This is a genomic window from Thermococcus sibiricus MM 739 (assembly GCF_000022545.1).
Taxonomy (GTDB): domain Archaea; phylum Methanobacteriota_B; class Thermococci; order Thermococcales; family Thermococcaceae; genus Thermococcus_A; species Thermococcus_A sibiricus.
Map to the genome: position 1 here is coordinate 1,532,207 of NC_012883.1, position 224,215 is coordinate 1,756,421.

Sequence of the window (224,215 nt, forward strand, 5' to 3'; positions counted from 1 at the left end):
TGCTATCCTTTTGAAGTCTACGTGGCGGTTTCGAACGTCGAAGGCCTTGAGCCCGGATTCTACCACTACGACGGCAAAAACCATGCTCTCGAACTAATACGGGAAGGAAACTTAAACGGCCCATTAGCAAAAGCATGTCTCAATCAAAGGCACGTTGAAATCGCACCGATAAACATCATAATCGTTGCTCACTACGAGAGGACGACGAGGAGATATGGAGAGAGAGGATACAGATACGTGCACATAGATGCCGGCCACATGGGGCAGAATATCTATCTGCAGGTTACCGCTTTAGGCCTAGGAACCGTTGCTGTGGGAGCCTTTAGAGACAAAGAAGTCAAAAAAGTAATAGATGTACCTGGAGATCCATTGTACATCTTCCCGGTTGGAGTTCCAGAAAGTTAGAGCTCACTAACCTCGTAAATGAGTCTATCTTCTTCCTCTTTCACCAATTTTGCCTCGTAGCGTTTTATCTGCCCGTTGGTGTTTACCTCCATGATTACCTTCTTAGGGGCAAACTTTTCATCCGTGCTGAACTCCTTTGTCTCTATCGCCTGGGTGAAGAAGTCGCCATTCCTCTCGAACTTGAAGACGAGAGTATCTCCTTCAAGCTGATACTCTTTGTAAACTGCTCCACCCATTCTAAAAGTGGCTTTAAGGGCCACGTAACTACCGGTTTCCTTTAAGCCCAGCACATAAATCCCTCCAGCTACTCCAAGCAAAACCACTACTAAAGCTGCAAAAACTTTTCTCATAATGTTTCACCTCAGTTTATTTTCCCCTAAAAACATAAAAAGGTTCTGAAAGCTTCAAATGGATTTGAAGCTAACACTCATGGAGCTCTTCAATTTTCGCCAAGACTTCTTCTTTGCTCCTTATTAGGTTCTGTCTTGCAACTTCTTTACCGTCCTTGAGATAGACAAGCGTGGGGACGTTCAAAACCTCAAAACGCTTCACAATATTACTCCATTTTTCAGCGCCCACATGAATAAACCTTATTTCAGAAAACTCTTCGCTTACCTCTTCCATAAAGCTCTCTACTAATCTGCACGGCGGACAGCCCTGAATTGAAAACCAGAGCACAACCTTTCCCCTATTGAAATCAATCTTTCCATCATATTCGTGAATCATGTTCGCACCACCATAATTTTGTCTTCAAAAAATAAAAAGGTTGTCAAATCTTGACCCGCTTGAGCATGAGGGAGTTAGCAACTACGCTTACACTACTCAGACTCATCGCCCCAGCCGCCCACTCCGGCTGGAACGTTATTTCAAAGAGCAAGAAGGCGAGCCCGGCCGCGAAGGGTATCAGTATGGTGTTGTAGAACATAGCCCAGAATATATTCTGCTTTATCTTTCCAATGGTCTTCTGGCTAAGTTTTATCGCCTTGACCACGTCCTTTGGATCGTTTTTGACCAGCACTATGTCACCGCTCTCCATCGCTATGTCCGTAGCATTTCCAACGGCTATACCAACATCTGCCTGCGCTAGGGCGGGGGCATCGTTTATGCCGTCTCCGACGAAGATTACTATCTCCCCCTTCTCCTGGAGCTTCTTAACCTCACCCGCCTTATCCTGAGGCAGGACCTCGGCCAAAACGTAGTCAACCCCCAGCTGCTTTGCTATCGCATTCGCAGTCCTCTTATTGTCGCCGGTGATCATGCCAACCTTCTTGTCCATTCTGTGGAGCTCCTCTATGACCTCCTTCGCACCCTCTTTTATCGTGTCCGCGATGCCTATTATTCCAACTATCTTGCCATCTATGGCAACTATTATAGCCGTCTTTGCCTCATCTTCGAGCTTTTGGAGCTCTTCTTCCACATCTTCCACTGAGTAGCCTTGTTCGGTCATGAGCTTCCTGTTGCCAGCCAGTACTTCCCCTCCTCCAACGACCGCTCTAACTCCTTTACCGGTTATTGCCTCAAATTCCTCCGGCTCTTCAAGCCCAAGGCTCATCTCCTGGACCTTTTTCACGAGTGCTTCTCCAAGGGGGTGCTCGGAGCGCTTCTCAGCGGATGCAACCAGTCTCAAAAGCTCCTTCTCGTCCATTCCAAAGGTTATCACATCAGTAACCTCTGGCCTACCCTTTGTGAGCGTGCCTGTCTTGTCGAAGAGCACAACCGTTGCCTTTCTCGCTATTTCAAGCGCTTCGCCGTTTTTGATGAGTATTCCCATCTCCGCCCCCTTACCGATACCGACGGTTAAAGCCGTTGGAGTCGCCAGACCGAAGGCGCACGGGCAGGCAATAACGAGGACGCTAAGCAGTGTCGTGAACCCGAACACCAGAGGCTTGCCCGCTATGAAGTACCAGTAGGCAAAGGAGAGCAAAGCGATCACTAGTACCGCAGGTATGAAATATGTCACCACGGTATCCGCGAGTCTCTGCACAGGGGGTCTTGTGTTTTGGGCCTCCTCGACAAGCTTTATTATCTGGGCAAGGAGTGTATCCCTCCCGACTTTTTCCGCTTTAATTTTTAGGACCGAATTCTTGTTTATGGTCCCGCCGATGACCTTGTCTCCGAACTTCTTGAGGCTGGGAATCGGCTCACCGGTTATCATGGACTCGTCAACGTAGCTCTCGCCCTCAATGACAACGCCATCCACTGGAATCTTCCCGCCGGGCTTCACTATGACGATGTCCCCAACTTTAACTTCGCTTATCGGGACCTCAATTTCCTTTCCGTCCCTTACAACGGTGGCCTTCTTTGCCTGAAGCCCTATAAGCTTCTTTATCGCCTCGCTCGTTTTTCCCTTCGCTCTCGCCTCAAGGAAACGACCGAGGAGCAAAAATGCCATGAGAAGAACGCTGGCCTCGTAAAAGTTGAACTCCCTGGGAACCAGGCCGAACGTTGCCAGGACGCTCGTCAGGTAGGCCGAGCCTATGCCGAGGGCGTACATGACCTCCATATTGAGGGTTTTGTGCTTGAGCGAAGAGTAGGCTTTCTTGAAAATGCCCCTGCCGGCGTAGGCTATCGCCATGGTCGCAAGGATAAACTGGACGTAGATCAGGTTCTCAATGTGGATCCCGAACCTCTTAAGCTGCATGGAGAGAAAGAGTGGTATTCCGACACCCCAGGCAATAAGAAGGTTGCGCTTCATCTCTTTGAGATGCCTCTCCCGCACCTCCTTCTCTATATCACGCGTTTCCTCACCCTCTACGCCCAAAAAATCATATCCAACACCCTCAATGGCTCTTCTAATGTCTTCAACATCGACAGACGAAGGATTGTAGGATATCCTCGCTGTTTCTGTCGCGAGGTTGACGCTCACATCGAGAACGCCGGGCAGTTCGTCAATTGCTTTTTCAACAGTTTTGGCGCACATGGCGCACGTCATCCCGCCGACTTTGACCACTACATTCTTACGCTCCCTTATCACCTCGTAGCCAACATCTTCTATGGCCTGAATTATCTTATTCAGACTGACCTTTGACTCGTCAAAGTCAACGAAGACGGTCTCGCTGTTTAGGTTTGCCTTTGCCGTCTTTACTCCCTCCAGTTGGGACAGGGCTATCTCTATGGTTTTAACGCACATAGCACAGGTCATGCCATTGACTTTAAGAGTGATCTTCATTATTGCCACCAATATTTACTCTTCAGCAGAACTTATGTGTATTATCCATGTCAAAATGCAAATTTTAACCGAATATTTTTTATATTTTGATAAACAACATCCAGATGAAGGTGTGTTAACATGACCAAGCTGGATGATCTGGACCTGAAGCTCATATACCTCTTGCTGGACAACGCGAGGCTCAGCATATCGGAGCTTGCTGAAAGGCTCGGCATCAGCAGGCCAACCGTCAAATCCCGACTGGAGAAGCTCGAAAAGGAAGGCGTTATCCGGGGATACACAATAAAGCTTAACCCCGAGCTCCTGAGGGCACACAATGTTGTGGCACTGATAGTTAAGACAGAAAAACCGGAAAAAATGGACGAGCTTGAGGAAATAATTGAAATAAACCGCTTCACGAGCACTAAGTACCTCATAAAGGTCGCCGTGAATAGTATGGAAGACCTCAAACGAGTTATTGAAGAAACCAGTGTTGAGGTCATTGAGGTAATGCCGATCCTTGAGGGCAGGGAAAAGAGACTCAAGCCCAAAATAAAGGTGCCCTTCAAGTGTGATTACTGTGGAAAAGAGATAATTGGAGAGCCGATAGTCCACAAATATCACAACAAAGTCTACTTCTTCTGCTGTCCAACGTGCCTGAGAGAGTTCAAGAGGACAAGGGAGAACATAGAAAAGTTCAAGCTAAAAGAAGAAGACAAAGTAGAGCACGCTCACGAGCACTAAGACAAGACCCATCGCCAGATCTCCCCGTCCACTCATTTTTGAAAGCTTATTAACTGCTCCACTAAGCTTACCGTATTTATTCCCATAGTGAAAGCCTAAGGTCACTAAAGCCAGAGGAAGGACGGATATCCCAACAAACATGCCTAAAAGGGCAGCTCTAATACTAAAGGAGAACCCATCAGATAACAGAGACGTTACTAAAAGATATGAAGGTAGAACACATGAGAGGGATAGAAATGACATTACACCTCCAACTAAGAAGGCACTTGCTGGTGAAGTAGCCTTTTCGAGAATCCTGTTGCTTTTTTCTCTTAATGGATTGCTTGTAGATATCTTTACGTATCCGAGGGAAGAGAGTATCTTATATAGTCCTACTGCAATTCCAAAAGCCACAACAAAATGTCTCAAGAACAAAAATTTTCCGTGGAGACTCATCAAAGCAGAGGCTATAACACTGTATCCAAGAAAAGCACCCGCTGTAAATGAAAATCCAACTTTGAGGACTCTATTTTCATCAACTAAGGCTATCATTGAGAGAAGGAACACTATCATCAGGAAGATAGATGGTCTCAATGCATTTAAGATTCCAAGAGCTATCACTGAAAGTGTCGTCAACCCTGTAAACTCCGTGAACTCAGAGATAGGCTCAGCGAGAGCATTTTTAGCCATCAGAGCAAACAAGAATAGAGTAAAGACCTTTTTCATTGTTATCACCTAATCATGAGCAATCAATGCTCCATTGAAGGCCTGCTTGTACGGATGATTTTCACTGTTGAATTGTTTTTCATAGATATATTAACGTTATCCCCCTTGGAAAGGCATGGTACCTCTATGGGATGTGTGTAGCGTACCTTCAAAATCTCCCCGTTAGCATTGATTATTGCAGTGCAGGTGAGCTTTGTATAATCATTATTTGGTATGCAGTCTGTATCTGCCAAAACCAGCGCTTTTTGGACATTAAGGACTTTACCTTCTACTAAATAACCAGTAAAAACATCTCCTTCCTTAGGAGTTAAAGAAAAATAGTATGATAAAAATAGCAAAAACAAAAGTAAAACTCCAAAAAAGAGGGATTTCCTCATAATATCAGCCCCTTAAAAACATAAATGAAAAGAATTATGGAATTCATTCATTTTCTTCCTCCTCTTCAATCCCCATATACCTCTCGCAGGTCTCGTGCATCTCTTTCCAGCCTTCGCCCATATACTTCTCCATTATTGGCTCCATACCTTTTTTCATCTCCTCGTGCATTTCGGCGAAGTCGCCGCTGGCCATGTGCTCTTCCGTTTCCTGATACATCTCGTCATCCATCATGCCGTGAACCATCATTCCACCCTGTATATGACCCGTCATTGGCCCAAATCCGTTCCAAAGACTATCCCTTTCACTCTGGTCAGGTGCCCCCGAATGAGCCAGACTGTAGGGGATCGCGATGATTACTCCAATTATGAATCCAATTAGCAGTGATTTCCACTCCATCTTAAATCACCTCCTGTTATCCAAATATTATATAAAGGGGGATGTTAATTAGGGTTATTATTTTCAATATGGCAACTAAAAAACTGATTCTTTGTTGGAATGGAAGAGTAAGTTTAATTGAATTTCATAAATATAATAAATAGGTGAAAATCATGAACCCAGCAAAAAGATATGATAAATTTTCAAAAATTTATGACATCTTCGAGAGCCCAATGGAAATGATGGCGTTTTCAAAGTACCGAAAGAAAGCGTTGAGCCTGGTTAAGGGCAAAGTTCTCGAAATAGGTGTTGGAACCGGAAAGAACCTGCTCTACTATCCTCCCGATGTTGAGGTGGTTGGTATAGACTTCAGCAGTGGGATGCTCGAAAAGGCCGAGGAGAAGAGAAAAGAGCTCGGTTTGAAAAACGTTAAGCTCCTTCTGATGGATACCCAAAATATGGAATTTGATGACAACACTTTTGATACCGTAGTCAGCACTTTTGTGTTCTGCACCGTTCCCGACCCAGTTAAAGGGCTGAAAGAGGCCTACAGGGTCTTAAAGCCTGGAGGCAGGACAATATTTTTAGAACATATGAAAAGCCAGTCAAAGCTTTTAAACGTCCCCCTTTACCTCATGGAGCCGTTCATAAAAACGCTGCTTGGCACGTCGCTACTCAGAGAAACTCAAAAGAACATTGAAAAAGCCGGCTTTAAGATAGAGAAAGTTGAGAACCTATTCTTTGATATTGTGAGGCTGATTGTAGCAACAAAATAAATTCAAAAAGAGAGCCTTCAGCCCCCTAAGAGCTTCCTTTTTCTTCTCTCGTACTCATCGTCGTCTATTTCACCCCTTGCGTATTTCTCGTCAAGTATCTCAAGCGCTCTCTTTTTCGATGTACTGCCTGAACTCTGGTCGAGTATCCACCTAATGAACCACGCCACTCCCGCTATTATCGCACCCCAGAACAGGAGCATGAGGATTGCTCCGAACCACCCAAACCAGCCAAATCCCATCATGTGATGCCACCCCCATTCTCCATCTCCAGCATGGGCCAGAATCTCTCGTCCTAAACTTTCAAACATCATTTTGATTGCCTCAAATACTACTTAGTGGTAAAGGATATAGGGTTTATTATTGCAACATCAAAAATTTTCTTGGTGAATTTTCTCAGAATGGAATGACTCTTCCATTAATTAATGATGTTTTGCAGGAACGATGTTTAAAATTTGGGTTCAGGTGATCAAGATAGTGGGTTCTGATTGACATACCACGTCTGGAACGCTATGAAACAATTATTCCAGAGACAATATATACACCCCAATGAACATCAAAACGCCGAAAAATGCCTTAACTGTCGTGAAGCTCTCCCCGAGAACCAAAAAAGCAAAAATGGCACCCACTAAGGAAGAGGTTGAAAAAATTGCCCCCGTTTTCATTGCTCCGATCTCCCTCAAAGCGAACAGAAACAGCACGAGGGAAAAGCCTATGCTGAAGGCACCGACCGTGAACACGTAGGGAATGCTCTGAAGCGGGACATGGAGAGAAACCTCAACCAGAGATGCCAGAATTAACAATGCAGCTCCCCCAAACAGTCCCTTCAGCGAGGTTACTAAGAACAGATCCCTCTTAACGCTCAGCAGCTTGCTCAAGTTGTTGTCTATGGCCCAAGAAAGGCCCGCCAGGAGTATCAAGATATTCCCGAGGAGGCCCTTACTAAGCTCTACTTCCCTGAAGTTTTCCGTGGAGATAACAACGGTCCCGATTAGGATTAGGAGAATTCCAATTCCACTTCTCCGCGATGCTTTTTCCTTAAAGACTAAAAGGGCTATTAAAACCGTGAATAACGTTTCGGTGTTGAGAAGCAAAGACGCATTAACGGCCGTCGTGTTGTTCAGACCGAACATGAACGAGAGAGGTCCCAGAAAGGAGCCGAACAGAACCACAAAAGCTAGTATCACGATATCCCGCCCTGAAAAGGATTCTTGAGTTTTAACGCCAGATTCAAACTTTTTGAGGATTCTCTCTTTGACCGGGGTGAATCTAAGAAGCATCAACACTATCCCTGCGGTCAGATAAACGCTCCCTGCTACCACCATTGGATGGACATCTCTAAGGGCGATTTTATTCAGCGTTGAGCTTATTCCAAAGAGGAAAGCTGCTAAAACTGCGCTCACATAGCCGTAGTGATGCGTCATGGGAAAGAATACAAAAGAGGGAGTTATAAACGTATTTCACACGAAAAATATAAGAGTAATACAAAGTTGCATCATTTTGAGCAGAGTAGCACCAATCAAAAAGTATGACAAGATATCTTTGAAAACGTCTGTTTTGAAAGGAGTTGCTTTATGAAAGGTTAGAAAAAAGCTTAAGATTAGGAAAAAGAAAAGTTAAATTCCTCAACAGCCCCCTTCACCTATCTCAACCTCGTAGCCGTAGCGCTTTATCGCGTTGATAATATCATCCAAGGTGACCTTTCCGGGGTCAAACTCAACTACCGCCTTCTTTTCTTCGAGGGTGACCTCGCCCTTCGCTCCAACGCGCTCGATGGCCTTAGTTATCCTCATGACGCAGTGCTTACAGCTCATGTTTGGTATCTTCAAAACCGCCTTTACCATTGGCATCACCAAAATCATCTTGGAATGGGACTTTTATGGGACTTATTCTTTACAAAATGGAAAAATTGGAATGAAGAATCTTTAAATATTGAAAACTCATGAGACTAAAGGGTCTTTATTATTTTTATCACCCTCTCCTCCATGGGCCTCATTAGTTCCACCACTCTCTCCCCCGCTATTTTCCAGGCCACACTCGGCAATGTGACGCCGAGGTAGTTTCCATCCTCGCGCCTATAACCGAAGCCTGTGCACGGAAACAAAGCCCCAATGTTGGGGTCTATTTTTACAAGCTCCGCCACGAGTTCCTTGTCGCATATGAAAAGGAGGTGGTAGTCCGCAACTATTCCATCTTCCCTCTCCACGATTGCCACTGGAATTCTTTCCCCTATGAGGAGAAAGCCCTCCTCCTCAAGCCTCTTCTTGAAGCGCTCCCATACGAAGTCCAAGTCTTCTTCAAATTTTCTCACGTAGTAGAACACCCTCACACCTCCAGGAACATCTTCCTGTCGCCGGTTTCCACCATTATGCACCTGCCGAAGCTGTACTCAACTCCAGCCTTCTCCAGGAACTCTCTTATCTCCTCGCTCTCCGCTCCCGGCTGGAACCAGAGTTTTTTAAACCCGGCCTCAACAGCTTCCTTCGCCACCTGAATGCCAACTTTGGGAGGGAGAACAAAAACTATCACATCAACCTCTTTTGGAATTTCTTTAACGCTCCTGTAACACTTCAGCCCCTCTATTTCGTCGTAGTTCGGGTTGACGGGAAGAACCTCAAAGCCCTTGTTGATGAGGTCTTTCAGGATTATGTTGCCGTACTTGGTCGAATTCTTAGTAGCTCCGACGAGTGCTATCTTCTTAAACTCTTTGTGGTTCATTTTTCTCACCAAATCTGAATCGAAATTCACCTTTTTATACGTTGCTGGACAAAAATGGGTAAAAGAAGGACTCAGCTCTTGCTCTTCAACCTAGAGCTCTGAGGAGCCAATGAAGGTTCTTTCTTATACGCCCTCAGCACGAGATAAAGGGCAACTAGGAGGTAGCCGAACTGGACTAGGACTCTTCCCCACTCCATCTTCACGGAGTAACCGAAAAGCACCGCGAAGATCGAGCCTATTGCGCCTTTGTGATGGAATACGCTGTCCTTGGGTATGCCGAGGTCATAGGCCGGTTCCTCAATGAAGCCGAGGTGCATGCCCTCTTCTTCAGCCCATTCTATGAGTTCGTGGGTGCCGTAGCCCGCCAGCCCTGCCGCAACTAACACCAGCAGGATCGAGCTGTAGTAAAAGAACGTCCTTAAGTTTATGCGCATTCCGACACCATAGATTAGATACGCGAGGATCAGAGCACTTATCGAGCCCAATAAGAGACCTGCCAAAGTGCCTCCTAAGTCTTGAGTTGCAAAAGGGGTTAGGAATAGCACCGTTTCAAGACCCTCCCTGAAGACCACTACGAAGGTAAAGACTATCAAAGCGATAGAACTTATCGCTTCGCCTACTTTTCTTTCTATCTCTGCTTTGAGGTTTTTCCCCTTGGTGGCCATCCAGTAAATCATGCTCGTGAGCACTATTACAGCTAGGTAGGAGGCTATGCCCTCGAAGAGCTCCTTTTCAGCCAGGCCTCCGTAGAGCTTAAGAATCACCGCTCCAAGGACTATGCTCACAAGCACCGAAAGCCCGACTCCAGTCCATACGTCTTTAATCTGCTTCTCTCTGCCCGTGCGTCTGAGGTACACAATTATTATCGCCACTATTATGGCCGCCTCAAGGGCCTCTCTAAAGGTTATGAGGAAAGCTCCAACGTTCATGGATTCACCCCCAATCTTTTAGGCCAACCTAATATTTGTAGGAGGACTTATGAGTTTTACCTTTGCCAAATTGAAATTTTGAGGAATTTGCAGGGAAGTTACGATGCTTCAAACGGGGTATACCATCTGCCAATCCAGCAAGGTTCGAATTTTGCACCTCTACAATATGAATTTCCATCCAATTTCCCAAAACTGTGAAAAGAAACGGGGATATTGGACAAATCGTGGCAGAAATGCCGTGGAAAAATTTACAAAATGGAAAAAACGGTCAAATCTTTCCTACCAGATCGAGGCTGACCTTAAGAGTCTCCTTACCGGGCTCCCAGCTGGCCGGGCAGACCTGACCGGGGTGCTCGCGAACGTACTTTGAAGCCCTGAGCATCCTCAGGATTTCCTTCGCACTCCTCCCTATGCTGTTGTCGTGGATGTGCATGCTGACAACCTTTCCGTCCGGGTCTATGATGAAGGTCGCCCTCCACGAAACGCCCTCGTCTTCGATGTAGGTGCCGAACAGGCGACTTATCTTCCCGGCCGGGTCGGCGAGCATCGGGTACTTTATCTTCTTTATCGAGGGTGAAGTGTCGTGCCAGGCCTTATGGACGTAGGCTGTGTCCGTTGAAACGCTGATTATTTCGGCCCCCTCCTTCTTGAACTCCTCGTAATACTTTGCCAGCTCCTCAAGCTCCGTCGGGCAGACGAAGGTAAAGTCTGCCGGATAGAAGGCGAGGATGACCCACTTGCCCCTGTAGTCCGAGAACCTGAGCTTTCCTATCTCGTCCTTCTCCGGGAAGTAGGCATTGGCTTCGAAGTCTGGAACCGTTTCTCCAACCATCACCATGATTTTCACCTCGATATTAATTAGGTTAACCTAATTTAAAAAGGTTGTCCTAACAAAATGAAAAATTTCGAGATTCAAAACTTTCCACTTCGAAGCCATAAATTTAAAGTCCAGAGAGTCAAAATTTCACCGGTGATAACATGAAGCTTAAGGTGATTCTCGGGACGGCAAGGGAAAGTAGGAAAAGCGAGAAAGTCGCAAACTACATCGTCAGAAAAGCCCAAGAACTCGATCTGAAAACCGAACTGATAGACGTAAAGGACTACCTCTTAGCATACACGCACCGCTGGAAGATAACGCCCGAGATGGAGAGGTACAGGAAAAAGATAATCGAGGCAGATTCCCTCATCATAGTCGCCCCCGAATACAACGGGAGCTATCCGGGGGAGCTGAAGATCCTCCTCGACACAATCTACGACGAGTACGAGGCCCTGCCGGTGGGAATTGTCACCGTGTCTGTCGTCACCGGTGGGATGAGACTCCTCCAGGAGCTAAGGCTCGCGGCCTTGAACTACAAAATGCTCCCCGTCGGGCAGGTCCTCTTCTACAACGTTGACGACCTGTTCGAAGACGAAGAACTGAAAGACAAGAAGTACAAAGAAAGGGTAGAACGGCTTTTGAGAGCACTTGAGAAGTACGCTAAGGCGCTGAAGCCGATAAGAGATGAGGTGAGAGAAAAGCTTAGGGAAGAGACGGAGCGAGTTTAACCCCCATTTCACTTTTGCTCTGCCCATAACTGACCTCCTCCCCGCCGTGAACGGCGAGGGTTCCAACGAGTTAACCCCTCGCTAGTGACGGGGAGGTAAACTGTCCTCGGAACTCTGTACTTTTCAAGTTTAAAAAATCCGCCAGTTCCTACAAATGGGTCCGGGGAACCGGATAATAGAAATGAAATAGAAAACACTCCGCTCACAACAGCCCTTCAGTGAGCCCTCTTACACTGCTCCTTGCCTTTGACCTTAATTTCTCAAGGTGGTCGCTTAAAGCCTCCCCGATGCCGTGCACAAAGAGGCTCAGCGCTTCTTTCCTCGTCAGTCCGCGGGCACGGAGGTAGAAGAGAGCGTCCTCGTCGAACTGAGAAACGCTCGAAGAGTGCGACGCGGCCTCGATATCTCCGGTATCAACCTCAAGCATAGGCACACTGACGCCAAGGGAGCCCTTGTCCATGGTAATAACGTGGGAGCTGACCTCGCTCGAAGAGCCCCTGGCCCCTTCAAAGACCTTTGCAACACCCCTGTGGACAGTCCAACCGTTCTGGTAGGCGAAACCATGAACTCTCGTCTCGCCCACAGTCCTTTCCCCGTACTGAAGGACATTGGTAAGGTAGTCAACAGCCGAGCCTATGCCTATTGGCATCCCTCTCAGTACGAGCTCGCTTCCCTTTCCCTCGAGGGAGTAGTCCTCGCGATGGTGGCTCATTTTACCTCCGCTGATAATGGTGAAAGCTTTGACTCTTGTCCCTCCTCCAAGGCTCGCTCTCAAGAGGTAATGCGACAAGCTTTTGTGTTTTCCGACAGTAAGTAACTCAAGCTCGGCCTTTCTTGCCTTGAGCTCAATAACAAAGGATTTTACTCCTTCTTCGGTCATGTCGTAGATTATTATCGGGACCTTGACGTTCTCGGCCTCGATGTTGATGTGGTGGCTTATGAATACCTTCTCCGAGAGGTGGGAGACTATAACAAGCGGCTCTACCAAGTCCTCAGTGATCCTCAACCGGTAGGCTCTCTTGAGGACGTAGAAGTGGAAGCCGAGTATCCTTGACTCCTCTGGTTGGGAAAGCCCCAGAGTCCCCTCGCTCAGCTCAACACCCTTAGGAAGGTCAAACTTCGTCCCGCTTCCAGACAAAAGCACGTTGGCTTTGATTCTAACTTCTCCTGCCTTTGCCTCGGTCGGAAGCCTGAGGGGCGAGTTCTCTTCGAAGAGCTTCCACTTTGTATAGCTCTTAATCGTAGGGCTGTCGCCGTACTTCTGGTAAGTGAGCTCCTCAAGTGCCTCCTTAGTGATTGAAGGAACGTGCTCGTTAGAGAACTCATCAGAGCGCATTAGCCAACACCCCCAACCTCGCTGAACTCAAGCTCTATGACCTTCTTGAGCACCTCGACGTACTCGAAGGGCAGTCCTTCGAGGATTTCACTTATGAAGCCGAGCACTATGAGGCTCTTAGCTTCCTCCTCCTTTATTCCCCTGGCATTGAGGTAGAAGAGCTTGTCCTCGCTGAGCTTTCCGGTGGTTGCCTCGTGGATTATGCTCGCGCTCGGCTCGTCGTTCTGGTTGTGCGGGTATGTGTAGGCCCTGCTCTCCCCGTCGAGAATTAGTGAGTCACAGGAAACCGTCGCTGTTGAGTTCTCAGCACCCCTGGCTATCCTAACGAGACCGCGGTAGATGTTTATTCCTCCGTTGGCGCTTATGCTCTTGGAGACTATCTTTGAACTGGTATTCTTGCCTACATGAAAACTTTTTGCACCAGTATCTTTCATAAATGGGCCATTGCTAAGTGAGACAACATACTGAGCAGTTCTCGAGTAATCACCTTTTAGAACGCTGGAAGGATACGTATATGTTATCATGCTCCCAATACTTCCTTCAATCCACTCTACGTAGGCATTATCCTCTATAATGGCCCGCTTGTTGTTGAAGTTTATCACGTTGCGACTCCAGTTCTGTATCGTGGTGAACTTTACCGTGGCGTTTTTGTGGGCATATATCTCGACCATTCCGTCGTGGAAGGAGAAACCCTTATACATTGGAGCCGAACAGCCCTCTATAAAGTGAACATAACTCCCTTCATCTGCCACAAGAAGAGTATGCTCGAATTGTCCCTCTAGGGCGGAACCTATGACAAAGAACGCCTCAATCGGGAATGGGACTCTAACTCCCTTCGGTATGTATACGAACGCTCCCCCACTCCATAAGGCGTGGTGCAAAGCTGAAAACTTGTGCTCTCCCGGGGGAAAGACTTTTCCAAAGTATTTCTTAACTAGGTCGGGGTATTTCTTCACAGCTTCTTCCATCGGGAGCATTATGATACCCTTCTTCTCGAACTCTTCCTTGAGCTGGGAATAAACGCTCTCACTATCAAATACTGCTGTCAGTCCAGAGAGGAACTTCTTCTCTATCTCGGGGATGTTCAGCCTTTCAAAGGTCTTTCTGATGTTCTCGGGCAGGTCGTCCCAGTCTTTCACTTCCTTCTGGAGCTCAGGCTTTGTGTAAAGGATTAGATTGTCTAAGTCGAGCTCTTCAATACCGACGACCCACTTTGGCATTGGAAGCTTCTCGAAAACCTCTAACGCCCTTAACCTGTGTCTGAGCATCCACTCAGGCTCTTTCTTTATCCTTGAAAGCTCCTCCACAGTATCCCTGCTTATCTTTCCCTTCAGTTCTATCTCCTTTGGATATGGAACGGCGGTGCCGAGTATCTCTTCAAGAGAACCAGCCTTCAAGATCTCCTCAAGCTTTGATTGATCACTCATACTGCCTCCACCGCCGCAAACCCCTTTTCCTCTATTATCTTTACCAGTTCAACACCGCCGGAAGCAACTATCTTTCCTTCCTTTATGACGTGCACCCTGTTGGGCTTGAGGTGTTCCAAAATCCTTCCGTAGTGGGTTATCAGGAGAATTGAAGTGCCCCCTTCATGAAGTTTGTTTATAACGCTGGCTATCATCTTCAGAGAATCAACATCAACTCCACTATCGGGTTCATCAAGAATAAGAAGTTTTGGTTTCACAAGATAGGCTTGTAGCATTTCCAACTTTTTCCTTTCTCCCCCAGAAAATCCAACATTTAAGAATCGTGTGAGTATTGAATCATCCAAACCAAGTTCCTGAACTGCAGCAAAAATAATTTCATAAGCTTGAATTTCATCAAGGTTTTTGAGATTCTTCAATACTCTTTGCAAGAATTGAATAACCTTCACTCCCTCTACTTCAACAGGATGTTGAAAACTCAAGAAAACACCTCTTCTAACCCTTTCCTCAGGAGGCAAGTTAGTTATATCCTCTACATCAAAAATAATTCTCCCATCTATCACTTGATACTTGGGATGACCAGCTATCGTTAAGGCTAATGTTGATTTCCCGCTCCCGTTAGGACCCATTACAACGTGAAGCTCTCCATCATCAACGATAAGATTAATATCTTTGAGAATTTCCTTGTCCTCTGCTTTTACTTTTAGATTTTCAACTTTCAACATGACCATCACCGTCCATTATCGGTACATTTTTGTGTAAGAGAAAACCCTTTTAAAAGTTTTCTACCCAATAGTGGGTAATGAGAACTCACATAACAAGAGATCCAAACACTTTACTCAAAACTCAAAAATAAAAGTTTGAAAACAAGGAAAAACATGAAGCGAAATCATTCTCCCTGCATTAGAAGAGACGGGAGCTTTGGAGTCCTCGTGCCTAGTTCACTATCAAGCATGAACACTATCTGTGGGCTACCCTTGGCAAATTTAAGTTTATCGAGTACCTTTTTCACACTTGCCTCTTCCTCGACCTGCTCGTTGATGAACCACTCCAAAAATGCTCTTGTTGGATAATCTTTTTCTTCCTCAGCTAAAACGGCGAGCTCGTGTATTGATTTACTTATGAACTTTTCATGTTCATACGCTGCTTCAAACGCCTCTATTGGGCTTCCCCATTCTTTTGGGGGTTTTGGAATCTCGCTAAGTTCCACTCTTCCGTTCCTGTCGTAAATGTAGTTATAAAACCTCAATGCATGGCCTACCTCTTCTTCGGCCTGAGCCTTCATCCAGTTGGCAAAACCTTCAAGGTTTAAATCATCGAAATATCCAGCCATGGCAAAGTACAGGTATGCAGAATATATCTCTTTGTTTAGTTGCTCATTTAGAGCCTTAAGCATTTTTTCACTCAACATAACTACCACCACTCCTATTTTGATTTTAAAACTATTTAAGTCTTTAGTTCAAATTACGCCCTCTTTTTTCAGTTCAGTTCTTATCCTCTCAAACTCTTCTAATTTTCCTTGTGTTACAACTCTCTCAGGCCTGAAAGGACAATCACAGTAGGGATACTCCAAAAAGGCATCATAAGTTTTTATTTTTCTGGCTATAGAGACTATCTCTTCTTTATCAAAACCCAAGAGGGGTCTATGAACTGGAAAATCCACAGTAATAGTCTCAAAGTATAGGTTTGTTAAAGTTTGAGAAGCAACTTGACCGAGAGAGTCTCCCGTTACTATTCCAAGGGCCCCGTTCTCCTTTGCTACCTCTGCTGCTCTCCTAAGCATAGCAACCTTACATACAACACATGTCCACTCCCTTCTGTTAAGCTTGTTCAACGTAATCACGTAGGGTTTGAGAACTTCAAAATGATTCTCCACTATGAGCTCTATCGGCTCGGGGGAATAATCGCTGAGGATTTCCACGACCTTCTCAACTACCTTCCTTGCATTTTTTCCTTGGTCAAAGTGAACCGCTATTACTTCAGCTCCCCTTTTCAACATTAGAAAAGCTGCAACCGGTGAATCTATGCCTCCGCTCAAGAGAGCAACAACCTTTCCTTGCGTCCCTACGGGCAGTCCACCAACTCCTTCGATCTTCTCAAAGAACACGTAGGCCTTTCCGTTGATTATCTCTATGCCCACGGTAAGTTCCGGATTTTCTAAGTCAACTTTCCAACCGAATTCCTTCGCAATGAACGCCCCCACCTCTCTATTGACCTCAACGGAAGTCTTGAGAAAAGTCTTATCTAGTCTTTGAGTTTCAACCCTAAAGCTTCTTGGATTAAACTTTTTAAGAGCCTCTCTGAGGTACCCGGGGGCTTCATCATAACTCATGACCCTCGCAGGGGATACCGAAACTACTCCGGGGACTTTGGCTATTATCCAGGCCGCTTTGTCGGGGGCGTCAACGAGAATCCGCCCTCTTATTACTTTCACTTTTCCCGTTATGCCTTTTCTTTTTAGAATTTTCTCGATGTTCTCGGCCAGCTTTCTCTCAAATTCCCTTCTCTTACCTCGTTTTATCGCTATCTCACCGTATCTTACTATTATCACGTCAACCACCCAAGTATCTTGCAAATAGGTTCTTTGCTTCTCTTTCCTCCTCAGCCCCTCTAACTACCATCCTCCCGCTTTTGAAGACCAATATCTCGTAATCCTCATCTTCAAACTGAATAAACTGAGAAGTTTTTAGATATTCAATGCCAAGCTTTTCAAGCCTCTCTGCGAATTCATCGAGGTTTATGTTCATAGGCTCTGGGGGTGTTATCTGAATCGAGCCGTCGCAAAGCCTTTCTATCTTTATCCGCTTTTCCAAAAATGTAAATTCCCTTTTTACACAAGCTGGACATTCTTCTCTTCTAGGAACTTCAACTCTCTCGAACTCAAGTGTTTTCGTATCAAAGAATATTAACTCGCTTTTAATTTCTTCTCCCAAAAGGATTTTTGCAGCAAGGCCAACTGCTATAGAAGTAGCTAACGAAGGAACATAACTCATTATCCCAGCGACGGCACAGGTTGGCATTGGCCTTTCAGGAAGTTTCGGCATAAGACACCTAAAACAGGCTGTTTTTCTAGGAATTATCGGCATTATATTGCCATATGTACTCAAAACTCCCACATAAATCCATGGTTTGTTATTCTTTACGGCATAGTCGTTTATGACTTGCCTCGTGTATATGTTGTCTGTCCCGTCTATTATCAGATCGGCTTCGTCGAGAAGATTAACTGTTGATGGGTTCAGATCCTCAAAGTGCCCAATGACTCCAAACCTCTCCTTTAGAGCCTCGACCTTTGGCTTTCCCACATCTTCTTTGGTGTATATCGTCCTTGGAAGGTCGCTCTCATCTACAAAATCCCTATCCACAACGATTATCTTCCCCACTCCAAGCTTGTGGAGAAAGTAGACCTCCCAACTACCCAGCGCGCCGGCTCCAACCACTGTGACGGTACTCTCGCTTAGCTTTCTCTGCCCCTCGATTCCTATGATCGGGAAGTGCCTTGAAAAGTCCATCTTTACATCCACGTACACCACCACTGTGAACTTGGTAGGGTGGGATAAAAAGGATTTTGGAAACTAAAGGTTGCATGATTCCTAGGGGTGCCTCCCTACCCTAAAGGGCAAGGCTTGAAAAAGAAAAAGTCACAATAAAAATGGGTGATTAAAATTCATCGCTTCAGTCCCAAGCGATGCTTTTTGGACTTTCGGCAGAGGAGAGACCTTCCCTGGGGCATCCTCCGACTGGTCAAAAATTTCGAACTAGTAAAATATCGGGAGCTGAGTACCACTACCTGATGCTCCTAAAACCCATGGCATGAAATGTCGAGTTCCTTCAACAAGAGAGCTTCGCCGTCTTCGAGCTGGGCGACTTCTTCGCGCATAACCCCGGCCAAAAACCCTAAATACCATCACCACGATTTTATTGGTTGAGGTGAGTTTATGGACTCGGGAGAAAATGAAGAAGCTGTTTTTAAGCGATTAAGGAGAATGAACATTATAGCCGGCATACTACACGCCATAACCGGCGTTTCAATGCTGGCCTTGGGCTTCCTGCTGGAGTGGGAGCGCTCGGTTTACACATTCTACCTGAAGTACGAGATCATAAGGGAAGGCGGAAAGCTGGCTTTCAACATCTACCCTGAACCTCGGGTGTTCTTCACCCTGAAGTACCTGGGTGTGCTGGTGGCCCTCTTCCCGCTGATGTCCGCGGTAGCGCACTTCACGGTGGCCGGCCCGAAGTTCGATAAATACGTGGAGAACCTGAAAAAGGGCATGAACCCCTACCGCTGGTATGAGTACACCCTCTCCAGCTCCGTGATGATAGTGCTGATTGCCCTCTTCATCGGTGTCGTGGACTTCTGGTCGCTGGTTATGATATTCACGCTCAACGCGGTGACGATGCTCCTCGGTTACTTGATGGAGCTCCTCAACCAGTACACGGAGAAGACCAACTGGTCGCCGTTCATCATCGGCTGGATATCCGGGATAGTGCCGTGGATAGTCCTGTTCGCTTACTTCTTCGCCGCCGTTTCAGTGGCCGAGGCAAAGCCCCCAACGTTCGTCTACCTGATATTCTTCATCTACTTCATCCTGTTCAACATTTTCCCGTTGAACATGTACCTGCAGTACAAACGCGTTGGAAAGTGGAAGGACTACCTCCACGGCGAAAAGGTCTACATAACCCTGAGCCTGGTCGCGAAGACCCTCCTTGCATGGATAGTGTTCGCGGGGGTCTTCTCGCCGTGAGCTCTTTTCCATTTTTGCAGCACTTATACCATATCCGTCGCGAGTTTTCCGTAATAATCTGCAGAGGGTAAACCCAGTTTCCGGCACGATAGATGTTCGGTATTGGTGTAAAGACGCAAGTAATTGTAATCAGGTCTCCAGTTCCTCCATGAGCTCTTTTATTCCCTCATCGAGCTTTTTCCTCATTAAGATCTTCTTGAGGACGGGCTTCTTTTCCAAAAGCTCTTCCATCTGCTCAAGGCATTTTCCCGCCCTTCCCTCACACGTGCAGAAAAAGGCAGCGTTTTTAATCTTATCTTTGTTCTGGAGCAAGTAAGTCCTTATGGCGGGAGTTACTCTTCCGTTCCAGACAGAAGTCCCGATTATCACGAAGTCATACTCGGAAGGGTCCTTCTCAAACTCTATTTCCGTTGTTTTACCTCTTGTTGCATCGTAGCCGGCCCTCAGAAAGCCAAGAATGCCTCTTCGGGACTTTTTATCTATTACCTCATCAACATCGGCGTTAAGAGCTTTAGCAATCTCTTGGGCGACTCTTTTTGTGGTTCCACTCCGTGAATAGAATACAACGAGCGTTTTCATGAATATCCCCAACTAAAATCATCCTTATGGTTAATATGTGTTTCTGAGAAAAATTTTAAAGTCAAAGTTTCAATTGAAACTATGCCCGCAAAGAGTGAAAAGGCATGCGACCTCATATCGGAACTCTACTGGGTCATGAGAAAGGCCTTTGAGGAGAGGCTCGAGGAGTTAGGAGTTACGTTCCTTGAGTTCAAAGCCCTAGTGCACCTGAAGAGTGCAAAAACTCAGAAAGACCTCCTAAAAGAGATGAACGTCTCCAAATCAACGGCTTCAAAGGTGCTTTCTTCCCTTGAGAGAAAGGGAATTGTGAAAAGAGAACGCAGGGGAAAGGCATATATCGTTGAGCTAACGGATAAGGGCCTTGAGGTGCTAAAGGCTATTGAGGAAGCTGGAAAGGAGCTTGAGGAAAAGATGTTTGCCCAAATGACGAGCAAAGAAAAATCCGAGTTCCTATCTCTCCTTAAAAAGGCAATAGACGGACTGGAGGTGAGCAGATGAGCGAAAAGATGACAAAGGGTGTGCAGATTTTAAGAGGCGACCCGAAAAAGGCCATAGTCAAGCTCTCAATCCCAATGATGATAGGAATGTCTGTGCAGACAATATACAATCTCGTTGATGGAATATGGGTTTCCGGCCTCGGCCCCAACGCTCTGGCCGCTGTGGGACTCTTCTTCCCGGTCTTCATGGGAATTATAGCACTCGCTGCAGGACTTGGTGTAGGTGCGAGCTCCGCAATAGCGAGGAGGATAGGGGCCAGGGACAAGGAAGGGGCCGACAACGTCGCCGTGCACGCCATCATTCTCTCGGTGATTCTCGGCGTGGCCATACCGCTCACCATGCTCCCCACGATAGATTCACTATTCATGTCAATGGGTGCCAGAGGTGAGGCCGTTGATCTGGCCATAGCTTATGCAAGGGTGCTCCTCATAGGGGCCTTCGTGGCCGTCTTCAGCAACGTCGGAAACGGCATCCTGAGGGGAGAAGGGGATGCAAATAGGGCAATGCTCGCGATGGTGCTCGGTTCGGGCCTCAACATGATCCTAGACCCAATATTCATCTACACCCTTGGCTTCGGCGTCGTTGGTGCGGCTTACGCGACCCTGCTTTCGATGATGGTTACTGCCCTCTTCATCGCCTACTGGCTCTTCGTCAAGAGGGACACCTACGTGGACATAACGCTCAGGGACTTCTCGCCGAGCCGAAAAATCCTCAGGGACATACTGCGCGTCGGCCTTCCAGCATCGCTCTCCCAGCTCTCCATGTCCATAGCTATGTTCTTCCTCAACCGCGTTGCGATAATGGCTGGCGGGGAAAACGGCGTTGCCGTCTTCACGAGTGCCTGGCGCGTCACGATGCTCGGGATAGTCCCGATACTGGGAATGGCCACTGCAACGACCGCCGTCACCGGAGCGGCTTATGGAGAGAGGAATATCGAGAAGCTCGAAACAGCTTACCTCTACGCCATAAAGCTTGCTTTCATGATAGAGCTCGGGGTGATCGCATTCATAATGGTCTTCGCTCCGCAGGTGGCATATCTCTTCACGTATTCCGAGGCCGCCCAGGTGATAAAGCCCGAGCTGATCTCTGCCCTTAGAACGCTCCCCATATTCCTAGTTCTAACGCCATTCGGTATGATGACCTCGGCGATGTTCCAAGGTATAGGAGAGGGTGAGAAGTCGCTCGTTTTAACCATCTTCAGAACTCTCATCATGCAAGTCGGCTTTGCTTACCTGTTCGTACACTACACTTCCTTCGGCCTCAGAGGAGTGTGGATTGGCATCGTGATGGGCAATATGGTAGCAGCACTTACCGGGTTCACCTGGGGAAGGTTGAAGGTAAAAGCGTTGAAACGGGTTTTTCACGGCTCCGCTTAGCCCTTTTATTCAATTGTCAATAAAGCCAAAAAGAAAAGAGAGTTCAAATCAGCCTTTTCTCTTAGCTATCGCATCCGAGAGAAGTTCCCCATCAACGCCCACATTCTCAAGCTCGTTCTCGTGGATTATCACGGTCACGTGGTGTATCTTGTAGACTTCCCTGACGACCTCCGTTATTTTCTTCACGAGCTCTCTTTTGGTTTCCACATCGGCCTTCAGTCCCTCAATTATTATCGTGGGCATGGTTATCATCAAATTTATTTTTGTTTTATTATGTTTAAAAAGTCCTTGTTGGATTTAGAGTTAGCCCAAAGCAAAGGAAGTCGCAAATATTAAATATCTATCCAAGAAATTTTTCCATTTTGTAAATAGTAAGAGCCATAACTTCACTCTCATTAAAGGAAATGGGGATGGAAATGGACGCTAAAGTTTGTAAATTCTGTGCAGGAGAAAGACTCGAGGACATTGTTAAAAGACTTAAAGAGAGAAACTTTAACGTGAGCGTCGAGGAATGCATAGAGCTCTGCGCGAAATACGAATGCGGGAATATAAATGTCATAGCTGGAGAAAAAGAGATCTCTGTAAAAAGTTTTGAAGATTTCCTTAAAGCCCTGGAGGGTTAAAAATGGTAAAAGCTCTGATTATAATATCGAGCGCGGATGAAAAAGCTCTTGTAGGTTTTATGTGGGCTACCAATGCAATAAAGAACGGATGGACTCAGGACGTTGAGGTGATACTCTTCGGCCCGATAGAAAAGGCAGTCGCAAATGGAGATGAACGATTTGTACCATGGATCGAGAAACTCAGAGAGCTGGGAAAGGTTCCACTAGCGTGCAAACGGATAGCGGAGCTTGAAGGTTTTGAAACCTCCCTCCAAAAATACACAAAAGTGGAATATGTGGGAAAAACCATAGCAGAGCACTTAGAAAAAGGCTACGTACCAATGACTTTTTAGTGAAAAATTCTTCAAAAAAAGCCTTTTAATTTATTTTTCCATTTTTTATGGGTGGGAACGTGAAAAAAGCCATCATATTCCTTGTTGCACTTGTGATCTTTACAAATCTGGTAAGTGCAAATGCCATGACTTACGGAGAACTAAAGTTTTACAATCCTTCAAACGAGGAAGAACTCGAAGAATTGCTTTCAGCTCACGAAGGAGAATATTTCCTAGTCTTTTACCATTCGGAAACCTGCCCAGCCTGTACTTATATGAAGAACAACGTTTTTCCCACTGAAAAGGCCAGGGAAGTTCTGAAAGGCATTAACTTGATAACCATCGACGTGTATAGAGTACGAGGGCTCACAAATCTCAGATACAGAGTTTATGGTGAAGTTCTCGTCATCCAACCAGATAACACTGGTTATTACAGACCAAAGGAGAGAGGGGAAGTTGTAAACGTCGGCGTTCCCGGCACACCGACAATGGTAATATTCAAAGTTGAAAATGGGGAAAAGATTCTAAAAAGCATAGCTGTTGGGGCGTTAAACCCACAAGGCCTTGAGTTTTTCGTGCAAAATAGCATCGGGGATGAGAAACCAAAAGAAGAAAAAGAAAACTCTTCCAATATATCTCTCGTCCTTCTCCTCTCAATCTTCTCGGCTGGAATTCTGAGCGTATTTTCTCCCTGCGTCCTTCCCCTTATAGTGGGAACTTTTTCACTCCTTTTTGCAAAAAGAAGAGTTGAGGTTATTATAGTGGGTCTTGTGATGTCTTTCTCTTTACTCGGGGCTTTGGCTGGCGTCTTGGGCTCTTACATTGTCCAGATTAGAGGAGCTCTCTATTTTATAGGCGGTCTCGGATTCATCTTCGTTGGAGCTTCTTTGATAAGTGACACCATCAATCAAAAGTTTACCAGCTTCATACCTCATCCCTCGGAGAGAGTTTACTCAAAAAATGGACACATTTACGACTTCCTGTTGGGTTCTGCACTTGGGGTTACTTGGATTGGATGTATAGCTCCATACGTCGGGTTTGCAGTTATTACAGCAGCCCTCAGTGGGAGCATCTTAAAGGGGATAATAATAATGAGCGTTTACGGATTGGGAATTGGTCTCACAATTTATCTGCTTCTAAGTTCAAAAGATCTGGCAGAGTGGATAAACAAAAAGTTCCTTTCGGGCAAGATCAGCCTCAACGAAGGTAAAAAAGCCAGATGGGAGAAAATCTTAGGAATTGTGATTATTCTTTTCGGACTTCTAATGCTCACCGAGCTTACACCGCTCAAGCTCTGGAGTAGGATATTCGAAGAGCTCGCAAAACTTTAAGGAGGTCGTAGAATGTTTAGATACAGAAGAAAGGTTGAAATGTCTCTAAAGGATGCCGAAGAAAAACTGAAGGCAGAACTTGAAAAGAAGGGCTACAAAGTCGTTCTTGAGTTTACTCCAAGCGACGTCGTGAAGGCCAAGCTCGGCGTTGATATGGAGCCATACAAGATTCTTTATGTTTGCAATCCAAAGAAGTTCTACGAGATGACGAAGGCAGAATACGAGATAGGTTCATTTGCTCCCTGCCCAGTACTGCTTTATGAAAAAGATGAAAGTGTATACATCGCTATAAAAACAACAAATGAAATCGTGGATGTAATTAAAGAACCTCTTGAGGACGTTAGAGCTGTTATAGATTCTCTCTAACTTCTTTTCCACAATTTTAATAAGGTTAAAATACAAAATTTAATGAGGTGATTTCATGCAAAGAGCCCTTGTAACCCTTACCCCAAGTGAAAGCAAACGCTTAATTGCCAAAGCCATTGTAGCACTTGAAGAAGTACAACATGCTCTTGAAAACGGTTTTGTTTATATTGCCACTGGCACAACTGCTGCATATGTGGCAGAGGAGATTTTAAGAGAAAAAATCGAAAAAGAAAAGTGGACTGTTGGAACAATAAGCAAAGGAAGAACATGTGTAACAGCAAAAAAGACGTGGCCAAAACATCTCGTCCTTTATAAAGGAAAACCGTACGAAGGTGAACCCTTAGAGGCTCTAAAAGAGATGGGCCCTGACGATGTATATATAAAAGGAGCAAATGCCATAGATCAAAACTGGAATGTAGCTGTTTTTGCAGCCGCTCCTGATGGTGGAACAATAGGAAGAACCTTTGGATGGACAATAACAAAAGGAGTCATCACGATAACCCCAATAAGCCTTGAAAAGTTCACTCCTACACCAGTTGAGGTTAGTGCCAAACTTACAGGCATTTATTCTTTTGATTGGGGAACAGGACTCTATGCTGCGTTAGTTCCAATCCCACATGCCATTCCAGTTACAGAAGTAGAGGCCTATGAAATCCTAGCTAATGTTGATGCAATCCCCATAGCCTCTGGAGGAGCTGGAGGTGCAGAAGGAAGCGTAACACTCGTCCTTGAGGGTGATGAAGAGGATATGGAAAAGGCCAAGGAGATAACGAAGGCAGTTAAAGGAGAGCCTCCTTTAAAGCCGTACACAGAAGAAGACTGCTCGATCTGTCCGTTCGCAAAGGTCTGTGGAATTGGAACCGGAGTGTTCTAACCTCTAGTATTTTGTCACGTTTTCCATTTTTTTGCCCATTATAAAAGTGTCTTCCTTTTTTACTGCTCCTTCAGGGATCATGAGAGGAGCATGAACCATTGCAAGTACCATGTTCTCCTTAACTCCCATCGCTCTATGGGCTGTTTCATAAATAATAACAAGCGAAACTTTTAAATATTTTTGGCACTAATTTCTTTTGGGCGAGAGTGGTGAGGCTTTACCGGACTGGTGAAGCATCAAAGAAACTCGGAGTTTCCAAGATGACAATCCTCCGCTGGATAAAATCGGGTAAACTCAAAGCCCACCGCATTGGAAAAGAATACAGAGTTCCAGAGAGCGAAATCAAGAAGATTCTTGAAGGCAAAATCCCCGACCAAGTTGCCATTTACGCCAGAGTATCTAGTCAAAACCAAAAAGAAGACTTGGAAAGGCAAGTCGAATACCTCAAAAACTACTGCTCGGCAAAAGGCTACCAGGTTGCTAAAATCATAACAGACATCTCCTCCGGCCTGAACGAGAACAGAAAAGGACTAAAACAACTCTTCAAACTCGTTGAGAATGGAGAAATAACCAAAGTCGTGATAACATACAAGGACAGGCTCACCCGCTTCGGCTTCAAATACCTCGAACAGTACTTCAACTCCCACGGCGTTGAAATCGAAGTAATCTTTGACGACGAGGAGAAGACTCTAGAAGAAAAAGAACTTGTCGAAGACTTGTTGGCCATTGTAACTTCCTTCGCTGGAAAACTTTATGGAGCTCGCTCCCACAAGAAAAAACGCCTCGTCGAGGCGGTAAAGAATGCCCTCAGAGACGATTAAACTCGCCTCAAAATTCAAGCTGAAGGAAACTCCCGAAGGGTTAAACGAGCTATTCTCGACCTACCGTGATATTGTGAACTTCCTAATCACCCACGCTTTTGAGAACAACATAACCAGCTTTTACCGCCTGAAAAAAGAGATATACAAGAGCCTCAGGAAAGAATATCCAGAACTCCCGAGCCATTACATTTACACGGCCTGTCAAATGGCTGCTTCAATCTACAAGAGCTACCGGAAAAGGAAGCGGAGGGGAAAAGCCAGTGGAAGACCAGTGTTCAAGAAAGAAGCCATAATGCTCGACGACCACCTGTTCAAGCTTGATCTTGAAAAGGGAATAATCAAACTCTCCACTCCAAACGGGAGAATAACTCTGAAATTTTACCCGGCAAAGCACCACGAGAAGTTCAAGAACTGGAAGGTTGGCCAAGCGTGGCTCGTGAGAACGCCTAAGGGCGTCTTCATCAATGTCGTCTTCTCGAAGGAAGTCGAGGTTAAAGAACCCGAAGATTTTGTTGGCGTGGACTTGAACGAGAACAATGTAACACTCAGCCTTTCAGACGGGGAGTTTGTTCAGATAATCACTCACGAAAAGGAAATTAGGACTGGTTACTTCGTGAAGCGGAGAAAAATCCAGAAGAAAGTCAAAGTCGGCAAGAAGAGGCAAGAACTCCTCGAAAAGTACGGTGAGAGAGAAAGGAACAGGCTGAACGACCTTTACCACAAGCTTGCCAACAAAATTGTTGAACTGGCCGAGAAGTACGGCGGGATTGCTTTGGAGGATTTGACGGAAATCCGGAATTCGATTAGATACTCCGCCGAGATGAATGGTCGTCTTCACAGGTGGAGTTTTAGGAAGCTTCAGTCAATCATCGAGTACAAGGCGAAGTTAAAAGGTGTTGAGGTTGTTTTTGTTGATCCAGCTTACACTTCCTCCCTGTGCCCGGTATGTGGGGAGAAGTTAAGCCCGAATGGGCACAGGGTTTTGAAGTGTTTGAATTGCGGTTTTGAGGCCGACAGGGATGTTGTTGGCTCTTGGAATGTTCGTTTGAGAGCCCTGAAGATGTGGGGAGTTTCCGTTCCCCCCGAAAGCCCTCCGATGAAGATGGGAGGAGGGAAGGCCAGCCGTGGCGATGTTTATGAACTTTACACAAATTACGGCTGACCAGAACGGGACGACTATGGTCGTTATTGGGTCTTCCTCGATAAGCAAACCAACTCCATGCGCGTAGCCAGTGATATATGCATCAATAAGGCCTCTCTCCCGGTATATTTTTTCGAGTTCCCTTTCAACGGCAATAAACTTAATTCCGGGCTTTGTCAATTCTACAGCTTTTGTATAAGCTTCTTCCATGGCATTGAGTGCCAGCTTAGCTCTTTCATTTATATTACCAACTGGGAAAGAACGGGACATGTTAACATAGTAGTGATCCCAATCGGCTCCAATGACCACCGTTACAACTTTTCCTTCCTTAATCTCTACATCTCTGAAGGGTTCTGCATGGGCTCTTGGAGTGGCAGAAACGTATACTTTGGGCTCTTCACTTCCATTAATCATAAGTTCCCTCACAATTTCCGCAGCAACTTCAAGCTCACTTTTTCCAGGCTTTATTTCCTCCTCCGCCACTTCCATTCCTTTTTTCGCTATCTTTCCGGCCTTTCTTATCTTTTTAAGTTCCCATTCATCCTTTATCATCCTAAGCTCCATAGAAAGACCCCTTACATCAACGATCTCAACTCCGGGGTTGAGCTTTTTAAAGAGCTCATAGAATAAAATATATGCATCTCTCTCAATGCTGAATTCCATTCCAACAGTGTTGAACCCGTTTTTCTTTATCCAAACCGTTACACTAGCCATAAGTTCTTCAGTCTTTTGAAACTCTATTACATTCTTAATCCAGCTTCTCTGTTTGAAAAGTTCACCTTCTCCCTTAGCAACTATGACGGTAGGTTCACCCTCAGCAGGTATTAGAAGAGATGGCCTAAGCCATTTTGTCCCAGTGAAGTAAACAAAGGTTGAGAGAGTTCTTATAACAGCGCCGTCAATGTTGTTTCTTTTTAAAAGATTTTGAAATCGTTTTACCCTTTTTTCAAAAATTTTTTTCCATAAAACCACCCAATCTATATAAAGTTTTGAAAAATAAAAATTTAACCAAGCTTCACAACTAAAAACTTCAAGGTTAGATTGCCCTCGTTCTTAACTGCGTGGGGAATATCCTTCGGGAGAAAAACTAAGGTGTCTTTTTTAACCTTTTCGTTCTCTTCCCCAACCTCTACAACCGCTTTTCCCTTTATAATGTAGATAAAGGCATCAAAAGGTGTTGTGTGTCTTTCCAGAGCTTCTCCCGGTTTCAGCGTGACCAGCATTACCTTTACATTTTCCTTTTTGAGGAGAGCCCTGACGTCAACCCCGTGGGGATTCTCCATCCTCTCGGCCTCTTCCGCCTTGACCACAAACATATCAATCCCTCCAGTCCAGAAGCCTCTTTTCATCTTCTATCTGTTTGTATGGGGCGATGTCCATCGTTATCTCAAGGGTTCCCAAGTAGGTGCCCTCTTTGTCAAAGAGGGGCACGTATTTGATGTAAATGTACTTCTCTCCAATCCTGAGCCAGAATGTGGCCTCACTCTTCCTGCCTTCCTTGAAGGCTTTCAGGATTTTGTTGACGATTTGGACGCTCTTCGGCGGATGACAGAGCTGAACGGGCCTTCCGAGCACCGATTTTGTCCTTGAGAATATTCTCTCGCCAGGTGAGAAAAAGCGAACGCGGTCATCTTTGTCTATAAAGGTCACGTCAACCGGTAAAGCCTCAAAGATGGCCTTCAGCTCCTCGACGCTTATGTAACCAGTTCCGAGGTCTATATCTCCTTCCCTCTTTAGCTCACTTTTATCGAACTCTAATGGCTGTCCCTTAAGCGCCTGCTGGACTTCCTTGGGAAGACTCAAAAGCTCCTCGACGCTGAGCTCGGGATTTATCTCCCATGGGTGGAGCGGTTTAACGTCCTCTCCAGGATCCCAGGCGGGCGGATTTACTTTGTAGTAGCCAATTTCATCCTCCTGCTGACGGATGGCCTTCCACTCACCCTTACTGAGCAGGGCTTTGAGCGTGGGGTAAAAGATGTTGTTTTCCCTGAAGACCATGTCGCTAAGTGCGAAGGCAGCCTCACCGGCCTTTTCCTTAAAGCGCTCCAAAAACTCTTCCCATGACATCTCGTCCTTCTTCCTCAAAAGCTCGGCAAGCCTCTTTATCATGAACCTGATTTCGTCATGTTTCGTCCAGAGGACGGTCGCTATCGCCGTCAGACCGCGGCGCTCTATGTACGGGAAGATGAGCATCTCCTCTCGGTTGTAGTGGGTGAAGCCGACCTTTTTGAGGTCGTTAACAAGCTCCTCCAGGACGCCGAGGATTTCACCCCTCATGCGCTTGTCCTTTGTGGTGGCTAAAGTCCTGGCGTAGAGGTTGAGCATCTCTGCGTCCTTCATTATCTCCTTGTTTTCCAGGTAAAGGGTCTTGAGCGGGTGCCCATCTGGAAGGTCCCTCTCCTCAAGCTCATCCGTCCCCTTAACAGCCTCTCTGAACAGCTCTACGTGCAGGTCGCACATCTTCGCTATGTCCCTTGCAGAAATCCCCTCCTTCACGAGCTCCTGCTCTATAATTGGAATCTCGAGGGGCGAAATTCCACTCAAGACCTGGCGGAACTCCTCCTTAAGCTTGTTTACGTCTTCACCCCCGTGGATTCTAAGGAGAAGCTTCTTCAGCTGCTCCTTTTTGTATTCACGGTTGTTCAGCAGTTCGGTCATAACTACTCCTCCCTAATCTTTTTTGTGAGCATATCGGCAAGCTTGCTAAGGGACTCGTAATCCTCTTCTCTGGGTTTTGCACGTACCTCCAAACTCCCTACAAGCTCGATTTTCATGCCACTTAACATCTGAAGAAGTGCATCTTTGCTCCTTCCGTGCCATCCGTACGAACCCAATATTACGGCGTATTTTGCAGGAGGCCGAAGAGCTTTCACGAGATATGCACCGTAAACCGCTAAAGGATGCGCCCCAGCAAGGACAGTGGGAGCCCCTATAACTATAGCTCTTGAATCTACAAGATCCTTGGCTATCTCCCCAATGTCAGCACCCACAAGATTGTGGACTCTAACCTCAACCCCTTTTGCAAGCAGGAGGTTGGCAAGTTCCCTAACCATTGCATCGTTTGCCCCCCACATGCTCACGTAAACTATGAGCACCTTCTCCTGTGTTTCCCCACTGGCCCATTTTCGGTAGGCATCAAGGATTTTTTCCGGAAGTTTGTATATGGGACCGTGACTTGGGGCTATCATCTCTATTTCGAGATTATCAAGTTTTTGAAGGGCTTTCTTTGCCATTTGCGCAAAAGGCATCATAATTTCTCCAAAATATCGTTGGGCATGCTCCAAAAGCTCCGGCACCTCTTCGTCGTATAATCCCTTTGCAACATGTGCCCCAAAGAAGTCACAGGGAAAGAGTATTTTGTCCTCAACGAGATACGTAAACATCGTTTCTGGCCAGTGGAGCCAGGGTGCTTCTATGAACCTGAGGGTTTTCCCACCGAGAGAAACTGTATCTCCATCTTTCACAACCATTATTCTCTCATCGGGAACATCATAGTACGTCTTTGCCATTTCTGCTCCCTTTTGGGTTGCTATCAGGAGTGCCTTTTTGTTCTTTGACATGAGGTAGGGGATAGCACCGGCGTGATCAGGCTCGGCGTGGTTCATCACTATGTAATCAATATCACCGATGTTTTTGACATCGTTTATCTTGTTCTCAAACTCTTCCTCAAAACCAGGGTTTACGGTGTCGATTAAGGCCATTTTCTCTTCTCCAACTACTAGATAAGCATTGTAAGAAGTCCCTTCCGGTAGGGGTATCAAAGAGTCAAATATCCTTCTATCCCAGTCCTTGACTCCAACCCAATAAATTCCGTCAGCAATTTTTACAGTTTTCATAATATTCACCTCTATGACATATGTCATGATAAGTGTTTTTAAACCTTTCTGGCCAAATTTGTCCAGCAAAGTTTATATGCCAAATGTCATAACACGAAAATGGTGAAACACAATGATGTTAGATGTCAGAGGATTAAAGCCTCCCCAGCCGGCGGTCATAATAATCGAGTCCCTCGGAAAGCTCAGAGTAGGGGAAACGCTTGAGGTCATAGGGGACAAGCCTTTCGTTGACATAATTGGAAAACTCGAAGAAGCCGGATATCTGGTCGAACTGAAGGATATCGGCGGGGCGTTTGTACTCAGGGTGACCAAGACCAAGAACTCCAGAGAGCTTAGCATGGAAGTCAAGGAGTGCGACGACAGGTTGGAGGAGATAACGGGGGATACTAACGTGGCCAAGCTGCTCAAAGCTTACCCCGAGTCCCTCAAGATACTGGTGAAGTATGGATTTTCACCCCTTGAGAACCCCGTGATGAGGAAGACCCTCGCGAGGACCGTAACGCTCAAGCAGGCAAAGAAGCTCATCGGCATGAACGACGAGAAGTTTAGAGAAATGATGGAGGAGCTCAAAAAATTGGAAAAGAACTGACTTTAGCCCCCTTCTTTTTCCTTTAGATGCTTAGCCGATTTCTCCAATTTAGTTGCAGACTAAAAAAAGATAAACGAGCTCAGTCAAGCTCCTCAGCGAGCGGTGCGCTCTCTTCTACGCTTATGCCCTTGTTCAGCATGTCCCTGAGGTCTTTCTCAGGGTCTCCGGTGAGCTTCAGGTCAAACTGCTTCCTGAGGACTTCGAACACGTTGGAAGTCAGGAACTCAGGCGGCTTCGGCCCGATGTAAATGCCCTTGATTCCAAGGTAGAGGAGCGAGTAAAGTATAGCAATTGCTTTCTGCTCCATCCAGCTAAGGACTATGCTCACTGGCAGGGAGTTCACGTCCGTTCCAAGCTCGTTCGCAAGTGCTATTGCGATTTCGATTATGGAGTAAACGTTGTTGCACTGGCCAAAGTCAAGGAATCTTGGAATTCCATCAATGGTGCCATAGTTTCTCGCGTTGTAGCGGAACTTGCCACATGCGGCTGAGAGTATTAGGGCGTCCTTCGGGATAAGCTCCGTCAGCCTTTCATAGTAGCCCATGCCCTTGTGTGGTGTATCACAACCACCAACGACGAATATGTGCCTTATCTTGCCCCCCTGGATGAGCTCCAGCAGTCTGTCCTTCATCGCGAGGACGTTCGTGTGGTGGAAGCCGGTAAGGAGCTTTCCGCCGTCGTAAGCCTTCATCCTAGGGGTTTCAAGAGCGCGGTTTATGAGCGGTTCGAAGTTGTAATCTTCGATGTGAGGAACCCCCTCAAGGCCCGCTATTCCAACGGTGAAGATTCTGTCCTGGTATGCCTTCGTTGGCTGCTGGACACAGTTGCTTGTTCCCAAGATTACTCCTGGAAACTCTGCAAACTCCTTCTTCTGGTGGAGCCATGAACCTCCCCAGTTGCCGTATAGGGCCTTGAACTTCTTCAGCTCGGGATAAGCATGAGCCGGGAACATCTCCGCGTGGGTGTAGACTTTGAGCTCGTCCTCAAGGTCCATCTCCTTGATCTGCTTAAGGAGCTCGTAGAGGGCCTTGTAGCTGTGGCCGGTGACGAGTATGCCGTGACCTTCGGCGGTTCCAGTTGGGACTTCGACCGGCTCGGGCCTTCCGAAGGTCTCGACATAGGCCTTATCGAGGAGTTTCATGGCCTCAAGGTGAACCCTTCCGTTTTCGAGGATGAGTTCAAGGAAGCGATTCTTGTCGAAGTTAACGTTGGTCAGGGTCGAGTAGAGTGCCTCGGCCAGAAAGTGCCCTATTTTCGGGTCGTCGTAGCCAACTTCAAGGGCGTGGTAATAGTAGGCCGAGGTTCCCTTTATGCCGTACAACAGGGCTTCCTGCAGGGAGTTCAAATTCGGATCCTTCCCACATACTCCCTGAACTGTACATCCACCTGTTAAACTCATAGAGCATTGATTACACAACATTTCATATTCCTTTGGGAGTCTTATTGCCATTTTTCATCCACCTCCAATTTTATGACAGTTGTCATATCCGATTTATTATTGAAAGGTTCTTCATAAAAGCTTTGCGGTTTATTAACCTAAAGAAGAGCATGACTTATGTCATTACAAGAAATTAGAAAACTTGACAGAAAGGTTTATATATTCCATTCGTCATAAAAGACATCATGAAGACAAATGCTTTTGAAGCCGTTGCAAAATATGTATATCCTTCTCTCCGTAGGAGGCTAGTAGAAATTTTAAGAGAGAAAGGCCTTAACCAGCTGCAAATAGCTAAGCTTTTGTACATAACTCAATCCGCTGTTTCGAGATATTTAAGAATGAACAGAGGCGCACTTGTAGACGTGGAAAAATTCCCAGAGATTGACAACAAATTGAAAGAGCTTGCAGAGACAATAATAAAAAAGAGGCCCGATGAATATTACATCCACGGAGAGCTCGTCAAGATCACTATTGAAATGCTTGGAAAGGGCTATGTTTGTTCCTTCCACTCTAAGGTGGATTCGGAGATAGACCCAAAAGTCTGTAGAGTATGTATAGAAGCATTTGGATAATAAAAAGAAAAAATCACTCAAGCATGTTCTCCTTTTTGGCCACAATATATGTACAACACAGATCTCCGGTAACATTGTTCATTGTCTCGAACATATCTATAAGCGGATTGACTCCTAAGGCAAGAGCGACGATTATTGCTATCTGGCTTGGCTCAAGACCAAGGGTTCCAAGAACTATGAAAAGTAACATTAAACTTCCTCCGGGAACCCCTCCAGCACCTATTGCGGACAGTACCGTTGTTATTATAACTATAGCCAAAGAGCTAATTGTAAGGTCAATGTTGAAGACATCTGCTGCGAAGACAGCCCACATTGGAAGGTGTATACACACTCCGTTCATGTTTATCGTTGCACCAACTGGAAGGGAGAACTCAGCAAGCTCCTTCTTTACTTTAAACGATTCTATTGCAGTTTTGATGGTAACTGGGAGTGTGGCGGCACTACTCCTAGTGAAAAATGAGGTTATCATGACCTCCTTGGCCCTCTTGAAGAAGTCTATCGGGTTCTCCTTGAGGAAAACGGAGACGAGTATTGAGTAAACAATGAATATCATTATGACAATTCCCGAGATGACTCCCAGCACTGCCTTCAAATAGGGCCCAATGATTGAAGGTCCATAAAGGCCGAAGTTGACAACTGCAAGTGAGAAGACACCTATTGGGAAGTATTCCAGAATCCAAGAGACTATTCTGAACATAACTGAATTCGCACCTGCGGCGAAGTCGAGTATTGATTGAATCTGCTTTTTCTCGGTTTCATTTTGGGTGTGGTCAAGCAAAACTCTCGCTGCAAGACCAAAGAGGAGTGCAAAGACTATTATTGGGAGGAATTCCCCATTCGCCAATGCCTCAAATGGGTTAGTAAACATCTTGAGAATCAGGTCCGTTAAACCTGATGGTGGAGTTATAGATGGGCCTCCCTCTCCCATAGAGCTTCCCAGTTTCTCGACGTCAACTGCAACGCCCTGTCCCGGGTGTACAAACATGGCAATACTCACTCCAATCATGGCCGCAACGAAGGAGGTAAAAATGTACCATAAGATGACCTTTCCTCCGACCCTTCCCAGCTTCTTTGGTGAAAGTCCCGAAGATCCCACTATGAGGGAGAAGAACACTATTGGTATAACAACCATTTTGAGCATTCTTACGAGCACCGCGCCAAAAGGCGATATGTACGTTGCAACCCTTTCACCGAGATTGCTGCCGTTCGCCATGTCATAATACCACAGAACCAATCCAAATGCAACACCCAGCAAAAATGCAACACCAACTCTATATGGCAGAGGTATACTAGTATACTTTTTTATGATGCCCACACGGTTCACCCCCAAATTGAATCCTTGAACTTTTTTACACCTAACTGTTACATGATTGTTATATATAACCTTTTGTGTCGATTAAGTTCCATTAATACATCAATGAGTTATATTATTCAATAAGGTATATTGATAATCAGCATAGTTATAAGAAATATCCAAGATGTCCATTAGCCATGTTGGTTACCCAAATTCACTTCAATGCAATATCCAATTAAACTCCTAAATTTAGCAGAGCCAATGAATTTCTGAGAAAATTCAAAAGAATTCATGTTGCCTGCTCCGGCTATTACTGAAAATTTCTTCATAAATTAATTTTTAAATCCTTTCACTTGAAGTTTTCTTGGGGTGAGAAAATGGACGAACTGGAGATGATTAGGAGAAAAAAGATGCTTGAACTCATGAAAAAAGCGGGAATTATAGAAGTTAAACAAGAGAAACCAAAAGTCATCATAGAGGTCATAACTTCTCCCGGTTGTCCATACTGTCCGATAGCATGGGCAATGGCTCAGGAAATAGCAAGAAAATACGATGGTATAATAGCGAAGGAAATAAGCGTTGCAACGCCAGAAGGTCAGAGAAAGGCAAGGGAGCACAATATAATGGGGACCCCAACAATTTTGATAAATAACCGCGTTGAATTCATAGGCGTGCCAAACTTTGCTGAATTTGAAAGAAGGGTCAGGCAATATCTTTCCGCATAAACTTTAAAAATTACTTTCTTTAATTTCCCTTCATGTTTCTATATGAGAAAAATTTTGATCTTCAAAAAAAGAAGGCCTTAGAAAGTCTAAATGATGCTCTGGAAAAGGGATTAGTGGACAGTGATATAATATCCCTATTAAACAAAATAAACTCTCTAAAAAACTATTTCACGACATCCTCATGCTCAGGAAGGATAAGTATCATGCAAATGCCTGATTTGGGGGACAAACTCAATGCAATATGGCTTGGCAAGTGGCACAGAGAAGTAAAAATCGAAGAAGTGCTCGATACCATAAATAAACATGATGGAGGAATGTTATGGTTTATGGTCCACAGCCCAATTCTCCACGTTTCAGCAAAGACTTTGGAGGACGCTGTTGAACTCTTAAATCTCGCAATGGCCTGTGGGTTTAAGCACTCAAATATCAAAAGTGTAAGCCACAAAAAGCTTGTAGTGGAGATTCGTTCAACCGAAAGAATGGATATCCCCTTAGGCAGTGATGGTGAACTGTGGGTGAATGAAAGCTATCTTGTGAAAATAGTTTCAATGGCAAATCTTCAACTAAGGAGAACCAAAGAAAAGCTCAGAAAACTCGAAGATGAAATTCAAAAACTTAAGAAATAAAGAAAGAGCTTCAGAATTCAGTCTCCTCTTCACCCATGCCCTTGCCGCCTTCCTTCTCTTTCTCAAGCTTGCTTGCAGCTATGACATCATCGATTCTAAGGATCATTACTGCAGCTTCACTTGCGCTCTTAATGGCCTGCCTCTTGACTCTTAATGGCTCAATAACTCCTCTTTCCATCATGTCTGCTGGTTCTCCTGCAAACACGTCAACGCCGACTGTTGGACCTTTCTCTTTGTGGGCTGCAGTGACCTTCACTAGGACATCAACTGGATCAAGTCCCGCATTCTCTGCAAGTGTCTTTGGTATTATCTTCAATGCATCAGCAAATGATTCAATGGCAAGTTGCTCTTTTCCACCAACTTTCTTAGCATATTCATCAAGCTTGATGGCAAGTTCGATTTCACTTGCACCGCCACCAGCAACAATCTTTCCATCTTCAACGATGTCCTTGACGACTTTTATTGCATCTTCAAGAGCTCTTTCTACTTCGTCAACGACGTGTTCTGTTCCTCCTCTGATGAGGATTGTAACTGCCTTTGGATTCTTGCATCCTTCAACGAAGACCATGTTTTCTCCAGCAACCTTTCTCTCTTCAACAAGTTCAGCATGACCAAGGTCTTCACTTGTGAGATCTCTTATATTGGTGACAATCTTTGCACCGGTTGCCTTGGCGAGCTTCTCCATATCACTCTTCTTAACCCTTCTAACAGCTAATATACCGGCCTTAGCGAGGTAGTGTTGTGCTAGATCGTCGATTCCCTTCTGACAGAATACTACATTCGCACCTGTAGCAACAATTTTATCAACCATCTCTTTGATCATTCTTTCCTCTTGTTCGAGGAATGCCTGTAATTGGTCTGGGCTTGTAATTCTGATCTCTGCATCTGTCTCAGTTTCTTTGACCTCAAGTGCCTCGTTAATAAGAGCAATCTTGGCATCCTCGATCTTTCTTGGCATAGCCGGGTGAACTCTCTCTTTGTCAATAACCACACCCTTGATGAGTTGAGTATCTCTGACACTTCCACCCTCTTTCTTCTCAAGCTTAATGTTGTCAATGTCAACTTGATACTCCTCACCAACTTTTTCACCAACGAGTTTTACAGCTTCTACTGCCAGCTTAGCCAAGTAATCTCTCTCTTCCTCAGCGGCTTTTCCAGTTATAGCTGTTGTTGCCGCCTTCATGAGTATCTCTTCATCCATCGGGCTAACATCTTTTGCAATGCCTTCAAGTATCTCCTGGGCCTTCTCAGCAGCAAGATTGTAACCCTTAACAATTACACTCGGATGAATGTTCTGGTTAAGTAACTCTTCAGCTCTTCTTAGAAGTTCACCAGCTATTACAACAGCTGTCGTGGTTCCATCCCCGGCTTCTTTGTCCTGAGTCTTTGCAACTTCAACCATCATTTTAGCCGCTGGGTGCTGAATATCCATCTCATCGAGAATTGTTGCACCATCGTTTGTTATTACTATATCCCCAAGGCTGTCAACGAGCATTTTGTCCATGCCCTTTGGACCAAGAGTAGTCCTTACAGTCTCTGCAATAATTCTTGCAGCCAAAATGTTGAGTCTTTGGGCATCCTTTCCAACATATCTCTGAGTTCCTTCAGGTAGAATCAAAATTGGTTGTCCGGCAAGTTGGGCCATTTCCATCCACCTCCCATATTTTTGTTTTTTGATGGGAGGATTACTTTTAGTTACAATATGTTTGCATTGCAATTATGCATTCCTTTGTGCTATTTATAAATTTTTCGCTCAAGGTTTTTAAGCTTTTTAGCAAAGCAAAAACCGGTGGAAACTATGGAAGAGTTTGAAAGAGCATTAAAAAGCAGAGATTGTCAAAAAATTCTTGAAATACTTGATGATTATCTTGAAAAAATAGAAAATGAGGATGAACTTAGGGCGTTCTTAGAAAAAGTAGAAACATTAATCTTAAAGTGTGAAGGTTCTGATGCTTATGAACTAGCACATGAAATTACTCATATATATGCTCATCTAGGTGAATTAGATAAAGGAATTGAGATTTACAAGAAACTTGTTGAGAAATACAAGGAAGAAAGAGAAAAATATTTAGACGCTCTATACCACCTTGCAGATGCTTATGAACACTTTGGAATGCCAAATAAAGCCATAGACGTCTATGAAAAATTATTGGAACTTGAAAAAAAGATTGGAAATAAACGAGAGGAAGCATTAACTCTTGCCCATATAGCCATAAACTATGATGAACTTGAAGAGGTTGATAGAGCAATAGAACTCATGAACGAAGCAAGTAAAATGTTCAAAGAACTTGGTGATGAAAGGAATTATCTAGTAAGCATTCTTGACTTGGCCCACTTCCATTATGAAGTAGGGGATTATAACAGGGCTGAAGAGCTCATCCTGGAGGTATTAAAGAGCCCCAGAGATGCAGAAATTGAAGTAAATGCTAGAATTGTAGATGCGGAGATAAAAGCAGCACAGGAAAACTTTAAAAAAGCATTCTCTGCTCTTAGATTCAGTCTTTTAAAAGCTCTAGAAACTGAAGATCTTTTTACTCTTGCATTTGAAGCACTTTATGAATTCATAACAGGACTCTTCGAAGAGAAACTGTACAAAGAAATATATGAAAATATTGAAAGTCTAGCTGAACCTTTTGAAGATACAAACCCCGAGTATACGAAGTTCTTCATAGCCATTGGTGAGCTGGCAAAATTAAAAGAAGGACAAGAAAACAGGTATGAAGAAGTATATACCTCAATTGAAGTGAACGAATTCAAAGAACTTCTTGATGAGCTCAAAAAAATTGGAACTACTGTTCTAAAAATTGGGTTTTAATTTCTCAATTTTTATATAAGCTCAAAAAAGGATAAAAAATATTTAACTTAACGGACAGGGAGTCTCCACCCAAAAGGGAGGAGTAGCTCACCTGATTCAGAATCTTGAAATGGTTTCAACTTCTGCACTTTCTACATTCTCGACTTCTCTGAAAGCATCGGTCACTTCATCAAATGAATACCCTTCAGCATCCTTTCCAAGCACATAGACTTTAAGTGCAACAAGTCCAAAGGCTATTGGCTCCCTATCAATTTTTGAAAGCCCGTATTTGCCTCCAAACTTCTCTTCAAGAGTCTTTTTGAGAGCTCCTTCGAGTTCATCGAGGTTTATCTCCGGGTCTGTAGGCATGACCTTAATAACTCCAACTAAATTGAAATCGCTCATTTTCTTCACCTCAAGGCCCTTCCCATCCACATTTGGGGCATTTGTATGTGACTCCCAATACGCGGCAGCTTTCACATCTCCATATTACTTCTTCCCCACAGTTCGGACATATAAAATGGGTAGCGTGTTCTCTCGGTGTTATTTCCTTTCCACATGATGTGCATACAGGTATACTCTCTGTCATTTCAAACCACCTCCTTTAGAAATGAGGTTTTTTATTATCGTGATTCTTAACGGTGTAAAGGAAGTGCATTTATAAAACTTTCGAGGGTCAGACCATGCGAGTCTCCTCATATTTCAGACGAAATCTCCCTCATCATCCCTACAAAGAATAAAGAAAAGAGCTTATAAATCTTCCTCAAACAACAAAAGTTCCGCAAATTTTTGTTTATAGGCTAAAACTTCCTCTATTTGTTTTTCATCTACTATGTCAGATAGGCTGATCTGCTTATAGAGTGCTTCAAGCTCTTTTAGTACTCTTTCCACCTGCATCCTTGCATCTCCGTAACTTCCGTTAGATTTCGGTATCCTGCTCAAAAGTTTGCCACTCAGAAACGGCAACACTTCAAACGGTCTGCCCATATAGGCCCAATATATTCCTTCTCTTAAAATTTCACCTAAAATTTCGATTTCAGAATAGTTTATTTTCTTTCCTTTATTAATTGGTTTCCCACTCCCTCCTCATGGATATCACCATTTTCAACCCTACCCCCAACTAAATTAGGTTTTCGCTTTATTTTTTGTCAAAAATCCAAAAATTTCATTACAGTAGAAAATCAATCCGACAATATGTCACAGTTTTATCAGATCTTTGTCAAGTTAAACTCCAAAAACCTGAGATTTAAATATTTAAACAGGGCCCAAACGCTTTTTTCTGATTTCTACAGTTTTTTAAAACCTATTATATCAATTATACCTAATCATACCCCCAGTATTAACTCCCACAAGGTTATTTACATCACAAAATCATTTTAAAGTGCACCAAGACCAAAAATTTCTCTTAGGTCTTATTTTGAGCCATTATGAGTGAGCCTAGTTTTACAGAAACGTAACTCTTAAATAGGTCTTTTGATGTATATTCTTATGCCATTATACACTAAGGCATGCAATATTGAAGAAAAAATGTAAGGAGGCCGAAGTGAATGAAGAAAACATTTGGAATGTTTGTTGCAATTTTGTTGTTGTTTAGTTTAATAGCAGCTCCAGTAGCTAAACCAGTTGCTGCAGCAGATAATGATAAAGTCCTAAAGACTGTTATATACTCCTCAACTGGCGCCCTCTTCATGGGCGTCTGGAACCCAAGCGCTAACGGTTACAGTGACACTTATTCAAGGAGAATTGCCGACTTAGTTTTTGACAGTGGTTTCCCCTATAGTACTGAGGGAGTTCCTGCCCCCTACCACTGTCACGTAGTTGAATACAAGAAGGACGTAACCGTGCCAAATGATGCAGTCATATTCAACTCAACAACCGATACTTGGCAAGCAGCTTATGCAGGCGAAACTGCAACTACTTACGCAAAGATCGAGTGTGACAGGCCCTACTTCCACGATGGCCACAAGGTCAGTGCCGCCGACGTCATGTACAGCTTTGCATTTGAGTGGGAGTGGATCAACCAAGACGGCGATGACGACCCATACTACGACGCCGGCGAAGCCGACTGGATGATTGACTTCATGAATACCATCCTCGGTTTAAAGTTCGTCGAACAAACCGATGATAGGATGATATTCGAAGTCTACCACAATTACTACTTCCCTGCAAGTGAAATAATGACTGCCGCTTATGTTGTTCCATTCACTGGAACACCATGGCAACTCTGGTACGCAATGAGCGAGCTTGTCGCTCACAACGAGAAGTACTCTTGGAGTGAGTCGACTGAAACTATTGAGCAAGTGGATCAGATCAACCCGCACCATGCTCAAGCCATAAAAGAGTCTCTACTTCAAGTTAAGAATAGCAACCCAATTCCCGAATACCTCAAGCCATACATTGAGGATGAGAACGCTGCCAAGGCTGCTTATGATTCCATAGCTAACTTCATTGACCAGTATGGCCATGCAGTTATCGGTCAAGGCCCATACTACATAACAGATTACCAGCCAGAGAACCTCTACGTAAAGCTCGAAAAGTTCGACAAGTGGACCGTCCCGGCCTTTCCAGAGCCGGGATACGACGTTGAACCATACTTTGAAACCATTGAAATTTATGGTCTGCAGAATGAAGACACTGCTATCCTTGAGGTCGCTAAGGGAACTTACGACGTCCTCTGGTACCCATTCGCAGCATATAGGTTTACCGGCCTCAGCGAAGAGCAAAAGAATAGTATTGACCTTTACAAGAGTACTTCCGCATTTGGTGACCTCGTCTTCAACCCAGTCCACGACCCAGACAACCCGTACGTGATTACCGTTGGTGACAAGAAGTACTTCAACCCGTTTGCAGTTAGAAAGGTTAGATTCGGGTTACAATATCTGATAAGTAGAGCTCACGCTGTTCAGAACATCTTCCAAGGTAGTGCGGGTGCAATGTACACTCCATGGGTCTCCAGTGAGACTGGTTACAATTACGTTCAATCAGTTGTCGAAGCTTACGACCTCTCTGAACAACCCGATGAAGCGTTCGCACTTCAACTGATTGAGGAAGGAATGCAAGAGGCCGCCCAAGAACTCGCTGAGATGGGGTACAAACTCGAAAAGGTTGATGGCAAGTGGTACTTCGAGGGCGAACCCGTGAAGATCATTGGCCTCGGTCGTAGCGAGGACGAAAGAAAAGACATTGCTCTATATGTAGTTAATGAAATTCTACCAAAGGTAGGTATTGAATCAGAAGCCAACATTGTGGACAGAAGAACTGCTTCAGGAATGGTCTACACCAGTGACCCGAGCTCATACCAGTGGAACTTCTACACTGAGGGTTGGGTTTCCTCAACTAACGTCAAGTTTTCAATAAGCAGAATCATCCAGTATTACTCGAGCATCTGGTATGCTCCAGGTTTCGTTGGATGGAAGTGGAGCCCGAAAAACACCGAGAGGGTTACCCTTGAGGAAGTCCTCAAGTACCTCGGTGATGGAGACATTCAAAAAGGTATTGACGCTCTTGGACTGGATTATTACACTACCACTGATAAAATCCAACCACTTCTTAACTGGACTGCTGACGACTTTGCCGTTGTTATATACGCTGGTGAAAACAATGACGTGAAGATGGATAATGAGGACAAGTATTGGGATTTCAACAGGCTCGGCACTGCAATCGGTATCTACGAGAGCTACAGAGTCTTCCTCTACGAGAACTGGGAGTTCTACGCTGTGAACAAGAGAGTTAAGATTAACATCGTTGACCCAGTTGCAGGTCTTGCCGCATCTTGGTCTCTCAGAAGTGCCAAGCCAACAACCAGCACTACTGAGACTACAAGTAGCACCGAAACTACAAGTACTACTGAGACTACAAGTAGCACCGAAACTACAAGTACTACTGAGACTACAAGTAGCACCGAAACTACAACTGAGGGAGGAATCTGCGGTCCAGCGGCAATCTTGGCCCTTGCAGTTATCCCCCTCCTTCTCAGAAAGAGGAAGTGAATTTTCCTCTTCTTTTTTCCTTCAAAATTTTTTTCATTTTGTAACATTACTGTTGGAATGTCTTTTGAGAGTATTTGCTGGATTTTATGAGGTGCTAAATGTCTCACGTAGTTTTTAATCTAATTTGAACGAATGCTCGTGAATTACAAGGATTAATTGAGTACAAGGCGAAGCGTTTTAGTGTTCCTGTTGTTTACATTAATCCGAGGAATTCTTCCTGAGTTTACTTCACACGTGGAGTTGGTTAATACTCCAACAAGAGAGGTTAATGAAGTGTTCCTCCTGCGGGTTTATTGAGGATAGGCATTTTATTGCTGTTGGAGGTTATGACTTCCCGAAAGGTGTGAAGGTTTTGAGGCTTTCGTTGATGATGGGTCAATGAAGAACAAACCCTATGGGATAATAACAGCAAAAAAATAAAGAATTAAATTGAAATTTGACAAAATTGTACTAAAAATCCATAGGAAAGCCCCTTCATTATGATACTTAGTTATGCTGGTGACCGTGATTGTAGTTCCAAAAAGTATTTAAAGAAAGTTTTACAGAACAGAAAAAGATGATGATCAAAAATGAGTCCCCTAATACAACAAAGGTAAAGGAGGGAACTTGATGGGATTTGGTAGATATCTGGTCATTAGGTTACTAAATGCTCTTGTAGTTTTAGCTATAGTTACACTTGTGATGTCAAGCCTTTTCGTTAAGGTCGCTGAAAAGGATTTAGAGAATACAATAATCCAAAAAGTGAATGCTGAGTTTCAAAGCCTCCAACAACAGGGTAGAATTCCCGAAGATCCAGATGCATGGAGAGCAGAAAGAATTGCACACTACAGAAGTCAATATCACCTTGACAAATCATACTGGTGGAGGGTTCAATACTACTTCAGAAATACTCTAACCTTTAACTTTGGAAAAACCAAAAACCCAGTTTTTGGCTCTGAAAAGGATGTAATGGCAATTCTCAAGGTAGCTATCCCCCGTACAATCCAGCTTTTCACCACGGCACAGATAATAATCATAACACTTGGGATCCTCCTTGGTGTAAAAGCTGCTCAGATGGTTGGCAGTTTCTTTGATAGAGCACTTTCAATTTTAGCATTAGTTATGAGCAGTATCCCAATGTGGTGGTTCGGAATGATAATGCTCCTCATATTCTCGTTTAAGATGGGGTGGTTCCCCTCTAGGGCGATTCCAGACCCTAACCTTACAGGCTGGCCCCATATAGTTGATCTTCTCAAGCGTATGACCCTCCCCGTAGCTACAATCGTTATAGTTTCCTTTGGAGCATGGGCGTGGGTCATCAGAAACATCATGATAGGTACAATGCAGGAAGACTTTATAATGGCTGCAAGGGCAAAGGGTGTGCCTGAGAGAAAAGTAATATACGGCCACGCCCTCAGAGCTGCTGCACCACCAGTTGTAACCATGATTATCTTCAGTCTGCTTACCTCTCTCGGAGGTGCTATAATTACAGAAAGCGTCTTTACCTGGCCCGGGATGGGTAGAGTCTATTGGATTGCTATCGAAACCAACGAAACCAACCTTATTATGGGTTTGACCTTCGTAAACGTGCTCCTTTACCTTGGCGGAGTAATTCTTGCAGATGTGGCTTATGGATTCCTCGATCCAAGAGTTAAAGTCGGCGCTTCAGAAAATGTGTGAGGTGAAAAATGATGCGATGGGTTGACATTAAAAAATCTCTTTCAGAGTTCTGGTATGATTTCAGAAGACAAAAATCTGGCCTGTTAGGTTTATTATTGCTCTTCCTGTTTATATTCACTGCAGTTACAGCCCCAGTATTAACCTCCCCGGACATTCCTCAGAAGTGGCAAGGGTTTTGGCTAGATAATCCTAAAAATGTGCCTCCCACATGGATTAATACACTCTCAAGCCAGTCAATGGCCCCTCACCTAACAATAACGGGTGAAGAACTCCAAAAATTAATCACTAAGACGGATTCGGGATATCTCATTAAAGTCTCTTACAACAACGAGTATGATATTCCCCCACAGGATGTGGTGATAAAAGATCTTACCGGAGATGCCTCTGGGGGCAAACTTTCCATTAGTGTCATGGTGGAGAGACCTGATGGCCGTAAGATAACACTACTAGAAAATTACAAGTTCTCCGGTAGTATTGTCCTCCAACTGGGATCTCAGCCTCAAGTTAGGGACAACTTGATCAAATGGGCTAAGGAAGAAGGTATTTATGTTGATCCACTTCAAGAATTCCAGTATAAAACCCTCATGGATGCAACTAAGGTCATCTTTGGAGAGCTTAATGAGGACATCTTTGAGAGACCTAAGCCTCTTACCGGCACATACACATTCACAATCATCATAAACGTCCCAGAAGGAAGTAGCGCATCCTTTGAGAACGCCAAAGTTATTTTTACAGGAAGAACATACGGTAAACTTGGAACCGATTTCAAGGGCAGAGATATACTCTCAGGCATTATCTGGGGTTCAAGAGTCTCTCTCGTGATTGGTATATCGGTGGCCGTGTTCAGTGTCATAATAGGAATATTCTATGGTGTCACAAGTGCATACCTCGGAGGATGGAGTGACGAAATGATGATGAGATTTCAGGAGTTCATGGCCTCAATTCCAAGCCTCCCCATACTTATACTCATGGGTGCGTACTTCGGAGGACATATAAAACTTTGGCAGATAGTAGTACTGCTTGTAATCTTTGGATGGGTAGGAATAGCAAGAGTTGCCAGGAGTATGGCACTCCAGATTAAGGAGCAGGTCTACGTAGAAGCTGCAAGAGTATTAGGCGCAGGCACAGGCAGAATTATTTTCAGACATATGGTACCACAACTCCTCCCGTATGCATTTGCCCAGATGGCACTCAGTGTCCCAAGTGCAGTACTTTCAGAAGCCTCTCTTAGTTACCTTGGTCTCGGTGACCCAACTGCAGTTACATGGGGACAAATACTCCACGATGCCCAAGTTGCAGGTGCTGCAGTAAACGGATACTGGTGGTGGGTCATTCCTCCAGGACTCGCAATAGCTCTTGTCGGATTGACTTTCGTGCTTATAGGTACTGCTCTTGACAGGGTGCTCAACCCAAGATTAAGGAGGCTATGAGGTGATAAAAATGACGAAAAATGTCCTTGAAGTTCGCAACCTCAAGATGTACTACTTCACTAACAGAGGTATGGTAAGAGCAGTCGATGATATAAGTTTTGACCTCAAGAAGGGGGAAGTTTTAGGACTCGCTGGTGAGAGCGGCTGTGGTAAATCTTCCCTTGGGTTTACCCTTATAGGCATGCCAACTCCCCCTGGAAAAATCGTTGATGGAAGCATAAAAATCGATGGAAGAGAAATAGTAGGCCTTCCAGAGAACGTGCTGAGAAAAGAGATTCGTTGGCAAAAGATATCCATGATATTCCAAGGCGCCATGAATGCCCTAAATCCGGTCTACACAGTCGGTTATCAAATGATAGAGCCCCTTATGTACCAAAAAGGTATGAACAAAGAAGAAGCAATTAACAAGGCCCAGAAATACCTTGAACTCGTTGGGCTTGATCCAGAAATTGTATACCGCTATCCTCACGAACTTTCAGGGGGTATGAAGCAACGTGTTGTCATAGCCACAGCACTCCTCCTTGAACCCGAAGTAGTCATAGCAGACGAACCGACCACAGCTCTTGACGTTGTTGTTCAAGCCCAGATCGTCAATATGATGAAAAAGTTGAAAAAGGAGTTGGGCCTTTCGATGATATTCATCACCCATGATCTAAGCATTCTCGCAGAGATAAGCGACAAGATTGCAATAATGTATGCAGGTAAAATTGTCGAGATTGGCGACAGCGAAAAAGTATACTATGAACCAGCACACCCGTACACCCAAAAGCTTCTCGCAGCTATACCCAGACTCCACGAAGATTTGAAGAAACTCGAATTCATTCCAGGACAACCCCCCAATCTCATTAACCCACCTAATGGCTGTCGTTTCCACCCTAGATGCCCCTATATTATGCAGGTCTGCAAAGAGCAAGAACCTGAATTGAAAGAGGTTGATAAAGATCATTACGTTGCATGCTGGTTACTGTGAGGTGTGAAAAATGACCGAACCAGTACTTAAAGTTAAAAACCTTAAGAAATACTTCTCCATCAAGAAAAGCTTCATTGATACTCTTAAAGGTACTCCTCAGAAGATAGTTCATGCCGTTGATGGAATAAACTTTGAGATATACCCCCAACAGGTCTTTGCCCTCGTTGGTGAGAGTGGCTGTGGTAAATCTACCACCGGAAAACTCATTGTAAAGCTCTTAGAGCCTACAGATGGCAAAATATACCTTAGAGGTCAAGACGTCACTGACATCAAAACCAAAGAAGAAGTTCTTGAATACAGAAGAAAGGTCCAAATGATATTCCAAGATCCCTTCAGTTCACTAAACCCACGATTTAGGATATTTGATGTCTTGGAAGAACCCCTCCTTATTCACGGGATAGGTGAAACCAAAGCAGAACGTGAAGAACTAATCTACAAAGCACTTGAAATGGTTAAGATTATACCCCCCGAGGATTACATAGGTAGAAACCCTCACATGCTCTCAGGGGGGCAAAGACAAAGAGTAGCAATAGCTAGAGCTCTCATCCTAAATCCAACATTTATAGTAGCTGATGAACCAGTATCAATGCTTGATGTTTCAATTAGAGCAGAAATTCTTGAATTAATGAAGGATCTCAAAGAAAAAATGGGTGTTACATACCTTTACATCACCCATGATCTTTCAACAGCCAGATACTTTGCAGATTACATTGCAGTTATGTATCTAGGAAGAATTGTCGAAATGGGACCTGCAAAAGTTGTCATTGACAACCCAATACACCCCTATACAAGAGCCTTACTTGCAGCAGTGCCAGAACCAATTCCAGAGAGAAGAAATATAATCAAGGAGATCCCAATTAAGGGTGAAGTTCCAAGTGCTGCTAATATACCTCCCGGATGCAGATTCCATCCAAGATGTCTTTACGCGGAAAAAGGACTGTGTGATACTAAGTATCCACAATTAGTAGAATACGAGCATAACCACTGGGCTGAGTGTCACTTAATTGGAAAGTATTGACTCTTTACATCCTTATTTTTCATTTTTTCTAGTTTGAAGGTGATCCTGATGAGTAAGTTTAAGGATGGTCTTACTTATCCTCCAATCAAAGCAGGGTTCATATTGCTGTTCATAGCATTTGTACTGTCTCTGGGAGCATCTTACAATGTTCTCAGGGAAGAAACTTGGACTGGGATTTGGAAGCCTGGTAACTACACTCTAGAAGAGGAAATGGAAAATTCCGTGGAGATAGTTAGCAGAACTCTTAAAATCTCCTCCGATAATGCTTCAGTTAAAATAGCTACAGAAGATAGTGAGAATACTTATACCTTGTCCGGAGATACCAAGATACTCCATCTTACCTCAAGAGTGTCAATCCTAGTCGAAATTGGAGAGGTTACATACTCTTATACTGTAAAATGGGTTGATTATCCTTATACCTATCTCAGCCTTCCCGCATTTTTCATCATGATAGTGGGGAGTGTTCTAGCAATTAGGGGCTATTTCAGTTTTCTAGAGTCCTTGAAAGAAGAAAAACTACAACAAAAAAAAGGAGAAGAGTAAAATGAGGTCCTTAGATTATGCAAAAGTTATAACTAAATTAGTTTCCTTTATACAAGAAAAAGTTGAAGAATCCAACGTCAAGGGAGTAATTTTAGGAATAAGCGGTGGAGTAGACAGTGCCACCGTAGCATACCTCGCAGCTAGGGCAATTGGAAAAGAAAAAGTTTTGGGGCTTGTGATGCCCTATCATATAAACAGAGATGTAGAAGACGCTCTTTTGGTATGTAATAACCTCGGGATAAATTACAAGGTTATAAATATAAAAAGCATTGTAAACGAGTTTGAGAAAAATTTAGATTTTGAATTGAACAATGTTTCCAGAGGAAACATAATGTCGAGAACCAGGATGATTCTCCTTTATGCTCATGCAAACTCCAAAAATTATCTTGTTCTAGGAACTTCCAATAGGAGCGAATTTTTAACCGGATATTTCACCAAATGGGGAGATTCAGCAAGTGACTATGCACCATTAATCAACCTGTATAAAACTGAAGTTTGGAACATTGCAAGGATATTGGGAGTTCCAAATGAAATAATAAATAAAAAACCAAGTGCTGGTCTTTGGGAAGGGCAAACCGATGAAAAAGATCTGGGAATAACCTACAAACTATTAGACGAAATCCTCTACAGATTAGTCGATTTAAAAATGAAGAAAGAAAATATTGCAAGAGAATTAAATATCCCTCTTAACAAGGTGGAATACGTAGAATCTCTAATCAAGAAAAGCGAGCATAAACGCAAACTTCCAATTGGCCCAGAAATTTAAGGAGGTAAAAACTTGAAAAAGGGTTATATTTTGATTTTTTTAGCTGCCAGCATGTGGGGAACTCTTGGAATTTTTGCTAAGTTGCTTTATCAGTTTAACCTAGATCCTTTCACCATTACATTCTATCGGACACTAATTGCATTTTCCATCCTTCTATTATATAACTATTCAAATGACTTTCAAATAAAAAGACATAGACTGCCATTCTATGCACTTTATGGTTTTTTTGCAGTATTTTTGTTTTACATCCTATACTTATACACAGTAAAGATCTCCTCCGTGTCATTTGCAGTACTTCTCCTTTATTCCGCCCCTGTTTATTCCACCATTCTAGGTTATGCATTATTTAAAGAAAAAATAACCAAAGCAAAGATTTTAGCTTTAATCATGGTAATATTTGGAGTTTTTCTGGTTGCGAATCTTGATCACTGGGATGCAAACAAGATTGCCACCGTGTTGGGTCTGCTCTCGGGACTAACATATGCACTTTATGGGATTTTGGCCAAAATTGCTGTAAAAAATGAAAAACCAGAAGAGGCCCTTCTTTACACAATTGGTTTTGGAGCATTATTTTTAGCACCATTTTCTCATTTTAAAATACCCTATGAGTCTCTCCCCTACTTATTTGGACTTGCATTCTTTCCAACAGTTTTAGGGTATATTCTTTATAACAAGGCTCTCCAGGAAGTAGAGGTTAGTAAAGCATCTATAATATCCACAGTAGAACCAGTAGTAGCTTTGATTCTAGCATATTTAATATTCCGTGAGACATTAACACCACAACAAATAGTAGGGGCGGTTTTCATAATCTTAGGATCGCTCATCCTCCATATCGAAGAAAAAAGAGTTTAAACATAAAAATACCTCTCTAATTCCCATTCAGTAACCTCCATACTGTCCATAGGTATTCCCTTTCTTTCTAGATATTCTTGATAAGCCTCCCACTCTTTTGTTTTATATTTAATGAAGTTATGATATGCTTTACCAAGTGCCTCTTTAACAACCTTGTCTTTTTTAAGAGCTTCAAGTGCTACTGCTAGAGTTGAAGGTAATGTCTCCACTCCTAACAAAGCACGTGCTTTATCATCTAATTCATATACATTCTCTTCCACATGTGCAGATGGTTCTATTTGCCGTCTTATACCATCCATCCCAGCTTTCAAAACTGTAGCAAACGCAAAATATGGATTTGTACTCGGATCAGGGGCCCTATACTCAATTCTTGCACTATTCCCTTTATATGCAGGTATTCTCACTAAAGCACTCCTATTTGCATACCCCCAAGATATGTAAACTGGGGCTTCATATCCCGGAACCAATCTTTTGTATGAGTTAACAGTTGGGTTTGTAATTGCTGTCAAAGCTTTTGCATGTTCCAAAATTCCCCCTATAAAGTAGAGGGCTTCTTCACTCACTCCATTATCACCAACGAAAATATTCTTTCCGTCATTCCAAAGACTTATGTGAAAATGCATCCCATTACCCGGTTGCCCAAAGAGTGGTTTTGGCATGAATGTGGCATAAAGTCCGTAACTCTCTGCAACCGCCTTAACCAAGTATTTAAATCTAACTATGTTATCTGCCGTGGTTAATGCATCTGCAAATCTAAAACCTATCTCATGCTGCCCTGGGCCAACTTCATGATGTAATACTTCTGGAATCAACTTAAATGAAGGCATGTAGTGAGCTATTGCCCTTTTTATTTCCCTTGCCTTATCCAAACCCAGTAAATCAAAGTATCCGCCACCATCTGGAAGCTTGAGCTCCCATGATCCATTTTTCTCAAATAAGTAGAACTCGGGTTCTACTCCTATATATGCTGTTATCCCCTCTTTTTGCAAGTCCTCAGTAACTGATTTTAGTATTCTTCTGGGATCCGCATAATAGGGTTCTCTATTTTTGTATATGTATCCAAATACTTTCGCTACCTCCTCCCAAGGGACTTCAACATAAGTATCTGGATCTGCCTTAAATGTAAGATCACTGTCTTCTATTCCTTGAAACCCTGGAATTGATGATCCATCAAATGAAATCCCCTCTTTCACAACATCTTCATATCGTTCTATTGGCACTTCCATTCCCTTGGCCATTCCATCTATATCCACAAATACAAGCTGAAGAAATCGTGATTTGCCTGAGAACACGCTTTTAGCGGATTTTATTTCGTTCATTTTTATCTCACCTTAATGCTATTATTTTCATTATTAACTCAAATTTTTATACAATGTTTATAATATAAGCTTTTCTAATGAACTTTTGCCACAATGGCAATTTCTAATTTTTCTACTATCTATATGTACAAAAGTAGCGATATTAGGATGTATTTTTAACTTTTATATGTCAATAACTTTTTAGGAAAAAGCTTTATTATCCTTGCCTCAAAGATTCAATCATGCCTAAAGAAGATGAAATTATACACAGAGAAATCTCTCGCTTGAACCTGCACCTTCCCAAAAGCAGAAAGAAACTTGGCCAACTCCTCGAGGAAGAAGAACCAAAAATACAACTCCGAAATGGCCAGTTCCACTATTTTAAAAAAGAAGAACTTGAATATCTCTTTTCATTAATTGAAGAAAATGAAAAGGATTTACTATACCTGCCAATAATCCTCGAGATTACAACCCTATGGCATGGGTATTTCAAAGTAAGAGGGAGAGTCGCTGTTAAAGTTGTTGAGAAGGTACTTGGAAGTTATGACATGCTTGAAGAAAAGACTGAAGTGATTTTACCCCGTTATTTATTGCCAAAAATTCGAAAAAAACTCCCAACCACTACCACATATGCATTCATCGTGGAGTGATGAAGATGAACAAAAATAGAATATTACTCAACTATTATCTTTTCACAATACCTCAAGTTACGGTTTTCGCTGGAGCTGTGCTAGGGATTATGTTAATCTTAGATATAAAGACTCAAACTGCCCTTGGCATATTTGCCTCCTTTTACGGTCTTCTGCTCACTATCATAGCTCTTTTGGTCAAAAGACAGTTCTCAAATCTCTTATTATATAAAATAAGTTTATTGTTCTTTGTAGGATTTATGATGCTTGGAATTTTTCTACTTCTAATGTGAAGTTTTATATTTGTTGATGTACAAGATACATAGGGGGAAATTTATGCGAAAGGTACTTGTAGTCTTTATGACACTCCTAATTATTTCATCAGTGGCATGCTCACAAACCCTACTATTCTCAACTGTAGAAGAGAAAATCCTTGTGATTTCAGGTGATTATAGAGAAGGAAGTTTGACTGTAACAAATAATGCAGATAAAGACTTTCAAATAGTGACTTTCCGAAGATATTATGTGCTCGATTCCAACAACGACGAAATCCCAGGAATTACTCTAAAAGTTTACAAACCCGATGGGGAACCCCTATCCACAGGCGTTCTTTACACATACTGGAGATCTGGGGAAGAAAGACAATTGAGATATAAAATTTATGTGAATGAGAGTGTTAAACCTGGAACTTACACCCTTTTCATAGTCTTATGGGGATTCTTAAGTTCAGGAGATCCCAGAGTTATACAAATCCCCATTACTCTCGAAATCACAGATATACCTCTTAGTTTCAAGGAAGCATTTGTTGAGGTCAAAGAGAGGTCAATTACAACAAATCACGTATTGAATGGAGAGACTATTGCTATATACTCCACAGTACACAACCTCAAAAATTCTCCAGTAGCAATAAATGGAACTGCATACTTAGAAAGGAATGGAAAACAGTACCTTGCCAAGTATCTAGCTATGAATTTAACTCCTGGTGATAATCTAATCCAAGTAGAAATTCCAATACCCTATGACCTTCCGGAGGGAGAATACAAACTCATTTATAAATTGGAATACCCTAAAGGCACTTATCTTTTCTCCAAAGCTTTTTACATAACTTTTGGGGTAGATCTAACCTCAATTTCCCTAGAAAAGACAGAGATCATGGAAGATGAAACAAGCACTGTATACACAACAATATTTTCCGAAAGAAATATTGTAATTAATCACACCATTGAAGTATATGGAGTTAATAACAACATTTTACACAATACTACTGAGAGACTAGAAATAACGAGAGGGACTACAATAACAAAAACGACCATACCTCCATTACCTCCAGGGAGTAAGAAAGTCATGAGTAAGGTAAGTTTCGGTAAAATTCCCCTTGGTCAGAAATCCATTTCGTATAAAGTATTTGCATATCCTAGAATTGAGGATGTAACATACAAAGAAGTTTCCTTAAATAAAACTACTGGAGTGTTCAATTTTTCTGTGGTAATTTATAACGCCAATTCTGAAGAAGTAACAACCAAACTCTCATATAAATTTTTTAAATTTAATCAAACCCTTGATAAAGGCTCTCAGACCCTAATTTTGAACCCTGGAGAAAACTATGTAAACATCATTGAAGACCTTCCAATAGGAGAAAAAATATTCTACGAATTTTCTCTCACGAGCAATAATAAAGAACAAAAGATCAGCGACAGTTTAGAGATAACCCCTCCAATTGCCTCGAACACAACCACATCAACATCCTCCACAACGACATCTATAACAAATACAACAACTCCTCTTCCCACACCTCAAGAGAGAAATATTTTGAAGTACTTCGCTGCAGCACTTGTAGTAATCTTTCTATTTCTATTAGCATTGTATCTAATGCCTACCTCCCCACAAAAGAGGCGTGAACGGCCCAAACCAAAGAGAAGATCCCCTCTGGGTAGGTTTAAACGACCTAAAAGGCCTGAAACTAGAGAATATAAAGAACTGCCTAAAAAATAGGGAAACATTTATTAACTTTCTATCTTTCCCTTGCTTGCAAGACCCTTCCAAAGGGGGTAGTTCACCTACTGTAAAATGGTGAGGGAGCTGGGGCTGTCGGGTGTTAAAACCCGAGGAAGTTCCGCCCACCACACCGGAACGTGGTGCCGCAAGGCACCTCCTGAAAGGGAGGGCAACGGCGCAGAAACGACACGTCCTCTCACGTATGAGAATGAAGGCGGAGAAAGGAACTCGTAAGAGTTCCCGAGATAACCCGCCGACGACTTGAGAGGGAACGGTGAAACGGCCGCCCCACGTGGTGCAAGGCCGAGAAAGGGGCGATGAGTTCCCGGTGGGAGTCCCGTGGTAGGCTGCTCAGTCGAATGCCCCAGAGTACAGAAGGCGGGCTATAGCTCCCTCACCTCATCTTTATGTCCAAGAGTGATGCTACCAATATCAGCGAACCACCAATAACCGTTTTAAATGTAGGAATTTCTCCAAAGAGTATTGCTGCATAAACTATTGCACTTAACGGGTCAAGATAGCTTAAAATGGCTGCCTCATTTGCTTCAACTTCTTTAAGCCCATCCATGTATATAAATAGGGCAACAACAGTATGAAAAATCGCTATAATGAGAATAATTGCAAGCGAGCTCGAAGTAACATGAAAAGTGCCTACACCCACCAGAACGGGGAAAAGAATTAATGTAGCAAACAATAACTGGAAAAATGTTAAATATGTACTATCAACATCTTTAAGATACCTACCAAGTACTGTCACACTAGCATAGAATATTGCACCTAAAAGAGCAAACACTACTCCTAAAAAATCCCTATTTCCAAGAGAGAATTCAGCTTGAGTGCCTATTATAAGTGCTCCTAAAAATGCCAAAAATACTAAAAATAATCTTTTTCTTGTAATCCTCTCTCTCAAAAACACTGAAGAAAGAACAACCACCAATATCGGTGCCAAGTAATAAATAAGGGTTGCTTTAGCTATATCTGTATATATTACCGCGGAAAAGAAAAATACCCAGTTTAATGCTAAGACAAGACCTAAAAAACATAACAAGAGAAGTTTGTGTCTCACAGCTAAAAAAGCTTTTTTGGCCCACATAATGTCCTTCAATGAGTGCACAAAAATAAGAACTAGGCTTCCTAGAAGAACCCTATAAAATGCCAATCTAAGACCGTCCAACCCGGAGTATCTGGCAAAAATTCCTACGCTTCCCCATATTAACATAGAAAGTATTATTTTAACCCTGCCTTGGAGCATTTCTACTCCTCCATGGTTTCCTTCCAAAGGTCGTACGCTTCTTTGACCTCCTTTTCTCTGAACTTCGGAACAGCGTCTTTAAAAGGATTGAACTTTTCAAGGTCTTTTTCATCATTTCCAATGTACGTGGCCACAAGGCCCACTTTAGAGTGTAATGAAGAGGGGACTCTTAAAATTCTTTTTACGTCTACTGTAACCCTACCATCAAAATAAGCTTTGGAAAATGTAGTCGACAAACTAAAAAGCCTTAAAAGTGTTTTATAACCCACACCTTGAGAAAACGCGCTTATCATTGCCTTTTTTACAAAATTTTCGTATATTTCATCTCTTCCATCAATTATTTGTTCAATTTGACGTTTATTTAGACCAATATTTCGTAGATGATATTCGGAAACCCGTTTGATAAAGTATCCAAATCTAAGTCGAAATACTCTGTAATAACCAGAAGAGAGTAAGATTTTCCTTTCCTGGAGATCCTCAAATGTTATTTCCTCAGCGCTGGAGATGTAAGATAAAATCTTTTCTCTCGCTTTTGAATCTAGTCCAAGCGCCCAATCATCTAAAACCCTTATATGGTACCCTCTTCCAGAGTAAATAAGATGAATATTTTCAAATCCAAAGTCTTCTCTTAAAATTAGAAGAGTATCTTTAGTGAGTTCTTTAGCATCATCCAAACAGATTGGACACACTTTTCCTGTTTCATGATTACATCTTTTTAGTGGTAAATCTTTCGCATCTATATCAAAAACTAGTTCTGCTCCTAACCATCCCTCCATATTCTTAGGTTCCTCATAAAGGGCAACACTTGAATAAATTGAATATGGGGCCGTTATCTTTACATAATCTTCAAGATCTTTTATATGGTGAAATACATTTTTCCTATCGTTAGGGCCCTCCCCCGTATGATCGAAACCAAACTCCCTATTTTCGAGAGTTTTAGTTATAAATGAGGGTATTTTCTTCACATTCCATTCCTTCAAGTAGTAAATCTTTCTTTCTTCTTTGGTCATTTCCTTAAAAAGCTCACTCATTGCTCCTCACCAGCTGTATTTTCCTTTTTACTTTGCATGTAAAGCTTTCTTAGGTAATAAGTAAGGGGATTTTTAATATATCTACAATCCCGATCAGGTTTACAAAGTTGAGGTGCACTTGCCCGAATTTTCTCACAGTTGGGAGGGAAGTACCAAGTAGAATTTCCACTATCTTCTAAATTTGGTTCCAGAGTGTATCCAAACCCCAAGTGATACCATATATTTTTGATCTCATTTGGCTGATCTTGGAACAGCGGTGGACTACATCTATTGCCCGCTTGAATTATTACTGGTAATATCTCTTCCTTGATGACTTTTAAATCCTTTATACAGTCCTTGACTTTAACATCTCTTTTAGGTGGATTTGGGCAGATTCTAGCATAACTTAGAAATGAAGTCAAAAGAACTGTTATTCCGTAGTTTCTTAACCCACTAGGCACTCCATTTAAAGTTATTCTAATACAAGGAGGGAAGAGGTGAAACCGAAGAGGTTGAGCAGTTGTACTTCCTAATCTTTCAAATTTCTCTTTAAAATGTTCCCTTGCAACCTCACTCAGCTCAGAGTACAGTTTCATGTAATATTCAGGTAACTCTTCCCGAATTTCATAAAGAATGTTAACTGTCTTCTCCAAGTTTTTTTCAAAACTTTTTTTCCATAATGTAATTAGTTGAGACTTGTTAAGATAAACATGACCTTTCCTTACATAAAACCCCTTTAGAGAGTCTTCATTAAATATTAAGAAATCTTTTAGAGCCATTTTATATTGAAGAATGCGCCGTTCCTTCTCTTCTGGTGGCAATTCCTCATGCAAGCTTTTTTCAAGTATTACTCTATCTTTTCTGGGAAGTTCACTGGTGTTTACCCTTTCAACAGGCAAAGCCAATTCTTCAAACTCTCCTGCTTCCATTATCCTCTTTAAGTAGATTTTTAGATTCGTATCCTTAACCAGTTCCATTTCCAGACCATAGGGTGAAAATGCCAAAGCTCCCAATAGTGCATAAAAACTTATCAAATCCTTCCACTCATCTAAATATAAAATCGATTGAGGAACATCTCCCTCTTTCACCCATTTAACTCTCTCCAATGCCATATTAGTATCAAGGTAATTTGGAATAACCTCTAAAAAATCATTGATGCTACCAAATTCATTTAAGAGTTTTTGTGCTCGCTTTCCAAAAGGATCTAACATGCACCCACCTTCTATTAATGCTCATATTAAAATAAAACTCTTTTGTTAATTACCAAAGTATAAAAAGATCAAAATATTGGAAAAAATATAATGCATCACAGTAACCTTATATAAACTTCCAAAAACCTTATATTATCTTATTAAGTAACTTTAACAGTCGAGTGTAAACTGAATTAAATTACAAGGTGGGAATTATGAGTGAGCCGTTTTCAGGTAAAAGAATTAAAAGCGGAATACCTGGGTTTGATGATTTGATAGAAGGAGGATTCCCCGATCAATCCACTATCCTCATAACTGGTAGTACAGGTACTGGAAAAACCACATTCGTGGCACAGTACATATACAAAGGAGCAGAGGAATATGGGGAACCAGGGGTTTTAGTTTCATTAGAAGAAAGAGCCAAAGATATTAGAAGAGAAATGGAACAATTTGGATGGGATCTTGAGAAATATGAAAAACAAGGGCTCATAGCAATAGTGGATGGGGTTAGTTCTATCTCCGGAATTCCTTCTGAAGAAAAGTTTGTATTAGAAGACACCCTCAATGTTGACAACTTTTTGAGGTATATATACCGTGTTGTAAAATCAATAAATGCCAAACGATTGGCAATTGATTCCATTCCATCAATAGCTTTTAGGCTTCAAAATGAAGGAGAGATTAGGAAAGTTCTATTAAAACTCAACACAATTCTTCTTGAAATGGGGGTTACCAGTCTTCTAACTACAGAAGCTCCTGATCCCAAAGGGGGAAAAATCAGCAAATATGGGATCGAAGAGTACATTTCCAGAGGCGTAGTACTCCTTGATCTACAGGAAAAGAATATAGAACTAAAGAGATACCTCCTAGTCCGAAAAATGCGTGGAACTAAACATTCAATGCGGAAGTATCCCTTTGAAATTACAAGTAGAGGAGTCGTGGTTTACCCGAGTGGAGAGATCTATTAAGGAGGGAGTTTTAATTGAATTTATACTCCAGTAGTTCAAGTAACTCAGAACTAGAAGAGAAAGTTGAACGAATCCCCACAAATCTCATTGATCACCTTTTGATGGGAGGTATTCCTAGAGGAAGTGTTATTCTTCTTATAGGGGACCCCAAATCAGGTAAAACAACGTTTATAAGCCAGTTTATATATAATCAGTTAATCTCTGGTGCTAATGTAATTAGTTTATTGATTGATATCCCCCGATATGAATTTGTAAGTAATGCTTTAGATTTTGGATGGAATCTTATCACAAATCTAAATGAAAGATTGTACATTTTGGATGCATATACTCAAAGAATTAGAGGTGGCCCTAAGTTTTCTTTTACTGAGGAAGCTATTCCAGATATTCGAGATACCACCCACATAATAGATATCATAAAAGACACTACCACAAAAATTCTCTTAAATAATCCACATATAGAAGACCCCCTTATAGTAGGCGCAATTTCCTCTATAACTCCTATGTTCTTCGAAACTGAAAAAAAAGAAATATACAAGTTTTTGGAGGATTTAAAAGCATTTTCGCATAAGAACAAGCAGGTTTGGTTAATAGAAATGAACTCTGGTGTTGAAGACCCGCAGGTAGAGACTATAATCAAGGCAATAGTAGATGGTATAATAGAAATGAAACTCTTTGAAGAAAACCGCAATCTTCAAAGATATTTAAGAGTTTATGGTATGAAAAGGACTAGACATGTACTCTCATGGATTCCATATGACATAACTGATAGAGGAATTCTTCTAAAAAGCGAGAGATGAAAGTTATATAATTACAGGTGTGAACTGCTCCTTGCTTACGCAAGGATTTTTGTGAGAGTTTGCTCCCACAGGCCGGTTCACGCGACCACTACTCCCTATCCTCCCGGAAGGGGTCTTGCAAGCAACAGAAAGATAAAATTAGATTAAAAGTTCAAAATCTCTATTTCCTTTCTTTTAATATCTTCTGGAATTCAATGTAGTCTGTAACAATTTTAACTCCTTCAAGGGTCTCAAAATATGCTTTCTTTATCTTAATTACTCGTGCATCAGTATATTTCATTTGAGGTGGGTCATATGAGCCGGGTTCAACTATCTCATCTTCTAGGACATATTTTTTAATCTCTGGCTGGCCCAAATATTTCCAAACTTCATAAAAAACCTTTGGTTCAAGGTGGATTTCTCCTTCAACCTCTGTATAATCCCCTCCAATAGCCTCTAGAAACTCCTTTATTACCTCAAAGTTCATAGAACTCACCAGTATAATATTAGGAGCCCAAGAGTTAAATACCTATCGTTTCTACTTCTGAAAGGGGGGTGGTAATGAGTAAAGTGTATGTCGATGCTCAAGCTTATAAAGCAATTGATAAAGGCGCAATGATAGTCTTTAAAAAAGGAGTGATAAGAACTGAAGGCGAGATTAAACCAGGAGATGTTGTAGAAGTTTATTCACGAAACGGAAAATTTCTAGGCAAAGGTTTTGCTAACCCAAACTCAAACATAATGATTCGCTTGATCACAAAGAAAAAGGATGTGAAGATCGATAGAGAACTACTTAAAAAACGTATAAAAAAAGCGAATGAATATCGAAAAAAGATTTTAGGATACGATAAAGCTTATAGAATGATATATGGAGAAGCAGACTACCTTCCAGGGTTAATTGTGGATAGATTTAATGAGATAGCATCAATTCAAATTTCAAGCGCTGGGATGGAAAAGTTCAAAATGAACGTTGCTGAAGCTATTCTCGAAATAGAACCTGAAATTGAGACTGTTTTTGAAAAAAACACTGGAAGATCGCGAAGAAGAGAGGGCCTTCCTGAGATTGAAAGAGTTCTCTTAGGAAAAGAAAAATATCGTACCATTATTAAAGAAGGTCAAGCCAAGTTTATTGTTGATATGCGAGGCCAAAAAACAGGATTTTTCTTAGACCAAAGAGAAAATAGAATTGCTTTGGAAAAATACATAAAGGGTGGAGAAAAAGTCCTCGATGTATTTACTTATACAGGGGGTTTTGCCATTCATGCTGCTGTTGCAGGTGCCGAGAAGGTTATTGCAGTAGACAAATCTCCTGCTGCAATAGAACAAGCAAAAGAAAACGCAAAACTAAATGATGTAGACGGTAAGATGGACTTTTTAGTAGGCTCCGCATTTAGCATTATGGAGAAAATGCAAAAGAAAGGAGAAAAGTTTGATATAGTTATACTGGATCCTCCCGCATTTGTACAACATGAAAAGGACTTAAAAAGAGGCCTTAGAGCATATTTTAATGTAAATTATCAAGGGCTAAAACTGGTTAAGGACGGCGGTATATTAGTAACCGCTTCATGTTCCCAACACGTTGATATGCAGATGTTCAAAGATATGATAATAGCTGCTGCCGCAAAAGCCGGGAAATTCCTAAAACTCCTTGAACCATACAGAACCCAAGCACCAGACCACCCGATATTAATGGCATCCAAAGACACCGAATATCTGAAGTGCCTGTTCCTCTATGTAGAGGACATGAAATGATTCGGCATCAGGTCGTGGGCGTATCTTCATCGCAATACTCAGTGGAGGTGCTTTCTCCTCATCTGCCATGGGCTTATAGAAATTCCAAGATATAAGGATTTCTACTCTCTAGAGAAAATTAGTGAGTGCCTCCACCTCGTGCCTACTTTGAACTTTATGTCCTTTGGAAGATAACTGAGCTTCTCCGCCTTTGAGATAATAGATTTTAGCAAACTTGGTTTATCCGGAAGGAAAAGCGCAACTTTACCATTCTCAGTCATGTATTCCCTTGCTTCTCTTAGAATTCTTACGGCAAATTCCTCTCCATACACTCCCCCACCAATCCCCTCAATTGGGGTTAAAACCCCTTTTGTAGGTTTCTCATAGTAGGGAGGGGCAGAAAATATCACATCAAATATCTCTCTTTTTGGAATTATTCCATTGATGATTTCCCCATTACTTTTTATAAGCTGCACTTTAGAATTATTTGCAGAAATATTAGCCTTTGCATATTCAAAGAATTCATCATCAATTTCAGTCGCAATTACGTCACATTTGAATATCTTTGCAGCCATAATTGCCATCATTGCCGTGTGACCGGTTCCTATTTCCAGAACCCTTTCTCCTCCCCTCAGAAAAGTCTTTAAAAAGATAAAACGAGAAATTGGCGTTGTGATAAGTCCCTTGGGATGATATTCCACTTCAATATCAAAAACAACCCTGGCAATTGCTTTGTTATACAGGATCCTTGCTCTTCTGCTTGATAAATCTAATCTGCCTCTTTCATCAAGGTATTTTTCAAGCTCGGGGAAAATTTTAATCGCTTCTCTAACTGGTAGCCCAAGTTTTCCATCTCTCCATGATGGCATGAAAAGGGTTAGAAAGAAAACTTAAAAGCTTAGCCCTTGCCAAAATAATAGTGGAAAAATCAGAGGAGGGCTAAAGCGGCCATTATCTTCGCATCTTCAACCATGTTTTCAATTTTGGCATACTCGTTCGGCTGGTGAGCCATCTCATCCAAAGTGGCCCAAACAACTGCTGGAATTTCGAGCTTTCTAAAGTAAGCCGCGAAAGTTCCCCCACCAATACCACCAATTTTAACATCCTTTCCTCTGAACTCCTTTATGACCTTCTGTAAAAGCTTAACAATCTCACTATCCTTAGGAGTTGGGGCCGGAGCATCAAGTCTCTGTAAAACCTCTACCTTTACCTCAGGCAATACTTTGCCATCGATCTCTTTCTTGTACTTCTCCTTAATCTCTTCAGCAACTTCCTGAGCATCACTTAAAACTTCATCCAGCTTGTATTGAGGTAAGACTCTACAATCAAAAACCACCTCATGTTCACCCGGGGCGATGTTCGGAGCATCACTAGGATTACCTCCCATTGTAGGTTCGAAAGTGCTCTCCGGGGGATCAAAGAGCTCATCCCTTGCGTTATACTTCTTATGGAGTAGGCCATCAAGGGCTTTTGTATAATCAATAGCAACCCTGTGAGCATTTAATCCCAATCCAGGCATGCTTGCATGAACCTGCTTGCCCTTAACCTTAATTTTCATCCAGAGAATGCTCTTTTCAGCGATTTCAATAAAAGTGCCTTCCTCATTTCCTCCATCGGGTACTAATACTAGATCATCTTTTCTGAATAGTTCTGGGTGTTCTTTCATTAGCCATTCTAAACCATGCTTACTGCCAGTTTCCTCATCACTCACAAAAGCGAGGATTATAGTTTTCTTGGGTCTTATGCCAAGATTCATCAAAGCCTTAACAGCGTAAAGCGAGGCGACCAAGCTTTGACCATTATCCTCACTACCCCTACCATAAACTTTGCCATCCTTCACAACGGGCTCGAAGGGTTTTGTAATAGTCCACTTACTCAAATCTCCTGGAGGAACAACATCCAAATGAGTGAGAATCCACAATCTTGGACTTTTTTCGCCTTGCTCTCCATAATAGTATGCTAGAATGTTGGGTCGTACACCGTTTTTTGCTCTTGGGTCTGGGGCGTTGTAAACGTCAACCTTATCAAACGGCCAGTCTTTGATGATTTCCAAGAGTTTTTGAGCCTTATCGTACTCTCCCTCACCACCACTATCAGGACTAATCGCTGGAATTCTTACAAGCTCCATTAAAACACTCACCATCTCATCCCTAAGTTTTTCTATTCCCTCAGAAACAACTCCCACCTCCATTTGAATCACCTTTCTTGATTTTTAATAGACCTTTAAAGTAATTTTGGTTTTAAAAACAATAAGTTAAAAGAAAAGAAATCATTCAACTTCTTTCTTTCCTGTGAGATAGAGCCAAACTGCTATAATAGCTAGGAAGAGTACTCCAATAACGTCACTGCTGAAGCCTATTGATGGGGCCTTATCTGCTACTATTAACCCTGCAAAGAGTATACCCATCAATGCTTCACCAGCAATTAATCCAGCCGCTCCCAAAACTCCCGCATCGGTTGGTTTTTCTTCCGTTTTAGCACCTCTTGCTTTTCCTACAAGCCACCTTAGGACACCGCCGATGAATATTGGGACACCCAAGCTCAATGGGAGGTAAATACCAACAGCAACTGGCATCACTGGTGTTCTAAAGCTTGAATTCTTCATTGCTAAGATTTCATCGAGGATTATCAATGCTATTGCAATCCCTGCACCAATGAACACCATGTTCCACTCAAGTGTTCCAGTAAAGACACCCTCTGTAACTTTGGCCATAAGGAATGCCTGTGGTGCGGCTAAGGCATTTTCTTTAGCTGTTGGAGTTCCGGCAATACCATAAGCTTTTATAAGGAGGTTAAGCACTGGAGCCATTACTAAAGCTGCAGTAAACGTCCCCACGACTTCAAAAACCTGCTGCCTCTTGGGAGTTGCGCCAACAATATGCCCCGTTGCTAAATCCTGCATTGTATCTCCAGCAATGGCCGCTGCAGTACAGATAACTGCTGCCACTAATATTGTAGCAGTCATGCCATCTAAACCGCTAAGTCCTAACCCTTTAAGCACCAATGCCGTAAAAAGCAAGCTCATGATTGTAATACCTGAAACTGGATTATTTGATGATCCAACGACACCGGCCAGATAACCGGCGATAGAGCTTCCAAAGAATCCCACAATGAGCATTATAATAGCCATTACTGCTGCTATCCCAATGGAGTCTATGATATGTGCATACAAAAGGAACAACGGAACAACAAAAGCCGTAATAAGCATAAGCACTGTGTTCATTGGCATATCCTCTTCAGTTCTAAGTATTAGTTCGCCGCTTTGCTTTCTCCTAGTAGCTTCAAGCCCTGCTTTTATACCTCTTGAAATTGGGCCTCTAAGCTTTACAAGGCTCCAGAGACCACCAACGACCATCGCTCCGACTCCCATGTATCTTATCTTTGTGCTCCATGTAACCCAAGCAAGATCCAAAGCGCTGAGTCCATCCGGATTCCCTGTCTTGGCAACGTAGATTGGTATTGCAATGAACCACGCAATTGCACCGCCAAGAAACACAAGGAATGCTATGTTAAGACCAACAATGTAACCAACACTGAGTAAAGCCGCTGAAAGGTCACTTCCTAAATATAAGACTCTCCTACCAACAAATTTGGCCGTTTCAACAGCTGGGGCCCATAGACCAGAACTTCCTAAGAGTTTGTAAAGACCACCAAAAATACCACCTACAAATATGGGCTTTGCATGGGAACCTCCCTTGTCTCCAGCAATAAGGACTTCAGCACATGCTGTACCTTCTGGATATGGAAGTCTTTCTTCAACAATGAAAGCTCTTCTTATCACAATTGTGAAGAGAGCACCCAATGAACCACCCAATGCCGCTATGATGGTCACAAGCCAGTAGGGGAATTCAGTATAGGTGCCTAAAACCACCAAAGCTGGGAAGGTGAATATAACACCTGCTGCCAATGATTCACCTGCTGAAGCTGCTGTTTGGACCATGTTGTTTTCAAGGATATTTTTGTCCTTAAAAGCCATCAATATGGCCATAGAAATTACTGCAGCAGGAATACTGGCGCTAACAGTCATACCTGCATACATGCCGAGGTATGCATTTGCCGCACCCATAATTATTGAAAGCACAACGCCCAAAATAAAGGCTTTAACAGTGTATTCAGGTAATGATTTCTCTGGTGGGGTATATGGTTTAAACTCCAAACTTAACACCTCCAAAGTTTGTTGACACTTTAATTACACAAATTCACATATAAAATACTTTTGGTTCTATAAAATAGGTTTTATATAACATTTAAGCACACTATTGTATTAAAAATAGCATATATGGATTAAAAAATTCAGCGATGTTTCTTTATATGAATAAGGATTCATAAATTTTGCTAGCAAAATTTCCATAGAACTTATATACATAGTTACTCCTACTATTAATATCGCTAAAAAAGCGGAGGGAGGTAAATTGGTTGAGATAATCTTTTTGGGCAGTGGTGGTGGACGGTTTATTACGATAACACAATTCCGCCCCACTGGTGGTTTTTTCATCAACTCAAGCAGGCGAATATACGTAGACCCTGGCCCAGGAGCCTTAGTACGAGCATGGAGGTATAAAATCGATCCTAGGAAAATAGATGTACTTTTTGTCTCCCATAGACATACAGATCATTGTAATGACTCAGAAATCATGGTTGAAGGTATGACTGTAGGAGTTACAAAAAAAAGAGGGATGTTAATAACCTCAAAGAGCGTAGTTTATGGAGATGAAGATCACACCCCTGCGATTTCTAAGTACCATTTAGATTCTCTAGAAGAAATTCATATTCCTAATCCAGGAGAGAGAATACAGCTTGGAGATGACGAAATGACAATAACACCTACAATACATTCGGACAGTACTGCAATAGGATTTATACTAAAAACCAAACTCGGGAAAATTGGATATATTCCTGATACAGAGTACTTTGATGATCTCAAAAAGATATACGAAGGAACTAGACTATTAATTGCCTCTGTAACAAGACCTACAAACATGAAAATCCCCTATCATCTCTGTACTGAAGATGTGATCTATATGCTAAAAGACATGAAAAAAAAGCCAGAAATGTTAATCATGAGTCACATAGGAATGAAAATGCATTTTGCGAACCCATATAAAGAAGCCAAGTTTATAGAAAACGTAACTGGGGTAAAGACTTTAATCGCAAAAGAAGGCTTTAAAGTTAAAATGGAAAAAAAAGACATAAAACTAAAAACTTTAAGGCCTGCAAGAGAGCTCTGAGACAAATTTATTAACTAGATTATGCGCCAAACTGAAGAGCTCTTCCTTCCTTTTTTCTGTTATTCCTTCAACTACAACTCTTATTTTAGGCTCGGTGCCACTTGGTCTCACAAGAACCCAAGAGCCATCTTTGAGGTTCAATCTTATTCCAGAAATTGTTATAACTTCCTCAACTTGATCTCTCAAGAGGTCTTGCAACCGTTCTTTTACTTTCTCAACCACTTCATACTTTATCTCTTCAGGACATTTAACGTTCTTTTTGATTAAGTAATATTTTGGAATATCTTTTATTATCTCTGATAAGGGCTTCCCTTCCTGTGTTATTATCTTCAAGAGCAACCCAATCGTCACAAAACTATCAATCCAAAGGCCAAATTTTGGATGAATAAACTTCCAAGGTTCCGAAGCGAATATGGCATTGTATCTCTTTATCCCATCGTGAAGTTGGCCCAGTGGAACACGGTAAACCCTTCCACCTTCCTCTTCAACTACTTTATCAATCCTAAAAGAGGTATTTATTGAAACTACAATGTTCCCTCCATTGTGCTCTTGTGCATAAAGCCTTGCAAAAAGTGCTATCAGAGTGTCTTCTTCAATATAGTTTCCTTTTTCATCAAACACTGCTATCCTATCTGCATCCCCATCTTGGGCAATCGCAAGATCAACCCCTAGTTCCTTAACCAAATTACTTAAATAAGCAATATTTTCATACCTTGGTTCTGATTTTCTTCCGGGAAAGTAACCATCCAGTTGAGAATTTAACGTTATAACCTTTGCTCCCATTTCTCTAAGGAGGTAAGGAGTTATTAGGCTTCCTGCTCCATTTCCCATGTCCAATAGGACTTTAAGGTTGGTTTGACTGTCTACGTATTTTAATATCTCTTTAATGTAATTATTTTTTAGATCCAAATCCTTGACATCTCCAATATTATCCCAAGAAGACATTTTATAACTCTCAGAGAAGATTATATTCTCGAGTTCCTTTTCTTGTTCTAAAAAGAACTCAATACCCTTTTCATTGAATACCTTAATGCCATTATCGCCGGGTGGATTGTGAGATGCCGTTATCATCACTCCAGCGTTCCCAAGTTTATTAGTGGCCCAAGCTAGCATTGGAGTGGGTACTAGCCCAATCCTAATTACATCCACTCCCGTACTTAGCAAACCGCTTACCAATGCACTCTCAAGCATCACGCTTGAAGTTCTAGCATCTCTACCCACGACCACTGTCCCGGTATCTATGTACGTCCCAATGGCTTTTCCAACATTTAAAGCAAGTTCCGGAGTTATTTTTGAATGAACAGATCCTCTAATTCCTGCCGTCCCAAAGAGTCTCATGTCACCACCATGCTAATGTTGTAGATTGTTTTATATATCTTTTTGATAGGGAGCCCAAAAATATATTGGGATTCCTTTATAGTTTTCGAGCTTTAGAGATTTTGGCATGGTATCAAGAGAAAAAGGTACAATATATACCGGAACTTTTACCCTCTTTCCCAATTCCAGAATTGGCTTAATTATCTCCGGAGTTGGTCGAATTGAATATATTACGCTGGCATCCCTATAAAGAATTAAATTAGGGGTAAATATATTATCAACATAAGCTTTAAGTCCGAGTTCTTTAGCCTTCTCAATCGCTTCCAAGTTCCAATCCACAACAATAATGTCTCTGCCTAACTCTTTCAGTTTTAAAGCAACTTTGAAGTTAAACCCTACTCCTATCTCAACTATCTTTCCTTTTGAGTGTCTGCCATTTAAAAATATAGCTATCTCCTCAAAACTCATGAAAAATACATGAAAGAGAAAGGTTAAAAAGCTTTTCAAAATATTGTCTTCCTAACCTTGCCAAAAATATAACCCTCTCTATGAACTGGCCTTCTCTGACCTAAAAGACAAGGTTTAAAAAAGAAAATACCTGAAACTCGGTAGTTCAATTTCTTCAAGTATTCATCATCTAAAGCCGAAAATTTTATACACAATAAACACCTCTAATGATTATATATCACTTTTGATGTTTAAATTATCGAAAGTGAATATCTAAGAATCTCTAGGAGGGATAAACGTGAGGGAAGAAGAGATAATTAAAATGCTACAGAAGCTTGGTTTAACAAAATATGAGAGTTTAGCCTATATAACTCTTCTAAAATTAGGAACAAGCAAAGCCACTGATCTTACAAAGGAAAGTGGAATTCCCCACACGAGGATATACGATGTTCTAAGCTCTCTTCACAGAAAAGGATTCGTAGATATAATGCATGGCACCCCCAGAATGTACAAACCTGTAAATCCGGAACTTGTTTTTGAAAAATTGAAAGAAGAGATAATAAGCGATATTGATGCCATAAAAGGGGCCCTCTTGGAATTATATAAATCCATTCATGGTGAAGATATACCCGAAATTTGGACAATCCATGGATTTGAAAACACATTAGAACGGGTTGAGTATATAGTAAGAAGTGCCAGAAGAGAGGTTCTAATAAATACTCCCCTCGAATTCCTCACACTGCTCAAAGAAGAAGTTAGAAAAAGGAAGAATATCATCTTCGTGATTGTAAGTAACTTTGATGAAATTCCAGAGTGGTTGAATAAGGAGAACGTGATTCTAGCTAAAAGTGGAGGAGCTCCATGGTTAATGGGGACGTGGATTATTGGTGACATAGATTATGCACTATTTTTTGGAGCCCTTCCAAAAGATCGGAGAAAAGAAAAGTTTTATTCATTCTGGGGTAAATCTCCCAAACTAATCCAAAACTATATGCACTGGTTTTACACAATGTATTTTGATAATAGCGACTTAATAAAACCCGTTGAATATGAAAAACTCAAAAAGCCTTTTGAAATTGCCAATATAAGAACTCTAATAACTATTCTAAAACAAACCCAATTGCCTAAAAACATAGAGGTTATTGGTCATTTTGTTGATACCAGAGAAGAGGCCACAATCAAAGGTAAAGTGATAGACTATGAATACACATCCCTAACAGCCAATATAACCCTTGTAGATGAAAATGGAAAAGAATGGAAAGTAGGAGGATTAGGAAGTTACTTTGAGGATGTGGAAGGAGAAAAGTTTATCCTCCTCGAGTGATGTAACTCCCAAGATGAAAAAAGGGTTTTGAATAGTATAAATCACAAATGGAGGTGTAACATGATGAAAATATTAATGCTTGGATTTGAATACTTACCAGTAAAGGTTGGTGGACTTGCAGAGGCCATAACAAGCATTGCTGAAACTCTCACAAGGATTGGTAACGAAGTTTGGGTTTTCACACCTTCCCATGGTCACATTGAGGGAGAAAAAATATTTGAAATGAACATTGGAATTTATGGAGGAAAAGAGAGAATAAAAGTATATGAAAGGGCCCAAAACGGGGTTAGGGTTTTTGCATTTAGCAGTAATCTGCTGGATAACAAAGATGTTTATGGGCCCGGATGGGAAGGAATGCTTGGAAAAGCTGTGCAGTTTGGAAAAGCGAGCGTTGGACTTTTGAATTACTTAATAGAGAAAGAGGGAAAACCCGACGTTTTACATTTCCATGACTGGCATACTGTCTTTGCAGCCACTTTAATTAAAAAGTATTTCCAACTCCCCGCGACCTTTACAATTCATCGCCTCAACAAATCTAAGGTTCCAGCCCACTACTTCCACGAGGCCCATTTGAGAGAACTTGCACCATACCCCGATATAGACCCCGAATATGTTGGGGCATACATAGCAGATGTTGTTACTACTGTAAGCAGAAGTTATCTCTGGGAAGAGTGGGACTTTTATAGAAACTTTGAGGGAAAAGCTACCTATGTTTACAACGGAATAGCCTGTGACTTCTGGAATGAGGAGCTACTAGAAAACAAAGACTTGCCAAGAGAGGAAAGAAGAAGAAAAATCTTGGAAACCCTGGGATTAAGTGATGGAATTACATTCATGTTCATAGGCAGATTCGACAAAGGACAAAAAGGCGTTGATACACTCCTAAAGGCCGTTGAGAATATCGCTGAAAACAATCCCAGCGAATTTTCTAAAATGCGCTTCCTGATCATTGGAAAAGGTGATCCAGAACTTGAAAAATGGGCCCATGTATTAGGATCAAGGTATCCAGAAAACATCAAAGTAATAACCAAGATGTTAAAAAGAGAATTCACAAGAGAACTCTACGGAAGCGTTGATTTTGTAATAGTACCATCTTACTTCGAGCCTTTCGGCCTAGTACAGATGGAAGCTATGTGCTTGGGAGCAATACCCATAGGATCTGCTGTTGGAGGCATAAAGGATACCATAATAAGCCTAGATGAAGACGAAGAAAAGGCCACTGGTTTGCTAGTCCCACCAAGAGATCCAAACGCCCTTGCAGGAGCTATTCTAAAAATGACCCAGCTTAGAGAAAAAGATCCAGAGCTTCTTTCAAAAATGCGCAAGAATGGTAAAAGGCGGTCAAAAGAAGACTTCACCTGGGAAAATGCGTGTAAACGCTATATTAAAGCTTACAGAAATGATATAGACAAGGCGGTGGAGTTCCTAAGCTGACCTCCTCCCCGCCGTGAACGGCGAGGCTTCCAGCCCGCAAATGGGGTGAGATCATGAACTGCCCTTTTTGCACTCCCTCTGAAGACGTCTTAGTGTATGAGAACGAATTCATTAGAATACTTATTGATTCATACCCTGCCAATAGAGGCCATTTACTCATAGTCCCAAAGAGGCACGTAGAAAAGTTAGAAGAGCTCAATGAAAAGGAAAAGCTTGTTCTGATAGAAGGAATAGAAATGGCTATTGAAAAACTCAAAAAAGTCTTAGAACCAGATGGGTTTAATATAGGAGTGAACTACCCCACTCTAACGGGTGGGGTTTCGTGAGAGTTCATTCGGCATCCCGTTGCCGGTAGCCTCACTCTCACTGGCCGGTTCACACGGCCACTACCCCCTATCCTCCCGGAATCGGGGGCTACTTTCCACCAACCCTAGTAGGCCGTCCAGCCATTCGGCTGTTACGAGGTCATTATATTCTGCATCCTCAGAGTATTTAAACCTTACTCACCCACCTCCCCTTGCGTATCCCCTCCCTTTTGAAAGGTGATCTTGCAAGCAACAGGGTGATAAGGAGATACTAACTTTCCAAGAGGAGGGATTAGAAAGGCGGTACTGGATGTTGAGGATGAAAACCTAAATCCAAAAGAAAGATGGATTAAAAATCACCTTACTTCAGAAGAGAAAGAGAAATTAAAAAGATCATTCACTAATATCTAAAACCTCAGCCTTTTGAAATTCTACAATTTTCTTTGGATCGAGTTTGCTTAACCTATCTACCCTCCCTCCACCACCAATCACAAACACTTTTTCAACGACTTTTTTGTCAATTACTGTCTTCACCGGAATCCCAACTGGAGGAATTCCCCCGACTTTGTAGCCCGTTATTTGCTCGACTTCCTTAGGCTTTGCCATTCTAATATTTCCAAAAATCCTACTAAGCTTCTCTAAACTTGCCTTTGAACTCCCATCAACTATCACCAGCACTGGTTCTTTTTCATTTACAATGAAAAGCAGAGATTTAATTATCTGATCTGGCTGAATACTAAGGAGCTCCACGACTTGTCTTACAGTTTTTACTTCTCCCTTGGGCTCTATTATTTCTCCTCCAAGCTCTTTAATGAGTTCTTCAATTCTTATTTCTTTTGCAGGATATTTTTCTTCGTTCTTCTTCAACTTCTCTCTTACAGCTTTATCTAGATCAATTCCAAGTTCATGGGCCAAGAGAACAAGGTAAATTATTATATCTGCTATCTCATCCTCTATTTTCTCTTTTATTTCTGTGTTGTTTAGCTTTTCTAAGATCTCCTCGTTTGTTTCCCATTGAAAATGTTCCAAGAGTTCTCCCAGTTCGATCGCTAATGATATTGCAAGGTTCTTTGGGGTGTGATACTTTTTCCATAACCTTTCATCCCTAAATTTCACAGCTTTTTCTTCAATTTCTTTAAAACTCATGACTCCTCATCTCCCGCATAACTCTCAGATACTCCAATAACTCCTTTAGTTCTTCTTCTGAAAATTTCCCCTCAACATGTTCCTCTTCACCAAACTGCTGCAGGTATTTTCTGATTTTATTAAGTCTTTCAAGCTCATCTTCAAGTTTAAGAGATCTTTTTGTGAACTCCCAGGAAGTGTGAGGACTTTCAAAAATTCTTTGTTTGTTGCTGACTATAGCTATCTTTACATTCGCTATTGCCTCATCAACCAATTCTAAAAGTTCCTTTATTTTCATCTTTCACACCATTGATAATAACCAAGTAAATTATTTAAAGTTGAGTGTTAAAATCAAAATGAGGGGGAACCCCATGGACTTTGCCCTATTTATGGAAAGGTATGGGTACAAAATCCTCTTAGGAATAATGGCGGCAGTTATTATAGGCCTTTTTGCAATACCTGCCCTTGGAATTGCAACGTTAATAAAAACTTATGGACTAGGAATTGGACTTGTCTTCCTTATAGTGGCAGCAGCTTATGGCTTTACCGTTTGGAGAAGAAGTGCAGAGGCTTATGCAAAAGCACATGGAAAGTACTTCTATGACGATAAATGGTATAAAAGAAAGTGAAATCACTTTTTACTGGGATAAACAATCACATCAAACGGGCAGAGCTGTTCGCATAGTCCACAGCCCGTACATATGAGAGAGTCAACACTTATCTTCCCTCTTTCTTCATCGAATACCAACGCTGGGCACCCGGTTAGAAGGGCACATGCCTTACATCCTGTGCACTTGTCTTTTATTACCACTGGAATTTCTCTGATTTCTCCCCTTCTAAGCACTGGGATTATACATTCCCTTTTTGCTATTATCACCGCTGGGCCCTTGACCTGCATGGCCTCCTTTATGGCCTCTTTTGTGGCTTTTAGATCATAAGGATCAACAATCTTCACGTACTTTACTCCCAGCGCCCTTACAAGAGCCTCAAAGTCTATTTCATTGAATTTTCTTCCTGTTTCACTCCCTCCAGTTCCGGGATGTGGCTGATGTCCGGTCATTGCCGTGGTTCTATTGTCAAGAATCATTACGAGGACATCAAGGTTCTTGTAAACTGCATCCACCAGTGGTTGCAATCCATTGTGGAAAAACGTCGAATCTCCTATTGTTGCAATTATCTTCTTGTTCATAGCTATGCTCTGACCGTTTGCCAAACTTATGCTTGCTCCCATGACGTATTCTGTCCATATAGCCTCCAGAGGTGGCAGTAACGAGAGGGCATAACATCCTATATCTCCATGAATCGGCAGTTCATCCTTTTTGAACTTTAACTCCCTAAGAGCGTCAAGCAGGGCTCTGTAAGAGCCCCTATGTGGACAGCCGGGACACATTGTAGGGGGCCTTGATGGAGCCAGGTTTTCAGCCCCCTCGACTTCTCTGGGTTTTAAATACCTCTCTCCTCCCTTGCCAAGGAGTTTTAAGAGGGCGTTCTTAACCAATCTGGGAGTTAGTTCTCCTTCCAGAGGTAAATGTTCAGTGCGTTTGCCGTATATAGGGACTCTTATCCCTTCCTCATAAGCCACTATCTTTATTTCCTCCTCCAGAAACGGCGCACCATCCTCCACAACTATCGCTTTTTTGACCCCTTTTAAGAACTCAACGACAAGTTTTCTTGGCAGAGGATGGGGAGTTGAAATCTTAAGAATTTTAAATCCCCCTCCAATCTTTGGAACAACCTCCTTTACATAATTATAAGGGGCTCCTTCGGCTATAATTCCAATTTCACCCTCTCCTTCAACCCAGTTAAAGCCCAAATCCCCAAACTCATCCTCAATTTCCTTTAGTGTTTTATTTAACCACTTATGCCTCTCAAGGTTACCCTTCATTGAGGCCCTCACGTATCTTGGAATATCTTTGTTGAATTTTGGCTTTCTATCAAGCGTAATGAACTCTCCAACCTCAACATCAGCTGTAGTGTGGTTCACTCTAGTAGTTGTCCTGAAAATAACCGGGACTTTGTACTTCTCACTTAACTCGTATGCGTACTTTATCAAGTCATGGGCCTCTTGAACATCTGCAGGCTCTAAAACAGGTAACAAAGCAAGCTTTCCATAATACCTATCATCTTGCTCCGTTTGAGATGTGTGTGGCCCAGGATCGTCAGCAACCAAAATAACCAACCCTCCCTCAACACCAGAATAAGCAAGACTCATTAGAGGATCCGCCGCAACATTGAGACCAACGCACTTCATGGTCACAAGGGCTCTAAGGCCTGTATATGCAACACTGGCAGCCTCTTCAAGCGCCACTTTCTCATTAGGGGCCCATTCAGCAAAAACTTCGGGGTTTAATCTTGCTATTGTTTCAATTACCTCAGTAGAAGGTGTTCCCGGATAACCTGTTGCAAATGAGACCCCACTTTCCAGTGCTCCATATGCAATAGCTTCATTTCCCATGAGAAGTTTTTTATTTGGTATTTTCGGAGTAAGACTTGAGGATTGTGAATTAGCTATTTCCATTGCCACCACCACAGCTTTTTCATTTTAAGCCTATAAAACTTATAGTTCGAAGAATAGGAGATAAAATTGAAAATTTTTAGGATTTTGCCTCAAATACCATAAAAGTTCTTGCAATTGGATTTGGGTATATCTCCCATTCAAATTCTTTACCCTCCATACTAATCTCCCCGTAGAGATCTCCTTCTCTCGAATCTAGACTCTTTCCTAGAATTTTTTCCTTATTGATCTCAATAGTCATATACCTCGGGAGGCCAATCCTCACAAAACCCTCTTTCATTGCATATTCAATTCCCCATTTGACCGAATAGATCCCGGCGTAAATTTCTGCTATTCTAACAGCAACACTTTCTTTTCCTATTGCTAGGATCTCAATTCCCGTTTCTTCCCAGAATCTCTTTGCTAGCGGTTGGAGGTCTTTACTGAGCTCATGCCATATGGCCTTTCCTCTATCTGAAATCCTCAAAGCATCTATTGTAGGATCATCAAGCTTTCTAATCTCTATTCCCCCAAGAGTAGAGTCCAAATGGATAACATCTGGTTTAACCTTTTTTGCAAGTTTTAATGCTAAAAAAGTCTCATCTTTCAATGCCATCCTTCCACTAAGGTCATATTTGAAGGGATCTGAATATTTTGCAATACTGAGTTTGGCCGTTTTATATGGCCTCTCTACAAGAACAGCGGCAGTGGCAATTAAGCCAATTGGATTGTAATTCTCATCAAGCAAAGCTCCTCCGGTGTCTGCTGAAACTATTCTCATTCTTATCACCTTTTTGGCTCTAGGTGAGCTTTTTTAACTATGAGCAATCCTGAACTGGTATATCTATCCCATATTTTCTCAATATCATCAAATACTACTTTAGCCTTAAAAAAGGGAGCGTCTCTAACAAAAGTCTCGAATTCCCCCCCTTCCCCAGCTATATGAACTTTGTACTTTTTATTGAGTGTCTTCAACTCTTCAAGAGCCTTTTCATCTATTCGTCTCCCTAACCATTTTTCATCTAAACCATAAGCTGAAACTCCAACTATAACTACGTCAAACCCTTCTTCGATAATGGTTCTCATGTATTTCTCTGGATCTACTTTCCAAAATGGAGTAAACAAATTTATTCTTAATTCCTTAGCGACTTTTTCAACCCTCTCTTTTTGGTATTGACTTGCAAGAGCTCCTGCAACTACCCCCTCTATCTTTAGACCTTCAAGAACCCGTTTTAAGTCTTCAACTTCTCTCTCTTTTTCCCCTTTTGTAAACCCCTTCACAAAAGGAATATTAATTGCCTTGGCCTGTAACTCTGTCAGGTGTATGTTGGGAACATGATACATATAACTCTCATCATTCTCAGAATACATACTCACAAGATATTTAACCTCAAAACCTTTTTTTAAGGCCCAATAAAGGGCATACGTTGAGTCTTTTCCTCCAGAAAAAAGTACTGCAACCCTCATTTTTATCACTCTCTATTTTTTAATCTAATTGGATGCCACTTTAAAAAATTTTGGAAAAGTTAAGGAAGATATTCTAGAGCTTTTTCCGTTTTTATCAAAAAGAATAACCTTTCCTTCATTTGGAACGATTGTTACTTTTTCTCCGAAACTAAAGTGTTCCCCTTCTGGAGCAAAGACTTTTACAAAAGCGTCATCAAATCTTCTATCTCATCCCATACACATTCCCGAAAGTGTTATATATTTAGTAAAAGATTAAAGACCAAAAAATATTTAACAAGCGTGAAACAATCAGATAGAGGTGATAAAAATGGTACGTGTGCTCATACTAGGTCAGGGATATGTGGGAAGTACTTTTGCTGTGGGTGTAGAGAGGATAAAAAAGGGAGAGCTTGGATATTATGGTATCCCTTTAAAAAACGAGCTTCAAGAAAAAGTTGAAGACATCGAGATAGTCGGTAGTTATGATGTGGACAAAAATAAAATTGGAAAATCTGTTTATGACGTGGTTAAAAACTATTGGGAGAACCACATTCCAGAAAGTTTGAAGAATGTTATAGTAAGAAAGGGGATCCACTTAAGAAGTTTAAGGAATTTGCCTATAGAAGCAGAGGGATTAGAGGATGAGATGACTCTGAAAGAAGCCGTTGAGAAGCTCGTTGAAGAATGGAAAAAATCTACCCCCGATGTGATAATAAATGTTTGTACTACGGAATCATTTACTCCATTTGGAAACAAAGAGAAACTAATAAAAGCAATCGAAGACAATAATAAAGAAAGACTGACAGCCAGTCAAGTTTATGCATACGCTGCAGCCCTCTATGCAAAGGAAGTTGGAGGTGCAGCCTTCGTAAATGCAATCCCAACATTAATAGCAAATGACCCTGCTTTTGTAGAACTCGCTAAAGAGAATAATCTGGTCATATTTGGGGATGATGGTGCAACTGGAGCAACCCCATTAACAGCAGATATTTTATCACACCTAGCTCAGAGAAATAGATATGTCAAAGATATCGCCCAATTTAATATTGGAGGGAACGCAGATTTCTTAGCTCTAACAGACAAAGAGAGGAATAAGAGTAAGGAGTTCACTAAATCAAGTGTTGTTAAGGAGCTTCTTGGATATGATGCTCCCCACTACATTAAGCCCACCGGCTTTTTGGAACCACTAGGGGATAAGAAGTTCATAGCAATGCACATAGAATATGTGAGTTTCAACGGAGCCGTTGACGAACTTATAATAAACGGAAGAATCAATGACAGCCCTGCCCTAGCGGGCCTTTTAGTGGATCTAGCTAGATTAGGAAAAATAGCCGTTGACAAAAAGGAATTCGGCACTATTTACGAAGTAAACGCATTCTACATGAAAAATCCAGGTCCAGTTGAAAAGCCCAATATACCAAGAATCATTGCTTATGAAAAAATGAGAATGTGGGCAGGATTAAAGCCAAAATGGTTTTAATCTTCCTTAATTTTCTCTTTTAAAAATTTCTTTGCTATTTCAATAACCTCCTCAGGACTTCTTTTAAATCCTCCACCTCTTGCTAAGATCTCACTTCCACCTCCACCACCACCAACTTCATTCAACACCTCTCTCATAAGTTCATTCATTGAAATTCTTTCAATGTTCTTATTTTTAGCGAAGAGTAAGTAATTACTGCCCACAATGAGTACCACCGTCTTCGGATTCTTTTCAATAAAGTAAACAATGAATGCTTGAGCGTCTTTCATCTCCCAGGTATCTAAGAATGATATAATTTTAATTCCATTTATTTCTTCGGCCTCTTGTAACAAAGCTTTGCTTTTCCATTCCCATAATTCTTTCCTCAGCTGATCCTTCTCACCTTCAAGTTCCTCTAATAGCTGTTTGAATTCCTGCATTCTCTCAAGCAGAGGTCGGTTTTTATTTGACATCTCATTTAAACTCCTCCAGTAATCCTCCAAAAGTTTATCTAAGTATATTAATGCTCTATACCCGCATGCAAACTCTATACGCCAAATATTCTTAGTTTTTTTATAAAAGTTGAGAACCTTTATGAAACCTACTTCTCCAGTGTTTTTTACATGAGTTCCACCACAGGGAATTAAGTCAATATTTGGGATTTTTACTAGTCGTATTTTTCCTTGTACATTTTTTGAGAGGTCTTTTCTAAGGGCATTATGAACCTCTTCCGGTAATTCTTCATATTCCTCAACTTCAACTGGCAAGTTATCCCAAACAACTTCATTTGCCTCAAACTCTGCTGCAAGTATATGTTCCCATGTCAACTCCTCATCAAAGTTTATTTCTATCTTATTATACTCAGGAAATATCTGAAATCCAGTTGTATCGCTATTATACATTTTCTTCAGAATTGCAGAAAGGATGTGCTGGCCTGTATGCTGCCTCATATTCTCATATCTCCACTCCCAATCAAGCTCAAGTTCGACTTCTTCCCCTACTTCTGGTATTCTTCCCTTGACTTTGCCTTCATGCCAGATATCTTCTTTTCCTTCTACTTTTTCAACTTCAACTCTAAATCCATCTCCTTTTATGATACCAATATCACCAGGCTGACCCCCACCCTCGGGATAGAAAATAGTCCTATCGAGCTTTAATCTCACTTTACTATCCTTAACCTCAACTTTCTCAACTTTTGCCCTTACTTCCCTTAAATATGGATCACTATAAAATAACTTAACTGTCATTAGTTTTCACCAAAAATAAAATCCCAATGAAAAGATAAAAAGATAACTAACCTTGGGCCTTGGCCTCGAGAAGAGCTTTAACTCTCTTTAACCTGAAGAAGTTTTCCCTTTCCATCTCATCTAAATGCTGACTAATATATTTTACAGTTTCTGCCATCCGAGGTATAATAATATATTCCAAGGCGTTTACTCTTCTTTTGGTTTTTTCTATCTCTTTTGCAAGCCTTTTTAGAGTTTCTTCAATTTCTGCCAAACGTGTAACTAATTCCAGAACTTCTTCAAATGTTTCTGCTGTAACATCCACTTTAGGAGAAGTTGAAACAAACGCATACCCTCTTTCATAGGGGTCTCTTCTAAATCCTTCTGCCTCGATAAGTGGGACTGGCACTCCCATAATATTCCTTCTCTTTATTTTTATCTCTTTATTGGACTTAACACTTAGGGCAATTTCACTCAATTTCACAATACCTACATCTATCTCGGCCAACCTAAGTTGCTCAAATGCTTCTGCTATTTTTTGATTTACCTCTCTCCTTAATGCCAGTGCCTCATCATAAATCGTGAAAAACTCCATTATAAGGGCATCTTGCTTTTCTTTTAATATTTTGTGACCTTTTTCTGCTAATTTTATCCTCCTCTTTAATCTAAGTAATTCCATTCTGGTTGGCTTCACTTTTAGTATTCTTGTCATTAAACTCACCTCAATGAAAATAAAGGGAATTAAGAGGAGTGCCTGTAGTTTGGATGATACTTCTCTATGTACTTTCTCTCAACTCTCTTAAGTTCTGATTCTGGTAGTACTGAAAGGATGTCCCATCCAAGATCAAGGGTTTCAAATATCCCTCTATCCTCATCATATCCTTGTGCAACAAACTCCATTTCAAACTTATCTGCAAATTGGAGATACTTTCTATCTGTTTCTGAGAGGGCCTCTTCACCAACAACCGCTACAAGATCTCTTAGGCTCCTACCTTCAGCGTAAGCTGCATAAAGCTGCTGACTGAGCTGTGAGTGTTCTTCTCTTGTTCGTCCCTTACCTATACCATCTTTCATTAATCTGCTAAGGCTTGGAAGAACATCAATTGGTGGATAAATACCTTTTCTATGTAAATCTCTGCTCAGAACTATCTGCCCTTCAGTGATGTAACCTGTAAGATCCGGAATTGGGTGAGTAATATCATCATCTGGCATTGTTAATATTGGCATCTGAGTAATACTTCCTTTTCTTCCCCTAACTCTACCAGCTCTTTCATAAATCGTTGCCAAGTCAGTGTACATGTAACCCGGATACCCTCTCCTTCCTGGAACCTCTTCTCTTGCTGCAGAGATTTCACGCAGAGCCTCTGCATAATTGGTCATATCCGTTAAAATAACTAAGACCTGCATGTCATAATCGAAGGCTAGATACTCTGCTACTGTGAGGGCCATTCTTGGAGTGATAATACGCTCAATGGCCGGATCATCTGCAAGATTTAAGAACAATACGGCCCTTTCAATAGCCCCTGTTTCTTCAAAACTCTTTTTAAAGAAGTTTGCCTCTTCATAGGTAATACCCATAGCTGCAAATACTACGGCAAACTGCTCCTCTTCTCCCAAAACTTTCGCTTGTCTTGCAATTTGGGCAGCCAGCATATTATGAGGTAAACCACTACCACTGAAAATTGGGAGCTTTTGGCCTCTAACAAGAGTGTTCATACCATCTATTGCCGAAATACCAGTTTGAATGAAATCTCTCGGGTATGCTCTTGCCACAGGGTTAAGGGGAGCTCCATGGACGTCTCTCCTATCCTCTGGAATTATTTCCGGACCTCCATCTATCGGTTCTCCAATACCATTGAACACTCTTCCAAGCATATCCATTGATACTGGAACTTTCAGTGTTTCCCCTGTGAACCTAACCCTTGTGCTTTTTACATCTAGGTCTCTGGTCCCTTCAAAAACTTGGACGATAGCTAGATCCTCCCTTGCTTCTAAGACCTGTCCCTTCCTTTTCTCCCCCCCTTCGACTTCTATCTCTACAACCTCACCATATGCTACTCCTCTAACACCTTGAACAATCATCAAAGGACCGTAAATCTTGCTTATTGTGGAATATTCCATAGCGGGCATTTTATCACTCTCCATACTTCTTAAAGAGTTCTTCAAATTGCTCTTTGGTCTTTTCCATCAGGACAGCTATCTCTTCGATGTTTGGATTATACTTCATTCTTCCTATCTCTTCCCTAACAGGGAGTTTTGCAATTTCTTCGACTGGAATTCCCGCATCTATAGCCCTCATAGTATGTCTATAGAAATTGAGAATAACCCTCATCATTGTTACTTGCTTCTTTGGCAAGCAGTACGTATCAACTTCGTGGAAGGCATCTTGCTGGAGATAATCTTCTCTAAGCATTCTAGCCACAAGTAATATGGCCTTCTCTCTCTCGGGTAGTGCATCTGGCCCAACTATCCTAACTATTTCCTCAAGCTCTGATTCCTTCTGCAGGAGTGCCATTGCCTCATCTCTCATTGCTTTCCATTCTGGGTCAACGTTGTTTTGCCACCAGTCTTTGATCGAGTCTACATAAAGCGAATAACTTGTAAGCCAGTTAATAGCTGGGAAGTGCCTTCTTCTTGCAAGGTCAGCGTCTAAGGCCCAGAAGACCTTAACTACTCTCAAAGTGTTCTGAACAACTGGATCACTTAAGTCACCACCAGGAGGTGAAACAGCCCCAATGACACTAACACTTCCAATTCTATCATCACTTCCCAACGTTCTCACTCTACCCGCTCTTTCATAGAACTCAGCGACTTTTGAGGCCAAATATGCTGGATAACCCTCTTCACCGGGCATCTCCTCAAGTCTTCCAGAAATTTCTCTCAAAGCCTCTGCCCATCTTGAGGTTGAATCTGCCATAAGAGCCACGTTATACCCCATATCTCTAAAGTACTCGGCTATTGTAATTCCCGTATAAATAGAGGCTTCTCTCGCCGCAACGGGCATGTTTGAAGTGTTTGCTATAAGCACAGTCCTTTCCATTAATGGTTTTCCTGTTCTTGGATCTTTAAGTTTGGGGAACTCTTCAAGAACGTCCGTCATCTCGTTTCCTCTTTCACCACAACCGATGTACACAACAACCTCAGCATCACTCCACTTGGCCAATTGGTGCTGTGTGACCGTCTTTCCACTCCCAAAGGGCCCTGGAATAGCTGCAGTTCCTCCTTTAGCCTGCGGGAAGAAAGTATCAATTGTCCTCTGCCCTGTAACAAGGGGAACTTCTGGAGGTAACTTTTGTTTATAAGGCCTCTTCATACGAACTGGCCATCTTTGATACATTCTAACCTCTTTAATCTCACCATTTGGAGCTTTAACCTTTGCAATAACTTCCTCTATTGTGTAATCACCTTCTCCAACAATTTCAATTATCTCACCCTCAATCTCAGGGGGGATCATTATCTTATGCTCTATAATACTTGTTTCGGGAACAACGCCAATGATGTCCCCCCCAACCACTTTGTCCCCTACTTTAACTTTTGGTGTGAAGTGCCACTTTTTATCCCTGGAAAGAGCAGGGGCTGTGAGACCTCTTCCTATAAAGTCCCCACTTTGACTCCTTAATATTTCAAGAGGCCTTTGAATTCCATCATATATTGAAGTAAGCAGCCCCGGCCCAAGTTCAACACTCAAGGACGCTCCTGTACCCATAACTGGTTCTCCGGGTTTAATACCTGCAGTTTCTTCGTAAACCTGAATAACTGCTTTGTCTCCTTCTAATCTAATGATTTCTCCAATAAGTCCTAGTTCACCTACTCTGACTACCTCATACATCCTAGAACCTCTCATCTCATCTGCAACGACCAATGGCCCAGTAACCCTAACTATCTTTCCCATGTTTTTCACCTCTTTATCTCAACACCTATGGCCCTTCTAACAATTTCTCTTAGTTGTTCTTCACCATATAATGACCCGTATTTATCAGGAATTTGAAGAATTATTGGAAATGCGACATCTGGAATTTCCACCCTTTGTGCCAACCGTTCTGTTATTAAAATCACACCAACATCTTCCCTTTCTATCAATTCCATTATTTTATTTCTCACTCTCTCTATTTCATGTGTCGTATCCTCAAAAGAATAAGTTTCATGAACCCCTGCTAATCTAAAGCCAAGTACCGTGTCTTTATCACCCAACACCACTATTTTCATAGTTGCTCACCTATAATCTTCTTTATTACCTCTGGTTTCAGCCCATCTTCTATTAACTTGGCAATTGCTTTAAGCCTTCTAATTTCCCATTCCTTTTGCAGTATGTAGCTTATCGGAGTAGCTATGCTAAGTGGATAGAATTTTGTAAGTTCAGACATTCTTTGTTGGATATATTTTTCGAATGCTCTTTCAAAAGCTGAAATATCCACCACAACTTTTTCTCTAACCTCTCTTAGTATCGAAGAGTACTCTGTAGAATCAAGCTCAGCTAGTGCCATTTCAATATCCTCTACATTTAGGAGAGTCTCAATGAGTTTTCTGTTCATTTTCCCACCAGGAATAAGGGAGTTTCTGATCTTATCTGCACTTAAATGATGTGCCTTAGCTCTCAAAATTGTTACCAAGTTTATTTTATCAATCTTTAAGTTCACGAATTCTTCGAGGATTTCTCTTTCCTCAGCTTTCCGAGAGCGAGCATATTCAAGAAGTTTGGAATAGTGCTTTTTATACAACTCAGTTTCAAACTCTTCTAGACTTATCTCCTTAAGAAGAAGTCTCTGATATGGATCCTCATATTCCGTACCTTCAAGTATAACAAGAATTTCTTCCAGAGTCTTGGCCTCAGCCATAGCTTTTACTTTCCCTATAAGAGTTCCCAGTTCGTGTATATAGTCTCTTGCCACTTCTCCGCTAAATTTCGCCTTAACTACTGAAGAAATGTTCCTAACATCCCATTCTTCAAGGAGAAGCTGGAAAAATGCACTTGTTCTTTTGGGTAAAATTTTCAGCATTAACTGGTATGTATCAGCTAAGGATGCTTCCAATGCCCTGTCAATGGTCTCCGCTCTTAAGGAGGGCAAGTTCCCCAAATATGGTTTGTAATCACTATCCTCTAAGTTCATCACAAAGTTGTTGAGGGTTTTTGATTCCGACAATTCTCCAAGTTTCTGTTCATTGAATAATCTTGCTTCCATAGCTTTAATCCTCGCATTGGGATATGAATATGGAGTGTACTTCCACAGTATTTGGCCCGTTTTATATGCCACCCAAGTAAAAATCACGACCAACGTTGTATCCATCAGTGCCGTTATAGTACTCACTTCCACGCCTCTCACCCAAATAGAATTTTCGCTATTTTAGTTCTTAAGTCAGCCTGAAGTCTCTCCATTCTAGCTTCAAAAGTGTTATCTATTCTTATCGTTTTTTCCAGATTTTGCACTATTACGCCACCTATTGTCTCTATGGGTTCTCCCAGTGATATTGTTATATCCTTACCGAGCTTCTCATTTACACTTTCCTCCATTTCCTTCAAATGGGCCTTTAACAGAGATAATGTCTCTCCATTTGAACTGAGTACTACCTTCTCTTCTCCCAATTCCCGAATTCCAGTTACTATAAGGTCCTTAAGTATTTCCATATACTCAGCTTCTGGAATCGATAGCAATCTATCCTTTATAGCTCCTATAACTTCATTAATTAACTCCTCCTGAAGGACAAGTTTCTTTCTCCTAACTTCAAGCTTAGCATTTGCTATTATTCTCTGTTTTTCCAGTTCTGCTTGGGTTTGAGCCTTTCTAATAATCCAATCTGCTTTTATTCTAGCTTTCTTTTCAGCTTCTTGCTTAATTTTTTCTGCTTTCTGCTCAGCCTCTTCCAAGATATACTTTATCTTTTGCTCAGCCTCTTTGTTAATTTCCTCGATAATTAGCCTTGCTCCTTCCATTGGTAGTTCCTCCTTGAAATATTGGAGAGAAGGCCTTAAAAGCCAACTCCCGTGATTATGAGGATTAACGCACCAACCAAACCAAAGATAGCCATTGTTTCAGCCATAGCAGCAAATATAATTGATTGTGTGAATGTCTTTGGGTTCTTTGCGGTGGCACCAATACCTGCCGAAGCTATAATACCCTGTGGAATCGCAGATAATCCTGTTAATCCAACAGTCAATCCTGCACCTAAGAGAATTGCGGCTTTAATTAGATTATCTGTTGTAGTTTCAGCAAACCTGAAACTTCCTCCAAGTATTCCCGAAACTAATGCTATGAGGAATAGGGTAATCAACCCATAAATACTCTGAGTCATTGGGAGACCCTGTAAGACCAATGCATTTCTAAAGTTCTTTTCATCTTCAGCAACAGCTCCTGCTGCTGCAGCTCCAGCAATACCAACTCCAAATGACGATGCAGCTCCAGCAATACCTGCTGCAAGTGCAGCACCCAATGCAACATAAACTATTGGCTCCATATCCTTACACCTCCTAAATTTCTAACTCAAGCTCAGATACTTCTCTTTTAGCTTTAAATGGTTCAAATTTTTTACCTTCTCCTGAATAAAATGTGCCAAAAAATTCAACATAATGTAGACGCAGAGCATGAACAAATGCTCCAAGGGCATTTATAGCGGTTGAAAATATGTGGCCTCCAACGAACACTACTAATCCTACCACCATACCTAATGGGATGGGCCCGATTTTTACCCCCCATATCAATTGGACAATGATATTTATGACCATGGCTATTCCAGCTGTTGCTAGTGCCAATGCCATTAAACGGGCATAACTCAACCAGTTACCAATGAAGCCAAAGAAATTAGATATTGTCATTAAGAACCTCATTGGAAGTGGAAGATCACTTTTAAACTGAGATACCACAAATAGCAAAAATCCCGCTCCAAATATTACCTCACCTAAAAACATACTTATGAAATTTGCCATTGCCAGTACTATAAAGACTACTCCCAGGATTATTAACATCCAAGAGAGCTGGTCAAAAACCGCATCCTTCACTTCACCGTTTCTGAATTTCACTATGAACCCAAGGGTATACCCAATGAACAAGTGAATAAGTCCTATTGCAAGTGCCAGACCTAAGACCATTAATGCTCCTCTCATCGGGTCTAGAAGTGCGGGGACATTTAAGCCTGCTCTCTGTAGGGCGTCTCCCAAGTAACTACCAAAGAGAAGTCCCATTACAATCGTGAAAAATGCACTCCAAACTAAGATATTTGAAAATTTGTAGGTCCCATCGTTTAGCTTTTTATGCCCTTTAATCAGTAAATAAGCTATAACTGCAATAATAAGGCCATAAACAAAGTCCGTAAGCATAAAACCAAAGAAGAACGAATAGGTAAAGGCTAGAACTGGTGTTGGATCCAATTCATTGTACTTTGGAACTCCAAACATCTCAGTAAGCATTTCAAAAGGTTCTATAAACTTCGGGTTCTTGAGTTTAATTGGTATTTCATCTAATTCCTCTTTTGTAGGAGTTTTTGTGTTAATATAAACCTTTCCCCCGGTGATTTTTTTGAGCCCCTCCGCTATGCGGGTCACATCTTTCTTAGGTAGCCAACCTACAAGGGCAAATGTCATATTGGTTCTCACTAAATTACTCAGCATATTTGCCTTTTCTCTCTCATTTTCCATCAGTTCTTGATAAAATACAAGTTCATCATGATACTGTTTCGCAAGATTCCTGGCCTCAACCTCCGCAGATTCTAGCTCTCGTTTTTTAACTTCAATATGTTTCCAGAGAGTTTCTATTGCTTCCCGAGGTTTTCCTTTTACTTCTGGGATCTCAAGCCGATCAAGGGAATATTTGGCAAGAAGCGGATTGGCCTTATCATAATCTTTCTTTAGAAAAACAAAGACGACCAAATACTTTCCTTTTAGGTCTTTTGAAACATAAGCGACTCTATTCTGCAAAGTAGCATTCAATTCTTTAATAAGTGGCTCAAATTTATCCTTCTCAACAAACCCCACTACTATCTCCACAGTTTTTGTTGGCTTGAGATACTCTACTTCCAAATCTAAAGCAGTTAATAGCTCTAAAATGGCTATTTCAGTCTTTTTTCTTTCTATTTCCGAAGTTAAATTGGTTATCTTGTCTTCCATTTCCTTAATTTGGGGCTCAACTTTATCCAGAAAAGCTTCTATCTCTTTTATCAGGTCTTCTATCCCTCTGTATTCATACCTTTTCTTCTGCTTTAATTTTGGAAAAATAAATGCTTTAATACCGGTCTCGTCCTTTTCCTTATAATTCCCCAAAAAGTCAATTAATCTGGAAAGTCCAATACTATATGATGCTGCTTTCCTATAAAACTCATTAGGGGCATCTTTTTGAGCTAGACTTACATCTATCTCTCTGATTTCTAAAACCCCTTGCTCGTGTAAATAGGTAAGAATAGAGTCTTTATAACGATTTAAGGTTAACACCTCAATTTTTATCATTTCTTCAGGCTTGAACATACATCATCTCCCTCTAATGAGTTTTATCGCTTCGTTAATAGCATTTTCAAAATTTTGTTCTGCCTTGAGTTTTATTTCTTCAATTTCTTTTTCTCCTTCTTTTACAATCTTTTCTGCCTCAATCTCTCCCTCTCTCTTTTTTTCCTCTATTAATGAGTTTGCCTGATTTTGAGCCGCATTAATTATTTCCTCTTCAATTTGCTTAGCCTCCTTCTTTGCATGTTCAAGTATTGCTTTTGCCTCCCCCTTGGCCTTTTCAATCCTTTCTTCCGCTTTTTTCTCAGCTTCCACAACCTCTTTAATGATTATCTCCATGAAAAGCCCTCCAATGAATTTAGTGAAAGTAACAGTTTCAATGGAGTGTTAAGTGAATGCCTTAAATAATTTATGCTCAAAAGTGCACAAATAAGAACAGAAAAGATGAAAGTTTTTGCATAAATGATAAAACAAAAATAAAGTTTCATGGTAAGTATTGAACATTATTCAAGTTTGCTCCACATTATTCTTCTTTCGCTCAAACACGCTTTTAATGTCTTTTAATGATGCATTCTTTGCAAAAACTACAACTTCTCCTTTCTTCGGCAACTTTGTATCTCCTGAAGGTATTACTAAGTTGCCTTTTTCATCATATATTGCTACTATAAGAGAATCCTTGGGTAAACTAAGTTCTTTCACGAGTTTTTCTGAAATTTCACTGTCATTACTTAGTTGGAATTTCACGATCTCTGCACCCTCTCTCGGGAATAAAACTCTATCAAACCCTGGCGTAGTTATGCTTCTAAATATATAATTAGCAGCGATCTCTTCTGGGCTGATTACTACATCGAAATACTTCTTTAGATCTTCAATCTTTTCAAAAACCTCTTTATTCTTGGGCTTGCTTATTCTGAGAATGGTTTTTATAGTAGGATTTAGATGCTTTGCAAGGATACATGCCAAAATATTAGCATCATCCCTCCCAGTTAAAGCAGCAAATGTATCTGCTTGCTTTAAATTAGCTTCTTCCAATGTTTTTTGATCCGTCGCATCCCCCTCGATAACAAGGCCATTGACAAGGAAGGAAAGCTCCTTAGCCCTTTCCTTGTCTATATCAATTATTGTTACATCGTGACCTTCATTTTCCAGCATCTTGGCCACGAGATAACCAACTCTTCCAGCACCCATTATCACAACGAACATACGCTTCACCTCTTCTCGCTAAGGAGTACTTTTGCGATTTCAGCATATGCGGGTCTTGTTATTAAAATCCCAATTAGCACACCAAGTATTGTCGTAAATGCAAATCCTCTAAGCCCGCCAACAAAGAACCTGAATAAAAAGCTCATTGCTACTATTGTAGTTGTTGCCGAAGCCCATATAACGAAAAATGCCCTGCCCATTCTTTTTAAGATGCCACTTCTCTTTGTTATTTTTCCTACTTTTATCCCACCTAAGAGTTCATCAGTTATGACGATCTGCTGATCAACTCCAGTACCAATGGCTGCTATTATACCAGCTATACTTGGGAGGTCAAGATTCCATTTAATCAATGCAGCAACACCTAAAATTGCAACGACTTCACTCAAACTTGTTAAAACAACGGGTACTGCTATTTTTACCTTCCTATAATGAAGATAAACCACAAGACCAACAACAAACAATGCTGCCAAACCTGCTTGGAGAACTTGTTTTTTAAATTGTTCCCCTAAAGTTGGCGGGATGTAATTGACACCTTCTACAAACACTTTTATTGGAAGGGAGCCACTTCTAAGAACTACAGAGACAACTTGGGCCTGTTTCATTGCAGTAATATCCTCCTTAGAACCTCCAATTGAAATAGCAAGATCTGTGTGAGGTTCTCCCGTAGTAAGACCTTCTTGTAGCCTATATGGCCCATATAAACCTAATATTCTTCTTACAAAGTCATCAGCAGTCTCTCCTGCTCGTAATTCTCTCTCCTCAACTTTTATTCCTAGGTTCTTTAATTGAGATTCAAGACCACTGTTAACCTCTACTAATATAACCTTCTCCTTACCTTGTGCGAGTTTGGCAATTTCTTCTATACTTTGATTACCATAGGGAACAACATCAATATTAAACGCCTCTTTAAGCCTTGAAGGCAAAGTTTTAGCGTCTGAAGAAAACTGGAATTCGCTTGAGCTCATTAAAGAGTATAACTCTTGTGGAACAATCAATAAAGAATCTATGGGGGGATCTAGAAATATATCCACAGGATAGCCAACTTTTCCTAAGGCCAACTGGGCGAACTTTTCCGCGGCTTCTTTAGATATTGAAAACGGAACAATCCAAGCTCCTTCTCTCGGCTCATAGTATACCTGATCTACCCTCTTTATGTCTGCTCCAGTTGCAAATATGACGCCATTGAATTCAGCATAGAAAACACCTTGACGATTTATTGTATCTATAATGCTATTTGCCTCCTCTTCAGTGACATTAGCTACCCTTATTTTAATTATTTGATCTCCCCATGGTTCCAATGTGATATCTTTAACTCCTAGAGTGTTCAACCTTGTCTCCAAGGAGGTCCTAACTTCCTCCATGGTGCCCTGATCAACAGGCCTTTCTAATTGTGTAGTTATCTCAACTCCACCACTTATATCCAAACCATAAGTTATTCCCTGAGAGGCTATTGTAATTATTGAGATCAAGATAACAAGTATGAGCAGTAAAACCCTACCGTTTAACAAAAGTTTTTTTAGATTCATCTCTTCTCACCTCTTTGAAGGTACCATCTTAGAACTCCAGCATTGAGTATCCAAGTGTTCATGAAGTCAGCAAGTAATCCAAATATTAATACTGTCGCAATCATATCTATGACTTCTGCTTGGGAGAGCACCCACAATGAAGCAAGGGCTCCTAAAGTCGTAGTACTCATTGTAAAACCTGTGGAAACTGCTGAAAAGTAAGCACCCTCAATTGTATCCTCTTTTCTTCTTAAGAGCTTTGTAGTGAGCAAGATGTTGCTATCCACTGAGTAACCGATAAGCATTAGCAGTGCAGCAATAGTCGCTTGGGTCAACTCTAAACCAAAAACACTCATCAATGCAAGTGCTATTACCATATCTGAAAATGCCGAGAATATAACAGTCAAGGAGGGAAGGGGTATTCTAAAGAACAAAAATACAACCACTGCCATTCCAATAAACGCCATAGAAACTGCTTTTAAACTTTGTTCTTGAGCAGTTCTTGACAAGCTTGGGCCAAATTGAGTTTGTGATATGGTAACGTCCGGATACTTTGATTTTACAATGCTAATTATTTTCTGCACATTAACATCAGTAGATGCCTTAATCTCTATCCTAGTATCTCCAGTTATACTTTTAATCTCTCTAACTGTGACATCAAACCCTTGTTGTTTCAAGAGATTTTCCACCTCTTGGGAGTCTGCATTGCCCCCATGAAGAGTTATCACTACTCCACCTTTGAGGTCAGTTCCGAGGTTTGGAAAGTGAACTGCGAGGAGTAAAACCGATACAAGGAAAATAATTAAAGGATAAGTTATCATTTTTTTAGGTTCAACTGATGCAAGCTTTTTTAGAGTATTCTCAAGCATTCTGTTCACCTCTTATGTGTTTTTAATGTATTCCATTGTCTTTTTAAATAGTTCACCGCAGCATTTAAAAATCTATTCAATATGAGCTATTAGGCACACAACTTTTAAAACCTAAGGTGAATAACTGGATTAGGTGATGCTCATGGACACTATTGGATATCACTACGTGGTTGAGGCTTCAGGCTGTGATCCCGAGGTTTTAAAAGATCCAAACAGGATAAGAGAGATTTTTATGAATGCTGCAAAGACAGGAAACATGGAAATAAAAGCAAGTTACTTCTTTAGATTCTCACCAACGGGGGTTAGTGGAGTAGTTATTGTTGCCGAGAGTCATATTTCCGTTCATACATGGCCAGAGGAAGGATATGCAGCGCTGGATGTTTACACCTGTGGCGAGAAAGCAGATCCAGAGAAGGCTGTTGATTACATTCTTGAGAAGTTCAGAGCTCAGTACGCTCACGTCTCAGAAGTCAAGCGGGGTATCAAAGAAGAAGAGGGTACGTTTACTCATATGATCTTAACATGGGAAGAAAAACTAGACAGAAGAAGCGAGAAGTGAATTCACTCCAATAGCTTTTCTAGCTCCATCTTTATTTTCTCTATCTTATCTCTGAGGTTCTCAAATCTGATCTTATATGTCTCAAGCTCTTCAATTCTCTGTTTAAGTTCATTATTCTCCCTTGTTAACTCTTTGATTTTCTTCTCAAGCTCTTCCTTTTCTTTTCTAAGCTCATCTGCAAGGCCTTCAAATTCTTCAACTTTCTTCTCAAGTTCCAGTTTTTCACGTGTTACTTCATCAACTAGTCTCTCTAATCTGCTGAGTTCCTCTTCTTTTGCTTTGAGCTTTTCTTCAAGTTCCTTAACTTTTGTTTCCTCAATTCTTTTGCTCTGCAGCTCCATAATTTTTACCCTGGCCTCTGCGAGCTCTTTTTTAAGTTCTTTGTTCTCCTTTCTGGTTTTTTCAAGTTCTGCTTTAACTGCTTCTAGTTCTTTCCTGAGCCTCTCTATCTTCCCTATCGCCTTTTCCAAGCTCTCAAGATCTACTGTCTGCTTCATCTTCTCAAGTTCCGCTTTGACTTTTTCATATTCAAGTTTGAGGTTCTCATATTCTTGCATAAGTTTTTCATACTCCTCTTTGGCAATTACTTCCTTAAGGCCGCCTTTTTCAATCATTTCAATTGTTTTGATTAGCTCATCAAGCTTTCCTTGCTTTATCAGTTCATAGGTCTCTCTAACAAGCTGCCCAGCTTTGCTTTCTCCTTTGAGATGCTTCCTTATTGTTTGCTCAGTTCTTCCAAGCTCTCCTGCAATCTCGCTTGTTGTCATTCCTGCTTTTTCTCTCGCTATTGCTCCAGCCGCAACTGCCAAGCTATCAACCCATGTTAATCTCTCTGCTGAGTCTTTTATGAGCTCGATGACCTCTGGCCTGAAGAGCGTTGCAAATAATAAGATACTCTCCAGCTGATGAATCTCCTGCCTTCCAACCGGATTGAGTGGGATCTCAACCGGCATTGTTCTCACCCCCTTAAATTTCTACAATTCCTCCTCTCTTCAGAACTTTATTCGCATATACTGTTATTCCTTTATCAGTTATCTCAAATGGATGTCTCCTCATTGAATGGCTGGTTCCCCTCATCTTCCACACTATTAGGGAGCGCTTAAGCTCTCCATCGATCTCATCAAGGTCTAATCTTATAATACCGTCAACACCGTGTTCCACTCCCGGCCCTCCAAAACCTCTTTCACCAACGCTGATCTGGCTCACAAAGATGCTTGTACATCCTGTTCCAGCCAAAACTCTCTTAAGCTGGAGGATTATGCTTCTGGCTAAGGAAGGCTTGTTAATGTAGAGCGTTGTAACAGAATCAACAACAACTCTTCTGGCGTTGATGTCTTTTATGGCCTGTCTTAATACATCTATGAACTCCCTAATATCGGTTAGGTCATGAACTATATACTTCTCGTACTCCTTGGACTTCCCGATTCCTGCCGTAAAGGCATCTACCATAGCAAACATTCCCTGCTCCTCATAGGGCTTTACATCCCACCCAAATTGAGCCATATTTTGTCTAACTTGTACCGGGTGTTCTTCGAGAGCCACATATATTCCAGGTTCACCCATTTGTAAGCCGTTCCATAGGAACTGCTGGCTGAATATTGTCTTTCCCGTTCCCGGCCCTCCACTAAGCAAAACTACGTTTCTTTCTGGTATCCCTCCATGAAGGATTTCATCCATCCCTGGAATTCCAGTTTCTACCCTCTTTATCAATTTTTCACCCCCTTATAAGAGTTATTCACTGATTTAAGCAAGTTTAAACAGAATAGATATTTTAATTACCAATTGGTAGTATATTATGAAGATATTTAAATTTTACGGTGAAAGGAAAAAACTCAAAGAACCCTCATTTATGTCGTCTTATGAATTCTCCAATGTCAGTGATGTTCTTGATGAACTTCCCATTGCTTTTTGGGTTTATAAGGCCTAATCCAAGGATTATACCTTCCTCATTTAGGATAACCAACTTTTTACTCCCTTTCCAGCTGTACTCTTTGACCCCATTTTTGGGCACGTCTTTGCCGGTTGTGAAGAGGAAAGCTGTTTTTGGTTTTAGAATAGCAAAGTTCTGTTTGATATCAACAAAGTAGAAAAACTCGATGTTGGGATAAAACTTTTCAACAAGATTTCTGTCAACCTTTATTGTGCCCACAAAGGTTCCGAATGCATAGGGTTTTATCTTCAAGCTCTCTATTCTTCTCCAAACTTCTCCGTTTACCGCATAAACATCCCTGAACTTCCCCTCAACTATCCCAAAAAACTCGTGCTTTAGCTCCCCAAACTTCTCTGCTTCTTTCATTATCAAATCAAACTCCCAAGACGAAGCCCTTCTGTATCTAAGTTCCATTGTACTCACCGTTTAAGAGCCTGCTTAAACCATCTAAATCAGTCTTTTCAGACTCCTTCTGAAACTTCAACCCAAGCTCAGCTATATCTTCCTTCTTTATTATCTTCTCCCCCTCGCCAATGCCAGGGCAGCTTTCATCGTAATATAGCCAGAGATTTTCTCCCTTGTATTCAAAAGGCTCCTCACCTTCAATCCCAAGCGGCTTGTGAGAGACCATAAAAGGATAGATTTTGCATATTAGTGGATTGTAGGAGTGGATTTTGCACTTTCCGGTCTCTGGGTCATGAAAAATACATCCGAGATCCCACTCTCTGTAAGCCAAAAAAAACCTTATTTTCCCTCCTTCAGCAGTCATAAGAACGAAATCCTGCGGATCGTGGCCATGAGCCATAATGTTGGCTATATCTGAAATAGTCAAGTAGATAAACCTACCTCTACAGCAGTCGAGACAGAATTTGCACTCAAAGTTTACATCATCTTTCAGTGGTTTTGGTTTGAACCTCATCTTTATCCCCGTGCTTTTTTAAGTGCATCCCCAGTTCAAGTGTTCAAATGCCCATCAAACTCCTGGCTTTTCACGAAGTTGGCATGCCCATTTTTATCAAGTCTCTTGCTTACATATGGCCCATCCTTTCTATAGCCAAACTTTCTGTAGTACTCCCTAACACCAACCCCACTTATGATAAGCATTTTCTTTCTGTCAAATTCTTCAAAGGCTATTCTCTCAGCCTCAGCTAAGAGCTCCCTTCCGTAACCGCGGTGCTGCCACTCGTACTTCGGCTTTCCACCTATTGGTACCAGTGGCCCGTAAACGTGGAGCTCCCTAACTATAGCAGACGGACAGCAGTTTATTTCTTTCCTGTGAGCTTTTTCACTTGGAATTCTAAGCCTTATGAAGCCAATTAGAATATCGTTCTTCACATCCTCGAAGCTCAGGAATATCTCGTGACCTTCACTCGCCTCATAATCCTCTCTCAAAAGTTTGATGTGTTCCACTTCGGGCTCTATCCCAAACTTCTGCATCTGGTGTCCAACTTCTCTAAAACGAATCTCTCTAGGTCTTATTCCCCTTCTCACAAGTTCATTAAAGACCAGTTGACCAAGATTAGAATGCTTTACACCCGCTTCAACGAGTTGCACTGGAATGTCTCTCTGAATTCTCATGACCCTAACCCACTTAGGAAGCATCTTGTAAACTTCAACAAGCAGTTCAACAGCCTCTTCGGTTGTATAAGGCCTGTATTTTCCTTCTTTATACCACCTATAAAGGATCGTATCCTTCGTAACCAATGTGGGGTAAACCTTAAGCATATCAGGCCTGAAGCGTTCGTCCTCGAAGATTATCTGAAATGCCTTTAAGTCTCTCTCAAAGTTGCTTCCCGGTAAGCCCGGCATCATGTGGTAGTTTATCTTGAGACCGGCATCTTTGAGGAGCTGTGTAGCCCTTAAAGTGTCCTCAACAGTGTGTCCTCTCTTAACCCTCTCGTAGATGAAGTTAAACACCGTTTGAACGCCAAGCTCTACTCTCGTTGTCCCGAGCTTCAGCATTCTATCTATTTGCTTTTCCATAGCCCAATCGGGCCTTGTTTCAATCGTCAATCCCACCATCCTGACTTTTGCCTTTTCATTTTTCCTCTGCTCCTCTTCGAGATAGTAGTAAGGTTTCTTGTGTGTTCTTTCCCAGGCTGCTTTAAAGAGTGGATCTTTATCAATATCTCCAAAGAGAACTGCATTCCTTATCTTTTCCTCAAGGTTTTCAATGTCTTTGAAATGTGAAAAGTCATTCATAGCTTTGAAGGCCTCTTTAATGAACCATTCCTGGTAATCTAGATCCACAGCTGGGAAAGTTCCACCTTGGATGATAACTTCAACCTTGTCTATATCGTGGCCAATGTCGTAGAGCTGCTTTAGGCGGTTCATCATTATAAGGTAAGGATGATAAACATTCTGAAGAGCTCTCAAAGCCGAAGGTTCTTTTCCAGTATAACTCTGCGGAGAACCTTCACTCGGCCCTCCGGGGCAATAAATACACCTACCATGGGGGCATGGGAAAGGTTTTGTCATCATGGCCACAACGGCCACTCCACTTATAGTTCTTGTTGGCTTCTTCTTAAGAAACTCCTTAAACTTCTCCCTCTGGTCTTTCCTCATCACCCTGAGAATGTCTGAATTAGTAGGGAGCTTACTTAGATGATATTTCCTAGCTATTTTAACCTTAAACCTGTTAAGTTGATCCTTATCCTTAATCTCGCCAGATATTATCACCTTTGCAATTTCCTCGCAGGCCTTTCGGTATTTTTCTTCCATCCTCATCACGTTCATAAGATAGTGTGGGCATTTAAAAGTCTTCACCTGAAAAGTGTTTTAAGCAGTAGAGAATACTAATTTCGGTGAAGAAAAATGGTTAACAAAGATGAAATTGTAAACTTCCTTGATGAATACCTAGACATAAACTCTTTTCCTGATAAATCCCGCAATGGTCTGCAAGTGGAAGGAAAAGAGGAAGTTGAAAAGATTGCCTTTGCCATCGATGCCTGTATGGACACCTTTATTAAAGCCCGCGCATTCGATGCTGATATGCTAATAGTTCACCATGGCCTTATATGGGGAGGAATAGAATACGTCAGGGGGCTTGTGCAGAAAAGGCTCAAGTTCCTTCTTGAGAACGAGCTGAACCTCTATGCAGCTCACCTTCCCCTTGACCTTCATCCCGAAGTGGGGAACAACGTCCAACTTTTGAAACTTTTGGGATTGGAGCCAAAGGAACCCTTTGGAAGCTATAATGGTTTAAGCATAGGATATACATCCGAATTTGATGAACCAAAACCGCTGCCTTTAGTTGCTCAAATACTCGTGGAAAAGTTGAAAACTGACTATGTGAAGGCCTATGAATTCGGGGTTGAGGAGATAAAGAGGGTTGCCGTTGTAAGTGGCAGAGGCGGGTTTACCATACCGGAGGCAATAGAAAAAGGAGTGGATTTATTCATAACGGGAGAATTTTTGCATGACGACTACCATACGGCAAAGGAAGGAAGGCTAAGCGTTATTGCCGCTGGACACTACGCGAGTGAAACCCTAGGAGTTAAGGCGCTAATGCCCGTCCTAAGGGAAAAGTTTAGAGTCAAAACGGTGTTCATTGACAATCCGACTGGGTTGTGAGGTCTTTTACTTTCTTTTCTCATGCTCAGTTGTGATCTTAGTTTTTTATGAAATAACACTATCAATTACTTTTCTCAATATAAAAGTTTAAAAAGTTCTAATGAGCTATTGTTAATGGTAATGAGGGCCCCCTCTAAGCGCCCCCATGCCCGAACCACGAAAATTTTTTAGGAGATTCCACAATGTGGAGGAAACTCTTAAGTTTAATAGTAGGATTGTTGGTTTTGGGAGCGATAGGAGAGATAGCTAGTGCAAAGGAATTGCAAGGGATGCAACAATTATCGATTTCTCTAAGCAAGATTGTTCAGCAAGAGTTTAGTATTAAGATGGAAAATGGTACAATTATATCATTAAATGAAAGACCTACTAGCGTTACCATAACTGAGAATGGTACCACAATAAAACAGGTTGAAAAATATCATTTCAAAAACATAAAACTCTCAAAAATTACATTCATTACCCAACACGATGTTAGGACAGTGCTGGTTATTGGTTCTTCAAAGAAACAGAAAGTAGATATACTTTGGAAAATAAAGCCAAATCATGACATTGTAAAAAGTATCACAATAATAGACACTGACAAAAGATCAACTATTCCCACAGGAAACACTGAGATAACATTCATGACTAAACCGAAAGAAATGTTGATAAGAACTGAGAACGGCAATATATTAATTGAGTATGATCACATAGCTTCGAAATTTCATAGGAGGGCTATATCCAATAAAGAAACAGCACTCATATTTGGGCCATTTGAACTCAATTCTGACACAGTGTTAAATGTTGGAGAATTCGCTTTGTCTAGTGCAACGGTGAATTCATATTACTACGTCCCCTCACCTTCACAGTATCCAATAGAGGACTACTTTGATATCTACGACTATGATGGGGATGTTGTTGGGAGAGCTGTAGTTGCAATATACGGCACTAGAAAAAGTGGCAGTTATTATGCCCACTTATATGATGGGCAAGAAGGATATACATCATTGGGTTATGCCGTTTCTCCAGCAGACACCAATAAGTATTCTAAACTTGTTTTCCATTCCCTAAGTACAACATTCAAATTTTATGGAGGATATTTCAGTTCAGATTATCTCCCATTAGAAATAGAACTTAGTTATGATGCATTTAATGGAGATTACACAAGCTCACAATTCAGAGAAGTCTTTACAACTTTAGTAAACCTTGCATCAATATACCTTGAAGGTGGAGGGTTTCTACCAATTTTACTTGATGGTCTAACTGCAGAAAGTCGCAATAATGTTGGTACAGATGAGCTCACCAAGTACTATCGGGGCCCTGAGCATATCACATATCAAGGTGTTATAATGGAGTACATTGGAACAGATGAAATTGGTCAGTATTACACATATACTGTGCATTTACCCTTTGACTTAGAAGAGGATATTATCAAGTTCTATCTTACAGTAAGGCCCGGAATTGCTGCGAACCATCCAGATGGTTATCCGACTGATGTATTATTCGCTAGGGAGTATTCAATTCCAATATTTATTACTTTGGAACAATACCCATAATTAGGTGAAATTCATGAGAAAGCGGAGCATTTTGGCATTTTATTTCTTTTATGTAATCTTGTTCAATTTAGTGATTCCAACAAATTCTCTAGTCTCAGAGAACGGCTTTGAATGGCATCCTTACTACACGTACACAGACTACTCCAAACTTACTTACACCTCTTCTCTTTATTGTTGGAAGGGTACAAGGTATAATGCCTTAAATGAACAATATTTCGGATGTTATCTCGTGTTTAAAGACAAATTGCCCATTATTAAGGGATTTTTAATCAAAGTTGACACTAAGAACGATATTTTGATTAAAGTGGAAAATCCAAGCAGGAGTAGTTACGTAGGATTTACTTTAAACCCCGCTTCAATGGGAAATCACACAATCACTGGAGAGATACAGGTTTATGAATTCTGGTGGCTCGGTATTGTTGTCCCAAGCAAATTGAAATTTGAAATTGAACTAAACTGCAGAGAAAAAGAATGCAAAGTAACTCTAAAGAAGTGATTATCCAGAAAGCCGGATTCACCGAAGTAACTATTTTGGACAATTTCAAAACGTTGCCTAAAGAAAAAGGGGTTATCATCATAAGCCGGGGCTTGAATGAACATGAGCTCAGCTCACTGGAGAAAGGTTAGCTTACCGCTGGATGGGTGATGGATGAGGGGGATGGTACACCACTCAAGAGAGAAGCCTCGTAATAGTGTTCACACTTCAGTATTGACTCCAGCGTTAGATTGATGAGAACCATCACAACTTGCTGTCATATCCAACAAGACTGGCTAAAAAGTCTCTAACTTTTTCCTCCACTTCTTTAGGATGGACAACCTCAACTTCCACTCCAAGTTCCTCTATAAAGCTTCCAACCCAGCTATTTCTCAGGGGTTTATTGTTGAAGGGATACACGATCCAAAGTCTACTGAATCCATCCCTATGGACCTTTATTGCATTGTAAAGAACCCTCTGCTTTATCCATTTATAGGAGTTTTCAAATTCAATTGCCAAGATTTTTTCGTTTTCTCTCAGAATAGCTAAATCTATCCTAGCTCCATCTATGGTTGAAAGCTCTTTAACAGCATTGAATCCCATCTCTTCACACATCATAATTATCTCGTTAGTGAGAGCTTTTATTTTGATCTTAAACCCTCCAAAAAATTGAAAAATTAAAGGGCCTTCTTAAGCTCTTCAAGAGCTTCCTTGGCCTTTAGGATGTTCTTTATCTTTCCTTGGGCAAGATCCTTCTTACCTCCACCGCCTCCACCTGCGACCCTCGTGATTATCCTTATCAAATCGCCGGCCTTGTAGTTTAAGTCCTCACCAACCGTTACAACAACTGCGTTGCTCTCCTCACTTATCAAGGCAACAATACGGTTTGACTTCTTGAGCTTGAGGGCGGCCTCTCTTAAGTGGTCTATCTCCCCTTCCACTACGGCTCCAATGAACTCTATCTCTCCTATCTTCTCTACTCTGTTCTCAAGCTCATAAACCAAAAGCTTTGCAAGCTCCTTGTTGAGCTTCTCTACTTCCTTCCTTGCTTGCTTCCACTCTTCAAAGAATCTCCCCGCAGTTTCGGGCAGTTTTTCTAAAGGTACTCTAAAGACTTCACTCGTTTTACTTATAATCTCCCTCTCTTTTTGCCATTCTTTGATAGCGGCTTCACCACATGCGAAAATTATTCTCTCTACACCATCTTGGATTCTCTCAGTTCTTAGTATTTTTATAGGGCCTATTAAACCAGTTCTTGGTAAATGCGTACCTCCACAGGCCTGGACATCCCAGTCTTTAATGTTAAGCACTCTAATTACTCTTCCTGGTACAACTCCACCCTGATAGAGTCTAAAGCCATACCTCTGCTCTGCCTCCGTTCTTGGTAGCCATTCCCACTTTACTTCTCTGTCCTCCATCACAATTCTATTTGCCAAGAGCTCTATCTCCTTAAGTTCCTCTTCACTTACCCGTTTATAGTGGGCTATGTCTAGTCTGGCCCAATCAGTGCTTAATTGGGAACCTGCCTGCCAGACATGTTTTCCGAGGACTCTAACAAGAGCTCCCATAAGGACGTGAGTACCAGTGTGGTGCCTCATATGTTGTATTCTTCTCTCCCAGTTAATCTTTCCATGGACAATTCCCCTTTCTTTGAACTTTTCAGGTTCTTTCACCTTGTGGAGGATTATCTTTCCAACTTTTTGGACATCTAAGACTTCAACACCGTTCAGCTCTCCCAAGTCACAGGGTTGCCCTCCCCCTTCTGGGTAAAAGGCCGTTGCATCTAAAACCACCCAATCTTCTATTATTCCAACCACTTTAGCGTCAAATTCTTTCATGAGCGGCTCTTCATAATACAAAGTTCTAGTATCTGGCAAATCTTGAACAAGCTCAAAATCTACTATTTTCTTTTCTTCTTCCTCCTTAATACCTTTTTCGGCTTCTTTAGCAACGAGACTGTAGAAATTATCCGGAATGCGGACTGTCATGCCCTCTTTTTCAGCTATTTCTTTCACAATCTCAGGGGTTAAACCATGACTCTCGTAGAAAAGCATCAATCTCTCCAGTGGGAGCTCTCCAACTCCCTGCTTCTTAAGTCTTTCAATTTCCCTCCTGACAAGATCATTACCCCTGTCCAATGTGTCAGCATATTTCCTTTCCTCAACATTTACCATATCAATGACAACATCTTCCATCTCTTTGAACTCTGGAAATGTCTTGTGAAGTTCCTTTATGTGCATTGCCACTATCTCACTAAGTGGAATCTGTAGACCTAATTCTCTAAGGTGTCTTATACTCTTTCTTATGAGTAATCTAGCCAAATAACCAGCTTTAGCATTCGATGGAACAACCCCATCAGCCAACATAAACGTTAGGGCCTTTGTATGATCTGCTATTGCGTAGATTAACTCATACGGCCTGACAAGCCTTGTTAGCTCATCCGGAGCCATATCTACATTTTTAGCAACTGTTTCCCTTAGCACTCTTAAATCTCCCATATCTTCTATATCGAACATTCCAGCCAATCTAGAGTTTTCCATGAGAATTCTATCGTCTATTTTATCGATTCCAGCCATTCTCTTCAGAGGTTTAACAACATAACCAAGAACAGCATCATAAGCTGTTGGTGTCCCTTGGCTCATCCAAACTAATCTTTCAAGGCCATATCCAGTATCGACAACTCTTGTATCCATTGGAACATATTTGTCTCCTTTAATCTCGACTATTTGAGAAGGATCTGCATCGGGTGGGGCCAATTTATATTGCATAAAAACCAATGTAGCTACCTCTAATCCTCTGTAAAGAACTTCAAAAGCTGGCCCTGCATTTCCTCCTCCTGCCCATGGATTTTCCTTGAAGGTTATATCCTCTCCTTTCATGCCGAGGTCTTTAGTGAAAAACTCGTAGGCGTATTCCACAGTTTCATCCATCCAATAAATTGGCTTTCCGGGATAATTAAAAGCATGATGGGCCATCATCTCGAATATCGTGAAGTGTCTGCCAGTAATTCCAACATTATCAATGTCAGTAAACCTTATTGAGGGTTGAGAGATTGTGAGAGGATTTGCAGGGGGATCAGCTTCTCCACTTATGACCCAAGGCTGAAAATCCATGATACTAGCACCCACTAAAAGAACATCGTCTCTCCATCTTGGGAGTACTGGGTATCTCTTAACCCTTCCATGATTTTTTCTTTCAAAATAACTTAGAAAAGCTTCTCTCATCTCTTCCAATGTGTATTTCCTTGGAATACCTGGTTTGCCTATAAATTCATACTCGTCACATGGAGGATCTCCACATGTCTCTCTATCCGGATCTATCGTCCAGAAAGGTTTTCCACATACTTTACAAGTCTTTCTTAACCAGCCCTCCTCTTTGAACATCCTTGTGCTCATGTCCATGATTATCACCATCCTTTACTCTACCTAAAAGTTGCTTTTCGTATTAAAAAGTCTTTGTCTGAAGGGGAGTTCACAAATTATGCAGAATCACTTGTCAATCTCCACGTCTTCAAACTCATCCTCATCAACAACGACAAAAGGCATTATATAATTTTGTTCATCCCCGCTGTAGTTAAGAATCTTGTCTACACTGGTAATTTCTGTTGGAGGGCATCTAAACAATCCCAATATTGTCAGCATTTTAATTACTCTCTAAAGTTTTTAATTCTTAATTTTTGTGTATTTTGAGATCGGGCTTTTTAGCACTTACTTTTTCTTTGAAGTAGATTTTACTATCATAATAAAAAAAGTTTAGGTATCTTGATAATATAATAGTTTATGAGAACTTCCCTAAGTGATGCTCGATGCAATGGAAGAAATTAAGTGTCTTATTAATCGGTTTGCTGGTTTTGAGTTCTTTTGGAAGTGCTGCAGTGTCGGGTAATAAAATCCCTCTACCGCTTGCTGAAAAAGCCGCCAGAAGCTACGTGAATTGGATTGCTGCCAATATCCCTGACTTCAAAGAATGGGAGAATGCAACTCTCGGAGAGCCTGTCGTGTACTATTTCCCCAATGGCGAGAAAAGCGTTTATGAGTTTGCAGTCTTCAAAAACGGTAAAAATGTCGGATTTATCCTTGTTTCGGCAAGAAAAGACATGCCTCCAGTTTTGGAGTTCAGTAAGGCAGAACCACCAAGCTGGAATTTAGAGAAGGCTAAAGAACTTGCAGAAAAGAAAGGCTATAAGGCTGGAAAACTACTCTATTACGGAGCACTAACTTATGGTATTAATATTGGAAACGGAAAAACAATAGGCTTAAGAGACATGAAAGTGAGAAAATACCCAATGAAAGTAGAACTAAAATTCAACAAAGAGAGAGCAAGAAAAGAATGGGAAAAAATTGCAAATAGTGCTATCACCAGTACAAAGGGGGCAGTACCAATGTCATCTACTCCAATTTTTATTTGGAACAAGGTTTATGGAGTTCCAGCGTGGACATCCACAGACTCAGGAGATGCTGATATTCAGTATCCAAACAATGTGGGTCCGGACCCCGATCCATGGGAAGAGTGGGATGGATGTGCTCCAATATCAGGCTCAATGATAATCGCATATTATGAACTGCAATTACAGGACGATTGGAACAGGGAGGCAATAATCGATATTTTACACCACACAATGGGCACACTAAATGGGGGAGGCACCCTCGCTCCACAACAAGTTACAGCTGGTATAGCACTTTTTGACGAGGAGTATAATCAACTTTTACAAGAAGGCATAGTCTCAGAAAGTATATCTCATGAATTTTCTGCTTATACTGATTTCTATGTATCCGAAAGCGATGTAATTCGAGAAATTGACGACAATCAGCCATTTGTACTAAGCATGAATTATCACTGGTTTAATGGTCATGCGGTTGCAGTAATTGGCTATACCGGATGGAAGTACAACGATGGTGGTTTAGAATATGTTGAGTTAAGTTACATAATTGTTCACGATCCTAACAAGCCGGGAGAAGATGATTACATAGCTTGGAATGACTGGACAAGTGCAGCGGCAAGTTTCATCACTGCAACAGAGGTGTAAACCCATGAAGAAAAATTTTGTTCTTTTGCTTGTTTCATTCTTTTTCCTTGTTGGAGTTTTGTTTAAATTGTCTGACAGGACAATACTGTTTGTTCCCTTCTTTATATTTGCCCTCGTCTTCTCGTTTACTAGCGAAAAGCCTCTAATTGGATTTGCTGCATTTGGAGGGAGCTTGTTGTTTTCCAAAGTAGTTGAGGAATGTTGGGCACTTTTTTCTGACCTTTATAAAATTCAGGGATGGGTAGCTTGGATTATTGGAATATTTGTGCCGAGTATTATATTCTCCCATTTTGTATCCAAAATTACACAAAAAAGCAAGCGTACTGTTTTCATTGTTTTCGTTCTTTTCCTAATCTTAACAAGCATGAATATAGACTCACCCCCGCAAGGAGTTGCATTTCGAACAGCTTATGCCCTTGGAGCATCTTCTAAGGACTATGATGATAACTGGCTTGAGGGTTATCCCTTCCTACCCAAGCGCTATGGTGGATTATGGGCAGGAAAGATCTCCCAGTATTATGTTGCAGTATACGTTTGGCGGTGCCATACTTTCTGCCCATTAGGAGGATCCCTATGCCGGAAGGCGTATGATAAATCTTTGAAGAACTTAAAACTGAGGGGATTTAAGGAGCAGAACATTATAACAAAACGGAGAGCGGAGAGCAAGAGTTTGCTCTCAAATGGGACAACCATGATATATCTCGAATGCTCGGGAGAAGTTGGGTACCAAAGGCTAATCTTCCTTGTTGGGAACGCCAACGAAACTGAAAATTTTCTCCGGTTTATTGGGGAACTTAGATAAGTTAAAGATTGTTGCAATTGCAAATCAAAGGCATGGTTCGAACTTGAAAACTCTGATAAGCTTTCACGAACCCCTGTCCATTAAGCCGGAACATTATTGCGGTCAGCCCCGCGAAACCTCCTCACCACTCAGGGGGCTCCAGACTCATCATTCCATTTTTTTATGTAAACCTTCTTCTTTTAATCTTTTGTTTTAAGGTGAGATTGCTTAAGAAGTGAGAAAAAATTAACAAAATGGCCCCCATTGGTTAGATAACATAATGTTCAGGTCTCCTATCTTTAAACAGGTCATTGAACTCGTTAAGCTTTTTATTCCTTGCTTTCTCTACGTTTATTTCCACTAATCCAACTTCCTCCTTGTTCTCGCTTGCCCTGAGCAGGATCTCTGCTTTTGGTGAGTTTATCTGGCTCATCCCTATGAATCTCAACCCCCTCTCCTCTCCGATTCTATTTGCGGTTATGCTAAACACCCTGTTTTCAAGGCTCCTTATTGGCATGGCCTTTGGTGCGTAGGGCAGAACGAGGTTTGCAGGATGTGCAACTATGTCAGCTCCTTTAAGAGCAAGAGTTCTCATGGCTTCTGGAAAAATCCAGTCAAAACATATCATAATTCCAACTTTCGCTATGCCTATGTTGAACACATGAAACCCGAGATTTCCGGGCTCAAAGAAGAGCTTCTCCCTGTAAAATAGATGAATCTTGCGATACTTCCCTATATAGCCCCCTCCTATTGGGCCTACTATTACGGCAGAATTATAGAGTTTCCCTTTTTCATCTTTTTCCGCAGTCCCGGCCACTATAAACATATCATGCTCCTTTGCCTGCTCCATTAGAAATTGGGTTGTTTCACCATCCGGGATTTGCTGAGCTATTTCTTCCACTTCTTCCTTGGTTTCAAAATTATACCCTACATCAAAAAGCTCCGGTAATACAATTAACTTAGCATTTTGTTTTGCGGCATCTTTTATCAGCGTTTCAGCTTTGCTTAAATTAGCATTTAGATCCAAAAGCTTCGGTTCCATTTGGATAAACCCGATCTTCATTATGTACCCCTCATTAGATATATGGGTTGGATGATTAATAACTTATCGAAAGCCATCTCTACTATTGGAACGCAACATTTCAAAATATAATTCACTGAATCCAAATACACATCTTTTGAGGCTTTTAATATAATTCAAAGATTAAACTATTCTTTGTTTGCATAAAAGTTTGCTAATAACATCACAAGGACAATAAATCATAAGCTAAAAGCTTTTTATAAGGTATAACGGGCTTAAATTCCTGGTAGATATTTGAAATAAAGAAAAAGCTCTGATTAGTCAAAATCTCTTTCAAACCCTCTTGTTTTGTTCTTTTTGTTTTTGCTATAATCTAATTTCTTTTGGGGGAAAAGCTTAAAAACCAAGCGAAGTGAGCTTAGTCTGGAACGATTATTGGGGTGATGATCATGAAGAGAAGACCAAGGAAATGGAAAAAGAAAGGAAGAATGAGATGGAAATGGATAAAAAAGAGAATTAGGAGATTAAAGAGGCAGAGAAAGAAGGAAAGAGGGATTATTTGATATCCTTCCCTTATCTTTACACTTCCCCTTTTTGAGTGGTAACAATGGAGGTTTTTCCACTTTATGAAAAACTTTCCCTTGACTTCGAGACTTCTCTTGGAAAAACTCTTGTATTAGCAGATCCTCACATAGGATTCGAACTTTCAAGAGGTTTAAGAATCAGAACAAGGTTTGAAAAGTTCCTTGCAGATTTTATAAAGTCAAAGAATCCCGATTTACTTATTATTCTAGGAGATGTTAAAGAACCCATTGGATTGGGAGCGTTCACTAAGAAGCTCCTAATTGAATTCTTTTCTGAAATTAGTGAGTTTAAAACCGTTATTACAAAGGGGAATCACGATGGAAAGATAGAAGAAATAACAGAGGCCTTTGATAACATAAAAATTACAGATTACTTTCTTCTTGATGGCACACTTTTTCTCCATGGGCATCAGCTGCTTCCGGGTGTTAAATTTGAGAAGGCTATCTTGGGCCATATACACCCCGCAATTAGTGTAAGAATCGGAAGCGCAGTTAAGAAAACTAAATGTTTTTTTAAAATTAACAAATTTTTGATCCTCCCCACTGTAAATCCTTACATAGAAGGTTTTGATGTTAGAGAGGGAATAAAAATGGTGCCCTTCTTAAAGCAATCTCCAATGGGAGAAGCATATTTACCTGATGGTACATACCTTGGAGTTATTGAACTCAACCCAAAAACTTAAAATATATGAAGATAAATCTTCATAGGTGTGAATTGGGTATGGGGGACATCTATGAGAAACTAGAGGGCTTGTTAAAAAACCTCGGTTTTAAGAAAAATGAACTCAGGATATACCAGCTCCTTCTTGAAAAGAACAGTGCTATGCATATTACAGAAATAAAAGAGGAGCTTGGAATAAGTGAAAGAAGCGTCAGGGAGCATGTACTCAACCTTTATAGACGAGGAGTTCTTAAAAGAGAGCTCATACAGAAGGGATGGCTTGGCTATGTTTATTCAGCAGTCTCACCAGCAGAACTTTTGACAAAAATCAGGGAAAATATGGTAAAAAAGATAAATGAGCTGGAAAAAGAACTAAAAAGAGATAATATTCAATGATTTTAATATCTCAAGGGCCTTTTCAAGTTTTTCACGATCTATATCCCCAAATTCTTCTTTTAATGCTGTGTAAGCTTCCTCTTTTGGTAACATTTCTCCGAGCATTAACAACTCATGAAGAAGAATCGCTGTTTTTCTATCCTCCAAAATTTTGGTCAATTTTTCTCCTTTATCTTTGTCTATTTGCATTATAGACCTCGGGGAGATTAGCCCTTTCTTTTTCCAATCCAACCAAGGTTCATATTTAAATTCATGACCAATGTGTAGACCCAAAAATCTTGAATCCCTGTATAATCCGTCCATGACAAGCTTCTCGGCCACTTCAAGGTCTCTTTCCATGTTTAATTCTCCTAAATACTTCATTATATAAGCCCTTGCAAATCTCTTAAGCTCCTTCTCATCCCCTTTTGAGAGAGCTAATGCTGTGGATAAGACCGCTTTTCCAATAATTTCAAGACTATCTTTACTAATTTTCTCAATTGTGTCCTCGCTTGAATGGTAAAACTTATCGGGCCATGTTATAGGCATTACACTTGGAATCCCAAAAAAGTTGAAAACATCATGATCGCTTCCCATCTCGTAGGAATAGCTTTTCATTTTCATCTTTGGTAATGGACTTCCACCAAAACTTTCTCCTCCGGAGTTTGCTAAGTTAATGAAGTACTCCAGTAGTCCGGATATTATAGAGAATCGTGAAAGAGGTGTTTTTATTACCATTATAGTTGATCCAGATCTGTCTTCACTACCACCAACCATGTCTAGATTTATCACTGCATAGTACTCTTCAAGACGGGCCCAATTTTCTATAAAAGCCTGGGTACCATAGTGCTCTGGAATCCAGAGAAATGCAAATCCAAATCTGAAGGAGTCATAGTAAAACTCTTTGAGAATTCTGGCCAGCTCTATCAACATGGCCGCACCACTTGCATTATCATTTGCTCCAGGTTTAGGATGGCACATATGCGCCGTAAAGAGAATGTATGGAGGACTTCCTATTTTAGCATATACAAGAGGTAAGGTTTGTTTCTCTGAGATGACACTCTCAACTTTTAATTTTACCTCTACTTTCTTCCCTTTCTTGAGCTTCTGGATAATCTTATTTGCGAGATCTTCACTAAGAGCAACTGCTGGGATCTTCGCCCATTCTAAGTCCCTTTTTGTTAAGAATAACCCTATATAAGGAAAAGCTTTACCAGAACCTTTTCTATACGCTATAAATCCTAAAGCTCCATTTTCATTGGCCTTTTTATAATTTTCATGCCATTTTTCGCCGATTAGAACTACTTTTTCTTTTGCCTTTTCCCAGTCTTCATCTTTTTCAATTGTTATAACTTCCCCCTCAGTTTCTCCTGGTGGGGAGTGGGCCATTACTACTAAGGGAGTTCTTGATGTCGTTATCTTCTCTCTCCCTATCACTATCTCTCCATAAATTAAATCCCATGCAATGGGGGAGACCAGTGTTAAATGCCATTTTTTCCCATCATATACTTCCTCTAGAAGTTCTGCTTTTATTCCATTTATTCTCAACTCTTCCATAATGTACCTTGCAGCTTGTACCATCTCTTTTGAACCCTGAATTCTGTGGAACTTGGTGAGCTCTCCAATATGGCCTATAACATTTTCAGGATCAAAAACTTCACTTTCTTTCAAAAACTTTCTCATTCACAACACCAGATAAAATAAGTTAGAAATATCAATAAAGTTTACCCTTCTCTTCCAAAAGCTTCTTTCATTAAAGTAGAGGACTCAATCTTCTTCACCAAGTATCTTGGGTAAGGAAAGCATTTTTGGAGCTTCTATGGATTTTATGAGTTTTATTATCTCGGGAGGTTCCATTATCTTTGGCGTTTTTGCAAATGCCTGGTAATCTTCTTCAATTTCTTCTTTTTCTTTGGTTTTGGTGGCTTCTTTTGTACCCTCTGGGATGATCTCAGATTCTAATTTACTGAGTCCGAGTTCTATTTCTTTTAATCTTCTGATCTTTCCGTCTTCTATGCCTTTTTCATATGCTGCCCTTACTTCATTATATATACTAAAGAACTCTGCCTTTTCGTAGATCTCTCTCTTTTTCTTGAAGATCCAGGAGACCCATTCTGTATGCCCCTTATATCCAACAAAGTATCCAAGCCTGTAAGCCTCTTTTATAAGTTTTTGCCTTTTGGTTGCCTTTTCATTCATATTACTCACCAAGGTGCTTCATTGTACACCTCTATACCATTTTCTGTGATCTTTATTTTCTTCAAATTACTATCATGGGAAGTCCCTCTCATTTTTAGTATTTGAAGTGCTCTTATCATGTTGTACTGTCTCATAAAATGATGCATTATTACCACCCCACTGGCCACATAGTAGTCATCTGTGTATTTTTCGGATTCTATCATCTCCGTTATTACGATTGCTGTTATTTCCATGGTAGAAAGCAGTTTTATTAGGCCCACAACTTCTTTTCGTTTATTTTCAGGGTCTTGTACCATGAATTCTAATGGAGTAAAGGAATCTATAACAACTCTTTTTGCATTTTCATGTAATATAATCCTTTTTATTTCCTTTAAAATCTCCTTCCATGTTGGTTTTTTGCCTCCTTGACTTAAAACGGCTCCTAAGTCATATATCACAATCTTTTTGCTTCGAATATGGGACAGAAGATTGAACCTATAATAGAGCATATCTTGGATTATAGTCTTGGAGTCATCAACCAGAGAAATATAAATTCCCTTTTCCCCGTTCTTAGCTCCTTCAACTAGAAACTGGATTCCCAAGGTGGTTTTGCCACTACCCGGGGGCCCGGTAACAACGTAGACTCTGCCGGGGATGAGCCCTCCACCGATGAGGTTGTCAAGCCCTTTTACTCCAGTAGAGACGCGGCTATATATTGGGAGTGATTTATTTTCCATTATGTTCTCCTCCATTTGTATTTTGGCACAGAAATATTTATTTCTTTTTCTTTAAGGATAGGCGAATCATCCCCATGTAATATTTCGATTAAAGAGAAAACGCACTATAAATGAAAATCCAATTCCAATTAAATTCGCAACTAAATAATGGAGGCCCACATGAAGGAGAACTAGGTAAATGGCCCATTGAACCAATGCCCCCGTAAGAGCCGCAAAGTGGAAGTTCAAAAGTCGTAAATAAAGGGCTTTTCTTTTAAGGTCTTTAAATGTCCAAATATCATTCCATACAAAATTATTCAATACTGAAAGCTCTGTAGCAGGAAGTACAGCTAACCTTTTGTCCCAACCTAAAAACTCAACAAATCCCCATAATGTCCCTTCATTGACCAAAACCCCACTTAAACCTACAACAGAGAACTTTACCAACCTATCTATTTCTCCTTCCCATCTCATTAAGCGGTAAAGATGCTTTAAATAATTAAAAATCTGTTTCTGACTCAATTTACTTTCTCCGCCCTTTCTTAACCCAAATGTAAATGGAATCTCAATAACTTTTTCATACTTTCCTTTTATGAGGATCTCCAAAAGTATTTTAAAGCCCACAGGGTTTAAATTGACATTTTCGATGACCTCCCGTTTGAAAGCAAAGAATCCACTTACTGGATCTTTTATATTCCGTATTTTAGGTAATGCGACCCTTCCAACCATGATAGCACCTTTGGAAATAACCTTCCTCCACCAGTACCAATTTTCAGCCTTTCCTCCCTTAACATACCTGCTAGCTATCGATATATCTGCTCCATGTTCAATAGCTTCTATTAGTTTGGGGATAACCTCTGGAGGGTGCTGAAGATCAGCATCCATTACCACAATGATGTCTCCATTAGCTTCTTCAAACCCTCTTATAACTGCTGAAGAAAGGCCTTTTTCGTTTGTTCTTCGTATAACCCTCACAGGATATATTTTTCCGAGGATTTCTGCTTTTTCCCAAGTTTTATCGGGGGAATCATCGTCCACTATTATTATTTCAAAATCTCTATCTTCTAATGCTCTTGAAATTCGTTCAAAAAGTTCCTCTAAATTTTCACGTTCATTGTACGTTGGTATTATTATGGATATCATGAGGACCCCCCAACACTATGCAACCCAGACCTTATATTTATTTTTGTTAGGTTAGAAAGATTTATAACTTGATTCTTAAAAGTTAGCCCTGGGGGGCCGTGGGGTAGCTTGGTCCATCCTTCCGGCTTCGGGAGCCGGAAACCCGGGTTCAAATCCCGGCGGCCCCACCAAAAAAGACTTCTAGGTGAGTATAATGCCATATCTACTGATCGAGCATCTTGAAGAAATAAGTGAGTGGCTTTGGCTTGAATATTCTCACGCGGCACAGTGGTGGAAAGATAAACTTATCTTTACAAATGTTAGAGCGGATGAGAGAGAAAAGTTCGCAAAACTGGGGAGTGTCTTAAGTGAGACTGTCACAAAGTTTCCATTTGAGTGTTCAAAACTTATTGTTCTTGATCTTCAAGCCGAAGAAGAACTTAAACCAGAGGATATTGAAGATGACACCATAATAGTCATTGGGGGCATTTTAGGAGATGCAATCCCCAAAGGGAGAACCAAGGAGTTTATAACCTCAAAAATGAAAGGAGTAAAAGTTAGACACATAGGAAAACCCCAATATTCGATTGACGGGGCTTCAATAGTGGCAAAGCTTATTGCAGATGGAAAAAGACTTGAAGAAATTGAATATGTAGAAAACCCAACGATAAGACTTGACAACTTAAGTGAAATCACCCTCCACTATGCTGTTCCAAAGCTCAACGGAGAACCTTTGATCACTCCAGGTTTAATAGAACTTCAGAAAAAAGAGCTTGGATTTGGAGACGACGATGTAAGCGATGAAGAGCTAATTAAGTTCTTTGAAGGAAAAAGAGAACTCTAGAGTTTTTTCTCCAATTTTTCACAAAGTCTATATCAGTTTTTCTTGGCCAGACTTTATCTGATACTCGTATCTTTATGAGTGTGAACCCTCCCTGTCGAATGGGATGCCAACATAGTCCGTAATAATAGAGACAACATCCATAAGCTCTCTGCTTTCCTTTGAAAAGAACATTTCAAGGTGCTCAAATGAGAATGGCTTAACATTGTAGAAATTTTCAAAAACCTTGATCCTCAAGGTGGGAGAACCCATAAAGAGAGAATATATGTCCACCATGCCCTTCCAGTGTTTTTCCCGTTTCTCGTCAGAATACGTAGGGTTGGAATATATGTCGAGTTTCAGTACGATAAGAGCCTCGGGAAGAACAACCCTAACTTTTCCGGAGAGCCCTTCAAACTCAAACTTTTCAATAGAATAATATTTTTCTTTGAACACTTTTTTTCACATAAGGACTCTCGAAGCTAAGCCTGCTTGGTTTTCTATCAAAGAGCAAATCAACATTTATCCTTTCCTCGAGGAATGGAAGCTCTCCATCTTTAACCACTTTAAAGTACTTGAAACCTGAACTTTGATAGCCCAGTTCCCTCAGTCTTGAATATACTTCCTTAAAAGAGTCCCATCTAACGAGGAAGTCTACGTCGACTGAGGGGACGCCATTTAGGTTCCACTTCTTCAGCAAATGTTTTCCACAACTGGAAGTTTTTACTTTGGCTCAAGGATTCACCATACTCTCCAGTGACGAGTGCAGTAGTTTATACTGAGTACCTTTATCATCAGTCCAAAAAACTTGGGAGCGTTGAAGAGGGAAAGAGCGCTGTTGAGACATTATTCCGTAGTATCGGGATTGAAGTTTTGGGATTCGATAAGGAATGCGCAGTAGAAACAGTGAAGGCAGTTGGGGGTAGGTGGGACTTTAAAAAAATGCAAGGGATTACATGATTGGGGTATTAGCAGTAAAGCTCAACGCCCCGTTAGTGACATACAATAAAAAGCACTTTGAATGATACGACGAAGTATATAATCCAGAAGAGTTTATAAAGCTCGCAAAGTAGCCGACTGACTTTTCTTTTCGAGAGATATACTCAACCAAAACGACAATGTAATGAGGAGCAAGACCTTGAGTGGGAACTAGCATCCCGCATGGGGGGCACACTATGTTATCAAGTGAACTGTCGGTGTAATTAATATTTGGGAATTTCTTCATCTGAAATGAAACGATTTTTAGGACTTCTTTGCACAATACAAAGGGCAGTCCTCATAGATGAAACAAATCAGAGTAAAATAGAAGCAAGTGCACAATTCTAATCATGGGCAGGCCGTACGGGGTTATGTCCATGCAACTTGGTTTCCACTTCTTAACACATACCCTCGATGTTTTAGTATCCAGACTAAAGACTTACCTGACCTCCTCCCCGCCTTAAAAGGCGAGGCTTTCAAAAGAAAAATGTAATGAGTTAGCCAAAAGTTAACTCGAAAACTTCAAGGTGTGAGATCGAGGAGGAAAAAGGGCACATCTTCCTTTTCGAGCACGGTGACAGTCTTTGGATGCCTCCTGTGGGCTTTCCCTGCCTTCACCTCGACCTTCAGGTTCCCCGCTATCGCATCAACTTCGTATGAGTTCCTGTAATAATAAACTTTCCCAAACTTCCTGTAGAGGTGTTCCTGGACAAGCCACTCGTAGAGGGCGTCTTCCCTCAACTGGGTGCCACTCCAAGCCGAGAAGAGTTGCGCCAACAACGGGTCCCTAAAGAAGAATTTCTTCTCTCGCCTATAGAGTACCCGCCCCCCCTGCTTGAGATATGCTATTCCGAGCAGGTACAACTCTCTAAAGAACTCGATGTAATCCTGCACAACTTTGTAGGAGTAACCGGAGGTCATTTCAGCTAGTGCCCTAAAGCTTGTCGCCGAAGGAGCGCTTTGAACCACTGTGGTAATTGTCTCCTTAGCTATTTCAAGGTTTTTCCCAAAACGGACGAATTCTCCTATATAAGCCCCTAAAAGGTCGTCCATGGGCATGCCGTTGATCGTTCCTGGGAAGCCACCAGTTTTCAGGTACTCTCCAAAGAGTTTCAGCGTTTTTTCTCTCTGGAGCTCTGGCCGTTTCAAACCCATAATCTCAACATATTCTCCGAAAGATAGTGGCATAACTTCGAGTGTTGTTCCTTTTCCCCTCCTCCCCGGGAATAGTTCTATGTCCCGCTTTACCCGCAGGGAACTTGATCCCGTGACCGTGACGACATTGTTCTCCAAGAGGCCTGCATCAATGAGTGGTTTGACTCCCTTCCACCACCCATCGAGCGAAGTGGCCTCGTCGAGAAATATATAACCCGTTTTGATGTCTTCCTTCTCCCTAATGGCTTGGAACTCTCTTATCAAGGCCGAGAGCCCTTTGTAGTCTGGAAGGATCTCAACATTGATGTATAGGATAGACTCGGGAGGGTTTTCCTTCAAGAGCTTTTGAATTAGGAGTTTTATTCCTGTTGTTTTTCCAACCTGTCTCGGACCTAGAACGAAGTTTAGCGAGAAAGGTTCGAGTGAGAGCTTTTTAATCCACTTGGGCCACCAGTGGATTTTCTGCTCCCTCCACCGCCTTGCATGGTAGTCCTCTTCTCCCTCCCACCAAGGATTCATGTAGGTTAAATCTCCAAACCTCATACCACCACCTGAGAATTTATAGTTCTCAAATCTTTATAAACTTTGAGAAGTTTGAGTTCTCAGAAATTTATAAATACCGATGCGAAGGTGTTAATTGTCAAGCAATGGATAAGGAATGGTCAAAGTTAAGTGATACTACAATTAAGAAAATGTTTGACTCCTTTGAATTGATTCCTTCTCTCAGAGCCTGCTCCTGTAGGAGTTTCGCTTTGTTTCTTATATCCATCATAAATATTTCTGTGTGGATGAATTAACTCTTTCTCCAATCTTCATTGATCCTGTGCATTTCTTTTCTGATTCTTTCTCTGTCTGCTTTATCAACAACTAAGAATATTTCCTGAATACTTCCATCACTCTTTGCCAGAAGCTTTAGGCCGGTAAGCGTTTCTCTAACCACCTTAATTTCAAAACCTCTTGAATCACTCGAATAAATTCTCCCTGGAATAACTTTTTTAACTCCCTTTAACGCTGAGATTTCCTCAAGGGCCTTTTCAATACCCTTGAGTAAATGATGCTCTCGTTTGACACCTCTTTTGAAGTGCTTTGGCATGTTCCCACCAGGAGCTATGCTTTCTTTCTGACCTTAACAGCAATCCCTCTTCTCGCTTTTATCATCTCTTCTCCACTTAGAATGGCTTTTCCAACACCAACCACTTTTTCGTCTCTCACAACACCAACAATATCGTCTGGCCTTATTTTGGCATCAGCCTCATTCACACCGATAGCAAAAACGTCTCCTCTAAGATCAAAGTCTATCTTCACATAGTAGCTTTTTGTCGCTTCATAAATGCGTTGCATTCCAAAGGGAGTCACGCTTATGATCCCATCTTGATACGTGCCTGTTTGTTGATTATCTACCTGAATACGAAGCATTTTAGAGCCCTTTATCTTCGCACTCTCTGGAAGAACAGCATCCCCTGCTCCTATGCCAAAATAGAAATCAAAAACTTTTCTTATGTTTTCATAGAAACGGTAAATTCTATCTTCCTTTCCAACCATTAATTCCAAATCAAGCTCTTTTATAGTCTCTTTTAGAGAGTCCAAGCTCTTTTTACTCGTTGTTCCATTTTTAACTTTGGTAAAAACTATTTCTCTTCCACTTATTTCGCTCGCTCTCTCTGCTACTTCTACATAGGCCTCATCCAGATGTGCTATGATGGGAATGTGGTTTGGATATTTTTCGAGGGTTTTAGCTAATAACTCTGCTGCGCTGCTTATCTCCTCCTCACTCCAATGTCCAGTAACAACAATATCATATTTAGCCAGCCATTCCCATTCTCTCGGAACAACACCAAAAGGTGACGTTAAGATAAGCTCATGTACCCGGTAAATTCCATTTCCCAAGCTCTCTTTAAGGGCTTTCCTATAAAGAATGTGACTTCTTGAGTGTGAATAAGGTTTCTTTGCAGAGCATGGGAAGAGGAAAAGAGCCTCCACATTTTCTGGGGGTTTGAACCTCTCAATCACTCTCTGCCTCCATCTAATAACTTCAGGCCTGTTTTGAGATGCATCACTTATGAAATAAACGGTATCCTTCTGGATCGGTGTGTATTTTTCCAGATAATCTGAATGCTCCTTATCAGCTATTCTCAGTACCCCTGTGTGAACTTGAGTATAGAAAAAGTTCTCAACTAAGTAACGGAGTTTACCCTCTTCCAATGCTTTTCTAACAAGCCCTATAACATCCTTTGCAAACTCCAAGGGATTTTCTTCCTCTTTCCATAATATCGGTGAAAATTGAGTAAAACCTTTTTTATGAAAGTCATAAAGTTTCAGAGAACGGGTATCGAATGCATCAATCCCAAGATAAACGGCCAATGGGTAGAAGAATGGTTCTAAATCGATGATTAACATTAAGTTCGGATCTTTTTCACGAATTAAACGGATTACTTCAACAAACTTCCTGTATTCCTTCACAAATATTTTGGAATTTCCAATATAAACCGCATCAAAAGACTCACGAGAGAGAACTTCTTCGAGAAATTCATTTATGTATTTTAAATCCCTAACTACAGGGAGGTAGAGAGCATTAAATCTTGAATAATCAACTTCATAAAGCCTTTTTAAGGCCTTCTCTATTATATCTCTTGGAGTGTAAAAACTGAGGGGAATTGAAGGCGCTAGATTAAAATCGTACTCTCCAAAGTCTTTGGGGTAGAAGTATGAATTGAATGGAGAAAGGGTAAAATCAATGTTCACAAGTGCAGGAGTTTTGAAAACTTTATCATTAACTCTACTCAAGCCAAGTCTTCCAGGGCCTTCGTGTTTTAGAGTTTCCATTCCTCACACCAGGTTATACCTCTGCAGGAGGAGTAGCTCATCAAGAGTAAGTTTTTCTCCACGTTTGAATTTTTCAAGGGCCTCTACTGCGCGCTCAAATGTAGCATCTTTCTTTGATCTCATTTTTGCTACCATTTTGTAGGCTATAAGCTCTTTGTGTTTCTGATCAAATTCAAAAATTTTCTTTTCTACTTCTCTTAGTTCCTCTCTGATTTCCCTCATTTTATCCCGCAACTCTATAACCTTCTGATGATATTCATCCGCTTCTTTCTTGATTTCATCTGCTTGTTGATAAGATTTAAGCATCTGCTCATGGAACTGTTGACTTTGATTTGCTAATTTTTGTATTTCCAGACCCATGGCCCTTCTAGCTCTTTTCAAACTTTCTATCTTTTTTCTAGTCTCTTGTAATCTCTTGTGGAATCTATCGGCCTGCTGAAGAATCTCAAGCTCTGTTGCCAGAACCTGAATTTGATCAACTATTTGTTTTTCCCTTTCAGAAGTTATGGTCGGGTTAGTCTGTAATTCCCATTCAAGCTTCTCTATTCTTTCCTCTATTTTTTCTTTTGGCATTTTAAGTCTTCTAAGTTGTCGGTATTCATCCCTTTTAGCTCTATACTCCATAGCCTCTTGATACAGGAGATTAAGTTTGGCATTTATCTCCTCTCTGTTCTTCTTAAGTTCCTGAATCTGTTGATTAACTTCATCCCTCTTAGTTTTGTATTCCCTAGCCTTTTCTCTTAGGTGTTTTACTTCTTTATTTTTCTCATCTCTTTTTTGTACCCAAATATTCAGCTCTTTTTGGAGCTGTTCTAATCTCTCTTTAATTTCCTTTTTCTCTCTTTCTAAAACCTCTATTTCGGCTTTTATCCTTTTAATTTCTTCTGGGTCTACTTTCACTTGCATGGTCTCTTCCCCTTCCTCTATTTTAGAATAGTTAATCATGATCTCACCCTGATTTAAGCCTCACTAAGTTGAAGTAAAAACCCAATAAAAACTTTTTGGCTATTATGAGAAATCATCCAATAAAATTAAGAGCATTTGTTTAGATTTACTAAAATTATTAAAAAATAAAAAACAAAATCGTATCTAATCCCGTCCCTCTTGTTTCACTGGATAAGGCATGAACTCTACAGTCCCCCTTTGTTTAATAGGCTGTCTGTACAGCTCCATTAATGTATATACTTCCATTGGAACGTTTGTATTTACATTCAATCCAAGTTCCCTTGCGTGTTCTACTGTTATTGGATAATCATGTGTCCATCTACCTTCCGTTAAAACTTGAGCCAGTTGTTTGGCTTTTTCTTCTCCATATTTGTCTTTCAAGAGATGGTACACAAAATCCCGTACCTGATTTATAGCTTTCTTTGCTACATCCGCCAGTATTAGAGTTTGATCTTCCACTTTATCTATACTCTTTTGCTCAACAGCTTTTATTATACTTGGCGCCGGGTATTGGCCAAGTTGTGGATCAACAGGACCCAAGACGGCATGTGGATCCATTATTATCTCATCCGCAGCAAGTGCTATTAAAGTTCCACCACTCATTGCATAGTGGGGAATTATTACCCTTGTTTTAGCAGGATGATCCTTCAAGGCCTTGGCTATCTGAGTAGCTGCTAGAACCAAGCCTCCGGGCGTGTGAATGATCAAATCTATGGGTTTATCTTTCGGTGCCATCCTGATAGCTCTGAGTATCTCCTCGCTGTCTTCTATGCTTATAAACTTGTACACCGGAATTCCAAAGAACCCTATGCTTTCTTGTCTGTGTATCATTGTGATTACAGTAGAATTTCTTTTTCTTGCTAGTTTTTCCAATAGTTTTGTTCTTGCCACTTGTAATTACCTGTAATGAATTTGTGGACCCATAAGTAAGTAGAAGAGGAATATCCACCATATCAAAGATCCTACTATCCCACTAAACGGATCCATAAAACCACCTCCGTGATATCCTAAAAATTACAACATCAATGTCTTTAAGCCTTTTGGTAAATAAGATTATAAAGAATAGAAAATTAGATAAAGGTCATCTTGTTATTTGGGTGCCTGTTTTTCCTTCCAATGCCTCAACAGCCTTATCCAGTGCCGCTATTATTGCCCTCTCCCCACCCCACTCAATAAACCTTATTGCTGCAAGTACTTTTGGCCCCATGCTACCCTTTTTGAAGTGGCCTTCCTCATAATACCTCTTTATTTCTCCCAAAGTAACCTTTTCAAGCCACTTTTCGTTAGGTCTACCATAGTTAATTGCAGCTCCATTAACATCCGTAAGAATCATGAAAATATCAGCGTTAACTTCCTCAGCAAGCCTTTCTCCAGCCAGATCTTTGTCAATAACTGCTTCAACGCCCTTAAGCTCACCATTCTCCTCTACAACAGGAATTCCTCCACCACCTGAAGATATCACTATAAATTCTTTTTCAACAAGATCTTGGATTATGGGAGCCTCTACATGTCCCTTTGGGTCTGGACTTGGCACTACCCTCCTCCAACCCCTTCCAGCGTCCTCTATAACCACCCAACCTTTCTCCTTAGCGAGTTTTTTAGCAGTCTCTTCACTATAGAAGGGCCCAACTGGTTTTGATGGGTGCTGAAAAGCGGGATCATTCTTGTCCACAATAGTTTGGGTGACTATAGTCGCCACTGGCCGTTCAACACCCCTCCTCCTCAATTCATTCATTATTGCCTGCTGAATCATGTAACCTATTTGACCCTGACTCATTGCACCACAAACATCCATAGGTTGAGCAGGAATTCCATGCACGTGCTCTCCAGCATCCTGTTGGAGAAGAAGAGCTCCAACTTGAGGACCATTACCATGAGTGATAACCACTTCATACTCATTATCAAGAATAATATCAACAATCTGCCTTGCAGTCTTTCTCACATTCTCCATTTGCTCTTCATAAGTACCTTTCTGACCCCTTTGAAGAATAGCATTCCCACCTAAAGCTATGACAACTCTCTTTCTCATTCATAATCCCTCCATCACTAGTGCATAAGATTAGACACTGAAGGATTAAAAGAGTTTCTTAGTGCTAAAATAAATTTTATAGAAAAAATTTCGAATTCTTCTTGAATCACTTTACAAATATAAAAATAGTAAACCAAATCGGTTTCTAAAGAACTTCAGAGGTACCATTCAGCGAAATTCCCTATTTCCAGACTTTGTAGGGTTTTCATTACTCCCAGGGCAATTCCTTCAACCTCAATACCACCTTCACCCTTATTAGCGTCTCCTACAATGTAAACATTCTCCATTGGAAATTCAACATGCTGCCCTGAGGCAACCCTATTAACTGGATTCCCATCACGATATGTCTGAACCATCAAGACTTCTCCATTCTTTTCAAGATCTGGAAAGAGGTAGTAAAGGTCTTCAATTCCAAGTCTCTGTTCTTTCTTTATATCTCTGCTTTTTAAGGCCTGGTGGGTCATTACAAGAGTGTATCCCTTCCTTGCGAGTTGGAGAGAAAGAGATGAGGGTTCATTATAACCATTTATTCTCTTGGTATCTAGGGCAAACACAACAGTATTCCCTATTCTTGGTTCCCCTTTTAGGGCTACATTAATTTTAATGCCCTCAGCAGGCTTTAGAGAATCAACTCTCTTTAAATAATTCCTATCAAATTCATCCCGTCCAAAAAGCTCCACCGTCTCCCTTATACCAATATTCGAAATGAGAATATCATAAAGGTATTCTTCTCCATCTGCAGTTATGACTCTCCCATCATCCACTTCCACCGCTTTCTTCCTTGTAATCATTTTTCCCCCGTTTTCTCTCACAATCCTTGCAAGTTCTTCACTAACTGCCTTGCATCCGCCTTTTATAAGGCCTGGTCCACCCCACTTTAAAGTTGCCTTGATTTCCTTAGCCAATTCTATTGCAGAAACTTCTTCGGGAGCTAGACTAACTGCCCATCCAAGAAAGCTTTTTATGAAGAGATATGCAAATTCATTCTCTCCTATCTTTTCACTTAACCATTCCCATGAGTTGAGATGAGCTTCCTCCCCCTTTGGGAGTTTATTGGCCTTTATCTCTGCTAAGAGCTTCATGGCTTTAGCCTTCTCTTTTAGGCTTAGATACTTCCAGCCTTCCCTGTAGTGATATATTTTTCCATCTATGAAGAATTTTCCTTTGGGAGTTGAGTTTACTATTTCCACATTTGCATTGAGAAGCTTTAATAGATGGGCAAGTGGACCGTTCTCACCGTGGGGAACCATATGAAGAGCACCTGTTGAAAGTTGAAACCCCTTGTACGCAATGTTGGTAAATCTCCCCCCCACAAAGGGAGATTTTTCTAAAACTGTGACATCATATCCATTCTTAACCAAAAAAGCACTGGTTAAAAGACCTCCAAGTCCAGCGCCAATTGTTACAACTTTCTTCACTATTTCACCTCCTTGGATTGCCAAAAGGGTCTATTAACCCTGCCCTTATCAAGGAAGAGCTTATTTTACTTCCAATTTTGCTTTTAACTATGTCTATTGTAACTATATCAAGAGGTTTTAATCCTTTCTCCTTTCTTGCTTTATTAACTAAGAGAGCCCCTTTGTAGGTTTCTTCACTTACCACTATAGCATCCAAACTTCTTATTTTATCTGCAAATCCTATAGCACTATTAATTTTTATTATCCGATAATTACTATACCCATTAACCTCAAAAAACTTCAATAGATCCCTTAAACGGATATCATAAGGAAGGATTTTTTCTGCATACGGCTTGTCCTTTATCATCTCGTCAGAGGTTATACCAACATAAACGTACCTACCTACCTCAAAGGCCTTTCTAAGAAGAGCTTTATGCCCCAAATGCAACCTATCAAAGGTTCCACCCACAACGACCTTTTTATACCTTCTCATCTGTATCACATCATATTCTTCTGTGCACACCAATAAATTTTTGTATTGCTATTTGAAAAACTTTTGGAGGTGAAGGGATGGAGTTCTTTTTTTATCCCTCATCAGTGGCAGTATTCGGATCTTTCAAAAAAGGTGCAATTGCATATGAGATTTTGGGGAATATTATTGAGGGAGGCTTTGAAGGGGATGTAACACCTGTAAACCCAAAAGGAGGAGAAGTAGAGGTTGCAAATGTAAGGCTCAAAATCGAGAAAAAACTAGAGAAAAATGTTGATGTTGCTATAATAGCTATTCCCGCGAAGTTTGTACCTCCCTTAATTGATGAAATCGGTGACAAAGTGAAAGGAGCTGTCGTAATAAGTGCCGGATTCAGCGAAGTAGGTAATGTGGACCTCGAAAAGGAGCTCATTGAAAAAGCAAGAAATAAAGGAGTTAAAGTTATCGGGCCCAATTGTGCGGGAATTTTTGGAGTTCACGCCAATTTCTTCGGTTCTTTTGAAGTACGGGTTAATAAGGGAGGACTTGCCTTAATATCTCAAAGTGGAGCTTTTGGTGGGGCCGCTTTGGCTATGGGAAATGAAGAAGGAATTGGATTTTCTGCCTTTGTCTCATATGGCAATGCAGCAGATTTAACAGAAAGCGATTTTCTAAAGTATTTTGCAGATGACAAAAACACAAAAGTTATCGCACTGTACATTGAGGGAGTAAAAGATGGAAGGAAGTTTATAGAGGCCCTAAAATATGCAACAAGCAAAAAACCAGTGATAGTATTAAAGGCTGGAAAGAGCAAGAGCGGAAGCAAGGCCGCCCAGAGCCATACCGGAAGTATGGCGGGTAGCTATGAAATCTATAGAGCAACTTTTTGCCAATTCAATGCAATAGAGGTTGAAGAAATGGAAGAACTGTTTGATGCAGCAAAAACCTTTGAGATGTATGAAAGTGGAGGAAAAAGAATTGCTATAATAACAAACTCTGGAGGGCCAGGGGTTCTCGCTACAGATAAAGCAGAAAAATTAGGTTTGGAAATCGCAAAATTGAGTGAGAAAACGATAAATGAACTTATGGAGTTTCTGCCTCCCCAGTGCTCTGTTAAGAACCCTGTTGATTTAATAGCTGATGCTGATTACGAACGATACAAGAAGACCATAGAGATCCTTTGTAGAGATGAAAACGTGGATAGTCTCCTCATTATCTGTGTTCCCCCAATATTTATCCCAAGCGAAGAAATAGCAAGGGCAATAATAGATGCAAAGTGTAGCAAACCCATTGTAGTGAACTTCATGGCTGGAGATCTCGTGAAAAATGGAATCAGACTTTTAGATGTCCATGGGTTTAAAAACTTCTTAACACCTGAAAGAGCTGTCAGGGCACTAAAATGGCTAAGTTTGAGGAAAGTTTTTAGTAACCAAGATCAATTCCAATAGAGAGGTGAGAGGTATGTACCACCTTATTTACCCTATGAGGACATATCTAGTAGTTTCGGGCCAAGGTGATGAGGCCAATGTAATGGCTGCTGACTGGGTGACAGTACTTTCCCACCGGCCGAGTTTAATTGGTGTTGCAATTTCCCCAAAAAGATACACCCACAGGTTAATCTCTAAATATCAAGAATTCGTGATTAGTGTCCCAAGCTTAGAGATGCTTGAAGATGTTTGGATTGCAGGTACAAAAAGCGGCCCATCAAAACTTAGGGAGATGAACATGACCCTAGTCCCATCCAAAAAGATAAACACACCAAGCATTAAGGAGGCCCTAGCAAACATAGAGTGTAGAGTTGTAGACGCAAGAGATTATGGAGATCACACCTGGTTTGTTGGAGAGATCGTGGGCTACACATACAATGAAGACGCTTTTCCAAAAGGAAGGCCTAATGTAAGAAAAGCAAATTTCCTCGCTCATGCTGCATGGACAGACTTTGTAACATTCGAGAAGCGAGTTTACAAGACCGACTGATCTCCATATCCTATACAGTTATAGAAAGCTACAATGGAACCATCTCTTAACAAAAACAAATGCTTTTTAAACTCCATTCTATACCTTTTTTGATGATCGCTTTAGGAATTGAAGGTACTGCACATACGCTGGGCATAGGGATCGTAACAGAAGATAAAGTACTTGCCAACGTATTTAACACTCTAACCACCGAAAAAGGAGGTATACATCCAAAAGAGGCAGCAGAACATCATGCAAAGCTCCTACGCCCCCTCTTAAAAAAGGCCCTTCAAGAGGCCAAAGTTAATATCAAGGATGTGGATGTTATAGCCTTTTCTCAAGGCCCAGGTTTAGGGCCAGCTTTGAGAGTTGTGGCAACAGCGGCTAGAGCTTTGGCCCTACGATACAACAAACCAATAGTAGGGGTAAACCATTGTATTGCTCATGTAGAAGTTACCAAGATGTTTGGGATTAAAGATCCAGTGGGCCTTTATGTGAGTGGTGGGAATACCCAAATTTTAGCCCTAGAAGGAGGAAGGTACAGAGTTTTTGGGGAGACCCTTGATATAGGCATTGGCAATGCAATAGATACATTTGCGAGAGAAATTGGTCTTGGATTCCCAGGTGGCCCCAAAATTGAAAAACTTGCTCAGAGAGGAGAGAAATACATTGAATTGCCTTACACAGTTAAAGGAATGGACTTAAGCTTTTCTGGAATTCTAACTGAGGCCGTAAGAAAGTATAAAACCGGAAAGTATAAACTTGAAGACATAGCATATTCTTTCCAAGAAACAGCCTTTGCGGCCCTTATTGAAGTTACTGAAAGGGCTGTAGCACATACTGGAAAAGAAGAAGTGGTTTTAGTGGGAGGAGTTGCTGCCAATAACCGCTTAAGGGAAATGCTCAAGACAATGAGTGAAGAAAGGAGTATAAAGTTCTTCGTTCCTCCCTATGATTTATGTAGAGATAATGGGGCCATGATAGCATATAATGGCCTGAGAATGTTTAAAGCTGGCATAAGATTCAACATTGAAGAAACTATTGTCAAACAAAAATTCAGAACCGATGAAATGGAAGTGACTTGGTGATTTAAAATTTTTTCTTTATTTTCAAAGTATATTTTGGATAAATTCTCTCTGAGAACCTTACAAACTTCGTTTTTCTTGGTGATTTTTCAACCCTTATTTTTAAGTTAGAAGGCAATTGAGTATAGAACTGCCCATCAACTGTAAGAACAATCTCCCTTTCAGTCAATACTTCTATTTCTATACTGGAGCAATCAGGAACCACAAGAGGTCTAGCCGTTAACGCCACAGGAGCTAGAGGAACTAACAAAATTGCATGCAAACGGGGATCAACTAAAGGACCCCCTGCAGATAGGGCATAGGCGGTTGAACCTGTAGGCGTTGAGATTATCAACCCATCCGCTCTTATATCTTCAGCAAGTTCGCCATCAACGTAGTACTTGAGGTGCGTAACTTTCCCCGGAATGCTCGTAAGAATCACTACATCATTAAGCGCATCTGGTATGCTAACATCCTCAACAAACACTCTTATTTTCATTCTCTCATCAATAAAGTAGTCTCCCTCAAGTATTCTCGAAATTGCAAAAAATGTCTCTGCTGGTTCTATCTCGGCCAAAAACCCCAAAGTTCCCATGTTTACAGCTAAAATTGGAATATCTTTTGAGGTGTTATGTTCAACTCTAAGTACAGTTCCATCGCCCCCGATTGCAATTATCATATCTACATCCATCTTTTTTAACGATAGAACATCTTCTGAAGAAAAATGGGGAAAGTGTATATAAGCCTCCTCATCAACATAAACCTCATAATTATTAACCTTAAGAAAATCATATACCCTATAAGCCAGCTTCAATGCTTCCTCACGATCTCTCCGAGCTACTATTCCAAACTTCATTTTCTCACACTCTTTTGAGTAAATTTTGTTCCTAGATACATACTTAGCCCTCCTCCAATAATTGTTGGAAGCCAAAAAGATATAAACCTATCTAAGACTGTTGCACTGACAGCTAAGCTTTTACTAATTCTTAAACTTAAATAAAGAGCCGAATTTACAGCTTCCGTTATTCCAACCCCTCCAGGAAGAATACTTATCATTCCCAGCGCTATTCCTGCCATTTGAACCATCAAAATTTTGTATATCTCAAGATGATACCCAACACTCTCAAAAACAAAGTAAGTACGGAGAAGCATAAAACCCCATAGAGCTAAAGAATAGAATAAGGTCTTTCCCATAACAACTGGGTCTTTTGAAAGTTCCAAAAAAGTTTCCCTAAACTCAAAGATTGATTTCTTAAGCCTCTCCTCAATTTTTGATTCTATTCCTGCAAATCTTTCAGGGAATATACGTTTTCCAAGGTTTGTTATTTTTGATAATAGCTTGAATGCCAAGTTTTCATTTAATGAGACCAAGAGACTTACAAAAACTATCATGAGAAGCGCTACAGTTGAAAGTGAAAGAACCGACAGTAAAAGTTTGATTTTTAAGGAAAGTGCATATTTAAACGCTACAAGAGTAAATAACAATACAGGGATAACGTCCAAAATTCTATCAGCCATAATAGTGGCAAAAACTTGCCCATAAGTACTATCAGATCTTTTAGTTATCACATACATTCTAGCAGGTTCTCCACCAGCTCTAGCCCCGGGAGTTAGATTGTTTGCAAATATCCCCACTAAGGTAGCTATTAAAATGTCCTTTGTCCTCACAACTACTTCTGCTCGTTTTAGGAAGATGCTCCATCTAAAGACCCAAGCAAGTGTTGCAAAAACTTGCATAAGCAACGCTAAAAGGAGAAATCTCAGATCAGCCCTTATTATAAGCTCAATAGTTTCCTCTATCCCGGCCCACCACATTAAGATCAAAATCACAACAATGCCAATTCCTATTAACGCTCCATCTCTTTTCTTCATCAGCTCACCTTCCTTAGTCTCGCTATAAAAAACCCTTGGGTTTTGTGCTTGTGGGGATAAAAGCGCTGGACTTTATTAATTCCGATGCCGGGGGAACCAATGAAGAGTTTTTGTTCCTCTAGCTTTAAACCCTTTTTCAGCATGTACTTGACATTCCCCTCATTCTCTTCATAACTTAAAGTGCAGGTTGAATAAACTAAAACCCCTCCCTTTCTAAGGCTTTTTATTGCTGCATTTATAAAGTGTTTTTGATATCTAGCAGTTGCATCTATATCTTTTGGAGTCCTTGTCTCCCATAGTTTGGGCCTAACTCCCAATGCCGTGCATGGAGCATCCAACAAAATTTTATCCGCTTGAATCCCAAGCTCAGGAAGATTTCTTGAGTCCATTTGGATTAGTTTAACATTTTTTACACCCAACCTCTCAAGTTCATTTTTCATTTTTGAGAGTCTATTCTTGGATTTGTCTAAAGCCAATATCTCTCCTCTATTTTCAAGTAATTGTGCTATATGTGAGGTCTTTCCTCCCGGTGCGGCAGTCATGTCTATTATAAGATCTCCTTCTTTGGGATCTAAAACGTGAGAAGCAACCATTGAAGGCAGAGTCTGCACATAGAAGTAACCTTTTTCATAACTCTCTAATTCATTTAGACTTGGAAGTTTAAACTTTGGCATAGTCACCTCAACCGCCACACCCCTTGTGGCTATTATCATTTCTTTGGCATTCATCCTAGCAATGCCTATTCCCACCAAAAGTCCCTTTGGATCTCTTATTTGAACTTGGTCTCCCTCCCTAATCCCTTTATCTGCTTTTAAAACTCCAGGAGCATATAGTTGTGCTCCCTGATAAACACTTTCAGAGGCAAACTTATTTGCAACAACTTTGGGCAAATCGGGATTGTAATCATCTAAGAAATTTGGGCCTTCTCTCTCGAAATATATTCCCTCTTCTAAATAAGGACTCCTCTTCGGCTCTAATCCTTCCTTTCTGAGATCCTCGATAAGTCTGTCTCTACTAATCTTAAGGGTATTCACTCTTATGTAATACTTCTCTACAGGTTCTCTTAGTGTCCTCATAAGCTCCTCCGCTTCATCTCCAAAGAAACCGTAATAATACCGCCGAAGTTCCACTGGAAATGCTTCTTTATACATGGAATCACCTTAAAGTTCTAGAACACCATGTTTTTTTGCCAACTTTATGAAACCAAAAAGTTTCTCCTCTATTTCTGAGGCCTCTTCCTCCTCAACTTCAAACTGTAATACTTCTTCTTGACTTTCTGTAATAAGCCTATAAACTTCATCAGGCAACTTGGGTTTTTTGTGATTATAAATATCCTCCAAAAAATTTTCACTTCCATAGATATAGCTTTTGGGGAATTTTTTTAAGAATTCAAGAACAAAACCCTGGCTTATTTTATCTTTAAGAATCCCAAAAACTATATAAAAGCTTTGAATAGTAGCTCCAAGCTCTCCTTGTGGTTTTATCTCAAAAGCAGGGTGTGGATAGATCATCTCTCTCCATTCACCTTCTAGATAAATATAGGCATTAAAAACTTCTTCAACAGGTTCAACTTTAAAGCCCATAGGGGAGAGTTTCTCTTTAAGCTCCTCATTCATTCTAAAAATCTCACCCCAAATTTTATTCAAATGATTATGAATTTCAAGCAAATTCATAATACCTCACCCCTAAACCAAATATAAAAGAGAAATTTAAATGTTTACCCCCATATGCCGAAGACCCTGTTCATTAGGATGGGGGGCAAATCACCTTGAGAGGGCCCAGTTTAGCTCCTCTAAAATGTTTGTTTCCAAGGTTTTTTTAACTGCTGGTAATTCGAAAGTGATTTCTTTACTAAACACCTTTACACCCAATGAAAACTTTAGAGTTAATTCACTTGTCTCTCCTCTATTTATGTGTTCTGCAATCACACTAGGCAGAACTGTTGTATCAACCAATGTCTTTATCTTAGCAGTGGCCCTCCCATTGGCTGGGATTGTAACCCCTTCCAAAAGTTCTCCCTGGGCTATTTGATGGTTATTGGCATCTATTGTATACTTAATCCCAAATAGTGGGAGAGGGAATGAATTAGGGTTATAAAGCTTTACCTCACTCAAGATCACAATAATGTCCTCCTTTACCTCTCCCCATTGAGAAGGCATGCCTTCTATGGCAGGTGTTTCTATCAAATCCCCACTGCTTTCAATACTTACATCACTAATATACGACAACAAGTCAGTTTCCAGAGGCTGAGAAAAACTTCCCCTCAATAAAGGCAACCCAAATATCGAGCCTCGTATCTTTATCTCCACTTCACTTCGTTCTCCACTTCTTATATGCTCTTTCAAAGCATTTATCACTTCATTGCTATTAAGAACCAATACCCCTCGAGCATTCTCTTTAAGGAAACTTATCTTTAGATCTTTAAGAGTTCCTATCTTTATACCGGCCCAATATATCTCCGCCTCTTCAATGCCTCCGGAAATCGGCAATGGTTTTCCAAAATAAAGATTTATATCAAGTTCCACACTATTTTCGTCTACATGCCCCCATGCCCCACTTATTTGGGGGCTCATTGTAAGAATAGCATAACCTAAATAAACACCCCATAAGACAAGAATCAAACTGATTACTGCTAAAACTTTTCCCAGAACTCCCATTCTTATCACCTGTTGAAAAGAAGGGAGTAAAAATTTAAAAAGTTTTGGACTCTAGCTCTTTTTTCTTCTCCAGTACGTCCATAGGACCACTATCGTAGCTAAAATTCCCAATACTGCTCCCGCTATTTTTAAATTACTCTTAGTTCTAATATTTTCCTCGACTGGAACTGTAATCGATTCCTCAAAAACATATACATTATCATCTCCGCTTTCCTTGTCTCCAACTGCTCTAATCCGTACTTGAATTGTGTAATCTTTGGGAATGGCATTGTTTGCAATGTTTAACTCCAAAACACCCTCTCCTTCCTTGCCCGGATCAAGGGTTCCAATGTAGTCCGATCTTTTTGAAAGTGTGAAGGGCTGGTCGGCTTTTACGACACCTTCTATTATTACATTTTCAGCTTGCTCTCCACCGGTGTTTTTGACCCTTATGTACATGAGCACTTCTTGGCCCTGCATGGGCTTTTTGTCAAAACTTACCTTTTCAACGGTTATTTTTGGTTTTTCATTTACAATAATTGGTATTTTGATAATATCTTCCTTGTATTCCCCGGAAGCATCTTTATACTCTATCTTTACTGGAATCTCATAAGTTCCACCTTTTGCATCTTCTTTAACATTTATCTTGAATATTGCCTTTGCTGAATCTCCTTGTCTTAAAGTGCCTATATTTATTATTTGTTCACTTGTCTCACTTAACTCAAAAGGTTCTTGAGGAATTGGTTTTAAAATCACGTAACGAGCGCTTCCACTACCAATATTCTCTAATTCAAAATTCATCTCCACACTATTTGCTCCAGCTAAAACCCTGCTCGGGGATGTTGAGATCTTTGAGATTATTATACGCTCTCTACCGAGAATCGGTACACCAATAAGTCGCTCATCTGTCAATTTTTCGTCATTCGGTGCACTCAGGTATTCCAGAGAAACCTTTAATGGATAAATCCCATTTTCAAGTCTCTCATTAGTCTTTAAGTGAAACTCAAGAATTCTCTCCTCTCCTGGATTTAGTGCAGATAGGTATTTTATGTTATCTTCTCCAAGAGGTAAGAAAGCATTAATGTTCTCCCTAGCTAGCTGCTCCATAATTTGATTCAAAGCAACTTGAAGGTTTTCACTTATACTCTGACTTCCCTGTATCGGAAGACTCTGAAGAGATGAAAGATCAACTTTTGTAACTTCTCCTGGTACACTTGCTTCACTTGGTTCTATTCTAAGGGAAATGCCTTCAATTTTTCCTCCCCAATATTTTTCACCTTCACTTTAAGTACAAACTCATCTCCAGGCTCTATTGCCTCGGGTTCCATATCAACACTCTCAATCTCAACAAAGGCCTGATTTCTCCTCACAACTTGGATTGAAAATTCAAAACTTTGTTCTTTTTGTTCTTTTGAATCTCCACTAAAGTAAGATAATTTTAAAGTCATTGGATAGCTCCCAGTAACTGCATCCTCACCTACATGCAATCTAAATGTATACTTCATAGTTTTCTCACTGTTTATCACGTAAGTGAAATGCTGATTTGTAGTGTTATCAATTAGTATTGAACCTTCTCTAAGCTCAGTTTTCGGTTTAAGCTCAACTAAAACGTTTTTTGCTTCTTCAAACCCCAAATTTCTCAGATTTACAGCAATCTCAAAGCTCTCTCCAGGGTGCACAAAATCGGGCTTTTCAACACTTTCAAGTTCGAAAGTTGCTTCTCCCTCTTGAATTACTGTTATGGCAAAGTAATTAAATCCTTGAACCATTTGCATACTATCCCCACTAGAGACATAGTATGCTGTTGAGATGTAAAGAGGATAAATACCCGGATCTATATTCTCATTTACTTTGAATTTAAATCCAAGAACTTTTTCTTCTTTCCCATCTAAATACTCTATATATTTTATCGCACTATCTACAGGCAAGAGGGCACTTTGAGAAGCCACCTGAGCCAGAACTTCGGTAGCTCCGCCTCCCGGGGAGGGTGTTAAGGATATAGGTGTTGGCGAAAGAACCACTGTGACATATTTTGCCTTTAAGGCCCCTTCATTCTTAATGTGAACCTGTATTGTTACTTCATCTCCCGGTCTAATTCTTTTGGGTGTTTCGGCCCAAGTAGTGAGGTATGCTGGGATCATAGAAGCCTTCCACTCAGAAGGCCCGCTTATGCTTATTCTGGCTCCATTTGGATAAATCTGAAGGGCTGTAATAGCAACTTTTTCTCCATCCACTTCTACTTCTACGGTCTCGTTCTCCCCTATGAGTTCAATATTTGGGTAAGTGATCGTCATCAACAGGTCTTCTTTGGATATTCCCAGCTCTGGATGTTCCTCAACAGTTTGGAAAATCGCATCCACAATTTCTTCTTGATTTGCGTTGTTCAGCCAGAGATAGAATTGAGTAAGCTCTATGGGATTTATTGGGTTGTATCCAAGCGTTTCTGCCATTGCATAGAGAAAAGTAGTATTTGTGAGAAGCTCTTGTATTTTGTCGGGATTTGGAACTTGAATTGACTCATAACCCATGTTCAGCACTTTGTTGTCTTTTATAACTAGTATCATGGCTTTGTATTCTTTCTCTACATAGTCCTTCCGGACATCCTGAAGGACAACCACAAGCGGACCCACAAGTATTGAGTCTCCTTTGTTAAGATAACCCTCAAAGAGAAGTTCTTCTTCTGCTGCAGCAAGATTAATGCTACTCATGATGATTAACAGTCCTAATATAAGCCCAAAATGTTTCCTCATTTTTCTTCACCTCTTATCTTTTCTCCATAAAATACCTGAAGTAGAGCAGGTGTCACAGTGAAAGCGGCAAACATTGAAGCAAATATTCCGATTGCTAAAGTCTTTCCAAAATCATGTATTGCGGTAAGCTCCCCGCTAAGAAGGGCTAAAAATCCTCCACCTGTTGTTAACGCTCCGATCAAGATTCCTGGCCCAACTCCTTCAAGGGCAGATATAATGGGATGGGGATTACCCTCTCTAAGCTCCTCTAAAAATCTATGAGTGAGATGCATTCCGTAATCCACTCCAAGGCCAACAATCATTGAGATAACCCCAGCCAAGGTTTGACTGAAAGGTATTCCAGCAAGCCCCATGTAACCAACCGTCCAAAGAGCTCCAAGGAACATTGGAAGTATCATCGCAATGGAAACCAGGGGCCTTCTAAAGAGGAGAACCACAATTATCACCACAAAGATACTCCCGTAGGTGGATATCCTACCAAGTTCTTGGTTTGTGAGCCCATCTAAAACATAGGTCAGATATAAATCACCGGCCGGCCTTATCTCAACTCCCGGTGGAAAATCTGCATTTTTTGCTTGCTCTTCAAAGTATTGCATAATCTCTCTGAAATTTTCAGGATTGGTTCCGCCAAAGTTTCCCTTTACCTGGATTAAAGTCATCGAATAGTCACCACTTATGGGAGCTGAACTTTCTTTAATAATATCCTTTATTCTTTCCTTATCCTCAGGAATGTAGCCATATTTTTGAACAACAATATCTGCTATACTGTTAGTCTCAAAGACATTGTTGTAATGAGAATCTGCAAGTATCTCTTGTTCAAAGCGGTAAATATCCCTAACTATTGCTGGATCTCTAACATCATCCGCACTTACAATAATATCAACTTCATCCTGACCGCCAAATTCATATCTAACGTCTTTCATTGCCTCAATCTCGGGTATCCCTTCAGGAATCATCTTCTCAAGCCTAACTTCCGTTGTTACCTGAGTTAAACCGTACAAGAACACAAGGGTAAGGATAAATACAACGGTCAAGATTGTTTTTGGGTGATTTTTAATTAAATTCCCCATTTTATGGAAAAAATTGGCAATAAAACCGGAATGCGCCCTTATTTCGGGAACTTCATATTCTCCCTTAATCTTCTTCACTATATCTTCGTGGAGTATTACGAGTGAGGGAGTTATTACAACCGCATTTATCACTGCTAAACTGAGGCCCATTATTAAAACTCCACTTAACCTTTGAAGAGAAGGCAGAATAGAAAGGCTTAATGCAGAAAACCCGGCTATGGTTGTTAATGCTGCTCCCAAGAGGGCTTTCCCTGTTTCCGCTATCGCTTCTTCCGCAGCTTCCTCTATGGCCATTCCCTTTTTCCTTTCCTCATAATAACGATTAGTCACGTGGACGCCATAGTCAATTCCCATTCCAACTATCATGGCCCCAACTACAGTAGTCACCATGTCTATTGGAATCCCAAGAAGTCCCATAAAACCAAGGGTCATGACTACACCGAATACCAGGGGTATCAATGGAAGCATCGCCCTAACAACAGATTTATAGAAATACACCAAAAGTGCCGCAACAAACAGAAAAGCAATCGCCATAGTCCTGTTTAAGTCGCTTTGAAGCATTTTCAGGATTCTATAAGCAATTCCAATTGTTCCGGTTTGAATGACCTCAACGTTCTTGGGAAAGTTTACTTCATTTATATCTCTCTCAATATCCTGGTAGATCCTCTCAACAGCCTGAGCTCCGGAACCAGCTGTTAACGTGGCTACGACAAGCGTTGTTCTATAATCAGAGCTTATAAACCCTTGAACTGCTTCTGGAGGCAGAGTGTTTAAAACAAACTTAACCTCTTCCTCGTTTTCAGGTAATCTACCTAGAACCTGGATAAAAATATCAGCAATACTGATTGTATCCGTCACATATTCATGAACCCTTAAGCGCTCTTCAAGCTCGTGAATAGATCGTATCACTTCTGGGTCCCTTATATCATAAACTCCTTCTTCTTCAATTGAGTTTACTTTGACGATTATTAAAGCAGAATCTCCGCTTTGAAATTCATTTTTAAGTGTCAAATAGTCCTTAACAGCGGGTAAATCTTGAGGAAGCTGTTTGGTCAAATCGCTTTCAAACTCCAGCTGCTGGATACCATAAATTGATACAATAAGTAAGAACATTGCAACTAATGAAAATGCTATCCGATATTCTACTATTATCTTCGCGAGCCTTTTGAGCATTTACTCACCTCTGAACTTTTGGAATTTTCCGAAAGATTTAGATGATTGACATTTAAAAACTTTGCTGGGTTTGAAAGTCGTTTTCTCTGTATCCTTATTATGTCTTTAAACATCCCTATAAGGAAATATTTAAAGAATGGGGACTAAACGTGGATTTAAACCAAGTAAAGGACCTGAACCTTTGGATGTTAATCGAATGGATGAGTGTGAATCGTACCCAGCGCTATCACTAATTGAAACATATTAGAGAGGTGTATCGTTATACCAAAGGTGGAGATTAAAAATGAAAGTCATGATAAATTTGTTCCACTGAAGAAGGAGTGATTTCTCCTTTATTTTTATCTTTTTGTTGTTTGTAAGATCCTTTCCAAAAGGGGAGATTTTTGGGGAAGGTTTTAAATACTCCAAAATATAACATGATAATAATTTAGGAACAGCTGAATGACTGGACAACCCGTAAGGGTTGGTGTAAAAGTAGCCCCCGATTCCGGGAGGATAGGGGGTATTGGCCGTGTGAACCGGCCTGTGGAGGGTAACCCCCCCACGAAACTCCTTGCGTAAGCATGGAGTAGTTCACTTATACTTTCAATCCATTTTCAAGTGAGGTGGTGGAGATGCCGACCATAATTATTGAAGGCCCATCAATTAGTGTTGAGAAGAAAAGGGAGCTTGTGAAAAGGTTTACCGAGGTAGCGTCGGAGGTTTACGGGATAGAACACATAACCGTTCTTATAAAGGAGAACCCACCCGAGAATGTGGGTATTAATGGGGAACTACTGTTAGACAGGAAAAGAAAACAATGAGGCAGTAAAAATGAAAATTGTCCTTGTGAGGACAAATCCAGGAGAAAGCGGATATGCCTCGGCCTATGGTTACATTGCTCCTTCTTTAGGCCTTGTATCCTTAGCTGGGGCTGTTAAAGATATTGCAGAGGTAAAGATAATAGATGCAGAAGCGAAAAACCTCACTGAGGAGGAGACTATAGAGGAAATAGCTACCTTTAACCCCGACGTTGTAGGCTTCACCACCATAGCATCTACCTACGTAAACCCCTCTATAATGATTGTCAGAAAAATGAAGGAGAGAGGAATTAATCCCATCATCGTTTTTGGTGGGCACCATGCAACATTCACTTACCCCCTTATATTAAGAGAAGGAATTGACTTTGTGGTCATAGGAGAGGGAGAGCAGACATTTAGGGAGATCATTGAGAGGCTAAAAGAAGGAAAAGATATTAGAAGTGTTAGAGGCATAGCATACAGAGATGGGCAAAAAGTTAACGTTTCTTATCGAGAACCCATTGTTAACCTTGACAATTTGCCGATACCTGCCTACGATTTACTTGATCCAGATGTATATAAAGCGAGCATTGTTGGAAAAAACGTGAGAATTGCCTCCATAGAAACTTCCAGGGGATGTCCCTACAACTGTGAGTTTTGCAGTGCTTCAGCCATGTGGGGACATGCTTGGAGGTTTAAGAGCAACGAGCGTGTTGTTGATGAGTTGAAATTCGTGAAGAACCTCGGATACAACTGGGTATTCTTTGTTGATGACAATTTTGTTGTTCCTTACAAATATGAAGAGAGAATTGAGCTTCTCAATTCTATAATAGAAGAAGGACTTAACGAAATGAACTACATGATCCAAATAAGGGCCGATATAATAGCAAAACACCCAGAACTTGCAGAGAAGCTTGCCGAAGCTGGTGTTAAAATAGCTTTCATGGGCATTGAATCTGGCAGCGAAGGAGTTCTGAAGGCCATGAGAAAGGGGTTGAAGAAAAACGATACTCTCAAGGCCATTCAGCTACTCAGCGAGCAGGAGATAATTACGTATGGGGGAGTTATAATTGGGGCGCCCTATGAGTCCAGGAAAGATAGAAAAGCAACGTATAAATTTGTTCAAATGCTTGGTGACCACGGCCTTGATGTAGTTCAAATCTCAATATATACTCCTTTGCCAGGTAGTGATTCCTTTTACAGGGCACTTAAGAACAGAGCCCTCCTAACCATAGACTGGGATCTCTATGATGTTTTACACCCAATAATGAGAGTAAAAGAAAAGCTCTGGAGACTCTACTTTGAGAGCAGGGAAAAAACATACATGTTCTATTTTAAGAAATGGCTCCATAATATTGAGGGAAAGGCCGAAAAGTACTCAAAACCAATCCTCAGCACTGGCAAGAGGTATGTCCTTCACAGAATTCCTCATTACCTGAAGAATTTTCTAAAGCTTCCAGTAGAGAGCTTTTTAGTTCAGAGAAGGATTCTAAATTCAGCAAAGAAACTTGATGATTATACCATCAAAATCCTCGAAGAAGTATACACCAGACACCTAACATCGTACCTGAAAATGTTTCACGAAGTTATAAATCAGGGAAAACATACAAAAAGTTGAGAATAACTCACCTCTAGATTAATCCAAGCCCTTAGGTGCCTTTCTTCAACAATAACAAACGTTCCCCCAGAAATCTCTCATAACTTTCTGAAATTTCCAAAAGTTTTATATTCTCAAAACCATAAAAAATCTCAGCAACAATATGAAAACATCCACAGTATTGGTCACAAGGCAATGTACGATGATAACATGTTTTGTTGAGACCTCGATATACCCGTTGAAGTGGGAGTGCAAGATATTAAAGAGCTTTCAGAGTTCAAAAATAAACTCCTAGATAAAGACATGGTCTGTATGTTGAAACACTAGTCATTAAGGGGGGAATGAGAGTGGGTGTAGATGAAGCTAAGCGAATAATGATGGAGCATTTTGCAGATACCGCAAGAAGATTTGGGTTGAGTGAGCTTTATGGATATATCTATGGCGTGCTCTTTTTTGAGGATGAACCTCTAAGCTTGGGTAAAATTGCCGAAAGGACAGGATACTCTCTTTCACATGTAAGCACGGCACTCAAGCTTCTGGAAAATATCGGTCTAGTAAAAAGGATCAAAAAGCCAGGAGATAAGAGAGCATACTACACAGCAATAAAAAACATTCGAGAATGGAGAAAAGAAGCGTACTACAAGAAAATAGAAGAAGACGTAAGACAAACACGAAAGAATCTTTTGAAAGCACTTGAGGCCATAGGAGATGATGAAAGTGAAGAAGCAATGAAAATAAAAGAAAGAATAGAGTTTTCTCTTCAAAGAAATGCCATTACTGAAAGAATTATAAACATCTTTCTAAAAAACGAAGAGGAAAAGTTTTGAGGGTTCTCCTCGAGTGTCTTGAAGAAAAATTGAATAACATATAGTACAAAGACTTAAAAATAAACTAAAGTTAATTACGGCGGTGGTTAAATGAACGAAATAGCTGAAGCTCTCTGGTACATTCTACCGGCATATTTTGCCAATGCATCCCCTGTAGTTTTCAAGGGGAGGACCCCCATAGATTTTGGTAAAAAATTTGTTGATGGTAGGAGAGTATTTGGCAACGGAAAAACTTGGAGAGGTTTTTTTGGGGGTCTATTTACCGGGATCTTAATATCAATTATCCAATATAACCTCACACCACACTTTTATGGTTCACTCTCTTCTGCTCTAAAGTTAGGATTCACTCTTTCTTTTGGTGCTCTTTTAGGGGATCTTATAGGAAGCTTTGTTAAAAGACGGGTGGGAATGGAGAGCGGGTACCCTGCAGTAGGCCTTGACCAATGGGGTTTTCTCATTGCTGCCCTTATCCTAGCATTTCCTATAAAAACTCTTTCAACTAAACAAGTCTTATTTTTACTTGTAGTTACCCCCTTCATTCACTGGTGGGCAAATATTTTTGCATACAAAATGAAATGGAAGAACGTTCCATGGTAGACACTTAGTTTAAGAACAAGTTTTTTATAACTCAAGAGTTCCTAAATTAGTTGGTGGAGATTATGAAGGTAAAAGTGAGATACTTTGCCCGTTTTAGGGAACTTTCTGGAACAGGGGAGGAAATTATAGAACTTCCCAAAGGAAGCAAGATACGTGATCTAATCGAGCATATAAAAAGTATTCATCCGGATTTCAAGAGAGAAGCGTTTAGTGAGGGTTACAATGATGAAGTGGATATAAATGTGTCAAAAAATGGACGATATGCCTCTTTTGATGAAGAACTAAAAGAGGGCGATATAGTGGCATTATTCCCTCCAACAAGTGGTGGATGAAATGATAGGTAAAAAAGAAGTTGAAAGATACGATAGACAAATCCGGATATTTGGCGTTGAGGGCCAAGAAAAGCTGAAAAAGAGTAAAGTTGCAGTGGTAGGTGTTGGCGGTTTGGGGAGTCCAGTGGCATATTATCTAGCCGCTGCTGGCGTTGGAGAGCTTCTCCTTATAGACTGTCAAACTCCAGAACTTAGCAATTTGAATAGACAAATCCTTCACTGGGAGGAAGATTTGGAAAAGAATCCTAAACCAATTTCTGCAAAGTGGAAACTTGAACGATTCAATTCCGATATAAAAATAAGCACCTTTACAGGGATTTTAAATGTGAAAAACATCGAAGAAGTTCTTAAGGATATTGACGTGATAGTGGATTGCTTAGACAACTTCGAGACAAGGTATCTTTTAGATGAATTCGCCCACAAAAAAGGGATACCTTTAGTTCATGGTGCTGTAGAAGGCCTCTACGGCCAAGTTACCACTGTAATTCCTGGTGAAACAAAAGGCCTTCGAGATTTATTCCCAACACCCCCAAGAAAAAAAGAAAACTTTCCAATCCTTGGTGCGACTGCTGGGGTAATTGGGGCAATCCAGGTAGCAGAAGTAATTAAACTTATCACGGGCTACGGTGCTCCACTAGCAAATAAACTTCTGATAGTTGATTTAATGCACAATTCTTTTGAGGTGGTGGATCTTGAAGGTTAAACTTTTTAAAAAGCCAGAGGACTTTGATATAACCAATGCAATCAAACTAGCCTCCTCATCTAAAAGTGGAGGTTTAGTTATTTTTCTGGGAGAGGTAAGGGACGAAAATCATGGAAGAGAAGTGAAGAAGTTAATATACGAAGCCTATGAAGAAATGGCTATCGAAGAAATGAAAAAAATTCGGGAAGAAGCCTTAGAACGTTTTCCAATATTGGATATGATTATCTGGCATAGATACGGTGAACTAGAAGTTGGCGAAAACACTATCCTAATAATCGCAAGTGGAAAACACAGAAAAGAGGCATTTGAGGCTTGTATGTGGACAGTGGATGAGGTAAAGAAACGCGTGCCCATATGGAAAAAAGAAATAACGAATGAAGGAGAATTCTGGATTGAAGGTAATAAACTCATTATGCACAAGAAAGGACATTAAGATCATTTTTTATAATTTTGTGTTTTAATTAATACAATTACAGATCGTAGTAAAGTTAATAAGTGCAAGTTAACTCCTTTTTTCGGTGGTAAAATGGAAGCAGTGTATACGCCCCCATCTTGGAAACGAACTAGGAATATTACCGCATTTGCAAAGCCACCTTGGAGTGAAAGCAAGCATACAGGAAAACTGGAAAGAGTTATAATACAGTTAGGGGTTGGTCAAGGGAAGTTTTCAGAGATAACCGGAATCCCCCGCTCTATAGGCTGCATTGGAAATAACAGATTCATTTTAAGGGAAGAACCTGTTGAATTAGAGAGACTAAAAGAGATATTGCAGGAATTTTCCACAATCTCCGGCGGAGACTTATATCTCACAAACTATGACGACACAAGCGTATTAGAAGAGATAGCTGAATATGCTGCTTCCTTGAGTCTAAAAAACGTCTATCCCGTTATAAGGATCGAAGATTTTAATGATATTTCGCTACCAGTTGGTGTTAAGACTATTGTAGAAGCAGAATACTCTGAAGAAAACCTAGAAAAGATTGAGGATTTGGAAGATGTGCATGGACTGCTCCTGATGGTTAAAAGCGAATACTTAGACAGAATCCAACAAATAGAATTTTATGGAGAAATATATGTGGATTTGCTCTTCCCGGGTTCCCTGAAAAAGGTAGATTTCGATCTTATGGAGGCAAAAAGGTTGCAAACCCCAATAACCCAACACCATTCATGTCTAAGTGGTACACTGGCCATCACCGGAGAAGGGTTCGTCTTGCCCTGTCCACTCTTAAGAAATTTCTTAAAAGGCAACATCAAAACGATGACCCTAAAACAAATCCTCAGAAAGCGCAAACTCAAAGAATTCTGGAAAATAACAAAAAAGCAGTTTGAATCATGTAATAAATGCCCGATTGCACATGTTTGCCATGATTGTAGGGCCCTAGAATACAATGCTTCAGGCGATATTTATGGTATTGAATATTGTCCTATAAATGAACTAATTACCCCCAGAGAAACCAGTCTTAAATGTGGCCTACCTCATCTTGAATGGTAAGATTTCAGAGAAATGACGTGCAAAAAAGTTTTATGCTTAGAATGACATGTAATATAGGGGTGGATATAATGGTCAAGATTGAAGTTGTTAATGTGGAAAAACCAGAGGGTGTTGAATGTATAATCGGCCAAGGGAACTTTTCAATATTCACCGTTGATGATCTGGCCCGTGCACTCCTGACAGCAGTACCCGGAATAAAGTTTGGAATTGCCATGAATGAAGCAAAACCCCAGCTAACAAGATATACAGGAAATGACAAAGAACTTGAAGAATTAGCTGCAAAAAACGCCGTAAATATTGGAGCAGGACATGTATTTGTAATAGTTATGAAAAATGCATTCCCAATAAATGTGTTAAACACTGTTAAAAACCACCCCGCAGTTGTAATGGTCTATGGGGCCAGTGAAAATCCATTGCAGGTTATAATTGCCGAAACTGAACTTGGTAGGGCTGTCTTGGGAATAGTTGATGGAAAAGCTGCTAACAAGATTGAAAACAACGAACAGAAAAAAGAAAGAAGAGAACTAGTGGAAAAGATTGGGTATACAATTGACTGAGACCAGATGATCCCAACCTTTTTAACCTCTCTAATTATTTATCTAGGTGGGAAGAGTCCTTCCGTAAGGGCGAAGTAGTTCACTGATATCCAGGTGAAAATATGAGAGTACTCTTTATCACATCCAATAAAGGTAAAGTGAAGGAAGCTAAGACTTATCTCTCCCCATTAGGAGTTAAGGTTCTTCAGAGACAAATAGATTATCCAGAAATACAAGCGAATACTCTTGAGGAAGTCGTGGGATTTGGAGTTATGTGGTTAAAGGATTATTTAGATGAACCTTTCTTTATAGATGATTCTGGCCTTTTTATTGAGGCTCTAAATGGCTTTCCTGGAGTGTATTCTGCATACATATACAAAACTCTCGGAAATGAGGGAATATTAAAATTAATGAACGAGGTTAAAAATAGGAGAGCCTATTTTAAAAGTGTCATAGGCTATTACGATGGGAGAATTCACATTTTTACTGGAATCACAAGAGGCCATATTATTAATGAGAAGAGAGGGAAGTACGGATTCGGATTTGACCCAATTTTTCTACCAGAAAATAGCAAAAAAACCTTCGCTGAGATGCAAACTGAGGAAAAGAACAGGATTTCACACAGAGGTAGAGCATTAGCAGAGTTCGCAAGATGGTTAAAAGAAAATTTTAAAAAGGAGTAAGTGACAATAATCCTCGGCAAGTTATTGAAAAAATGACAATTGTAAGGGGGATTCAGATGAGTGACACGATAGACGCTGTTGATATGAAACTCCTTAAAGAGCTTAAAGAGAACTCAAGGGAAAACATAGCTACTCTAAGCAAAAAGCTTGGAATCCCAAGGACAACTGTCCACTATAGGATTAAAAAACTTATTAATGAAGGAGTAATCGAAAAATTCACAATCAAGCCCAACTATAAAAAACTCAACTTAGGGACTACTGCCTTCATTTTAGTAAGATACAACCCTGATTCAGGCCTTACACAAAGAGAGATTGCCAAAAAGATCGCCCAGATCGATGGTGTTCACGAAGTTCATATAATAGCTGGGGAATGGGATCTTTTAATAAAAATTCGAGCTCCTTCAGCCGAAGATATAGGGAAAGTAGTCGTAGATAAGCTTAGAGAAATCAAAGGAATCGGACAAACAGTAACGATGGTTTCCTTTGTATCTGTTAAAGAAGAGCTTTAGTTGTACTGGGCGATGATTACCGTTCTCCTTTCTGATTTTATGATGATGCGAGGATTTTTATGAGCCCACTAAGAGATTTTTTGTCTTTTAAATTTCTTCTAAAAGAGCGTGGGGTGGTGGGGGCGCGGGGATTTGAACCCCGGTCCGCGGGTTTCTCCGGGTCAGAGCTCCAAAGGCTCATCCCCCAAATCAGCAAACCCGCTCGTCTTCACACCTCTGGAGCCCGCGATGATAGACCAGGCTACACCACGCCCCCGTCCCATAACACTAAAACCAACACCAATTTATAAACTTTACTATGATTGCATCTATCACAGAACAAATAGCACAAAAGAAAACTCTTGGGGATTATTCAACCATTTTAGGGATTATTTGGATAGAAATTTGTTTCTAAAAGGTATGATGAACTCGAGCCTTTAGTGATGCTCCATTCCCTATGGACACTAACCTTTGGTTGGTAACACTAATATTTAGAAAGCGTTTAAAAGGTGCTACTATATTGCAAATTGGTGATACAATGCTCATCCTTAACAAACTAGTGGAGGAAAATAAAGCTGAGGAAATACTTGAGTACGCACGAGAATTTCACGGACATGTATGTCCATATGTCGCTCTTGGGATAAGAACCTCATTGATCGCAATGAACGAACTTAGTGTTGGGAGACTTGACTATTCAGCCAGCGTAAATGAGAGCATTCTAGCAATAGTTGAAATTAATAGCTGCTTTACTGACGGCGTTCAAGTTACCACAGGATGCACTCTCGGAAATAATTCCCTAATCTATATGGATCTCGGTAAAACTGCACTAACTCTTGTTAAACGCTCAACTTGGGAAGGGGTTAGAGTGTATATCGACGCTGAGAAACTCGAAAAATATTATCCACCAGAGGCGAGAGAACTATTTAACAAAGTCATAAAGGAGAGAAAAGGAAGTCCAGAAGAAAGAGAATACCTAAAAGAACTTTGGGAAGATATCGCAAGGACTATGCTCTACCTTCCTAGGGAAGAATTTAAAATAGAGCAAGTTAAGATCCCCCCAATTGAACAGGCCCCTATTTTTGAGAGCATCCGGTGCTCAGAGTGCGGAGAGCTGGCGATGTCAAGGAGAATCGTCTACATCAACGAAGAGCCCCTCTGCTACAAGTGTGCCGGGAAAGAGTACCACGCGGTGATTGGGCGGGGAATCGTTAAAATCGGAGGGTCTGGCAATGGAACTTAACCTCAGGCCGATTGGAGTGATACGATCTCCCTACAAGAGTCCTTTGGAGTGCCCCAGTCAGGGGAGGCTCTCGGAGGAAATATTCATAGTGGAAGTCTTTCCCGAGTTTGAGGGGGGACTGAAGGACGTAGAAACCTGCACACACTTAATACTCCTCTACTGGCTTGACAAAGCTAGAAGAGATGTGCTAACAGCCATGCCCCCTCATGATAAAAAGGAACACGGAGTTTTTGCAACCCGCTCTCCCCACAGGCCGAACCCGATAGGATTCGCCGTAGTAGAGCTTATAGAGAGGAGAGGAAGGAAACTAATTGTAAAGGGATTAGATGCACTAGATGGAACTCCCGTTATCGACATTAAACCATATTCTTCAGCTATAGACTGTGTGGAAAATGCAAAGATTGGATGGTTTGAGGAGGTGAATAAAAAATGAAAAGAGCCCTTTCGATCATAGTTTTACTCGTACTCATCTCCGGATGCTTACAAAGTCAATCAGCCGAGGAAGCTACGATAATCGTAAAAGACCTCGCCGGGAGAGAAGTCAAAGTTCCAAAAGGCGTTGAGCGGATAGTGGCTGTTGGCCCCGGTGCCCTGAGGATCATGGTATATCTAAACGCGACCGACATGGTAGTGGGAGTTGAGGATTGTGAAAGGCAATGGGGTTCAGGAGGAAGGCCTTACATCATGGCCCACCCCGAACTTAAAGAACTCCCAAGCATAGGCCCCGGGGGCCCTGGAAAGCTTCCCAATCTTGAGGCCCTGATAAACGTGAAACCCGACGTTATTTTCATAACATACGTCGATGCCAAAACCGCCCAAGATATGCAGGAAAAAACCGGAATCCCAGTTGTAGTACTTAGCTATGGGGAGCTAACGACCTTTGAGGATGATGAACTCTTTAAATCCATTGAATTGGCTGGAAAAATCCTAAAAAAAGAAGATAGAGCGAAAGAAGTTATCAATTTCATTAAATCAATTCAAGAAGACCTCCTTAAGCGAACAGAAAATGTTGAAAGTCCAAGTGTTTATGTTGGAGGAATAGGGTATAAAGGCGCCCATGGAATAGAAAGTACGGAAGCAAAATACCCGCCTTTTGTTGTATTACACGCGAAAAACGTTGTTGATGAGCTTGGGGAGGGTCATAAATTTATAGACAAAGAAAAACTCTTGGATTGGGATCCAGAATACATCTTCATAGACGAAGGAGGATTAAGCTTAGTACTTGACGACTACAGAAAGAGTCCCGAGTTCTATGAGTCACTGAAGGCCGTGAAAAATGGCAACGTGTATGGAATTCTCCCGTATAATTACTACTCCACAAACATCGGTACGGCCATGGCAGATGCGTACTTCATTGGAAAAGTGTTATATCCCGAGCGTTTTGAGGATGTAGACCCTATTCAAAAGGCAAATGAGATATATAAATTCCTTGTCGGCAAGCCAGTTTACGAAGAGATGGCCAACCAGTTCGGTGGGTTTGGAAAGATAGACCTCTCTAATAGGAGCGTAAACTACTCACTACCAACTTCACCGTGATGCAACATGGAGTATGAGAAATACATTGCAAATAGAATTTTAGCGGGCCTTTTTCTCTTTATTCTCATATTTATGGTTAGCGTTTTCTCCATCTCCCAAGGGGGCTACAATCTTTCAATAGATGAGGTTATCAGAGTATTGATTGGAAGAGGAGATTATAAATCCAACATGGTAATATGGAACATTCGTTTTCCCAGAGTGCTTGCTGGAATTCTCGTGGGAGCTTCATTGGCAATCTCAGGTGCGGTTATGCAGGGTTTCCTGAGAAATCCTCTGGCAAGTCCTTTCACTATGGGGGTTTCGCATGGGGCAATGTTTGGGGCCTCTATTGCCATTCTGCTGGGAGCAGGCTATTCTGAAAGTTCAGGTAAGATAATTGTGAATAATCCCTATGCGGTAGTATTATTTGCATTTCTCGGTGCAATGAGTGCAGCTGCCATTATTTTACTCCTCGCAAAATTGAAAGGATTAAGCCCGGAAGCCATAATACTTTCAGGAATCGCAATGAGTTCCCTTTTTGTAGCCTTAACCACACTTATACAGTATTTTGCAGATGAACTTCAACTTGCTGCGATGGTTTATTGGAGCTTTGGGGATCTTGGAAGGACAACTTGGAGGGAAGATATCATGCTTGGAATAAGTTTTACGGCTGTTTTTACTTATTTTATCATGAAAAGATGGGACTTGAATGCTTCTGCACTCGGGGATGAGATTGCAAAATCCGTAGGGGTTGAGGTGGAAAAGACAAGAGTAATTTCAACATTTTTAGCAACTTTTCTGACAGCTATTAGTGTCTCTTTTGTTGGAGTTATAGGGTTTGTTGGACTAATAGCACCTCACGCCGTTAGACTTCTCTTCGGTGGGGACTACAGATTTTTAATACCTCTTTCCGCCCTAATGGGCGCCTTTCTGCTTCTCACTGCAGATACGATTGCAAGACTTCTTTTTTCACCAATTACCTTGCCGGTTGGTGTTGTGACGTCATTTTTAGGTGCTCCAATGTTTATCTACCTGTTAGTGCGTATGGAGGGAGGCAGATGAAGGTTTTGAGAGTAAAAAATCTCAATTTTAGCTACAATGGTTCAAAAATCCTGCATGATATCTCTTTGGAAGTTGAACAAGGAGAATTAGTTGCCATATTGGGCCCAAATGGTGCTGGAAAGAGCACTCTTATGAAGTGTATTGCGGGAATTTTCAGGTGTAAAGAAGTTGAAATTTTTGGAGAACCTTTACACCGGTGCTCCCGAGAAGAACTTGCAAAAATAATAGGGTACGTGCCTCAGAGTATTATTCCCGGTTTTATGAGGGTTTTTGATACGGTTCTTTTGGGCAGGAGACCATATATAGGACTCACACCATCAAGGGAAGATATTGAAATTGTCAAACAGACTCTAAAAAGGCTTAAAATTGACCACTTGGCACTAAAACCCTTAAACAAACTCAGCGGAGGAGAAATACAAAAAGTAAATATAGCCAGGGCCCTTGCTCAAGAACCGGAGATACTTTTAATGGACGAACCCACAAACAACCTTGACCTAAAAAGCCAGATGGAGGTGATGAAAATAGCAAGAAAATTTGCAGAGTCCGGTAAAACATCCATAATTATCATGCACGACGTTAACCTGGCATTACGCTTTGCAGACAGGTTTGTTTTCATGAAAAGTGGAAAAATAATAAAAGATGGGGGCAAAGATGTTCTCACACCGAAACTTTTTGAAGAGGTTTATGGGGTCAGGGGCGTTATTGCGGAAGTTGAAGGTACTCCCATAGTAATTCCAGCTTTAGAGAGCTGATATGTGAAAGAGGCCTTCCATTAATTTTCCAAAGAGATAACTTAAGAACGCTGCACCTAGTCCAGTAACAACCATCTCAAAGATCTTTTTCCTTACTGAAATCCCTGAAAGTATTGAGATAACACTTGCAACCACTGCCAGAGCAGTTCCAGCCAGAAAGATTGAGAAAGGCAATGCAAGCAAAGATGATGAGGCAATAAAATATGGCAACACTGGAAAGATTATTCCCGTTAAATAGGCCAAGCCCGTATAGAAAGCAGAACGTATCTCATTCTCATTTCCACCCTGCACAAGAAGATTTATCATTGCACTTTCATTAGAAGAAAGTTTTTCTGCAACTTCTCTTGCAACATCCTCTGGCATGCCGCTTTCTAAAAGCCTTTCCATAAGCTCTCCCTTTGCTCTCTCTGGAGAGACTCTAAAAAGCACCTCCATTCTCTCTTTTACACTCTCATTTACCTGTCTTTGAGATCTAACCGAGATAAAAGCACCTATTCCCATAGAAAGTGCTCCTGCTACTCCAACTATCAGACCACTAATCCCCACTATCTTTGGATTATGAACGTAGACTGCTGAAAGTCCAGTAACCGCTCCCAAAAGCTCTACAAGACCATCATTCATTCCGAGAACAAAATCCCTTATGTTCTCCACGTGAAAGCGTTTCTTGCTTTCATAGAAAAAGTGTTCATGTTCAAGCTCATCTATAATTATCTTCGAAATCACTTCTCTTTCTTCATCACTAAGCTTGTATTTTGTTAGAAAGTTAAAATACTTCTGAATGGCCGAGTTTTCTCCCATTTCAAGCAAAGAAACAACAGTTCCTGGCCCTAAAAGCTTCCTAAGCATTTTCACAAAAAAGAAACTGAGCCTGCCTATCTTTATTTTTTTCGGTTTTTTGCCTCTCTTGTCCAAAAAGCCGTGCCAGAACTTTGCGTGATTGGATTCAATGTGAGATAGCCTTAAAAATTCGTCTCTCAACTTGAGATCCTTCTCATCTCTACTCAAGGATGCATAAAGAACAGAGTCCTTGTATTCGTCCTCGTAAAATTGACTCGCTAATTTCAGCATTTCCTCCATCTTCGCCCACCAAAAATGTAAAAATTTGAGGGTTAATAAAGTAAACGGAAATCACTCTGCAGGGGCGTAGTAGCACCTCTTTGGCGAAATGATTTTTCCTCCCTTTTTGAGATTTTTAATTGCTTTGTCAACTTCCTTCTTGTCAATTCCAGCTATTTCTGCTATTTCAGCACTCTTTAGAGGCTTTCCAGATTCCTTTAAAACTTTGAAAACTATCTCCTCACTCATAGTCCCCACCTTGAAAATTTTGCATTATGAAGTTAGATTTCAAAACTTATAAAGTTTTCAGTTCAAAACAAAAAAGAAAATCAAAGGTACTCCCAGACACCATAGCCCTTGAAGTTATGCACTATGGTTTTTGTCGTCGTGAACTGTTCTACGGAATAACCTATGCCCTCTCTTCCAACGCCGCTGTCCTTCATGCCTCCGAAGGGATAGTAACCTATCCCGTGCCTCGGGTACTCGTTTATGAAGACGCTGCCAACCTCAAGCTTTCTAGCGACCTTTCTCGCCCTCCTTTCGCATTCGCTGAAAACCGAGGCATCAAGCCCGAAGCGGGAGGATTTGGCTATCTCTATAGCTTCATCCTCGTCCTTCACCTTGATGAGAAGGGCCATCGATCCAAAAACGTCCTCATTAAAGGCTCTGAGATCTTTAATCTTTTCTTTGCTAACCTCAAGCAGGATAGGCCACACGTAGTTGCCCTTCCGCCTGAACTCCGTTAGAGGCCTCGCCCCCTTCTCCACGGCGTCTTTATAAACCTCTTCAATGTACTCTGCGGAGCTTTCGTCAATCAGCGGACCCATCACGGCGTTTTCGTCCTCCAGTGGGTTCCTGGGCTCCATGCCTTTCAGCTTCTCAAGTATTCTCGCCTTTAAATCCTCGTAGATTTTCTCCTGTGCCAGGATGAGTCTTATCGCATCACACCTCTGCCCGGAAAAGCTCACCATACCCTTCACGATCTTCTCACTCGCCAGCTCCAGATTGGCATCATCGAGGACTATGGCGGGATCCTTTCCTCCGAGTTCAAGGTGGTAGGCCTTTATTCCGCCCGTTCTTATGATGTGCTCCCCCACCTCGGTGCTCCCAGTAAATGTTATCGCCCTTATGCGCCTGTCCTTCACAACATCGTCCATAAAGCTTCCCGGGATTGTCAGGAGTGCAAAGCTCTCCTTCGGAAAGCCCGCGAGCTCTAAGACCCTAACGAACATGATAGCGGCTAAGGGATCGGCGGACGCAGGCTTCAACAATACGGTGTTTCCGCTCAGCAGGGCAGGCACTACTTTGGCTGCCGAGATGAACAACGGGTAGTTAAAGGGGCTTATGGCGAGTATCAATCCGTAGGGTTCCCTCTTCACTATTCCCTCACTTTCAAGAGTCTCCTCGCTCCAGTCGCCTGGCACGTAATCACCGAGCATCCTCCTCGATTCAAAGGTCGTTTTTTCGAGCCTCTCGATAGTGGCCTTTGTTTCACCAACGGCGTTGCTCTTGGGCTTGCCTGCATCGAGTATCAGAACGTTCACGAAGTCCTCAAAGGCTTCCCTCATGAGTCCCGCCGCTTTTAGGAAGCTCTGCACTCTCTTCTCCCCGGGATAGTTCCTTATCTCTTCTCTACCCTTTTCGTAAACCCTTGCTAAGGCCTCTTCGACCTGGTCCCTGCTGAGCCTTGAGACCCTCGCTATAATCCGGCCGTCTATGGGGCTCTTCACTTCGGAAAAACTTTCTCCAAAGACCCATTGCCCTGCAACGTATGCCTTGAACTCCGGGATGCCGTCTTCTCCCGGGCGGTATATCCCGTCGAAAATCTTGTTGTGGACAAGTTTGTCCATTTCTAATCACCGATATGTAATGATACCCAAGAATATTTAAGCTTTGCTCACCAATGGTGATACCGTGATAGTTATGGGACTAAAAGAGGCCATATTTGCGGGCGGTTGCTTCTGGTGTATGGAGGCAACCTTTGAGAGACAGCCGGGAGTCTTTGAAGCGATAGCGGGTTATACCGGTGAGAAATTGAAAACCCCACCTATTAAATTGCTTCCACGGATGAAAAAGGGCACATAGAGGCCTTAAAAGCCCTGTACGACCCAAACCTGGTATCCTAAAACACAGACCATTCCGATGGGCCTAACTTGTCGTCGTTGCGTCTGACCAGAACGGAAAGTGATAAGACTCGTGAGTTCAAGAAAGGCAGGACTAGGTTTTTCAATGGTTGACTAATTCTTGTAAAAAATGCCGATAAGTTTTTAAAATTTTTACATTGATATGTTTATGATGATCGGAATAATTGGTGGTGGACAGTTGGCAAAAATGATGGCTCAAGAAGCCAGGAAGCTGGGCTTTGGTATAGCAGTGTTAGATCCTCAAGAAAAATGCCCAGTCTGTGGTTTAGCAGACGTCAAAATAACAGGGAGCTTCATGGACGGAGAGAAGATAAGGAATCTCGCTGAAATCTCAGATGTCCTAACGTATGACATAGAGCACATAAATGTTGAAGTCCTAAAAGAGCTAGAAGAAGAGGGATATCCAGTCTACCCTTCTCCAAAAATACTTGAGATAATTCAAGACAAACTCGTTCAGATGGAGACCATGAAAAAAGCAGGTGTCCCGATTCCAAAATTCATAAGGGCCGATAGAGATGAACTCACGGAAAAGGCCATTGAATTCGGCGTTCCCTTGGTTCAAAAAACGAGAAGGGGAGGGTATGATGGGAAGGGTGTGGCGGTCATAAGAACCGAGAAGGAACTTGACAAGCTCCTCCCAACAGATTCAATGCTTCAAGAGTTCGTAGAAATAGAGAAAGAGATAGCAGTAATGGTTGCTAGGGATCAAGACGGGAACATTGAAGTCTATCCAGTAGTAGAGATGGTCTTTAACGAGGCAAACATCCTTGATTTCCTAGTGGCTCCAGCTCGAATAGATGAAGATATCGCTAGAGAGGCCCAGGACATTGCAGTTAAAGTCGTTGAGGCTCTAGACGGGGTAGGAATATTTGGGATTGAGATGTTCCTGTCAAAAGACGGCACGGTTCTCTTAAACGAAGTGGCCCCCAGGCCTCACAACTCAGGTCATTATACAATAGAAGCCTGCATGACAAGCCAGTTTGAGCAACACATAAGAGCCATTACCGGTCTGCCACTGGGAAACTCTGAGCTTCTGGTCCCTGCCGTAATGTTCAACGTTCTGGGCGAAGGCTATGGAAGACCAAAAGTTCTCGGAATGAAGGAAGCCCTGAGATATCCTGGGGTGTATGTGCATATTTACGGCAAACCTGTTGTTAGGCCTTTAAGAAAAATGGGGCACGTTACCGTTGTTAATAAGGACTTAGGTAAAGCCCTAGAAGTTGCCCAAAAAGTCAAGAGAATTATTAAGGTGGTGGGAGATGACCCCTAAAGTAGGAATTATAATGGGTAGCGATTCCGATTTGCCGGTCATGAAGGAAGCTGCTAAAGTTCTCGAGGAATTTGGTGTAGAGTATGAAATAACAATAGTTTCAGCCCACAGAACTCCAGAAAGGATGTATGAATACGCCAAGACGGCAAGAGAGAGGGGTGTTGAAGTTATAATTGCAGGCGCAGGCGGGGCTGCTCATCTGCCAGGAATGACAGCTTCGATAACGACTCTTCCAGTAATCGGGGTTCCTGTCAAGAGCAAGGCTTTGAATGGCTTGGATTCCCTTCTCTCGATAGTCCAAATGCCTAGCGGAGTGCCAGTAGCGACAGTGGCAATAAACAATGCCAAAAATGCTGCCCTGCTCGCCTTGAGAATACTTTCGATAAAGTATCCCGAGATTGCAGAAAAGCTGGAGAAATACAGGGAAGAAATGAGAAAAACCGTTGAAGAGAAAGCCAAGAAGCTTGAAAAGATAGGATGGGCAAAATACCTCGGAGAAGGACTCAACGGGTGAAGCATTGGGGCTGACCTCCTCCCCGCCCTGAAGTGCGAGGCTTTCAAAGAAAAATCAAGAATAAAGAGCCCAGAAACAATTTTAGTTCTCCCAAGGAACTACCAGCGAGGGAACTTTTATTGCTCTGTTTTGATTTTTTATTCAAGAAAACTCAAAAGTGTCCTCCGAAAACGTTAATAGGAACAATAACAAACATAAAAATGGTGATGAACATGGAGATAACCGACAAGGAAGTTTTTGAAATTGCATTAAATGCCGAAATAAAGGCAAAAGAAGCCTATGAAAAGATGGCGTCCCTTGTGAAAAGTGACATTATTAGAGATGAGCTTTTGTTTCTGGCCAAGGAGGAGGACAAGCATAGACAGATAATAGAGAAGATGGCCGAAAAGTTTAAAGAGAGTGAAGGAGAGCCCAAAAAGATTGAGATAGAGGTCATGGGCGAGTTCAAGGTTATTGCTGAAAAGATGGCCGAGGCTATAAAGAAGCCGGATTTTAACCTTGACGAAGTTTACGAGATAGCCATGGAGGCCGAGCTTGTGAGTGAAAAACTCTACAAAGAGCTCGCAAGCTATGGGGCAAACGAGAAAACCAAGTTTGTACTAAAAATGCTCGCAGATATGGAGAGGCAACACTTTAACATTCTCAAGAAGCAGTATGAGTATATCATGCAGTATCCGGATGTGTATAAGGAAGAGCTCTACGACCAGCTCATAAAGGATATAAACTTCAACTTCTGAGATTTGATTTAATCTTCCGAGGATATAAAGACAAAGCTGGCAAAAATAAGAACCGAACCCCTCCTTTAGTTCTTTTTCTTCAACACGACGAACTCCTTGTAGTCCATCACCTTGATGAAGCCCTTTCTAAGATAGTACGAATATGCTTCAAGATCCGGGAATGTTATAACGTAGGGGTCTTTTCCAAGTTCTCCCAGCCTTTTAAACGCAAATTCAAGGAGCCTTGAGCCGTGGCCTTTGCCCCTATAAGATGGATCAACCATGACGAACTCGATGAGGCCTGTTTTTTCGTTTTTAATCTCCTCTGGCACCCACCAGACATCCTTACCCTCAAGGTTGTAAACCAGCGCCATGGTGCCGATTATTTTTTCATCCTTGCCCTTAAGAATGTAGAGCTCGTCGAACTCTTTTCCAAGGCGAAACTCAAGGAAGGGCTCGTAGACCCTTTTAAACCTCTCAAAATCATCAGGAGATGGCTTGTTTTCTACCCATTCCAGCGCTGGATAGGCACCGTTCGTGCCCTTATAAACTCTGAAGACAAATCTCAAGAGTTCTTCTTTTAGAGAAAGTGAGTTTTTTACTTTTATGATTTCCATGTTGCCTCCCATAAGATTTAGCCTAGTTTTCTAAAAAGGGTTGCGGTAAAAAGATTTATTAATTAGGTCATCCTAATAAACTTGGTGGTCGTATGGAATACCTTAACATTAAAGTTCTGGATGAAGATGGAAATGAAAAGCCACTTAGCGACTTTGTCCTTGGCAAGTGGACAGTTCTTTACTTCTATCCCAAGGACAACACACCCGGCTGTACAACCGAGGCAAAGGAATTCACGGAACTTATTGAGGAGTTTGAGAAACTCGGCTTTCAGGTGATTGGTGTTTCCTGCGATTCTCCCAAAAGTCACAGAAAATTCAAGGAAAAACACGGATTAAAGATTAGACTCATCAGCGATCCAAACGCTGAGCTTCATAAAGGCCTCGGCGCGTGGGGAAAGAAGAAGCGCTACGGCAGGGAATACGAGGGCGCGATAAGGAGCACTTTCATCCTCAGCCCGAAGGGCGAGATACTTTGGAAGAAGATAAAAGTAAAAGCAAAAGGACACGCGAAAGAAGTACTCGAGGAGGCCAAAAGATTAATATCTCTAGAAAACCAGATTTAAACGGGTGATTACATGAAAGAGATTAACGCACTTGCACTGGCTTTGGAGGTTGAAAAGGCAGAGCTTAGGTTTTATATCGAAATGGCTAAAAAGGCAAAGGATGAGAGGGCAAAAAGGATGTTCCTCTTTTTAGCTGGGGAAGAAGCTGAACATTGGGACGTTTTTGAGAAGATGTTCGTGGAGAAGCTTCTCCAAAACCCGGAAGTTCCACAGGTCGACAAAGAGCTTTTACAAAAACTTACTCCAAAATACGAGGGAGAAATAAGTGAAGTTAAGGCTGTAGAATTAGGAATGGAACAGGAAAAACTCACATGGGAATTTTATGAGGAGGCTGCAGAAGAAGCGGAGGATGAAAATCTTAAGAAAATCTTCAGGGAGCTGGCAAAGGTAGAAAAGAGCCACTACGAGCTGCTCAAGGCCCAATATGACTCTGTGATGAAAACAGGGATATGGATGGATTACCAAGATTTTAGCCTTGAGGTGGATTGAAAATGGGCTGTTTCGTAGATAGTTAAAAGCTTACTTGGTTTTGTTTCCGCAATTTTTAAATGGTTTTGAGGTGAGTATAAGCCCAAGACTCTTTCCAGGTTTCTTTTCAATCTCAGGAATAAGGTATTAAAAACGAAAAGTACCTGATTTAACAGGCTGCTTGGAATTTCAGGTCTCGCCCCTTAGTGATCAAATCCGCTCTCCCTTTATCACATAAATTGCTGAGCCACCAATGTATGTTGTATGATCGCTCATCCTTTCGAGATGTCTGAGTATCAAAGCCTCAACGGCTTTACAGATGTTCGAATCCTTATTGAGTTCCTCTATACTTGCTAGATAAAGCTTATCCACCTTTTCGTCTGATTCTAAAAGCCTCCCGACAGATGTTTCATCCCCTTCCAAGAAAGCTCTGAGTGCAAGCTCAACCATTTTCTTGACAATTTTAAGTGCTTGTTTTGATCTTTCAAATTCACATCCTGGGTTTGTTATTTTCAGTGTCCTCTCTATTTCCATAGAATACCTTGAAATTCTATATAAGTCGTAGCTTACATCTATTGATGCTTGAATATACCTCAGGTCAGATGCCATTGGTTGATACCTTACTAGGAGTTCGGTTGCAATCTCTACAAGCTCATTCCTGAGGATGTGAAGCTTGCTTGAATTATCTTCTATGCTATCACCCTCCCCTCCTAAGACACTTTCAAGGGAGTTAACGCACTCCAAAACCGTGCCTCCCATCTCCTGGAGTATCTTCTCAATTTGCTTTAATCCTAAATCCAAGAGTTTTCTCATCCCAACACCCCCGTAACGTACTGTTCGGTAAGCTCATGTTCAGGATTTTCAAAAACCTTCCTTGTAGGCCCCACCTCTACGAGTTCACCAATATAGATGAAAGCAACATAATCGCTCACTCTGGCAGCTTGTGCTGGAGAATGGGTAACCAAGATTATTGTGTATTCGTTCTTGAGTTCAAAAAGTAACTCCTCTATTTTCTTTGTTCCAACGGGGTCTATATTTGCTGTAGGCTCATCCATCAGCAGAATCTTTGGCTTCATTGCGAGAGCCCTTGCAAGTACCAACCTCTGCCTCTGCCCACCACTTAGGTTTGAGGGATAGTCATTGAGCCTGTTCTTCACTTCATCCCATAATGCCGCCTTCTTCAGGGCCCATTCAACCCTTTCATCTATCTCCCCCTTTGACCTCACAAGTCCATTTAGCTTCAGCCCTATTGCAACATTATCATATATAGTCAAGTGGGGGAACGGGTTAGGGTACTGAAAAACCATGCCAACTTCTCTCCTGACTTCAATCGGATCAACTTCTGGATTGTAAACGTCTCTTCCAAAGATTTTAACTTTCCCCTCTACTCTAGCTTCTTCGTTGAGCTCAAGGAGCCTGTTGAATGCCCTGAGCATAGTCGATTTCCCACATCCGCTTGGCCCCATAACAGCAAAGACAGTATTTCTTGGAACCTTCAAGTCCACACCCTTAATCACCATATTGTCCCCGTAGTAAACTCTAAGATCTTCAGTTTCAAGCGCAAACTTCATAACATCCTCACCTCCCTGAGGCTGAGTCTTACCGGGATGAATATTCCAAAGAATATCAGAAGTAGAATCAACGATGCCCCCCATGCGATCTCGTGGTGTTCCCGTGCAGGACTCTGGATTAGGTTGTAGATTAATAGTGGAATTGCTCCAACGGGCTTTCCAATGCCAATTTGATATGTCTCATATGAACCGCCAACCGTGAAAAGAAGAGGCGCCGTTTCGCCGGCTACCTTAGCAATCCCTATGAGGAAACCCGTTAAAATTCCTCTCTTTGCCATTGGCACTAAGATTCTAAAAACAGCCTTTACTCTTGTTACTCCAAGGGAAAAGGCTGCTTCTCTATATGCGAACGGAATTTGTCTCATTGCTTCATGTGTGTAAACCGCAACATAGGGTATCATTATTATCGCCAGTGCTAACGCTCCAGCAAGGGTTGAGTACGTGCCCATTGGGACAACCAAAATCTGCATGACAAAGACTCCCACAAGTATCGTCGGAAATTCGAGCATTATCTGGAGCAGGAACTTGGTCGCCCTTCCAAGTATGCTTTTCGGGTATTCATAGGCATATACCCCTACAAAAAAACCAACCGAAAGACCCATTAGAGAGGCAAGAAGGGTCAGAAATAGAGTTCCGAGAATAGCGGGCCCTATACCGCCCTCTGAAAGTGTTCCGGTTATGAAGGTTATCCCCCTATTCAAAATTACGTGGATACCATTCTTAAATACGCTGTAAACTATGTGAAAGAGAGGGAGGAACATCAACACCACTAAAGTCCCAACAAGACCTAAAAACACCTTTTCCTTGAGCTTTCTTACCTTATAGCCTGACATTTGCTTCCCACCTCCTCAAGAGATAAAGTCCCGCCAAGTTAACGGTCAAGCCTATTGCAAATAGGGCCAAACCAGCAGAAAACAGAGCCGAGGTCATATACTCATATATGAAGGCATTTCCATACTGGTTTGCTATCAATGATGATATTGTGTATCCGGGAGCAGATAAAGCCAAGCTCAAGTTGAACGTGTTCCCTATCACCAAGCTGACTGCCGCAGTTTCTCCAATAGCCCTCCCAAACGCTAAGATTATACCTGAATAAACGGCCGGCTTTATATATCCCAGCAGGATTTTTGTCGCCTCAAGTTGGGTTGCACCAAGGCTGTAAATTGCTTCGCGGTAAGTGAATGGTATCATCTGATAGGCTTCTCGTATTATGGCTGCAGCGAATGGGGTCACCATTATCCCAAGTAAAACACCGGCGGAGAAATAACTAAACCCCGTTATTGGGGGATAGGAAAATATGGGCAAGAAGGATAGGTAATCATATAAGGGCTGCATAACGACCCTCTTTAAAAGGGGAACGAGGACAAAAACTCCCCATATTCCGTATATTATCGTGGGCAAACCAGCCATAATATCCGAAAGGATTATTAGCCACTCTTTAATCCTTTTTGGAGCATAATCAACGACAAAAACCGAGTAAGCTAAAGAAAGCGGCAAGGCCACGAGTATTGCTATTACAGAAGTATATAAACTACCCCATATTGCCGCGAGCACACCGTAATATTCCTCGCTGGGCTCTTCAGCAGCTTTCCACACGTTTTTAATGTATATATCAAGACCTTCTCTGTGAAATATTGGCATCGAGTTGTATACATAGACAAGTAGCATAAGGAGGAAAAGCCCAAAGACAAAGCCTACAAAGGGAAGCAAGATGTGGTTTAGATTAACTTTCCTCTTTCCCACCTTTAGTAGAGCAGACATCATAATCCCCTCTTGCTGACTCTTATTGGGAAAGCTGGCCTCACGTACTTAACTCTCTTAACCGAAAGGATACTTCTCAAAACATTTTCCCTGTCCCAATAATCCCTTATCTCCCAGATCACGTTCTTTGGCCTCAGAGAAAGTATTTTTGGGATTAAGTCGTCAAAATTAATGCGCCCTTCACCTAAGGCCCTGTGCTCGTCTTTTGCCCCGTTATTGTCGTGAAGATGCACATGCTCTATTCCAGGTAGTAGCATGTACTCTTCTACGCCGAGCCCGTATTTGAGTGAGTTTATAAAGGCATGCCCTATATCGAAACACACGGAAACGTTTTCTTCAAGAAATGGAATTAGCTCATGCGGAAATGCACCAATCCTGTTATCAATTAAGTTTTCAATGACTAGCTTGACCCCGTACTCCTCAGCCACTGCGGAAAGCTCCATCATTTGTTTCCTTGTGTTCACAAGGGCTTTATGGTAGCTGTCCTTAATATCACCTCCGTGAACAACAACGTATTTTGCATCGAGCGTCCGGGCTATTTCGAAAACATTCTCCATAATCTCTATATTCTTTCTTGAATTTACGCAGAGGTCAACTCTAATGTTTCTTCCATCCGAGGTAGGCGCGTGAAGTGTAAATTCAACGTCAAGTGTTAGCAAACCATGAAGGACATCCCAGTCTATACCCTTATCAGTTAGACCTCTAAGACCATCAAAGCCGAGCTCAATAACATCAATTGGTAGTTCATCAATAGAAAATCCATTTCCTGAGATTTCCCTGATTATATAGGAGTTTACTCCTACCTTCATTTTTATCACCGGAAGAAAATTGAAATATGAAAAATCAGCTCGTCTGGATCATATCAACGGCCTTAAGACCTATCTCGGCAACTTCCTCTGGTAATCCAACGTAACCAGGTGCAATATTTTCCGACTTTTGTCCTTCCGTAAGAACCCATCTGAGAAACTCTTTGATTGCACTAGCTTTCTCTGGACTGTAGTGCTTTCCACCCCTATTCTGCCAGACAAGGAAATGCGAGAATGCAACAATTGGATACGAGTTCTCCCCTGGTGCATCCAGCAACTGCTTAACATCTTCTTTGTAACCCTCTGTTGGATCCGGGATGAAAGCTTTAACTTTCGCAACTGCCTCTTTAATTGTCTCCTCTGTTGGTTTAACAAATTTCCCAGCTTTGTTTTCTATGGCTGCAACGGGAAGATTTTCAGTTATTGCATAAGACAGCTCTGTATATGCTATGCTGTATTTTGTTTGCTTTAGAACCGCAACAACACCTGAATTACCCTTCCCACCAATTCCCCTTCCCATCTTGTCCACAGGCCAGTCAACTACCTTTCCATCGCCAACCTTTTCTGCCCACTCACTGCTTATCAGAGAGAGGTACGCTGTGAATACAGCCGTTGTTCCGCTTGAATCGCTCCTGTGGACAACGATTATCTTTTCGTGGGGAAGGTTTGCGTTTGGATTGAGCTCCTTTATCGCTTCGTCATCCCAATACTCGATCTCACCGAGGAATATCTTTGCAAGGACATCCCTGCTGAGCCTGAGCTCATCAACACCCGGCACATTGAAAACTATGGCGATTGCTCCAACAACCACTGGAAACTGAAGCGGCTGGTCGCCTGTTTCAAGGAACTTGTTCCAAGTTGGTTCTTTAACCGGTGGATCAGTCCTTCCAATGTCAGTGATCCCTTTTAGAAAAGCATCTTGACCGTGTCCGCTTCCACCACCTTCGTACTCAATTTTAACGTTTGGATTGAGTTTTTGGTAGGTTTCAATCCATTTCTGAACTTGATACTTCGGAAAGGTTGCACCGGCAGTACGCATAATCACCTGGCCCTGTGAATCTTCTCCGGTTGCAGTCGTTGTTTTTTCTCCCTGACCTATGCATCCGCTCGCTATAAGCCCAAGAGCCAACACAAACACTAACACGAGGCTTACAAGCTTTCTTTTCCTCATAGGAATTCACCGATCATATATGATCTTCACCTAAATATAAAGATTGTCGCAATAAAATATATATGTATATATTTTCTACAGGCTTACATATAGTTATGAGGCACTATATTAATAAAAACAACACACTTCTTGAAGAGAATACTAACACCCGAAGAACACAAAACTGCTAAAACTGGTCCAGCGAAAGAAGACTGATCTTTGATACTAACATAAATTGACACTACTGAATGGCTTCAGAAAGCTATTTCAAAAGTCCTGACCTCCTCCCCGCCAATGGCGAGGGGTTAAGCCGAACCCTCGCCCTTCAGGGCGGGGAGGTTTGAGGGGTCTCATTCAGACCCAAGATAAAGTGGGTCTTCAACCCCTCGGGGAGGGTCTTCCCCCCGTTACCCCTACCCGCCGTTAAACCCGACAGGCTCGGGGTTATCGTTTTCACGGCTTTTTTCAAAATGTTAAAGGCCCCAACTAAATCGGCATTCATTACAACGCCCTCTCTACGGCACTTGAATAAACCCCTAAAGATTCTCCCATTAGAATGACGTTGGCCGCAGAGGGGGCAAGTTTGGGAAGTGAAATCCTCATCAACAAGCAAGACTTGAATACCATACTCCTCCGCAACTTCCTTGAGGCGTTTAATCACGTAGTTAAACCTCCAAACGTGAGAGAGGAGGAAGTTCTGCTTCTTGCCCTTTTCAGGCTCTCTCGCGATTTTCTTTGGATAGCCAACCACAATCCTCGAAACTCCCAAATCGTAAAGTCTTCTAACCGTCTGCCTAACTGCAGTGTTAATGTAATGCCTTGCTTGGAGTTTTGCCTTCTCGTGCATTCTCTTTAGCTTTCTGCTCGCTTTAGCCCCACTCTTGTTAAGCTTCGACTGGTACTCACTAATCCTTTCCTGCCAGTAAAAAGCAATGCTTTTCAATGGCCTACCATTGACCAGAAAGCTCTCCCCATTCTCAACGTAAACGGCCATTAAATTGTTCACTCCGAGGTCAATTCCAGCTGTGAGGTTTCCTTTGGGCTCTCTGGGAAGTTTGACCCAGGAATTGCCTTCCAGCTTTTCCTCAACGGTGTAGCTGATGTGGGCGTACCACTTCCTCTTCACGTCGTCGTAAACAATCTCTAAACGCCCCTGCTTGCCTTTCAGGTGTATTCTCCCCTTGAACTGGATTTTTACTCTTCCAAACTTTCCGAGGCGCCTCAGCTCGATAACGTTGCCTTCAACCCTGTACTGGTCATTCCTCAATGGGATGACAAAGAGCTTTCTCCCACGCTTTTCCCTGACGAATTTCGGCGGTCTTGGCTTGAGCCAAGAGGGAAGTTCTCCTTTCTTTTTCTTCTTTATGAGGGTGAAGAAGCTCCGCCAAGCCTCGGCGTTTTTTCTTGCCAGTTGTTGGACTGTTGAGCCTCCAACCCAGTCTTTGAAAGTGTGGTAGGCTTCTTTCTCTGTTGTTGCGAAGTCTATTTTTCCGAATTCTTTGAACTGTTTTAATCTCTCGTAATTCAGTTTGTTCCATATTATTGCCGTGGCTTGGGCTAATTCGAAGAGGGTTTTCTCCTGTTCTTTTGATGGCTGGAGTTTTACTGTTACGCTCCTCTTCATTCTTCCTCTTCCTCGACTTTTTTGATCCAGAGTTTCATTGCTTCGGTTACGGCCACGCCTAAGGCTCCCCTAATTTTTCCATATTTCTTCTCCACGAGTTCCCTGAACTTTTTCTCGACCTCATCATCAACGGATATCGTTATGACGCCCATGTCCACACCTATTAAATATTAAAAAATACAAGTATTTAAACTTTTCCCCGCTTTCCCCAATACCTGCTGATCTTTTGAAGACTGTACCCCACCCTAAAGGACGATGCTTGAAAAAGAGAAAAGTCAGCAACTTAAGCTCAACGTCCCATGGCTTATCCTGACAGTATGCCTGACATTATCGAAAATACTTATTAACACCGGGACATATTATAAGGTGGTGATATAATGCTGGCGAAGTACCCTTTTGAACTTCCGAAGGATAGGCCCCTATCAAAGAGGGAAATAGCCCAAGCCCTCCGATGGGCGATTGAAGCCGAACTCGATGCTATAAGCTTCTATGAGCAACTGGCTGAACTTATAGAGGACGAGAGGATAAAGCACATCTTTTACGACGTTGCCAACGAGGAGAAGGAGCACTTTGGAGAGTTCCTCGCGGCGCTCTTTGAGGTTGATAAGGAGCTTGCGAAGTATATGAAAGATGGCTTCGAGGAAGTTGAGGAAGAGACCGGCATAAAGGTCGAACTTTGAGCTTTTCTTTTTCCATGTTTTTCTTTGATTTTCGTGCACTGTGCAGTATATTAACGTACTTTTGAATGCAATGAAAAAAGTTATTAAGGTTTGATGTTCATATAATTTTGGTGATGTACATGGTTGAACCACTTGTTAAGAAGGCGTATGAGACTGAGAAGAAGGCCGCCTCCAGTTATACAGATGGCCTCGCTCGCATAAGAGGACAAGGTCTTAGATACACGAAAGTTGAAGAAATCGTAGGGAGGATAGCAGTTGACACAATAATTCACAAGCATTTAATGGAGGCCATACTTAACGCCCAGAAGGAACTTGAGAAACTTGCAGGCGAGGGGCCCATAGAGGAGATCAAAGAAATAGAACTTGCACCGGAGCAGAAAGCCCTTGTCAAGCGCTTTGCCGAGATGCATCTTGAGATAGAGAGGGACATGATAGAGACATATCAAAAGATGGTCGATAAGATGACGCACCCGCTCTTTAAGGGCCTAGCAGAGGCGCTAGTTAAGAACGAGCAGGAACACCACAAGCTTCTCGCGGAACTCATTGAAAAATACAAAGAGTGAGATTTTCTTTTTTCTTTTAATGCATTTCATCAAAGAGATTACCCACAAATTCCTCCGCTATTTCCTCTTCTTTTCTCCCCTCGAAGTCCAGCTTCCGGTTGAGTTCTCTCATCATCTCAACGGTAATCTTTCCTTCAAGGAGTCTCAAAGCCTCTTCAACCTTCTCGGGAAGTTCTCTGCCAATCAAAATTGCCTCATAAGGGGGAAGTGCTTTCCTGTCGTCGTTAAGGGTTTTTAGATTAAACACTTCTACCCTTGCATCTGTCGTAAAGGCTGTTATCACGTCAACTTCTCCCTTCGAGATGGCCTCATACATCTGGGGTGGCATTAGGGGCTTAATCTCCCTAAACTCCAGGTCATAAACTTCTTTCAGCCTCGGAAGACCGTCCGGCCTTTCAATATAAGGGCCCGGGCAGGCAAAGACAAGATTCTTTGATATCTTCGCCAGATCGCTTATGGTCTCAAGGGAATTTTTCTTGGCGAAATCCTTTCTTACAGCCAGGGCAAAGTCGTTCCTGAAGCCAAGCCTGGCGAAGATCTGTATCTCCCTCTCTCTAAAACCTTCCACAACTGCATTAAAGACCTTCTCAGGGTACCACTCTTTCATGGGCGGGAGTTTGAGAAGTGCGTTGTAGGCAGTTCCCGTGTATTCGACGTAGACATTTATTTCCCCCTTTTCGAGTGCCTCAAGGTTTGCCTCCAGTCTAGGCTCGCTTACTCTGACCTCGTAATCAAACCCTGCCCGTTCAAAGAGCTTTCCGAGTATATGGGCGAGGATTTTCTGCTCGTTGAAGGGCTTGGCCCCTATTACAATCTTCATATCAACCACCTCCAATTCCTTTAGGGATAAATCTCCTCTCCATGTAGGAGAAACTCAGGTCAATGAAGACCGCCATTAAAATAGCCGGAAGAGATCCGGCAATAATTTTGTCCGTGTTAAAACTTGCGAGGCCCTCAAAAACCAGACTTCCTAGACCACCTGAGCCTATTATCGCCGTAAGGATAGCTATCGAGTTAGCTAAAACCGCTGCAAACTTAATTCCCGCAAACATTGCCGGATAAGCATGGGGGAAACGAACGTACCTTATAATTTCCCACTCGGTAAGTCCAATACCTCTGGCAGCGTCTATCATAGCTTCATTGACTTCATTAAGCCCAACATAAGTGTTTTTGACTATTGGAAGGAGGGCACGGAGGAATATTGCAAAGACAGCTGGAGTAAAACCTATTCCTAGTAGGGGAACCACTATTGCAACAACGGCAAAACTCGGTATCGCTTGGACGAGGTTTGCAAATCCCATTATAATGGAAGCTACTCTTTTACTCTTGAGAGAGAGTACAGCAAGGGGGATTCCAACGACTATGCTAAGGAAAAGGGAAGCGTAGGTTAGCATCAGATGCTCAGTGAATGCACCAGCCACTCTTTCAACGCCTACCATAGCGCTCCCTCAAATAGTTTTCTATCAAAGCAGCAACCCCGTCGAGGATCAACGCTAAAATTCCGACCCACAGACCGGTCACTACTATTATGTCCCTGTCATAGAGGTGTATCCCCGTTTGAATTGGGGCGCCCAAGCCCCCGGCAGCCACAAGCCCACCCAAGGTAACTACTCCCATGGTAAATACAACGGCTATCCTTACGCCGGCCGCTATAAGCGGCAGGGCGAGCGGGAACCGGACCTTGAAGAGTATCTCCCGCTCACTTAACCCTATGGCCTCAGCCACCTCAAGGTAGCTCCTCTCAACGCTTGTAAGACCCGTGTACGTGTTCCTCGCTATGGGGAGTATCGAATAGAGGACGGAAGCAGCTATCGTGGGCTTCTCGCCGAGTCCAAGGATTGGGAGAAAGAGAACGAGCAGTGCCAGCGTGGGGACAGTCTCAATCACGTTGAGGATGTTGAATGTCAATGCAGCAATCTTCGGCCTCTTATAAAGAACAAAACCAAGAAAAACGCCTATTATGAGGGCCAAACCCAGAGCTACTCCAAACATCCAAAGGTGCTCAACAGTTCTTTTCGTAAGATTCTGGCTCTCCCATACCCATCGGATATCCATTGCAGACCCTCACAGGAGTCTTAAGAGAACTTCGTTGGCGAGCAGGACCCCAACCGGCTTTTCCTTCTCGACAACAATCCCAACAAAAGCGTTCTTACTTTTCATTTCCGCTAGGGCCGAAGCCAAAGAGTCTTCGGGAGAGAACACTATAGGTTCCCGAAGGGCTTCCTCAATGCTGTGTGAATTCAGGAGAGATTTTAAATCCGTGACTCCTTTAAGGGTGGTATTCTCGACTATAACTGCAAATTCAAGGTTTTTTTCTTTCATCCACTTGAGCAGTTTTTCCTTGCTCTTGATTTCAACCGTGTAATTCTCAACCCCTATCATGAGATCTTTGACCCTGAGCGTGTCAAGATGTTTGAATTTCTTGTCTGCGTTAACCAGCTGAGCAACAAACTCATCCGCAGGGTTAAGAACAAGCTCGTCGGGGTATCCGACTTGAACAAGCCTCCCCTCCTTCATTATCGAAATTCTATCGCCAAGCTTGAAGGCCTCTTCTATGTCATGGGTGACGAAAACAATGGTTTTTCCAAGGGCTTCTTTTATTCTAACGAACTCATTCTGAAGCTGTTTTCTCAAAATCGGGTCCAGAGCACCAAAAGGTTCGTCCATCAAAAGTAAGGGCGGATCCAAAGCCAGAGCCCTTGCGAGGCCAACCCTCTGTTGCTGGCCACCACTCAGCTGATGCGGATAACGGACAGCAAACTCTTCAGGGAGGGCAACAAGGCGGAGAAGCTCCTTAACCCTCTCCTCAATCTCTTCCTCAACCCACCCTTCTAGTTTCAAAAGAAGCCCTATGTTATCCCTTACCGTCATGTGAGGGAAGAGACCTATCTGCTGGATGACATAGCCAATGCTCCTCCTGAGCTCCACGACGTCAAAATCCCTAATGTTCTGGCCGTTGATAAAAACTTCTCCTTCATCGGGCTCTATAAGACGGTTTATCGTCCTTAAAAGGGTTGTTTTTCCGGAGCCACTCGGCCCTATGAGTATTAAGAGCTCGCCGCCAATTACCTCAAGGTTAACGTGGTCAACAGCTATAAAATCCCCGTAGCGTTTTGTAACATCCCTGAGCTCAACGTTCTCTATTCTATTAAAGAGCATCTCCCCTCACCATAAAGAGAAAATAACATCAAGCCTTGATTATGCCCTTCTCAATTAAAAACTCTCTTGCTATCTCTCTGGCATCCTTCTTTTCTACATCATACTTGTAGTTGAGAGCCCTCATGGTGTCCGTGTCAATGAGCCCCTCGAGCTTCTTGAGAGCCTCCACCACTCCGGGATACTTGTCGGCAAACTCTTTTTTGACCAAAATCACGGCATCATAAGGCGGTAAAGCTCCTTTGTCATCTTCAAGGATCTTTAGGCCGAATAAATCAACCCTTGCATCCGTGGTATAGGCTGAGATTGCATCCACCTGACCGTTCTTTATGGCCTCATACATCAGCGTTGGCTCCATCTGCTTAACGTCGCCAAAGGTAAATCCGTAAACCTCTTTAATTCTCGGCAGGCCGTCCGGTCTTGTGGCAAACTCGGGATCGGTTCCAAGCGTCATTTCTGCCGCATAAGGTGCAAGATCACTAAGCTTCTCCAAGTTATTCTTCTCCGCGAATTCTTTCTTGACCGCTATGGAGTAATCGTCTCTAAAACCGAGCTTTACAATGGTTAAAACACCATCACGCTTTAGCATCTCCTCTTTGCTTTTCTCGTAGACGTATTCAGGGCTCCATTTTTCCGGAGGCTCGAGTTTGAGAATGTTATTATAAGCTGTTCCCGTATATTCAACATAAACGTGGATCTGTCCTTTTTTCAGGGCCTCATAATTGACCAGAGTACCTCCTAGACCTTCCTTAACCTCAGCTTTGTACCCATTCTCTTCTAAAAGGAGAGCAATCATGTGTGCTAATATATATTGCTCATTAAAGGGCTTAGAACCTATTACTATTGTAGGAACTTCTTCTTTTTCACTTATACATCCACTTATAAAAGAAAGCAAAACCAAGCTTCCTATAATCAAAGCAGTCAATTTTTGCATTCTTAAACACCGTTACTATATTTCTTTGGCCATTTTAATAAACTTTTCGAAAAATTAAACGTAAAATTATAGAGTTCGAACTAACCCAGTATAGAATCCAAGAAGAGCATTACATAGAAGCCAATAAAGAACCCAAGGGTTACATAAAGCTCATTTTCCTCCCTTTTGTATATTTCTGGGATCATTTCTTTTACAGTTACGTAGAGCATGGCGCCTCCAGCCAATCCAAGGCCATAAGGCAATAAACCATGGAATACGGAGAAGAAAAATGCTCCAAAGAGAACCATAACCCATTCAGCAACTCCACTTAAAGCGCCCATGAGTATAGGCTGAAGCCTCTTCTTTTGAAGCGTAGCAAGCGGCAATGAAACGACGGTTCCTTCGGGGAAGTCCTGTATTCCTATGGCTATCGCCGTCACAAGACCGGTTTTGAGGTCAAACACTATGGAAGTTCCAACAGCCAAGCCTTCGGGAAGGTTGTGTATTATGACCGCCAGAACTATCAGCCATACAACCCTAAGTTTATTCTTAAACTCTTCCGGGCCTTCATAACCCTTAACCAGATGCTCGTGGGGCACAAAGCGGTCTATGAGATATATAAGGACTATCCCAAGCATAATCCCTACTCCCGGAGGCAAAAAACGTCCCGAGTACTCAATCCCCGGGAGTATGAGACTCGTAAAGCTTGCAACGATCATAACTCCCGCGGCGAAGGATAAGCTAAAGTCCACGCCCCACTGGGGCATTTTATGGGAAAACATGGCAAGCAGAGAACCGAAGGTAGTCATCAGAGCCACAAAAAGGCCTGCATAAAAAGCAACCACCATGATGCTCCCACCAGAGATGACAAGAAGGTACTCACTAAGAGATGTTATGAAGTTCTCCAGCATAGTTAGGACACCCTAATAAAATACCAAGCGGAGATATATAAAAATTGTGGAGGGAAATCAAACCAGGATAACGTGCTCCCACTTCTCCAGGGCTCTCACAAGCTCTTTGTGGATCTTCACATACTCGTCAAGCCGAATTTCCTGCATTATTGCATCTATTGCTTGCCTTATGGCTTTTGCACCTGCAGCTGACCCATCTGGATGGCCGAGAGTCCCACCGCCGAGCTGGAGGACTATATCGGTCCCGAGGGGCTCTATAACCGTGGGCAGGTTGCTCAAATACAATCCACCCGAACTGGTTGGAAAGCCCCCTAGTGTCCAATACCCGGCAAAATTTTTTAAGTATTCTCTTGATGGCCTCTTATAACAAGCCAGTAGTTCTTTCTCTCTGGGAGAAGCTTTAAACGATTATGGTATTTTCAAACATCCCTTGTAAAACTCTTTTTCTGAAGCCCGTGATAAATTTACAACTTTGATGTTCGTGATAATATTGGCAGGATAAAATTTTCTAGCAGAAAAATCAAAGGAAGATTTGAATAAAAAGGTCTCACGGACCAACATGCATCATTTGGCTGTACATTTCCCAATCCAAGAGAAGTTCGTATTCAGTTTTCAAGATAAAGTAATGAGTGTTCTCCATTGAAGCCAAATATCTCAAGAGACCTTTCTTGGCATTGTCATCTGTCATCTCTTCAAGTTTGGAGTAGAATTGTTTGGCAATCCTTTCCGCTTCCATTGCCCATCTCACAAGTTCCAAAATATCCTGAACGTTTTTAATTTTCTCTGCGACGGGCTTTAGTTCTGGCCCAACATGTTCTTTTGGAAACACTATCTCTTCCCCGGGAAATGATTGAGCATAAAAATTCCTCAAAAACTCCTCATGTTTTTCTTCTTCTCCAGCAAGAAACTCCAGTTTATTTCTTAGGGTCTCTATATCAACGTTTGAGGCCATGCTTTTGTAGAACTCTCTTGCACCAATCTCGGCCTTTATTGCCATTCCCAAGAGCTCTTTCAAAGAAAACTCATTCACCTTTTCAAGGGGAATCCCCATATCTATCTCTACCATCTCTTTCACCTCACTCCAAAAACAATACACTTATTGATAGGGCTCCCTCATACTAAAATCTTTCCATTAAATAAAGGTTTCAATTACAAACTACTAATGTGAATATAAAAACTCTTTGTTAAAATTACCAAGTCTCTCCACTGCCAGGTAATGGAGTCTCACGAGAGTGTAAATCCACAGGGTCATAGAAAAGAGATACATTACCGGAGCGATTTCTCCAACAAAAAGATTAAGCCAGATAAATCCCACAAAAGTCCAAGATGATATCTCTGCAAGTCTCTTATACCTTTCAGGGGTTCTAACGTAGCCCGATATAGCATTAATAAGAAGCACAATAGCCACTGAAGAAGCCAACTCAACGGTGTAGAAGCTATTCCTTACAAAAATTGCACTTCCAGCTACAACCCCAACCTGTAAAAGCATTGTCCATGTTGCCTTAACAAGTCCGCTTTCCGAAAGGGAGTAAGCTATTAAAACAGGCCCCAAGAGGATTGCAAAACTTATAATCGCCTGATGAACTTCAAACATTGTTGCGATAAAACCGAGTGAAGTCAATATACCCCCAAAAAGGATACACCAAGAGAGCTTTCTATACCCTAAAAAGAAGCTCTCAATCTTTCTTGAGATGTTCCAAGTAAGGAAAATCCCCATAAAGGTTAACAATCCACATATGCTCATAAGAATTTGATAAACACTTACCATGCTTCCATCATCCAAGTTTTTACCTTAATAATTAGGAAGCAAAGTAAATAAACCTTCCGGCAAATTTTTACAGATTTTGAGGTATACTGAAAATCATTTCCAAGAAAAACTTCTTTTCTTTATGCTCTTCAAAATCTCCACCCCATTAAACTTCCAGTAGAAAAAATTACTGGGTATAAGCACAGAAAAGAAAATTATGAAAGAATCACTCGAGCTGAACCTCATTCTCCCAGAGGCCGTGAATGTTGCAGTAGCTTAAGGCATAAAGCTTGCCCTTCTTGGCGGTCTTAAATACAAAGTAGGCCACGGGCTCTGTGTATATATCACTCATGTTAGGGCCCTTCGTGGACTCTCCATGGGCTGTGAAATCTGCCCGTCCGATCTGATAAACAAAGTTCTCCCCTTCCGGTAAGAAGTAAAGCTCTATGTATTTGATGTGATGCTCTGTGGTGTTTGGATGTGGGATTTCTTTGCCCACTTGAACCTTAACCTTAACTAGGTCTCCTTCTTTTTCGTACTCTATAACGGGGACGTGTTTTTCTCCTTTCCAGTCCCCACTCCTTATGGTTTCACCAATCATCTCGACCACCTCAATCTTCTATTTTCTCAAACATGTCCTTTGGCGCACCGCAGAGCGGGCATACCCAGTCATCCGGGATCTCCTCAAACCTCGTTCCTGGAGCAACTCCACTCTCGGGATCTCCAGCTTCCTCATCATAGATGTATCCACAAACCATACATTTCCACTTTGCCATGTTTCCACCACCCTAATATTATCAAACCAACCTTATAAAGTTTGTGCTCCAAACCAAATAGAGCAAAAAAACGAAAGAACTACTCAAACACTACGAACTTTTCTCTTGGAACACCGCAAACAGGGCATTTCTCTGGGGCTTCATCAACTGCCGTGTAACCACAAACAGGGCATATGTAGACCTTCTTAATCTCGATATCCTTTTTCTGTTCCGCAAGCTCTTTCGCCTTCTTGTAAAGTTCTGCATGAATCTTTTCAGCTTCTAAAGCGTAATGGGTACTCCTAACGGCTTCTTTCTCACCTTGGAGCTCAGCAACAGCTTTGTAAGCGGGATACATTTCTTCCACTTCAAAAGTTTCACCTTCTATTGCAGTCTGAAGGTTATTTACGGTGTCTTTGACGTTACCCAACGCCTGATAGTGATTTCTTGCGTGAACAAGCTCGGCAAAGGCTATAGCCCTAAAAAGCTTTGCAATATTTGGAAATCCTTCTTTTTCAGCAAAGTCTGCAAAAATCATGTATTTCATGTGTGCCTGGCTTTCTCCTGCGTATGCATCTTCAAGAAACTTCTTCGTCATTTTTCTTTCGACTACCATATCTACCACCCCAAAACGACATTATTAATTCGATATAGAAATATAAAAGGCTTTCTCTACGAAATTTATAAAGCAAAATAAGAACATTATAATTCATCTATGCTAACCCCAGCTTTTGCCTTTTTCTCCAGCATCATTGCCTTTCTTACGTCTTCTATAACAACAGCACCAATGACTTTCTCTCCTTCAAGGAAAATTTTTGTTTTCTCATCAAACCATTTTCCCTCTCCTTTTGTTTTCCCTATTAGTGCAACTGGAATGTCGCCAAATTTGAAAACCGTGGAGCGGAATTCGAAGTCGTAGCTATCCTCCTTACCCCTCAAAATGTTGGCAAGAACCCTTGCATGCTCCATGGCAGCTTTTGCAGTACCTCCAATTATCCCATTGTACTCGGCACAGTCTCCAATGGCATATACATCTTTAGCTGAAGTTCTAAAATGGTCATCGATTAGTATGCCTCTTCCAGCGTGAATGCCGCCTTTAACGGCTATTTCCTTGTTGGGGATAACTCCAAAGGCACATATCTTAACTTTGCCTTCTACGTACCCCTTATCTGTAAAGATGCCGTTCTCATCTGCTTTAAGAGTGTTTGCGTCGAGATAAAATTCAACACCATATCCTTCGAGCTTTTCCATTATGGCCTTTGTTAGCTCTTCGTCAAGCCCAAGAAGATTACTTCCCCTATGAACGAGCCTCACTCTATAGCCCGCTTTCGCAAGATTTGCCACAAGCTCAAGCCCTATAAATCCTCCTCCCAATATTAAGGCATCTTTGTATTTTTCTATTTGCTCCTTAATTCTTTCAGCGTCTTGGAGCGTCCTGAGAGTTTGCACAAACTCTTTGCCTTCAAAGGTAGGTCCCCTTGGCCTAGCTCCTGTAGCTATAACCAATACATCGTAAGGGATCTCGCCATCGCTTGTTATCAACCTTTTTCTGGCCCTATCTATTACTTCGGCTTTTACTCCCAGATTAAGGTCTATCCCCTTCTTTTCGTACCAAGAGAAAGAGTATGGGAAGAGCTTTTCCTTCTCAACAAACCCCGCTATATAATGGCTCAACATTGGTTTGCTGTAATGAAGAACGTTCTCACGTTCAACTATCGTTACCTTGTGTTCCCCAGAAAGCTGATTAGCTAATTCCACTCCTCCGGGTCCGTTCCCAACTATAACAATTCTCATAAGTTTCCCCTTTATAGAACCCTCGGCTTATAGTGGATCTCCAATTGGTTGAAGAGCACGTGCACCGGGACATCGACGTAGTCAGGCTTTTCCCTTATAATGCCCTCGAGATATTCCTCATGGGCTTTGATTGAGTTGTAGTGGGCTCTTTCTTGAGTGGCCAAAAACTCAAAAAGGGCCTTGTGTTCTGGGAATCTTTTAGCAAGAAGTTTGTAAACCCTTTCAGCAACCTTTTCGTTCATTAATGCGGTTTTCATAGCTTCAACCATTGATCCCAAGGTTACCACGTTAATGGTACTCTCAAGGAAAGGTATTCCTTTGGGAGTAATGTAGTTTTCATTGCCAAAGAGTTTTTTATGCAGATTAAGCAAAAGCGTCTTGTGAGCTTCTTCTGCCTTTGCGAGGTCTTTAAAGAAATTCTGTATAAGCTCTCCTTTTCCCTCCCCAAGTTTAAGATAGAAAGCCTTGGCATCCTCTTCAGATGCTATTGCATAGCCAAGGATTTCCTTTTCAGAAAGGGTTTCCAGCCGTATAACAATATCCTCCTCCATAAATAAACACCTCCTTAGAGATTTCACGTAGATGTATTTAATGTTTGCCATTTTAAGTTCTCTAACCCAAAATCATCCAAAGATAAAAATAGATATGGAAGATCACCTTCCGAGTCTTTTCACAAGTTCTCTAATCCCTTCCCTAATTTTTGCCTCATCTTCATCTGTAGGTCTGCCCCTTACCTCTACGGTATCAACGTGGTCGAACCTTGATCTCTTGATGAGGGTCTCTATTTCTCTTCCGGCCACTCCTGCCCATCCGAAAGTTCCCAAGATAAGCACTGGCTTCTCGTAGTTGGCTTTGTCGAGTAGCTCGTAAAGAGTGTACCTTATGCGAGGATGAACGTTTGCCTCATACGTTGAAGCCCCTATAATGAGCGCTTCGCTATCTGGAACCTCTCCGAGGATATCGCTCACCGCTGGAGCTTCTTTATCTGTGAACTTATAAACTACCGGCTCAAAGCCCAACTTTTGCAACTCGTCAATTGCTATTCTAACGCTTCTTTCAACAAAACCATACATGGAGTCATAAATTACTAGTATTTTGCCTTTCTTTGGAATTCCGGAGCCAACGTTTGCATAGTATTCAAAAATCTTCTGGGGATTTTTGCGCCATATCAAACCATGTCCGGGAAGAATCATCCTAACATCATCAACTATACCGAGATTCTTTATCTTTTCGATGTTCTGCACGATGTACTTATGATAGTGGCCGATAACAGTAACTATGTACTTAGTAACGTAGGGCAAATACCTTTCGACCACTTCTTCATTGGTGTCATCTATTGCCTCCGGAATTGAGTACCCTCCTCCAGCATCGCATGAAAGGATTACCTTATCCTCTACCAAGTAGGTTATCATAGTGTCCGGCCAGTGGAGCCACGGCACTGATATAAACCTTAAAGTTCTGCTTCCTATCTTAAGCTCCTCTCCATCTTCCACTGCATGAACGTTCTCCTTGATACCGTAAAAAGCCTCCAAAAGCCTCTTCGCAAATGCAGTGCCAATAATCTTGGCGTTATACCCATTCGCTTCAAGAACCTTTGGCAAAGCTCCACTGTGATCCGGCTCCGTGTGGTGGACAATTATATGGGTTATCTCTTTCGGATCAACTATACGGGATAGAGTTTCAAGGAACTGATAAGCGTAGTCTTTTTTCCATGCATCGAAAAGAACAACGGCACCCTCCGTTTTCATGAGATATGCGTTGTAGGTTATCCCTTCTGGTATGTCCCAAGTAGCCTCGAAGTACTTTATCTGATCATCGTCAATTCTCAAAAGATAAAGTTCAGGCTCATCAAGAAGTTTCTCTACCCAAACCTTTGGCATTTTTATATCACCCCAATCTAGTTCAAGAATAGAAATATAAAAAGGTTTTTCACCTCTGCAAAAACTCAAATATCTCATCAAGATCCGGGAGTTCCCTTATCGGATACATCTTGAAGAAGATCATTTTTCCCTCTTCATCCACTAATATGTTCGCCCTCTCCGAAAAGCCCTCTTTTTCTCTAAAAATCCCGTATAACTTTGCAACTTCTCCATGGGGCCAAAAATCGCTTAGGATTCTGAGTTTCTTAAGTCCTATGTCTTCTGCCCAAGCCTTTTTGGTAGGAATCGGATCAACGCTTATGCCGACCGGAACAACGTTCAAACTTTCGAATTTTTCATAATTCTCTTCAAGAGCCCTCATCTGTTTTTCGCAAACGCTTGTCCATGCCAGTGGATGAAAGGAAAGAAGTACCTTCTTCCCCCTAAACCCGGAAAGCCTAAACTCTTTCCCGTCCTGGTCTTTTAACACAAAGTCGGGAGCTTTTTCACCAACTTTCACTTTTCTCACCTCCGAAAAGTTATAAAATCAAAAAGCTCTTTTGGCCTCTAAAATTTTCTTAATCTCCTCAATTTTGGGTTTCCTTTGCCACAGTGGCGTTTTATCTTTCTTATACGCTGGAACTTGTTCCTCAAAGGTTGGTTTCTCATGGATGTAAAATATTCCCAGCGGAAGTGGGTCGCTTTCTATTGCCCTCTTAAAGGCTTCTTCTCTATCATAGGGGTCGTGACCCTTCATCCAGTAGGTATGCTCCCTATACCACTCGTAGGTGTTCACCTTATTGAAGCTTACACATGGGTGAAAGATATCAACTATGGCCAATCCCTTATGCTGAATGGCTTTCTTAAGTATCTCAACACTTTCCTTAAAGTACCCCATAAAAGTCCTTGCCACAAAAGATGCGTCCAGTGCTATTGCCAAAGCTATTGGGTTAAATGGTTCCTCAAAAACACCCCAAGGTTGGGTGGGAGTTTTCACTCCGGGCATGGTGGTAGGAGATGCTTGTCCTTTTGTCAGTCCGTAAATCTGGTTGTCGTGTACTAAGACCGTAATGTCAGGATTCCTCCTTATAGCGTGTATTAGGTGGTTGCCCCCTTCTGCATACATGTCGCCGTCTCCCCCCTCCGCTATTACCGTTAAGGAGGGATTTGCGGCTTTCACGGCTGTTGCTATTGGGATAGCCCTTCCATGGAGCGTGTGATAGCCGTTGACATTTATATAGTGGGGCATTTTAGCAGCCTGGCCGATACCGCTTATTATTACCACGTCTTGGGATCTCAAATTGAGTTCTGCAAAAGCTGACTTCAAAATGTTTCTAATACCAAAGTTCCCACATCCGGGACACCATGCTATATCCTTGCTTCCGGGTCTCTCGGGCTCAAAAACAAGCGGAGAAATCATTCTAACACCCCCTTAATGGCCTCAACAACCTCTTCAACAGAGAAAGGTCTGCCGTCGTACTTCAAAACCCTGTGGTGAATTTCTACTCCGAGTTCTTTCTTTAAAAGTTCTGCAAACTGTGCAGTAACGTTCTGCTCTATGTCTATGAGAAATTTACCTTCCAAAAGCTCTTTAACCTTCTCAGGTAATGGATAAACCCATTTAAAGTGCATAAACGCCACGTCTTCCCTGCCAAGGGTTTCAAGAGCTTCCCTTATTACATGATAGGTTGAACCCCATGCAACGATCATGTATTTTGCATCATCCTTTCCAACGAGTTCTGGCATCATGGCATTTTTTCTTATCGTTTCGAGTTTCTTTATTGCTCTTTTCTCTTGCATTAGTCTTGAAAGCTCTTCATCTTCCGTTATATCTCCCCATTCATCGTGTTCGTTTCCGTTAGCTATCAAAACCCCTTCTCCGTAACCTGGTATCCCCCTTGGCGAAATGCCATCCTCAGTAAGTTTGTACCTCTTGTAGTCTTTATCAGTTTCAACAATGTGCTTTTCCACTTTTATTTTGCCAAGATCAACGTCCGGAAGATTGTAGTAGGTGTCAACAAAATATTGATCTGTTAGAATTATAACGGGAACTTGGTCTCTATCGGCCAAGTTGAATGCTTCAGCTGTAAGGTAGAAAGCTTCCTCGATGCTTCCTGGGGCTAGTATTATGCGTGGGAATTCACCGTGTCCAGAGTAAAGGGCGAGGTTCAAATCGCCCTGCATTGTTCTTGTGGGCAATCCGGTCGCAGGCCCGGGTCTTTGGGCGAGATGTATTACAACGGGGTTTTCTGCCATTCCAGCCAGGCTTAAAGCTTCGCTCATTAAAGCAAATCCACCGCCTGAAGTGGTAACCATCCCCCTTGCACCGGCAAACCATGCCCCTATAGCCATGTTTATTGCAGATATCTCATCTTCTACTTGCTCCACTATTATTTCAAAGTCTTCAGCATGCTGGGCAGAGAAAACGGCAACACCGGTGGAGGGGCTCATGGGATAAAAGCTTAAGAAGTTCATTCCTCCAGCGACTGCACCCAAAGCGACGGCTTCAGTGCCGCTTAGAAGAACTTCTTTCCTGACCTTTTCATCTTTTTTAATATCAATTCCAATCGTTTTTTCTTCGCAGAGCTTTATTCCAAGATCATATCCTTTTTTAGCAGCCTCAATGTTCTTAGAAACAACTTCTTCCCCCTTGCTGCCGAATCTTTTTCTCAGGTACTCTTTAAGGACTTCAAAGTCTCCATGGAAAAGCCCAACCACAAGGCCAGCAGCTATTGTGTTCAAATACAAAGAGCTACCAACGTCTTTTGCCATGTCATTTAATGGGACCTCAACGAAATTGATCTTGCTTAGGTACTCTTCTTCGACGTTTTCCCTCTCACCGAGAACAACCGTATTCTCTGTAAGCCTCTTTTCTACCCATGGGAGAACTCCACGCTTGAACGGAATCAGAATGTCAATCCTCTTTACAAATGCTCTTACTTTTTTTGATGAGATTCTAATCTCTGTAGTGTTTATCCCGCCCCTAACTCTTGACATGTATTCCTTGTTTGCATAGACGTTGTAACCGGAAAGCTTCAAGACCCTTGTGAGTATTTCTTCAACAGTTTGAATTCCTTGACCGGCTGCACCACCTAAAACAATAGAAACATCTTCCTTGAACTCAACCATATCTCATCCCTTCCAATAAAGTTCGACTTTCGTCATAATAAGGTTTGTGGATTAGGTTTATATAATTTTCTTTGGGAAAGCTAAATTGCAGAAACTCCAATAATGCAAAAGAAAAGATAGAGAAAATCACTCGAGCTTCTTGTAGCATAACCACCAGTCATAGCACTCGATTTCGCCTTTAGCTTTGGCCTCTTCGCGTTTCTTAACTTGGTCAACTGTGCTTGCAGGTGGGACAATAACCTTGTCACCAATGAGCTCATTGTTAGGCCACTTGTGCGGCAAAGCTACGCCTTTCTCGGTGCTGATCTTGAGGGCTTTCACAAGGCGGAGTATTTCGTCCCAGTCCCTGCCGACCTCTGCTGGATAGTAAACTATCGCCCTTATGATGCCCCTGTCATCAACTACAAAAACGGCTCTGGCCGTTGTCGTTGCACCGCTTGGAATCATACCAAGCCTGTCGGCAAGTTCACCCCGGTCGTCCGCTATGACGGGGAAGGTTATCTCCTCACCAAGGTTCTCCTTGATCCATTCCATCCATTTTATGTGGCTGAACACTTGGTCAACACTGAGTCCTATGGGCTCAACGCCAAGCTCCCGGAACTTATCTACCCTCTTCTGAAGAGCATAGAACTCTGTTGTACAAACCGGGGTAAAATCTGCTGGATGGCTGAAAAGAAGGAACCACTTGCCCTTCTCTGCAAAGTACTCTGGAAGCTTTATTGCCCCGTGGGTAGTCTTAACCTCAACTTCCGGGAACTTTTCTCCAATAGCTACCATTTCTCATCACCTCATAGGTTGTTTCTGTTGTAAACTTTATAGGTTCTGATATATAAACTTTTTGGTTTGCCTAACAAAATTTGTAGATCCTAACTAGTTTTGATAACTTCCCATTATTAACTTCGAAAAAAGAACACCTCAAAGAGAGACGAGTTCCAAAACCAGCTCGTACTTTTCACAGTGTTCCTTCAATCTCTCCGCAACCCTCGTATCCCTCCCAAGAACGGGCCAGAGGATCGAATCTATATGCAGCGGAGGAATTCCAACTTCCTTTGAAACTTCCCTCCAGAAAGTCGTAGAGTTTCTGTCCGTGAACCTTCTCGTGTAGTTTTCAATTCTGAAGTCTTTTGGAATGTCAATCTCCATTGGATACGGAATAAAGTCTCCAAAAGCTATTCTGGATGCATAGCCAAACATTTTAACGGCAAAAACGATTGTCTTTGCATCCTCCTTTGCGTTCATGACCTTAGCTAAACGATCCCTAAACCTCAGCATGTTTTGATAGTACTTTCTTAGATCTTCAATCGCCAATGAATTCAAAAAAGGCTCCAGCTTTTTAAGACGATTCAATTTCAGCTGAATTAATCTTTTGTTACTTTTTGATCTTGGCAAGAACTCGGAGTAAGCCTTTACAATACTCTCTATCGGAGGTTTTTTTGAGAAATAGTTTGAAAACTCCCACCACCAGTTTTCTCCTTTACCTGAAAGCTGATAACTCACAATTGAGTTTGCTATCACTAGCTTGAGGAAAAGCTCATCATCGTTTAGGTTTTTGTGAAGGCTCTCCAAAGCTGAAAACTGCAGATCAACTTTCTCCTCGATAGTTCTAGCACATTCAATGCCAAGTTCTTTGAGAATACTTTTGAGGAATTCTACTTTCAATTTTCTCACCAAAAAGAAATAGGAGTAGAGATTTATAGAATTTGTGAAAAGATAAAAAGGCTATTCAGCCTTTTTTTCTTCTTCAGCATCTTTCTTTTCCTGTGACTTGGGCTTTGCTGGTGGTTTAAGACCATAACCGAGTATTTTAAATTCAAAAGTGCTCCCATCCCTAAGGGTATATCTAACTTTCCCATCTTCAAGATATTCGATCTTAGCTAATGGATGCCTGTAGTCTTCGAATTTTCTCACCATATCTTCTGGCAATGGAATCCAGTCAAAGAGCTCAAGTTCTTCTTCTTTCCACTCTGTAGTTAAGAGATAGTGCTCCACATGGCCCAGTGCTCCAGTAGGACATACATCAACACAAAACTGACAGAAAGTACATCTTCCATAGTCTATCTTTGGATGTGCTCTTTTTTCTCCCTCAATCCATGTCATCTCTATAGCCCTTGCGGGACATATCTGACCACACATATTACAACCAATGCATGTCTTCCAGTTGAGAGTATGGAATCCACGGTATTTTTCAGCAATTTGTGTGGGTTCATAGGGGATTTTTATAGTTACAGGCTTTTTGAAGAGGTATTTTATACTAAGCCAGGGTTTCAAGAAAGAGGGCCTCTTCTTAACCTTCTCTTCAGGTGCAATTTTAAATTTAGCTTCACTCATTTTTCATCACCTGTCTATGTCGGGTGGACAGTTTCCTAAGGTCATCAATATAACCGGCACGTCTGCTATTCTAGCCCCCACTAAAAGCTGCTCTATTACTCTAATTCCATGGGATATGCTTGGACCTCTTATCTGGACTCTGTATGGCTTGTTTCCTCCATCGCTTACAACATAGGCTCCAAAATCTCCACCAGTAGCTTCTACGTGAGCATAAGCATCTCCTGCAGGAACCTTAAATCTTGGGAGAGCCTTTAATTTTGGATCTTCAACTTTGTATGGGCCATCTGGCGGGCCCATCTCAAGCAGCTGTTCGAGGATGTAAAGATCCTGTTCAATTTCAAATCTCCTCACAAGTGCTCTAGCCAAAGAATCGCCTTCTTTGAGAACAGGTACTTCAAAATCAAGCTCTGGATAGAGTAAGTAGGGATCTAATCTCCTTACATCTGCTTTTACTCCTGTAGCTCTTAAGTTTGGGCCGGTAACGCCTTCTGCTAAAGCGAACTTTTTGTCCATTACTCCAATCCCTTCAAGCCTGTTGTAAGTAATGTAATTCTGAAATAAGATGTTGTCAAAGTCTTTAAGTTTGTCTTTTAGGTATTCCACGGTGTCTTTGAGCTGCCTTAACCATTTGTCTCCGGGTATATCTCTTCTAACTCCTCCGGGGATTGTGTAAATGTGGTAAACCCTCGCCCCAGTAAGCTGTTCAAAGAGTGCCATAAACCGCTCTCTATAAGCAGCGGCCCATTGCCCTGCTGTGTAAACACCAAGCTTAAAGGATAATCCCATTGTCCAGAATAGGTACGAAGTAACTCTAGCCATCTCAAGAACAACCGTCCTGATCCATTGAGCTCTTTCTGGAACCTCCCATCCCACAAGCTCATCAACGGCCATGGAATAAACAGCCTCTGGAACATCAGGCTCTGGGACACATACTCTCAAGAGGAGTGCTATGTTTGTATACCATGGCCTTAGCTCGGCAAGTTTCTCAAATCCCCTGTGAAGGAAGCCTGGATTGGCTATGGCCTTAACAACTCTATGGCCATCCAGTTTTAAGATTAAGCTGTAATTCTCAGTAGCCATGTGCTGGGGTCCAAAAAACAGCTCATAAGTGTCCTTTTCAAGAGGTAAAAGCTCCATGCCATTCTCTCTCGCTTCCCTAACCAATTCTTGTTGTGAAACCATTTTTCTCACCTCAGATTACATAGTTCTCCTTATCCTCTTCAAACCTATCAAGCAGTTTGTATTTCTTCTTTACATAACTAAGCATATCGAAGTCTTTTCTGTGAGAAACGCCTGCTTCCTTGTCTTCATCCTCAAGAATCCATGGCATTTTAAGCTTATCGTTGCCTTCAAACGTCACTTTATAGAATTCATGGGCATCCCTCTCGTAAGTTTCGGCAACTGGATAGATGTCCCTAACGCTCGGCACCCTAGCTTTATCAACGTCCCTTGGAATTCTCGTCTTTACAAATGCATGAACAGCGTGAGTATAACTCCACATTTGATAAACAAGCTCTATCTCTCCATCCTTAATCCAGTCTACTGCTGTTATTTGCATCATAGTTTCAAAATTGCTCTCCTTAAGCAGTGTGAGAAATTCTCTAATTCTCTCTGCGGGGATATGAAACTCTATTCTCCTAGCTCTTCTAACCTTTCCCTCTGCATATGATGCCTTTTCAAGAATTTGCCTCACTATATTCTCCTCTTTTTCCAGTATCATGTTTCACTCCTCCCTAACTTCCTTCTTTTTGTTCATTAACCATGGAATCCATCTTCTCGCAGTCTTTTCTCTCCATCCCTCACCAAAGAGTTCGTCCTGATTTTTCTTGTAGTATTCGTAGTTTTCCTTGTAGCGCTTCCATCCGTCGGCCTTACCACTATCAATGAGTTCCATTATCTTCTTGATGCCATCCATAACTGCCTCAGGCCTTGGCATACATCCCGCTATTGCAACATCAACTGGCAGGTACTTGTCAAGGTGCTTGATAGCATTGTAACCGTCCCAATAGATCCCCCCATTTAGTGGACATGAACCGTGAGCAAGGACGTACTTTGGATCAGGTTGCATTTCGTAAGTTATGATAATTCTTTTAAGCGTCTTTGGGGTAACATAACCGGTGATTAGGAAGAGATCAGCCATTCTTGGGGCTGGATTAGGCATCATACCAAAACGCTCTAGATCGTATCTTGAAGTCATTAGAGGAGGCATTTCTATACCGCCACATCCTGTACAAAACGCCACAATCCACATGCTCCTTTTTCTCGCAAAGTTGATGAGTGGTTCATATAATCTCCAATCGACCATTTTTCTTCACCTCACAGAGTCGCTAATATTGCCCCCAGAGCAGCTATTATTGTAGGCCATTTCCAGTAGAACCTAGCAGCTTGATCTATAGTGAACCTTGGGAATATTGCGCCCATGAAAGTTGCCACCAGAAGTACCGCAATCTGCTTAATGAGGAGTACAGCCAAAGTCGCTATTGTATTGAGTATCGAACTTCCAAATATTGTAATCACCGCTCCCCCAAGGAATATATTTGAGAAGAACAGTGTCTCCCCAAAGAGGGCTATCGCGTGTTGAATCTGAAGTATCCCCATGTGTTTACCGCCAAACTCAACCATTGGGCCAAGGGATATCTCACCTGGTGCAATCATGATATCAAAGGGCTCTTTACCAAACATTGCTTGAAGTACAAGATCGTAAGCAATTGCTGCAAACAAGAGTGGAAGCGCTGTTATACTCCACCCCATACTCTGCTGGGCCATCACTATTTCATAGGTGCTAAATGTACCATAGTACTCGGCGAGGGCAACTATGGCGAAACCTAGGGGCACCTGTATGGCAAGCATAGTAAGCAGTGCCCTCTGAGCACCAATGCCAGCATAGGGGTTTCCTGAGCTCATTGCTGCAAACATTATTCCAAGCATCGGTATCTCAAGTAGGAAGGTAATTAATACTAAATCACCATAAGCCCTGAGAACACCGATATTTCCAAGAGGTATGAACATTATAGCCAGTATTGTTGCTCCCAATGCGTAGATCACACCAAAGTCGTATATTAAACCATGAGTTATGTTGCTTTTCTTTGAAAGGAGCTTAATCGTATCTAAGATGGGCTGATAGATAGGAGGCCCAACTCTTCTATGTATTCTTGCGGTGACTATTCTTATTATTCCCATGAACATGAAACCTACGAAAGTTGCATAAATTAAGATAAAGAGAGCTTTTAAAGCAGTCTCAATCATTCTTCACACCCCCCAAAGTGCAAGGATTAATAATAGTATCGCGAGATACCATGCATAGCTCTGAGTATTTCCATTGTAGATATAAGTCCTCATAACTTCTGCTAGATCTTCAACCCATGTTCCTATGGTGCGATAAAGCCTGTCAAAGCTTACCCTAAGCCAAAATGCCAATGTCTCTTTGAGTGGAAGGAAGAAGTTTCTCCTTATTGTAAGATTATATTCCATCGTCACAGGGTTAGCAGACTGGTAAGTGTCCGTAACAGGGACTTTTTTAACTTTTGCACCGAGGAAATAGATTATCCCCGCTATTATTATGCCAACTACAAGATAAATCGTGACTGCTAGTGCATTGTACTTTCCAAACCCTAGATCTAGTATGAAGAGGTCCCCCCCGATGATTTCTTTTCCAAATATCCTATTGAGCTCTTTTGCAACAAGTCCTGGTGCAATTCCAAGTATTACATTGAATAGAGCTAAAATTGCCATTGCTATTGCCATTGGAAGTGGAGCGTCTTTTGTGTTGTCCAGGTCAGTGGGTCTCTGTCCAAACCATACTGCATATACAAATCTTATGAGGTAAACAAACCCAATTGCACTTCCAAAGAACACCATACCACCTAGTATCGGCAAGTTCTGGCTTATTACTGCTTCAAAGAGAACCCACTTGCTGGCAAACCCAACTAAAGGCGGAATTCCAGCAAGGCTAAGAATGGCTACAAAAGCCATTGCGAATGTAAATGGCATTTTCTCAGCAAGCCCTCCCATATCTGCGAAAGTTGTTTTACCAGTCCTGTATACTATTGTAGCCACTATGAGGAAGAAAAGGCCCTTAAACAATGCGTGACTAAGAACATGGAACATTGCTGCTTGAATGCTTAACGCTGTACCAACACCAATTCCTACCAGTATGTATCCAAGTTGGCTTATACTTGAATATGCAAAGAGTTTTCTTATATCTTCCTGAAGAGCAGCTAACAGGCCACCAACAATTATAGTTAGACCTCCAAGGAATGCTATGATATAACCAAATTTCGTTGCGCTTCTGAATGCCCCAAATTCAAGTGCTAAACGGGTTCCCATAAGTACGTAAAGTAAAATGAACCCATAAACCCCTGCTTTGCTCAGAACTCCACTAAACATCGCTGTATAACTTTGATTGGTCTCACTGTAAGCATCTGGGGCCCATACATGTAGTGGAAACATACCCGCTTTAACTCCAAATGCAATGAGGAACAGCAAATAAATTAATGCACTCTCGTTCTTGCTTATTAGTGTCTCACCGCCAAATGCGCTTGCATATGCATCTTGGTACATTGCTTGTTGAATTGCTCCAAAGTCAAAGGTTCCTAGTTTTGCATAAATGATTCCCAGTGCAAGCAGCATTGCATATGCTCCAAAAACGCTTAATAGGAAGTACTTCAACGATGCACTACGGTTGTAGTGAAGCACCATCATAAAGCTTGCAAATGTCATTATCTCCCAGAAGATAAAGAACGTCATTAAGTCGTTTGCGAGAAAAACCCCAATCACACCGCTGAGGCTCATTAACGCAAATAACCACTCATAGCTATCTCTACCTGTGGATACCAATGCCAAAATTGCTGCAAATCCCACTAAAGCTCCTATTCCCAGGAAAAACCAATTTAACGTGTTTAGAGCAAAGGTTAACTTGAAGACCCCCAAGTTGAGAGCAAAGTTAAGGCCCTCGCCTGTTTTTTGGTAGAGCAGTACAGTATACCCAAGTGGCACTGCAGCACCCAAAACACCAAAGATCTCTCTGATTCCCTTAATATCGACAAGCCATGCCAAGGCACCGGCTATTAAAGGAGCAAATACAATTAAAGCCAATTCGTTCATGGGCTCACCCCCATTAGAGGAACGTTCTTAACGTATTGGGCAACGTCGAAGATATCCCTTCCAGCCTTTTGCATAACGTCCCAGAAGGGTTCTGGATAGATTCCAATGACTATTATAAATGCAACCAGCAGAAGCATTATCAATGCCAGAACACTGTTTTCCTTGACCTTTTCTCCTTCTCCTTTGAACCACATAGTATGAATGAGTCTTATGTAATAGGTAGCTTCAATAAGACTTGCACCCAGGATTAATGCTACCACCCATGTATATTCGGCATTTAGGGCAGCTAAGATGAGTTGTATCTTGCTCCAGAAGACATTGAAGAGTGGAATCCCTATGATGCTTATAGCACCAACTGTTATTGCAAAGGCCGTTATCGGCATCCTCTTTCCAAGGCCTTCAAATTTGCTCATTTCTACCCCACCAAGCTCAATAGCAACGTAACCTACTGCCAAGAACATAAGGGCCTTGACTATTGCGTGATTGAACATGTGGAAGACGCTTGCGCTTACACCACTTTCTGTCCCCAGAGCTAAACCCATAGCAATCAGGCCAACTTGGGCTATACTTGAGTATGCAAACATTCTCTTAACGTTATTCTGCCTCAAAGCACTCATCTCGCCTACTATAACGGTGAGAGTTCCCAAAACTATGAGTAATCTTAAAACTGAACTCCACCCTTCGGCAGCACTTAAGATGTAAATTATCCTGCCTATAGCATAGAGAGAGGCTTTAACCACAAAGGCAGAAAACATTGCCGTTACCGGGTGTGGAGCTTCCTGATACGCATCAGGAGCCCAAGCATTGAGGGGGAACTGTTCTGCCTCTACAGCCAATCCAAAGATAAGCAATGCTAAACCTATCTTGGCTGCAGTTGGGTTTATCATTGAAGCTAATTGACCAATGTGGGCCATGTTAAGTGTTCCAAGGCTCCCATAGATCAGGGCAATACCAACTAAGAAGAAACTTGAGCCAATCCCTCCAAGGACGACATATTTTAAAGCTGCTTCACTGGATTCCCCTGTTTTATTATATGCCGTTAATGCATAAGCGCTTATGGCGGTAATTTCCATAAAGACGAAGAGGTTAAAGATATCTCCAGTGGCAATCATGCCCGTTGCACCAAGCATGAGGAGTAAGAACAACATTGCGTACTTATCTTTTGGTTCAACATTTACTGCCCTCATGCTAAATACTGTCATCAAAAAGCTTGCAAGTGTTACTACTAGGATAAATACCGCTGCAAAGTGGCCTATGTATAGGTTAATTCCTACTGGTGGCCTAAATCCACCGGCCATGATTATTATGGGCTTCCCCGTTATGTAAATTTCATTAAAAACCCATGCCGCTATTCCAGTTTGAACTAACGTGACTACGACCAAGAAAGGCATTATTGCACTTTTATTCAGTCTTTTAAGTATTGGGATAAAGAACGCACTAAATAAGGGTAAAGCAATTAAAAGGGAAGCGTATTGACTCATCCCCTCAACCTCCTTATCTCCTCTACGTTAAGAGTTTTGTATTTCTCGTAGAGATTTATAACGACGCTCAAAGCCATTGCCGTTGTTGCAACACCAATAACAATTGCCGTGAGAACTAAAGCTTGAGGAATCGGATCTACCGCTTTATCCGGAGTTATCCCCTCGCTCAATATTGGAGCACTCCTACCACTTACATATCCTACACTGATGAGCAGAAGATTGACCCCTGTTTCCATTATGCTCAACCCAACTAGCATCTTTAGAACATTTCTTTTAACCAGAATTGCATAGAGTCCGATCAAGATTAAAGCTATTGAAGCAAAGTAATATGGGTTCATTGCCCTCCCTCCTCGGGCTCTTTAACCATGTTGTCAATAATTCCAGTAAGTTCAGTTCCGACTTTAAGACCAATAAGAATGTAGATTATTGGAATAAAGCCCGCACTGAAAAGTCTTCCGATATTCTCCTTTCCTAACCCCCAGCTCTGCCATATCCAATCAAAGAGGAAATACCCACCTACTGCTAAACCTATAAGGCCAACTGTCACATAACCAACTCCCGCAAGACCCTCAAGAGGTTCAAAGATCTTGTGGTCTATCTCGTACACTGTGAAGGCCACGTAAAGGAGCAAAAATGCTGTTGCAATTGTTGCTCCGCCAGGGAATCCCCCACCCGGAGTTAGGTGGCCGTGAATGAATATATAAGCCCCAAATAGCATTACAAATGGCAGTAGAAGCTTTGCACCGGTTGTTAAAACAACACTTCCTTCCTTTTTAGCAGTTCTTTTCCTCTTCTTTCTCCATAGAAGTGCCGCAACGCCGGTAGAAGCTATGAAGAGCACAGTAACTTCTCCCAGAGTATCAAAACCTCTGTAGTTAACAACCACAGCGGTTACAGCATTTATTGCACCTGTTTCCTCCGTAACATGCTCAAGGTAGTATTTGCCTACAAGCATTCTATCTTCACCAAATGGAACCTGATCAAGCCCCTTTGCCATCCATAGGCCTATTATGAGGATGAAAACTATGGCTAGGATTCGCTTCACCATCTCACCCACCATCCTGTGCCTTCTTCCTCACTCTCGTACCTTTCAGTTCTCTTTATTGTGAATATGAAGACCGCAGCGCTCAGTGCAGCACCTATTGCTGCTTCCACCATTGCCACATCCGGTGCTTGAAGGAAAAAGAACGCTATTGATGCAAATAAACTTACGGCGGCCATTCCAACTACTGCCGCTAAAAGATCCCCCCATTCAACTGCGAATATTGCAGAGATTATCATGAGAGCAGCTATGAAAATCGCAACCCAGTCACTCATTCATCTCAACCCCCAGCGAAGGTTCTTTTAACTTCTCTTTTATCTCCTCGACTCGCTCCAGAGAACTCTCTACCTCTTTGTATCTATCCACGATGCTGCCCTCCCATAAGGGCACTCCGCTCTTGTAAGCAGCCCTAATTAGTGCATGTGCCGCTATTGGATTTGTGAGGAGCAGGAACACAGCAATTATCAATGTCTTTGGAATCCAAGAGTAGCTTCCCACCTCTCCAATGGCCCATATCCCTACACCTATGATTACACCCAAGGAACCCAGGGTTGCACTTTTTGTTGCGGTTTGCATTCTGTTATACACATCTGGCATTCTAATCAAGCCCAATGAAGATACCACGTAGAAGAAAGTTCCAAAAAGTACAAGGACCTGACCGATTATCGACGCAATGCTCATAAGCCTCCCTCCATGTATCTGGCAAAAGCTATAACCCCAACAAAAGCAAGCACAGCATAAACCAAGGCTACATCAAGGAATATTGCTCTCCTGTAGTGGAGGGCAAACAGTACCATCAGGCCAGTGGTTAGGGTCGTCATTATATCTACTGCCACAATTCTATCTGCTGTAGTTGGGCCCCTGAAGAACCTGTACATGCTCAAAATAACAGCAACGGCGATCAGGAATAAATAGATTTCTATCATTCGAAGATCACCTTTAAGAATTTTTCAAATGGTTTAGTTATGTGCTCAGACGCACCTTCTATACTTTTATCCTTCACATCGATCCAGTGGATAAAATAGTGATCTCCTTTGACATCAAGAGTTATTGTTCCTGGTGTTAGAGTGATAGAATTAGCAAGGGCCAATTTTCCGGTGTTGTTCGTTAGTATGGTTTTACACTCCACAATTCCAGGGTTTATAGGCCTTTTTGGATGTAAAACACGATAAGCAACATCCAAGTTGGCCATTATCATTGCCCAAAGGAAGTATGGGATATATGCTATAGCATACGCCATCCTCTTGGGGTTAAGATTTTCCAACCCCCTCTCTGTAAAAACCTCGTAGGTCAAAGCTCCGATTATCAATGAAAATACTGCCCCAATTGTAATTTCTTGAGAATCAAAGCTGCTTGTCAGAAACATCCAAATAATAAACAGGATTAAAACCGTGTATAGATAGCGGCTTACTTTGCTTGCTTCTCCCATTTAACAACCCTCCATAAACAAAGGTTGAAAGTTTTTACACCCAATATTTCTAACCTTTTATTGAAATATATACATTTATAAATCTTCCTACAGACTAAAAGGTTAAAAACTAATGGTTAAAAGATAAAATAAGCCCTTATTTTAAAGCTAAGTACTTCACTTTTGTGATATACCAAGCAGAAAACTTAGAAAAATGCACAAAAATCACAGATGTTTAAGTCCCCTCATATTACATGGTTTACATGATATAACGTGTTCAAGATAAATTTAAGAAGAATTGAAAAACATCAGTAAATTGAAATCCTTTTAACTCCTTCAAGTTTGGAGAGTTCATTTATCAATTCTCCAGGAATGGGCTTTTCTGTGATTATTGTAAGTGTGGCCTCAGGATATAGTTCGGGATCTTCGGCAACCACCTGAATAATGTTGATACCCCTATCAGCAATCTTAGATGCAACTTTTGCAAGGATTCCTATGGCCCTTGGTTCGGGTTCAATCTCTATTACTCCATATCCAACGTGTCTCCCAACAAACTTCATGTGAACTGTAGGTTCTAGGTTGACGTAAATCTCCTTAAGCTCTGGAATTTTAAGGATCATAGTTACTGTTTCCTTAACCACCCTTCTATCCACGTCAAGAGCCTTTGCTATTTTTGTGTAAGGGACCTCTATTTCTCCACATTTGATCTTCATATCATCTGAAACCTTCAGTCCATGCTTTAAGAGGAGTTTCGCTATCTGCTTTCTAACAGGGTACTCATCAAAGTAATGTTCAAGTTTTCCCCACATTACCTTCACCTCTGTCCATAATAGTCCATCACTACACCTTTTGTTACAAAAGTATTAAAATGTTTCCATGCAGTACTGTGCTCACTTAACCGATTTATAAATATTCCTAAAAGATTTTTAAAGAAACTATTTTAACGAAACACATGATAAAAATAAAACCTCCAAATTCATATTTTGAAGAAGACGGGGGCAATATAAGGATAGTCTGGAGAAACACTTTATATGCTGATTTTGAGAAAAATCTTCTTGAGAAGGCTATAAAAAGAAAGTTCAAGATTAAAGCAGAGTTAAAAGTTGAAGATGGATATCTTAGAATAAACCATGAGAATAAAGAGCTGGGGAATTTTGTAATCTTTTTAATTCAAAATTATTTGAGGGAATTCTTAAGAAACAAATATACAAAAAGAAGAGTTCTTTATATCCATGAAGGGATGAACATCCCGCTTTTAGGATATAATGCATTTGGATTGATAGATCGAGGGACAAACTTAATTCAGGTTAGAGGCTCTACAGGATGTAATGTTTCGTGTATTTTCTGTTCTGTAGATGAAGGACCATATTCAAGAACTAGAATTCTTGACTACGTTGTGGATGTGGATTATTTATTAAAATGGTTCAATGAAGTTGCCCAGTTTAAAGGAAAAAGACTTGAAGCTCATTTGGATGGGCAAGGGGAGCCTTTAGTTTACCCATTTATTGTGGAGCTGGTTCAGGGGCTTAGGGAAAACCCAAACGTCAGCGTAATTTCAATGCAGAGCAATGGGGCATTGCTAAACGATAAACTCATTGAGGAGTTAGCTGAAGCAGGACTAGACAGGGTAAATCTCTCCATTCACTCTTTCGACCCAGAAAAAGCAAAAATGCTGATGGGGATGAAGGATTACGACCTCAATCATGTCTTGGAAATGGCCGAGGCCTTGATAAATGCTGGGATTGATGTCCTTTTTGCTCCAGTGATTATCTTTGGGATAAATGACATGGAAGCTGAATCTTTTATTGAATTTGCAAGAAAAATTGGAGCAGGGAAGAGATGGCCCGCTTTAGGATTTCAGAACTACGTGCCCTACAAATTCGGAAGACATCCATCTGTGAAGTTTTTATCTTTCAAAAAGTTCTACAATTGGCTTAGAGAACTTGAAGAAAAAACTGATATGAGGCCTTTAGTTCTAAAACCAGAACACTTTGGGATGCATAAAAGAAGGTTCATCCCATTAGAGTTCCATGTCGGAGAGGTTGTTAAGGTTAAAATAATCCTTCCTGGTAGAATTGAGGGGGAGATGTTAGCCGTCGCAAGAAATCGGCTTATAGAAGTTATAAACACCAATGCAAAAGTTGGTGATGAGATTAAAGTAAAAATAGTAAGGACAAGACATGGAATCTACATTGGCACTCCAATTAAATAAACCTAGAACTCTTTACTCTGAGCTCTCCTTTTTCGTAAAGACTCAAAAGTATATCTACCATTCTCTCTCCTGACCTTCCATCCCCAAAGGGGTTTTCAGCATTTGCCATCCTGCTATAGAATTCTTCATCGTTCAAGAGTCTCTCAACATAGTGGATTACTCTTTCTTTCTCAAGGCCTACTAAAACGTTTCCTCCTGCTTTTATGGTTTCGGGCCTTTCAGTGTTGTAGCGAAGTGTAAGACATGGCACACTAAGTATTATGCTCTCCTCTTGGATTCCCCCTGAATCTGTCAAAACAATTTTCGCGTTCTTTTGAAGCTTTAAAAAGTCAAGATAACCGAGAGGTTTTGTGAGAATCACGTGGTCTTTTGCTTTCAGCCTTTCCCATAGGCCCAAATCTTTTAATCTTTTTTCCGTTCTTGGATGTACCGGATAAACCACCGGTATTGGCAGGGATTCTATTATCTCCACAAGTTTTTTGAGATTTTCTGCACTATCTGTGTTTTCAGCCCTATGGGCCGTTAAAACAGCATATTCTTTTGGCTTTAATCCAAATTTTTCCAAGATTTTACTCTTCCTTTCAGCGATCTCTGAGTTCTGAAAAACCGCATCAACTATTGTATTTCCCACAACGTAAACCCCTTCAATAATACCTTCCCTTTCAAGATTTTTCCTGGCCTCTTCTGTAGGGGCAAAAAGAACTTCACTTGCATGATCCGCCAAAATCCTATTTATCTCCTCAGGCATAGTCCTATCAAAACTCCTCAGGCCAGCCTCAACGTGAGCTACTGGGATCTTGAGCTTCACACTCGCTAAAGCTCCGGCCAGAACAGTGTTAGTGTCCCCTTGAACCAGGGTAACATCAGGATCTTCTTTCATCAGAACCTCCTCTATTTTTATCATTGCTATTCCCGTTTGATATGCCTGAGTCCCTGAGCCAACTTCAAGATGATAATTTATCCCGCGAAGTTCAAGCTCCTCCAAAAAGACCTTGCTCATCTCATAATCATAATGCTGGCCCGTATGAATGAGCAGAGGTTTTAACCCCCTCTTTTCAAATGCCCTGATTACAGGAACCAATTTTATTATTTCTGGCCTAGTGCCAAAGATAAAGGCTGGCTTCAATACTCGCCCCTCCCAAGGCCCTTAAATACAAATCCCTTCGGTGGGGTTTTTACTATGTATCTACCATCTATTAATATTTTGTTTCTCATTAAACTTCCAATTTTCTCCCAATCCAGATTCTTGAATTGTGAGTGATCGGTTGCTATTACCGCCGCATCTGCCCCTTTTAAAGCCTCTTCGAGAGTCTCATGAGTTCCTTTTACATATGGATCATAGCTCCTTACTTCCTTTACATCTTCCTTAATACCCTCAACAAAAGCCAATGCTGGAGAATTCCTTATATCATCCGAGTCGCCTTTGTATGCCAGGCCAAGAACTACAACAATGGCCTCCTCAGGAGGAATATTAATCATCTTCAAAGCATTCATAAGAAGATCCTTGGCAAAGAGAGGCATGTCTTCATTTATTTCTCTGGCTTTCTGAATTAATCCAAAGTCTTCTTTAGCAGAACTAAGCAATAAATACGGATCCTTTGGTAAACAGTGCCCCCCAACACCTATTCCGGGAGTGTGGATCTTTACCCTTGGATGAGTGTTAGCAAGCTCTATCGCTTCGAAGATATTAACACCATATTGATGGGCCAGGAGGGCAAATTCATTCGCCAACGCTATGTTTACATCTCTAAAAGTATTCTCCATCAATTTTACCATTTCACTAGTGGTAGAATTTGTTCTGAATATCTGGCCTTTTGCAAATGACCTATACAAAATTTCGGCCAATTCTGCACTTTCTTCAGTAACTCCACCAATTATTCTTGAATTATAAACAAGTTCTTTAAATATCCTTCCAGGCATTACTCTTTCAGGGGCGTGCACCATGTAGAAGTCCACTCCTGCCTTAAAACCCCTTATCTCCTCTATTAGACGACCCATCTTCAGGGTTGTCATGGGTGGGATAGTGCTCTCAATTACCACAAGAGAGCCCTTCTTCATTGTTTCAGCAACTGTTCTTACGGCCTCTTCCAAATAGGTTAAATCTGGAGTTTTATCATCTCTTAAAGGCGTTTGAACACATATCAAATAGACATCTTTACCTCTTATATCGTCTTTGTTGGAAGTGGCCTTTAATCTACCTCTATCTATAGCCTTATGCAACAGATCGTCTATCTCTGGCTCAATTATATGAGAATTGCCAGAGTTCAACTTTTCAACAACTTCCTTCCTTATTTCATAACCTATAACATTGAAACCAGCATTTGCGAACATTATAGCTGTCGGAAGGCCTATATAACCTAAACCAATTACTGCAATCTCTGCACTCTTATTGATTATCCGGTCTTTCATCTTTTCCACCCAAGTAAAAGAGATTAAAAACCTAAATTTAAGGTTTTTCCACGAAATAGTGTCGATCCAGAAACCAAGAAGATTTCTCAAGAAATTTTAATTTTCCATGCATTTACCGAAAAAACTGAAGGGTAATGAACAAATAAACTTCTACAATCCTGTTTTTCATTGACAGAAATTGTAATAAACATTTATAACCAAAAAAACATCTTCAAAATTTAAGTAATTACAGGCTAAAAAACCGTTTTACGGAAATCCTTTTAATGGACAAAGCTGTTCATAATAGTGGGTGAAATTCGTGAAGATATGGGTTGATATCGTGAATGCACCTCACGCTCATTTTTTCAAGGGTATAATCAGGGAACTCGAAAAGAGAGGACATGAGGTATTGGTTACCACGAGAGAGTTTGATGGCCTAACTGAAATTCTAGACATGTTAGGGATAGATTATTATATTGTTGGAAAACACGGGGGATCAACCCTCGAAGGCAAGCTTATAGCAAGCGTTGAGAGACAACACAAACTTGCTAAACTGATAATTGAGGAAAAACCCGATATAAGTCTTTATAAAAACTCTCCCGAGGCCCCAAGAGTCGCTTTTGGCCTAGGTATTCCAACAATAGGATTTGCAGACAATGACACGGCAACTGCAGTCAACAAACTCATGATGCCATTTACCCAGAGACTTATTTATCCTAAGGCTATAGACGCATATGAACTTATAAAATGCGGGGCTGATGTAAACTCTCTAAAGCCTTTAAATGGAATACCCGAGCTAGCACATCTATATGGGTTTATTCCAACCAAAAAACCACTAAAAGAGTTGGGACTAACTGCATACAGTTACATAGTCATGAGGACTGAACCAATAAAGGCCAATTATTTCAATGGAGATGCTGAAAAGAGCATCCTTGAAAACATAATACCACTCTTACCAGACGTTCCCATTGTCCTCTTCCCAAGAACTGAAACACAAGCAAAACGCTTTGAACATTTTGAAAACGTCATGATCCCTGATCACGTTACTGATAGTTTGTCCCTCCTTTATTATGCAAAACTTATGATAGGCGCTGGAGGAACAATGAACAGAGAAGCTTTGGCCCTAGGAACTCCGACCATTTCAACCTACCCCGGCAAGCTTTTGGCAATTACAAAATGGCTCATAAACCTTAGGATTAAATTCCACTCAACTGACCCAATAGAAGTATCTGAAAAGGCCTGGGAGCTCATGAGAAAGAACGGAGCCTTCAGAAAACATGTTAGAAACGTCATTATGGCTATGGAGAATCCAATAGATGTGTTCCTAAAAGAAATCGAGATTTATGAAGAATATGGGACATTCCCAATTCAGGAGGTTGTTCTAGAGGAGTTGACAAGCAGAAAGTGAGGAATTTAGCCCCTATTTTACCCTTTTAAATCCCCAATTTGTACTTATTTTATCTTCTTCGGGCGGAAATGTGAGGCTACAATGAACTCTCACGAAACTCCGCCCACAAGAACAGAGTAGTTCACAATCGGGTTTTCACCCTATAGAGGCCACAGTAGGAGTGATATACGCTTCAACAAAAGCTGCTATCAAGAGCATGAGAAGTGCCAATGCAAGCATTCTCATAGATTTTACGAAACCATTCATAAATCGCTCTTTTAGTGTTCCTCTTCCCCTTACGACCTCAAAGTACCATTCCACTCCTCCAAGACCTGCCACAGCAAAAGCAGGAATTTCCAGAACCCCATGAGGTACTATGGCTAATAATAAGCGCAAGAAGCTTTCACCCTGAGAATGGAAGTACCCCAAAACTATGCCTACTACAAAGCCATTAAAGAAGAGTATTCCAGCTGGAACTACCCCAAATAACAGTCCACCAAAAGCTGAGATTATGGCAACCCGAGTATTATTGAAAAATATGAACGTGAATAAACTAAATTTATCAATATTTTCACCTATGGTCCCACCGAAAAAACTCTTTAAGTTTGAAAACAATGCTTCAGCAGATTCAGGACTAACTCCAGTAAATAGTATACCAAGCAAACAACCAAGCAAAAATAAACCTATAAATCCATAAAAAAGGCTAATCCTCTTCATTTCCATCACTTAAAGCATTTTTAAGGGCCAATTTGAAGTCCTCAACATTTATATAAGGCATCTCTACGTCAAGCCTCACTGCAAAAAAGTCATCTATTAAATTTTCGAGTTCTTCCAAATTCCTCCCTTTTAAGGTCTCTTCAAGTTCAGCGATAGTTTCTTCAGGATAAACGAAAAAATCCCCCGTAATCTTAACATCAATGGCCACATTATCTTTCTCCTCAATCTCGAATCGTATAAGACCCTTCTTAGCTTTATGTTCACCAATCTTTTTCATGCTACTCACAAACAATTTTTAAAGCGGGTAGTTTTTAAAGGTTTATGGAAAAGAGAAGCTGGTGATAATCATGACTTATGATGATATCAAAGCAAAGGTGGGAGAACTCCTTAAAACGATCATCAGCGAAATGCTCGAGAAAGAAGGTAAAACCTGGGAAGGAGAGATCCTATTTGATGAAACTCCAAATATGGAGTTCGGGGACTTTGCAACGACAGTTGCCTTCCTATTAGCAAAAGTATTCAAAAAAGCCCCAAGGATTATAGCCCAAGAAATTGCCTCAAACCTGGAAGATAAGCTTCCAGAGTATATAGCAAAGGTGGAAGTGGCTGGAGCAGGATACATAAACTTCTTCTTAGACTATGAAAAGTTCAGCAAACTTACTGTAAAAGAAATCCTTCAAAAAGGAGAGCACTTTGGAGAAAGCAAGATAGGAGAGGGGAAGAAAGTTATAGTAGAACACACCTCTGTTAATCCCACAAAACCCCTTCACATGGGGCACGCTAGAAATGCAGTTTTAGGAGATACTGTCGCTAGGATTATGAGGGCTCTTGGATACAATGTTGAAGTACAAAACTATATTGATGACCTTGGCGTTCAGTTTGCCCAAGTCCTCTGGGGTTATCTAAATATGAGGGAAGAGTTCGAAAGCATCATAAAAGAGCTTAAAGAAAAGGGACTTTCAAAAGAGGACATTCTTGACCATGCTCTTGGCCTTCTTTACGTGGAAGTTCACAAGAAGATGGAAGAATATCCTGAGGTTGAAAGGGAGATAAGAAGTATAATGAAGGAATTAGAAAAAGAAGACAACGAAATATCCGAAAAAGGTAGAAAACTGGCCGAAGACGTCGTTAAGGCCCAGATGAAAACGACCTATAGATTAAGCATCTCCTACGACCTTCTAAGCTGGGAAAGTGATATCGTTAGGAGTGGGATATTTGAAGAGTCTTATAAGCGCATTCAAGAAAATTCCCACTTCGAATGGGCCCAAGAAGGCAAATATAAGGGAGCTTTCATTATGAAACTTGGAGATCTCTTCCCTGATCTTGAAAACCCAGATACAGTACTTATCAGAAGTGACGGAACCGCAACATACACCGGAAAGGACATTGCCTACCATTTATGGAAGTTTGGAAAAGTAAGCGCGGATATGCGTTACAAGGTATGGGACAAAATCAATGACCACAAAACATGGACTACTGCCAAAGATGGTGAAAGAATGCCCGGAAGGTTTGCAAATGCAGAGATAGTGATAAACGTTGTTGGCTCGGAACAAAGATATGAGCAAATGGCCGTTGCCTATGCACTCAAGCTTCTCGGTTATGAAGAGGAGTACCACAATTTCCACCATTTAGCTTACGAGCATGTTGTAAGGCCAGAAGGGAAGTTCAGCGGAAGAAAGGGGACCTGGATAGGGTTTACCGTTGATGAAGTGCTTGATGAAGCTGTTAAAAGGGCCAAAGAACTTGTAGAAGAAAAGAACCCCTCGTTAAGTGGCGAAGAAAAAGAAAAGATAGCAGAAATAGTAGGGGTTGGAGCTGTAAGGTACAACCTAGTAAAATATTCACCTGAAAAGATAATAACCTTCCGCTGGGAGGATGTTCTCAACTTTGAAGGTGAAAGTGCTCCATACATCCAGTACGCCCACGCAAGATGTGCCTCCATTCTAAAGAAAGCCATGGAAGAAGGAATAAACATTGATAAAGATGCCCTCTTAAAGAACGCAGACTTCTCAAAACTGGACAATAAGGAGAAGGAACTGATAAAAATCATCTCAAAATTCCCAGAAATAGTGAAAACAGCCGGAAGAGACATAAAACCCCACTTACTCGCCACCTATGCAAATGAACTTGCAATGGTGTTTAACAGCTTCTATATGGCCCTACCAGTCTTGAAAGCGGAAGAAGGGGTAAGAGAACTAAGACTCCTACTAGTAATAGCAACAAAGCAAGTACTCAAAAATACCCTTGGTTTAATGGGTATCGAGGCTCCAGAGGTTATGTGAGTCTTCTTCTTTTCTATCCATTTTAAGTGTGTGGAGTCCTTTTCCATAAATCTAAAATACACTAAAGCTAAACTATTTTGGTGATCTTATGCGCGGAGTTGTAGTACCTCTGGTAACACCCTTCAATGAAGACTACTCCATTGACTTTCCTGCCCTTGAGGAGCACATAAATTACCTCCAAAAGATTGGAGTCCATGGAATTTTCATAAACGCAACCACTGGGGAATTTACTAGTCTAAACAATGAAGAGAGAAAACTTTTAGCAGAAAAAGGCAGAGAACTGGTATCATCCGCTTTTTATCTTGTAGGAACTGCTTCAACAAACACTTTCGAAGTCATAGAACTCACAAAACATGCCCAAGAGATAGGAGCAGATTACGTGGTTATAGCACCCCCTTATTACTGCCCACTTAACGATGACGCCCTCTTCAAGCACTATTCAATGGTCGCTGAAAAAACAGAGATCCCGATAATTTTATACAATATCCCCAGCTGTGCTAATCCAATGAGCGTTTCTTTAATAAAACGCCTTGCTCTCGAATATTCTAATATAGCAGGGATAAAAGAAACCATAGACAGCATTAATCACGTCAGGAATGTGATATTTGAGGTAAAAAGAGAAAGAAAAGACTTTAAAGTCTTTACTGGCTTAGATCAACACTTTCTGAACACCTTACTCCTAGGGGGAGATGGAGGAATAATGGCCTGTGCAAACTTTGCACCTGAACTTCACCTGGAGCTTTACAAAGCCTTTGAGGAGAAAAACTTCGAAATGGCTATGGAGTATGCTCAAAAGCTCGCAAAGGTCTCAAAAGTTTATGAACTGGCCTCTTCGTTTGGATCAGCGATAAAGATAGCTATGAACATAAGGGGCTTTTCAATAAAACCGGTTCTCAGACCACCATACATCATGGATAGAGGAGAAGTCAAAGAAAGAATAAAGCAATTGTTGACCTCACTGGAGCTTGTACCTTAGAATGGCAGCTATCCCACCAAAAGCCTTGTAGAATTGCTGACCTTCCTCAGTATCAAGGGAGATTATCTCAACCTCAGCCCCGCCTTCTTCTGCAATTTTTATGAGCTCTTCTGCCACATCCCATTTTTCAACGCTTATATTCTGGCTGTTGCACTTGGGACATGCCTTGAGGTTCTTTTTATATAGTTCAAACTCAGCCTCAGTCATTGTCTTGAGCTCTTCCCAGCCACAGTTATTACATAAGGCTTTCACTCTAACTCTATCATAACCTTCACTCAGGAGAAGGATGTCCACGGCTCCAAGTTCGAGGGCCTTCCTCACTTCCTTTTCACCATAAGTTATAAGGCCAGTATCCTTAACTAGGTGCTTGAAAAACTGCTGAACAAGTTTTCTCTCCTTAACGGCCTCATGTTCTCTTAAGATATCACTTGCTTTTTCTACAAGCTCTCTAAGGCCATATTCCCCGTGGTAACTTATGTCCACAACACCCAGAATCCTTTTCCTAAGTTCATGGTGCAAATACTCTCCCTCAACGAACTCCTCCTTTGTAGGGCCAGGACCCCCAATAATAATCCCTTTAAGTTCGTCTTTTTCCAAGAGAGGGAGGAATACACTGCTTGCGTGTTCACCAATTCTTTTCATAAATTCATGAGCCTCTTGTTCTCTAATTCTCTCATACCTTCGAGCTGACTGGCCACCGGCCCTTGTCTTTCCTGGCACATTAGAAGTTAGATCTTCAATGACCTCTATTTTCTTCCCTCTAAGAATTCCTATTGTGGCCTCGTTCTTCTCAACCGTTATTAAACCATAGGCATCCTTAACTCTCAACATTTCCTCAAGAGGTTCCGTAACAAAAGTCTGGTCACATCGATAAAGCCTCACGTTTAAGGGTTCCGGTGGAACAATGGCAAATACCCTAATATCAGAAACCCCTTCCTGTTCACTCACATTACCAACAAAAAGAGCTAAACCAGTCTCTGGAGTTTGTCTGTAAAGTTTAAGGTGCTGCATGGCCCTTTCCAAGGCCCCAAGAACGTTTTTTCGAGTGGTCTTCGATTTGATGTTCTGGGCTGTTCCATATTCTTCCCTAAGCTGCTGCATGACTTTATTCAAATCATAATCTGCGGGAATATAGAGGGAAACTAGCTCAGTTGCTCGACCTCGAATCTTTTTAAGCTCCTCAACCTTCTTTTTAAGCTCATACATTTCAGCAGACTTGTGAGACATGATTATCACCTCACCAATTACTCTCTTTTCTCGCTACAACCCTCTTAAAAAATTCGACTTTATAAAGATTTGGAAAAAAGCTAAAGATAGGATAAAAACAGCAACAGGAAAACTCCCAAAATTCCACCAACAGCCACTATAAGGAAGTTTATCAGACTCATCTCTACGTGTGCTATGCCAAGGTAGTTTAAGATCCCCAAAAGTATAAGACCAACTATTGCGTTCATTGCCATCCATTTGAGAACTGAAAACGTTAGCTTGAGAACTATCGCTGCAGCTATTGTTAATAATACTATGAATATTAGGACATTAATCACTCATTTCACCCCCAAGCTCTTTTATTACTTCTTTGGCAATTTCACCCAAAGGGACCCATTTAATCCCCTCAAAAGGCAAAATAACCGCTTCTTCCACATTTACAAGCTCCGCAATTAGTGGGAGGGCCTCCTTAACTTTCAATTTTTTGAGCATCAGCATTGCAAAGGCCTTCCTGTTCCTGTCACCATTTTTAAGGATATCCATGAGCAATGGAACAATCTCATTCCTAAACATTTCTTCAGCCCATGGGAAAAACCGGAGCATAAGTTCGAATGTCTGCATAGCATTCTCTTTAACGTAAGGATCGGGATCCTCTACAAGCAAGAGTACTCTTACAGGGAGACCATCCTCGATGTATTCCATCATTAAATCTTTGTGCCTAGAAACAAGCTCCCCAAGAAGTAAAAGAGCATCTCCTCGAAGTCCCGGTTTATGCTCATCTAAAAGCTCGATTATTGCATCTACATATTTTTTATCCTTCATTGCAGAGATAAGAATTTCTTCTAAATCTCCCTGAGAGATCATTTTTATGACTTTGTTCTTTTTGGAACCAAATGAAAATAACCCCATTACACAACCCTATTGTAATTTTACCTTAAACTTTAAAATCATTTTCCTTAAGCTTTAAAAAGTGCATGAGAAATTAAGCCCAATTGACAAATGGAATAGAAAACTCCACAGATGAGTTTTATGAGGTGGGAAAATGCACATAAAGGAGTTCCAAGAGCTGATTAAGGAGCTTTACTTTCATAGGGATGAAAAGCGAGGGCTGGAAAAGACTTTTCTGTGGTTTAGTGAGGAGATTGGTGAACTGGCAGAGGCCCTAAGGAAAAACGATAGAGAGGCCATGGATGAAGAGTTTGCCGATGTTCTGGCTTGGCTGGTTAGTTTGGCTAACATTGTGGGGGTTGATGTGGAGGAAGCTGCAAAGAAGAAGTATCCAGGAGTTTGTCCATATTGTGGGAAAAATCCTTGTGAATGTGAGAAGGAGTAGAAAACATAACCAGAGAATTTAGAACTACAACAACTTTTCAAATCCATACGTCTCAAAGTCACGATCAAAAGTAAAAGCTTCCCTGATTTTCAGCCTCTCCATTATAACAAAGCTTAAGCAATCTATGACATCCATGCCCTTCTGATCTTCATACTGCTTAAATATCTTCCAAGCTTTTTCCCAGTCTTCTTCTATTTCTTTTTCAATTATCACAACCCTACTGTTGGTGTAGCTTTTATAGAGTTGAACCGCAGTTCTCTTGTTAACCCTCTTTGAAACCCCATTAAGGAACTCCCCCAGCACCGGCCTGCCAACAACAAAGTTTATGCCGCTCTTAATGGACTTCTCGAAAAATTCTTTTGCTTTTTTATGGTTCTTATATGTTCTGCTGGCTAACGCTATCATGGCACTTGTGTCCATGTAAATCAATTCTGGTTTCACTCGCTTTGCCATTCCACAGTCCCCCAGTCTTCCCGCTCGCTTGCATCTTCTTCAAGTTCCAAAACCCTATGGTATCCCAAATCGGGTCTTTCTGGATTAGCTTTTCCACTTCTTTTTTGTGCTCTTTTGCATATTTCTCTAAAGCTTCCCTTGCTATTTCCTTTAGTCTTTTGCCCCTCAAGATAGCGAGCATCTTGAGAACCTCATGGGTCTCGTCATCAACCTCGGTTTGAACGTGAGTTCCCATGTTATCACCCAATTGTAAGTATCACATCTAATGCTAATAAATTTCCTATTAGATGAATTGAGGTCAACAAACTATAAACCATTAAATCGTTTAGAAAAAGCCGATAATCCTCGGCTCTCCATAAGAAGTTGGGGAGTTTTTAAAGAGAGCAGTACTGAGATTTAAAAAGCCGTTAGGTTTTTGCCTTTTGAGCTTTTGTGTACTTCTCTATCTCTCTCAAAGCATTTATTATGACTTTTTCGCCAGCATTCCATATCTCTATTCCCATTATTCTGCCGTTTTCATCATACTCTATCCAGACGTCCTCATCCACCTCATCAGTGTCAAAAATTTCCCCCTCTTTTATTAGTATGTACAGGATATCCGCCTTTGGGTCATACCGAATCTTCATAGCTCAATCCACCTCTTGTTCTCCAATCTCCTCTTAACTATCTTTTCAAGGTTCCTACTAACATCTATAACTGTCACAACTTTTATACTTTCCCCTTCCCGATCATAAGCGATGATCAAATAGTGTCCTTCCTTTCTTCTTTCTCCTATTGCTATTTGATGAGCATTTTTAAGATCATAAAACTTCCATTTAGGCTTCTTAAGAACCTTTTCGATCTCATCTTCCTCGATTTTTCTCTCTTTAAGTCTCTGTCTCGCATGTTCAGTGAAAGTTATCATAGCGACCCTCCTGAGCACTATCTGACCTCCTCCCCGCCCTGAAGGGCGAGGGTTCAGCTTCAACCCCTTGCCAATAGCGGGAAGGTTTGAGGGGTCTCATTCAAACCCACTAAAAAGTGGGTTTTCAACCCCTCTGGGACGGTCTTGCCCCAATTACCCCTACCCACCGTCAAACCCGGCAGGCTCGGGGTTATGGTTTTCACAGCCCTTTTCAAAATGTTGAAAGCTCCAACAAGGTCGGCATTAAATACAAGCCCCGTTGCGGGACACTTAAATAAACCCCTAACGAAACGCGCCCCCTCGTGGGGCTTCCCGCAAACGGGGCAAGTTTTCGAAGTGAAAGCCTCATTCACAACCAAAACTTGAATACCATACTCTTCAGCAACTTCCTTCAAGCGTTGAATTACTGTATTAAACCGCCAGACGTGAGAGAGAAGATAATTCTGCTTTTTCCCCTTGTTGGAATTTCTTGCTATCTCCTTTGGATAACCAACAACTATCCTCGAAACGCCGAGATGATAAAGCCTCTCAACAGTTTGTCTCACTGTCGTGTTGATGTAGTGCCTCGCCTGAAGTTTAGCCTTTTGGTGCATTCTTGTGAGCTTTTTGCTCTTTTTTGCTCCAGACTTGTTGATTTTAGACTGATACTCAGCTATTCTTTTCTGCCAGTAGAAGGCTATGCTTTTCAGCGGTCTTCCATTCACGAGAAAACTCTCCCCGTTCTCAACGTAAACGGCTATTAAATTGTTCACTCCAAGGTCTATGCCCGCTGGGAGATTACCTAACGGTTCTCTTGGGAGTTCTACCCATTCTTCACCTTGAAGTTTTTTCTCGACACTTACGCTGATGTGAGCATACCACTTCCGCCTTATCGGGTCGTAAGTTATTTCCAGTCTTCCCTGCTTGCCCTTCAAGTGTATTCTCCCCTTGGACTGAACTTCCAGTCTTTTGAACTTTCCGAGGCCTTTGAGGATTATCTTGTTCTCCTCAATCCTGTATTGGTCGTTCCTCAGGACTATTAAAGGTTTCCTCTTTCCATTATCTTTCAAGTAGTCTGGTGGTTTTGGCTTGAACCACTTGGGTGATTCTCCGTTCCGCTTGGCTCTTATGAGAGAGAAGAAACTTCTCCAAGCCTCAGCGTTCTTTCTTGCTATTTGTTGGACTGTTGCCGAGCCTATCTCTGCTTTAAATTCCTCATAGACTATTTTCTCGGTTTTGAGGAAGTCTATTGGTTTGCCCTCAAAGAATTCCTGTCTGCGAAGGTAGTTCACTCTATTCCAGACTTTGGAACTAATTTGGGCTAACTCTTTGAGGGTTCTCTCGGTTTCCTTTGATGGTTGGAGTTTTAGGGTTATTGTTCGCTTCATTTTTCTTCGCTCTCAACTTTTTTAATCCAGAGCTTCATAGCTTCAGTTACAGCTACTCCTAAAGCACCTCGGATTTTCCCGTATTTTTTCTCCACGAGTTCCCTGAATTTTTTCTCAACTTCATCATCAACGGAGACATTAATAACCCCCATCAATCAACACCAATCTATATTAGTATGGATTGATTTAAAAGCTTTTTGGGAGTGCTTTCCTGTCTCCGAGCTGAATTTCCGATTACTGCATCCCCACCTTAAAGGGCGAGGCTTTCAAAAGAAAAAAGTAAGCTCTTCTTATCTTAATTTAATATATTTACCTCTCTTTTAAAGACCTTTTGTTTTATTTCATCATTCTACTGTTTCCTCCGAGCCATAAAATTAAGGGTTAAAAAGTTTAGAGGATAACCCTTATACAGCGGTGAGATTATGAAAGAGATTGTGACAAAAGTCCCCAATAATGTGGACGAAACTTTAATTCAGCTTATAAGGAGAACTGTTAGAAAGGAAATTCTCATAGATTCAATGCTCAAAAAAAATTGAGAAAGGACTTAAGAGTTCTGAATTAACAGAGGAAGACATAGAGAGAATTACCGAAGAGATCAAAAAAGAAAGAGCAAAATACTGGAGGGAAAAACTTGGACTCACTCGTAGTTGATACAAACGTCCTTTTCTCCTTCTTCAAGGCCGATTCCACTACAAAAAACTTATAAGAAAGCTGAGAGGAATTTTGGACTTATATACTCCTGAATATGCATATGATGAACTTCAAAAGTACAAGAGCGAGATAATCAAAAAGTCCAAGTTTTCTCCTGAAAGGTTTGAAGAGATTGATTTTGGTATACTGTCCCACATAGTTATCCCAATTCCAGAAAGTGAATACATAAACCTCAAGAAGCCGCTGAGATTACTCCAAACCTTGGGGATATAGATTTTGTCGCTTTAGCCTTGAAGCTTAACTGCCCAATATGAAACAATGACAAGAAGCTCAAAGGTATCAAAAACGTGCGAGTCTTAGATACAAAAGAAGTTGTGGGGCTTCTCCAAGACTACTCACCCAAAACGTAAACTATCGCTTTGCAAGAGTCCAAGTCGTTCTCGTAGATGCACTTGTTGTAGGCGTTTTCAAGTGTGTCCGAGTATGTAAAGGTTGAGTCGTCTATATCTTTTGTCTCTCCATTGAACTCACACTGACCGTTGGAGCAGGAGATGGTCTGGGTTTTGAGGGATTCCCAATTCCCACTGGTTTTTAAGTATTGCACTTTGGTTTCCACATTGTTTTGATAAGCCAAAAGTTGATTTTGCTCCGTAGACTTTATAGCCTTCGGAACAACGCCTTCACCAAACCAGAAAACAGTAATCAATATTATCACAAGGGCAAGGGCAACCATTGCAGAATACTCAAGAGAACCCTGGGCCTTTTTCATAAAAATCACCAAAAAAGTAAATTAATTAGGAAAGATCAGGTTGAACCGCTAGAAATAACTCCAAAGACCTCACAAGCAATTAGCTTACCAGCTTGGCAGTCTGTATATACCGTGGTAATATAGGCTTCATTACTATATTCATCTGACCCCTTGTTATAGAGTTCCTCATATGTGGATGGAATAGTATAAGTTACATTGCCATCGGAAGTAATTATTTTCAAATTTGTATTATTAACTTGAATTTTTGCAGTTTCCCACCATCCCTTTGCTTGGAATGATGACTTAACAAGCTCTGCTTGGCTCTGTAGGGCCGCTATGTCACTTGTACCAGTGGCTTGCTGACCAGCACCACTAATGTACCTAACCACAACAAATATTATTATCAAGGCTGCTGCGATCATGAAGAGGTACTCCAGCGCACCCTGACCCTTCTTCCGTTTAAACAATTTTCTCAAATTTATCATTTTCTCTACACCTCCATATGGAAAGTCATCATATAAGTTACGCTAAAGCCATATAAATATATTTCTCCCCAATTATGTCTATTATTATCTCAAAATTGACTAACATTGAATGGAAATTTTCCAATATTACTTAAGTTATCATTGTATTTTATCCAACATAAGTCAAAATACCATCAAAACCTATGAGAGCTACTAAGAGGTATACCAATAAATTTCCAAACAATTGGATATTTTACTATTGATTAACTCTATACTTGAGTGTTCTATAGTTTCCCAATTGCATTTACACCTCACCAAATCATATAAATATTCTAAATACCAAATTATGCATATAACTTCCTCAAAATTGTGGTGAGTGAAATGTTGCTCTTCATTGAATGTGAATCATCAAGTGTAGAAGGTTGTTTAAAAGAACTGAGAGAAAAGGCTAAAATCCTTGAAAGCATGCCAGGATCGATAGAAAAAGCTAAAATAGAGCTTTCTTTTGGAGCTTTTATGGAAATAAAGATAGCCCTAAGCATAGATCCCACAAAAAAAGCAGATAAATACATAGTAGCCGAACATACCTCAGGTAAAGACATTATCGAAAGGCTGCAGGAGAAGATTAGGAAAAAAATAAAGAACACTGAAATAGTTGACTTCACCTTTGGAACCTATACGATGCCCATAACTCGAAGAAAATATGCCGTGGGGATAGCGGTGGTTAACAGGCCCCAAGGAAAGGGAAACCTTGAAAACTTGAGCATTGAAGAAAGAAGAGCAATCCTGGGGAAAGCTCTTGAACTCTTTGGCTGGAATCCCAAAGCGCTAAACATATCTGAAATAGCTAGACTCTTCAACGTTTCAAGGGATTCAATATACAACGATATAGAGCAGATTTTGAAAGAGAGGGGATAAACCCAAAAGAAGTTTTTATGAGTACAGCTTCTCCAAAGTCTTCTCTTCGCTATAAGAAAGGGCTGGAATATTCCATTTCTTCGGCTTTATTAAGGAGTCTTGGTAAGGCATTTCAGCAACCCCTAAATGGCAATTAAAAAATGGATGGTTTGATCAGGCCTCTGTTGACATTATAAAGAGAAAACTTACAAGAATGTATACCTCAAATCCACCCGAAATTATTAAAAATATATTTCATACTTTGGATGAGTCAGAAAACAGAAAATAAAATTAAAAAATCACTGAACAACACTTATTGGCACTGGAGTTGCCGACAAGATAAATATGACCAACACAACCAAAGCCAAAACTATTCTTTTAGGCGAAATTGGGCTAACCTCATCTAAAGCCCCTGGGTTCCCAATCCTACCCATGAGTAAAATTATAAACCCCTCTATAAGCCAACCGGCCCATAGAACACTCAAACCTATCATGGCCAATCCCAAGCCAAATGTTAGGATTGAATGAAGTTTCTCCCCAAGAAATGCTCTTGCTATATGACCCCCATCAAGCTGGGCCGCTGGAACCAAGTTTAGGAAAGTCACGAGGATCCCTACCCATCCGGCTATTGCTACCGGGTGGAGGTAAATCACATAATCTTCAGGTATCTTAAAGATGTACTTCTCAAGGAAAATCATTATCAAACTCTCTCCAAACGCTATGCCTCCACCAACTTGAGCAATTGCGCTAGTAGGTAATGCGGGAGAGAGCCTTAGACCTATTAGCAGCACTGGGATTGCCACAATAAACCCTGCTATCGGTCCGCTTGAACCGAGATCTATGGCCGCATTTCTCGTTGGGATTGGATACTTAACCCTTATCACCGCACCAAGCGTCCCCAGTATATTAGGGAAGGGGATAAAGTATGGAAAAGTAGACTTCACCCCATGGAAAGTTGCTGCTATTTTATGGCTCATTTCGTGAGTGCCCAAAATGGCCAGAACACTTATAGAAAATGCCAAGGCGTTAAGATAGATATTTCTAATTCCAGGAAGGTTATATTCATCAAGAAATACTATATATGAGCTTGAAAGCCAGTAACCAGCAAATAGAGTACTTAAAACAGTCGCTATAAAGAGACCGATCCCAATAAACGGATTTTCTTTTTTTATCTCTTGAGCCGGGAAGATGTACAAAACAACTTTTCCTTCCTTCTTCTTTAAAGCGCCCCAATATCCAATACTTTCAAGTTCCTTGAGAACTTTTTCAAAATTACTTTCTCTTATTTCCAAAACCTCAAAAGCAGTCACATCCCCCCTCGACTCCGTTTTACCCAAAGAATAGAAGTTGCTAAGTTTTTCAATCAAATCTTTTGCTGGTTCTTCTTCCACAACAGGAGTGATTTCAAACCCTACAATAACCATGTCTCCGCCGCATTTCGGGCAGGCCTTTTCCAAGAGAGCATCATTTGATTCCATTACCTCTCTATGGCCACAGTCGATGCATTCATAAACACCTTTCGGCATTTTTCTCACCACTAAAAAGAGTAGGAGGGAGTACTTAAAAACTATTCCTCTACATTAACTTCGCCTTTATCCGCATCGACTTCAATAATTTGACCGCTTCTTATTTTGCTTGTGTCTATCTTGTCCACCATAGGGATCCCAGCTATTATTGCGCCGGTAGCAACTATCGTTTCAGCTTCCTCCACCACTATGGCCTTAGGGGCAACGCCATTTTTCTTTAGCTGATAGACAATGTATGAACCTACAGTTGAACCCTTTCCCCGAGGGAAGACAAGAATCTTGTCTTTAACGTTCTCCCCTCTTATATCACTCTCAACATCTATGATTACTCCCGTGTTAGGGTCGACACCTCCCAAAAATGATAGCGGCCTCCTAGAAACCAACGCAGTGCCCCTGACCTTACCTCCAAAGATTTTCCTTCCTTTGAGTCTCATTTTATCACCTCATGGAGCCTCAAGGATTAACTTATCTGTATTGTCAAGTCTAACCTTCAAACCGCCAGAAGAGAAGTAGAAACTCGCTTTTCCACTGTTGGTGGCTATTCCATTATACCATTTTTTGACAGGGGAGACTATTAAACAGCTGTCGACTATTATCTTTCCATTGTAGCGCTCTATAACCTCTGTGTAACCTAACGCATCTGAAAGGGATTTCACCACCCTGCTAGCAGTTATTAATAAGGGGGCTTTTAGAGGCTTTTCTCTCATTCTCAAAAGTTCTGCAATCTCTTTAATTTCCTGAATTGAAGCATGAGGACAACCTATAACGATGGCATCAATTTCACTCCAATCGGCGTTGAATTTCTCCTTAACTTCTTTAAGCTCCTCCTCTCCAACCTGGATTTTTTCAATTTTGTCAGTTATGGCTTCCTTGTATTCTGGTGTCTCGCCTTCTACATGATATAGAGCAATAGAACCTGTTGCTGCCATTGAAGCCCCAAGCTCTTTAAGATAGTCATTTTTCTCAGGTTTAAGCCCCTTGAAATAGGGAACGTCATTCTTTAGGGCCTTTCCAAGATAGTAACCCAAAAAGCTGTAATCAACAAAGTCCTTTATTTTTGCTATTATTTCCACAAGAACCGTTGCCTTCCTATTTTCATCTAAATGAAGGCCATAATTTGGAGTTTTTCCGACTATAGCGGCGGCTAAACTTGAAGGGCCTCCCTCTCTGTTAGTTCTCGCACCGATTATAGAATTGGCAAAGGATACAGCCGAACTCTCACTCCATGCTATATGATCTCCAAACTTTGGAAGGTTTGCTCCGTAATAAGGAGTACAGGTGGAGGTTATCTCAATACCCATATCCCTATAAAGCTCGAGAATCTTTCTCTGCTTCTCCATGAAAGTCTCATCACCTATTCCCGCAGGATTGAGGGTAGTATAAACGGTGACCTTTGCTCCAGCGTTTACAAAATCCTGGAGAAATTCTATACCCGCATCTCCTATGTTTTTATAGGAAACTCCAGCTATTTGAGCGCTTTTTATTGGAATAAGCCTATCTGCACCATAAATCTCTCCAAGGGCCACCAGAATTTCCATGGCCTTTTGAAGTGAATATCCATACTCGCCAACCAGTATTAGTTCCTCTTCTTTCGTGAGGTACATTTCATCACCACCACCATTTATACATAAAGAACTTTAAAGGTTTGCCAAGGAGGGATTGTGGATTCTTATCTTTTTAGGGATTCTCTTCCAGGATGGGATTTCCAAAAGAGAAAATGAATGCCATTAAGTGCTTTTCCTTTCATTAAGAGGCCGAAAAGAGGGTGTAATTCCAATTCTAGATTAATAAAAAGGCCTTTATAAGAACCGTAAGGTTTATAAATTCCCATCAGATAAGAGATATCGGGTCAAGCAGCGGGGTGGGGCAGCTAGGAGTGCCCGCCGGGCTCATAACCCGGAGGTCCGAGGTTCAAATCCTCGCCCCGCTATTCGCCATTTTTATACATTGATGTATGAATTTGTACAATTCTGAACTCAAAAACACTTTTTAAGAAGACACCCTTTCACCAAAAACTTTAAAATTATTCATGTTGGCATTTTTACTATGAGAAGTTTAAAAGAATTAAATATTGAAGAGTTGCATGAAATAATGGAACGAGCTAAAGAGTTGAGAGAGCAAGGCACCAGCTACTCCCAAATAGCATCAATTATTGGAGAAGAATTTAACGTTAAAATTTCTAGGCCAACGGTTATGCGCTGGTGCAAAGGCCTCCACAACCCATTTAATAAAATAAAGGAAATCTCCCTAGAACCTTCACCAAGTTTAGCTTATATTATTGGAGTTTTTCTTGGCGATGGGAGCACTAGCAAAAGGAAAGATGGAAAATATCGAATAAAACTAAAAGTCATTGATAAAGACTTTGCAGAGAGATTTCAGAAAACATTAGAGGATCTTGGAATTAAAGCCACTCTTGGATTTGAGCATGATTCTACTCGAGTAGATCGATGGTACGTAGAGGGGACCAACAAAATGCTCTTTCAATTTCTAAATGGCCCTAGAGAACAACTATTCAACGTGGCATGGAAATACCCTCGAGAATTCTTACAAGGCCTCTTCGACAGCGAGGGATTTCCCGTTATTAGTGCCAAAAATACATTCCGAGTTCAGGTGGCACTAGCAAATTCAGACCTAGAACTCCTCAGTTTTACTGAAAAACTTCTCTTAGAAAAGTTCGGCATTTCCACGCGTTTAGTTCAAACTCACAAAAAGAACACTCCAATTGTGATTCGGGGTGTTGAGTACAAGTATAACGTAGATATGTACCTTCTTTGGATCTACCGCTTGAGTCATGTTCAGAAATTTGCAAAGGAAATTGGTTTCACAGCTAGGAGAAAACAGAAAAAATTAGAAGATGCTTTGCATTTAAGCGAAATGCCCGTAATAGAAGCCCTTAAACTCTGGCATAAGAAGTACATAAAAGGTCCAAGAGGTTATATGAAACGGTCCCTAATCTATTCCTCATTCCACACATTATCCAGTAAATAATCCATGAAATAAAGGAAAAAAGTATGTAAAGCATGCCAGGTATTTTTCTTTTATTGTTCTCCGTATTTTCTCTCATTTTTTACACCCCTTAAATTCACAACTAAAGTCATGAAGATTTCGTCATACTGCGAAATTTGGGCGTAGTCGAAGGCGAAGCCACATGCCCATCTGTTAAGTGAGGGCATAAGTTCCAAAGCGAATCAGTGAATACTATTTCTTTATCGTTTAATATCTACGATAGTTTCTATATTTTCTAGTTTTTGGGAATATATTATTTTGATAATTTGATCAAAAGATACTGGTTTATAATTTATTGTTTCAACGCTTACATTGATTGTTCGTTTCTCTTTATTAACAAAAGGGTAGTTTATTAAATCATTATTGTGTTTATGGCCATGTATAATCCATCCGTCGAAAGAATCTACATCCTTTGGATCATGAACAAGGAAAAATTTATGCCCTTTATAATTAACAATCTCATAATGCTTTCCCAAATTTGTTTTTTCATGATTTCCTTTGATGTAAATAATTTTTCCATTGAGTTTACTAAGCCAATACCTCGGACTTCTAGAGTGCTTACCGAAACTTATATCACCTAAAAAATACACAATATCATTCCTTTTTACTGTATTATTCCAGTTTTTTAATAAAACCCTATTCATTTCTTTTATGTCAACAAAAGGACGAGCGCAATACTTTATTATGTTTGCGTGGTCAAAATGTGTATCAGATATGAGCCATATTTTTCTCCCTCTTATAGACGGGTGTTGGTTAAATGTTTCCATTTGAAGAATCTTTCTATGTGCCTTTAACGTCTCAGCATAATATTTTCGTGAAAGAGCTTCTCTTCTATTAAGCAACTTGCGTGTGGGTACATCGTATTCCCAGCTTATTCTACTCTTTTTCAATAAGGTGATTCTCAAAGCAAATGCTGGAAGATACTCATATTCGGTTTGTGTTTCTTTTATTAAGATATTTGCACTTTTTTCTGATAATTGATAACCAATAGTTGCATGAAACCAAAACTTATCCTCATCAGCATCATTAAACTTTATTACATCCGGACGTTCCTCTATGAACGGCTTTATTTTATTGTAAATGTCTCTTCTAAGTTTTTTAAGCTTGTCACTTGCTTTTATTTTAAATGCGAACACGTATCCCTTATCACCCTTTTTAACTTCGAAACCATCGTAGTAAAATTTTACAAAGGTATATTTGGAGGCAACATTTTGAATTATCTTAGCTATGTCCCGATCTGTTATACCCTTTTTTAATCTAAAATTATAAATAAGCGTAATATGGGGTACCTTATGCCATCTTCCTGTATGAGTAGATTTTATATGGGTTTTGATATGCCGTCTAATTCTGTATTTCTCTACCATAGGACGTATTTCTATCAGATAGGGGTATTTACCATCTCTTTTATAATAAGAAAAGAATTTTAACAATCTATTCAACATATTCATATTTAATCACCATAGGACTCAATTTCACTTAACAAGTATTTTGCAAAATTTTTATTCGTATAATCTTCCAAATGGGAGTTAAAGTTTGTCATCATGCTTTATTGTATGGCTTTAAATATAAAAAAGCTTACGCTACAAGAGTGATATAAATTAATAAGCTTATTAAAGAGATAAAGCTAAGAAAATATTCCTATCAAACAGATAAAACTTACATTTCAATTGTCAAAAGATTTTTGAATTCTGGAAAAACTACAAGAGGATTCTTGCTTTCTCACTCAAGTAAGAACAAATCAACCATGAGAAGCGTTTAAATCAAGTAACAATCTGAAAATGGATAATTAAGTATTCTAAGCTGGTATAAAGAGCATAGAGTTAAATTTGTGAGAACTTGACAAAAGGGGCTACTTATTATCAGACTAAATTAACAAGGTTTGCTTTCAATAATGTGATGGCAGATGCTCAATGATTTTTATTTTCGTCTCACTAACAATAAGTTAACAGAATCCCTAAAGCAACATTAATAAATCCCCCATAAATACTCAGAGAGGGCAACCATGGACTTAGTAGTATTAGGACATGTGGCCATTGATCACGTAATATTCCCGGATAAAAGGGAGATAATTCTTCCTGGAGGAGCAGCCACAGCTGTAGCTACTTCTGCAGCTCTAAGTGGGGCTAAAGTAGGCTTGGTAACAAAAGTAGGAAAGGATTTTCCAAAAGAGTGGCTAAAAAAGCTTGAGGAGATACTTGACATAAAAGGGGTACACGTTCTTGAAGGAAACACCATACACATATACATGATTTACCACGAAGATGGAACCGTTGATGCCCCTGTTGACATGGGAGTGGCCCAGAGAATGGGAGAAACCAAGATCCCTGAGGAATACTTAAGTGCAAAAATCTTCCACATTGCGCCAATACCTCCAGAAGAACAACTTAAGGCAATAAATCGATTAAGAGGAAAAAGAATCAGCCTTGATTTCAATCCAACTTATATAGAAGAATACAAGACAAAGAAAGAGCTCATGAGAGAAATAATTTCACGAGCAGAGATAATTTTTCCCAATGAAAGGGAAGCACTAACAATAACTGGGGAAAAAAGCATAGAAGAAGCCGCCAAAAAGCTTCACGAATGGGGAAGTAAACTCATTGTGATCACCATGGGGGAAAGGGGAGTTCTTATGTATGATGGAGAGAGATTCACCAGGTTTGAAGCCTTACCTATTAGCGAGATAGTTGATCCTACTGGCGCAGGAGACGCTTTTGCTGGCGGGTTCTTGGCCTATTATGTAAAAGGAAAACCACTTGAGGAATGCATAAAGCAGGGATTGTTGAGGGCAAGAGAGGTCCTAAAGAAAAAAGGGAGCTGGAGCATTGAAGTCTAATCCCTCGTAATCATTCTAGAGAATAGATACAGGGAAATAAGTATAAGCACTGCAATGGCCGTTACCTCAAACTTGGGCATCACTACAGAGAGACCCACTATCAAAACGTGAATTCAAATAAAATCTAACTGCTACATAATCTGACCCTTTAGCCTCCAATTACTATCAAGATAGCAAAGAATAGGCCAATTAAGTAATAATCCTGGGTACTTTTTTAATCTCACGAATTCTGGCCTGAGAACTTATTATTGCACTCATCAACAGAACAATGACAAGATAAAGGGAAGCTAATCTATTTCTCATTTTCACTCATCTATAAGATTATGTAAGGATAGATTTAAAAAGTTTTACAGCTTGGAAAAGGTTGGGTGAGAGAATATGGAAAAAATCCCACAACTTTTTGTCGAGAGTAATTTGGAAGAGTGTGTTGATGGAGAAAAAGCAAGAGTGGACTGCCGAATCATCCAGGACAATATAGAAGTTAAGGTAAAAAAGGGAGAAAAAATTCCGGAGTTTATAGACCCAAAGAGAGCAAAATTTATGAAAAAGGAGGTTTATGACAGGTTCCACTTTTATGTGGATAAGTACGAGCACAAAATGATGTGCAATGCAATTATAATACTGCCAGATAGAAGAACCGAAATACGGCTTTACAAAGGAGATGAACTAATGCTTCTGCCTGTAGAGGGTTATGTCTCGAGTATAATTGCTGGAGTTGGAAATAGAGTTAGAAAAAGTGATGCATTTGCAGCCATAACAACTAAAAAGGGAGAAGTGCACTATCTTAAACCTCCTAAGACTGGGGTCGTTGTCTACATAGATGAATTCACTAACAGGCCACACTACGTATACTACATCCTCCCAGAGGAGTGAATCTTCCAGCTATTTTCACATTCCTTCCAATATGGATCTTACGTTTTCGTTAATCCTCATTTTTAGTGTGTCTACCTTATCCATCCCTTGGATTGTCCTAGTATTTTTGGCACTTGTAATTATCAAAGACCATTTGCGTAAATCATGCTTCATTGGTTCATCTTGAAACATTACAAGCAGTTTAGAACCCTTCGCCTCAACTTCAAGTATCTCAATACTTCTATTCCCAAGTTGCGTAGAATAGATTTTATGTGTCTTTAAACCGCCAAATTCTCTTTCAAGCATCTCAGCAAATTCCCCCACCTAATATCACCCGGTATAATTAGGGCGATAATATATTTATACTTTCTCTATGAAACTTTACATTTTTCTTTTGAAAGCCTCGCTCTTCACGGCGAGGAGGAGGTCAGCCTTCATCGGAGAAGGCATACTTTCTGAATTGGTCAACATTAGAGAGTTGAGTGATTATAATCACAAAATTGTATAATATTGAGCAAAAGTGTTATAAAGCCAATTGAAGAGTTAGACTTGAAAAAATTTAGTTGGTGGAAAGAATGAAAGTTGAAAAAGGAGATTTCGTAGTTTTTAACTACATTGGAAAATTCGAGAATGGAGAAGTTTTCGATACAACTTATGAGGATATCGCTAAGGAAGCTGGCATTTATATGGAAGACAGAACTTACGGTCCTCTTGGAGCTAATGTGGGTGTTGGTGAACTCATCCCTGGAATGGACGAAGGCTTAATAGGAATGGAAGTCGGAGAAAAGAAAACTATAACAATTCCCCCGGAAAAGGGGTATGGAATACCAAGAGATGACCTAATAATTGATGTTCCCACAAGCGAATTTGAAAAAGCTGGTATTGAACCCATAGAAGGAGCGTACATTATGACTGATAGCGGGATTGCAAGAATAACTGCGGTTGGAGAGGAAAACGTGACCCTAGACTTCAACCACCCATTAGCTGGGAAAACTCTTGTATTCGAAGTAGAAATAGTTGACGTAGAAAAAGAAAAATCAGATGAACCCAAGGCCTGAGATCTGAACTTTAGTGGTTACAAGGAATATTACAAGACCCATTATAGCGAGCATCGCACTGTACTTGAACCCTGCAGAGAACTTCCCTTCTCTTATTATTCCAATTCCCAAACCAGAAACTACTGCTTGAAGCCCTACAAAAGCTAAAAGAACATTGTAAATTGCATCTACAGGCAAGTTTAAACCTATTTCTGGAGTGTTCATGCTTCCGATAAGCTGTGATACTATTCCAAGGATGGCAGGCCCAAGGAACCCACTTGCGATTATAAAGAACATAGCCTGCATTCCTGTTGAGGCTTTTCTTTCTTTCTTTATTCTTAAAATTTCACGAACATCATTAGCAACAGCCACCAATACATCCGCCATTGGTGCACCTCTTTCATAGGCTTCCAAGATTATCATAGTAGATCTGTATATAATAATGGATCTCCTGTTTCTAAGTGCAAAAGCTTTTAACGCCTCGTAAGTCGACCTACCTCTCTTTATCTCGCTGACTGTCCTCTTAAATTCATCAGTTAGGGCTCCAAATCTGGCAGTTGAGGCTTCCTCCAAAGCCTCCGAAAATGAAACCCCTGCCCTAAGGGAACTTGCTATGTAAAAGAAAGCATCTGGAATATTGTTCTCCATATCTTCAATTTTTTTAGCTAGTTTCCAATATGGGTATACCCACGCAATACCCAAAAATACGATAAAGAATACAGGAAGGGCGTAAAGTTTTACCGAGGGTATCAAGAACACAACTATTGCAGTTAAGATTCCTAACAACATTGAGACTAATAGAAACTCCACGGCCAAAAATGAAATTCCTGCAGAATACAAGAACAGATTATACCTCCTAGTCCACCTTTTTGGGATTATCTTTTCAAGGGCCCTTGCAATGGGGTGAAGAAATCTAATTTCAGCCATTTAATCACCTCGGTTCGCTCCGTTTTATCATAAAGACTACCATAGATGATATTGCAGGAAATGCAAATAATAGAATAACTGCCAATGCAGAAGGAGGCATTACTACAGTCCTTGACATCATTGAAGCTGCAAGTATTGCGACAACGAAAAGTGTCGGCATGATTATGGTAATAAACATATAAACAAATGCAATACCATTAACTTTCTGTATATATTCTACGAGCTTCATCCTGTATTCGAAGGAAAAGTCTTCAGCGAGCTTGTACAAGATGTCCGCAAGGTTTCCACCAAATCTCGTGGCCCTCAATATTTGTTTTACTACCCTACTCACGTTCTCAGAAGCCATTCTTTCTTCAAATCTTGTTAAAGCATCTTCAAATGATGTACCGCCATGCATGTCCCTTATCATGAGCTCGAATTCTTCGGATATTGGACCATAATCGGCGTTAGCAACAGATACCATAGCTTCCGCTATACCCACACCCGCACTCAAGAGAGATGCCATATGACGTAGTACATAGGGCAGGGCTTTTTCTACCTCCACTACCCTTCCTCTCCATGCAAATCTGAGATAGTTTCTCATGTAAAGGAAACCACCAATGAAACCAAGAAGCCCAAGCATTATTGAGATGTCAATTGGAAGAATAAGCAAAACTCCCAGTATAAAAGCAAAAATTGCAGTAAATATTGAGACCCCTATCATCAAAGCAACATATTGCTCCTTGCTCATTTTGATGTTTGCCCTAAGTAAATCATAGTCCAAACCCTTGATTGATCTCGTGAAGGACTCCACAGGCCTTCTGAAACGTCTCAATATAAACTCCGAAAACCTGTGACTAAATGACTTTTCTAGCTCTTTCTTTCTCCATTCTATCAATTCCTCAATTTCTTCTTCCTCTTTCTTTTCTTTCTCCTCAGTGATTTCTCTTTGGAGTTTTTTCAATAGCTGAAGCCTCTCTTCTAAGGTGAGAGCCTTAGGAATCCTACGAATAGGCCTTTCACTTACTTCGATGGTTTTTTGACCTAGCCTTTCTATAAATCCCAATATTCTACTCTTCAGCTCCAAGTATCTCACCTTTATATGACTCTTTTTACCTTTTCAGTCAATTCAAGAGATGAATCCTGTTCTATTCTTGCCAAAGTGTCCTCAGGATTAATGTAAAACTCCCTTATGTAATGTCCAACTTCCTCTATACTCCTTATTCCCTTCTCAACCATCCATTGCAATACCACTTCTCTTTTCAACCGCTCTTCTAATAGTTCCTCCGTGGTAAGCCCTGTATGCTCAGCAAGCTGGTTCATTACTCTACTTGGCACTCCGGTAGGGTTAATTTCATCCTTTGCAGGGTTGTACTTGTATATCGTGTTTAATTGAACGCTCTCTCCTTCTATTCCAGAAACTTCAGCAATCTCAGTGATCCTTCTTATAGTTCCTTTCTTTCTGTTATTGAACCTTACCTGCATTATGATAACATCTAGAGCAGGAATCATGATTCTTGGAACGTTCATTGGTGGGCTTTCAAGCCTTACAATAGTCTCTCTGGCCGAATTGGAGTGTATTGTGCCCATACAGTTGGATACCAATATCCCATTGGCTACATAGTTGTGGTCGTCATCAACAGTTAAATCGTAGAGGTACTCGATACCAAGTTCTTCTGGCCTTACCTCTTCGACGCTCACAACTTCGTCCCAATAGACACCCCCCTCAGCGACCAACTGAAGCCTCTTCGCCATAGTCCAAGCTTCCTCATCACCGATGTCCTCTGCCACCTGTTGGAATGCAAGGGCAATTCCCTTTAGTGCCGATCGCCTTATCTCACTCACCCTTCCTTTTTCTACATGCCGGATAAGGCTTTCAGATATCTTTTCTCCAGCATGATGTGATGCAAGTTTTGAAAGTTCTGCGATAGTTAGAGACAGTCTCTGGCGAAGGGGCCTTATCATCCCCGCAGATATGGGAACACGATATGTTCTCCTTCCACGATATGTTTTTTTGCTCTTAAGTATGCTCTCAAGTTTACTTCTCTTCCTCGAATGATGTAACGGTATAAGTTTTGCAAACTTTTTGAGATCCTCAACACCGCTTATGGTTATTCTAAATATCTCTCCATCTTTGAATCCCCTGTTTTTCACGCGCGAAACTGTACTTATTATCCCAAGCCTTTGGAGGGCATACCATATCTTTCTAGCTGCATTCTCACTCTTAGTTGTTAGAATTACCGAAGGTCCACTCTCATCTACATATCCATCAGCATCAAACAGGCCCGCTATGAAATACCTCATAAGGTCATCGTTTGAGAGAACTACATCGGGAACACCCCAGATCTCGGACTTCTTCCCTTTTGGTATATTAAACATTCTTGAGAGCACCTCGGCGAAGATCTTGGAGCTGACCGTTACAACTGCACTTTTTCCATTAAATTTAATCTGAGGAGTGTAGTTAGGCAAAAACTTTGAAGTGACATTCAAAAAGGCTTCCATGTAAGCCTCATCATCGAATGTAGCCGATATATAATAGCCGTTCGAGGCTATGTACCCATCACCAAGGAGAACTCCAGCAAGGTAGGCGAGATTGTCATCAACTTCCCTAATCAACTTCACTAGATTAGAGTTAACAGAGAGTAAGAACTGGGCCTTTTTTGGGGGGATACCATTGTTGGGTACTTTTAGCATCCCATTTCCATTTGGAACGAGATAATAATCACTTACTCCCGCATAAACCTTTGGATCCACAAAAGCTCTTCTCTGAGGGGCTTTTGGTGGGCGCATCATCACGGCAACCCTATCGCCTACTCTAAGCTTCTCTGCTTCCGTTCTCATAACGTCTCCGTTGGAGAAGACGAAGAAGGGATGATTCTTGGTTAGTATTACTTCGTTGCCCGTTCTAGTTTTTATGCGCATCAATTTTTCATCTTTCCTGACCTTTCTCCTCCACACCTTTGAAACCACGTGTTTGCCAGCTTTAAGGTCAGGACCAACACTGACAACCTCAAAGCGATCTTTTTCATCAAGCACTATGTATTCGAGATCCTTGTACTTCTCAACTCTGTCCGAGTACTTCTCGAAAAGTCTCCCTACTAAATCACCTATGAGCACAAACTTCCCGTTGGAGAGCTGGATAACCGAGAAATCATAGAGCGCTCCATTATGTCCCGTGTTCATGGCCGTGAACATCGTCCTAGCCTCTGGTCCTCTAACCTCACCCACGATGATCCTATCTGGTCTCATACGCAGAGTATTTTTGACTAAATCATCCATGGTAATTTCTCCTCTTCCCTCAATGTTAGGTGGTCTAGTTTCCAACCTTACCCAGTGTTCAATCGGTAATTGCAGTTCTGCTGTATCTTCTATACTAATTACACGCTCACTTGGTGGTATGAACATCGCCAATGCATTTAAGGTGGTAGTCTTACCCGAACCAGTACCTCCAGCAACGAGCACGTTTGCTGGTTTAACCCCAAGTCCATCTACAAATATCCATAGCAAGGAAGCTATTTCCAAGTTGAATGTACCGTATTTCAAAAGGTCAATTATCGTTAGTGGATCTTTTTTGAATTTTCTTATAGTCAATGTTGGCCCCTCTAGGCTTACAGGTCTAATTGTAGCATTAACCCTGCTTCCATCAGGTAAACGAGCGTCTAAAAGCGGTGTTTGTTGATCGATTCTTCTTCCAACCTGTCTAGCTATACGTTCTATTATGTTCAATATCTCCCTTTCATCATCAAAGTTAATATTTGTCTTACACATGTAGAATTTTCTATGCCAGACATACACTGGCTTCCTTGTTCCAACAACCATGACTTCTTCCAAGTTATCATCTCTAACTAAAGGATCAAGTTTGCCATAACCAATCATGTTCTGGACAACAAGATTTATTAGAATTTCCATTCTTCCTTCCGAAACATTGGGAGCAAGCTCTTTCATTATGTTTTTAACGGCCCTACCAAAAATCCTTCTTCTCTCTTCAGGATCAGGTATGCTTTCTGGATCTATTTGAATTTCAGCTATTGCTCTATCCCTTACAATCTTAATCAGTTTTTCTTCTTCTTCACTTAACTGTGGAATCCTAATTTCGTATATTGGGATAGGCTCCCCAGTTACCCTCAAGATTCTCACATTACCATAAACATCAAGTACCTTCGTTTCCTCACCGTAATATGTGGCAGCAATAGGCCTCTGCGGGGGCCCACGGGCTCTTCCCAAAATACCCCCTAAACTTTTCTCTTCCCAGGTTTCACTAACTTGGGGTTGTGAGGGAATCTTGATTTCAGGTACTATGGGCGTGCTCTCTTCATCCTTTAGAGTAGAAAATTTTTCTTCTTCCTCTTCCTTTATTATATTCTCTAATGAAGGAGCTTCCTCATTTAGGATTTCTTCTATCCATGATAAACCTGAACGCTTTTTCTTCTTCTCCCCCAAATTTACTCACCTGCATCAAATTTTCCCATTTAACCTCATACTCAAATACGAAGTCTTTACCCCCTAAAAATACTATCCAAACCGGATAATCAAACTTTATTTCAGATTTTTTCGGAGTTTCTGGAAATTCAGACCTTTGCTTGCTTTTTGCCAAAAGTGTATCTGTTAGGGAGTACACAACTACCCTTGATGAAAGCTCTGATAAGTCTTTAGTATTCCCAGATTCTCTTTCTAAATAGGTGGGCATGAAATCCTTCACATATTGAGCATATTGCCCCAATATAGTCCCCACATACTCACTGTATTTCATAGTATACTCAGGGTTGAACCCATACATTTCCGCACTATCAAATAGAATTGGCACTCCTATAGCGAGGTATTTGGCCTCTTCTTCTGATGGATTACTCACAGTAACTTTCACTGTACCTGCATACTTAATTACTTTTACATAACCATCAGAGATGAAGAATGTGTCTACCATGTAATATTTTTGGGGGTATAAAATTAACTGGGGATAAACCGGACTGTAAAATAGGTTCGGTCCTTCCATACCACTCATAGAACCAACAGATAAAGTTTCGTTAATTTTTACATTTACTCCCAAAGTTTCGTATGGGCCAATCCAAAATCCCAAATCATTTACGTTAACTATTTCGCTTCCTTTCCTAATTATGGTGTATTCATAATCTGGGTTAATCAACACGAACTTGTAGAATGGCCCAGCATTAACCAAAGTCACATTTAGGTCAGCTATCCCAGAAGCCACAACATCCCCGCCCTCTTGGGCGCTTACTAAAGTGGAAGCTAACAAAATAAAGAAAAAGGCAGGAGCCACCTTTTTTAGCATGTTAATCACCCTACAATTTTTGTCACATAAAGCGCGTTTCTATATTTTATTATGTCCTCAACGAACTCAGCTGGGACCTCCACAATGACTAAGACTTTGGCCGTAGGATCTGTAGCCATCAACCCTGTTTCTTGTTCTAGCCCCAACACCTTCCACTTATACCTCTCTAGCTGTTCTTTAACTTCATCTGGAGCTGCTATTTTGTTGGCTGCAATTGCCTTTAGTATTTCATTTAATGCCACATTATAAGTATAGGAAGCACTTATTGTTTGTGAACTTGATTGAGTGGTTGAATGACTTTCATCCTTAGCCTGCTCATACGATATAGATTGATCACCAGGAGCATAGCTTTCCGAATATTGATCAGAGTACGCAGTCTCTGTGGAACTTGATATATCATTACTCTCTGTTTGCGACTCAGAAACTGAGATCACGCCTGAATCTTTTAAAAGTAAAACAGTACTTATGTAACCTTCATCAGCTATCTTTTGGATAGTAGTTGAGTTTACTTGGGCAAAAATCTTTACTTTGTCTCCAGAAGACAAGAATGCCCCATTAACATTTTCTCTTGGTAAAACCAAGGCAATTTGAACCATTTCAGCCTTTTCTATAGTGTATTGAATTAACTCTGCAAAGTCTGTAACTTTACTTAAAACATATTTGGCCTCTGCCTTTGTATATATGCTCTTTTCAGTTCCTTTCTTTAAGATAACCTTCTGAGTAGGGGTACCATCTATAAGGTAATAATAGTACTTTCTCCACAAATCGAGCAAGTAGGGGTTAGCATCAATTAGTAATACCTCATCCTTAGTTTTTGCCGAATTGATTTTTTCTTTCAACTGGTTCAGCGTTTGTATTACTTCACTTTTCATTTCCGCTGAAAGTGGCTGTGAAAGTAAAAGCTCAAATGAATGTTCTACTTCAGAGAGTTTAAGCATCTTTGCATCTTGCAACTCTTTTTGGAGTCTTTCTTGTTCAATTTGTGCCTTTCTCTGATCTGCCAAACTTTTTACATCAATTTTCTCAAGTTCTTCTATACTTTGCGCCCTGTTAATTTGATTTATTAACTGAGTCTTTAAAGTATCATTTGCAAGTTCCCCAGTAAAATATTTATTAACTTCAGCCACTTTTGCCAATTTAGCCTCTTCAAGTTGTTTTGCTGCTCTATTTTGGTAAGTTATATAAACCCCAACTACAACCGCAATGATAATTATCGCTAGAATAGAAGCACCTATAATAATCCTTCTGCGTCTCTCCCTTTCTCTAAGCCTCCCCAGTTTGGATGGCTTTCTAGCAGGAGCGGTAGGTCTTGCAGAAGGAACACTAGAAGGTTTAGCTTCTCCTTTTTCCTCAACAGGGACTTTCCCTAACTCCCTTAACCGTCGAATTTTTTCTTCAATATCTTCCGCCACGGTGAACACCACCATTATAGTTAACTTTTATCTTTATACCTATGAACTAATAGTCCTAGTAAATATTTTAGTCTTCATTACTTATTTACCTTTTGGTGATAAAAGATGAAAAAACTAGTCATAAAGATAATAAAAATTAGAGGTAAGTGCCCAGTGTTCAAAGTTGGGGATAAGATCACCATAGAAGGCCCCAAAATAAACTTAGAGGAAACAAATGCCATTTGTACACATGCATTTGCATCCTTCCTACCATATATAGTAGCATTGCGAAAAGGAGTTAAACCCTCAGAGATAGGACTAGGTAGTGGAGAAAAAGCTTATGTTCAATGCTTGGATCCAGGCCCACCATACACTGAAGGTGGGACTGTGATCTTTGAAATGATGGTGATCGAAAATGAAACAGAAAAAAGCATGGAGAGTAGTAAATGATGCAATTAGAGAGGGGGATATTATTCTAGAGGTAGTTGATGCCAGGGACCCAATAGGAACAAGGAATTTAAAAGTGGAAAAAATTGCTCAAAAAGAGGGAAAAAAACTACTTATAGTGATGAACAAAGCCGATTTAGTACCAAAAAAGTGGGCAGAAGAGTACAAACAAAAAAATAAAGATATCCCAATTGTTTTCATAAGTGCAAGAGAAAGAAAAGGGACTGGAATCTTGAGGGAGGAGATAAAAAAACTTGCAAAAGAATTCTTTGAACAAGGAAAAGATAAAGTGAAAGTTGTTTTGGTGGGATATCCCAACGTAGGAAAAAGCACAATAATAAATGTGTTAAAAGGAAAACATGCTGTAGGCACCGCACCTATACCTGGATATACCAAAGGGAAACAACTCATCAGACTTTCAAAGAAAATTTGGGTAGTTGATTCTCCTGGAGTTGTCCCAATAGATGATTTTGAGGAACTCGTCATTAGGGGCGGATTTCCAGCAGATAAAATTGAAGATCCTGTTAAACCGGCATTAAAACTTATAAAGAGACTTTTAGAAACAAGAAAAGAAGCCATTATTGAAAAATACGGTATAATTGACTTTGAAAACGAAGAACAAATACTCAAAGCAATTGGTGAGA

General features: G+C 41.2%; 248 protein-coding genes, 3 tRNA genes, 1 other RNA gene and 4 pseudogenes (2 of these 256 cut by a window edge). 92 read left to right on the plus strand and 164 right to left on the minus strand.

Going from position 1 to position 224,215, the window contains the following annotated elements:
* Window positions 1–405 carry the 3' portion of a SagB/ThcOx family dehydrogenase gene (locus TSIB_RS08290; protein WP_048160544.1) on the plus strand. Its footprint begins 186 nt before the window's first position, so 405 of the gene's 591 nt are visible here — the last part of the coding sequence; its start codon lies beyond the left edge, outside the window; its stop codon occupies window positions 403–405.
* On the opposite strand, the gene TSIB_RS08295 is transcribed toward TSIB_RS08290, so the two are convergent.
* From TSIB_RS08295 to TSIB_RS08305, 3 genes are all read right to left on the minus strand, one after another.
* Entirely contained in the window at window positions 402–755 is a 354-nt protein-coding gene (locus tag TSIB_RS08295; protein WP_015849969.1) for a hypothetical protein, read from the minus strand. The genes TSIB_RS08290 and TSIB_RS08295 overlap by 4 nt on opposite strands.
* Window positions 756–825: 70 nt before the next feature.
* On the minus strand, window positions 826–1,131 hold the full coding sequence (locus tag TSIB_RS08300) for a thioredoxin family protein (protein ID WP_015849970.1): 306 nt from the start codon (window positions 1,129–1,131) through the stop codon (window positions 826–828).
* A 43-nt stretch (window positions 1,132–1,174) separates the two neighbouring features.
* A complete protein-coding gene (locus tag TSIB_RS08305) occupies window positions 1,175–3,574 on the minus strand; it encodes a heavy metal translocating P-type ATPase (RefSeq protein WP_015849971.1) in 2,400 nt (799 codons plus the stop codon).
* Window positions 3,575–3,694: 120 nt separating this feature from the next.
* Between TSIB_RS08305 and TSIB_RS08310 the strand changes: the two genes are divergently transcribed.
* Window positions 3,695–4,297, plus strand: a complete 603-nt coding sequence (locus TSIB_RS08310; RefSeq protein WP_015849972.1) for a TRASH domain-containing protein — start codon at window positions 3,695–3,697, stop codon at window positions 4,295–4,297.
* Here TSIB_RS08310 and TSIB_RS08315 read toward each other — a convergent pair.
* From TSIB_RS08315 to TSIB_RS08325, 3 genes are read right to left on the minus strand one after another with little or no spacing between them, the layout of a single operon-like run.
* Window positions 4,256–5,002 carry a cytochrome C biogenesis protein gene (locus tag TSIB_RS08315; RefSeq protein WP_148206186.1) on the minus strand — a complete coding sequence of 249 codons (747 nt, stop codon included), beginning with the start codon at window positions 5,000–5,002 and terminating at the stop codon, window positions 4,256–4,258. The two genes, TSIB_RS08310 and TSIB_RS08315, sit on opposite strands and share 42 nt — an antisense overlap.
* A gap of 23 nt (window positions 5,003–5,025) precedes the next feature.
* On the minus strand, window positions 5,026–5,379 hold the full coding sequence (locus tag TSIB_RS08320) for a hypothetical protein (RefSeq protein ID WP_015849974.1): 354 nt from the start codon (window positions 5,377–5,379) through the stop codon (window positions 5,026–5,028).
* A 43-nt stretch (window positions 5,380–5,422) separates the two neighbouring features.
* A complete protein-coding gene (locus tag TSIB_RS08325) occupies window positions 5,423–5,776 on the minus strand; it encodes a hypothetical protein (RefSeq protein ID WP_015849975.1) in 354 nt (117 codons plus the stop codon).
* A 152-nt stretch (window positions 5,777–5,928) separates the two neighbouring features.
* Between TSIB_RS08325 and TSIB_RS08330 the strand changes: the two genes are divergently transcribed.
* Entirely contained in the window at window positions 5,929–6,531 is a 603-nt protein-coding gene (locus TSIB_RS08330) for a class I SAM-dependent methyltransferase (RefSeq protein WP_048160545.1), read from the plus strand.
* Between the two features lie 17 nt (window positions 6,532–6,548).
* On the opposite strand, the gene TSIB_RS08335 is transcribed toward TSIB_RS08330, so the two are convergent.
* From TSIB_RS08335 to TSIB_RS08365, 7 genes are all read right to left on the minus strand, one after another.
* On the minus strand, window positions 6,549–6,842 hold the full coding sequence (locus tag TSIB_RS08335; protein WP_015849977.1) for an SHOCT domain-containing protein: 294 nt from the start codon (window positions 6,840–6,842) through the stop codon (window positions 6,549–6,551).
* A 207-nt stretch (window positions 6,843–7,049) separates the two neighbouring features.
* Window positions 7,050–7,952 carry a DMT family transporter gene (locus tag TSIB_RS08340; protein WP_015849978.1) on the minus strand — a complete coding sequence of 301 codons (903 nt, stop codon included), beginning with the start codon at window positions 7,950–7,952 and terminating at the stop codon, window positions 7,050–7,052.
* Between the two features lie 201 nt (window positions 7,953–8,153).
* The gene (locus TSIB_RS08345) at window positions 8,154–8,372 is read right to left on the minus strand and encodes a heavy-metal-associated domain-containing protein (protein ID WP_048160546.1); all 219 of its coding nucleotides are present in this window, start codon (window positions 8,370–8,372) and stop codon (window positions 8,154–8,156) included.
* A gap of 104 nt (window positions 8,373–8,476) precedes the next feature.
* A complete protein-coding gene (locus TSIB_RS08350; RefSeq protein WP_015849981.1) occupies window positions 8,477–8,851 on the minus strand; it encodes a DUF302 domain-containing protein in 375 nt (124 codons plus the stop codon).
* 2 nt (window positions 8,852–8,853) lie between these two features.
* Window positions 8,854–9,246 (minus strand): CoA-binding protein, encoded by a 393-nt coding sequence (locus TSIB_RS08355; protein ID WP_048160548.1) that lies wholly within the window; start codon window positions 9,244–9,246, stop codon window positions 8,854–8,856.
* A gap of 71 nt (window positions 9,247–9,317) precedes the next feature.
* Window positions 9,318–10,175 (minus strand): FTR1 family iron permease, encoded by an 858-nt coding sequence (locus tag TSIB_RS08360; protein WP_015849983.1) that lies wholly within the window; start codon window positions 10,173–10,175, stop codon window positions 9,318–9,320.
* Window positions 10,176–10,443: 268 nt separating this feature from the next.
* Window positions 10,444–11,013 carry a peroxiredoxin gene (locus TSIB_RS08365; protein ID WP_048160550.1) on the minus strand — a complete coding sequence of 190 codons (570 nt, stop codon included), beginning with the start codon at window positions 11,011–11,013 and terminating at the stop codon, window positions 10,444–10,446.
* Window positions 11,014–11,153: 140 nt separating this feature from the next.
* Between TSIB_RS08365 and TSIB_RS08370 the strand changes: the two genes are divergently transcribed.
* On the plus strand, window positions 11,154–11,720 hold the full coding sequence (locus TSIB_RS08370; protein WP_015849985.1) for an NADPH-dependent FMN reductase: 567 nt from the start codon (window positions 11,154–11,156) through the stop codon (window positions 11,718–11,720).
* Between the two features lie 202 nt (window positions 11,721–11,922).
* Here the strand turns inward: TSIB_RS08370 and TSIB_RS08375 are convergent, their stop codons facing one another.
* The 6 genes from TSIB_RS08375 to TSIB_RS08400 form a co-directional block, all read right to left on the minus strand.
* Window positions 11,923–13,056: a SufD family Fe-S cluster assembly protein gene (locus TSIB_RS08375; protein ID WP_015849986.1), complete on the minus strand. Its 1,134-nt coding sequence runs from the start codon at window positions 13,054–13,056 to the stop codon at window positions 11,923–11,925.
* A complete protein-coding gene (sufB, locus tag TSIB_RS08380; protein ID WP_015849987.1) occupies window positions 13,056–14,483 on the minus strand; it encodes a Fe-S cluster assembly protein SufB in 1,428 nt (475 codons plus the stop codon). Before sufB ends, TSIB_RS08375 begins: the two co-directional genes overlap by 1 nt.
* Window positions 14,480–15,205: a Fe-S cluster assembly ATPase SufC gene (gene sufC / locus TSIB_RS08385; protein ID WP_048160552.1), complete on the minus strand. Its 726-nt coding sequence runs from the start codon at window positions 15,203–15,205 to the stop codon at window positions 14,480–14,482. The genes sufB and sufC overlap by 4 nt, the downstream gene beginning before the upstream one ends.
* 164 nt (window positions 15,206–15,369) lie before the next feature.
* The gene (locus tag TSIB_RS08390; RefSeq protein WP_015849989.1) at window positions 15,370–15,891 is read right to left on the minus strand and encodes a ferritin; all 522 of its coding nucleotides are present in this window, start codon (window positions 15,889–15,891) and stop codon (window positions 15,370–15,372) included.
* Window positions 15,892–15,939: 48 nt separating this feature from the next.
* Entirely contained in the window at window positions 15,940–17,031 is a 1,092-nt protein-coding gene (gene thiI / locus TSIB_RS08395; RefSeq protein ID WP_048160554.1) for a tRNA uracil 4-sulfurtransferase ThiI, read from the minus strand.
* A gap of 1 nt (window position 17,032) precedes the next feature.
* Entirely contained in the window at window positions 17,033–17,989 is a 957-nt protein-coding gene (locus TSIB_RS08400; protein WP_048160925.1) for a ThiF family adenylyltransferase, read from the minus strand.
* 426 nt (window positions 17,990–18,415) lie between these two features.
* Here TSIB_RS08400 and heR point away from each other — a divergent pair, with 426 nt between their 5' ends.
* The gene (gene heR / locus TSIB_RS08405) at window positions 18,416–19,222 is read left to right on the plus strand and encodes a heliorhodopsin HeR (protein WP_015849992.1); all 807 of its coding nucleotides are present in this window, start codon (window positions 18,416–18,418) and stop codon (window positions 19,220–19,222) included.
* A 129-nt stretch (window positions 19,223–19,351) separates the two neighbouring features.
* Here heR and TSIB_RS08410 read toward each other — a convergent pair whose 3' ends face one another.
* Window positions 19,352–19,801, minus strand: a complete 450-nt coding sequence (locus tag TSIB_RS08410; protein WP_015849993.1) for a flavodoxin family protein — start codon at window positions 19,799–19,801, stop codon at window positions 19,352–19,354.
* A gap of 81 nt (window positions 19,802–19,882) precedes the next feature.
* Between TSIB_RS08410 and TSIB_RS08415 the strand changes: the two genes are divergently transcribed.
* Window positions 19,883–20,299 carry a MarR family winged helix-turn-helix transcriptional regulator gene (locus TSIB_RS08415; RefSeq protein ID WP_015849994.1) on the plus strand — a complete coding sequence of 139 codons (417 nt, stop codon included), beginning with the start codon at window positions 19,883–19,885 and terminating at the stop codon, window positions 20,297–20,299.
* Window positions 20,296–21,675, plus strand: coding sequence for an MATE family efflux transporter (locus TSIB_RS08420; protein WP_015849995.1), 1,380 nt, complete (start codon window positions 20,296–20,298; stop codon window positions 21,673–21,675). Before TSIB_RS08415 ends, TSIB_RS08420 begins: the two co-directional genes overlap by 4 nt.
* 48 nt (window positions 21,676–21,723) lie before the next feature.
* Here the strand turns inward: TSIB_RS08420 and dmpI (TSIB_RS08425) are convergent, their stop codons facing one another.
* Window positions 21,724–21,927 (minus strand): 4-oxalocrotonate tautomerase DmpI, encoded by a 204-nt coding sequence (dmpI, locus tag TSIB_RS08425; RefSeq protein ID WP_015849996.1) that lies wholly within the window; start codon window positions 21,925–21,927, stop codon window positions 21,724–21,726.
* Window positions 21,928–22,091: 164 nt separating this feature from the next.
* Here dmpI (TSIB_RS08425) and TSIB_RS08430 point away from each other — a divergent pair, with 164 nt between their 5' ends.
* From TSIB_RS08430 to TSIB_RS10225, 7 genes and pseudogenes are all read left to right on the plus strand, one after another.
* The gene (locus tag TSIB_RS08430) at window positions 22,092–22,298 is read left to right on the plus strand and encodes a hypothetical protein (RefSeq protein WP_048160556.1); all 207 of its coding nucleotides are present in this window, start codon (window positions 22,092–22,094) and stop codon (window positions 22,296–22,298) included.
* A 2-nt stretch (window positions 22,299–22,300) separates the two neighbouring features.
* Window positions 22,301–22,630 (plus strand): hypothetical protein, encoded by a 330-nt coding sequence (locus TSIB_RS08435; RefSeq protein ID WP_015849998.1) that lies wholly within the window; start codon window positions 22,301–22,303, stop codon window positions 22,628–22,630.
* A gap of 59 nt (window positions 22,631–22,689) precedes the next feature.
* The gene (locus tag TSIB_RS08440; protein ID WP_048160557.1) at window positions 22,690–23,940 is read left to right on the plus strand and encodes an urease accessory protein UreH domain-containing protein; all 1,251 of its coding nucleotides are present in this window, start codon (window positions 22,690–22,692) and stop codon (window positions 23,938–23,940) included.
* 12 nt (window positions 23,941–23,952) lie between these two features.
* The gene (locus TSIB_RS08445; protein WP_015850000.1) at window positions 23,953–24,306 is read left to right on the plus strand and encodes a DUF302 domain-containing protein; all 354 of its coding nucleotides are present in this window, start codon (window positions 23,953–23,955) and stop codon (window positions 24,304–24,306) included.
* 55 nt (window positions 24,307–24,361) lie between these two features.
* Window positions 24,362–25,180: a sugar phosphate isomerase family gene (locus TSIB_RS08450; protein WP_015850001.1), complete on the plus strand. Its 819-nt coding sequence runs from the start codon at window positions 24,362–24,364 to the stop codon at window positions 25,178–25,180.
* Between the two features lie 206 nt (window positions 25,181–25,386).
* The gene (locus TSIB_RS08455) at window positions 25,387–26,001 is read left to right on the plus strand and encodes an IS607-like element ISTsi1 family transposase (RefSeq protein WP_076612194.1); all 615 of its coding nucleotides are present in this window, start codon (window positions 25,387–25,389) and stop codon (window positions 25,999–26,001) included.
* Window positions 25,982–26,986 (plus strand): annotated as a pseudogene (locus TSIB_RS10225) (RNA-guided endonuclease InsQ/TnpB family protein); the annotation flags it as partial. The gene TSIB_RS08455 and the pseudogene TSIB_RS10225, both read left to right, overlap by 20 nt.
* Here TSIB_RS10225 and TSIB_RS08460 read toward each other — a convergent pair.
* The 4 genes from TSIB_RS08460 to TSIB_RS08475 are packed head-to-tail and all read right to left on the minus strand — an operon-like array spanning window position 26,960 to window position 30,978.
* Entirely contained in the window at window positions 26,960–28,114 is a 1,155-nt protein-coding gene (locus tag TSIB_RS08460) for a M24 family metallopeptidase (RefSeq protein WP_015850004.1), read from the minus strand. The pseudogene TSIB_RS10225 and the gene TSIB_RS08460 overlap by 27 nt on opposite strands.
* Before the next feature lie 32 nt (window positions 28,115–28,146).
* Entirely contained in the window at window positions 28,147–28,458 is a 312-nt protein-coding gene (locus TSIB_RS08465; RefSeq protein ID WP_015850005.1) for a cupin domain-containing protein, read from the minus strand.
* A gap of 1 nt (window position 28,459) precedes the next feature.
* Window positions 28,460–29,800 (minus strand): DUF438 domain-containing protein, encoded by a 1,341-nt coding sequence (locus TSIB_RS08470; protein ID WP_015850006.1) that lies wholly within the window; start codon window positions 29,798–29,800, stop codon window positions 28,460–28,462.
* Window positions 29,801–29,802: 2 nt separating this feature from the next.
* On the minus strand, window positions 29,803–30,978 hold the full coding sequence (locus TSIB_RS08475; protein ID WP_048160558.1) for an FprA family A-type flavoprotein: 1,176 nt from the start codon (window positions 30,976–30,978) through the stop codon (window positions 29,803–29,805).
* Window positions 30,979–31,090: 112 nt separating this feature from the next.
* On the opposite strand from TSIB_RS08475, the gene TSIB_RS08480 reads away from it, so the two are divergent.
* Window positions 31,091–31,567 carry a DUF1858 domain-containing protein gene (locus TSIB_RS08480; RefSeq protein WP_048160559.1) on the plus strand — a complete coding sequence of 159 codons (477 nt, stop codon included), beginning with the start codon at window positions 31,091–31,093 and terminating at the stop codon, window positions 31,565–31,567.
* 79 nt (window positions 31,568–31,646) lie between these two features.
* Here TSIB_RS08480 and hcp read toward each other — a convergent pair whose 3' ends face one another.
* The gene (gene hcp / locus TSIB_RS08485) at window positions 31,647–33,017 is read right to left on the minus strand and encodes a hydroxylamine reductase (protein WP_015850009.1); all 1,371 of its coding nucleotides are present in this window, start codon (window positions 33,015–33,017) and stop codon (window positions 31,647–31,649) included.
* 173 nt (window positions 33,018–33,190) lie between these two features.
* Between hcp and TSIB_RS08490 the strand changes: the two genes are divergently transcribed.
* On the plus strand, window positions 33,191–33,577 hold the full coding sequence (locus TSIB_RS08490) for a transcriptional regulator (protein WP_015850010.1): 387 nt from the start codon (window positions 33,191–33,193) through the stop codon (window positions 33,575–33,577).
* A 13-nt stretch (window positions 33,578–33,590) separates the two neighbouring features.
* On the opposite strand, the gene TSIB_RS08495 is transcribed toward TSIB_RS08490, so the two are convergent.
* Entirely contained in the window at window positions 33,591–34,892 is a 1,302-nt protein-coding gene (locus TSIB_RS08495; protein WP_015850011.1) for a dicarboxylate/amino acid:cation symporter, read from the minus strand.
* 356 nt (window positions 34,893–35,248) lie between these two features.
* On the opposite strand from TSIB_RS08495, the gene TSIB_RS08500 reads away from it, so the two are divergent.
* Together TSIB_RS08500 and taw3 are read left to right on the plus strand one after the other, a co-directional pair.
* The gene (locus TSIB_RS08500) at window positions 35,249–35,596 is read left to right on the plus strand and encodes a thioredoxin family protein (protein WP_048160563.1); all 348 of its coding nucleotides are present in this window, start codon (window positions 35,249–35,251) and stop codon (window positions 35,594–35,596) included.
* Window positions 35,597–35,628: 32 nt separating this feature from the next.
* Entirely contained in the window at window positions 35,629–36,222 is a 594-nt protein-coding gene (gene taw3 / locus TSIB_RS08505) for a tRNA(Phe) 7-((3-amino-3-carboxypropyl)-4-demethylwyosine(37)-N(4))-methyltransferase Taw3 (RefSeq protein WP_015850014.1), read from the plus strand.
* Window positions 36,223–36,232: 10 nt separating this feature from the next.
* Here the strand turns inward: taw3 and thsB are convergent, their stop codons facing one another.
* Window positions 36,233–37,867, minus strand: a complete 1,635-nt coding sequence (thsB, locus tag TSIB_RS08510; RefSeq protein ID WP_048160565.1) for a thermosome subunit beta — start codon at window positions 37,865–37,867, stop codon at window positions 36,233–36,235.
* Between the two features lie 153 nt (window positions 37,868–38,020).
* On the opposite strand from thsB, the gene TSIB_RS08515 reads away from it, so the two are divergent.
* A complete protein-coding gene (locus TSIB_RS08515; protein WP_048160567.1) occupies window positions 38,021–39,037 on the plus strand; it encodes a tetratricopeptide repeat protein in 1,017 nt (338 codons plus the stop codon).
* Between the two features lie 96 nt (window positions 39,038–39,133).
* On the opposite strand, the gene TSIB_RS08520 is transcribed toward TSIB_RS08515, so the two are convergent.
* From TSIB_RS08520 to TSIB_RS10625, 4 genes are all read right to left on the minus strand, one after another.
* Window positions 39,134–39,421 carry an elongation factor 1-beta gene (locus TSIB_RS08520; RefSeq protein WP_048160929.1) on the minus strand — a complete coding sequence of 96 codons (288 nt, stop codon included), beginning with the start codon at window positions 39,419–39,421 and terminating at the stop codon, window positions 39,134–39,136.
* Window positions 39,422–39,431: 10 nt separating this feature from the next.
* Window positions 39,432–39,605: a zinc finger domain-containing protein gene (locus TSIB_RS10230; protein WP_081432792.1), complete on the minus strand. Its 174-nt coding sequence runs from the start codon at window positions 39,603–39,605 to the stop codon at window positions 39,432–39,434.
* Between the two features lie 161 nt (window positions 39,606–39,766).
* Entirely contained in the window at window positions 39,767–40,003 is a 237-nt protein-coding gene (locus TSIB_RS08525) for a hypothetical protein (protein WP_052293235.1), read from the minus strand.
* A 514-nt stretch (window positions 40,004–40,517) separates the two neighbouring features.
* On the minus strand, window positions 40,518–40,706 hold the full coding sequence (locus tag TSIB_RS10625; protein ID WP_228359843.1) for a hypothetical protein: 189 nt from the start codon (window positions 40,704–40,706) through the stop codon (window positions 40,518–40,520).
* Here TSIB_RS10625 and TSIB_RS08530 point away from each other — a divergent pair.
* From TSIB_RS08530 to TSIB_RS08565, 8 genes are all read left to right on the plus strand, one after another.
* Complete coding sequence (locus TSIB_RS08530; protein WP_228359839.1) at window positions 40,615–43,005, plus strand: ABC transporter substrate-binding protein; 2,391 nt, start codon at window positions 40,615–40,617, stop codon at window positions 43,003–43,005. The two genes, TSIB_RS10625 and TSIB_RS08530, sit on opposite strands and share 92 nt — an antisense overlap.
* A gap of 609 nt (window positions 43,006–43,614) precedes the next feature.
* Window positions 43,615–44,664 carry an ABC transporter permease gene (locus tag TSIB_RS08535; protein WP_015850021.1) on the plus strand — a complete coding sequence of 350 codons (1,050 nt, stop codon included), beginning with the start codon at window positions 43,615–43,617 and terminating at the stop codon, window positions 44,662–44,664.
* Window positions 44,665–44,675: 11 nt separating this feature from the next.
* Complete coding sequence (locus tag TSIB_RS08540) at window positions 44,676–46,094, plus strand: ABC transporter permease (protein WP_048160578.1); 1,419 nt, start codon at window positions 44,676–44,678, stop codon at window positions 46,092–46,094.
* 10 nt (window positions 46,095–46,104) lie between these two features.
* Window positions 46,105–47,064: an ABC transporter ATP-binding protein gene (locus TSIB_RS08545; protein ID WP_048160580.1), complete on the plus strand. Its 960-nt coding sequence runs from the start codon at window positions 46,105–46,107 to the stop codon at window positions 47,062–47,064.
* A 10-nt stretch (window positions 47,065–47,074) separates the two neighbouring features.
* Window positions 47,075–48,082 (plus strand): ABC transporter ATP-binding protein, encoded by a 1,008-nt coding sequence (locus tag TSIB_RS08550; RefSeq protein ID WP_015850024.1) that lies wholly within the window; start codon window positions 47,075–47,077, stop codon window positions 48,080–48,082.
* Between the two features lie 48 nt (window positions 48,083–48,130).
* The gene (locus tag TSIB_RS10110; RefSeq protein ID WP_052293236.1) at window positions 48,131–48,625 is read left to right on the plus strand and encodes a hypothetical protein; all 495 of its coding nucleotides are present in this window, start codon (window positions 48,131–48,133) and stop codon (window positions 48,623–48,625) included.
* Window position 48,626: 1 nt separating this feature from the next.
* Window positions 48,627–49,391 (plus strand): NAD+ synthase, encoded by a 765-nt coding sequence (locus tag TSIB_RS08560; protein WP_015850026.1) that lies wholly within the window; start codon window positions 48,627–48,629, stop codon window positions 49,389–49,391.
* A gap of 12 nt (window positions 49,392–49,403) precedes the next feature.
* Window positions 49,404–50,243 (plus strand): DMT family transporter, encoded by an 840-nt coding sequence (locus TSIB_RS08565; RefSeq protein ID WP_015850027.1) that lies wholly within the window; start codon window positions 49,404–49,406, stop codon window positions 50,241–50,243.
* On the opposite strand, the gene glnA is transcribed toward TSIB_RS08565, so the two are convergent.
* A complete protein-coding gene (glnA, locus tag TSIB_RS08570) occupies window positions 50,240–51,562 on the minus strand; it encodes a type I glutamate--ammonia ligase (RefSeq protein ID WP_015850028.1) in 1,323 nt (440 codons plus the stop codon). The genes TSIB_RS08565 and glnA overlap by 4 nt on opposite strands.
* A gap of 221 nt (window positions 51,563–51,783) precedes the next feature.
* On the opposite strand from glnA, the gene TSIB_RS08575 reads away from it, so the two are divergent.
* The 4 genes from TSIB_RS08575 to rnpB all read left to right on the plus strand — a co-directional run bounded on the left by TSIB_RS08575 (window position 51,784) and on the right by rnpB (window position 54,563).
* Window positions 51,784–52,191, plus strand: a complete 408-nt coding sequence (locus TSIB_RS08575) for a DUF61 family protein (RefSeq protein WP_015850029.1) — start codon at window positions 51,784–51,786, stop codon at window positions 52,189–52,191.
* Window positions 52,192–52,196: 5 nt separating this feature from the next.
* On the plus strand, window positions 52,197–52,463 hold the full coding sequence (locus TSIB_RS08580) for a hypothetical protein (protein ID WP_048160933.1): 267 nt from the start codon (window positions 52,197–52,199) through the stop codon (window positions 52,461–52,463).
* A 43-nt stretch (window positions 52,464–52,506) separates the two neighbouring features.
* Entirely contained in the window at window positions 52,507–54,162 is a 1,656-nt protein-coding gene (locus tag TSIB_RS08585; RefSeq protein ID WP_148206187.1) for a hypothetical protein, read from the plus strand.
* A gap of 78 nt (window positions 54,163–54,240) precedes the next feature.
* Window positions 54,241–54,563: RNase P RNA component (gene rnpB, locus TSIB_RS10125), an RNA gene on the plus strand.
* Here rnpB and TSIB_RS08590 read toward each other — a convergent pair.
* Genes TSIB_RS08590 through priL form a run of 3 tightly spaced genes read right to left on the minus strand, consistent with a single transcriptional unit; the run spans window position 54,560 to window position 57,638 of the window.
* Window positions 54,560–55,417, minus strand: coding sequence for a DMT family transporter (locus tag TSIB_RS08590; protein ID WP_015850032.1), 858 nt, complete (start codon window positions 55,415–55,417; stop codon window positions 54,560–54,562). The genes rnpB and TSIB_RS08590 overlap by 4 nt on opposite strands.
* A gap of 2 nt (window positions 55,418–55,419) precedes the next feature.
* A complete protein-coding gene (gene priS, locus TSIB_RS08595; protein WP_015850033.1) occupies window positions 55,420–56,448 on the minus strand; it encodes a DNA primase catalytic subunit PriS in 1,029 nt (342 codons plus the stop codon).
* Complete coding sequence (priL, locus tag TSIB_RS08600) at window positions 56,445–57,638, minus strand: DNA primase large subunit PriL (protein WP_015850034.1); 1,194 nt, start codon at window positions 57,636–57,638, stop codon at window positions 56,445–56,447. The genes priS and priL overlap by 4 nt, the downstream gene beginning before the upstream one ends.
* 194 nt (window positions 57,639–57,832) lie before the next feature.
* On the opposite strand from priL, the gene TSIB_RS08605 reads away from it, so the two are divergent.
* Window positions 57,833–58,582 (plus strand): ATPase domain-containing protein, encoded by a 750-nt coding sequence (locus TSIB_RS08605; RefSeq protein WP_048160583.1) that lies wholly within the window; start codon window positions 57,833–57,835, stop codon window positions 58,580–58,582.
* A 14-nt stretch (window positions 58,583–58,596) separates the two neighbouring features.
* Window positions 58,597–59,379, plus strand: coding sequence for an RAD55 family ATPase (locus TSIB_RS08610; protein WP_015850036.1), 783 nt, complete (start codon window positions 58,597–58,599; stop codon window positions 59,377–59,379).
* 160 nt (window positions 59,380–59,539) lie between these two features.
* Here the strand turns inward: TSIB_RS08610 and TSIB_RS08615 are convergent, their stop codons facing one another.
* Complete coding sequence (locus tag TSIB_RS08615; RefSeq protein ID WP_015850037.1) at window positions 59,540–59,845, minus strand: DUF5748 family protein; 306 nt, start codon at window positions 59,843–59,845, stop codon at window positions 59,540–59,542.
* A 74-nt stretch (window positions 59,846–59,919) separates the two neighbouring features.
* On the opposite strand from TSIB_RS08615, the gene TSIB_RS08620 reads away from it, so the two are divergent.
* Window positions 59,920–61,110, plus strand: coding sequence for a class I SAM-dependent rRNA methyltransferase (locus TSIB_RS08620; RefSeq protein WP_048160584.1), 1,191 nt, complete (start codon window positions 59,920–59,922; stop codon window positions 61,108–61,110).
* A gap of 101 nt (window positions 61,111–61,211) precedes the next feature.
* Here TSIB_RS08620 and TSIB_RS08625 read toward each other — a convergent pair whose 3' ends face one another.
* The 3 genes from TSIB_RS08625 to TSIB_RS08635 form a co-directional block, all read right to left on the minus strand.
* Window positions 61,212–61,958 (minus strand): RlmF-related methyltransferase, encoded by a 747-nt coding sequence (locus TSIB_RS08625; RefSeq protein WP_015850039.1) that lies wholly within the window; start codon window positions 61,956–61,958, stop codon window positions 61,212–61,214.
* Window positions 61,959–62,017: 59 nt separating this feature from the next.
* On the minus strand, window positions 62,018–63,280 hold the full coding sequence (locus TSIB_RS08630; RefSeq protein ID WP_015850040.1) for a M20 family metallo-hydrolase: 1,263 nt from the start codon (window positions 63,278–63,280) through the stop codon (window positions 62,018–62,020).
* Between the two features lie 78 nt (window positions 63,281–63,358).
* Entirely contained in the window at window positions 63,359–65,245 is a 1,887-nt protein-coding gene (locus tag TSIB_RS08635) for an OPT family oligopeptide transporter (protein WP_048160586.1), read from the minus strand.
* 256 nt (window positions 65,246–65,501) lie between these two features.
* Between TSIB_RS08635 and TSIB_RS08640 the strand changes: the two genes are divergently transcribed.
* Window positions 65,502–66,317: an MBL fold metallo-hydrolase gene (locus TSIB_RS08640; protein WP_015850042.1), complete on the plus strand. Its 816-nt coding sequence runs from the start codon at window positions 65,502–65,504 to the stop codon at window positions 66,315–66,317.
* On the opposite strand, the gene glmM is transcribed toward TSIB_RS08640, so the two are convergent.
* Both glmM and TSIB_RS08650 read right to left on the minus strand, forming a co-directional pair.
* Window positions 66,294–67,655 (minus strand): phosphoglucosamine mutase, encoded by a 1,362-nt coding sequence (glmM, locus tag TSIB_RS08645; protein ID WP_015850043.1) that lies wholly within the window; start codon window positions 67,653–67,655, stop codon window positions 66,294–66,296. The genes TSIB_RS08640 and glmM overlap by 24 nt on opposite strands.
* A gap of 30 nt (window positions 67,656–67,685) precedes the next feature.
* A complete protein-coding gene (locus TSIB_RS08650; protein WP_048160935.1) occupies window positions 67,686–68,102 on the minus strand; it encodes a UPF0146 family protein in 417 nt (138 codons plus the stop codon).
* Window positions 68,103–68,379: 277 nt separating this feature from the next.
* On the opposite strand from TSIB_RS08650, the gene trmBL1 reads away from it, so the two are divergent.
* The 3 genes from trmBL1 (at window position 68,380) to TSIB_RS08665 (ending at window position 71,165) form a co-directional block, all read left to right on the plus strand.
* On the plus strand, window positions 68,380–69,405 hold the full coding sequence (gene trmBL1, locus TSIB_RS08655) for an HTH-type sugar sensing transcriptional regulator TrmBL1 (RefSeq protein WP_015850046.1): 1,026 nt from the start codon (window positions 68,380–68,382) through the stop codon (window positions 69,403–69,405).
* A 63-nt stretch (window positions 69,406–69,468) separates the two neighbouring features.
* Window positions 69,469–70,839, plus strand: a complete 1,371-nt coding sequence (locus TSIB_RS08660) for a glycogen/starch synthase (RefSeq protein ID WP_048160937.1) — start codon at window positions 69,469–69,471, stop codon at window positions 70,837–70,839.
* Window positions 70,840–70,892: 53 nt separating this feature from the next.
* On the plus strand, window positions 70,893–71,165 hold the full coding sequence (locus tag TSIB_RS08665; protein ID WP_015850048.1) for an HIT family protein: 273 nt from the start codon (window positions 70,893–70,895) through the stop codon (window positions 71,163–71,165).
* Between the two features lie 372 nt (window positions 71,166–71,537).
* Here TSIB_RS08665 and TSIB_RS08670 read toward each other — a convergent pair whose 3' ends face one another.
* Window positions 71,538–72,290, minus strand: a complete 753-nt coding sequence (locus TSIB_RS08670) for a YbaK/EbsC family protein (protein WP_015850049.1) — start codon at window positions 72,288–72,290, stop codon at window positions 71,538–71,540.
* Entirely contained in the window at window positions 72,280–72,567 is a 288-nt protein-coding gene (locus tag TSIB_RS08675; protein WP_015850050.1) for a hypothetical protein, read from the minus strand. Before TSIB_RS08675 ends, TSIB_RS08670 begins: the two co-directional genes overlap by 11 nt.
* A 73-nt stretch (window positions 72,568–72,640) precedes the next feature.
* Between TSIB_RS08675 and TSIB_RS08680 the strand changes: the two genes are divergently transcribed.
* Complete coding sequence (locus tag TSIB_RS08680) at window positions 72,641–72,898, plus strand: hypothetical protein (protein ID WP_048160588.1); 258 nt, start codon at window positions 72,641–72,643, stop codon at window positions 72,896–72,898.
* 2 nt (window positions 72,899–72,900) lie between these two features.
* Here TSIB_RS08680 and iorA read toward each other — a convergent pair whose 3' ends face one another.
* The 4 genes and pseudogenes from iorA to TSIB_RS10755 form a co-directional block, all read right to left on the minus strand.
* The gene (gene iorA, locus TSIB_RS08685) at window positions 72,901–74,787 is read right to left on the minus strand and encodes an indolepyruvate ferredoxin oxidoreductase subunit alpha (protein ID WP_048160590.1); all 1,887 of its coding nucleotides are present in this window, start codon (window positions 74,785–74,787) and stop codon (window positions 72,901–72,903) included.
* 76 nt (window positions 74,788–74,863) lie between these two features.
* Window positions 74,864–75,544 (minus strand): DUF4152 family protein, encoded by a 681-nt coding sequence (locus tag TSIB_RS08690; RefSeq protein WP_015850053.1) that lies wholly within the window; start codon window positions 75,542–75,544, stop codon window positions 74,864–74,866.
* Between the two features lie 5 nt (window positions 75,545–75,549).
* Window positions 75,550–76,230, minus strand: a complete 681-nt coding sequence (locus TSIB_RS08695; protein ID WP_048160592.1) for a diphthine--ammonia ligase — start codon at window positions 76,228–76,230, stop codon at window positions 75,550–75,552.
* Between the two features lie 59 nt (window positions 76,231–76,289).
* A pseudogene (locus TSIB_RS10755) lies at window positions 76,290–76,425 on the minus strand (sugar ABC transporter ATP-binding protein); the annotation flags it as partial.
* Between the two features lie 112 nt (window positions 76,426–76,537).
* On the opposite strand from TSIB_RS10755, the gene TSIB_RS08700 reads away from it, so the two are divergent.
* The gene (locus TSIB_RS08700; protein ID WP_048160594.1) at window positions 76,538–77,689 is read left to right on the plus strand and encodes an inositol-3-phosphate synthase; all 1,152 of its coding nucleotides are present in this window, start codon (window positions 76,538–76,540) and stop codon (window positions 77,687–77,689) included.
* Here the strand turns inward: TSIB_RS08700 and TSIB_RS08705 are convergent.
* From TSIB_RS08705 to TSIB_RS08765, 13 genes are all read right to left on the minus strand, one after another.
* Window positions 77,686–78,915 (minus strand): alanyl-tRNA editing protein, encoded by a 1,230-nt coding sequence (locus TSIB_RS08705; RefSeq protein WP_015850056.1) that lies wholly within the window; start codon window positions 78,913–78,915, stop codon window positions 77,686–77,688. The two genes, TSIB_RS08700 and TSIB_RS08705, sit on opposite strands and share 4 nt — an antisense overlap.
* 46 nt (window positions 78,916–78,961) lie before the next feature.
* A complete protein-coding gene (locus TSIB_RS08710) occupies window positions 78,962–79,606 on the minus strand; it encodes a V-type ATP synthase subunit D (protein ID WP_015850057.1) in 645 nt (214 codons plus the stop codon).
* Between the two features lie 29 nt (window positions 79,607–79,635).
* Window positions 79,636–81,024, minus strand: coding sequence for an ATP synthase subunit B (locus TSIB_RS08715; protein ID WP_048160596.1), 1,389 nt, complete (start codon window positions 81,022–81,024; stop codon window positions 79,636–79,638).
* Between the two features lie 4 nt (window positions 81,025–81,028).
* Complete coding sequence (locus TSIB_RS08720) at window positions 81,029–82,786, minus strand: ATP synthase subunit A (RefSeq protein WP_015850059.1); 1,758 nt, start codon at window positions 82,784–82,786, stop codon at window positions 81,029–81,031.
* A gap of 5 nt (window positions 82,787–82,791) precedes the next feature.
* Complete coding sequence (locus TSIB_RS08725) at window positions 82,792–83,100, minus strand: V-type ATP synthase subunit F (protein ID WP_015850060.1); 309 nt, start codon at window positions 83,098–83,100, stop codon at window positions 82,792–82,794.
* The gene (locus TSIB_RS08730) at window positions 83,097–84,206 is read right to left on the minus strand and encodes a V-type ATP synthase subunit C (protein ID WP_015850061.1); all 1,110 of its coding nucleotides are present in this window, start codon (window positions 84,204–84,206) and stop codon (window positions 83,097–83,099) included. The genes TSIB_RS08725 and TSIB_RS08730 overlap by 4 nt, the downstream gene beginning before the upstream one ends.
* Window positions 84,207–84,211: 5 nt before the next feature.
* The gene (locus TSIB_RS08735) at window positions 84,212–84,823 is read right to left on the minus strand and encodes a V-type ATP synthase subunit E (protein WP_015850062.1); all 612 of its coding nucleotides are present in this window, start codon (window positions 84,821–84,823) and stop codon (window positions 84,212–84,214) included.
* Window positions 84,824–84,858: 35 nt separating this feature from the next.
* Complete coding sequence (locus TSIB_RS08740; protein WP_015850063.1) at window positions 84,859–85,344, minus strand: V-type ATP synthase subunit K; 486 nt, start codon at window positions 85,342–85,344, stop codon at window positions 84,859–84,861.
* A 13-nt stretch (window positions 85,345–85,357) separates the two neighbouring features.
* The gene (locus TSIB_RS08745) at window positions 85,358–87,343 is read right to left on the minus strand and encodes a V-type ATP synthase subunit I (protein WP_015850064.1); all 1,986 of its coding nucleotides are present in this window, start codon (window positions 87,341–87,343) and stop codon (window positions 85,358–85,360) included.
* Window positions 87,344–87,346: 3 nt separating this feature from the next.
* Window positions 87,347–87,658, minus strand: a complete 312-nt coding sequence (locus tag TSIB_RS08750) for a V-type ATP synthase subunit H (protein ID WP_015850065.1) — start codon at window positions 87,656–87,658, stop codon at window positions 87,347–87,349.
* A 168-nt stretch (window positions 87,659–87,826) separates the two neighbouring features.
* A complete protein-coding gene (locus TSIB_RS08755; protein WP_015850066.1) occupies window positions 87,827–88,522 on the minus strand; it encodes a potassium channel family protein in 696 nt (231 codons plus the stop codon).
* Between the two features lie 5 nt (window positions 88,523–88,527).
* Window positions 88,528–90,048 carry a preprotein translocase subunit SecD gene (locus TSIB_RS08760; protein WP_015850067.1) on the minus strand — a complete coding sequence of 507 codons (1,521 nt, stop codon included), beginning with the start codon at window positions 90,046–90,048 and terminating at the stop codon, window positions 88,528–88,530.
* Window positions 90,045–90,896 (minus strand): protein translocase subunit SecF, encoded by an 852-nt coding sequence (locus TSIB_RS08765; protein ID WP_048160598.1) that lies wholly within the window; start codon window positions 90,894–90,896, stop codon window positions 90,045–90,047. The genes TSIB_RS08760 and TSIB_RS08765 overlap by 4 nt, the downstream gene beginning before the upstream one ends.
* Before the next feature lie 142 nt (window positions 90,897–91,038).
* Between TSIB_RS08765 and speD the strand changes: the two genes are divergently transcribed.
* Window positions 91,039–91,455: an adenosylmethionine decarboxylase gene (gene speD, locus TSIB_RS08770; protein ID WP_048160600.1), complete on the plus strand. Its 417-nt coding sequence runs from the start codon at window positions 91,039–91,041 to the stop codon at window positions 91,453–91,455.
* 2 nt (window positions 91,456–91,457) lie between these two features.
* On the opposite strand, the gene TSIB_RS08775 is transcribed toward speD, so the two are convergent.
* The 5 genes from TSIB_RS08775 to TSIB_RS08795 form a co-directional block, all read right to left on the minus strand.
* Window positions 91,458–92,408: a transcriptional regulator gene (locus tag TSIB_RS08775; RefSeq protein WP_048160602.1), complete on the minus strand. Its 951-nt coding sequence runs from the start codon at window positions 92,406–92,408 to the stop codon at window positions 91,458–91,460.
* Window positions 92,409–92,421: 13 nt separating this feature from the next.
* Window positions 92,422–93,165 carry a KaiC domain-containing protein gene (locus tag TSIB_RS08780; protein WP_015850071.1) on the minus strand — a complete coding sequence of 248 codons (744 nt, stop codon included), beginning with the start codon at window positions 93,163–93,165 and terminating at the stop codon, window positions 92,422–92,424.
* A gap of 133 nt (window positions 93,166–93,298) precedes the next feature.
* Entirely contained in the window at window positions 93,299–93,799 is a 501-nt protein-coding gene (locus TSIB_RS08785) for an NIP7 pre-PUA domain-containing protein (RefSeq protein WP_015850072.1), read from the minus strand.
* On the minus strand, window positions 93,789–94,304 hold the full coding sequence (locus tag TSIB_RS08790; RefSeq protein ID WP_015850073.1) for a YkgJ family cysteine cluster protein: 516 nt from the start codon (window positions 94,302–94,304) through the stop codon (window positions 93,789–93,791). Before TSIB_RS08790 ends, TSIB_RS08785 begins: the two co-directional genes overlap by 11 nt.
* Before the next feature lie 35 nt (window positions 94,305–94,339).
* The gene (locus tag TSIB_RS08795) at window positions 94,340–96,106 is read right to left on the minus strand and encodes a tRNA uridine(34) 5-carboxymethylaminomethyl modification radical SAM/GNAT enzyme Elp3 (RefSeq protein ID WP_048160604.1); all 1,767 of its coding nucleotides are present in this window, start codon (window positions 96,104–96,106) and stop codon (window positions 94,340–94,342) included.
* Between the two features lie 93 nt (window positions 96,107–96,199).
* On the opposite strand from TSIB_RS08795, the gene TSIB_RS08800 reads away from it, so the two are divergent.
* The 3 genes from TSIB_RS08800 to TSIB_RS08810 all read left to right on the plus strand — a co-directional run bounded on the left by TSIB_RS08800 (window position 96,200) and on the right by TSIB_RS08810 (window position 98,989).
* Window positions 96,200–96,958, plus strand: coding sequence for a Nif3-like dinuclear metal center hexameric protein (locus TSIB_RS08800; protein ID WP_015850075.1), 759 nt, complete (start codon window positions 96,200–96,202; stop codon window positions 96,956–96,958).
* A 182-nt stretch (window positions 96,959–97,140) separates the two neighbouring features.
* Window positions 97,141–98,493 (plus strand): hypothetical protein, encoded by a 1,353-nt coding sequence (locus TSIB_RS08805; RefSeq protein ID WP_015850076.1) that lies wholly within the window; start codon window positions 97,141–97,143, stop codon window positions 98,491–98,493.
* A gap of 13 nt (window positions 98,494–98,506) precedes the next feature.
* Complete coding sequence (locus TSIB_RS08810; RefSeq protein ID WP_048160606.1) at window positions 98,507–98,989, plus strand: hypothetical protein; 483 nt, start codon at window positions 98,507–98,509, stop codon at window positions 98,987–98,989.
* Between the two features lie 243 nt (window positions 98,990–99,232).
* Here TSIB_RS08810 and TSIB_RS08815 read toward each other — a convergent pair whose 3' ends face one another.
* The 3 genes from TSIB_RS08815 to TSIB_RS10475 form a co-directional block, all read right to left on the minus strand.
* Window positions 99,233–99,583: a hypothetical protein gene (locus TSIB_RS08815; RefSeq protein WP_228359805.1), complete on the minus strand. Its 351-nt coding sequence runs from the start codon at window positions 99,581–99,583 to the stop codon at window positions 99,233–99,235.
* Window positions 99,584–99,645: 62 nt separating this feature from the next.
* Window positions 99,646–102,369, minus strand: coding sequence for an alanine--tRNA ligase (alaS, locus tag TSIB_RS08820; RefSeq protein ID WP_048160607.1), 2,724 nt, complete (start codon window positions 102,367–102,369; stop codon window positions 99,646–99,648).
* Between the two features lie 87 nt (window positions 102,370–102,456).
* Window positions 102,457–102,609 (minus strand): hypothetical protein, encoded by a 153-nt coding sequence (locus TSIB_RS10475; protein WP_015850080.1) that lies wholly within the window; start codon window positions 102,607–102,609, stop codon window positions 102,457–102,459.
* Window positions 102,610–102,773: 164 nt separating this feature from the next.
* Here TSIB_RS10475 and TSIB_RS08825 point away from each other — a divergent pair, with 164 nt between their 5' ends.
* Window positions 102,774–103,994, plus strand: coding sequence for a C39 family peptidase (locus TSIB_RS08825; protein WP_015850081.1), 1,221 nt, complete (start codon window positions 102,774–102,776; stop codon window positions 103,992–103,994).
* Window positions 103,995–103,998: 4 nt separating this feature from the next.
* The gene (locus tag TSIB_RS08830; protein WP_048160609.1) at window positions 103,999–104,796 is read left to right on the plus strand and encodes a hypothetical protein; all 798 of its coding nucleotides are present in this window, start codon (window positions 103,999–104,001) and stop codon (window positions 104,794–104,796) included.
* Window positions 104,797–105,043: 247 nt separating this feature from the next.
* Here the strand turns inward: TSIB_RS08830 and TSIB_RS08835 are convergent, their stop codons facing one another.
* The gene (locus tag TSIB_RS08835) at window positions 105,044–105,838 is read right to left on the minus strand and encodes a nitrilase (RefSeq protein WP_015850083.1); all 795 of its coding nucleotides are present in this window, start codon (window positions 105,836–105,838) and stop codon (window positions 105,044–105,046) included.
* Between the two features lie 565 nt (window positions 105,839–106,403).
* On the opposite strand from TSIB_RS08835, the gene TSIB_RS08845 reads away from it, so the two are divergent.
* Complete coding sequence (locus tag TSIB_RS08845) at window positions 106,404–107,063, plus strand: metallophosphoesterase (RefSeq protein ID WP_015850085.1); 660 nt, start codon at window positions 106,404–106,406, stop codon at window positions 107,061–107,063.
* A gap of 38 nt (window positions 107,064–107,101) precedes the next feature.
* Window positions 107,102–107,437: a transcriptional regulator gene (locus tag TSIB_RS08850; RefSeq protein ID WP_015850086.1), complete on the plus strand. Its 336-nt coding sequence runs from the start codon at window positions 107,102–107,104 to the stop codon at window positions 107,435–107,437.
* On the opposite strand, the gene TSIB_RS08855 is transcribed toward TSIB_RS08850, so the two are convergent.
* The 4 genes from TSIB_RS08855 to TSIB_RS08870 form a co-directional block, all read right to left on the minus strand.
* Entirely contained in the window at window positions 107,414–109,099 is a 1,686-nt protein-coding gene (locus TSIB_RS08855; protein ID WP_015850087.1) for a DUF4910 domain-containing protein, read from the minus strand. The genes TSIB_RS08850 and TSIB_RS08855 overlap by 24 nt on opposite strands.
* An 84-nt stretch (window positions 109,100–109,183) precedes the next feature.
* Window positions 109,184–109,615 (minus strand): hypothetical protein, encoded by a 432-nt coding sequence (locus tag TSIB_RS08860; protein ID WP_015850088.1) that lies wholly within the window; start codon window positions 109,613–109,615, stop codon window positions 109,184–109,186.
* A 5-nt stretch (window positions 109,616–109,620) separates the two neighbouring features.
* Window positions 109,621–110,331, minus strand: coding sequence for an RAD55 family ATPase (locus TSIB_RS08865; protein ID WP_048160613.1), 711 nt, complete (start codon window positions 110,329–110,331; stop codon window positions 109,621–109,623).
* Between the two features lie 66 nt (window positions 110,332–110,397).
* Entirely contained in the window at window positions 110,398–111,453 is a 1,056-nt protein-coding gene (locus TSIB_RS08870; RefSeq protein WP_015850090.1) for a glycosyltransferase, read from the minus strand.
* Between the two features lie 92 nt (window positions 111,454–111,545).
* Between TSIB_RS08870 and TSIB_RS08875 the strand changes: the two genes are divergently transcribed.
* Window positions 111,546–111,623, plus strand: a tRNA-Pro gene (locus TSIB_RS08875).
* A gap of 23 nt (window positions 111,624–111,646) precedes the next feature.
* Entirely contained in the window at window positions 111,647–112,276 is a 630-nt protein-coding gene (locus TSIB_RS08880) for a hypothetical protein (protein WP_015850091.1), read from the plus strand.
* A gap of 72 nt (window positions 112,277–112,348) precedes the next feature.
* Here TSIB_RS08880 and TSIB_RS08885 read toward each other — a convergent pair whose 3' ends face one another.
* Complete coding sequence (locus TSIB_RS08885) at window positions 112,349–112,708, minus strand: hypothetical protein (protein ID WP_015850092.1); 360 nt, start codon at window positions 112,706–112,708, stop codon at window positions 112,349–112,351.
* Complete coding sequence (locus tag TSIB_RS08890; RefSeq protein ID WP_015850093.1) at window positions 112,680–112,952, minus strand: hypothetical protein; 273 nt, start codon at window positions 112,950–112,952, stop codon at window positions 112,680–112,682. Before TSIB_RS08890 ends, TSIB_RS08885 begins: the two co-directional genes overlap by 29 nt.
* A gap of 56 nt (window positions 112,953–113,008) precedes the next feature.
* Between TSIB_RS08890 and TSIB_RS10635 the strand changes: the two genes are divergently transcribed.
* Window positions 113,009–113,212: a hypothetical protein gene (locus tag TSIB_RS10635; RefSeq protein ID WP_015850094.1), complete on the plus strand. Its 204-nt coding sequence runs from the start codon at window positions 113,009–113,011 to the stop codon at window positions 113,210–113,212.
* 540 nt (window positions 113,213–113,752) lie between these two features.
* On the opposite strand, the gene TSIB_RS08900 is transcribed toward TSIB_RS10635, so the two are convergent.
* The 8 genes and pseudogenes from TSIB_RS08900 to coaD all read right to left on the minus strand — a co-directional run bounded on the left by TSIB_RS08900 (window position 113,753) and on the right by coaD (window position 122,072).
* Complete coding sequence (locus TSIB_RS08900) at window positions 113,753–114,928, minus strand: ATP-binding protein (protein ID WP_015850095.1); 1,176 nt, start codon at window positions 114,926–114,928, stop codon at window positions 113,753–113,755.
* A gap of 250 nt (window positions 114,929–115,178) precedes the next feature.
* Window positions 115,179–115,478, minus strand: a complete 300-nt coding sequence (locus tag TSIB_RS08905) for a DUF2103 domain-containing protein (RefSeq protein WP_015850097.1) — start codon at window positions 115,476–115,478, stop codon at window positions 115,179–115,181.
* A gap of 14 nt (window positions 115,479–115,492) precedes the next feature.
* Window positions 115,493–117,208: an archaeosine synthase subunit alpha gene (arcS, locus tag TSIB_RS08910; RefSeq protein ID WP_015850098.1), complete on the minus strand. Its 1,716-nt coding sequence runs from the start codon at window positions 117,206–117,208 to the stop codon at window positions 115,493–115,495.
* Window positions 117,209–117,211: 3 nt separating this feature from the next.
* Window positions 117,212–118,114: a coiled-coil protein gene (locus tag TSIB_RS08915; protein WP_048160941.1), complete on the minus strand. Its 903-nt coding sequence runs from the start codon at window positions 118,112–118,114 to the stop codon at window positions 117,212–117,214.
* 183 nt (window positions 118,115–118,297) lie between these two features.
* Window positions 118,298–119,140: pseudogene (locus TSIB_RS08920) on the minus strand (SDH family Clp fold serine proteinase).
* A 94-nt stretch (window positions 119,141–119,234) separates the two neighbouring features.
* Window positions 119,235–120,182, minus strand: a complete 948-nt coding sequence (gene arcC, locus TSIB_RS08925) for a carbamate kinase (RefSeq protein WP_015850101.1) — start codon at window positions 120,180–120,182, stop codon at window positions 119,235–119,237.
* 155 nt (window positions 120,183–120,337) lie between these two features.
* Window positions 120,338–121,600: a phytoene desaturase family protein gene (locus tag TSIB_RS08930; RefSeq protein WP_048160619.1), complete on the minus strand. Its 1,263-nt coding sequence runs from the start codon at window positions 121,598–121,600 to the stop codon at window positions 120,338–120,340.
* Between the two features lie 4 nt (window positions 121,601–121,604).
* Window positions 121,605–122,072: a phosphopantetheine adenylyltransferase gene (gene coaD, locus TSIB_RS08935; protein WP_048160621.1), complete on the minus strand. Its 468-nt coding sequence runs from the start codon at window positions 122,070–122,072 to the stop codon at window positions 121,605–121,607.
* 77 nt (window positions 122,073–122,149) lie between these two features.
* Between coaD and TSIB_RS08940 the strand changes: the two genes are divergently transcribed.
* The 3 genes from TSIB_RS08940 to TSIB_RS08950 all read left to right on the plus strand — a co-directional run bounded on the left by TSIB_RS08940 (window position 122,150) and on the right by TSIB_RS08950 (window position 125,092).
* The gene (locus TSIB_RS08940; RefSeq protein WP_015850104.1) at window positions 122,150–123,496 is read left to right on the plus strand and encodes an acetate--CoA ligase family protein; all 1,347 of its coding nucleotides are present in this window, start codon (window positions 122,150–122,152) and stop codon (window positions 123,494–123,496) included.
* A 13-nt stretch (window positions 123,497–123,509) separates the two neighbouring features.
* Window positions 123,510–124,025: a flavin reductase family protein gene (locus tag TSIB_RS08945; protein ID WP_048160623.1), complete on the plus strand. Its 516-nt coding sequence runs from the start codon at window positions 123,510–123,512 to the stop codon at window positions 124,023–124,025.
* Window positions 124,026–124,117: 92 nt separating this feature from the next.
* A complete protein-coding gene (locus TSIB_RS08950; RefSeq protein ID WP_015850106.1) occupies window positions 124,118–125,092 on the plus strand; it encodes a bifunctional N(6)-L-threonylcarbamoyladenine synthase/serine/threonine protein kinase in 975 nt (324 codons plus the stop codon).
* A gap of 1 nt (window position 125,093) precedes the next feature.
* Here TSIB_RS08950 and TSIB_RS08955 read toward each other — a convergent pair whose 3' ends face one another.
* The 8 genes from TSIB_RS08955 to TSIB_RS08990 all read right to left on the minus strand — a co-directional run bounded on the left by TSIB_RS08955 (window position 125,094) and on the right by TSIB_RS08990 (window position 134,569).
* Window positions 125,094–125,924 (minus strand): NAD(+) kinase, encoded by an 831-nt coding sequence (locus TSIB_RS08955; protein ID WP_015850107.1) that lies wholly within the window; start codon window positions 125,922–125,924, stop codon window positions 125,094–125,096.
* On the minus strand, window positions 125,921–126,940 hold the full coding sequence (locus TSIB_RS08960) for a lysylphosphatidylglycerol synthase transmembrane domain-containing protein (protein ID WP_015850108.1): 1,020 nt from the start codon (window positions 126,938–126,940) through the stop codon (window positions 125,921–125,923). The genes TSIB_RS08955 and TSIB_RS08960 overlap by 4 nt, the downstream gene beginning before the upstream one ends.
* Complete coding sequence (locus TSIB_RS08965) at window positions 126,940–128,091, minus strand: RsmB/NOP family class I SAM-dependent RNA methyltransferase (protein WP_015850109.1); 1,152 nt, start codon at window positions 128,089–128,091, stop codon at window positions 126,940–126,942. The genes TSIB_RS08960 and TSIB_RS08965 overlap by 1 nt, the downstream gene beginning before the upstream one ends.
* Before the next feature lie 9 nt (window positions 128,092–128,100).
* Window positions 128,101–128,613, minus strand: coding sequence for a DUF3201 domain-containing protein (locus TSIB_RS08970; protein WP_015850110.1), 513 nt, complete (start codon window positions 128,611–128,613; stop codon window positions 128,101–128,103).
* Between the two features lie 90 nt (window positions 128,614–128,703).
* A complete protein-coding gene (locus TSIB_RS08975) occupies window positions 128,704–129,597 on the minus strand; it encodes an LEA type 2 family protein (RefSeq protein ID WP_048160625.1) in 894 nt (297 codons plus the stop codon).
* A gap of 51 nt (window positions 129,598–129,648) precedes the next feature.
* Window positions 129,649–130,683, minus strand: coding sequence for a COG1361 S-layer family protein (locus TSIB_RS10640; protein ID WP_228359806.1), 1,035 nt, complete (start codon window positions 130,681–130,683; stop codon window positions 129,649–129,651).
* Window positions 130,684–130,805: 122 nt separating this feature from the next.
* Window positions 130,806–132,326 carry a COG1361 S-layer family protein gene (locus TSIB_RS10645; RefSeq protein ID WP_228359807.1) on the minus strand — a complete coding sequence of 507 codons (1,521 nt, stop codon included), beginning with the start codon at window positions 132,324–132,326 and terminating at the stop codon, window positions 130,806–130,808.
* Complete coding sequence (locus TSIB_RS08990) at window positions 132,323–134,569, minus strand: hydrophobe/amphiphile efflux-3 (HAE3) family transporter (protein WP_015850112.1); 2,247 nt, start codon at window positions 134,567–134,569, stop codon at window positions 132,323–132,325. Before TSIB_RS08990 ends, TSIB_RS10645 begins: the two co-directional genes overlap by 4 nt.
* Before the next feature lie 614 nt (window positions 134,570–135,183).
* Here TSIB_RS08990 and dmpI (TSIB_RS08995) point away from each other — a divergent pair.
* From dmpI (TSIB_RS08995) to TSIB_RS09045, 11 genes are all read left to right on the plus strand, one after another.
* Complete coding sequence (dmpI, locus tag TSIB_RS08995; protein WP_048160627.1) at window positions 135,184–135,372, plus strand: 4-oxalocrotonate tautomerase DmpI; 189 nt, start codon at window positions 135,184–135,186, stop codon at window positions 135,370–135,372.
* A gap of 10 nt (window positions 135,373–135,382) precedes the next feature.
* Window positions 135,383–136,966, plus strand: a complete 1,584-nt coding sequence (locus TSIB_RS09000; RefSeq protein WP_015850116.1) for a B12-binding domain-containing radical SAM protein — start codon at window positions 135,383–135,385, stop codon at window positions 136,964–136,966.
* A gap of 320 nt (window positions 136,967–137,286) precedes the next feature.
* The gene (locus TSIB_RS09005; protein ID WP_015850117.1) at window positions 137,287–137,772 is read left to right on the plus strand and encodes a GbsR/MarR family transcriptional regulator; all 486 of its coding nucleotides are present in this window, start codon (window positions 137,287–137,289) and stop codon (window positions 137,770–137,772) included.
* 90 nt (window positions 137,773–137,862) lie between these two features.
* On the plus strand, window positions 137,863–138,369 hold the full coding sequence (locus TSIB_RS09010) for a CDP-2,3-bis-(O-geranylgeranyl)-sn-glycerol synthase (protein ID WP_015850118.1): 507 nt from the start codon (window positions 137,863–137,865) through the stop codon (window positions 138,367–138,369).
* Between the two features lie 62 nt (window positions 138,370–138,431).
* Window positions 138,432–138,701 (plus strand): MoaD/ThiS family protein, encoded by a 270-nt coding sequence (locus TSIB_RS09015; protein ID WP_048160629.1) that lies wholly within the window; start codon window positions 138,432–138,434, stop codon window positions 138,699–138,701.
* A gap of 1 nt (window position 138,702) precedes the next feature.
* A complete protein-coding gene (locus TSIB_RS09020) occupies window positions 138,703–139,404 on the plus strand; it encodes a ThiF family adenylyltransferase (RefSeq protein WP_048160631.1) in 702 nt (233 codons plus the stop codon).
* Entirely contained in the window at window positions 139,394–139,837 is a 444-nt protein-coding gene (locus TSIB_RS09025) for a molybdenum cofactor biosynthesis protein MoaE (protein ID WP_015850121.1), read from the plus strand. The genes TSIB_RS09020 and TSIB_RS09025 overlap by 11 nt, the downstream gene beginning before the upstream one ends.
* A 93-nt stretch (window positions 139,838–139,930) precedes the next feature.
* Window positions 139,931–140,896 (plus strand): SPASM domain-containing protein, encoded by a 966-nt coding sequence (locus TSIB_RS09030; protein ID WP_015850122.1) that lies wholly within the window; start codon window positions 139,931–139,933, stop codon window positions 140,894–140,896.
* A 68-nt stretch (window positions 140,897–140,964) separates the two neighbouring features.
* Complete coding sequence (locus TSIB_RS09035; protein ID WP_048160633.1) at window positions 140,965–141,453, plus strand: adenosine-specific kinase; 489 nt, start codon at window positions 140,965–140,967, stop codon at window positions 141,451–141,453.
* 101 nt (window positions 141,454–141,554) lie between these two features.
* Complete coding sequence (locus tag TSIB_RS09040) at window positions 141,555–142,115, plus strand: XTP/dITP diphosphatase (protein WP_015850124.1); 561 nt, start codon at window positions 141,555–141,557, stop codon at window positions 142,113–142,115.
* Window positions 142,116–142,171: 56 nt separating this feature from the next.
* Window positions 142,172–142,624: an Lrp/AsnC family transcriptional regulator gene (locus tag TSIB_RS09045; RefSeq protein ID WP_048160635.1), complete on the plus strand. Its 453-nt coding sequence runs from the start codon at window positions 142,172–142,174 to the stop codon at window positions 142,622–142,624.
* 114 nt (window positions 142,625–142,738) lie between these two features.
* On the opposite strand, the gene TSIB_RS09050 is transcribed toward TSIB_RS09045, so the two are convergent.
* Window positions 142,739–142,880 (minus strand) — tRNA-Trp (locus TSIB_RS09050).
* Between the two features lie 261 nt (window positions 142,881–143,141).
* Here TSIB_RS09050 and TSIB_RS09055 point away from each other — a divergent pair.
* Genes TSIB_RS09055 through TSIB_RS09075 form a run of 5 tightly spaced genes read left to right on the plus strand, consistent with a single transcriptional unit; the run spans window position 143,142 to window position 147,172 of the window.
* Complete coding sequence (locus TSIB_RS09055) at window positions 143,142–143,843, plus strand: FmdE family protein (RefSeq protein WP_015850126.1); 702 nt, start codon at window positions 143,142–143,144, stop codon at window positions 143,841–143,843.
* Window positions 143,833–144,276, plus strand: coding sequence for a tRNA (N6-threonylcarbamoyladenosine(37)-N6)-methyltransferase TrmO (gene tsaA / locus TSIB_RS09060; RefSeq protein WP_015850127.1), 444 nt, complete (start codon window positions 143,833–143,835; stop codon window positions 144,274–144,276). Before TSIB_RS09055 ends, tsaA begins: the two co-directional genes overlap by 11 nt.
* On the plus strand, window positions 144,273–145,379 hold the full coding sequence (locus tag TSIB_RS09065) for an iron ABC transporter substrate-binding protein (protein WP_015850128.1): 1,107 nt from the start codon (window positions 144,273–144,275) through the stop codon (window positions 145,377–145,379). The genes tsaA and TSIB_RS09065 overlap by 4 nt, the downstream gene beginning before the upstream one ends.
* A gap of 6 nt (window positions 145,380–145,385) precedes the next feature.
* Window positions 145,386–146,420 carry a FecCD family ABC transporter permease gene (locus TSIB_RS09070; protein ID WP_015850129.1) on the plus strand — a complete coding sequence of 345 codons (1,035 nt, stop codon included), beginning with the start codon at window positions 145,386–145,388 and terminating at the stop codon, window positions 146,418–146,420.
* Window positions 146,417–147,172, plus strand: coding sequence for an ABC transporter ATP-binding protein (locus TSIB_RS09075; RefSeq protein WP_015850130.1), 756 nt, complete (start codon window positions 146,417–146,419; stop codon window positions 147,170–147,172). The genes TSIB_RS09070 and TSIB_RS09075 overlap by 4 nt, the downstream gene beginning before the upstream one ends.
* Here TSIB_RS09075 and TSIB_RS09080 read toward each other — a convergent pair.
* The 3 genes from TSIB_RS09080 to gapN form a co-directional block, all read right to left on the minus strand.
* Window positions 147,161–148,249 carry a VIT1/CCC1 transporter family protein gene (locus tag TSIB_RS09080; RefSeq protein WP_015850131.1) on the minus strand — a complete coding sequence of 363 codons (1,089 nt, stop codon included), beginning with the start codon at window positions 148,247–148,249 and terminating at the stop codon, window positions 147,161–147,163. The genes TSIB_RS09075 and TSIB_RS09080 overlap by 12 nt on opposite strands.
* Window positions 148,250–148,300: 51 nt before the next feature.
* Window positions 148,301–148,477, minus strand: coding sequence for a MarR family transcriptional regulator (locus tag TSIB_RS09085; RefSeq protein ID WP_048160637.1), 177 nt, complete (start codon window positions 148,475–148,477; stop codon window positions 148,301–148,303).
* A gap of 80 nt (window positions 148,478–148,557) precedes the next feature.
* A complete protein-coding gene (gene gapN / locus TSIB_RS09090) occupies window positions 148,558–150,078 on the minus strand; it encodes an NADP-dependent glyceraldehyde-3-phosphate dehydrogenase (RefSeq protein ID WP_015850133.1) in 1,521 nt (506 codons plus the stop codon).
* A gap of 73 nt (window positions 150,079–150,151) precedes the next feature.
* Here gapN and TSIB_RS10330 point away from each other — a divergent pair, with 73 nt between their 5' ends.
* From TSIB_RS10330 to TSIB_RS09105, 4 genes are all read left to right on the plus strand, one after another.
* Window positions 150,152–150,313 (plus strand): peptide-methionine (S)-S-oxide reductase, encoded by a 162-nt coding sequence (locus TSIB_RS10330; protein WP_228359840.1) that lies wholly within the window; start codon window positions 150,152–150,154, stop codon window positions 150,311–150,313.
* Between the two features lie 207 nt (window positions 150,314–150,520).
* The gene (locus tag TSIB_RS09095; RefSeq protein ID WP_048160639.1) at window positions 150,521–151,642 is read left to right on the plus strand and encodes a 5-(carboxyamino)imidazole ribonucleotide synthase; all 1,122 of its coding nucleotides are present in this window, start codon (window positions 150,521–150,523) and stop codon (window positions 151,640–151,642) included.
* On the plus strand, window positions 151,632–152,156 hold the full coding sequence (gene purE, locus TSIB_RS09100; RefSeq protein WP_015850135.1) for a 5-(carboxyamino)imidazole ribonucleotide mutase: 525 nt from the start codon (window positions 151,632–151,634) through the stop codon (window positions 152,154–152,156). Before TSIB_RS09095 ends, purE begins: the two co-directional genes overlap by 11 nt.
* 212 nt (window positions 152,157–152,368) lie before the next feature.
* Entirely contained in the window at window positions 152,369–152,893 is a 525-nt protein-coding gene (locus TSIB_RS09105) for a ferritin-like domain-containing protein (protein ID WP_048160949.1), read from the plus strand.
* 65 nt (window positions 152,894–152,958) lie between these two features.
* Here the strand turns inward: TSIB_RS09105 and TSIB_RS09110 are convergent, their stop codons facing one another.
* Window positions 152,959–153,489 carry a GNAT family N-acetyltransferase gene (locus TSIB_RS09110; protein WP_048160642.1) on the minus strand — a complete coding sequence of 177 codons (531 nt, stop codon included), beginning with the start codon at window positions 153,487–153,489 and terminating at the stop codon, window positions 152,959–152,961.
* 92 nt (window positions 153,490–153,581) lie between these two features.
* Here TSIB_RS09110 and TSIB_RS09115 point away from each other — a divergent pair, with 92 nt between their 5' ends.
* Window positions 153,582–154,052, plus strand: coding sequence for a peroxiredoxin (locus TSIB_RS09115; RefSeq protein WP_015850138.1), 471 nt, complete (start codon window positions 153,582–153,584; stop codon window positions 154,050–154,052).
* A 12-nt stretch (window positions 154,053–154,064) separates the two neighbouring features.
* A complete protein-coding gene (locus TSIB_RS09120; RefSeq protein ID WP_015850139.1) occupies window positions 154,065–154,541 on the plus strand; it encodes a ferritin family protein in 477 nt (158 codons plus the stop codon).
* A 189-nt stretch (window positions 154,542–154,730) separates the two neighbouring features.
* On the opposite strand, the gene TSIB_RS09125 is transcribed toward TSIB_RS09120, so the two are convergent.
* From TSIB_RS09125 to TSIB_RS10480, 8 genes are all read right to left on the minus strand, one after another.
* Window positions 154,731–155,333, minus strand: coding sequence for a phosphate signaling complex PhoU family protein (locus TSIB_RS09125; protein WP_015850140.1), 603 nt, complete (start codon window positions 155,331–155,333; stop codon window positions 154,731–154,733).
* On the minus strand, window positions 155,330–156,091 hold the full coding sequence (locus tag TSIB_RS09130) for a phosphate ABC transporter ATP-binding protein (RefSeq protein ID WP_015850141.1): 762 nt from the start codon (window positions 156,089–156,091) through the stop codon (window positions 155,330–155,332). The genes TSIB_RS09125 and TSIB_RS09130 overlap by 4 nt, the downstream gene beginning before the upstream one ends.
* On the minus strand, window positions 156,088–156,924 hold the full coding sequence (pstA, locus tag TSIB_RS09135) for a phosphate ABC transporter permease PstA (RefSeq protein WP_015850142.1): 837 nt from the start codon (window positions 156,922–156,924) through the stop codon (window positions 156,088–156,090). Before pstA ends, TSIB_RS09130 begins: the two co-directional genes overlap by 4 nt.
* On the minus strand, window positions 156,911–157,852 hold the full coding sequence (gene pstC / locus TSIB_RS09140) for a phosphate ABC transporter permease subunit PstC (RefSeq protein WP_015850143.1): 942 nt from the start codon (window positions 157,850–157,852) through the stop codon (window positions 156,911–156,913). The genes pstA and pstC overlap by 14 nt, the downstream gene beginning before the upstream one ends.
* On the minus strand, window positions 157,852–158,661 hold the full coding sequence (locus tag TSIB_RS09145) for a sugar phosphate isomerase/epimerase family protein (protein WP_048160644.1): 810 nt from the start codon (window positions 158,659–158,661) through the stop codon (window positions 157,852–157,854). The genes pstC and TSIB_RS09145 overlap by 1 nt, the downstream gene beginning before the upstream one ends.
* A gap of 34 nt (window positions 158,662–158,695) precedes the next feature.
* Window positions 158,696–159,829 carry a phosphate ABC transporter substrate-binding protein PstS gene (pstS, locus tag TSIB_RS09150; protein ID WP_015850145.1) on the minus strand — a complete coding sequence of 378 codons (1,134 nt, stop codon included), beginning with the start codon at window positions 159,827–159,829 and terminating at the stop codon, window positions 158,696–158,698.
* A 304-nt stretch (window positions 159,830–160,133) separates the two neighbouring features.
* Complete coding sequence (locus tag TSIB_RS09155; RefSeq protein ID WP_015850146.1) at window positions 160,134–161,432, minus strand: RNA-guided endonuclease InsQ/TnpB family protein; 1,299 nt, start codon at window positions 161,430–161,432, stop codon at window positions 160,134–160,136.
* Window positions 161,429–161,584, minus strand: a complete 156-nt coding sequence (locus tag TSIB_RS10480) for a hypothetical protein (protein WP_187146407.1) — start codon at window positions 161,582–161,584, stop codon at window positions 161,429–161,431. Before TSIB_RS10480 ends, TSIB_RS09155 begins: the two co-directional genes overlap by 4 nt.
* Window positions 161,585–161,809: 225 nt before the next feature.
* Here TSIB_RS10480 and TSIB_RS09160 point away from each other — a divergent pair, with 225 nt between their 5' ends.
* On the plus strand, window positions 161,810–162,112 hold the full coding sequence (locus TSIB_RS09160; protein ID WP_015850149.1) for a ferritin family protein: 303 nt from the start codon (window positions 161,810–161,812) through the stop codon (window positions 162,110–162,112).
* Window positions 162,113–162,225: 113 nt separating this feature from the next.
* Window positions 162,226–162,675 (plus strand): ferritin family protein, encoded by a 450-nt coding sequence (locus tag TSIB_RS09165; RefSeq protein WP_228359841.1) that lies wholly within the window; start codon window positions 162,226–162,228, stop codon window positions 162,673–162,675.
* A 16-nt stretch (window positions 162,676–162,691) separates the two neighbouring features.
* Here TSIB_RS09165 and TSIB_RS09170 read toward each other — a convergent pair whose 3' ends face one another.
* The 34 genes and pseudogenes from TSIB_RS09170 to TSIB_RS09335 all read right to left on the minus strand — a co-directional run bounded on the left by TSIB_RS09170 (window position 162,692) and on the right by TSIB_RS09335 (window position 189,110).
* Entirely contained in the window at window positions 162,692–163,495 is an 804-nt protein-coding gene (locus TSIB_RS09170) for a glycine betaine ABC transporter substrate-binding protein (RefSeq protein WP_015850151.1), read from the minus strand.
* A gap of 1 nt (window position 163,496) precedes the next feature.
* Window positions 163,497–164,114, minus strand: a complete 618-nt coding sequence (locus TSIB_RS09175; RefSeq protein ID WP_015850152.1) for an ABC transporter permease — start codon at window positions 164,112–164,114, stop codon at window positions 163,497–163,499.
* A complete protein-coding gene (locus TSIB_RS09180; protein ID WP_015850153.1) occupies window positions 164,101–164,730 on the minus strand; it encodes an ABC transporter permease in 630 nt (209 codons plus the stop codon). The genes TSIB_RS09175 and TSIB_RS09180 overlap by 14 nt, the downstream gene beginning before the upstream one ends.
* 9 nt (window positions 164,731–164,739) lie before the next feature.
* Window positions 164,740–165,834 (minus strand): ABC transporter ATP-binding protein, encoded by a 1,095-nt coding sequence (locus TSIB_RS09185; protein ID WP_015850154.1) that lies wholly within the window; start codon window positions 165,832–165,834, stop codon window positions 164,740–164,742.
* Window positions 165,835–165,862: 28 nt separating this feature from the next.
* Window positions 165,863–166,765 (minus strand): glycine betaine ABC transporter substrate-binding protein, encoded by a 903-nt coding sequence (locus tag TSIB_RS09190; RefSeq protein WP_015850155.1) that lies wholly within the window; start codon window positions 166,763–166,765, stop codon window positions 165,863–165,865.
* A gap of 80 nt (window positions 166,766–166,845) precedes the next feature.
* On the minus strand, window positions 166,846–167,655 hold the full coding sequence (locus TSIB_RS09195) for a ZIP family metal transporter (protein WP_015850156.1): 810 nt from the start codon (window positions 167,653–167,655) through the stop codon (window positions 166,846–166,848).
* 57 nt (window positions 167,656–167,712) lie between these two features.
* Window positions 167,713–167,961: pseudogene (locus tag TSIB_RS09200) on the minus strand (RuBisCO large subunit C-terminal-like domain-containing protein); the annotation flags it as partial.
* 241 nt (window positions 167,962–168,202) lie between these two features.
* Window positions 168,203–168,721 (minus strand): ferritin-like domain-containing protein, encoded by a 519-nt coding sequence (locus TSIB_RS09205; RefSeq protein WP_048160650.1) that lies wholly within the window; start codon window positions 168,719–168,721, stop codon window positions 168,203–168,205.
* 93 nt (window positions 168,722–168,814) lie between these two features.
* On the minus strand, window positions 168,815–169,438 hold the full coding sequence (locus tag TSIB_RS09210; RefSeq protein WP_015850158.1) for a hypothetical protein: 624 nt from the start codon (window positions 169,436–169,438) through the stop codon (window positions 168,815–168,817).
* A gap of 190 nt (window positions 169,439–169,628) precedes the next feature.
* Window positions 169,629–170,003 (minus strand): class II SORL domain-containing protein, encoded by a 375-nt coding sequence (locus tag TSIB_RS09215; RefSeq protein WP_015850159.1) that lies wholly within the window; start codon window positions 170,001–170,003, stop codon window positions 169,629–169,631.
* A gap of 10 nt (window positions 170,004–170,013) precedes the next feature.
* Entirely contained in the window at window positions 170,014–170,178 is a 165-nt protein-coding gene (gene rd / locus TSIB_RS09220; protein WP_015850160.1) for a rubredoxin, read from the minus strand.
* 79 nt (window positions 170,179–170,257) lie between these two features.
* Window positions 170,258–170,773 carry a rubrerythrin family protein gene (locus TSIB_RS09225; protein WP_015850161.1) on the minus strand — a complete coding sequence of 172 codons (516 nt, stop codon included), beginning with the start codon at window positions 170,771–170,773 and terminating at the stop codon, window positions 170,258–170,260.
* An 86-nt stretch (window positions 170,774–170,859) separates the two neighbouring features.
* A complete protein-coding gene (locus tag TSIB_RS09230) occupies window positions 170,860–171,951 on the minus strand; it encodes an NAD(P)/FAD-dependent oxidoreductase (RefSeq protein ID WP_015850162.1) in 1,092 nt (363 codons plus the stop codon).
* Window positions 171,952–171,962: 11 nt separating this feature from the next.
* Entirely contained in the window at window positions 171,963–172,502 is a 540-nt protein-coding gene (locus tag TSIB_RS09235; protein ID WP_015850163.1) for a ferritin-like domain-containing protein, read from the minus strand.
* A gap of 102 nt (window positions 172,503–172,604) precedes the next feature.
* Window positions 172,605–173,831 (minus strand): FprA family A-type flavoprotein, encoded by a 1,227-nt coding sequence (locus TSIB_RS09240; protein WP_015850164.1) that lies wholly within the window; start codon window positions 173,829–173,831, stop codon window positions 172,605–172,607.
* Window positions 173,832–173,880: 49 nt separating this feature from the next.
* Window positions 173,881–174,330 (minus strand): peroxiredoxin, encoded by a 450-nt coding sequence (locus TSIB_RS09245; RefSeq protein WP_048160653.1) that lies wholly within the window; start codon window positions 174,328–174,330, stop codon window positions 173,881–173,883.
* A 27-nt stretch (window positions 174,331–174,357) separates the two neighbouring features.
* Complete coding sequence (locus tag TSIB_RS09250) at window positions 174,358–175,230, minus strand: thiamine pyrophosphate-dependent enzyme (RefSeq protein WP_015850166.1); 873 nt, start codon at window positions 175,228–175,230, stop codon at window positions 174,358–174,360.
* On the minus strand, window positions 175,227–176,939 hold the full coding sequence (locus TSIB_RS09255) for a 2-oxoacid:acceptor oxidoreductase subunit alpha (RefSeq protein ID WP_015850167.1): 1,713 nt from the start codon (window positions 176,937–176,939) through the stop codon (window positions 175,227–175,229). Before TSIB_RS09255 ends, TSIB_RS09250 begins: the two co-directional genes overlap by 4 nt.
* 126 nt (window positions 176,940–177,065) lie before the next feature.
* Window positions 177,066–177,716, minus strand: a complete 651-nt coding sequence (locus tag TSIB_RS09260) for a peroxiredoxin (RefSeq protein WP_015850168.1) — start codon at window positions 177,714–177,716, stop codon at window positions 177,066–177,068.
* Window positions 177,717–177,854: 138 nt separating this feature from the next.
* Entirely contained in the window at window positions 177,855–178,610 is a 756-nt protein-coding gene (locus TSIB_RS09265) for an N-glycosylase/DNA lyase (RefSeq protein WP_015850169.1), read from the minus strand.
* Between the two features lie 48 nt (window positions 178,611–178,658).
* Window positions 178,659–179,267, minus strand: a complete 609-nt coding sequence (gene nuoI, locus TSIB_RS09270) for an NADH-quinone oxidoreductase subunit NuoI (protein WP_015850170.1) — start codon at window positions 179,265–179,267, stop codon at window positions 178,659–178,661.
* Between the two features lie 6 nt (window positions 179,268–179,273).
* On the minus strand, window positions 179,274–180,449 hold the full coding sequence (locus TSIB_RS09275; RefSeq protein ID WP_015850171.1) for an NADH-quinone oxidoreductase subunit D: 1,176 nt from the start codon (window positions 180,447–180,449) through the stop codon (window positions 179,274–179,276).
* Between the two features lie 10 nt (window positions 180,450–180,459).
* Window positions 180,460–180,987 carry an NADH-quinone oxidoreductase subunit C gene (locus TSIB_RS09280; RefSeq protein ID WP_015850172.1) on the minus strand — a complete coding sequence of 176 codons (528 nt, stop codon included), beginning with the start codon at window positions 180,985–180,987 and terminating at the stop codon, window positions 180,460–180,462.
* Between the two features lie 3 nt (window positions 180,988–180,990).
* Window positions 180,991–181,572 carry a NuoB/complex I 20 kDa subunit family protein gene (locus tag TSIB_RS09285; protein WP_015850173.1) on the minus strand — a complete coding sequence of 194 codons (582 nt, stop codon included), beginning with the start codon at window positions 181,570–181,572 and terminating at the stop codon, window positions 180,991–180,993.
* Window positions 181,573–181,583: 11 nt separating this feature from the next.
* Complete coding sequence (locus tag TSIB_RS09290) at window positions 181,584–182,513, minus strand: respiratory chain complex I subunit 1 family protein (protein ID WP_015850174.1); 930 nt, start codon at window positions 182,511–182,513, stop codon at window positions 181,584–181,586.
* 3 nt (window positions 182,514–182,516) lie between these two features.
* On the minus strand, window positions 182,517–184,370 hold the full coding sequence (locus tag TSIB_RS09295) for a proton-conducting transporter transmembrane domain-containing protein (RefSeq protein WP_015850175.1): 1,854 nt from the start codon (window positions 184,368–184,370) through the stop codon (window positions 182,517–182,519).
* Complete coding sequence (locus TSIB_RS09300; RefSeq protein ID WP_015850176.1) at window positions 184,367–185,851, minus strand: proton-conducting transporter transmembrane domain-containing protein; 1,485 nt, start codon at window positions 185,849–185,851, stop codon at window positions 184,367–184,369. The genes TSIB_RS09295 and TSIB_RS09300 overlap by 4 nt, the downstream gene beginning before the upstream one ends.
* The gene (locus TSIB_RS09305; protein ID WP_015850177.1) at window positions 185,848–186,189 is read right to left on the minus strand and encodes an NADH-quinone oxidoreductase subunit K; all 342 of its coding nucleotides are present in this window, start codon (window positions 186,187–186,189) and stop codon (window positions 185,848–185,850) included. The genes TSIB_RS09300 and TSIB_RS09305 overlap by 4 nt, the downstream gene beginning before the upstream one ends.
* Window positions 186,186–186,899 (minus strand): Na(+)/H(+) antiporter subunit B, encoded by a 714-nt coding sequence (locus TSIB_RS09310; protein WP_048160657.1) that lies wholly within the window; start codon window positions 186,897–186,899, stop codon window positions 186,186–186,188. The genes TSIB_RS09305 and TSIB_RS09310 overlap by 4 nt, the downstream gene beginning before the upstream one ends.
* Window positions 186,893–187,168 carry a DUF4040 domain-containing protein gene (locus TSIB_RS09315; protein WP_015850179.1) on the minus strand — a complete coding sequence of 92 codons (276 nt, stop codon included), beginning with the start codon at window positions 187,166–187,168 and terminating at the stop codon, window positions 186,893–186,895. The genes TSIB_RS09310 and TSIB_RS09315 overlap by 7 nt, the downstream gene beginning before the upstream one ends.
* A complete protein-coding gene (gene mnhG / locus TSIB_RS09320) occupies window positions 187,161–187,574 on the minus strand; it encodes a monovalent cation/H(+) antiporter subunit G (RefSeq protein ID WP_015850180.1) in 414 nt (137 codons plus the stop codon). Before mnhG ends, TSIB_RS09315 begins: the two co-directional genes overlap by 8 nt.
* Window positions 187,571–187,819 (minus strand): monovalent cation/H+ antiporter complex subunit F, encoded by a 249-nt coding sequence (locus TSIB_RS09325; protein ID WP_015850181.1) that lies wholly within the window; start codon window positions 187,817–187,819, stop codon window positions 187,571–187,573. Before TSIB_RS09325 ends, mnhG begins: the two co-directional genes overlap by 4 nt.
* Window positions 187,816–188,322: a Na+/H+ antiporter subunit E gene (locus TSIB_RS09330; protein ID WP_015850182.1), complete on the minus strand. Its 507-nt coding sequence runs from the start codon at window positions 188,320–188,322 to the stop codon at window positions 187,816–187,818. Before TSIB_RS09330 ends, TSIB_RS09325 begins: the two co-directional genes overlap by 4 nt.
* A 287-nt stretch (window positions 188,323–188,609) precedes the next feature.
* Window positions 188,610–189,110, minus strand: coding sequence for an ACT domain-containing protein (locus tag TSIB_RS09335; protein ID WP_015850183.1), 501 nt, complete (start codon window positions 189,108–189,110; stop codon window positions 188,610–188,612).
* Window positions 189,111–189,253: 143 nt separating this feature from the next.
* On the opposite strand from TSIB_RS09335, the gene TSIB_RS09340 reads away from it, so the two are divergent.
* A complete protein-coding gene (locus TSIB_RS09340) occupies window positions 189,254–190,513 on the plus strand; it encodes a radical SAM protein (RefSeq protein ID WP_015850184.1) in 1,260 nt (419 codons plus the stop codon).
* Here the strand turns inward: TSIB_RS09340 and wecB are convergent.
* Both wecB and TSIB_RS09350 read right to left on the minus strand, forming a co-directional pair.
* Window positions 190,506–191,639: a non-hydrolyzing UDP-N-acetylglucosamine 2-epimerase gene (gene wecB / locus TSIB_RS09345; RefSeq protein ID WP_015850185.1), complete on the minus strand. Its 1,134-nt coding sequence runs from the start codon at window positions 191,637–191,639 to the stop codon at window positions 190,506–190,508. The two genes, TSIB_RS09340 and wecB, sit on opposite strands and share 8 nt — an antisense overlap.
* Entirely contained in the window at window positions 191,636–192,922 is a 1,287-nt protein-coding gene (locus TSIB_RS09350) for a UDP-N-acetyl-D-mannosamine dehydrogenase (protein ID WP_048160659.1), read from the minus strand. The genes wecB and TSIB_RS09350 overlap by 4 nt, the downstream gene beginning before the upstream one ends.
* A 298-nt stretch (window positions 192,923–193,220) precedes the next feature.
* Between TSIB_RS09350 and TSIB_RS09355 the strand changes: the two genes are divergently transcribed.
* Entirely contained in the window at window positions 193,221–194,309 is a 1,089-nt protein-coding gene (locus TSIB_RS09355) for a DUF354 domain-containing protein (protein WP_048160661.1), read from the plus strand.
* 135 nt (window positions 194,310–194,444) lie between these two features.
* On the opposite strand, the gene TSIB_RS09360 is transcribed toward TSIB_RS09355, so the two are convergent.
* The gene (locus TSIB_RS09360) at window positions 194,445–195,005 is read right to left on the minus strand and encodes a stage II sporulation protein M (RefSeq protein WP_148206188.1); all 561 of its coding nucleotides are present in this window, start codon (window positions 195,003–195,005) and stop codon (window positions 194,445–194,447) included.
* Entirely contained in the window at window positions 194,992–195,282 is a 291-nt protein-coding gene (locus TSIB_RS09365; protein ID WP_015850189.1) for a lipoate protein ligase C-terminal domain-containing protein, read from the minus strand. The genes TSIB_RS09360 and TSIB_RS09365 overlap by 14 nt, the downstream gene beginning before the upstream one ends.
* 70 nt (window positions 195,283–195,352) lie before the next feature.
* On the opposite strand from TSIB_RS09365, the gene TSIB_RS09370 reads away from it, so the two are divergent.
* Together TSIB_RS09370 and TSIB_RS09375 are read left to right on the plus strand one after the other, a co-directional pair.
* Window positions 195,353–197,287, plus strand: a complete 1,935-nt coding sequence (locus TSIB_RS09370; RefSeq protein WP_015850190.1) for an arginine--tRNA ligase — start codon at window positions 195,353–195,355, stop codon at window positions 197,285–197,287.
* 88 nt (window positions 197,288–197,375) lie between these two features.
* A complete protein-coding gene (locus TSIB_RS09375; RefSeq protein ID WP_015850191.1) occupies window positions 197,376–198,263 on the plus strand; it encodes a dihydrodipicolinate synthase family protein in 888 nt (295 codons plus the stop codon).
* Here TSIB_RS09375 and prf1 read toward each other — a convergent pair.
* The 3 genes from prf1 to TSIB_RS09390 all read right to left on the minus strand — a co-directional run bounded on the left by prf1 (window position 198,243) and on the right by TSIB_RS09390 (window position 200,378).
* Window positions 198,243–199,490: a peptide chain release factor aRF-1 gene (prf1, locus tag TSIB_RS09380; protein WP_015850192.1), complete on the minus strand. Its 1,248-nt coding sequence runs from the start codon at window positions 199,488–199,490 to the stop codon at window positions 198,243–198,245. The genes TSIB_RS09375 and prf1 overlap by 21 nt on opposite strands.
* An 80-nt stretch (window positions 199,491–199,570) precedes the next feature.
* A complete protein-coding gene (locus TSIB_RS09385) occupies window positions 199,571–199,807 on the minus strand; it encodes a pro-sigmaK processing inhibitor BofA family protein (RefSeq protein WP_015850193.1) in 237 nt (78 codons plus the stop codon).
* Window positions 199,800–200,378 (minus strand): HEAT repeat domain-containing protein, encoded by a 579-nt coding sequence (locus tag TSIB_RS09390; RefSeq protein WP_015850194.1) that lies wholly within the window; start codon window positions 200,376–200,378, stop codon window positions 199,800–199,802. Before TSIB_RS09390 ends, TSIB_RS09385 begins: the two co-directional genes overlap by 8 nt.
* A gap of 133 nt (window positions 200,379–200,511) precedes the next feature.
* On the opposite strand from TSIB_RS09390, the gene TSIB_RS09395 reads away from it, so the two are divergent.
* The gene (locus tag TSIB_RS09395) at window positions 200,512–200,802 is read left to right on the plus strand and encodes a MazG nucleotide pyrophosphohydrolase domain-containing protein (RefSeq protein ID WP_015850195.1); all 291 of its coding nucleotides are present in this window, start codon (window positions 200,512–200,514) and stop codon (window positions 200,800–200,802) included.
* 24 nt (window positions 200,803–200,826) lie between these two features.
* On the opposite strand, the gene TSIB_RS09400 is transcribed toward TSIB_RS09395, so the two are convergent.
* The 6 genes from TSIB_RS09400 to TSIB_RS10485 form a co-directional block, all read right to left on the minus strand.
* Window positions 200,827–201,255, minus strand: a complete 429-nt coding sequence (locus TSIB_RS09400; protein WP_015850196.1) for a type II toxin-antitoxin system VapC family toxin — start codon at window positions 201,253–201,255, stop codon at window positions 200,827–200,829.
* Window positions 201,179–201,490, minus strand: coding sequence for a hypothetical protein (locus tag TSIB_RS09405; RefSeq protein WP_052293237.1), 312 nt, complete (start codon window positions 201,488–201,490; stop codon window positions 201,179–201,181). The genes TSIB_RS09400 and TSIB_RS09405 overlap by 77 nt, the downstream gene beginning before the upstream one ends.
* Before the next feature lie 172 nt (window positions 201,491–201,662).
* Complete coding sequence (locus TSIB_RS09410; protein WP_015850198.1) at window positions 201,663–201,881, minus strand: DUF2283 domain-containing protein; 219 nt, start codon at window positions 201,879–201,881, stop codon at window positions 201,663–201,665.
* Window positions 201,878–202,177 carry a DUF4258 domain-containing protein gene (locus TSIB_RS09415; protein WP_228359808.1) on the minus strand — a complete coding sequence of 100 codons (300 nt, stop codon included), beginning with the start codon at window positions 202,175–202,177 and terminating at the stop codon, window positions 201,878–201,880. Before TSIB_RS09415 ends, TSIB_RS09410 begins: the two co-directional genes overlap by 4 nt.
* Window positions 202,178–202,218: 41 nt before the next feature.
* Window positions 202,219–203,526, minus strand: coding sequence for an RNA-guided endonuclease InsQ/TnpB family protein (locus tag TSIB_RS09420; protein WP_015850200.1), 1,308 nt, complete (start codon window positions 203,524–203,526; stop codon window positions 202,219–202,221).
* Window positions 203,523–203,678 carry a hypothetical protein gene (locus TSIB_RS10485; RefSeq protein ID WP_015850201.1) on the minus strand — a complete coding sequence of 52 codons (156 nt, stop codon included), beginning with the start codon at window positions 203,676–203,678 and terminating at the stop codon, window positions 203,523–203,525. Before TSIB_RS10485 ends, TSIB_RS09420 begins: the two co-directional genes overlap by 4 nt.
* 550 nt (window positions 203,679–204,228) lie before the next feature.
* Between TSIB_RS10485 and TSIB_RS09425 the strand changes: the two genes are divergently transcribed.
* Window positions 204,229–204,450, plus strand: a complete 222-nt coding sequence (locus tag TSIB_RS09425) for a PIN domain-containing protein (RefSeq protein WP_081432794.1) — start codon at window positions 204,229–204,231, stop codon at window positions 204,448–204,450.
* A gap of 118 nt (window positions 204,451–204,568) precedes the next feature.
* Here TSIB_RS09425 and TSIB_RS09430 read toward each other — a convergent pair whose 3' ends face one another.
* Both TSIB_RS09430 and TSIB_RS10720 read right to left on the minus strand, forming a co-directional pair.
* A complete protein-coding gene (locus TSIB_RS09430) occupies window positions 204,569–204,946 on the minus strand; it encodes a class III signal peptide-containing protein (protein WP_048160663.1) in 378 nt (125 codons plus the stop codon).
* A 35-nt stretch (window positions 204,947–204,981) separates the two neighbouring features.
* Entirely contained in the window at window positions 204,982–205,410 is a 429-nt protein-coding gene (locus TSIB_RS10720) for a class III signal peptide-containing protein (RefSeq protein ID WP_015850205.1), read from the minus strand.
* Between the two features lie 360 nt (window positions 205,411–205,770).
* On the opposite strand from TSIB_RS10720, the gene TSIB_RS09440 reads away from it, so the two are divergent.
* On the plus strand, window positions 205,771–206,307 hold the full coding sequence (locus TSIB_RS09440) for an HTH domain-containing protein (RefSeq protein ID WP_048160664.1): 537 nt from the start codon (window positions 205,771–205,773) through the stop codon (window positions 206,305–206,307).
* Between the two features lie 278 nt (window positions 206,308–206,585).
* Here the strand turns inward: TSIB_RS09440 and TSIB_RS09445 are convergent, their stop codons facing one another.
* The 3 genes from TSIB_RS09445 to TSIB_RS09455 are packed head-to-tail and all read right to left on the minus strand — an operon-like array spanning window position 206,586 to window position 209,416.
* Window positions 206,586–207,812 (minus strand): site-2 protease family protein, encoded by a 1,227-nt coding sequence (locus TSIB_RS09445; protein WP_048160667.1) that lies wholly within the window; start codon window positions 207,810–207,812, stop codon window positions 206,586–206,588.
* Between the two features lie 41 nt (window positions 207,813–207,853).
* Entirely contained in the window at window positions 207,854–208,246 is a 393-nt protein-coding gene (locus tag TSIB_RS09450; RefSeq protein WP_015850208.1) for a DUF126 domain-containing protein, read from the minus strand.
* A 9-nt stretch (window positions 208,247–208,255) separates the two neighbouring features.
* The gene (locus tag TSIB_RS09455; protein WP_015850209.1) at window positions 208,256–209,416 is read right to left on the minus strand and encodes an aconitase X catalytic domain-containing protein; all 1,161 of its coding nucleotides are present in this window, start codon (window positions 209,414–209,416) and stop codon (window positions 208,256–208,258) included.
* Window positions 209,417–209,667: 251 nt separating this feature from the next.
* On the opposite strand from TSIB_RS09455, the gene TSIB_RS09460 reads away from it, so the two are divergent.
* Window positions 209,668–209,742, plus strand: a tRNA-Met gene (locus tag TSIB_RS09460).
* A gap of 116 nt (window positions 209,743–209,858) precedes the next feature.
* The gene (locus TSIB_RS09465) at window positions 209,859–210,800 is read left to right on the plus strand and encodes an LAGLIDADG family homing endonuclease (protein WP_015850211.1); all 942 of its coding nucleotides are present in this window, start codon (window positions 209,859–209,861) and stop codon (window positions 210,798–210,800) included.
* Between the two features lie 218 nt (window positions 210,801–211,018).
* Here TSIB_RS09465 and TSIB_RS10245 read toward each other — a convergent pair whose 3' ends face one another.
* Window positions 211,019–212,266: a 2'-5' RNA ligase family protein gene (locus TSIB_RS10245; protein ID WP_015850213.1), complete on the minus strand. Its 1,248-nt coding sequence runs from the start codon at window positions 212,264–212,266 to the stop codon at window positions 211,019–211,021.
* 554 nt (window positions 212,267–212,820) lie between these two features.
* Between TSIB_RS10245 and TSIB_RS09475 the strand changes: the two genes are divergently transcribed.
* Window positions 212,821–213,651, plus strand: a complete 831-nt coding sequence (locus TSIB_RS09475; protein ID WP_015850214.1) for a carbohydrate kinase family protein — start codon at window positions 212,821–212,823, stop codon at window positions 213,649–213,651.
* A 378-nt stretch (window positions 213,652–214,029) separates the two neighbouring features.
* A complete protein-coding gene (locus TSIB_RS09480) occupies window positions 214,030–214,524 on the plus strand; it encodes a DUF2118 domain-containing protein (protein ID WP_015850216.1) in 495 nt (164 codons plus the stop codon).
* A 15-nt stretch (window positions 214,525–214,539) separates the two neighbouring features.
* Here the strand turns inward: TSIB_RS09480 and TSIB_RS09485 are convergent, their stop codons facing one another.
* On the minus strand, window positions 214,540–214,827 hold the full coding sequence (locus TSIB_RS09485; protein ID WP_015850217.1) for a hypothetical protein: 288 nt from the start codon (window positions 214,825–214,827) through the stop codon (window positions 214,540–214,542).
* A 251-nt stretch (window positions 214,828–215,078) separates the two neighbouring features.
* On the opposite strand from TSIB_RS09485, the gene TSIB_RS09490 reads away from it, so the two are divergent.
* The gene (locus TSIB_RS09490; RefSeq protein ID WP_048160668.1) at window positions 215,079–215,561 is read left to right on the plus strand and encodes an FKBP-type peptidyl-prolyl cis-trans isomerase; all 483 of its coding nucleotides are present in this window, start codon (window positions 215,079–215,081) and stop codon (window positions 215,559–215,561) included.
* On the opposite strand, the gene TSIB_RS09495 is transcribed toward TSIB_RS09490, so the two are convergent.
* Genes TSIB_RS09495 through TSIB_RS09515 form a run of 5 tightly spaced genes read right to left on the minus strand, consistent with a single transcriptional unit; the run spans window position 215,541 to window position 223,145 of the window.
* A complete protein-coding gene (locus TSIB_RS09495; RefSeq protein WP_015850220.1) occupies window positions 215,541–216,467 on the minus strand; it encodes a type II secretion system F family protein in 927 nt (308 codons plus the stop codon). The genes TSIB_RS09490 and TSIB_RS09495 overlap by 21 nt on opposite strands.
* Before the next feature lie 4 nt (window positions 216,468–216,471).
* Complete coding sequence (locus TSIB_RS09500) at window positions 216,472–217,533, minus strand: type II secretion system F family protein (protein WP_015850221.1); 1,062 nt, start codon at window positions 217,531–217,533, stop codon at window positions 216,472–216,474.
* A gap of 11 nt (window positions 217,534–217,544) precedes the next feature.
* A complete protein-coding gene (locus TSIB_RS09505) occupies window positions 217,545–220,886 on the minus strand; it encodes an ATPase, T2SS/T4P/T4SS family (protein ID WP_015850222.1) in 3,342 nt (1,113 codons plus the stop codon).
* Window positions 220,828–221,733, minus strand: a complete 906-nt coding sequence (locus TSIB_RS09510; RefSeq protein WP_015850223.1) for a hypothetical protein — start codon at window positions 221,731–221,733, stop codon at window positions 220,828–220,830. Before TSIB_RS09510 ends, TSIB_RS09505 begins: the two co-directional genes overlap by 59 nt.
* Window positions 221,734–221,738: 5 nt before the next feature.
* Window positions 221,739–223,145: a DUF515 domain-containing protein gene (locus TSIB_RS09515; protein ID WP_048160670.1), complete on the minus strand. Its 1,407-nt coding sequence runs from the start codon at window positions 223,143–223,145 to the stop codon at window positions 221,739–221,741.
* Window positions 223,146–223,250: 105 nt separating this feature from the next.
* On the opposite strand from TSIB_RS09515, the gene TSIB_RS09520 reads away from it, so the two are divergent.
* Window positions 223,251–223,574, plus strand: a complete 324-nt coding sequence (locus tag TSIB_RS09520) for a TIGR04076 family protein (protein ID WP_015850225.1) — start codon at window positions 223,251–223,253, stop codon at window positions 223,572–223,574.
* A protein-coding gene (locus TSIB_RS09525) for a GTPase (RefSeq protein WP_015850226.1) crosses the window boundary here: on the plus strand, window positions 223,540–224,215 show its 5' portion. Its footprint extends 398 nt past the window's final position; the window shows 676 of its 1,074 coding nt (coding positions 1–676); the start codon lies at window positions 223,540–223,542; its stop codon lies off the right edge, out of view. The genes TSIB_RS09520 and TSIB_RS09525 overlap by 35 nt, the downstream gene beginning before the upstream one ends.

Bases quoted from the DNA above. Each gene is read 5' to 3' on its own strand.
- TSIB_RS08295 (WP_015849969.1), bottom strand. From the start codon at position 755: ATGAGAAAAGTTTTTGCAGCTTTAGTAGTGGTTTTGCTTGGAGTAGCT.
- TSIB_RS08300 (WP_015849970.1), bottom strand. From the start codon at position 1,131: ATGATTCACGAATATGATGGAAAGATTGATTTCAATAGGGGAAAGGTT.
- TSIB_RS08305 (WP_015849971.1), bottom strand. From the start codon at position 3,574: ATGAAGATCACTCTTAAAGTCAATGGCATGACCTGTGCTATGTGCGTT.
- TSIB_RS08310 (WP_015849972.1), top strand. From the start codon at position 3,695: ATGACCAAGCTGGATGATCTGGACCTGAAGCTCATATACCTCTTGCTG.
- TSIB_RS08315 (WP_148206186.1), bottom strand. From the start codon at position 5,002: ATGAAAAAGGTCTTTACTCTATTCTTGTTTGCTCTGATGGCTAAAAAT.
- TSIB_RS08320 (WP_015849974.1), bottom strand. From the start codon at position 5,379: ATGAGGAAATCCCTCTTTTTTGGAGTTTTACTTTTGTTTTTGCTATTT.
- TSIB_RS08325 (WP_015849975.1), bottom strand. From the start codon at position 5,776: ATGGAGTGGAAATCACTGCTAATTGGATTCATAATTGGAGTAATCATC.
- TSIB_RS08330 (WP_048160545.1), top strand. From the start codon at position 5,929: ATGAACCCAGCAAAAAGATATGATAAATTTTCAAAAATTTATGACATC.
- TSIB_RS08335 (WP_015849977.1), bottom strand. From the start codon at position 6,842: ATGATGTTTGAAAGTTTAGGACGAGAGATTCTGGCCCATGCTGGAGAT.
- TSIB_RS08340 (WP_015849978.1), bottom strand. From the start codon at position 7,952: ATGACGCATCACTACGGCTATGTGAGCGCAGTTTTAGCAGCTTTCCTC.
- TSIB_RS08345 (WP_048160546.1), bottom strand. From the start codon at position 8,372: ATGGTAAAGGCGGTTTTGAAGATACCAAACATGAGCTGTAAGCACTGC.
- TSIB_RS08355 (WP_048160548.1), bottom strand. From the start codon at position 9,246: ATGAACCACAAAGAGTTTAAGAAGATAGCACTCGTCGGAGCTACTAAG.
- TSIB_RS08360 (WP_015849983.1), bottom strand. From the start codon at position 10,175: ATGAACGTTGGAGCTTTCCTCATAACCTTTAGAGAGGCCCTTGAGGCG.
- TSIB_RS08365 (WP_048160550.1), bottom strand. From the start codon at position 11,013: ATGGTGATGGTTGGAGAAACGGTTCCAGACTTCGAAGCCAATGCCTAC.
- TSIB_RS08370 (WP_015849985.1), top strand. From the start codon at position 11,154: ATGAAGCTTAAGGTGATTCTCGGGACGGCAAGGGAAAGTAGGAAAAGC.
- TSIB_RS08375 (WP_015849986.1), bottom strand. From the start codon at position 13,056: ATGCGCTCTGATGAGTTCTCTAACGAGCACGTTCCTTCAATCACTAAG.
- sufB (WP_015849987.1), bottom strand. From the start codon at position 14,483: ATGAGTGATCAATCAAAGCTTGAGGAGATCTTGAAGGCTGGTTCTCTT.
- sufC (WP_048160552.1), bottom strand. From the start codon at position 15,205: ATGTTGAAAGTTGAAAATCTAAAAGTAAAAGCAGAGGACAAGGAAATT.
- TSIB_RS08390 (WP_015849989.1), bottom strand. From the start codon at position 15,891: ATGTTGAGTGAAAAAATGCTTAAGGCTCTAAATGAGCAACTAAACAAA.
- TSIB_RS08400 (WP_048160925.1), bottom strand. From the start codon at position 17,989: ATGGACTTTTCAAGGCACTTCCCGATCATAGGAATCGAGGGGCAGAGA.
- heR (WP_015849992.1), top strand. From the start codon at position 18,416: ATGGACTCGGGAGAAAATGAAGAAGCTGTTTTTAAGCGATTAAGGAGA.
- TSIB_RS08410 (WP_015849993.1), bottom strand. From the start codon at position 19,801: ATGAAAACGCTCGTTGTATTCTATTCACGGAGTGGAACCACAAAAAGA.
- TSIB_RS08415 (WP_015849994.1), top strand. From the start codon at position 19,883: ATGCCCGCAAAGAGTGAAAAGGCATGCGACCTCATATCGGAACTCTAC.
- TSIB_RS08420 (WP_015849995.1), top strand. From the start codon at position 20,296: ATGAGCGAAAAGATGACAAAGGGTGTGCAGATTTTAAGAGGCGACCCG.
- dmpI (WP_015849996.1), bottom strand. From the start codon at position 21,927: ATGATAACCATGCCCACGATAATAATTGAGGGACTGAAGGCCGATGTG.
- TSIB_RS08430 (WP_048160556.1), top strand. From the start codon at position 22,092: ATGGACGCTAAAGTTTGTAAATTCTGTGCAGGAGAAAGACTCGAGGAC.
- TSIB_RS08435 (WP_015849998.1), top strand. From the start codon at position 22,301: ATGGTAAAAGCTCTGATTATAATATCGAGCGCGGATGAAAAAGCTCTT.
- TSIB_RS08445 (WP_015850000.1), top strand. From the start codon at position 23,953: ATGTTTAGATACAGAAGAAAGGTTGAAATGTCTCTAAAGGATGCCGAA.
- TSIB_RS08450 (WP_015850001.1), top strand. From the start codon at position 24,362: ATGCAAAGAGCCCTTGTAACCCTTACCCCAAGTGAAAGCAAACGCTTA.
- TSIB_RS08465 (WP_015850005.1), bottom strand. From the start codon at position 28,458: ATGTTTGTGGTCAAGGCGGAAGAGGCCGAGAGGATGGAGAATCCCCAC.
- TSIB_RS08470 (WP_015850006.1), bottom strand. From the start codon at position 29,800: ATGACCGAACTGCTGAACAACCGTGAATACAAAAAGGAGCAGCTGAAG.
- TSIB_RS08475 (WP_048160558.1), bottom strand. From the start codon at position 30,978: ATGAAAACTGTAAAAATTGCTGACGGAATTTATTGGGTTGGAGTCAAG.
- TSIB_RS08480 (WP_048160559.1), top strand. From the start codon at position 31,091: ATGATGTTAGATGTCAGAGGATTAAAGCCTCCCCAGCCGGCGGTCATA.
- hcp (WP_015850009.1), bottom strand. From the start codon at position 33,017: ATGGCAATAAGACTCCCAAAGGAATATGAAATGTTGTGTAATCAATGC.
- TSIB_RS08490 (WP_015850010.1), top strand. From the start codon at position 33,191: ATGAAGACAAATGCTTTTGAAGCCGTTGCAAAATATGTATATCCTTCT.
- TSIB_RS08500 (WP_048160563.1), top strand. From the start codon at position 35,249: ATGGACGAACTGGAGATGATTAGGAGAAAAAAGATGCTTGAACTCATG.
- taw3 (WP_015850014.1), top strand. From the start codon at position 35,629: ATGTTTCTATATGAGAAAAATTTTGATCTTCAAAAAAAGAAGGCCTTA.
- thsB (WP_048160565.1), bottom strand. From the start codon at position 37,867: ATGGCCCAACTTGCCGGACAACCAATTTTGATTCTACCTGAAGGAACT.
- TSIB_RS08515 (WP_048160567.1), top strand. From the start codon at position 38,021: ATGGAAGAGTTTGAAAGAGCATTAAAAAGCAGAGATTGTCAAAAAATT.
- TSIB_RS08520 (WP_048160929.1), bottom strand. From the start codon at position 39,421: ATGAGCGATTTCAATTTAGTTGGAGTTATTAAGGTCATGCCTACAGAC.
- TSIB_RS10230 (WP_081432792.1), bottom strand. From the start codon at position 39,605: ATGACAGAGAGTATACCTGTATGCACATCATGTGGAAAGGAAATAACA.
- TSIB_RS08525 (WP_052293235.1), bottom strand. From the start codon at position 40,003: ATGGGCAGACCGTTTGAAGTGTTGCCGTTTCTGAGTGGCAAACTTTTG.
- TSIB_RS10625 (WP_228359843.1), bottom strand. From the start codon at position 40,706: ATGAAGAGGGCGCCAGTTGAGGAGTATATAACAGTCTTTAGGACTTTA.
- TSIB_RS08535 (WP_015850021.1), top strand. From the start codon at position 43,615: ATGGGATTTGGTAGATATCTGGTCATTAGGTTACTAAATGCTCTTGTA.
- TSIB_RS08540 (WP_048160578.1), top strand. From the start codon at position 44,676: ATGCGATGGGTTGACATTAAAAAATCTCTTTCAGAGTTCTGGTATGAT.
- TSIB_RS08545 (WP_048160580.1), top strand. From the start codon at position 46,105: ATGACGAAAAATGTCCTTGAAGTTCGCAACCTCAAGATGTACTACTTC.
- TSIB_RS08550 (WP_015850024.1), top strand. From the start codon at position 47,075: ATGACCGAACCAGTACTTAAAGTTAAAAACCTTAAGAAATACTTCTCC.
- TSIB_RS10110 (WP_052293236.1), top strand. From the start codon at position 48,131: ATGAGTAAGTTTAAGGATGGTCTTACTTATCCTCCAATCAAAGCAGGG.
- TSIB_RS08560 (WP_015850026.1), top strand. From the start codon at position 48,627: ATGAGGTCCTTAGATTATGCAAAAGTTATAACTAAATTAGTTTCCTTT.
- glnA (WP_015850028.1), bottom strand. From the start codon at position 51,562: ATGAACGAAATAAAATCCGCTAAAAGCGTGTTCTCAGGCAAATCACGA.
- TSIB_RS08575 (WP_015850029.1), top strand. From the start codon at position 51,784: ATGCCTAAAGAAGATGAAATTATACACAGAGAAATCTCTCGCTTGAAC.
- TSIB_RS08580 (WP_048160933.1), top strand. From the start codon at position 52,197: ATGAACAAAAATAGAATATTACTCAACTATTATCTTTTCACAATACCT.
- TSIB_RS08585 (WP_148206187.1), top strand. From the start codon at position 52,507: ATGCGAAAGGTACTTGTAGTCTTTATGACACTCCTAATTATTTCATCA.
- TSIB_RS08590 (WP_015850032.1), bottom strand. From the start codon at position 55,417: ATGCTCCAAGGCAGGGTTAAAATAATACTTTCTATGTTAATATGGGGA.
- priS (WP_015850033.1), bottom strand. From the start codon at position 56,448: ATGAGTGAGCTTTTTAAGGAAATGACCAAAGAAGAAAGAAAGATTTAC.
- priL (WP_015850034.1), bottom strand. From the start codon at position 57,638: ATGTTAGATCCTTTTGGAAAGCGAGCACAAAAACTCTTAAATGAATTT.
- TSIB_RS08605 (WP_048160583.1), top strand. From the start codon at position 57,833: ATGAGTGAGCCGTTTTCAGGTAAAAGAATTAAAAGCGGAATACCTGGG.
- TSIB_RS08615 (WP_015850037.1), bottom strand. From the start codon at position 59,845: ATGAACTTTGAGGTAATAAAGGAGTTTCTAGAGGCTATTGGAGGGGAT.
- TSIB_RS08620 (WP_048160584.1), top strand. From the start codon at position 59,920: ATGAGTAAAGTGTATGTCGATGCTCAAGCTTATAAAGCAATTGATAAA.
- TSIB_RS08625 (WP_015850039.1), bottom strand. From the start codon at position 61,958: ATGCCATCATGGAGAGATGGAAAACTTGGGCTACCAGTTAGAGAAGCG.
- TSIB_RS08630 (WP_015850040.1), bottom strand. From the start codon at position 63,280: ATGGAGGTGGGAGTTGTTTCTGAGGGAATAGAAAAACTTAGGGATGAG.
- glmM (WP_015850043.1), bottom strand. From the start codon at position 67,655: ATGAGACTCTTTGGGACGGCAGGAATTAGAGGATCTGTTCATTCAAAA.
- TSIB_RS08650 (WP_048160935.1), bottom strand. From the start codon at position 68,102: ATGAGTTTTGAGGAGATAGCTATATTTTTAAATGGCAGACACTCAAAA.
- TSIB_RS08660 (WP_048160937.1), top strand. From the start codon at position 69,469: ATGAAAATATTAATGCTTGGATTTGAATACTTACCAGTAAAGGTTGGT.
- TSIB_RS08665 (WP_015850048.1), top strand. From the start codon at position 70,893: ATGAACTGCCCTTTTTGCACTCCCTCTGAAGACGTCTTAGTGTATGAG.
- TSIB_RS08670 (WP_015850049.1), bottom strand. From the start codon at position 72,290: ATGAGTTTTAAAGAAATTGAAGAAAAAGCTGTGAAATTTAGGGATGAA.
- TSIB_RS08675 (WP_015850050.1), bottom strand. From the start codon at position 72,567: ATGAAAATAAAGGAACTTTTAGAATTGGTTGATGAGGCAATAGCGAAT.
- TSIB_RS08680 (WP_048160588.1), top strand. From the start codon at position 72,641: ATGGACTTTGCCCTATTTATGGAAAGGTATGGGTACAAAATCCTCTTA.
- iorA (WP_048160590.1), bottom strand. From the start codon at position 74,787: ATGGAAATAGCTAATTCACAATCCTCAAGTCTTACTCCGAAAATACCA.
- TSIB_RS08690 (WP_015850053.1), bottom strand. From the start codon at position 75,544: ATGAGAATAGTTTCAGCAGACACCGGAGGAGCTTTGCTTGATGAGAAT.
- TSIB_RS08695 (WP_048160592.1), bottom strand. From the start codon at position 76,230: ATGAGGGTTGCAGTACTTTTTTCTGGAGGAAAAGACTCAACGTATGCC.
- TSIB_RS08700 (WP_048160594.1), top strand. From the start codon at position 76,538: ATGGTACGTGTGCTCATACTAGGTCAGGGATATGTGGGAAGTACTTTT.
- TSIB_RS08705 (WP_015850056.1), bottom strand. From the start codon at position 78,915: ATGACAGTTAAGTTATTTTATAGTGATCCATATTTAAGGGAAGTAAGG.
- TSIB_RS08710 (WP_015850057.1), bottom strand. From the start codon at position 79,606: ATGACAAGAATACTAAAAGTGAAGCCAACCAGAATGGAATTACTTAGA.
- TSIB_RS08715 (WP_048160596.1), bottom strand. From the start codon at position 81,024: ATGCCCGCTATGGAATATTCCACAATAAGCAAGATTTACGGTCCTTTG.
- TSIB_RS08720 (WP_015850059.1), bottom strand. From the start codon at position 82,786: ATGGGAAAGATAGTTAGGGTTACTGGGCCATTGGTCGTTGCAGATGAG.
- TSIB_RS08725 (WP_015850060.1), bottom strand. From the start codon at position 83,100: ATGAAAATAGTGGTGTTGGGTGATAAAGACACGGTACTTGGCTTTAGA.
- TSIB_RS08735 (WP_015850062.1), bottom strand. From the start codon at position 84,823: ATGGAAGGAGCAAGGCTAATTATCGAGGAAATTAACAAAGAGGCTGAG.
- TSIB_RS08740 (WP_015850063.1), bottom strand. From the start codon at position 85,344: ATGGAGCCAATAGTTTATGTTGCATTGGGTGCTGCACTTGCAGCAGGT.
- TSIB_RS08745 (WP_015850064.1), bottom strand. From the start codon at position 87,343: ATGTTCAAGCCTGAAGAAATGATAAAAATTGAGGTGTTAACCTTAAAT.
- TSIB_RS08750 (WP_015850065.1), bottom strand. From the start codon at position 87,658: ATGGAGATAATCATTAAAGAGGTTGTGGAAGCTGAGAAAAAAGCGGAA.
- TSIB_RS08755 (WP_015850066.1), bottom strand. From the start codon at position 88,522: ATGTTCGTTGTGATAATGGGTGCTGGAAGAGTTGGTTATCTCGTGGCC.
- TSIB_RS08760 (WP_015850067.1), bottom strand. From the start codon at position 90,048: ATGAATCTAAAAAAACTTTTGTTAAACGGTAGGGTTTTACTGCTCATA.
- TSIB_RS08765 (WP_048160598.1), bottom strand. From the start codon at position 90,896: ATGCTTGAGAATACTCTAAAAAAGCTTGCATCAGTTGAACCTAAAAAA.
- speD (WP_048160600.1), top strand. From the start codon at position 91,039: ATGGACACTATTGGATATCACTACGTGGTTGAGGCTTCAGGCTGTGAT.
- TSIB_RS08775 (WP_048160602.1), bottom strand. From the start codon at position 92,408: ATGCCGGTTGAGATCCCACTCAATCCGGTTGGAAGGCAGGAGATTCAT.
- TSIB_RS08785 (WP_015850072.1), bottom strand. From the start codon at position 93,799: ATGGAACTTAGATACAGAAGGGCTTCGTCTTGGGAGTTTGATTTGATA.
- TSIB_RS08790 (WP_015850073.1), bottom strand. From the start codon at position 94,304: ATGAGGTTCAAACCAAAACCACTGAAAGATGATGTAAACTTTGAGTGC.
- TSIB_RS08795 (WP_048160604.1), bottom strand. From the start codon at position 96,106: ATGGAAGAAAAATACCGAAAGGCCTGCGAGGAAATTGCAAAGGTGATA.
- TSIB_RS08800 (WP_015850075.1), top strand. From the start codon at position 96,200: ATGGTTAACAAAGATGAAATTGTAAACTTCCTTGATGAATACCTAGAC.
- TSIB_RS08805 (WP_015850076.1), top strand. From the start codon at position 97,141: ATGTGGAGGAAACTCTTAAGTTTAATAGTAGGATTGTTGGTTTTGGGA.
- TSIB_RS08810 (WP_048160606.1), top strand. From the start codon at position 98,507: ATGAGAAAGCGGAGCATTTTGGCATTTTATTTCTTTTATGTAATCTTG.
- TSIB_RS08815 (WP_228359805.1), bottom strand. From the start codon at position 99,583: ATGTGTGAAGAGATGGGATTCAATGCTGTTAAAGAGCTTTCAACCATA.
- alaS (WP_048160607.1), bottom strand. From the start codon at position 102,369: ATGGACATGAGCACAAGGATGTTCAAAGAGGAGGGCTGGTTAAGAAAG.
- TSIB_RS10475 (WP_015850080.1), bottom strand. From the start codon at position 102,609: ATGCTGACAATATTGGGATTGTTTAGATGCCCTCCAACAGAAATTACC.
- TSIB_RS08825 (WP_015850081.1), top strand. From the start codon at position 102,774: ATGCAATGGAAGAAATTAAGTGTCTTATTAATCGGTTTGCTGGTTTTG.
- TSIB_RS08830 (WP_048160609.1), top strand. From the start codon at position 103,999: ATGAAGAAAAATTTTGTTCTTTTGCTTGTTTCATTCTTTTTCCTTGTT.
- TSIB_RS08835 (WP_015850083.1), bottom strand. From the start codon at position 105,838: ATGAAGATCGGGTTTATCCAAATGGAACCGAAGCTTTTGGATCTAAAT.
- TSIB_RS08845 (WP_015850085.1), top strand. From the start codon at position 106,404: ATGGAGGTTTTTCCACTTTATGAAAAACTTTCCCTTGACTTCGAGACT.
- TSIB_RS08850 (WP_015850086.1), top strand. From the start codon at position 107,102: ATGGGGGACATCTATGAGAAACTAGAGGGCTTGTTAAAAAACCTCGGT.
- TSIB_RS08855 (WP_015850087.1), bottom strand. From the start codon at position 109,099: ATGAGAAAGTTTTTGAAAGAAAGTGAAGTTTTTGATCCTGAAAATGTT.
- TSIB_RS08860 (WP_015850088.1), bottom strand. From the start codon at position 109,615: ATGAATGAAAAGGCAACCAAAAGGCAAAAACTTATAAAAGAGGCTTAC.
- TSIB_RS08865 (WP_048160613.1), bottom strand. From the start codon at position 110,331: ATGGAAAATAAATCACTCCCAATATATAGCCGCGTCTCTACTGGAGTA.
- TSIB_RS08870 (WP_015850090.1), bottom strand. From the start codon at position 111,453: ATGATATCCATAATAATACCAACGTACAATGAACGTGAAAATTTAGAG.
- TSIB_RS08880 (WP_015850091.1), top strand. From the start codon at position 111,647: ATGCCATATCTACTGATCGAGCATCTTGAAGAAATAAGTGAGTGGCTT.
- TSIB_RS08900 (WP_015850095.1), bottom strand. From the start codon at position 114,928: ATGAGGTTTGGAGATTTAACCTACATGAATCCTTGGTGGGAGGGAGAA.
- TSIB_RS08905 (WP_015850097.1), bottom strand. From the start codon at position 115,478: ATGCCAAAGCACTTCAAAAGAGGTGTCAAACGAGAGCATCATTTACTC.
- arcS (WP_015850098.1), bottom strand. From the start codon at position 117,208: ATGGAAACTCTAAAACACGAAGGCCCTGGAAGACTTGGCTTGAGTAGA.
- TSIB_RS08915 (WP_048160941.1), bottom strand. From the start codon at position 118,114: ATGCAAGTGAAAGTAGACCCAGAAGAAATTAAAAGGATAAAAGCCGAA.
- arcC (WP_015850101.1), bottom strand. From the start codon at position 120,182: ATGAGAAAGAGAGTTGTCATAGCTTTAGGTGGGAATGCTATTCTTCAA.
- coaD (WP_048160621.1), bottom strand. From the start codon at position 122,072: ATGAGAAGGTATAAAAAGGTCGTTGTGGGTGGAACCTTTGATAGGTTG.
- TSIB_RS08940 (WP_015850104.1), top strand. From the start codon at position 122,150: ATGGAGTTCTTTTTTTATCCCTCATCAGTGGCAGTATTCGGATCTTTC.
- TSIB_RS08945 (WP_048160623.1), top strand. From the start codon at position 123,510: ATGTACCACCTTATTTACCCTATGAGGACATATCTAGTAGTTTCGGGC.
- TSIB_RS08950 (WP_015850106.1), top strand. From the start codon at position 124,118: ATGATCGCTTTAGGAATTGAAGGTACTGCACATACGCTGGGCATAGGG.
- TSIB_RS08955 (WP_015850107.1), bottom strand. From the start codon at position 125,924: ATGAAGTTTGGAATAGTAGCTCGGAGAGATCGTGAGGAAGCATTGAAG.
- TSIB_RS08960 (WP_015850108.1), bottom strand. From the start codon at position 126,940: ATGAAGAAAAGAGATGGAGCGTTAATAGGAATTGGCATTGTTGTGATT.
- TSIB_RS08965 (WP_015850109.1), bottom strand. From the start codon at position 128,091: ATGTATAAAGAAGCATTTCCAGTGGAACTTCGGCGGTATTATTACGGT.
- TSIB_RS08970 (WP_015850110.1), bottom strand. From the start codon at position 128,613: ATGAATTTGCTTGAAATTCATAATCATTTGAATAAAATTTGGGGTGAG.
- TSIB_RS08975 (WP_048160625.1), bottom strand. From the start codon at position 129,597: ATGGGAGTTCTGGGAAAAGTTTTAGCAGTAATCAGTTTGATTCTTGTC.
- TSIB_RS10640 (WP_228359806.1), bottom strand. From the start codon at position 130,683: ATGGAGCAGCTAGCTAGGGAGAACATTAATGCTTTCTTACCTCTTGGA.
- TSIB_RS10645 (WP_228359807.1), bottom strand. From the start codon at position 132,326: ATGAGGAAACATTTTGGGCTTATATTAGGACTGTTAATCATCATGAGT.
- TSIB_RS08990 (WP_015850112.1), bottom strand. From the start codon at position 134,569: ATGCTCAAAAGGCTCGCGAAGATAATAGTAGAATATCGGATAGCATTT.
- dmpI (WP_048160627.1), top strand. From the start codon at position 135,184: ATGCCGACCATAATTATTGAAGGCCCATCAATTAGTGTTGAGAAGAAA.
- TSIB_RS09000 (WP_015850116.1), top strand. From the start codon at position 135,383: ATGAAAATTGTCCTTGTGAGGACAAATCCAGGAGAAAGCGGATATGCC.
- TSIB_RS09005 (WP_015850117.1), top strand. From the start codon at position 137,287: ATGAGAGTGGGTGTAGATGAAGCTAAGCGAATAATGATGGAGCATTTT.
- TSIB_RS09010 (WP_015850118.1), top strand. From the start codon at position 137,863: ATGAACGAAATAGCTGAAGCTCTCTGGTACATTCTACCGGCATATTTT.
- TSIB_RS09015 (WP_048160629.1), top strand. From the start codon at position 138,432: ATGAAGGTAAAAGTGAGATACTTTGCCCGTTTTAGGGAACTTTCTGGA.
- TSIB_RS09020 (WP_048160631.1), top strand. From the start codon at position 138,703: ATGATAGGTAAAAAAGAAGTTGAAAGATACGATAGACAAATCCGGATA.
- TSIB_RS09030 (WP_015850122.1), top strand. From the start codon at position 139,931: ATGGAAGCAGTGTATACGCCCCCATCTTGGAAACGAACTAGGAATATT.
- TSIB_RS09035 (WP_048160633.1), top strand. From the start codon at position 140,965: ATGGTCAAGATTGAAGTTGTTAATGTGGAAAAACCAGAGGGTGTTGAA.
- TSIB_RS09040 (WP_015850124.1), top strand. From the start codon at position 141,555: ATGAGAGTACTCTTTATCACATCCAATAAAGGTAAAGTGAAGGAAGCT.
- TSIB_RS09045 (WP_048160635.1), top strand. From the start codon at position 142,172: ATGAGTGACACGATAGACGCTGTTGATATGAAACTCCTTAAAGAGCTT.
- TSIB_RS09055 (WP_015850126.1), top strand. From the start codon at position 143,142: ATGCTCATCCTTAACAAACTAGTGGAGGAAAATAAAGCTGAGGAAATA.
- tsaA (WP_015850127.1), top strand. From the start codon at position 143,833: ATGGAACTTAACCTCAGGCCGATTGGAGTGATACGATCTCCCTACAAG.
- TSIB_RS09065 (WP_015850128.1), top strand. From the start codon at position 144,273: ATGAAAAGAGCCCTTTCGATCATAGTTTTACTCGTACTCATCTCCGGA.
- TSIB_RS09070 (WP_015850129.1), top strand. From the start codon at position 145,386: ATGGAGTATGAGAAATACATTGCAAATAGAATTTTAGCGGGCCTTTTT.
- TSIB_RS09075 (WP_015850130.1), top strand. From the start codon at position 146,417: ATGAAGGTTTTGAGAGTAAAAAATCTCAATTTTAGCTACAATGGTTCA.
- TSIB_RS09080 (WP_015850131.1), bottom strand. From the start codon at position 148,249: ATGGAGGAAATGCTGAAATTAGCGAGTCAATTTTACGAGGACGAATAC.
- TSIB_RS09085 (WP_048160637.1), bottom strand. From the start codon at position 148,477: ATGAGTGAGGAGATAGTTTTCAAAGTTTTAAAGGAATCTGGAAAGCCT.
- gapN (WP_015850133.1), bottom strand. From the start codon at position 150,078: ATGGACAAACTTGTCCACAACAAGATTTTCGACGGGATATACCGCCCG.
- TSIB_RS10330 (WP_228359840.1), top strand. From the start codon at position 150,152: ATGGGACTAAAAGAGGCCATATTTGCGGGCGGTTGCTTCTGGTGTATG.
- TSIB_RS09095 (WP_048160639.1), top strand. From the start codon at position 150,521: ATGATGATCGGAATAATTGGTGGTGGACAGTTGGCAAAAATGATGGCT.
- purE (WP_015850135.1), top strand. From the start codon at position 151,632: ATGACCCCTAAAGTAGGAATTATAATGGGTAGCGATTCCGATTTGCCG.
- TSIB_RS09105 (WP_048160949.1), top strand. From the start codon at position 152,369: ATGGAGATAACCGACAAGGAAGTTTTTGAAATTGCATTAAATGCCGAA.
- TSIB_RS09110 (WP_048160642.1), bottom strand. From the start codon at position 153,489: ATGGAAATCATAAAAGTAAAAAACTCACTTTCTCTAAAAGAAGAACTC.
- TSIB_RS09115 (WP_015850138.1), top strand. From the start codon at position 153,582: ATGGAATACCTTAACATTAAAGTTCTGGATGAAGATGGAAATGAAAAG.
- TSIB_RS09120 (WP_015850139.1), top strand. From the start codon at position 154,065: ATGAAAGAGATTAACGCACTTGCACTGGCTTTGGAGGTTGAAAAGGCA.
- TSIB_RS09125 (WP_015850140.1), bottom strand. From the start codon at position 155,333: ATGAGAAAACTCTTGGATTTAGGATTAAAGCAAATTGAGAAGATACTC.
- TSIB_RS09130 (WP_015850141.1), bottom strand. From the start codon at position 156,091: ATGAAGTTTGCGCTTGAAACTGAAGATCTTAGAGTTTACTACGGGGAC.
- pstA (WP_015850142.1), bottom strand. From the start codon at position 156,924: ATGTCAGGCTATAAGGTAAGAAAGCTCAAGGAAAAGGTGTTTTTAGGT.
- pstC (WP_015850143.1), bottom strand. From the start codon at position 157,852: ATGTCTGCTCTACTAAAGGTGGGAAAGAGGAAAGTTAATCTAAACCAC.
- TSIB_RS09145 (WP_048160644.1), bottom strand. From the start codon at position 158,661: ATGAAGGTAGGAGTAAACTCCTATATAATCAGGGAAATCTCAGGAAAT.
- pstS (WP_015850145.1), bottom strand. From the start codon at position 159,829: ATGAGGAAAAGAAAGCTTGTAAGCCTCGTGTTAGTGTTTGTGTTGGCT.
- TSIB_RS09155 (WP_015850146.1), bottom strand. From the start codon at position 161,432: ATGAAGAGGAGCGTAACAGTAAAACTCCAGCCATCAAAAGAACAGGAG.
- TSIB_RS10480 (WP_187146407.1), bottom strand. From the start codon at position 161,584: ATGGGCGTCATAACGATATCCGTTGATGATGAGGTCGAGAAAAAGTTC.
- TSIB_RS09160 (WP_015850149.1), top strand. From the start codon at position 161,810: ATGCTGGCGAAGTACCCTTTTGAACTTCCGAAGGATAGGCCCCTATCA.
- TSIB_RS09165 (WP_228359841.1), top strand. From the start codon at position 162,226: ATGTACATGGTTGAACCACTTGTTAAGAAGGCGTATGAGACTGAGAAG.
- TSIB_RS09170 (WP_015850151.1), bottom strand. From the start codon at position 163,495: ATGAAGATTGTAATAGGGGCCAAGCCCTTCAACGAGCAGAAAATCCTC.
- TSIB_RS09175 (WP_015850152.1), bottom strand. From the start codon at position 164,114: ATGGTAGGCGTTGAAAGAGTGGCTGGTGCATTCACTGAGCATCTGATG.
- TSIB_RS09180 (WP_015850153.1), bottom strand. From the start codon at position 164,730: ATGGATATCCGATGGGTATGGGAGAGCCAGAATCTTACGAAAAGAACT.
- TSIB_RS09185 (WP_015850154.1), bottom strand. From the start codon at position 165,834: ATGCTCTTTAATAGAATAGAGAACGTTGAGCTCAGGGATGTTACAAAA.
- TSIB_RS09190 (WP_015850155.1), bottom strand. From the start codon at position 166,765: ATGCAAAAATTGACTGCTTTGATTATAGGAAGCTTGGTTTTGCTTTCT.
- TSIB_RS09195 (WP_015850156.1), bottom strand. From the start codon at position 167,655: ATGCTGGAGAACTTCATAACATCTCTTAGTGAGTACCTTCTTGTCATC.
- TSIB_RS09205 (WP_048160650.1), bottom strand. From the start codon at position 168,721: ATGGTAGAGATAGATATGGGGATTCCCCTTGAAAAGGTGAATGAGTTT.
- TSIB_RS09215 (WP_015850159.1), bottom strand. From the start codon at position 170,003: ATGATTGGTGAAACCATAAGGAGTGGGGACTGGAAAGGAGAAAAACAC.
- rd (WP_015850160.1), bottom strand. From the start codon at position 170,178: ATGGCAAAGTGGAAATGTATGGTTTGTGGATACATCTATGATGAGGAA.
- TSIB_RS09225 (WP_015850161.1), bottom strand. From the start codon at position 170,773: ATGGTAGTCGAAAGAAAAATGACGAAGAAGTTTCTTGAAGATGCATAC.
- TSIB_RS09230 (WP_015850162.1), bottom strand. From the start codon at position 171,951: ATGAGAATTGTTATAGTTGGGAACGGACCCGGAGGAGTGGAATTAGCT.
- TSIB_RS09235 (WP_015850163.1), bottom strand. From the start codon at position 172,502: ATGGAGGAGGATATTGTTATACGGCTGGAAACCCTTTCTGAAAAGGAA.
- TSIB_RS09240 (WP_015850164.1), bottom strand. From the start codon at position 173,831: ATGCCAAAGGTTTGGGTAGAGAAACTTCTTGATGAGCCTGAACTTTAT.
- TSIB_RS09250 (WP_015850166.1), bottom strand. From the start codon at position 175,230: ATGATTTCTCCGCTTGTTTTTGAGCCCGAGAGACCCGGAAGCAAGGAT.
- TSIB_RS09255 (WP_015850167.1), bottom strand. From the start codon at position 176,939: ATGGTTGAGTTCAAGGAAGATGTTTCTATTGTTTTAGGTGGTGCAGCC.
- TSIB_RS09260 (WP_015850168.1), bottom strand. From the start codon at position 177,716: ATGGTAGCTATTGGAGAAAAGTTCCCGGAAGTTGAGGTTAAGACTACC.
- nuoI (WP_015850170.1), bottom strand. From the start codon at position 179,267: ATGAGTGAAGCTAAATTTAAAATTGCACCTGAAGAGAAGGTTAAGAAG.
- TSIB_RS09275 (WP_015850171.1), bottom strand. From the start codon at position 180,449: ATGGTTTCACAACAAGAATTGGTTAGGGAAGCGAGAGAGAATGGCATG.
- TSIB_RS09280 (WP_015850172.1), bottom strand. From the start codon at position 180,987: ATGATACTGGAAAAAGAGGAGAATATAGTGAGGCAAATTCTTGAAAAG.
- TSIB_RS09285 (WP_015850173.1), bottom strand. From the start codon at position 181,572: ATGGTCGATTGGAGATTATATGAACCACTCATCAACTTTGCGAGAAAA.
- TSIB_RS09290 (WP_015850174.1), bottom strand. From the start codon at position 182,513: ATGATTGAGACTGCTTTAAAAGCTCTCTTTATCTTAATTTATGCAACT.
- TSIB_RS09295 (WP_015850175.1), bottom strand. From the start codon at position 184,370: ATGAACGAATTGGCTTTAATTGTATTTGCTCCTTTAATAGCCGGTGCC.
- TSIB_RS09300 (WP_015850176.1), bottom strand. From the start codon at position 185,851: ATGAGTCAATACGCTTCCCTTTTAATTGCTTTACCCTTATTTAGTGCG.
- TSIB_RS09305 (WP_015850177.1), bottom strand. From the start codon at position 186,189: ATGAACCCATATTACTTTGCTTCAATAGCTTTAATCTTGATCGGACTC.
- TSIB_RS09310 (WP_048160657.1), bottom strand. From the start codon at position 186,899: ATGGTGAAGCGAATCCTAGCCATAGTTTTCATCCTCATAATAGGCCTA.
- TSIB_RS09315 (WP_015850179.1), bottom strand. From the start codon at position 187,168: ATGAGTGACTGGGTTGCGATTTTCATAGCTGCTCTCATGATAATCTCT.
- mnhG (WP_015850180.1), bottom strand. From the start codon at position 187,574: ATGAGCATTGCGTCGATAATCGGTCAGGTCCTTGTACTTTTTGGAACT.
- TSIB_RS09325 (WP_015850181.1), bottom strand. From the start codon at position 187,819: ATGATAGAAATCTATTTATTCCTGATCGCCGTTGCTGTTATTTTGAGC.
- TSIB_RS09330 (WP_015850182.1), bottom strand. From the start codon at position 188,322: ATGGGAGAAGCAAGCAAAGTAAGCCGCTATCTATACACGGTTTTAATC.
- TSIB_RS09335 (WP_015850183.1), bottom strand. From the start codon at position 189,110: ATGTGGGGAAAACTTGAACATTACTTTGATGAGTACCCTGTTAGAAAG.
- TSIB_RS09340 (WP_015850184.1), top strand. From the start codon at position 189,254: ATGATAAAAATAAAACCTCCAAATTCATATTTTGAAGAAGACGGGGGC.
- TSIB_RS09350 (WP_048160659.1), bottom strand. From the start codon at position 192,922: ATGAAAGACCGGATAATCAATAAGAGTGCAGAGATTGCAGTAATTGGT.
- TSIB_RS09360 (WP_148206188.1), bottom strand. From the start codon at position 195,005: ATGAAGAGGATTAGCCTTTTTTATGGATTTATAGGTTTATTTTTGCTT.
- TSIB_RS09365 (WP_015850189.1), bottom strand. From the start codon at position 195,282: ATGAAAAAGATTGGTGAACATAAAGCTAAGAAGGGTCTTATACGATTC.
- TSIB_RS09370 (WP_015850190.1), top strand. From the start codon at position 195,353: ATGACTTATGATGATATCAAAGCAAAGGTGGGAGAACTCCTTAAAACG.
- TSIB_RS09375 (WP_015850191.1), top strand. From the start codon at position 197,376: ATGCGCGGAGTTGTAGTACCTCTGGTAACACCCTTCAATGAAGACTAC.
- prf1 (WP_015850192.1), bottom strand. From the start codon at position 199,490: ATGTCTCACAAGTCTGCTGAAATGTATGAGCTTAAAAAGAAGGTTGAG.
- TSIB_RS09390 (WP_015850194.1), bottom strand. From the start codon at position 200,378: ATGGGGTTATTTTCATTTGGTTCCAAAAAGAACAAAGTCATAAAAATG.
- TSIB_RS09395 (WP_015850195.1), top strand. From the start codon at position 200,512: ATGCACATAAAGGAGTTCCAAGAGCTGATTAAGGAGCTTTACTTTCAT.
- TSIB_RS09400 (WP_015850196.1), bottom strand. From the start codon at position 201,255: ATGGCAAAGCGAGTGAAACCAGAATTGATTTACATGGACACAAGTGCC.
- TSIB_RS09405 (WP_052293237.1), bottom strand. From the start codon at position 201,490: ATGGGAACTCACGTTCAAACCGAGGTTGATGACGAGACCCATGAGGTT.
- TSIB_RS09410 (WP_015850198.1), bottom strand. From the start codon at position 201,881: ATGAAGATTCGGTATGACCCAAAGGCGGATATCCTGTACATACTAATA.
- TSIB_RS09420 (WP_015850200.1), bottom strand. From the start codon at position 203,526: ATGAAGCGAACAATAACCCTAAAACTCCAACCATCAAAGGAAACCGAG.
- TSIB_RS10485 (WP_015850201.1), bottom strand. From the start codon at position 203,678: ATGGGGGTTATTAATGTCTCCGTTGATGATGAAGTTGAGAAAAAATTC.
- TSIB_RS09430 (WP_048160663.1), bottom strand. From the start codon at position 204,946: ATGAAAAAGGCCCAGGGTTCTCTTGAGTATTCTGCAATGGTTGCCCTT.
- TSIB_RS10720 (WP_015850205.1), bottom strand. From the start codon at position 205,410: ATGATAAATTTGAGAAAATTGTTTAAACGGAAGAAGGGTCAGGGTGCG.
- TSIB_RS09440 (WP_048160664.1), top strand. From the start codon at position 205,771: ATGTTGCTCTTCATTGAATGTGAATCATCAAGTGTAGAAGGTTGTTTA.
- TSIB_RS09445 (WP_048160667.1), bottom strand. From the start codon at position 207,812: ATGCCGAAAGGTGTTTATGAATGCATCGACTGTGGCCATAGAGAGGTA.
- TSIB_RS09450 (WP_015850208.1), bottom strand. From the start codon at position 208,246: ATGAGACTCAAAGGAAGGAAAATCTTTGGAGGTAAGGTCAGGGGCACT.
- TSIB_RS09455 (WP_015850209.1), bottom strand. From the start codon at position 209,416: ATGTACCTCACGAAAGAAGAGGAACTAATACTGGTTGGCGAGTATGGA.
- TSIB_RS09465 (WP_015850211.1), top strand. From the start codon at position 209,859: ATGAGAAGTTTAAAAGAATTAAATATTGAAGAGTTGCATGAAATAATG.
- TSIB_RS10245 (WP_015850213.1), bottom strand. From the start codon at position 212,266: ATGAATATGTTGAATAGATTGTTAAAATTCTTTTCTTATTATAAAAGA.
- TSIB_RS09475 (WP_015850214.1), top strand. From the start codon at position 212,821: ATGGACTTAGTAGTATTAGGACATGTGGCCATTGATCACGTAATATTC.
- TSIB_RS09480 (WP_015850216.1), top strand. From the start codon at position 214,030: ATGGAAAAAATCCCACAACTTTTTGTCGAGAGTAATTTGGAAGAGTGT.
- TSIB_RS09490 (WP_048160668.1), top strand. From the start codon at position 215,079: ATGAAAGTTGAAAAAGGAGATTTCGTAGTTTTTAACTACATTGGAAAA.
- TSIB_RS09495 (WP_015850220.1), bottom strand. From the start codon at position 216,467: ATGGCTGAAATTAGATTTCTTCACCCCATTGCAAGGGCCCTTGAAAAG.
- TSIB_RS09510 (WP_015850223.1), bottom strand. From the start codon at position 221,733: ATGCTAAAAAAGGTGGCTCCTGCCTTTTTCTTTATTTTGTTAGCTTCC.
- TSIB_RS09520 (WP_015850225.1), top strand. From the start codon at position 223,251: ATGAAAAAACTAGTCATAAAGATAATAAAAATTAGAGGTAAGTGCCCA.